General features: G+C 70.4%; 199 protein-coding genes, 4 tRNA genes, 19 pseudogenes and 1 riboswitch (2 of these 223 cut by a window edge). Of the genes and pseudogenes, 96 read left to right on the forward strand and 126 right to left on the reverse strand.

Annotation, left to right across the window (positions count from 1 at the left end):
- Nucleotides 1-956 (forward strand): annotated as a pseudogene (locus Pflav_RS32430) (DUF885 domain-containing protein); it begins 714 nt to the left of the window's first position.
- Nucleotides 957-1018: 62 nt separating this feature from the next.
- Here the strand turns inward: Pflav_RS32430 and Pflav_RS32435 are convergent.
- The 4 genes and pseudogenes from Pflav_RS32435 to Pflav_RS46500 form a co-directional block, all read right to left on the reverse strand.
- On the reverse strand, nt 1019-2455 hold the full coding sequence (locus Pflav_RS32435) for a DUF6114 domain-containing protein (RefSeq protein WP_173040599.1): 1437 nt from the start codon (nt 2453-2455) through the stop codon (nt 1019-1021).
- A gap of 79 nt (nt 2456-2534) precedes the next feature.
- Complete coding sequence (locus Pflav_RS32440) at nt 2535-3080, reverse strand: DUF6230 family protein (RefSeq protein ID WP_173042762.1); 546 nt, start codon at nt 3078-3080, stop codon at nt 2535-2537.
- Between the two features lie 440 nt (nt 3081-3520).
- Nucleotides 3521-5842, reverse strand: coding sequence for an endopeptidase La (lon, locus tag Pflav_RS32445; RefSeq protein ID WP_173040600.1), 2322 nt, complete (start codon nt 5840-5842; stop codon nt 3521-3523).
- Between the two features lie 247 nt (nt 5843-6089).
- Nucleotides 6090-6587 (reverse strand): annotated as a pseudogene (locus Pflav_RS46500) (DedA family protein); the annotation flags it as partial.
- 92 nt (nt 6588-6679) lie between these two features.
- Between Pflav_RS46500 and Pflav_RS49110 the strand changes: the two are divergent.
- The 6 genes from Pflav_RS49110 (at nt 6680) to Pflav_RS32480 (ending at nt 13899) form a co-directional block, all read left to right on the forward strand.
- Nucleotides 6680-8491, forward strand: a complete 1812-nt coding sequence (locus tag Pflav_RS49110) for a DUF5691 domain-containing protein (RefSeq protein WP_173040601.1) — start codon at nt 6680-6682, stop codon at nt 8489-8491.
- A 77-nt stretch (nt 8492-8568) separates the two neighbouring features.
- Complete coding sequence (locus Pflav_RS49115) at nt 8569-9174, forward strand: DUF5691 domain-containing protein (RefSeq protein WP_173040602.1); 606 nt, start codon at nt 8569-8571, stop codon at nt 9172-9174.
- A complete protein-coding gene (locus tag Pflav_RS46515; RefSeq protein ID WP_173040603.1) occupies nt 9126-9527 on the forward strand; it encodes a DUF5691 domain-containing protein in 402 nt (133 codons plus the stop codon). Before Pflav_RS49115 ends, Pflav_RS46515 begins: the two co-directional genes overlap by 49 nt.
- On the forward strand, nt 9524-10585 hold the full coding sequence (locus Pflav_RS32470; RefSeq protein ID WP_173040604.1) for an ATP-binding protein: 1062 nt from the start codon (nt 9524-9526) through the stop codon (nt 10583-10585). The genes Pflav_RS46515 and Pflav_RS32470 overlap by 4 nt, the downstream gene beginning before the upstream one ends.
- Entirely contained in the window at nt 10578-12749 is a 2172-nt protein-coding gene (locus Pflav_RS32475; RefSeq protein ID WP_173040605.1) for a DUF5682 family protein, read from the forward strand. The genes Pflav_RS32470 and Pflav_RS32475 overlap by 8 nt, the downstream gene beginning before the upstream one ends.
- Nucleotides 12742-13899: a VWA domain-containing protein gene (locus Pflav_RS32480; RefSeq protein WP_173040606.1), complete on the forward strand. Its 1158-nt coding sequence runs from the start codon at nt 12742-12744 to the stop codon at nt 13897-13899. Before Pflav_RS32475 ends, Pflav_RS32480 begins: the two co-directional genes overlap by 8 nt.
- On the opposite strand, the pseudogene Pflav_RS32485 reads toward Pflav_RS32480, so the two are convergent.
- Nucleotides 13878-14389 (reverse strand): annotated as a pseudogene (locus Pflav_RS32485) (GNAT family N-acetyltransferase). The gene Pflav_RS32480 and the pseudogene Pflav_RS32485 overlap by 22 nt on opposite strands.
- On the opposite strand from Pflav_RS32485, the gene Pflav_RS32490 reads away from it, so the two are divergent.
- Nucleotides 14388-14978 (forward strand): TetR/AcrR family transcriptional regulator, encoded by a 591-nt coding sequence (locus Pflav_RS32490; RefSeq protein ID WP_173040607.1) that lies wholly within the window; start codon nt 14388-14390, stop codon nt 14976-14978. The pseudogene Pflav_RS32485 and the gene Pflav_RS32490 overlap by 2 nt on opposite strands.
- A 68-nt stretch (nt 14979-15046) precedes the next feature.
- Nucleotides 15047-15676: an alpha-ketoglutarate-dependent dioxygenase AlkB gene (locus tag Pflav_RS32495; protein WP_173040608.1), complete on the forward strand. Its 630-nt coding sequence runs from the start codon at nt 15047-15049 to the stop codon at nt 15674-15676.
- Nucleotides 15677-15679: 3 nt separating this feature from the next.
- Here the strand turns inward: Pflav_RS32495 and Pflav_RS32500 are convergent, their stop codons facing one another.
- Nucleotides 15680-16966, reverse strand: a complete 1287-nt coding sequence (locus Pflav_RS32500; protein WP_173040609.1) for an adenylosuccinate synthase — start codon at nt 16964-16966, stop codon at nt 15680-15682.
- 129 nt (nt 16967-17095) lie between these two features.
- On the opposite strand from Pflav_RS32500, the gene Pflav_RS32505 reads away from it, so the two are divergent.
- The 4 genes from Pflav_RS32505 to Pflav_RS32520 all read left to right on the forward strand — a co-directional run bounded on the left by Pflav_RS32505 (nt 17096) and on the right by Pflav_RS32520 (nt 21820).
- Complete coding sequence (locus tag Pflav_RS32505) at nt 17096-17926, forward strand: diacylglycerol kinase family protein (RefSeq protein WP_377307705.1); 831 nt, start codon at nt 17096-17098, stop codon at nt 17924-17926.
- A 903-nt stretch (nt 17927-18829) separates the two neighbouring features.
- Nucleotides 18830-20179 carry a MinD/ParA family ATP-binding protein gene (locus Pflav_RS32510; RefSeq protein ID WP_232072171.1) on the forward strand — a complete coding sequence of 450 codons (1350 nt, stop codon included), beginning with the start codon at nt 18830-18832 and terminating at the stop codon, nt 20177-20179.
- 73 nt (nt 20180-20252) lie between these two features.
- Entirely contained in the window at nt 20253-20624 is a 372-nt protein-coding gene (locus Pflav_RS32515) for a YciI family protein (protein ID WP_173040610.1), read from the forward strand.
- Nucleotides 20621-21820 (forward strand): RNA polymerase sigma factor, encoded by a 1200-nt coding sequence (locus Pflav_RS32520; RefSeq protein WP_173040611.1) that lies wholly within the window; start codon nt 20621-20623, stop codon nt 21818-21820. Before Pflav_RS32515 ends, Pflav_RS32520 begins: the two co-directional genes overlap by 4 nt.
- Here the strand turns inward: Pflav_RS32520 and Pflav_RS32525 are convergent.
- Nucleotides 21817-22245: a DUF3151 domain-containing protein gene (locus Pflav_RS32525; protein WP_173040612.1), complete on the reverse strand. Its 429-nt coding sequence runs from the start codon at nt 22243-22245 to the stop codon at nt 21817-21819. The two genes, Pflav_RS32520 and Pflav_RS32525, sit on opposite strands and share 4 nt — an antisense overlap.
- A gap of 242 nt (nt 22246-22487) precedes the next feature.
- Here Pflav_RS32525 and Pflav_RS32530 point away from each other — a divergent pair.
- Nucleotides 22488-23617: pseudogene (locus tag Pflav_RS32530) on the forward strand (LOG family protein).
- A 1-nt stretch (nt 23618) separates the two neighbouring features.
- Here the strand turns inward: Pflav_RS32530 and Pflav_RS32535 are convergent.
- The 3 genes from Pflav_RS32535 to Pflav_RS32545 all read right to left on the reverse strand — a co-directional run bounded on the left by Pflav_RS32535 (nt 23619) and on the right by Pflav_RS32545 (nt 25793).
- A complete protein-coding gene (locus Pflav_RS32535; RefSeq protein ID WP_173040613.1) occupies nt 23619-24137 on the reverse strand; it encodes a hypothetical protein in 519 nt (172 codons plus the stop codon).
- Nucleotides 24138-24257: 120 nt separating this feature from the next.
- Complete coding sequence (gene fbaA, locus Pflav_RS32540; RefSeq protein WP_173040614.1) at nt 24258-25283, reverse strand: class II fructose-bisphosphate aldolase; 1026 nt, start codon at nt 25281-25283, stop codon at nt 24258-24260.
- A gap of 120 nt (nt 25284-25403) precedes the next feature.
- The gene (locus tag Pflav_RS32545) at nt 25404-25793 is read right to left on the reverse strand and encodes a phage holin family protein (protein ID WP_173040615.1); all 390 of its coding nucleotides are present in this window, start codon (nt 25791-25793) and stop codon (nt 25404-25406) included.
- Between the two features lie 103 nt (nt 25794-25896).
- On the opposite strand from Pflav_RS32545, the gene Pflav_RS32550 reads away from it, so the two are divergent.
- Together Pflav_RS32550 and Pflav_RS32555 are read left to right on the forward strand one after the other, a co-directional pair.
- Entirely contained in the window at nt 25897-26106 is a 210-nt protein-coding gene (locus Pflav_RS32550) for a hypothetical protein (RefSeq protein ID WP_173040616.1), read from the forward strand.
- A 117-nt stretch (nt 26107-26223) separates the two neighbouring features.
- Nucleotides 26224-26928: a DedA family protein gene (locus Pflav_RS32555; RefSeq protein ID WP_173042764.1), complete on the forward strand. Its 705-nt coding sequence runs from the start codon at nt 26224-26226 to the stop codon at nt 26926-26928.
- A gap of 129 nt (nt 26929-27057) precedes the next feature.
- Here the strand turns inward: Pflav_RS32555 and Pflav_RS32560 are convergent, their stop codons facing one another.
- From Pflav_RS32560 to Pflav_RS32595, 8 genes are all read right to left on the reverse strand, one after another.
- Nucleotides 27058-27435, reverse strand: coding sequence for an ArsR/SmtB family transcription factor (locus tag Pflav_RS32560; protein WP_173040617.1), 378 nt, complete (start codon nt 27433-27435; stop codon nt 27058-27060).
- A 64-nt stretch (nt 27436-27499) separates the two neighbouring features.
- Nucleotides 27500-28033 (reverse strand): orotate phosphoribosyltransferase, encoded by a 534-nt coding sequence (pyrE, locus tag Pflav_RS32565; RefSeq protein WP_173040618.1) that lies wholly within the window; start codon nt 28031-28033, stop codon nt 27500-27502.
- Between the two features lie 60 nt (nt 28034-28093).
- Nucleotides 28094-28882: an SDR family NAD(P)-dependent oxidoreductase gene (locus Pflav_RS32570; RefSeq protein WP_173040619.1), complete on the reverse strand. Its 789-nt coding sequence runs from the start codon at nt 28880-28882 to the stop codon at nt 28094-28096.
- A gap of 10 nt (nt 28883-28892) precedes the next feature.
- The gene (locus tag Pflav_RS32575) at nt 28893-29531 is read right to left on the reverse strand and encodes a hypothetical protein (protein WP_173040620.1); all 639 of its coding nucleotides are present in this window, start codon (nt 29529-29531) and stop codon (nt 28893-28895) included.
- A 30-nt stretch (nt 29532-29561) separates the two neighbouring features.
- Nucleotides 29562-30392, reverse strand: a complete 831-nt coding sequence (locus Pflav_RS32580) for a hypothetical protein (protein WP_180201288.1) — start codon at nt 30390-30392, stop codon at nt 29562-29564.
- A 95-nt stretch (nt 30393-30487) separates the two neighbouring features.
- A complete protein-coding gene (locus Pflav_RS32585; protein ID WP_173040621.1) occupies nt 30488-30847 on the reverse strand; it encodes a hypothetical protein in 360 nt (119 codons plus the stop codon).
- Nucleotides 30848-30895: 48 nt separating this feature from the next.
- Nucleotides 30896-33499 carry an ATP-dependent chaperone ClpB gene (gene clpB / locus Pflav_RS32590; RefSeq protein ID WP_173040622.1) on the reverse strand — a complete coding sequence of 868 codons (2604 nt, stop codon included), beginning with the start codon at nt 33497-33499 and terminating at the stop codon, nt 30896-30898.
- Nucleotides 33500-33565: 66 nt separating this feature from the next.
- Entirely contained in the window at nt 33566-34138 is a 573-nt protein-coding gene (locus Pflav_RS32595; protein WP_173040623.1) for a DUF1707 SHOCT-like domain-containing protein, read from the reverse strand.
- 22 nt (nt 34139-34160) lie between these two features.
- Here Pflav_RS32595 and Pflav_RS32600 point away from each other — a divergent pair, with 22 nt between their 5' ends.
- The 3 genes and pseudogenes from Pflav_RS32600 to Pflav_RS32610 all read left to right on the forward strand — a co-directional run bounded on the left by Pflav_RS32600 (nt 34161) and on the right by Pflav_RS32610 (nt 36548).
- Entirely contained in the window at nt 34161-34661 is a 501-nt protein-coding gene (locus Pflav_RS32600; protein WP_173040624.1) for a cation:proton antiporter regulatory subunit, read from the forward strand.
- A 4-nt stretch (nt 34662-34665) separates the two neighbouring features.
- A pseudogene (locus Pflav_RS32605) lies at nt 34666-35873 on the forward strand (cation:proton antiporter).
- A 243-nt stretch (nt 35874-36116) separates the two neighbouring features.
- Nucleotides 36117-36548 (forward strand): hypothetical protein, encoded by a 432-nt coding sequence (locus Pflav_RS32610; protein WP_173040625.1) that lies wholly within the window; start codon nt 36117-36119, stop codon nt 36546-36548.
- A 135-nt stretch (nt 36549-36683) separates the two neighbouring features.
- Here Pflav_RS32610 and Pflav_RS32615 read toward each other — a convergent pair whose 3' ends face one another.
- From Pflav_RS32615 to dnaK, 5 genes are all read right to left on the reverse strand, one after another.
- Nucleotides 36684-36884, reverse strand: a complete 201-nt coding sequence (locus Pflav_RS32615; RefSeq protein WP_173040626.1) for an antitoxin — start codon at nt 36882-36884, stop codon at nt 36684-36686.
- Nucleotides 36885-36990: 106 nt separating this feature from the next.
- The gene (locus Pflav_RS32620; RefSeq protein ID WP_173040627.1) at nt 36991-37425 is read right to left on the reverse strand and encodes a heat shock protein transcriptional repressor HspR; all 435 of its coding nucleotides are present in this window, start codon (nt 37423-37425) and stop codon (nt 36991-36993) included.
- A 22-nt stretch (nt 37426-37447) separates the two neighbouring features.
- Complete coding sequence (gene dnaJ, locus Pflav_RS32625) at nt 37448-38623, reverse strand: molecular chaperone DnaJ (protein WP_173040628.1); 1176 nt, start codon at nt 38621-38623, stop codon at nt 37448-37450.
- Nucleotides 38624-38713: 90 nt separating this feature from the next.
- Complete coding sequence (gene grpE / locus Pflav_RS32630) at nt 38714-39433, reverse strand: nucleotide exchange factor GrpE (RefSeq protein WP_173040629.1); 720 nt, start codon at nt 39431-39433, stop codon at nt 38714-38716.
- Nucleotides 39430-41316: a molecular chaperone DnaK gene (gene dnaK / locus Pflav_RS32635; protein WP_173040630.1), complete on the reverse strand. Its 1887-nt coding sequence runs from the start codon at nt 41314-41316 to the stop codon at nt 39430-39432. The genes grpE and dnaK overlap by 4 nt, the downstream gene beginning before the upstream one ends.
- 659 nt (nt 41317-41975) lie before the next feature.
- Between dnaK and Pflav_RS32640 the strand changes: the two genes are divergently transcribed.
- The 8 genes from Pflav_RS32640 (at nt 41976) to Pflav_RS32675 (ending at nt 51812) form a co-directional block, all read left to right on the forward strand.
- Nucleotides 41976-43787: a GTPase family protein gene (locus Pflav_RS32640; RefSeq protein ID WP_377310468.1), complete on the forward strand. Its 1812-nt coding sequence runs from the start codon at nt 41976-41978 to the stop codon at nt 43785-43787.
- A complete protein-coding gene (locus tag Pflav_RS48175) occupies nt 43784-44683 on the forward strand; it encodes a GTPase (protein WP_332107812.1) in 900 nt (299 codons plus the stop codon). Before Pflav_RS32640 ends, Pflav_RS48175 begins: the two co-directional genes overlap by 4 nt.
- A 900-nt stretch (nt 44684-45583) precedes the next feature.
- The gene (locus tag Pflav_RS32650) at nt 45584-45844 is read left to right on the forward strand and encodes a hypothetical protein (RefSeq protein ID WP_173040631.1); all 261 of its coding nucleotides are present in this window, start codon (nt 45584-45586) and stop codon (nt 45842-45844) included.
- A gap of 10 nt (nt 45845-45854) precedes the next feature.
- Nucleotides 45855-47069 carry a hypothetical protein gene (locus tag Pflav_RS32655; RefSeq protein ID WP_173040632.1) on the forward strand — a complete coding sequence of 405 codons (1215 nt, stop codon included), beginning with the start codon at nt 45855-45857 and terminating at the stop codon, nt 47067-47069.
- A gap of 1073 nt (nt 47070-48142) precedes the next feature.
- Entirely contained in the window at nt 48143-49300 is a 1158-nt protein-coding gene (pdhA, locus tag Pflav_RS32660; protein ID WP_173040633.1) for a pyruvate dehydrogenase (acetyl-transferring) E1 component subunit alpha, read from the forward strand.
- Nucleotides 49297-50274: an alpha-ketoacid dehydrogenase subunit beta gene (locus Pflav_RS32665; RefSeq protein WP_173042766.1), complete on the forward strand. Its 978-nt coding sequence runs from the start codon at nt 49297-49299 to the stop codon at nt 50272-50274. The genes pdhA and Pflav_RS32665 overlap by 4 nt, the downstream gene beginning before the upstream one ends.
- 5 nt (nt 50275-50279) lie before the next feature.
- Entirely contained in the window at nt 50280-51578 is a 1299-nt protein-coding gene (locus tag Pflav_RS32670) for a dihydrolipoamide acetyltransferase family protein (RefSeq protein ID WP_173042767.1), read from the forward strand.
- Nucleotides 51579-51674: 96 nt separating this feature from the next.
- Entirely contained in the window at nt 51675-51812 is a 138-nt protein-coding gene (locus Pflav_RS32675) for a hypothetical protein (protein WP_173040634.1), read from the forward strand.
- 794 nt (nt 51813-52606) lie between these two features.
- On the opposite strand, the gene Pflav_RS32680 is transcribed toward Pflav_RS32675, so the two are convergent.
- On the reverse strand, nt 52607-53608 hold the full coding sequence (locus tag Pflav_RS32680; protein WP_173040635.1) for a hypothetical protein: 1002 nt from the start codon (nt 53606-53608) through the stop codon (nt 52607-52609).
- A gap of 526 nt (nt 53609-54134) precedes the next feature.
- On the opposite strand from Pflav_RS32680, the gene Pflav_RS46520 reads away from it, so the two are divergent.
- Both Pflav_RS46520 and Pflav_RS32685 read left to right on the forward strand, forming a co-directional pair.
- A complete protein-coding gene (locus Pflav_RS46520) occupies nt 54135-55433 on the forward strand; it encodes a hypothetical protein (protein ID WP_232072173.1) in 1299 nt (432 codons plus the stop codon).
- Nucleotides 55426-57275: pseudogene (locus tag Pflav_RS32685) on the forward strand (NHL domain-containing thioredoxin family protein). The gene Pflav_RS46520 and the pseudogene Pflav_RS32685 overlap by 8 nt, the downstream one beginning before the upstream one ends.
- On the opposite strand, the gene Pflav_RS32690 reads toward Pflav_RS32685, so the two are convergent.
- Genes Pflav_RS32690 through Pflav_RS32700 form a run of 3 tightly spaced genes read right to left on the reverse strand, consistent with a single transcriptional unit; the run spans nt 57237 to nt 59438 of the window.
- Nucleotides 57237-58007 carry a LamB/YcsF family protein gene (locus Pflav_RS32690; RefSeq protein ID WP_173040636.1) on the reverse strand — a complete coding sequence of 257 codons (771 nt, stop codon included), beginning with the start codon at nt 58005-58007 and terminating at the stop codon, nt 57237-57239. The pseudogene Pflav_RS32685 and the gene Pflav_RS32690 overlap by 39 nt on opposite strands.
- Complete coding sequence (locus tag Pflav_RS32695; RefSeq protein WP_173040637.1) at nt 57991-58836, reverse strand: 5-oxoprolinase subunit C family protein; 846 nt, start codon at nt 58834-58836, stop codon at nt 57991-57993. The genes Pflav_RS32690 and Pflav_RS32695 overlap by 17 nt, the downstream gene beginning before the upstream one ends.
- The gene (locus tag Pflav_RS32700; RefSeq protein WP_173040638.1) at nt 58833-59438 is read right to left on the reverse strand and encodes a 5-oxoprolinase subunit B family protein; all 606 of its coding nucleotides are present in this window, start codon (nt 59436-59438) and stop codon (nt 58833-58835) included. The genes Pflav_RS32695 and Pflav_RS32700 overlap by 4 nt, the downstream gene beginning before the upstream one ends.
- Before the next feature lie 66 nt (nt 59439-59504).
- On the opposite strand from Pflav_RS32700, the gene trhA reads away from it, so the two are divergent.
- Nucleotides 59505-60182: a PAQR family membrane homeostasis protein TrhA gene (gene trhA / locus Pflav_RS32705; RefSeq protein WP_173040639.1), complete on the forward strand. Its 678-nt coding sequence runs from the start codon at nt 59505-59507 to the stop codon at nt 60180-60182.
- Here trhA and Pflav_RS32710 read toward each other — a convergent pair.
- On the reverse strand, nt 60173-60454 hold the full coding sequence (locus Pflav_RS32710) for a DUF6458 family protein (RefSeq protein ID WP_173040640.1): 282 nt from the start codon (nt 60452-60454) through the stop codon (nt 60173-60175). The two genes, trhA and Pflav_RS32710, sit on opposite strands and share 10 nt — an antisense overlap.
- A gap of 51 nt (nt 60455-60505) precedes the next feature.
- Between Pflav_RS32710 and Pflav_RS32715 the strand changes: the two genes are divergently transcribed.
- A complete protein-coding gene (locus tag Pflav_RS32715) occupies nt 60506-61000 on the forward strand; it encodes a SixA phosphatase family protein (RefSeq protein ID WP_173040641.1) in 495 nt (164 codons plus the stop codon).
- A 34-nt stretch (nt 61001-61034) separates the two neighbouring features.
- On the opposite strand, the gene Pflav_RS32720 is transcribed toward Pflav_RS32715, so the two are convergent.
- The 4 genes from Pflav_RS32720 to Pflav_RS32735 all read right to left on the reverse strand — a co-directional run bounded on the left by Pflav_RS32720 (nt 61035) and on the right by Pflav_RS32735 (nt 65391).
- Complete coding sequence (locus Pflav_RS32720) at nt 61035-61373, reverse strand: DUF6458 family protein (RefSeq protein ID WP_232072175.1); 339 nt, start codon at nt 61371-61373, stop codon at nt 61035-61037.
- Nucleotides 61374-61435: 62 nt separating this feature from the next.
- Nucleotides 61436-63295, reverse strand: a complete 1860-nt coding sequence (locus Pflav_RS32725; protein ID WP_173040642.1) for an acyl-CoA dehydrogenase — start codon at nt 63293-63295, stop codon at nt 61436-61438.
- A 235-nt stretch (nt 63296-63530) separates the two neighbouring features.
- Complete coding sequence (locus Pflav_RS32730) at nt 63531-64658, reverse strand: PP2C family protein-serine/threonine phosphatase (protein WP_173040643.1); 1128 nt, start codon at nt 64656-64658, stop codon at nt 63531-63533.
- A gap of 109 nt (nt 64659-64767) precedes the next feature.
- Complete coding sequence (locus Pflav_RS32735; protein ID WP_173040644.1) at nt 64768-65391, reverse strand: septal ring lytic transglycosylase RlpA family protein; 624 nt, start codon at nt 65389-65391, stop codon at nt 64768-64770.
- Between the two features lie 132 nt (nt 65392-65523).
- On the opposite strand from Pflav_RS32735, the gene Pflav_RS32740 reads away from it, so the two are divergent.
- Nucleotides 65524-66075 (forward strand): phosphoribosyltransferase family protein, encoded by a 552-nt coding sequence (locus Pflav_RS32740; RefSeq protein WP_232072177.1) that lies wholly within the window; start codon nt 65524-65526, stop codon nt 66073-66075.
- Here the strand turns inward: Pflav_RS32740 and Pflav_RS32745 are convergent.
- Complete coding sequence (locus Pflav_RS32745; protein WP_232072179.1) at nt 66052-66426, reverse strand: nucleotide pyrophosphohydrolase; 375 nt, start codon at nt 66424-66426, stop codon at nt 66052-66054. The genes Pflav_RS32740 and Pflav_RS32745 overlap by 24 nt on opposite strands.
- Nucleotides 66427-66603: 177 nt before the next feature.
- Between Pflav_RS32745 and Pflav_RS46525 the strand changes: the two genes are divergently transcribed.
- The gene (locus Pflav_RS46525) at nt 66604-66846 is read left to right on the forward strand and encodes a type II toxin-antitoxin system RelE/ParE family toxin (RefSeq protein ID WP_232072181.1); all 243 of its coding nucleotides are present in this window, start codon (nt 66604-66606) and stop codon (nt 66844-66846) included.
- 150 nt (nt 66847-66996) lie between these two features.
- The gene (locus Pflav_RS32755; RefSeq protein WP_173040646.1) at nt 66997-67287 is read left to right on the forward strand and encodes a helix-turn-helix domain-containing protein; all 291 of its coding nucleotides are present in this window, start codon (nt 66997-66999) and stop codon (nt 67285-67287) included.
- 359 nt (nt 67288-67646) lie between these two features.
- On the opposite strand, the gene Pflav_RS32760 is transcribed toward Pflav_RS32755, so the two are convergent.
- Together Pflav_RS32760 and Pflav_RS32765 are read right to left on the reverse strand one after the other, a co-directional pair.
- A tRNA-Gly gene (locus Pflav_RS32760) sits at nt 67647-67720 on the reverse strand.
- 109 nt (nt 67721-67829) lie between these two features.
- A complete protein-coding gene (locus Pflav_RS32765) occupies nt 67830-68345 on the reverse strand; it encodes a pyridoxamine 5'-phosphate oxidase family protein (RefSeq protein ID WP_173040647.1) in 516 nt (171 codons plus the stop codon).
- Nucleotides 68346-68402: 57 nt separating this feature from the next.
- On the opposite strand from Pflav_RS32765, the gene dcd reads away from it, so the two are divergent.
- Nucleotides 68403-68984: a dCTP deaminase gene (gene dcd / locus Pflav_RS32770; protein ID WP_173040648.1), complete on the forward strand. Its 582-nt coding sequence runs from the start codon at nt 68403-68405 to the stop codon at nt 68982-68984.
- Nucleotides 68985-69103: 119 nt separating this feature from the next.
- On the opposite strand, the gene Pflav_RS32775 is transcribed toward dcd, so the two are convergent.
- Complete coding sequence (locus Pflav_RS32775; RefSeq protein ID WP_173040649.1) at nt 69104-70075, reverse strand: C40 family peptidase; 972 nt, start codon at nt 70073-70075, stop codon at nt 69104-69106.
- Between the two features lie 10 nt (nt 70076-70085).
- Nucleotides 70086-70221, reverse strand: a riboswitch (cyclic di-AMP (ydaO/yuaA leader).
- A 638-nt stretch (nt 70222-70859) separates the two neighbouring features.
- Here Pflav_RS32775 and Pflav_RS32780 point away from each other — a divergent pair.
- Nucleotides 70860-72677, forward strand: a complete 1818-nt coding sequence (locus tag Pflav_RS32780; RefSeq protein WP_232072183.1) for an N-acetylmuramoyl-L-alanine amidase — start codon at nt 70860-70862, stop codon at nt 72675-72677.
- On the opposite strand, the gene Pflav_RS32785 is transcribed toward Pflav_RS32780, so the two are convergent.
- The 5 genes from Pflav_RS32785 to Pflav_RS32805 all read right to left on the reverse strand — a co-directional run bounded on the left by Pflav_RS32785 (nt 72628) and on the right by Pflav_RS32805 (nt 78135).
- Nucleotides 72628-73677 carry a hemolysin family protein gene (locus Pflav_RS32785; protein ID WP_173040650.1) on the reverse strand — a complete coding sequence of 350 codons (1050 nt, stop codon included), beginning with the start codon at nt 73675-73677 and terminating at the stop codon, nt 72628-72630. The two genes, Pflav_RS32780 and Pflav_RS32785, sit on opposite strands and share 50 nt — an antisense overlap.
- Nucleotides 73670-74980 carry a hemolysin family protein gene (locus Pflav_RS32790; protein ID WP_173042771.1) on the reverse strand — a complete coding sequence of 437 codons (1311 nt, stop codon included), beginning with the start codon at nt 74978-74980 and terminating at the stop codon, nt 73670-73672. The genes Pflav_RS32785 and Pflav_RS32790 overlap by 8 nt, the downstream gene beginning before the upstream one ends.
- Before the next feature lie 34 nt (nt 74981-75014).
- Nucleotides 75015-75578: a VanZ family protein gene (locus Pflav_RS32795; RefSeq protein WP_173040651.1), complete on the reverse strand. Its 564-nt coding sequence runs from the start codon at nt 75576-75578 to the stop codon at nt 75015-75017.
- A gap of 46 nt (nt 75579-75624) precedes the next feature.
- The gene (locus Pflav_RS32800; protein WP_173040652.1) at nt 75625-77739 is read right to left on the reverse strand and encodes a (Fe-S)-binding protein; all 2115 of its coding nucleotides are present in this window, start codon (nt 77737-77739) and stop codon (nt 75625-75627) included.
- 132 nt (nt 77740-77871) lie between these two features.
- Nucleotides 77872-78135, reverse strand: a complete 264-nt coding sequence (locus Pflav_RS32805) for a cell division protein CrgA (protein ID WP_173040653.1) — start codon at nt 78133-78135, stop codon at nt 77872-77874.
- Nucleotides 78136-78265: 130 nt separating this feature from the next.
- Here Pflav_RS32805 and Pflav_RS32810 point away from each other — a divergent pair, with 130 nt between their 5' ends.
- The 6 genes and pseudogenes from Pflav_RS32810 to Pflav_RS32835 all read left to right on the forward strand — a co-directional run bounded on the left by Pflav_RS32810 (nt 78266) and on the right by Pflav_RS32835 (nt 81868).
- A complete protein-coding gene (locus Pflav_RS32810) occupies nt 78266-79075 on the forward strand; it encodes a DUF881 domain-containing protein (protein WP_173040654.1) in 810 nt (269 codons plus the stop codon).
- Nucleotides 79076-79085: 10 nt separating this feature from the next.
- Nucleotides 79086-80180 (forward strand): class E sortase, encoded by a 1095-nt coding sequence (locus Pflav_RS32815; RefSeq protein ID WP_173040655.1) that lies wholly within the window; start codon nt 79086-79088, stop codon nt 80178-80180.
- A 9-nt stretch (nt 80181-80189) separates the two neighbouring features.
- Nucleotides 80190-80489 (forward strand): hypothetical protein, encoded by a 300-nt coding sequence (locus tag Pflav_RS32820; protein WP_173040656.1) that lies wholly within the window; start codon nt 80190-80192, stop codon nt 80487-80489.
- Between the two features lie 4 nt (nt 80490-80493).
- A pseudogene (locus Pflav_RS32825) lies at nt 80494-81140 on the forward strand (aminodeoxychorismate/anthranilate synthase component II).
- Nucleotides 81141-81224: 84 nt separating this feature from the next.
- On the forward strand, nt 81225-81437 hold the full coding sequence (locus tag Pflav_RS32830) for a type II toxin-antitoxin system HicA family toxin (RefSeq protein WP_173040657.1): 213 nt from the start codon (nt 81225-81227) through the stop codon (nt 81435-81437).
- Nucleotides 81434-81868, forward strand: coding sequence for a type II toxin-antitoxin system HicB family antitoxin (locus tag Pflav_RS32835; protein ID WP_173040658.1), 435 nt, complete (start codon nt 81434-81436; stop codon nt 81866-81868). Before Pflav_RS32830 ends, Pflav_RS32835 begins: the two co-directional genes overlap by 4 nt.
- 14 nt (nt 81869-81882) lie before the next feature.
- On the opposite strand, the gene pknB is transcribed toward Pflav_RS32835, so the two are convergent.
- The 7 genes and pseudogenes from pknB to Pflav_RS32870 all read right to left on the reverse strand — a co-directional run bounded on the left by pknB (nt 81883) and on the right by Pflav_RS32870 (nt 90784).
- Nucleotides 81883-83631 carry a Stk1 family PASTA domain-containing Ser/Thr kinase gene (gene pknB / locus Pflav_RS32840; RefSeq protein WP_173040659.1) on the reverse strand — a complete coding sequence of 583 codons (1749 nt, stop codon included), beginning with the start codon at nt 83629-83631 and terminating at the stop codon, nt 81883-81885.
- Nucleotides 83628-85007, reverse strand: a complete 1380-nt coding sequence (locus Pflav_RS32845) for a serine/threonine-protein kinase (protein ID WP_173040660.1) — start codon at nt 85005-85007, stop codon at nt 83628-83630. Before Pflav_RS32845 ends, pknB begins: the two co-directional genes overlap by 4 nt.
- Nucleotides 85008-85023: 16 nt before the next feature.
- A pseudogene (locus Pflav_RS32850) lies at nt 85024-86505 on the reverse strand (peptidoglycan D,D-transpeptidase FtsI family protein); the annotation flags it as partial.
- Nucleotides 86502-87994, reverse strand: a pseudogene (locus Pflav_RS32855) (FtsW/RodA/SpoVE family cell cycle protein). The pseudogenes Pflav_RS32855 and Pflav_RS32850, both read right to left, overlap by 4 nt.
- 36 nt (nt 87995-88030) lie before the next feature.
- Nucleotides 88031-89503, reverse strand: a complete 1473-nt coding sequence (locus tag Pflav_RS32860; RefSeq protein ID WP_173040661.1) for a PP2C family protein-serine/threonine phosphatase — start codon at nt 89501-89503, stop codon at nt 88031-88033.
- The gene (locus Pflav_RS32865) at nt 89500-89982 is read right to left on the reverse strand and encodes an FHA domain-containing protein FhaB/FipA (RefSeq protein WP_173040662.1); all 483 of its coding nucleotides are present in this window, start codon (nt 89980-89982) and stop codon (nt 89500-89502) included. The genes Pflav_RS32860 and Pflav_RS32865 overlap by 4 nt, the downstream gene beginning before the upstream one ends.
- Nucleotides 89983-89987: 5 nt before the next feature.
- Nucleotides 89988-90784: pseudogene (locus Pflav_RS32870) on the reverse strand (FhaA domain-containing protein).
- 186 nt (nt 90785-90970) lie between these two features.
- Between Pflav_RS32870 and Pflav_RS32875 the strand changes: the two are divergent.
- The 3 genes from Pflav_RS32875 (at nt 90971) to Pflav_RS32885 (ending at nt 93319) form a co-directional block, all read left to right on the forward strand.
- Nucleotides 90971-91056: transfer RNA gene (locus Pflav_RS32875), tRNA-Leu, on the forward strand.
- Between the two features lie 134 nt (nt 91057-91190).
- Nucleotides 91191-92549 carry a glycoside hydrolase family 88 protein gene (locus Pflav_RS32880; RefSeq protein ID WP_197938799.1) on the forward strand — a complete coding sequence of 453 codons (1359 nt, stop codon included), beginning with the start codon at nt 91191-91193 and terminating at the stop codon, nt 92547-92549.
- Nucleotides 92546-93319, forward strand: coding sequence for a 3-ketoacyl-ACP reductase (locus Pflav_RS32885; protein ID WP_173040663.1), 774 nt, complete (start codon nt 92546-92548; stop codon nt 93317-93319). The genes Pflav_RS32880 and Pflav_RS32885 overlap by 4 nt, the downstream gene beginning before the upstream one ends.
- Before the next feature lie 75 nt (nt 93320-93394).
- On the opposite strand, the gene Pflav_RS32890 is transcribed toward Pflav_RS32885, so the two are convergent.
- From Pflav_RS32890 to Pflav_RS32900, 3 genes are all read right to left on the reverse strand, one after another.
- A complete protein-coding gene (locus tag Pflav_RS32890) occupies nt 93395-95284 on the reverse strand; it encodes a S8 family peptidase (protein WP_173040664.1) in 1890 nt (629 codons plus the stop codon).
- 615 nt (nt 95285-95899) lie between these two features.
- A complete protein-coding gene (locus Pflav_RS32895) occupies nt 95900-96127 on the reverse strand; it encodes a DUF397 domain-containing protein (protein ID WP_173040665.1) in 228 nt (75 codons plus the stop codon).
- Nucleotides 96091-96972: a helix-turn-helix domain-containing protein gene (locus tag Pflav_RS32900; protein ID WP_173040666.1), complete on the reverse strand. Its 882-nt coding sequence runs from the start codon at nt 96970-96972 to the stop codon at nt 96091-96093. The genes Pflav_RS32895 and Pflav_RS32900 overlap by 37 nt, the downstream gene beginning before the upstream one ends.
- Nucleotides 96973-97462: 490 nt before the next feature.
- Here Pflav_RS32900 and Pflav_RS32905 point away from each other — a divergent pair.
- Nucleotides 97463-97714, forward strand: a pseudogene (locus Pflav_RS32905) (hypothetical protein); the annotation flags it as partial.
- Between the two features lie 180 nt (nt 97715-97894).
- Here Pflav_RS32905 and Pflav_RS32910 read toward each other — a convergent pair.
- Complete coding sequence (locus tag Pflav_RS32910) at nt 97895-98272, reverse strand: hypothetical protein (RefSeq protein ID WP_232072185.1); 378 nt, start codon at nt 98270-98272, stop codon at nt 97895-97897.
- A 156-nt stretch (nt 98273-98428) separates the two neighbouring features.
- Between Pflav_RS32910 and Pflav_RS32915 the strand changes: the two genes are divergently transcribed.
- Nucleotides 98429-98587 (forward strand): hypothetical protein, encoded by a 159-nt coding sequence (locus Pflav_RS32915; RefSeq protein WP_173040668.1) that lies wholly within the window; start codon nt 98429-98431, stop codon nt 98585-98587.
- A gap of 12 nt (nt 98588-98599) precedes the next feature.
- Here the strand turns inward: Pflav_RS32915 and Pflav_RS32920 are convergent, their stop codons facing one another.
- The gene (locus Pflav_RS32920; RefSeq protein ID WP_173040669.1) at nt 98600-99256 is read right to left on the reverse strand and encodes a PASTA domain-containing protein; all 657 of its coding nucleotides are present in this window, start codon (nt 99254-99256) and stop codon (nt 98600-98602) included.
- Between the two features lie 384 nt (nt 99257-99640).
- On the opposite strand from Pflav_RS32920, the gene Pflav_RS32925 reads away from it, so the two are divergent.
- The gene (locus tag Pflav_RS32925; RefSeq protein WP_180201289.1) at nt 99641-100828 is read left to right on the forward strand and encodes a hypothetical protein; all 1188 of its coding nucleotides are present in this window, start codon (nt 99641-99643) and stop codon (nt 100826-100828) included.
- Here Pflav_RS32925 and Pflav_RS32930 read toward each other — a convergent pair.
- The gene (locus Pflav_RS32930) at nt 100825-101442 is read right to left on the reverse strand and encodes a TetR family transcriptional regulator (RefSeq protein WP_173040670.1); all 618 of its coding nucleotides are present in this window, start codon (nt 101440-101442) and stop codon (nt 100825-100827) included. The genes Pflav_RS32925 and Pflav_RS32930 overlap by 4 nt on opposite strands.
- 130 nt (nt 101443-101572) lie before the next feature.
- On the opposite strand from Pflav_RS32930, the gene Pflav_RS32935 reads away from it, so the two are divergent.
- Nucleotides 101573-103171, forward strand: coding sequence for an MFS transporter (locus Pflav_RS32935; RefSeq protein ID WP_232072187.1), 1599 nt, complete (start codon nt 101573-101575; stop codon nt 103169-103171).
- 217 nt (nt 103172-103388) lie between these two features.
- Here the strand turns inward: Pflav_RS32935 and Pflav_RS32940 are convergent, their stop codons facing one another.
- Both Pflav_RS32940 and Pflav_RS32945 read right to left on the reverse strand, forming a co-directional pair.
- Nucleotides 103389-104867: a glutamate--cysteine ligase family protein gene (locus Pflav_RS32940; RefSeq protein WP_173040671.1), complete on the reverse strand. Its 1479-nt coding sequence runs from the start codon at nt 104865-104867 to the stop codon at nt 103389-103391.
- A 245-nt stretch (nt 104868-105112) separates the two neighbouring features.
- Entirely contained in the window at nt 105113-105688 is a 576-nt protein-coding gene (locus Pflav_RS32945; protein WP_173040672.1) for a YceI family protein, read from the reverse strand.
- Nucleotides 105689-105786: 98 nt separating this feature from the next.
- On the opposite strand from Pflav_RS32945, the gene Pflav_RS32950 reads away from it, so the two are divergent.
- Nucleotides 105787-106362: a MarR family winged helix-turn-helix transcriptional regulator gene (locus tag Pflav_RS32950; RefSeq protein ID WP_173040673.1), complete on the forward strand. Its 576-nt coding sequence runs from the start codon at nt 105787-105789 to the stop codon at nt 106360-106362.
- Nucleotides 106363-106628: 266 nt separating this feature from the next.
- Here the strand turns inward: Pflav_RS32950 and Pflav_RS32955 are convergent, their stop codons facing one another.
- The 6 genes from Pflav_RS32955 to Pflav_RS32980 form a co-directional block, all read right to left on the reverse strand.
- Nucleotides 106629-109211 (reverse strand): ATP-binding protein, encoded by a 2583-nt coding sequence (locus Pflav_RS32955; protein ID WP_173040674.1) that lies wholly within the window; start codon nt 109209-109211, stop codon nt 106629-106631.
- Between the two features lie 130 nt (nt 109212-109341).
- The gene (locus Pflav_RS32960) at nt 109342-110481 is read right to left on the reverse strand and encodes an acyl-CoA dehydrogenase family protein (protein WP_173040675.1); all 1140 of its coding nucleotides are present in this window, start codon (nt 110479-110481) and stop codon (nt 109342-109344) included.
- Nucleotides 110482-110495: 14 nt separating this feature from the next.
- Complete coding sequence (locus tag Pflav_RS32965) at nt 110496-112028, reverse strand: acyl-CoA carboxylase subunit beta (protein ID WP_173040676.1); 1533 nt, start codon at nt 112026-112028, stop codon at nt 110496-110498.
- A 123-nt stretch (nt 112029-112151) separates the two neighbouring features.
- Nucleotides 112152-113489, reverse strand: a complete 1338-nt coding sequence (locus Pflav_RS32970) for an acetyl-CoA carboxylase biotin carboxylase subunit (protein ID WP_173040677.1) — start codon at nt 113487-113489, stop codon at nt 112152-112154.
- Nucleotides 113486-114085, reverse strand: a complete 600-nt coding sequence (locus Pflav_RS32975; protein ID WP_232072188.1) for a TetR/AcrR family transcriptional regulator — start codon at nt 114083-114085, stop codon at nt 113486-113488. Before Pflav_RS32975 ends, Pflav_RS32970 begins: the two co-directional genes overlap by 4 nt.
- A 20-nt stretch (nt 114086-114105) precedes the next feature.
- Nucleotides 114106-114651, reverse strand: a complete 546-nt coding sequence (locus Pflav_RS32980; protein WP_232072189.1) for a VanZ family protein — start codon at nt 114649-114651, stop codon at nt 114106-114108.
- A 55-nt stretch (nt 114652-114706) separates the two neighbouring features.
- Between Pflav_RS32980 and Pflav_RS32985 the strand changes: the two genes are divergently transcribed.
- Complete coding sequence (locus tag Pflav_RS32985; RefSeq protein WP_173040679.1) at nt 114707-115948, forward strand: YncE family protein; 1242 nt, start codon at nt 114707-114709, stop codon at nt 115946-115948.
- A 24-nt stretch (nt 115949-115972) separates the two neighbouring features.
- Here the strand turns inward: Pflav_RS32985 and Pflav_RS32990 are convergent, their stop codons facing one another.
- Nucleotides 115973-117235, reverse strand: coding sequence for an aminotransferase class V-fold PLP-dependent enzyme (locus Pflav_RS32990; protein ID WP_232072190.1), 1263 nt, complete (start codon nt 117233-117235; stop codon nt 115973-115975).
- Between the two features lie 61 nt (nt 117236-117296).
- Complete coding sequence (locus Pflav_RS32995) at nt 117297-118082, reverse strand: SGNH/GDSL hydrolase family protein (RefSeq protein WP_173040680.1); 786 nt, start codon at nt 118080-118082, stop codon at nt 117297-117299.
- 75 nt (nt 118083-118157) lie between these two features.
- On the opposite strand from Pflav_RS32995, the gene Pflav_RS33000 reads away from it, so the two are divergent.
- Both Pflav_RS33000 and Pflav_RS33005 read left to right on the forward strand, forming a co-directional pair.
- A complete protein-coding gene (locus tag Pflav_RS33000) occupies nt 118158-119864 on the forward strand; it encodes a proline--tRNA ligase (protein WP_173040681.1) in 1707 nt (568 codons plus the stop codon).
- A gap of 55 nt (nt 119865-119919) precedes the next feature.
- Nucleotides 119920-120318 carry a CBS domain-containing protein gene (locus Pflav_RS33005; protein ID WP_232072191.1) on the forward strand — a complete coding sequence of 133 codons (399 nt, stop codon included), beginning with the start codon at nt 119920-119922 and terminating at the stop codon, nt 120316-120318.
- A 3-nt stretch (nt 120319-120321) separates the two neighbouring features.
- Here Pflav_RS33005 and Pflav_RS33010 read toward each other — a convergent pair whose 3' ends face one another.
- Together Pflav_RS33010 and Pflav_RS33015 are read right to left on the reverse strand one after the other, a co-directional pair.
- Entirely contained in the window at nt 120322-120891 is a 570-nt protein-coding gene (locus tag Pflav_RS33010) for a YbaK/EbsC family protein (RefSeq protein ID WP_173042775.1), read from the reverse strand.
- Entirely contained in the window at nt 120891-121661 is a 771-nt protein-coding gene (locus Pflav_RS33015; RefSeq protein ID WP_232072192.1) for an SDR family oxidoreductase, read from the reverse strand. The genes Pflav_RS33010 and Pflav_RS33015 overlap by 1 nt, the downstream gene beginning before the upstream one ends.
- A gap of 92 nt (nt 121662-121753) precedes the next feature.
- Here Pflav_RS33015 and Pflav_RS33020 point away from each other — a divergent pair, with 92 nt between their 5' ends.
- The gene (locus tag Pflav_RS33020) at nt 121754-122554 is read left to right on the forward strand and encodes an alpha/beta fold hydrolase (RefSeq protein ID WP_173040684.1); all 801 of its coding nucleotides are present in this window, start codon (nt 121754-121756) and stop codon (nt 122552-122554) included.
- A gap of 48 nt (nt 122555-122602) precedes the next feature.
- On the opposite strand, the gene Pflav_RS33025 is transcribed toward Pflav_RS33020, so the two are convergent.
- The gene (locus Pflav_RS33025; protein ID WP_173040685.1) at nt 122603-123253 is read right to left on the reverse strand and encodes a TRM11 family SAM-dependent methyltransferase; all 651 of its coding nucleotides are present in this window, start codon (nt 123251-123253) and stop codon (nt 122603-122605) included.
- Nucleotides 123254-123303: 50 nt separating this feature from the next.
- Complete coding sequence (locus tag Pflav_RS33030) at nt 123304-123867, reverse strand: dihydrofolate reductase family protein (protein ID WP_173040686.1); 564 nt, start codon at nt 123865-123867, stop codon at nt 123304-123306.
- Between the two features lie 213 nt (nt 123868-124080).
- Between Pflav_RS33030 and Pflav_RS33035 the strand changes: the two genes are divergently transcribed.
- Nucleotides 124081-125004 (forward strand): septum formation family protein, encoded by a 924-nt coding sequence (locus Pflav_RS33035; RefSeq protein WP_173040687.1) that lies wholly within the window; start codon nt 124081-124083, stop codon nt 125002-125004.
- 43 nt (nt 125005-125047) lie between these two features.
- On the opposite strand, the gene Pflav_RS33040 is transcribed toward Pflav_RS33035, so the two are convergent.
- From Pflav_RS33040 to gyrB, 6 genes are all read right to left on the reverse strand, one after another.
- A tRNA-Ala gene (locus tag Pflav_RS33040) sits at nt 125048-125120 on the reverse strand.
- A gap of 30 nt (nt 125121-125150) precedes the next feature.
- A complete protein-coding gene (locus Pflav_RS46530) occupies nt 125151-125279 on the reverse strand; it encodes a DLW-39 family protein (protein WP_232072193.1) in 129 nt (42 codons plus the stop codon).
- Nucleotides 125280-125455: 176 nt separating this feature from the next.
- A tRNA-Ile gene (locus Pflav_RS33045) sits at nt 125456-125529 on the reverse strand.
- 89 nt (nt 125530-125618) lie between these two features.
- Nucleotides 125619-126476 carry a DUF3566 domain-containing protein gene (locus tag Pflav_RS33050; protein WP_173040688.1) on the reverse strand — a complete coding sequence of 286 codons (858 nt, stop codon included), beginning with the start codon at nt 126474-126476 and terminating at the stop codon, nt 125619-125621.
- A 3-nt stretch (nt 126477-126479) separates the two neighbouring features.
- Nucleotides 126480-129005, reverse strand: coding sequence for a DNA gyrase subunit A (gene gyrA / locus Pflav_RS33055; protein WP_173040689.1), 2526 nt, complete (start codon nt 129003-129005; stop codon nt 126480-126482).
- Between the two features lie 91 nt (nt 129006-129096).
- The gene (gyrB, locus tag Pflav_RS33060; RefSeq protein ID WP_173040690.1) at nt 129097-131037 is read right to left on the reverse strand and encodes a DNA topoisomerase (ATP-hydrolyzing) subunit B; all 1941 of its coding nucleotides are present in this window, start codon (nt 131035-131037) and stop codon (nt 129097-129099) included.
- Between the two features lie 470 nt (nt 131038-131507).
- Between gyrB and Pflav_RS33065 the strand changes: the two genes are divergently transcribed.
- On the forward strand, nt 131508-132062 hold the full coding sequence (locus tag Pflav_RS33065; RefSeq protein ID WP_173040691.1) for a hypothetical protein: 555 nt from the start codon (nt 131508-131510) through the stop codon (nt 132060-132062).
- 14 nt (nt 132063-132076) lie between these two features.
- Here the strand turns inward: Pflav_RS33065 and Pflav_RS33070 are convergent, their stop codons facing one another.
- From Pflav_RS33070 to dnaA, 5 genes are all read right to left on the reverse strand, one after another.
- A complete protein-coding gene (locus Pflav_RS33070) occupies nt 132077-132613 on the reverse strand; it encodes a DciA family protein (protein WP_232072194.1) in 537 nt (178 codons plus the stop codon).
- Nucleotides 132603-133730, reverse strand: coding sequence for a DNA replication/repair protein RecF (gene recF, locus Pflav_RS33075; protein WP_173040692.1), 1128 nt, complete (start codon nt 133728-133730; stop codon nt 132603-132605). Before recF ends, Pflav_RS33070 begins: the two co-directional genes overlap by 11 nt.
- A gap of 7 nt (nt 133731-133737) precedes the next feature.
- Entirely contained in the window at nt 133738-134613 is an 876-nt protein-coding gene (gene gnd, locus Pflav_RS33080) for a phosphogluconate dehydrogenase (NAD(+)-dependent, decarboxylating) (RefSeq protein WP_173040693.1), read from the reverse strand.
- 45 nt (nt 134614-134658) lie between these two features.
- Nucleotides 134659-135792 carry a DNA polymerase III subunit beta gene (gene dnaN, locus Pflav_RS33085; protein WP_173040694.1) on the reverse strand — a complete coding sequence of 378 codons (1134 nt, stop codon included), beginning with the start codon at nt 135790-135792 and terminating at the stop codon, nt 134659-134661.
- A 760-nt stretch (nt 135793-136552) separates the two neighbouring features.
- On the reverse strand, nt 136553-138286 hold the full coding sequence (gene dnaA, locus Pflav_RS33090; protein WP_173042777.1) for a chromosomal replication initiator protein DnaA: 1734 nt from the start codon (nt 138284-138286) through the stop codon (nt 136553-136555).
- Between the two features lie 553 nt (nt 138287-138839).
- On the opposite strand from dnaA, the gene rpmH reads away from it, so the two are divergent.
- From rpmH to Pflav_RS33135, 9 genes and pseudogenes are all read left to right on the forward strand, one after another.
- The gene (gene rpmH / locus Pflav_RS33095; RefSeq protein ID WP_173040695.1) at nt 138840-138977 is read left to right on the forward strand and encodes a 50S ribosomal protein L34; all 138 of its coding nucleotides are present in this window, start codon (nt 138840-138842) and stop codon (nt 138975-138977) included.
- A gap of 31 nt (nt 138978-139008) precedes the next feature.
- Entirely contained in the window at nt 139009-139434 is a 426-nt protein-coding gene (gene rnpA / locus Pflav_RS33100) for a ribonuclease P protein component (protein ID WP_173040696.1), read from the forward strand.
- A 40-nt stretch (nt 139435-139474) separates the two neighbouring features.
- Nucleotides 139475-139731, forward strand: a pseudogene (yidD, locus tag Pflav_RS33105) (membrane protein insertion efficiency factor YidD).
- Entirely contained in the window at nt 139728-140747 is a 1020-nt protein-coding gene (gene yidC / locus Pflav_RS33110; protein ID WP_173040697.1) for a membrane protein insertase YidC, read from the forward strand. Before yidD ends, yidC begins: the two are co-directional and overlap by 4 nt.
- 159 nt (nt 140748-140906) lie before the next feature.
- Entirely contained in the window at nt 140907-141500 is a 594-nt protein-coding gene (locus Pflav_RS33115; protein WP_173040698.1) for a Jag family protein, read from the forward strand.
- A 4-nt stretch (nt 141501-141504) separates the two neighbouring features.
- The gene (gene rsmG / locus Pflav_RS33120; RefSeq protein ID WP_173040699.1) at nt 141505-142338 is read left to right on the forward strand and encodes a 16S rRNA (guanine(527)-N(7))-methyltransferase RsmG; all 834 of its coding nucleotides are present in this window, start codon (nt 141505-141507) and stop codon (nt 142336-142338) included.
- Between the two features lie 386 nt (nt 142339-142724).
- On the forward strand, nt 142725-143972 hold the full coding sequence (locus Pflav_RS47660) for a ParA family protein (protein ID WP_415624406.1): 1248 nt from the start codon (nt 142725-142727) through the stop codon (nt 143970-143972).
- A gap of 34 nt (nt 143973-144006) precedes the next feature.
- Entirely contained in the window at nt 144007-145056 is a 1050-nt protein-coding gene (locus tag Pflav_RS33130; RefSeq protein ID WP_173040700.1) for a ParB/RepB/Spo0J family partition protein, read from the forward strand.
- A gap of 4799 nt (nt 145057-149855) precedes the next feature.
- A complete protein-coding gene (locus tag Pflav_RS33135; protein WP_232072195.1) occupies nt 149856-150929 on the forward strand; it encodes a hypothetical protein in 1074 nt (357 codons plus the stop codon).
- Between the two features lie 71 nt (nt 150930-151000).
- Here Pflav_RS33135 and Pflav_RS33140 read toward each other — a convergent pair.
- Both Pflav_RS33140 and Pflav_RS33145 read right to left on the reverse strand, forming a co-directional pair.
- Nucleotides 151001-151953 (reverse strand): annotated as a pseudogene (locus tag Pflav_RS33140) (D-alanine--D-alanine ligase family protein).
- Nucleotides 151954-151961: 8 nt separating this feature from the next.
- Nucleotides 151962-153277: pseudogene (locus Pflav_RS33145) on the reverse strand (aminotransferase-like domain-containing protein).
- Nucleotides 153278-153524: 247 nt separating this feature from the next.
- Between Pflav_RS33145 and Pflav_RS33150 the strand changes: the two are divergent.
- Nucleotides 153525-154184, forward strand: coding sequence for a GNAT family N-acetyltransferase (locus tag Pflav_RS33150; RefSeq protein WP_173042779.1), 660 nt, complete (start codon nt 153525-153527; stop codon nt 154182-154184).
- 26 nt (nt 154185-154210) lie between these two features.
- Here Pflav_RS33150 and Pflav_RS33155 read toward each other — a convergent pair whose 3' ends face one another.
- The 10 genes from Pflav_RS33155 to Pflav_RS46540 form a co-directional block, all read right to left on the reverse strand.
- Entirely contained in the window at nt 154211-155350 is a 1140-nt protein-coding gene (locus tag Pflav_RS33155) for an N-acetylmuramoyl-L-alanine amidase (protein ID WP_173040701.1), read from the reverse strand.
- Between the two features lie 173 nt (nt 155351-155523).
- Nucleotides 155524-155847 carry a thioredoxin gene (gene trxA, locus Pflav_RS33160; RefSeq protein WP_173040702.1) on the reverse strand — a complete coding sequence of 108 codons (324 nt, stop codon included), beginning with the start codon at nt 155845-155847 and terminating at the stop codon, nt 155524-155526.
- 16 nt (nt 155848-155863) lie between these two features.
- On the reverse strand, nt 155864-156817 hold the full coding sequence (gene trxB / locus Pflav_RS33165) for a thioredoxin-disulfide reductase (protein ID WP_173040703.1): 954 nt from the start codon (nt 156815-156817) through the stop codon (nt 155864-155866).
- An 85-nt stretch (nt 156818-156902) separates the two neighbouring features.
- A complete protein-coding gene (locus Pflav_RS33170) occupies nt 156903-157229 on the reverse strand; it encodes a hypothetical protein (RefSeq protein ID WP_173040704.1) in 327 nt (108 codons plus the stop codon).
- A gap of 182 nt (nt 157230-157411) precedes the next feature.
- Nucleotides 157412-157807: a hypothetical protein gene (locus Pflav_RS33175; protein ID WP_173040705.1), complete on the reverse strand. Its 396-nt coding sequence runs from the start codon at nt 157805-157807 to the stop codon at nt 157412-157414.
- Nucleotides 157804-158448 (reverse strand): RNA polymerase sigma factor SigM, encoded by a 645-nt coding sequence (gene sigM, locus Pflav_RS33180; RefSeq protein ID WP_173040706.1) that lies wholly within the window; start codon nt 158446-158448, stop codon nt 157804-157806. The genes Pflav_RS33175 and sigM overlap by 4 nt, the downstream gene beginning before the upstream one ends.
- Before the next feature lie 9 nt (nt 158449-158457).
- Nucleotides 158458-160032, reverse strand: a complete 1575-nt coding sequence (locus Pflav_RS33185) for a protein kinase family protein (protein ID WP_173040707.1) — start codon at nt 160030-160032, stop codon at nt 158458-158460.
- Between the two features lie 428 nt (nt 160033-160460).
- A complete protein-coding gene (murJ, locus tag Pflav_RS33190; protein WP_173040708.1) occupies nt 160461-162227 on the reverse strand; it encodes a murein biosynthesis integral membrane protein MurJ in 1767 nt (588 codons plus the stop codon).
- Nucleotides 162224-162583, reverse strand: coding sequence for a hypothetical protein (locus tag Pflav_RS46535; protein ID WP_232072196.1), 360 nt, complete (start codon nt 162581-162583; stop codon nt 162224-162226). The genes murJ and Pflav_RS46535 overlap by 4 nt, the downstream gene beginning before the upstream one ends.
- The gene (locus tag Pflav_RS46540) at nt 162580-163077 is read right to left on the reverse strand and encodes a hypothetical protein (RefSeq protein WP_232072197.1); all 498 of its coding nucleotides are present in this window, start codon (nt 163075-163077) and stop codon (nt 162580-162582) included. The genes Pflav_RS46535 and Pflav_RS46540 overlap by 4 nt, the downstream gene beginning before the upstream one ends.
- Nucleotides 163078-163115: 38 nt before the next feature.
- On the opposite strand from Pflav_RS46540, the pseudogene Pflav_RS33200 reads away from it, so the two are divergent.
- The 3 genes and pseudogenes from Pflav_RS33200 (at nt 163116) to Pflav_RS33210 (ending at nt 166131) form a co-directional block, all read left to right on the forward strand.
- Nucleotides 163116-164569 (forward strand): annotated as a pseudogene (locus tag Pflav_RS33200) (CCA tRNA nucleotidyltransferase).
- Nucleotides 164570-164911: 342 nt separating this feature from the next.
- On the forward strand, nt 164912-165619 hold the full coding sequence (locus Pflav_RS33205) for a hypothetical protein (protein WP_173040709.1): 708 nt from the start codon (nt 164912-164914) through the stop codon (nt 165617-165619).
- Nucleotides 165620-165654: 35 nt separating this feature from the next.
- A complete protein-coding gene (locus Pflav_RS33210; protein ID WP_173040710.1) occupies nt 165655-166131 on the forward strand; it encodes a methylated-DNA--[protein]-cysteine S-methyltransferase in 477 nt (158 codons plus the stop codon).
- Between the two features lie 45 nt (nt 166132-166176).
- On the opposite strand, the gene Pflav_RS33215 is transcribed toward Pflav_RS33210, so the two are convergent.
- Entirely contained in the window at nt 166177-167256 is a 1080-nt protein-coding gene (locus Pflav_RS33215) for an inositol-3-phosphate synthase (protein WP_173040711.1), read from the reverse strand.
- Nucleotides 167257-167279: 23 nt separating this feature from the next.
- On the reverse strand, nt 167280-167915 hold the full coding sequence (locus tag Pflav_RS33220; RefSeq protein ID WP_173040712.1) for a PadR family transcriptional regulator: 636 nt from the start codon (nt 167913-167915) through the stop codon (nt 167280-167282).
- A 193-nt stretch (nt 167916-168108) separates the two neighbouring features.
- On the opposite strand from Pflav_RS33220, the gene Pflav_RS33225 reads away from it, so the two are divergent.
- The 3 genes from Pflav_RS33225 to Pflav_RS33235 all read left to right on the forward strand — a co-directional run bounded on the left by Pflav_RS33225 (nt 168109) and on the right by Pflav_RS33235 (nt 173163).
- Nucleotides 168109-168588, forward strand: coding sequence for a DUF5318 domain-containing protein (locus tag Pflav_RS33225; RefSeq protein ID WP_173040713.1), 480 nt, complete (start codon nt 168109-168111; stop codon nt 168586-168588).
- A 197-nt stretch (nt 168589-168785) separates the two neighbouring features.
- Complete coding sequence (locus Pflav_RS33230) at nt 168786-171542, forward strand: transglycosylase domain-containing protein (RefSeq protein ID WP_173040714.1); 2757 nt, start codon at nt 168786-168788, stop codon at nt 171540-171542.
- An 88-nt stretch (nt 171543-171630) separates the two neighbouring features.
- On the forward strand, nt 171631-173163 hold the full coding sequence (locus tag Pflav_RS33235) for a glycosyltransferase family 87 protein (protein ID WP_173040715.1): 1533 nt from the start codon (nt 171631-171633) through the stop codon (nt 173161-173163).
- Between the two features lie 37 nt (nt 173164-173200).
- Here Pflav_RS33235 and Pflav_RS33240 read toward each other — a convergent pair whose 3' ends face one another.
- Both Pflav_RS33240 and Pflav_RS33245 read right to left on the reverse strand, forming a co-directional pair.
- Nucleotides 173201-175480 (reverse strand): hypothetical protein, encoded by a 2280-nt coding sequence (locus tag Pflav_RS33240; RefSeq protein WP_173040716.1) that lies wholly within the window; start codon nt 175478-175480, stop codon nt 173201-173203.
- Nucleotides 175481-175492: 12 nt separating this feature from the next.
- Nucleotides 175493-176269, reverse strand: coding sequence for a deoxyribonuclease IV (locus Pflav_RS33245; protein ID WP_173040717.1), 777 nt, complete (start codon nt 176267-176269; stop codon nt 175493-175495).
- Nucleotides 176270-176432: 163 nt separating this feature from the next.
- Between Pflav_RS33245 and Pflav_RS33250 the strand changes: the two genes are divergently transcribed.
- The 5 genes from Pflav_RS33250 to rplI all read left to right on the forward strand — a co-directional run bounded on the left by Pflav_RS33250 (nt 176433) and on the right by rplI (nt 178907).
- A complete protein-coding gene (locus Pflav_RS33250) occupies nt 176433-177008 on the forward strand; it encodes a hypothetical protein (RefSeq protein WP_173040718.1) in 576 nt (191 codons plus the stop codon).
- A gap of 247 nt (nt 177009-177255) precedes the next feature.
- Entirely contained in the window at nt 177256-177546 is a 291-nt protein-coding gene (gene rpsF / locus Pflav_RS33255) for a 30S ribosomal protein S6 (RefSeq protein ID WP_173040719.1), read from the forward strand.
- A 73-nt stretch (nt 177547-177619) separates the two neighbouring features.
- Nucleotides 177620-178153: a single-stranded DNA-binding protein gene (locus Pflav_RS33260; RefSeq protein ID WP_173040720.1), complete on the forward strand. Its 534-nt coding sequence runs from the start codon at nt 177620-177622 to the stop codon at nt 178151-178153.
- A 47-nt stretch (nt 178154-178200) separates the two neighbouring features.
- The gene (rpsR, locus tag Pflav_RS33265; RefSeq protein ID WP_173040721.1) at nt 178201-178440 is read left to right on the forward strand and encodes a 30S ribosomal protein S18; all 240 of its coding nucleotides are present in this window, start codon (nt 178201-178203) and stop codon (nt 178438-178440) included.
- Nucleotides 178441-178454: 14 nt separating this feature from the next.
- Nucleotides 178455-178907: a 50S ribosomal protein L9 gene (gene rplI, locus Pflav_RS33270; RefSeq protein ID WP_173040722.1), complete on the forward strand. Its 453-nt coding sequence runs from the start codon at nt 178455-178457 to the stop codon at nt 178905-178907.
- Between the two features lie 291 nt (nt 178908-179198).
- Here the strand turns inward: rplI and Pflav_RS33275 are convergent, their stop codons facing one another.
- On the reverse strand, nt 179199-180080 hold the full coding sequence (locus Pflav_RS33275; RefSeq protein WP_173040723.1) for a hypothetical protein: 882 nt from the start codon (nt 180078-180080) through the stop codon (nt 179199-179201).
- Nucleotides 180081-180608: 528 nt separating this feature from the next.
- Here Pflav_RS33275 and Pflav_RS33280 point away from each other — a divergent pair.
- The 3 genes and pseudogenes from Pflav_RS33280 to Pflav_RS49370 form a co-directional block, all read left to right on the forward strand.
- Nucleotides 180609-180791 carry a hypothetical protein gene (locus Pflav_RS33280; RefSeq protein WP_173040724.1) on the forward strand — a complete coding sequence of 61 codons (183 nt, stop codon included), beginning with the start codon at nt 180609-180611 and terminating at the stop codon, nt 180789-180791.
- A gap of 637 nt (nt 180792-181428) precedes the next feature.
- Nucleotides 181429-182880 (forward strand): annotated as a pseudogene (locus Pflav_RS49120) (DnaB-like helicase N-terminal domain-containing protein); the annotation flags it as partial.
- Between the two features lie 361 nt (nt 182881-183241).
- A pseudogene (locus tag Pflav_RS49370) lies at nt 183242-184366 on the forward strand (DnaB-like helicase C-terminal domain-containing protein); the annotation flags it as partial.
- Nucleotides 184367-184604: 238 nt separating this feature from the next.
- Here the strand turns inward: Pflav_RS49370 and Pflav_RS33290 are convergent.
- The 5 genes from Pflav_RS33290 to Pflav_RS33310 all read right to left on the reverse strand — a co-directional run bounded on the left by Pflav_RS33290 (nt 184605) and on the right by Pflav_RS33310 (nt 189526).
- Entirely contained in the window at nt 184605-184994 is a 390-nt protein-coding gene (locus tag Pflav_RS33290; protein WP_173040725.1) for a TFIIB-type zinc ribbon-containing protein, read from the reverse strand.
- Nucleotides 184995-185095: 101 nt separating this feature from the next.
- Nucleotides 185096-185434 (reverse strand): fluoride efflux transporter FluC, encoded by a 339-nt coding sequence (locus Pflav_RS33295; RefSeq protein ID WP_173040726.1) that lies wholly within the window; start codon nt 185432-185434, stop codon nt 185096-185098.
- On the reverse strand, nt 185431-185838 hold the full coding sequence (locus Pflav_RS33300) for a fluoride efflux transporter FluC (RefSeq protein ID WP_232072198.1): 408 nt from the start codon (nt 185836-185838) through the stop codon (nt 185431-185433). Before Pflav_RS33300 ends, Pflav_RS33295 begins: the two co-directional genes overlap by 4 nt.
- Entirely contained in the window at nt 185808-187004 is a 1197-nt protein-coding gene (locus Pflav_RS33305) for a glycosyltransferase family 87 protein (RefSeq protein ID WP_173040727.1), read from the reverse strand. Before Pflav_RS33305 ends, Pflav_RS33300 begins: the two co-directional genes overlap by 31 nt.
- A complete protein-coding gene (locus tag Pflav_RS33310) occupies nt 187001-189526 on the reverse strand; it encodes a putative bifunctional diguanylate cyclase/phosphodiesterase (protein WP_173040728.1) in 2526 nt (841 codons plus the stop codon). The genes Pflav_RS33305 and Pflav_RS33310 overlap by 4 nt, the downstream gene beginning before the upstream one ends.
- Nucleotides 189527-190192: 666 nt before the next feature.
- Here Pflav_RS33310 and Pflav_RS33315 point away from each other — a divergent pair.
- From Pflav_RS33315 to Pflav_RS33340, 6 genes are all read left to right on the forward strand, one after another.
- On the forward strand, nt 190193-193201 hold the full coding sequence (locus Pflav_RS33315; protein WP_173040729.1) for an AfsR/SARP family transcriptional regulator: 3009 nt from the start codon (nt 190193-190195) through the stop codon (nt 193199-193201).
- A gap of 108 nt (nt 193202-193309) precedes the next feature.
- Nucleotides 193310-194662 carry an ATP-binding protein gene (locus tag Pflav_RS33320; protein ID WP_173040730.1) on the forward strand — a complete coding sequence of 451 codons (1353 nt, stop codon included), beginning with the start codon at nt 193310-193312 and terminating at the stop codon, nt 194660-194662.
- A 118-nt stretch (nt 194663-194780) separates the two neighbouring features.
- Nucleotides 194781-195272, forward strand: coding sequence for a cyclic pyranopterin monophosphate synthase MoaC (gene moaC, locus Pflav_RS33325; RefSeq protein WP_173040731.1), 492 nt, complete (start codon nt 194781-194783; stop codon nt 195270-195272).
- Nucleotides 195269-195757 carry a MogA/MoaB family molybdenum cofactor biosynthesis protein gene (locus Pflav_RS33330; protein WP_173040732.1) on the forward strand — a complete coding sequence of 163 codons (489 nt, stop codon included), beginning with the start codon at nt 195269-195271 and terminating at the stop codon, nt 195755-195757. Before moaC ends, Pflav_RS33330 begins: the two co-directional genes overlap by 4 nt.
- A gap of 9 nt (nt 195758-195766) precedes the next feature.
- Nucleotides 195767-196987, forward strand: coding sequence for a molybdopterin molybdotransferase MoeA (locus Pflav_RS33335; RefSeq protein WP_232072199.1), 1221 nt, complete (start codon nt 195767-195769; stop codon nt 196985-196987).
- Entirely contained in the window at nt 196984-197415 is a 432-nt protein-coding gene (locus tag Pflav_RS33340) for a molybdenum cofactor biosynthesis protein MoaE (protein ID WP_173040734.1), read from the forward strand. Before Pflav_RS33335 ends, Pflav_RS33340 begins: the two co-directional genes overlap by 4 nt.
- Here Pflav_RS33340 and Pflav_RS33345 read toward each other — a convergent pair.
- The 8 genes and pseudogenes from Pflav_RS33345 to Pflav_RS33380 all read right to left on the reverse strand — a co-directional run bounded on the left by Pflav_RS33345 (nt 197402) and on the right by Pflav_RS33380 (nt 207361).
- Nucleotides 197402-198928, reverse strand: a complete 1527-nt coding sequence (locus Pflav_RS33345) for a glycosyltransferase 87 family protein (RefSeq protein WP_173040735.1) — start codon at nt 198926-198928, stop codon at nt 197402-197404. The genes Pflav_RS33340 and Pflav_RS33345 overlap by 14 nt on opposite strands.
- A gap of 174 nt (nt 198929-199102) precedes the next feature.
- Complete coding sequence (locus tag Pflav_RS33350; RefSeq protein WP_173040736.1) at nt 199103-199648, reverse strand: DoxX family protein; 546 nt, start codon at nt 199646-199648, stop codon at nt 199103-199105.
- A gap of 29 nt (nt 199649-199677) precedes the next feature.
- On the reverse strand, nt 199678-200883 hold the full coding sequence (locus Pflav_RS33355; protein ID WP_173040737.1) for an ATP-binding protein: 1206 nt from the start codon (nt 200881-200883) through the stop codon (nt 199678-199680).
- Nucleotides 200884-201008: 125 nt separating this feature from the next.
- Nucleotides 201009-201806: an LppU/SCO3897 family protein gene (locus Pflav_RS33360; RefSeq protein WP_173040738.1), complete on the reverse strand. Its 798-nt coding sequence runs from the start codon at nt 201804-201806 to the stop codon at nt 201009-201011.
- Between the two features lie 88 nt (nt 201807-201894).
- Entirely contained in the window at nt 201895-205080 is a 3186-nt protein-coding gene (locus tag Pflav_RS33365; RefSeq protein ID WP_173040739.1) for a UvrD-helicase domain-containing protein, read from the reverse strand.
- A gap of 119 nt (nt 205081-205199) precedes the next feature.
- Nucleotides 205200-205439 (reverse strand): annotated as a pseudogene (locus tag Pflav_RS33370) (MoaD/ThiS family protein); the annotation flags it as partial.
- A 1-nt stretch (nt 205440) separates the two neighbouring features.
- The gene (gene moaA, locus Pflav_RS33375) at nt 205441-206457 is read right to left on the reverse strand and encodes a GTP 3',8-cyclase MoaA (protein WP_173040740.1); all 1017 of its coding nucleotides are present in this window, start codon (nt 206455-206457) and stop codon (nt 205441-205443) included.
- A 17-nt stretch (nt 206458-206474) separates the two neighbouring features.
- Nucleotides 206475-207361 (reverse strand): annotated as a pseudogene (locus Pflav_RS33380) (fructosamine kinase family protein).
- 59 nt (nt 207362-207420) lie between these two features.
- Between Pflav_RS33380 and Pflav_RS33385 the strand changes: the two are divergent.
- Complete coding sequence (locus tag Pflav_RS33385; RefSeq protein WP_173040741.1) at nt 207421-207927, forward strand: GNAT family N-acetyltransferase; 507 nt, start codon at nt 207421-207423, stop codon at nt 207925-207927.
- Nucleotides 207928-208018: 91 nt separating this feature from the next.
- Nucleotides 208019-209044: a DUF4192 domain-containing protein gene (locus Pflav_RS33390; protein WP_173040742.1), complete on the forward strand. Its 1026-nt coding sequence runs from the start codon at nt 208019-208021 to the stop codon at nt 209042-209044.
- On the opposite strand, the gene fdhD is transcribed toward Pflav_RS33390, so the two are convergent.
- On the reverse strand, nt 209039-209881 hold the full coding sequence (gene fdhD, locus Pflav_RS33395; RefSeq protein WP_173040743.1) for a formate dehydrogenase accessory sulfurtransferase FdhD: 843 nt from the start codon (nt 209879-209881) through the stop codon (nt 209039-209041). The genes Pflav_RS33390 and fdhD overlap by 6 nt on opposite strands.
- A 124-nt stretch (nt 209882-210005) precedes the next feature.
- Here fdhD and mobA point away from each other — a divergent pair, with 124 nt between their 5' ends.
- Both mobA and Pflav_RS33405 read left to right on the forward strand, forming a co-directional pair.
- Nucleotides 210006-210596, forward strand: a complete 591-nt coding sequence (mobA, locus tag Pflav_RS33400; RefSeq protein ID WP_173040744.1) for a molybdenum cofactor guanylyltransferase — start codon at nt 210006-210008, stop codon at nt 210594-210596.
- On the forward strand, nt 210584-210820 hold the full coding sequence (locus Pflav_RS33405) for a DUF6457 domain-containing protein (protein WP_377307662.1): 237 nt from the start codon (nt 210584-210586) through the stop codon (nt 210818-210820). The genes mobA and Pflav_RS33405 overlap by 13 nt, the downstream gene beginning before the upstream one ends.
- A gap of 3 nt (nt 210821-210823) precedes the next feature.
- Here the strand turns inward: Pflav_RS33405 and Pflav_RS33410 are convergent, their stop codons facing one another.
- Nucleotides 210824-213091, reverse strand: a complete 2268-nt coding sequence (locus Pflav_RS33410; RefSeq protein WP_173040746.1) for an FdhF/YdeP family oxidoreductase — start codon at nt 213089-213091, stop codon at nt 210824-210826.
- A gap of 94 nt (nt 213092-213185) precedes the next feature.
- Here Pflav_RS33410 and Pflav_RS33415 point away from each other — a divergent pair, with 94 nt between their 5' ends.
- Nucleotides 213186-214265: a T3SS (YopN, CesT) and YbjN peptide-binding chaperone 1 gene (locus tag Pflav_RS33415; RefSeq protein ID WP_173040747.1), complete on the forward strand. Its 1080-nt coding sequence runs from the start codon at nt 213186-213188 to the stop codon at nt 214263-214265.
- 7 nt (nt 214266-214272) lie between these two features.
- Here the strand turns inward: Pflav_RS33415 and Pflav_RS47665 are convergent, their stop codons facing one another.
- Genes Pflav_RS47665 through Pflav_RS33425 form a run of 3 tightly spaced genes read right to left on the reverse strand, consistent with a single transcriptional unit; the run spans nt 214273 to nt 216843 of the window.
- Nucleotides 214273-214407, reverse strand: coding sequence for a hypothetical protein (locus Pflav_RS47665; RefSeq protein ID WP_269474564.1), 135 nt, complete (start codon nt 214405-214407; stop codon nt 214273-214275).
- Between the two features lie 2 nt (nt 214408-214409).
- On the reverse strand, nt 214410-216332 hold the full coding sequence (locus Pflav_RS33420) for a beta-propeller domain-containing protein (protein ID WP_173040748.1): 1923 nt from the start codon (nt 216330-216332) through the stop codon (nt 214410-214412).
- A 52-nt stretch (nt 216333-216384) separates the two neighbouring features.
- Nucleotides 216385-216843 (reverse strand): Lrp/AsnC family transcriptional regulator, encoded by a 459-nt coding sequence (locus Pflav_RS33425; RefSeq protein ID WP_173040749.1) that lies wholly within the window; start codon nt 216841-216843, stop codon nt 216385-216387.
- Between the two features lie 43 nt (nt 216844-216886).
- On the opposite strand from Pflav_RS33425, the gene ddaH reads away from it, so the two are divergent.
- Complete coding sequence (ddaH, locus tag Pflav_RS33430; RefSeq protein WP_345069829.1) at nt 216887-217735, forward strand: dimethylargininase; 849 nt, start codon at nt 216887-216889, stop codon at nt 217733-217735.
- Between the two features lie 43 nt (nt 217736-217778).
- Here ddaH and Pflav_RS33435 read toward each other — a convergent pair whose 3' ends face one another.
- Both Pflav_RS33435 and Pflav_RS33440 read right to left on the reverse strand, forming a co-directional pair.
- Nucleotides 217779-218963 (reverse strand): ABC transporter substrate-binding protein, encoded by a 1185-nt coding sequence (locus tag Pflav_RS33435; RefSeq protein ID WP_173042782.1) that lies wholly within the window; start codon nt 218961-218963, stop codon nt 217779-217781.
- A 127-nt stretch (nt 218964-219090) separates the two neighbouring features.
- Nucleotides 219091-219864 (reverse strand): alpha/beta hydrolase family protein, encoded by a 774-nt coding sequence (locus Pflav_RS33440; RefSeq protein ID WP_173040750.1) that lies wholly within the window; start codon nt 219862-219864, stop codon nt 219091-219093.
- Nucleotides 219865-219927: 63 nt separating this feature from the next.
- Here Pflav_RS33440 and Pflav_RS33445 point away from each other — a divergent pair, with 63 nt between their 5' ends.
- On the forward strand, nt 219928-220518 hold the full coding sequence (locus Pflav_RS33445; protein WP_232072771.1) for a bacterial proteasome activator family protein: 591 nt from the start codon (nt 219928-219930) through the stop codon (nt 220516-220518).
- 6 nt (nt 220519-220524) lie between these two features.
- Here Pflav_RS33445 and Pflav_RS33450 read toward each other — a convergent pair whose 3' ends face one another.
- The 7 genes from Pflav_RS33450 to Pflav_RS33480 all read right to left on the reverse strand — a co-directional run bounded on the left by Pflav_RS33450 (nt 220525) and on the right by Pflav_RS33480 (nt 225439).
- Complete coding sequence (locus Pflav_RS33450; protein ID WP_173040752.1) at nt 220525-221337, reverse strand: HAD family hydrolase; 813 nt, start codon at nt 221335-221337, stop codon at nt 220525-220527.
- Nucleotides 221337-222158 carry an HAD family hydrolase gene (locus Pflav_RS33455; RefSeq protein WP_173040753.1) on the reverse strand — a complete coding sequence of 274 codons (822 nt, stop codon included), beginning with the start codon at nt 222156-222158 and terminating at the stop codon, nt 221337-221339. Before Pflav_RS33455 ends, Pflav_RS33450 begins: the two co-directional genes overlap by 1 nt.
- 121 nt (nt 222159-222279) lie before the next feature.
- Nucleotides 222280-223560 carry a serine--tRNA ligase gene (serS, locus tag Pflav_RS33460; protein WP_173040754.1) on the reverse strand — a complete coding sequence of 427 codons (1281 nt, stop codon included), beginning with the start codon at nt 223558-223560 and terminating at the stop codon, nt 222280-222282.
- Between the two features lie 11 nt (nt 223561-223571).
- Nucleotides 223572-223880, reverse strand: a complete 309-nt coding sequence (locus Pflav_RS33465; protein ID WP_173040755.1) for a hypothetical protein — start codon at nt 223878-223880, stop codon at nt 223572-223574.
- Entirely contained in the window at nt 223877-224398 is a 522-nt protein-coding gene (locus tag Pflav_RS33470) for a hypothetical protein (RefSeq protein WP_173040756.1), read from the reverse strand. The genes Pflav_RS33465 and Pflav_RS33470 overlap by 4 nt, the downstream gene beginning before the upstream one ends.
- 2 nt (nt 224399-224400) lie before the next feature.
- Complete coding sequence (locus Pflav_RS33475) at nt 224401-224922, reverse strand: Uma2 family endonuclease (protein ID WP_173040757.1); 522 nt, start codon at nt 224920-224922, stop codon at nt 224401-224403.
- A 40-nt stretch (nt 224923-224962) separates the two neighbouring features.
- The gene (locus tag Pflav_RS33480; protein WP_173040758.1) at nt 224963-225439 is read right to left on the reverse strand and encodes a hypothetical protein; all 477 of its coding nucleotides are present in this window, start codon (nt 225437-225439) and stop codon (nt 224963-224965) included.
- Nucleotides 225440-225485: 46 nt separating this feature from the next.
- On the opposite strand from Pflav_RS33480, the gene Pflav_RS33485 reads away from it, so the two are divergent.
- The 3 genes from Pflav_RS33485 to Pflav_RS33495 all read left to right on the forward strand — a co-directional run bounded on the left by Pflav_RS33485 (nt 225486) and on the right by Pflav_RS33495 (nt 227110).
- Nucleotides 225486-225914, forward strand: a complete 429-nt coding sequence (locus tag Pflav_RS33485; RefSeq protein ID WP_173040759.1) for an OsmC family protein — start codon at nt 225486-225488, stop codon at nt 225912-225914.
- A gap of 66 nt (nt 225915-225980) precedes the next feature.
- Complete coding sequence (locus tag Pflav_RS33490) at nt 225981-226343, forward strand: metallopeptidase family protein (RefSeq protein ID WP_173040760.1); 363 nt, start codon at nt 225981-225983, stop codon at nt 226341-226343.
- A gap of 44 nt (nt 226344-226387) precedes the next feature.
- Entirely contained in the window at nt 226388-227110 is a 723-nt protein-coding gene (locus Pflav_RS33495; protein WP_173040761.1) for an AIM24 family protein, read from the forward strand.
- A gap of 74 nt (nt 227111-227184) precedes the next feature.
- Here the strand turns inward: Pflav_RS33495 and pheA are convergent, their stop codons facing one another.
- The 3 genes from pheA to Pflav_RS33510 form a co-directional block, all read right to left on the reverse strand.
- Entirely contained in the window at nt 227185-228135 is a 951-nt protein-coding gene (gene pheA, locus Pflav_RS33500) for a prephenate dehydratase (protein WP_173040762.1), read from the reverse strand.
- 10 nt (nt 228136-228145) lie between these two features.
- Nucleotides 228146-228709: a hypothetical protein gene (locus Pflav_RS33505; protein ID WP_232072200.1), complete on the reverse strand. Its 564-nt coding sequence runs from the start codon at nt 228707-228709 to the stop codon at nt 228146-228148.
- A 98-nt stretch (nt 228710-228807) separates the two neighbouring features.
- Nucleotides 228808-229198, reverse strand: the 3' portion of a protein-coding gene (locus Pflav_RS33510; protein WP_173040763.1) for a PAS domain-containing protein. 68 nt of this gene lie beyond the right edge of the window; 391 of the gene's 459 nt are visible here — the last part of the coding sequence; the start codon falls outside the window, past its right edge; the stop codon is at nt 228808-228810.

Below are 229198 nucleotides of genomic sequence, written 5' to 3' on the forward strand. Positions count from 1 at the left end.
CAGGTCGACCTCGACGAGACGTACGCCTGGGGCTTCGACGAGCTGGCCCGCCTGGAGTCCGACATGCGTGGGGTCTCCGCCCGCATCGCCGGCTCCGGCGCCTCGATCGACGACGCCGTCGCCGCGCTGGACGCCGACCCGTCCCGCCGGATCGAGGGCAAGGAGGAGTTCCGCGACTGGATGCAGGCCCTGGCCGACAAGGCCTTGGTCGACCTGCACGGCACGCACTTCGAGATCCCGGAGCCGGTCCGGCGTATCGAGTGCTGCCTGGCGCCGACAAGCGACGGCGGCATCTACTACACGGCGCCGAGCGAAGACTTCTCCCGCCCCGGCCGCATGTGGTGGGCGGTGCCGCAGGGCATCACCGCGTTCTCCACCTGGCGCGAGGTCACCACCGTCTACCACGAGGGCGTGCCAGGCCACCACCTCCAGATCGCCCAGACGCTTGTCCGGGCCGAGCTGCTCAACCGCTGGCAGCGGCTGCTCAGCTGGTCGTCCGGGCACGGCGAGGGCTGGGCGCTCTACTCGGAGCGGCTCATGGACGACCTCGGCTACCTGGAGGACCCGGGACACAAGCTGGGCATGCTCGACGGCCAGGCGCTCCGGGCCGCCCGCGTGATCGTCGACATCGGGATGCACCTGGAGCTGGAGATCCCGCGCGACAACCCGTTCGGCTTCCACCCCGGCGAGCGGTGGACCCCGAGCTGGGCTGGGAGTTCCTGCGCGCCCACTGCCGGGTGCCGAACGAAATCCTCCGCTTCGAGCTCAACCGCTACCTCGGCTGGCCCGGCCAGGCCCCGGCGTACAAGGTGGGCGAGCGCATCTGGCTCCAGGCCCGGGACGAGGCCAAGGCGCGCAAGGGTGAGGACTTCGACCTCAAGGAGTTCCACCAGGCCGCGCTGAACCTCGGTTCGCTCGGCCTCGACCCGTTCAAGGCCGCGATGGCCCGCCTCTAGCAGGATTCCGGCCGCGGCCCGAGCAGGCTGATTGCCTGTCCCCAGGCCGCGGCCGGCCCATCTCAGGCGGTGTCGACCAGGCCCTTCCCGGTCAGGGTGGCACAGTCGATGTACGCGAGCTGGATCTCGATGTCCGTGAACGTGATCGGCAGCAGCGGCACCGGGACTCCCGGAATGAGCGGCGGCGGCGAAGCTGGCGTGTAGAGCTGCTTGATGCCGAGCAGCTTGCCTGAGAAGCGCGGCGTGAAGAAGCGCACCTTGCCCTCGACGGTCAGCGGGTCGGCCTTGATGGACTTGCGCCGGGTACTCGTGACGGCCGGCTTCAGCTCGAAGTCCTCCGTCACCGACTTGGTCATGTTGAACCAGAGCACCTTCATCGTGCCGCCTCCGCGCAGCGGTAGGTCGGTCACGCCGTGGTACTCCAGGTTGTAGTCCGTCAGCTTCGAGCCCGTCATGATCGACGGTATGGGGTTGATCGCCTGGATATCGGCGGGTGGGGGCAGCACCCTCGTGGCGACCGGCTGCTCCCCGCTCCCTGGCTGACCGCCGCCGGGCTGACCGCCACCGGGTGCGTCACCACCGCTGGCCGGCGGGCAGCTCGGCGTGGGCTCCGGCTGTACCGGCCCGTCCGGCGCCTGCGTGCCGCTCGGAGTCGGTGTCGGGGCCGCCTCTGCCGCCGGCGCCTGCTGGCTGCCACCGATGCCGATCAGGCCGCCGATCCCCTCAAGGATGCCGGTGATGATGTTGCCGTCCTCCTCGCTCTCCGGTGCCGGCGTGGCGGTCCCGGACGGGGTCGGCGTGGGTGTCGCAGGCGTGGCCTCGGGCTGGCAGGGCGCCGCGTGCGCCGGCGTCCCGCCCGGCAGCGTCATCGCCCCGGCCACCGCCAGGCTCAGCAGCACGACCGTGATCGCGTACAGCTCGGACCGTCCCGGGCCGGACCGCTGGGTGGGGATCTCGCCGGTGACGTCCACATCGGACTCGTGCCGGTGCTCGCGCTGCGGCGGCACCACGGGCCCGTCCAGCAGCGTGTCCACTGTGGTCTCCTCGGCCGGCTCCGGCTGTTCCTCGGCATCCGGCTCGGCGGAGCCGACCTGGGCCGGCTCCGGCGGCGCGATCGGCGTCCACGCGAAGCCGAGCGCGCTGCCGACCATGCCGAGCAGCAGGCCGACGAGGAAGCCGCCCAGGTTGACCCCGATGAGCGAGAAGACGGCCGTCATCGCGGCGACGATCGCGTAGAACATGCGCTGGGCGGGCGTGCCCCACATCAGCAGCCCGCAGGCGACCAGGATGGTCGGGATCAGCCAGGACAGGAAACCGGTCGGTCCCATCTGGAACGAGAGGCCGCCGAGGCTCCCCTGGGTCGTCGCGAAGATCTCCAGGCCGGAGAGGATCGTGAACAGGCCACCCCAGAAAGGTCGGGTCCGCCGCCACATGCGGAAGGCCCGCCAGCCCCGGACCAACGCGCCGGTCCGGGCGTGCTGCGGCGTCGAGGAAGTCACCAACTCCTCCAAGGGCAAAGAACGACGTTGGGCCAAGACAAGGCCCGCGAAGGCGGTCCCTCCGCGGGCCTCTCGGCGATCACTTGGTGACGAAGCATTCCTTGGCGTCCGCGCCGACGTTGACCTTCAACTTCAGGCCCGTGAGCTTGAACGTGCCAGCGGTGGTCGACCAGGCGACCTGCTTGACGTCGGTGATGACGACCTTCTCCGAACGCTGGCCGAAGGCACCCAGCTGGCCACCGACCTCGGACGCGTCCACACCGATGTCGATGTTCGTGAAGGTGGCGTCGCCTTCGAGCTGCTCCACGTCCAGAAGGAGATCGGTGGCGGTCGCGGGGTCACCGCCGCCACCCGCGTTGATGGTCAGCACGACCGGGAGGTTGGGGACTTTGACCGACTGGCAGAGGTCGTAGAGCTTCGCGCTGGCGATGCCGGAGACCGCGACCGGGTGGGTCTTGCCGTTCGCCTTCTCGGTCACCATCCCGCCGTACTGCTTGAAACCATCGCCTTCGAGCCTGCTGGCGGAGACCTTGAAGGTCTGGCCCGATACGGCGAAGGACGCGGCGATCGCGCCGTTGGCCATGCCGAAAACGATGGCCCCGGCGAGCGCGGTCGCGGGGATCATCAAGGCGGCGAAGCGCCGCCATCTGGTGCGCCCTTGCACCAGATTGCCTTGCGGATCCTTCACAAGGTCCTCCTCGATGGGGGTGCCACCGGCGCGAGGGAGCGCCGGAGGCGGGTGCGAGCGTGGCTACGAATCTTGGGGGCCGCCCCATGCCATTACCGACCGGTAGCAAGCGCGGTGCCGATGTTCTCGCGAAGCGACGCACGTCACAAGACCTTGCTACCGATTGGTAACACCCGGGCGGAAACCTCGGGTACGGGCTGTCACCCGTCGTCACCCATTCATGACTGGGCGCGGAGTGACAAAACGTCCAGAAGCCACCACGTATCGCCAGGACGCTCACTCGCCGTAACGAGTTTACCTAGCGGTCACGATTCCGTAACGAAAATGACCCCGCCCCGCGGTCGGAACCGCGGGGCGGGGTCTACAGAGGACTTATGTCAGGCGGCGGCGAGTGCGGGCGCCCGCTCCTCCGCCGGCCGCAGGGCCAGCTCCAGCACATCGGCCACGTCGCCGACGGTGTGGATGGTGAGCGCTTCGCGCACGGCCTCCGGCACGTCGTCCAGATCGGGCTCGTTACGCGCCGGGATGATCACGTCGGTCAGCCCGGCCCGGTGCGCGGCGAGCAGCTTCTGCTTCACGCCGCCGATCGGGAGCACCCGCCCGGCCAGCGTGACCTCACCGGTCATGCCGACCTCCGGGCGCACCGGACGTCCAGAGGCGAGCGACGCGAGCGCCGTCACCATCGTGATGCCCGCGCTCGGGCCGTCCTTCGGCACCGCCCCGGCGGGGAAGTGCACGTGGGTCCGGCGCTTGGCCAGCGAGGCCGCGTCGATGCCGAGCTCCGCGCCGTGCGAGCGCAGGTACGACAGCGCGATCTGCGCCGACTCCTTCATCACGTCGCCGAGCTGGCCGGTCAGGGTCAGCCCCGGCTCGCCCTCCATGGCGGTGGCCTCGATGAAGAGGACGTCGCCACCGGCGCCGGTCACCGCGAGCCCGGTCGCCACGCCCGGCACCGCCGTACGCTCCGCCGACTCCGGCGTGAACCGCGGCCGGCCCAGGTACGTGCCGAGGTTGCCGGCGTCGACCCGGACGGCCTCGCCGCCGTCGGACAGCGCGACCGCGACCTTGCGCAGCACCTTGGCGAGCGCGCGCTCCAGCTGCCGCACCCCGGCCTCGCGGGTGTACTCGGCGGCGATCTGGCGCAGCGCCTCGTCGGCGATCGTGACCTCGTCGGTCGTCAGGCCGGCCCGCTCCAGCTGCCGCGGCAGCAGGTGGTCGCGCGCGATGGCGACCTTCTCCTCCTCGGTGTAGCCGTCGAGCGCGACCAGCTCCATGCGGTCCAGCAGTGGGCCGGGGATGGACTCGATCACGTTGGCCGTGGCGAGGAAGAGCACGTCGGACAGGTCCAGGTCGACCTCGAGGTAGTGGTCCCGGAACGTGTGGTTCTGCGCCGGGTCGAGCACCTCGAGCAGGGCCGCGGCCGGGTCACCGGCGAAGCCGGCACTCAGCTTGTCGACCTCGTCGAGCAGCACGACCGGGTTCATCGAGCCAGCCTCGCGCAGCGCGCGGACGATGCGGCCGGGCAGCGCGCCGACGTACGTACGCCGGTGGCCACGGACCTCCGCCTCGTCCCGGATACCGCCGAGCGAGACCCGGACGAACTTGCGGCCAAGCGCCCGCGCCACGGACTCGCCGAGGCTGGTCTTACCAACGCCGGGCGGGCCGGCGAGGGCCAGCACGGCACCCGAGCCACGGCCGCCGACCACGTGCAGACCGCGGGTGGCTCGGCGGTTGCGCACCGCCAGGTACTCCAGGATGCGGTCCTTCACGTCGGCCAGGCCGGCGTGGTCGGCGTCGAGCACGGACCGGGCCGCGCCGAGGTCGGTGTTGTCCTCGGTACGGGTGTTCCACGGCATGTCGAGCACGGTGTCCAGCCAGGTGCGGATCCAGCCCGCCTCCGGCGACTGGTCGCTGGCCCGCTCGAGCTTGTTGACCTCGGCGAGCGCGGCCTTGTGGACCTTCTCGGGGAGGTTGGCGGCCTCGACCCGGGAGCGGTAGTCGGCGGAGCCGTCCGGCTCCTCCTCACCGAGCTCCTTGCGGATCGCGGCGAGCTGCTGGCGCAGCAGGAACTCCCGCTGCGACTTCTCCAGACCCTCGCGCACGTCCTCGTTGATCTGCTCGGTGACCTCCTGCTCGGCGATCGTCTCGCGGACCCAGCTGACCAGCAGCTCCAGCCGGGCGGTCACGTCGATGGCCGACAGCAGCTCGACCTTCTGCTCGTTGGAGAGCCAGGGGGCGTAGCCGGCCGAGTCGGCCAGCTCGGAAAGGTCGGTCATCCGCTCGACAGCGTCGATGACCTGCCATGCGCCCCGGCGCTGGAGGAGGGAGGTGACCAGCGCCTTGTACTCGCGGGCCAGCTCCTTCGCCTTGCCGGAGGGCGTCGCTTCAGTCAGCTCCGCGGCTTCGACCCACAGGGCAGCGCCGGGTCCGGGGACGCCGGAGCCGATACGTGCCCGTGCGAGACCGCGGATCACCGCCGCGGGCTCGCCGGTGGGGAGCCGTCCCACCTTCTCTATCGTCGCGATCGTGCCAACCGAGCCATACTCGCCGTCGAGCCGCGGCACGGCCAGCAGCTTCTTGCCGGCGGACGTTCGGGCGGCGTCGATCGCGGATTGCGTCGTCGTGTCCAGGGTTACCGGGATGACCATGCCGGGCAGCAGCACCGCGTCGGTCAGTGGCAAAACCGGAAGTGTCGTCATGAGGTGCGCCCCGTTCTTGAGTTGAGCTTGTACGGCTCAAGTTACGAACAGTGCGCTCTGTTCCATCCAGTACCCCAAATGTGACGGCCGCCACATCCTGAGCGGTCTGCGCGGCGGCCAACCGGCGGCGGGCGCCGAAGAGGATCACCCAGCCGAAGCCGAGGCCGATCGCGATGGTGGCGGCCATCGTGGTCGTAGTGCCGCCGAGCACGCCACCGACCGCCTGCCCGACCAGGCCGAGGCCCACGTACAGGCCGCCCCACAGCGCGAAGCCCAGCGTGGCGCCGCGCAGGAACCGGAGGTACGACATCCGGAGCCCACCCGCGGCCAGCGGCACCAGAGTGTTCAAGACGGGCAGGAACGGGGCGACCATGACCATCCGGGGGCCTTCGAGGCGCAACGCCCGCTCGGCCGCCGCCCACCGTGACTCGCCGATCCAGCGGCCGATCCGGCCGCCGCGTACCCGGTCGCCGAGGTGGCGGCCGACCACGAAGCTCAGCGACCACCCGACCAGGCTGCCGAGAATGATCGAGAGAAACACGATGCCGCCGCCCAGCGGCCCGCGTGCGCCGAGCGCGGTCAGCACCACCACGTCGCTCGGGACCAGGATGCCTACCAGGGGAATCGCGTCGAGCACCATGATCACACTCAGCGCCGCGGCGAACACCGCCGCCGGCAGCTCCGCGACCCACCCCAGCCAATCCGTCATGCAACAGACGCTATGGGCGTATCTATATCTGGACATCAGGGCCGTTGCCCGGAGCCACCCCCGGATCCACCCTGAGTCGGTCTCGGGGTGCCCCGCCGTTTGTCGGACCGGCGCACTACATTTCTGCGGTGCCGATCGAACGGTGGAGCACCTCGCAGGTGCTCGCACTCGCTCCGGATGCCAGCTCCTCGCGTGCCGCGCAGGGGGTCAGCGCGCCCGCGAGATGGGAGGTCGTCGGACTTGACGGCGACGTGCTCTGGGGACTTTGCCGGGGCAGCGGCCGGCTTCCGTACCAGGCGTGTGTCGACCTGACCGAGCCCGCCTACCGGTGCTCCTGCCCGAGCCGCAAGTTTCCCTGCAAGCACGCGCTCGGCCTGATGCTGATGTGGGCCACAGGGAGCGTCCCCGACGCGGCGGCACCCGACTGGGTCGAGGAGTGGCGGGCGTCCCGGGCGGCCAGGGCGGCGCGCACCCCGGCGACTCCCGCCGCTCCGCGCGGCTCGGCCGATCCCGAGGCCGCACGCAAGCGGGCCGAGCAGCGCGCCGACCGGATCGCGGCCGGCTTGGACGAGCTCGACCGCTGGCTCACCGACCAGGTCACCCACGGGCTGGCCGGCGCCGAGCGCTCCGGATACGGGCCGTATGAGGCGGTGGCCGCGCGGCTTGTCGATGCCCAGGCCCCCGGGGCGGCTAACGCGGTGCGGCGGCTCGGACGCATCGCCGGGGTGGGCCAGCACTGGCCCGACCGGCTGCTCGGCGAGCTGGCCCAGCTGCGGCTGCTCGTCGCCGCGTATGCCCGGGTCGACGAGCTGCCCGCACCGCTGGCCGCCACCGTCCGGTCCCGGGTCGGGATCCCGGTGCCCACCGACGAGGTGCTGGCCGGTCAACGGGTGCGCGACCGCTGGTACGTGCTCGGCCAGGTCGACCTCGCCGACGAGCGGCTCGCGACCCGGCGTACCTTGCTGCACGGCGAGGAGTCGGGGCGGTTCGCGCTACTGCTCACGTTCGCGCCGATCGGACAGGCTTTCTCGGTCGAGGCGGTGCCGGGCACTATCGTCGACGCCGACCTGTGCTGGTACCCGGGCAACTTCCCGATGCGCGCGCTTGTCGCCGAGCGGTACGGCACTTCCCAGCCCGAGGGGCCACCGGCGGGTGCGATCAGCGTGGCCGCGGCGCTCGCTGGCTGGTCCGCGGCGGTCGCCGCCGAGCCGTGGTGCGAAAGCGTGCCGATGCTGCTCGGCGGCGTGACGCTCTCCGACGACCGGCATGTGGTCGACCTGGCAGGCGACGCTCTCCCGCTCAGCGCCGGGCACGACGAGCCCTGGTGGCTGCTCGCGGCGAGCGGCGGCCGGCCGGTGACCCTCGCCGGGGAGTACGGGCCGGGTGGGTTCCGCCCGCTCGCCGCTTGGCCCAACGGGCGTTTCGTACCGGCGCCGCTCGGCCCGACCGGCGACCGGCGCGGCCCACAGCTGCCGCCCGACCTGCTCTCCGCGGCGCTCGTCGGCACAGAGCGCCGGCCGTACGCAGGGGGCGCGGTCGGCGGGGTGCTGCTCGACGGAAAAGGGCCGGCCGGGCTGCTGGAGGGTGCCTCGGTCGCGCTGGTGTACGCCCGGGCCGGCGTCACACCCGTCCCCGACCGGCAGCCCATCGAGCAGGCGCCGGAGGAGACAAGCCCGCAGGTTCCGGTCGCCGCCGCACACCGGCTCGCCCGGCTGCTCAGCGACGGCGGCGTGCCCGGCGGCACCGAGGTGGCTCTCGGCCTGCTCGACGACTGGCTCGCCCACGCGGCCGACCTCGGATACCGGGTGCCGCCCGAGCTGCTGCCCGCCCTGCTGGACGCGGGTCGGCGGCGAATCGCCATGCGACCCGCGCTGGCGTCCACGGGGGCCGCCGCGCGAGCTGGCTCGCGTCCCGCCGAGCCGAGTGGCGCTACCTGCTGAACGAGGCGACCGCCGACCCCGATCCGCAGGACCGGGCGACCGGCACGCCGGGCCAGCGCCTCGCCTACCTGACCGCGGTGCGGGCCACCGACCCGGCCGCCGGCCTCGCGCTGCTCACCGAGACCTTCGCGGCCGAGGACCCGGACGACCGGGCCCGGCTGCTCGGCGCCCTCGCCACCGGACTGTCGCTGGCCGACGAGCCGCTGCTGGAGCAGGCCCTCGACGACCGGCGCAAGGAGGTGCGCTCGGTCGCGGCCGACCTGCTCTCCGCGCTGCCCGGCTCGGCGCTGCGCCAGCGGATGGCCGAGCGGGCCCTCGTGTGCGTGCGGATCGAGCGCCGCACGGTGGGACGCGACCGGCTGGTGGTCACGCCGCCGGGCGCGTGCGACGCCGGCATGCGGCGCGATGGTGTACAGCCCAACCCGCCCCGGGGCGTCGGGCCGCAGGCGTGGCTCCTGGAGGAGATCCTGGCGCGCACCCCGCTCGACACGTGGACGACCGGGTTCGAGCGGACCGCCGACCGGGTGCTCGCCCTGCCCGTCGCCGACGACTGGGGCCGACCCTCCACAAGGGACTCGCGCGGGCCGCGGTGGTCCAAGGCGACCCGGCCTGGGTCACGGGGCTGGCCGACGAGATGTCGCGGCCGGTCAGCAAGGACCTCGACGCCTACGACGAGACGCTGACCGCCCAGCTCTACGAGGCGCTGCCGCGGGAGCACCTGGCCCGGTACGCGGCGCAGACCCTGGCCCGCGACCCGACGCGCGCGCAGCGCCTGATCGCGATGCAGACAGGTCCGTGGCCGGACGAGCTGGCGGTGGCGGTGCTCGACGCGATCAAGGCGCTAGCCGAGCGGGGCACCCACGCGTTCGCGGTCCGCGAGCTCTGCCGCAGCGCCATGCCATCGATGCCGGCCACCTTCGCCGAGCGGGTCGCCGCGCTCGCCGAGACGCTCGAAAACACCAACCTGATCATCGCCGCCACGCAACTGGCCGACACACTGACCTTCCGCCGCGAGATGTACGAGGAGCTTCGATGACGGTAATGCGACCGCACGCCGAGCAGCTGTTCGCCGACGAGCTGGCCGCGCTCGCCACCGAGGACGACCGGCCACGCCCGCCCGGCTGGCGGCTCTCGCCGCAGGCCGTGGTGACCTACCTCCTGGGCGACGGCGGCAAGATCACACCCAAGTACGTCGGGCCGCGGCGGCTCATGGAGGTCGCGGTGGCCACGCTCGCCACCGACCGGGCGCTGCTGCTGCTCGGCGTGCCCGGTACGGCGAAGACCTGGGTCTCCGAGCACCTCGCCGCGGCGATCTCCGGCGACTCGACGCTGCTGGTGCAGGGCACGGCGGGCACGGCCGAGGAGGCGATCCGGTACGGCTGGAACTACGCCCGCCTGCTCGCCGAGGGCCCCTCGCCAGCGGCGCTCGTGGCGAGCCCGGTCATGCGTGCGATGGAGACCGGTGGCATCGCCCGCGTGGAGGAGCTGACCCGCGTCCCGTCCGATGTACAGGACACGCTGATCACGATCCTGTCCGAGAAGACGCTGCCGATCCCGGAGCTCGGCGGCGAGGTACAGGCGGTCAAGGGCTTCAACATCATCGCCACCGCCAACGACCGCGACCGGGGCGTCAACGAGCTCTCCAGCGCGCTGCGGCGGCGGTTCAACACCGTGGTGCTGCCGGTACCGGCGACCGCGGAGGAGGAAGTCGAGATCGTGGCCCGCCGGGTGGCCCAGCTCGGCCGCTCGCTGGAGCTGCCCGAGGTGCCGCCGGCGCTGGAGGAGATCCGCCGGGTGGTCACGGTCTTCCGCGAGCTGCGTACCGGCCTCACCGAAGACGGTCGCACCAAGCTCAAGTCGCCCACCGGCACGCTTTCCACGGCCGAGGCGATCTCGGTCATCACCAACGGCTGGGCGCTGGCCGCGCACTTCGGCGACGGTACGCTCCGCCCGCGCGACGTCGCCTCGGGAATCGTGGGCGCGGTGGTGAAGGACCCCACGACCGACCCGGTGGTGTGGCGGGAGTACCTGGAGACGGTCGTGCGCGAGCGCGACGGCTGGTCCGCCTTCTACCGCGCCGCCCGCGATGCCTGAGCAGTTCTACGGCGTACGCCACCACGGCCCCGGGTCGGCTCGTGCGGTGCTGCGCGCGCTCGACGAGCAGCGCCCCGACGTACTGCTCATCGAGGGCCCGCCGGAGGCCGACGAGCTGGTGCGGTGGGTCGCCGACGAGCGGCTGGAGCCGCCGGTGGCGCTGCTCGGGTACGCCGCCGACGATCCCCGCCAGGCCGCGTACTGGCCGTTCGCCGTCTTCTCGCCGGAGTGGCAGGCGATGCGGTGGGCGAGCGCGCATGGCGTACCGGTGCGGTTTTTCGATCTTCCCTATGCCTACCGGCTGTCCCGTGCGGAGGCGGCCGAGCGGCCCGAGCGCCCGGCCGACCCGATCGGCGATCTGGCCCGGGCCGCCGGCTACGACGACCCCGAGCGCTGGTGGGAAGACGTGGTCGAGCACCGGGGCGCCCCGGCTTTCGAGGCCATCGGCGAGGCCATGGCGGCGATCCGGGCCGAGGCCGAGGAGGATCCGGAAGATCTTGTACGCGAGGCGTACATGCGCGGTGTCCTCCGCGAGGTGCGCAAGTCGCACGACAACGTCGCCGTGGTCTGCGGCGCGTGGCACGTCCCGGCGCTGACCGCGAAGTTCACCGCCGCCCACGACACAGCGCTGCTCAAGGGGCGGAAGAAGACCAAGGTCACGTTCACCTGGGTTCCGTGGACGTACGGGCGGCTGGCGTCCTGGCAGGGCTACGGCGCGGGTGTCCGCTCGCCGGGCTGGTACCACCACCTGTTCACCGCGCCGGACGAGGTGGTGACCCGATGGCTTGTATCCGCGGCCGGCGTCCTCCGCGACGAAGGCGTACCGACGTCGTCCGCGCACGTCATCGAGGCGGTGCGGCTCACCGAGGCGCTCGCCACGCTCCGCGGCCGCCCGCTGGCCGGGCTCGCCGAGCTGACCGAGGCCACAAGGGCGGTGCTGTGTGAGGGCGACGAGCTGCGTGTCGAGCTGATCGGCCGGCGCCTGGTCGTCAGCGAGCGCCTCGGCGAGGTACCCGATGACATGCCCGCGGTGCCGCTGGCTCGCGACCTAGCCGCGCAGCAGCGCAGCCTCCGCCTCAAGGCGGAAGCCCTGGAACGCGCCCTCGACCTCGACCTGCGCCGCGAGATCGACCTGTCCCGGAGCCGCCTGCTGCACCGGCTGCGGCTGCTCGGCATCCCGTGGGGTGAGCCCCTGGGCGGCAGCCGGGGCAAGGGGACGTTCCGCGAGGAGTGGCGGCTGCGGTGGCAGCCGGAGTTCGCGGTCGCGGTGGTCGAGGCGGGCGGCTACGGCACGACCGTGGCCAGCGCGGCCACCGCCAAGGTCACCGAGGCCGCCCGCGCCGCGGAGACGCTTGCCGAGGTGACCCCGCTCGTCGAGGTGTGCCTGCTCGCCGAGCTGCCCGAGGCCACGCCGGCGGTGCTCCGCGCGCTCGACACCCGGGCCGCGCTCGACACAGACGTGGCCCACCTGATGGGTGCGGTGCCGCCGCTCGCCCGCACCCTGCGGTACGGCGACGTGCGCGGCACCGACGTGAGCGCGCTGCGCACCGTGACCGACGGGCTGCTCGTGCGGATCTGCGTCGGGCTGCCCGGCGCGGTCGCGTCCCTCTCCGACGAGGCGGCCGCGTCGCTGCGTACCCACATCGATGCCGTCCATGGCGCGCTCGCGCTGATCGATCAGCCCGAGATGCGCGAGCAATGGCTCGACACGCTCGGCGCCCTCGCCGCCTCCGACCAGATCCACGGCCTGATCACCGGGCGGCTCACCCGGTTGCTGTACGACGCCGATCGGCTCGACGCCGCCGAGACCCGGCGCCGAATGGGCCTGGTGCTGACGGCGGGTACCCCGCCGGCGCACGCGGCGCACTGGGTCGAGGGCTTTCTCGCCGGCGGCGGCCTGCTGCTCGTACACGACACGGCCCTGCTGTCCCTTGTGGACGAGTGGCTCTCCGCCGTGGCGGCCGACTCGTTCACGGACGTGCTGCCGCTGCTGCGCCGTACGTTCGGCACGTTCGCCCCACCCGAGCGGCGCTCGATCGGCGAGCGGGTGCGCGGTGGGGTGGCCGCGTCCGAGCCGGTGAAGGCCCGGCTCGACCCCGACCGGGCCGCCCTCGTCCTACCCACGATGTCCACTTTGCTCGGACGGGAGATCCGGCATGGATGAGCGTTCGCGCAGGTGGCGGCTGGTGCTCGGCGGCGCGGCCGAGGAGTCGCTGGGTGAGCTCAGCGGCAACGAGGCGGCGATGGACGCCGCACTGGCCGCCCTCTACGACTCAGGCTCGGCGGATGGCGACGGCTCGCGCCGCCAGCGCTCGGCCGGTCTCGGTGCCTCCGCGCCCCAGGTCGCGCGCTGGCTGGGCGACATCCGCGAGTACTTCCCCAGCACGGTCGTGCAGATCATGCAGTCCGACGCGATCGAGCGGCTCAACCTCACCAGCCTCCTGCTCGAACCGGAGATGCTCGACGCCGTGGAGCCCGACGTCCACCTGGTCGGCACGCTGCTCTCGCTCAACCGGGTTATGCCCGACCAGACCAAGGACGTCGCACGCCAGGTGGTGCGCAAGGTCGTCGACGATCTTGAACGGCGCATCGCCAACAAGACCAAGGCCGCGGTGACCGGCGCGCTCAACCGGGCTACCCGGATCAACCGCCCGCGCCACGCCGACATCGACTGGGACCGCACGATCCGGGCCAACCTCAAGCACTACCAGCCGGAGTACCGCACGGTCGTGCCGGAGCGCCTCATCGGGTACGGGCGGCGCACCACCGCCGTACAGCGCGACGTGATCCTCTGCGTCGACCAATCCGGCTCGATGGCCGCCTCGGTCGTCTACTCCGGCGTGTTCGCGGCGGTGCTCGCCTCGATGCGCTCGCTGCGCACGTCGCTGGTGGTCTTCGACACCGCGGTCGTCGACCTCACCGACCAGCTGCACGACCCGGTCGAGGTGCTCTTCGGCACGCAGCTTGGCGGCGGCACCGACATCAACCGGGCGATCGCCTACTGCCAGGAGCTGGTGACCCGCCCGCGGGACAGCATCTTCGTGCTGATCAGCGACCTGTACGAGGGTGGCGTCCGGGCCGAGATGCTGCGCCGGGTGGCCGCGCTGGTGGAGGCGGGTGTGCAGGTGGTTGTGCTGCTCGCGCTGTCGGACGAGGGCGCGCCGGCATACGACCACGACAACGCGGCCGCGCTCGCTTCGCTGGGCGTGCCGGCCTTCGCCTGTACGCCGGACGTGTTTCCCGAGCTGATGGCGGCCGCGATCGAGCGCCGAGACCTGCGGGCGTTCGCCGCTCAGATGAGTGCGCGCTCGTAGCAGATCGACACGGGCGATCCTATGTAGACGCCGAAGAGGGGATCCGCGCGTAGCCCTCGCGTTCGTAGAAGCGCTGGGCGTCGGGCTGCGCCGTGCCGGTCTCCAGGCGGATCGTCGTCCAGCCGCGCTCGACCGCGGCCACTTCGAGCGCGCGGAGCACGGCGGTGGCCACGCCGGTGCCGCGCGCGTGCGGCACCACGTACATCCGCTTGACCTCCGCGCTTGTGCCGTCGAGCTGGCGCAGGGCGCCGCACCCGAGCGTGACCCCGCTCACCGGATCGACCGCGATGAGAAAGTGGTCGATGTCGGCGGCCGTGGGCAGCGGCCCAGGCTCGTGGTCGTCGCTGCCGTAGCGGGCGTCGAGCTCGACCCGCTGCTCCTTCCGCAGGGCCGCGCCGGCGGGATCGCCCCACGGCCGCGCCTCGATCACCCACCGCACATCGCTATCCGTCACAAGCGTTACGGTAACATGCGTTACGGTTAGGGCCATGGCACGAACGGCTGATCGCCCCGCACAGGAAGCCCTGCTCTCCCGCGCGGTCTGGGAAGTGCTCGCCCACCAGGGCCTCGAGCGCCTGACGATCCGCGCGGTCGCCGCCGCGGCGGGCTGCACGACCGGCCTTGTCATGCACCGCTTTCCCAACCGGCGCGCGCTGCTCGTGCACGCCCGGCGCCTGCTGCACGAGCGCACCCGCGCCCGGGTGGAAGCACTCGAGGCCTCCTCGGCAACCCCTCGCGAGGCGCTGCGCGCCGTGCTCCGGCAGGGGCTGTCGCTCGACGACGAGCTGCGCACGGAGAGCACGGTATGGGTGGGTTTCCTCGCCGCGGCGGTGGCCGACGACGAGCTGATCGCCCAGCACCGCGTCAACAACCAGTCGTGGCGGCAGCGCATCACCCGCCTCGTCGCCGCGGCGGCGCCCGACTGGCCGGCCGAGCGCGCGGCCGTGGCGGCCTCCGCCCTTATCGCGCTTGTGGAGGGTGCCGCCGCCCTGGGCTCGGGCGATCCCGCCGGCTATCCCCCGGCCGCCCAGGAGCGGATGCTGGACGACACTCTGGCGGCATTTGGCCTGGCCGGGTGATGCCTCGCCGCGCGGCTGAGCGGCGCGGGGCATTAGCACGGATGTGCGAGCGAGCGTAGGGTGCCGGTATGGAAGTCGCACACCAGCCCTCGATGCTCGACCTCGCCGAGCGGGCCTCCCTCGGACCGCTCACCGGCCAGGTGCGGCGCCACCAGCTGAGCCAGGGCGCCTGGGTCGATCACCTGCCCGGCTGGGTGCACGGCTCCGACCTGCTGCTCGACACGCTGCTGCACAAGGTGCCGTGGCGGGCCGAGCGCCGGGAGATGTATGAGCGGGAGGTCGACGTGCCCCGCCTCCTGTGCTGGTACGGAGAGGGCGACCAGCTCCCCGACCCGCTGCTGGAGGAGGCGCGCGAGCGGCTCACTGCCCACTATGCCCCTGAGCTCGGCGAGCCGTTCGTCACCGCCGGGATGTGCCTCTACCGTTCAGGTCGCGACAGCGTCGCCTGGCACGGCGACACAAATGGCCGCTCGTCCCGCTTCGACACCATGGTCGCGATCGTCTCGTTCGGCACTGCCCGGCCGCTGCTCCTCCGCCCCCGTGGTGGCGGGTCCAGCCTCCGTTTTCCGCTCGGCCACGGCGACCTGATCGTCATGGGCGGCTCCTGCCAGCGCACCTGGGAGCACGCCGTGCCCAAGACCGCCAAGCCGGTCGGCCCGCGGGTGAGCGTCCAGTTTCGCCCGGTCGGCGTCTCCTGACGGCTACAGAAGGTCGTGGCGGACCACGTTCTCCTCGCGGCCCGGGCCCACGCCGATGATCGACACCTGCGTGCCGACGAGCTCCTCGATGCGCTCGACGTAGGCACGCGCGTTGGCCGGCAGATCGCTGAAGACGCGGGCCTTCGTGATGTCCTCCCACCAGCCGTCGTGTTCCTCGTAGATCGGCTTCGCGTGGTGGAAGGCGGTCTGCGTCATCGGCATCGTGTCGACGCGCTCGCCGTCGATCTCGTACCCGACGCAGATCGGCACCTTCTCCATGCCGGTGAGCACGTCAAGCTTGGTCACCACCAGATCGGTGATGCCGTTGAGGCGGGTGGCGTAGCGGGCCACGACCGCGTCGAACCAGCCGCAGCGGCGCTCGCGGCCGGTCGTCGTGCCGTACTCGGCGCCGATTTTGCGCAGGTGGGCGCCGTTTTCGTCGAAGAGCTCGGTTGGGAACGGGCCGGAGCCCACCCGCGTCGTGTACGCCTTGCTGACCCCGATCACCTTCGTGATGGCGGTCGGCGGGATGCCGGCCCCGACGCACGCCCCACCGGCCGAGGGGTTTGACGAGGTCACGAAGGGGTAGGTGCCGTGGTCCATGTCCAGCATCGTGGCCTGGGCGCCCTCGAGCAGCACCGTGTCGCCCCGGTCGAGCGCGTCCCACAGGATCGTGCGGGTCTCCGCGATGTACGGCCGGAGCCGCTCCGCGTACGCCAGGTACTCCTCCACCACCGCGGACGTGTCGAGCGCCTTGCGGTTGTACACCTTGAACAGGATCTGGTTTTTCTCCCGCAGCACCAGCTCCAGCTTCTTGCGGAGGATGCCGGGGTCGAGGAGGTCCTGGAGGCGGATGCCCATGCGGGCGACCTTGTCGCCATACGCCGGGCCGATGCCACGGCCGGTGGTGCCGATGCGCGACGAGCCGAGGTAGCGCTCCACGACGCGGTCGAGCGCCCGGTGGTGCGGCATGATCAGGTGGGCGTCGCCGGAGATGCGCAGGCGGGAGACGTCGACGCCCCGCTCGGCGAGGCCGTCGATCTCGCCGATCAGCACCTTGGGGTCGACCACCACGCCGTTGCCGATGACGATCATCGCGTTGGGCGAGAGCGCGCCGGATGGCATGAGGTGAAGGGCGTACTTCTGGCCGTCTGGCGTGATCACCGTGTGGCCGGCGTTGTTACCGCCTGAGTAACGCACCACGTAGTGGACCCGCTCGCCCAGCAGGTCGGTAACCTTGCCCTTGCCCTCGTCGCCCCACTGAGCGCCGATGAGCACGATCGCTGGCATCTCTTTCCCGCCTTACTGGGGGCTCGGGTGCCAATATGGCGACCGCGTGGCGAGCCCGAGGTGTCAGGCTAACAAGAAGTTACGACCAGCTCAGCGCTGGCCATAGAGATCAGCAGGGGGTCACCACAGGTGTACGACGTGGTGTTGCTCACGCTCGGCGGCGGTTGTGGCGCTCCGCGCGTGCCGGTGCTCGCCTGTGCCGATGCGCTTACGGCGGCTGGCGCAACTGTACAGACCGTTACCGCAGAGTCCGACGCCGACATTGACGCAAGCCTGGAGGGCCAGCGGCTGGTGGTCGCCACGGCCACCGACGGGCAGTTGCGCGCCGTCGTGCGGCGCATGGTCCGGCGGTACGCCCCGGCGCCCAGCAAGCGCCCCGCAGACCTTCCCGCCAACCGCACCGTGCCCGACCTGCCGCCGATCGGCGTGCTCCCGCTCGATCCCACCGCCGACGACCTCGCCGCGCAGCTCGACCTGCCGCGCGACCCCGCCGAGGTGGCCAAGGCGGTACTCGGCGACAAGGTGCGCCGCCTTGACCTGCTCCGCAACGATGGTGGCTCGGTCACGCTCGACGGTGCGCTGGTCGGCGGGCAGCAGGGCCCGTGGCGCGGACGCGTGGAGGTGGACGACGCGGTGCTGAGCGACGGGTCCGACCCCATACTGGCGTGTGCGGTCGGCAACGGCGCCGGCTACACACGGCTCGAAGGGCTGTCGCTGCTCACCAAGCCGGACCCGGCCGACGGCGTGATCGAGGTCGCGGTGGCGGTACCCGTGATCGCACAGCGCCTGCTGCGCCGGCCCCGCGTGCGGATCGAGGTCCGCCGGGCGCGCGGCCGCGCGGTGGCTGTGACACCGCGCGAGGCCAAGATCGACTACACCGACGATGGCGTCAGCGGCAGCCTGAGCCACAAGCGGTCGTGGTGGGTCGAGCCAGGAGCCTGGGCAGTGTACGTTCGCTGACTCCTGTGCGAGGCTGCCGTGGGATAGGAGGTTTGCCGGGTGGACGAGGAACGGTCGAGGTCGCGGCATGTGCCGGTGGGCCCCAACCGTGGCGTCAAGCCGCTGTGGCCCACGGCCGACTACGTGGCGGAGGAAGAGGTCGCGCCGGCTCCGGTGGCGCCACCACCTCCGCTGCCGATAGCCGAGCCGTTCCCGCCGGCCGGCGCACCCGCTGACCCGCCCCCTCACCCGCATTCGGTGGCCCCGAGGGCTACCCGCAGCCGCCTCAGGAGCCGGTCGTCCCGCTGCCGGCGTCCTATGGGCAGCCGGCAGCCCCGCCCGCGCCCGTCTTCGCGCCGCCACCCGAGCCGCAGGGGTGGGTCGACGGCAACGACAACCTCCCACCGGGCGTCTGGCACCTGGCTAGCACATCCCCGCAGGTCGAGCCGCCCACGCCGGTACACAACGGGCCTCCGATCACGACCACTCCGCCGGCCGGCATCCCGGTCTCCTCAGGCCACCACACGGGCGGCGTCCCGTTTCCGTCGCTGCCGCCTACCTCCGCCCCGCCGGTGACGTCTTCGCCCCCGGCCGAGTACGCCCCGCCGATCCCATCGGCCCCACCGGCCTCAGCGCCACCCGTGCCTTCCGCTCCGCCTGCGCAGCCCTCCACCTACGGCACACCAGTGCCGGATCACTTCGGCCCGCCTGCGCCCGCCTACGGCCACCCCGCGTCGGCGCCACCCGCGTCCGCGCCTTTGCCGTCGGTCCAGCCCGGGTGGGGGCAGCCGCCCGGCGTGCCCCGGCGTACCCGCCAGGGGTGGGCCGCCACCCAACGGCGTTCCACAGTGGAGCCCGGCACAGCCCGCGCCAGGACCTGCGCCTAACGGCGGCGGTGCCGGCTGGGGACCACCTCCGGACGAGGTGCCGACCAACAACCAGCCACTCCAGCCGCCGGCCGACCCGTGGGCCGGCTCCGCGCCGCTGAACCACCCAGCCGGCTCGCCGTGGGCGAGCCCGCCGGGCCAGCCTGTCCCGCCGGGCGCCGCACCGACCCTCGACCACTCACAGCCGGCCACCACGGACGCCGTACCCACCCAGCCCACGCCCTCGGGCCACCCTGGTCCGGCCGCGTACCCCGTCCACGGATGGGTCGCCGGGCACCCTGGCTTCGCCCCTGGTCAGGGTGAGCCGGCCACGCTGCCCACCCAGCCCGGCGCCGGCCACCCGTACCAGGTGCACCCGGGCGTCACCGCGATGCCGCCGCAGCCGGAGGCACCGGGCGTCCACCGGGTGCCGCCGCAGCCGTACCAGGAGCAGCCGGTCCGCCAGACGGAGCCGGGCGTGCCGACGGCGGAGGAGTTCGCGCGGCGCCGTGCGGTCCGTCCGCCCGAGCCCATGGCCCGCACCGGCATGCGGGCGGCCGTCAACAAGAGCACGCTGGGGCTGGTCAAGCTCGCGCCCGGCCGCCACGAGCAGGAGTTCCGCCAGGACGTCGAGAAGGTGCGGCGCAACTTCGGCGGCCTGCGCCAGGTGACCGTGGTCAACCCCAAGGGCGGCGCCGGCAAGACGGTGGCGGTGCTGCTGCTCGCGATGACGTTCGGGCAGAAGCGCGGCGGCTACGTGCTGGCCTGGGACAACAACGAGACCCAGGGCACGCTCGGCATGCGGGCGCAGCAGGACTTCCACAGCCGTACCGTGCGGGACATGCTCCGCGACCTCTCCAGCTTCCAGGGCGCGCGGGGTCGGGTGGGTGACCTCTCGCAGTACGTGCGGGCGCAGGGCGAGGGCATGTTCGACGTACTGGCGTCGGACGAGTCGGCGACGGCCGGCGAGATGCTGACGGCGCACGCGTTCGGGGAGATCCGCGAGGTGGTCAGCCGCTTCTACAAGCTGATCTTCGTCGACACGGGTAACAACGTGCGCGCGCAGAACTGGCAGGCCGCCATCGACGCCACCGACCAGCTCGTCGTCACGATGTCGGCCCGTAACGACTCCGCCGAGCCCGCTGCCCGCATGCTCGACCACCTGGAGCAGTCTGGACGTACGCGGTTGGTGCGGCAGGCGGTCACGGTGGTCTCGATGCCACCTCGCGCCAAGGACATCGACCTCGCCCCGATCCAGCGCCACTTCGAAGCGCGCACCCGCGCGGTGCTGCTGGCGCCGTACGACCGCGTTATCGACACCGGCGAGCCGATGCCGTACGGCCAGCTCTCCACCGCCACGCTCGACGCCTGGCTCAAGGTGGCCGCGGCGGTCTCCGAGGGTCTCTGACGGCCGGTGTCGAAAACCGGCCGCCGGTCTCGACCTATGGGGTAGGAAGGCGTCGAGGACCCGGAGGTACCAAATGAAGTATTTGATCATGATCTGGCACAACCCGAAGTCGCGCGAGATCTGGGAGAGCTTCTCCGACGCGGAGCGTGCCGAGGGATGGCGGGCGTACGCCGAGCTGAACGAGAGCCTGAACGCCTCCGGAGAGATGGTCATCTCCGAGGCGCTTGCCGACCCCTCGCAGGGGCGGCGGGTACCTGCGGCCGAAGGGCAGTCGCTCGCCACCGACGGCCCCTTCCCTGAGGTCAAGGAGCAGCTCGCCGGCTTCTTTCTGGTCGACTGCGAGAGCTTCGACCGGGCGATGGAGATCGCCGGCCAGGTGCCGGAGAGCGGCCTCGGCCTCGTCGAGGTCCGCCCGATCCTGGCGATGAACGGTCCAGATATGTGACCGAGGTGGAGTCGCTCCTCCGCGAGCACGCGCCGCACGTGCTCGCCGCGCTCGTGCGCCACCACGGCGGCTTCGAGACCTGCGAGGACGCGGTCCAGGAGGCGCTGCTCGTGGCCGCCACGCGGTGGCCGGTCGACGGCGTACCGGCCAACCCGCGCGGCTGGCTGATCACGGTCGCCGCCCGCCGACGTACCGAACTCTGGCGCAACGAAACGGCTCGCCGGCGGCGCGAGGAGGCGGTGGCGCTCCTCGAGCCGCCGGAGGCCGAGCCGCCCCCGGATGTCGACGACACCCTGACGCTGCTGTTTCTGTGCTGCCACCCGGCGCTCACGCCCGCCTCGCAGGTGGCGCTGACGCTCCGCGCGGTCGGCGGCCTCACGACCGGCGAGATCGCCCGCGCGTTCCTGGTGCCCGAGCCGACGATCGGCCAGCGGATCAGCCGGGCAAAGCAGCGGATCAAGGCGAGCGGCGCCCAGTTTCGCATGCCCCCGCCGGACGAGCGGCCGGCACGGATCGCGGCGGTGCTGCGGGTGCTCTACCTGATCTTCAACGAGGGCTACACCGCGAGCTCCGGCCCAGCGCTGCACCGCGTCGAGCTGACCGTCGAGGCGATCCGGCTCACCCGCCGGCTCCACGCCTACCTGCCCGGGGACGGCGAGGTGGCCGGCCTGCTCGCGCTCATGCTGCTCACCGACGCCCGCCGGCCGGCCCGCGCCCGGCCGGACGGCAGCCTGGTGCCTCTCGCCGAGCAGGATCGCGGCCGCTGGGACGCCGCCGCTATCGCGGAGGGCGTGGCGCTGGTCAGCAGGGCGCTGACGACAACCGAAGTCGGGCCGTACCAGCTACAGGCCGCGATCGCCGCAGTACACGACGAGGCCGCTCGCGCTGCGGACACCGACTGGGCCCAGATCCTCGGCCTCTACGACCTCCTGGACCGGGTCGCGCCCGGTCCGATGGTCACGCTCAACCGCATCGTCGCCGTCGCCATGGTGTACGGCCCGACGACCGGCCTGGCCCAGCTCGACCGCGCGGAATCCGACGCGGCACTCGCTGGGCACTATCGGCTACACGCGGTCCGCGCGCACCTGCTCGACCTCGCCGGCGACCGGGAGGCCGCACGCGAGCAGTACCGGCTGGCCGCCAAGCGCACGCTGAGCGTGCCCGAGCAGCGCTACCTGGAGTCGAAGGCCGGCTAGTTACCGGAGAGGGCGTCACCCGCGGCCGGGTCGCAGTCGCGCAGGAACTGGGCGCACCGGGCCGCCTCGTCGGACTCGCCGATCTCGTCGGCCGACCGGGAGAGGGCATGCAGCGAGCGCAGGAAGCCGCGGTTGGGCTCGTGCGACCACGGCACCGGCCCGTGGCCCTTCCAGCCGTTGCGCCGAAGCTGGTCGAGGCCGCGGTGGTAGCCCGTGCGGGCGTACGCATACGCCGCCACGAACCGCCCCTCACCGAGCGCGCGGCCGGCGAGCGTCGCCCAGGCAGCGCTGAACGCCGGGAAGTGCGCGGCCACATCGGCATACGCCTCGTCGGTGTCGACCCGCTCCGCGTCGGCCAACGCGGCAGCGGCCTTGTCGTCGACGGGCAGCAGCGTAGCGGGCGGTTCGGGCAACAGGTTCTGCATGCGCACATTCAACCCGCAACCTCGCTCATACAGTGCCTGAAAGGCTGAGGGATTCGTCACGCGTGCGGCCGGTGTGCGCGACCCCACACTGGACTACAAATGGAGGTCCGGAGCCTCCCCAGGACCCGGTAACGGGAGCCCGGTGGCCTAGCGCCGCCGGGCTCTCTCTTGTGGCGGTGGTGCAGGATTGGCGCGTGCCGTCGCTTGATGTCCTGAAGCCCTTTGACACCACTCCAGAAGAAGTGGAGTCCCGCGCTGAGCTCGACCTGCACCTGGGCACCGGCAGCCTCGCCGGCCTGACGATCCAGGGCTGCGCCTCGACGCCGAGCCGGTGCCCGATCTCTCGCATGTGGACGTCACGGGCACGCTCTTCATCGGCTGCCACTTCGCCACCGTGGATGCCGAGGCCGACGTCGTGCTGCGCGGCGCGCACGTGGTGCCGCCCTTCCGCGACATGCCGTTCCCGTCGCACCCCGCCCACCTCTACACAGCAGAGGATCTCGCCGCCGGCTTCGAGTCCGGTGGCTTCGCCGGCATGTACGACACGGTGGTCTACGAGCACTTCCTGGCCGTGGGTGGCGCCCTCCCGACGGTCCGCGAGGCGCTCGCCCAGCGGCTGCACGACCACGGCATCGACAACGCGCTCGCCGACGTCACGCTGAGCTGGCTGGCCCGTCACGGCCCCGGCTCGGTGATCGGGGTGATGGGCGGCCACGCCGTGCCGCGCGGCTCGTCGGCGTACCGGCTGGCGGCCGCCCTGGGCTGGGAGCTCGCCCGGGCCGGGCGGCTCGTGGTGACCGGCGGCGGTCCCGGTGTGATGGAGGCGGCCAACCTCGGCGCCTACCTCGCCACTCGCGACGCCGAGGAGTTGACCGCCGCGATCGACCAGCTCAGCGCCGCGCCCGACTTCCTGGACCACGACGCGTACACGGCGGTGGCCCTCGACGTGCGGGCCCGCTTCACCCCCAGCGACGACGTCGACTGGCCGAGCCGCGGCGGCCTGGCGATCCCCACCTGGCTGTACGGGCACGAGCCGGCCAACCTCTTCGCCGGCCGCATCGCGAAGTACTTCTCGAACGCGATCCGCGAGGACACGATCCTGCGCCTGGCCCGCGGCGGCATCGTCTTCGCGCCCGGCCGCGCGGGCACCGTGCAGGAGGTGTTCCAGGCGGCGACCAAGACGTTCTACGGCACCGACGGGGCGAGCGGCGCCTACGTGTTTCTTGATCGTGCATTCTGGACGGAGACCCTACCGATCCAGTCGCTGCTCCGCCCGCTGCTGGCGCTCGCACCCGCCGGCGACCTCTCCAGCACGATCCACGTGACCGACGACGTCCACGAGGCGGTACGTGTCCTGACCACCGAGGACTAGGTCAGGCGATCGGTACGCGGCACCAAAAGCCGACTGGGAGGTCGACCTCGGTCTCGTCGGTGATGCCGTTTTCGTCGAGCGCGTTGTAGATCGCGAGCCGCGAGCCCTCGAAGAGGAACTCGACCGCGTGCAGCACCCGCGGCCGCCAGTGTGACGGCATGATCCGCTCGATCACGTTGACCTCGCGCAGTCGGCGACCGCGGGCGGCCACCAGCGCCGGGTGGGCGTCGGGGCGCCAGTCGAGGGTGAGGCCGGGCCCGTCCAGCGACATGGACATGTCCACCTGGCCCCAGCTGATCCCGCACTCGTCGAACTTGCGGTGGGTGACCTCGACGTTGACGTCGCCGAACCCGAGGATCACCGGCCCGTCGGCGAACCACTTGCGGCGGTCCAGGTCCCACATCAGCCAGGCACCCTCCAGCGGCTGGCCGATGATCCGGGCGAAACGGGGACGGTGGACGGCGGCCAGCGTCCTTCCGCTGTGACACCACTGCGGCTCGTACCCTTCGATGCCGAGCACGACCGACCTCCAGGGGACATTGTCGGGCGATCATATCGAAAAGCCGCTGATTGGTACGGAACGGCACGCGGCCGGCTCCCGAACGGGAACCGGCCGCCGACGTCCTGACCCAGGAGTTGGTTACTTGGAGAGCGTGTTGCCCGTCGAGCGGAGGTGCTCGCAGGCTTCGATCACGCGCTTGGCCATGCCCTCCTCGGCCGACTTGCCCCAGGTGCGCGGGTCGTACGACTTCTTGTCGCCGACCTCGCCGTCGACCTTGAGCACACCGTCGTACTTGCTGAACATGTGCGCGGCCACCGGACGGGTGAACGCGTACTGCGTGTCGGTGTCGATGTTCATCTTGACCACGCCGTAGTCGAGCGCGGCCCGGATCTCCGACAGCAGCGAGCCCGAGCCGCCGTGGAAGACGAGGTCGAGCGGCTTCTCCTTGCCGTACTTGGCGCCGAGCGCGTCCTGGATCTCCTTGAGGATCTCCGGGCGGAGCTTGACGTTGCCCGGCTTGTAGACGCCGTGCACGTTGCCAAAGGTCAGGGCGGCGATGTACCGGCCCTTCTCACCCAGGCCGAGCGCGGCGACCGTGGCCAGGCCGTCGCCGACAGTGGTGTACAGCTTCTCGTCGATCGCGCCGACGATGCCGTCCTCCTCGCCACCGACGACGCCGACCTCGATCTCCAGCACCACGTGCGCGGCGGCCGCCTCGGCCAGCAGGTCCTGGGCGATCTCGAGGTTTTCGTCCAGCGGCACCGCGGAGCCGTCCCACATGTGCGACTGGAAGATCGGCGCCTCGCCCCGCGCGACCCGCTCCTTGGAGAGAGCCAGCAGCGGGCGGACGAAGCCGTCCAGCTTGTTCTTCGGGCAGTGGTCGGTGTGCAGGGCGACGTTGACCGGGTAGTTCTTCGCCACCTCGTGCGCAAACGCCGCGAACGCCGCCGCCCCGGTGACCATGTCCTTGACGGTCGAGCCGGAAAGGTACTCGGCGCCGCCGGTGGAGACCTGGACGATACCGTCGCTCTCCGCCTCCGCGAAGCCGCGCAGCGCCGCGTGGAGCGTCTGCGAGGACGTCACGTTGATCGCGGGGTACGCGAACGCGCCGGCCTTGGCGCGGTCGAGCATCTCGGAGTAGACCTCAGGGGAAGCGATAGGCATGTCGAACGCTCCTAGTTTTCGGGCTTGAGTGCGCCGGACCGCGCTGTCCTCCAGCCGGAAGTATCGCGCAGGTCACCGGCTGCCACCTCACCGGGCCAGGGTGGTTCAAATGGCCTGGTATCAGGCCCTCTTGCCCTCCCACCGATCCGGAATCACGAGGCCGATCAGCCAGCTGACCACGGCCACCACGATCGCGCCCCAGAACGCCGGCCAGAAACCGTCGATGTGGAACGGCAGGTCGAACTGGCTCGAGATCCAGTCGGTGAGCAGGAAGAGCAGGGCGTTGACGACGAGTGCGAAAAGTCCGAGCGTAAGGACGTAGAACAGGCACCCGACGACGCGGATGATCGGCTTGAGAACGGCGTTGACCAGGCCAAATATCAGCGCGACGACGATCAGCGTCAGCACATTGCGACCGGACGTGCTACCGGTCACGTCGATGCCGGGCACCACCAGGGTGGCGATCCAAAGCGCCACCGCGGTGATCGCCCACCGGACCAGAAATCCCACCGTTCCATCCTGACACCGCCAGTACCGCGGGGGAGGCCGGTTTCCTCAGCTTGATCAACGGGCACCCTGGTCGCCGTACCCCGACGAGCGGAAGGAGGTCACCATGGCCGACCCCCATGAGGACTTCGAACCCGAAGACAACCTGGAGCCGGAGGAGCGCGATCCGGAGACGCCGTCGGAAGACGCGGTGGAGCAGGCGACGGTCGCCGATCCGAGCGACACCGAGCCCGAGGTGCAGCGCGGCCTCGAAGTGGACGAATGGGACGCGCTGGAGCAGGCTCGGGTTGTCGGTCTGGACGACGATTACCGGTAGGACCTGTCAGCCTTCAGCAACCACACAGCTTCTCCTGGCTGGGCACCGGTAGCCTATGTGCCCGTGGACACAGCCGAGAAGACCCGCGCGCTCACCGAACAGCTCGCCATCAACCCGATGGACCCCAAGGAGCTTCTCCAGACGTTCGGTCTGGTGGGCGTCTGGGTGATCCTCTTCGCCGAGACCGGACTGTTGCTCGGCTTCTTTCTCCCTGGTGACTCGCTGCTCTTCCTCGCCGGTGTGGCCGCGTCGCCGGTCGCCGACGCGATGTTCGGCGACGGCACCAAGCTGTCACTGACCGGCCTGCTGATCGGGGCGCCGATCTGCGCGATCGCGGGTGCGCAGCTGGGCCACTTCCTCGGGGCCAGGTACGGCCGGAAGATGTTCGAGCGGCCCGACTCGCGCCTCTTCAAGCGGGAGTACGTGGAGAAGGCCGAGTACTACTTCGAGAAGTTCGGCCCGGCCAAGGCTGTGGTGCTGGCCCGCTTCATCCCGATCGTCCGCACGTTCCTCAACCCGGTGGCGGGCGTGCTCGGCATGCCGGCCAAGACCTTCTTCTTGTGGAACGTCATCGGCGGCATCCTCTGGACCGACGGGATCATCCTCGGCGGTTACTTCCTGGCGGAGAGCATCTACGACGTGGTCGGCGACCACATCGACCGCTACATCCTGCCGGTGGTGGCCCTCATCGTGCTGATCTCGGTACTGCCGATCTTCATCGAGATCATCCGGGAGCGGCGGGCCCGCCGCCGCGCGGCGGCCATCGCCGCCGAGGACCCGGCGCAGACGACACCTGCCGCCGGCCGGCACTCCCAGGTTTGATCAAACCCCGGTGACTACCGCCCGTTACGGGTGGCGGTCGCGCCAGGGGATAGGTGAGGCACGAGGAAATCGCCCGGTGTCACCGAGAATGGTGACCAGCTCAGTGACGCCGGGCGATTCCGCGCTAACTCAGCGAGCCTTCTTGGTGGCGCGCTTACGCGGCGGAGTCAACAGGTCCGCGATCGTAGCGATCGCGGTCGGCACCAGCCGGTAGTAGGCCCACACACCGCGCTTCTCCCGCTCCAGCAAGCCGGCTTCGGTGAGGATTCGCAGGTGGTGGCTTACCGTCGGCTGCGAGAGGCCGAGCGGTGCGGTGAGGTCACAGACGCACGCCTCGCCCTCCGGGGCCGACTGAATGAGGCTCAAGAGCCGCAGCCGGGCCGGATCGGCGAGTGCTTTCAGGACCCCAGCGAGGCGCTCAGCATCAGCGCGCTCGATCGGCTCGCCGCCAAGCGGCGAGATCTGAGGCATGGTCGTTTCAGCCAACGCAGTTCCCACGTACTCCATCCTTCCACCTACACCATCGATCCGCCTGCATATCAGCAGGTCCGAATCGACAAACTTGTTAGACCTAAAGGCCGAGGTCGCCCAACGTGTAGGCAGCGCGATACGGGAGTCCCACGTCCCGAACCGCCTCACCCGCACCTCGATCAACGATAACCGCTACACCCACAACCTCGGCTCCAGCCTGTTTCAGCGCCTCGACCGCGGTCAGCACGCTGCTGCCCGTCGTCGAGGTGTCCTCCACCGCCACCACCCGGCGGCCCGCCACATCGGGACCTTCGATCCGGCGCTGCAATCCGTGCGTCTTCTCTGCCTTGCGCACCACGAACGCGTCGAGCTGCCGCCCGTCCGCTGCCGCGGCGTGCAGCATCGCAACCGCCACAGGGTCCGCGCCGAGCGTCAGGCCGCCGACGGCGTCGAAATCCCAGTCCGCGATGAGATCGAGCATTACCCGACCAACGAGTGGGGCGGCCTGATGGTGCAAAGTTACGCGGCGTAGATCGACGTACCAGTCCGCCTCACGGCCCGAGGACAGCACCACACGGCCCCGGACGACGGCCAGTTCAGTGATGGATTTACGCAGGTCGTCATGGTCCCCCATGGCGCACAAGGGTACTTGCCGTATGCCCGGTTCGTACCGTCGACCCGGTCACATCACCGATTACTGTTCGTCGCGACCGGTGCGCCCCCGCGTGTCGCGCGCGACAGCCTGTAGGAGGCCGCGCGGCAGGTGACGCATCCCGAAGACGCTGACTTTGTATTTCCAGTCCGGCACGCTGACCACCCGGCCCCGGCGCAGGTCTCGCAGGCCGTCAGCGACGACGCGGTCGACCCGGAGCCAGAGCCACTCCGGAGTCTTGGACATGTCGATGCCGGCCCGCTCGTGAAACTCCGTGTGCGTGTAACCAGGGCAAAGGGCCATCACGCGAACGCCGTGCCGGCGCACCGAATGCGCGACGGACTCACTGAAGTTGGTGACCCATGCCTTGCTCGCCGAGTACGTAGAGCCAGGCATCACCGCCGCGAAGCCGGCGACCGAGGAGACATTTATCACGTCGCCCCGGCCACGCTCGATCATGCCCGGCAGTGCGGCGAGTGCGAGGCGCATGACCGCGTGCACGTTGACCCGGAGCAGGCGGGTCTCAGCCTCCACCGTGGACTTCACGAACGACCGGTTGAGGCTGAAGCCGGCGTTGTTGACCAGCATGTCGACGCCGTCGCCGAGCCGCTTTTCCACCACCGCGCAACCGTCGTCAGTGGACAGATCGGCGGGGAGCGGAGTGGCCGCGACGGCGTATCGGCTCGAGATCTCCTCGGCCAGGTCCGCCAGCCGCCGCTCGTCGCGCGCGACGAGCACCAGGTCGTGGCCCTCAGCCGCGAGCCGGCGGGCGAACGCCGCCCCGATGCCGCTGCTGGCGCCGGTGATCAGGGCCGTCCGGGAGGCTGCCAATCGGAGTTCCTCACCTCGGGGGCGGGGGCGGGATTGTGGGGAAGGGCGGGGTCGTGACTGGGGGCACGGGCACCGCGCTCGCCTCGCGGCGGAAGTACGGGTGCGAGGCAGGCAGCGCCAGCAGCAGAGCTACTACAAGGTAACCCAACGCCTGCCCCGCCGAAACCACCCCGTTAAGGGCGATCCACCAGTCCGGGTACGCGTCGGTGAGCGCCTGGGTGAGATCTTCCGTCTGGTTGTTGGTGGAGACGTTCCAGGTGAGCGCGCTCTGGCTGACCACGGCGAGCAGGCCGCAGCAGCCGCAGAGAAGGCCGAGGCCACTGACGATCCAGGTGGCGATGCGGGCGCCGTTGCGGCCCTGGAGGTTGCCCACGCCCAGCGCGATCAGCAGCACGGCGAAGATCACCGAGAGCACCCCGCCGGCGATCACCGTGCCCCAAGCCACGTCGGCGAGGCCGTCGATGTCGGACTGGCTCGCGCCGGTGGCCTCGGCGGCACTGCGGAAGCGGTCGACCACGCCTCCGACGGCGGCCAGGCCGACGACCGCGTTCACCAGGCCGGCGACTCCCATGAAGATCATGATCGCCGCGGCGGCGGTGACGGTCGCCGGCCGGGGCCGGGCCGGCTCGGTGATCGAGACGTCGGTCATGCAGTTAGAACTACAGGACGGCCTGCTTGATCACTGACTGGGGGGTGAATTCGGGTTGTCCCTTGTGTCCTCCGCCGGGGCCTCAGGCGCGGGCGGTGTCACGGGCGGCGTGGCCGGCGACGGGGGCGGTGCGACCGGCGGCGTGGCCGCGGGAGGGACCATGGGCGGGGGTGCGGTGGGAATGGTCCCCGTGCCAGGCGCGGGCGGCACACCGGGAGCCGGGGCCGCGGTGGCCGGCGGGACCTGCTGGTACGCGGGGTAGCCGGGGTAGGCCGCGCCCGGGACCGGCGGCTCCCAGACCGGAGCCGGCTTGCGGAAGAACTCATTGGACGGCGGGAGCGCCAGCAGGATCAACGCCACCAGCAGCGCGAGCAGGCTGAGCACCGCGATCGTGGTGGTGACCGGCGTGTACCAACCCGGCAACGCTTCGTCGAGCCGCCGCTGGATCTCCGCCGAGTCCGGCACGCCGCTCTGCCCGGATTCGATGTTCATCCCGCCGCTGACCGCCGTCGCCGCGAGCGAGACACCCGAGCAGCAGAGCGAGATACCGCCCAGCACCCAGGTGACGATCCGGGACGCGTTCTTGCCCCGGTTATTGAAGATCGCCAGGACCACGAACGCGACGGCGAAGAGCAGGCCGACGACCGCCACGATGACCGAGGTGACGGTCACGATTGCCTCGGTGCCTTCGGCCGACGTGCCTTCGTACGCTTCGCGGTACACATCGGCGGACGTGCCGATCACCGAGAGGCCGATGATCACCCCGATCAGCCCGAGTGCGGCGTAAAGATAGAGCAGGTAGCTGGAGATGGTGACGCTCGCCGGACGCGCGGCGGCGGCCTGGCTCGTGGGATCAGCCACGACGCTCCTTCCCTAGATCACGTTCAGTACGTATGCATACCCTGCCAGTTGACCGGGGCAAACGGTGCCCCTGCAATCCACAGTGGCTGTGGTGCTCAAGCCACGGTCAACTGGCCGGTCGCGTACTGACCCAGCGTCGTGCGATCCATGATGCAGCCATGGAAGGTGGTGAACTCCGCCGCTTCGTGGCTGAGTGCGCCCCAGGCGGCGCGGGCGGCGTCGGGATCGAAGGTGGCGAGCAGCGTGGCCGCGTACGCCTTGCCGGCCGGCGAGCCATTCGCGAGCAGCCAGGCGAGGTGCGGGCGGACGTCGTCGGCTCCCTCGGGGAGCGCGGCCTCCACCGCCCGATATGCCTCCGTGACCGGCAGGATGCGCCCGGCCAGGCCCACGCCGGCGAACGCGACGACCTCCGCGCTCGCCAGCTCCCGCACCGCGGCGACTACGGACCCGGTCATACCCCGATTCTTACCCGCCTTGACCTGCTCCTACTCCGACCTTCGCGATCACGACCCGGTGCGACCCGCGGAAACCGACAGTCCGTCCTTGGAATCCGCGATGTCCACCCGCACCGTGTCGCCGTCCCGGATCTCGCCGGCCAGCAGCGCCTTGGCCAGCCGGTCTCCGATCGCCGACTGCACCAGCCGGCGCAGCGGGCGGGCCCCGTAGATCGGGTCGTACCCATGCTCGGCGAGCCAGGTCCGCGCCGGGTCCGTGACCTCGACGCTCAGCCGCCGATCGGTGAGCCGCTTACGCAGGCGGTTGAGCTGGATGTCCACGATGGACGTCAGCTCCGGCCCGGTCAGCGAGTGGAAGACCACGATGTCGTCGAGCCGGTTGAGGAACTCGGGCTTGAAGTGCGAGCGCACCACGGCGAGCACCGCCTCGCGCCGCTCGTCCTCGGAGAGGGTCGGGTCGGCGATCACCGACGAGCCCAGGTTGGAGGTGAGCACCAGGATCGCGTTGCGGAAGTCGACGGTACGCCCCTGGCCGTCGGTGAGCCGCCCGTCGTCGAGCACCTGGAGCAGCACGTCGAAGACGTCCGGGTGGGCCTTTTCCACCTCGTCCAGCAGCACCACCGAGTACGGCCGGCGGCGCACCGCCTCGGTCAGCTGGCCGCCCTCCTCGTACCCGACGTAGCCGGGCGGCGCGCCCACGAGCCGGGCCACCGAGTGCTTCTCCGCGTACTCGCTCATGTCGATGCGGACCATGGCCCGCTCGTCGTCGAACAGGAACTCGGCGAGCGCCTTGGCGAGCTCGGTCTTGCCCACGCCGGTGGGGCCGAGGAAGAGGAACGAGCCGGTGGGACGGTCCGGGTCGGCGACGCCCGCACGGGCCCGGCGCACCGCGTCGGAGACCGCGGCGACCGCCTCTGCCTGCCCGATCACCCGGGAGGCCAGCGAGTCCTCCATGCGCAGCAGCTTGGCGGTCTCGCCCTCCATCAGGCGGCCGGCCGGGATGCCGGTCCAGGAGGCGACCACCCCGGCGATGTCGTCGGCGCCAACCTCCTCCTTGAGCATCGCGCCATCGGCCTGGAGCACCGCCAGCTCCGCCTCGGCCCGGGCAAGCTCGCCCTGGAGCTGAGGAATCCGGCCGTACCGCAGCTCGGCCGCGCGCTCTAGCTCGCTGTCGCGCTCCGCCCGGTCGGCGTCGCCGCCGAGCCGCTCCAGCTCCTCCTTGGCCGTGGAGATCTTGGTGATGTGCTCCTTTTCCAGGCGCCATCGCTCGGAGAGGGCGGTGAGCTGCTCGCGCTTGTCGGCGAGCTCCCGCCGCAGCCGGGCCAGCCGCTGGGCCGAGGCCTCGTCGGGCTCCTTGGCCAGCGCCATCTCCTCGATCTCCAGCCGGCGAACAGCCCGCTCGATCTCGTCGACCTCGACCGGCCGCGAGTCGATCTCCATGCGCAGCCGGGAAGCGGACTCGTCGACCAGGTCGATCGCCTTGTCCGGCAGGAAGCGGTCGGTGATGTACCGGTCGGAGAGCGACGCGGCGGCGACTAGAGCGGCGTCGGTAATGCGCACGCCGTGGTGCACCTCGTACCGCTCCTTGAGGCCCCGCAGGATGCCGATCGTGTCCTCGACCGTCGGCTCCCCCACCAGCACCGGCTGGAAGCGCCGCTCCAGCGCCGGGTCCTTCTCGATGTTCTGCCGGTACTCGTCCAGCGTGGTCGCGCCGACCATGCGCAGCTCACCGCGGGCGAGCATCGGCTTGAGCATGTTGCCGGCGTCCATCGAGCCCTCGCCCTTGCCGGCGCCCACGACCGTGTGCAGCTCGTCGATGAACGTGATGACGTGGCCGTCCGAATTCTTGATCTCTTCGAGCACCGACTTGAGGCGCTCCTCGAACTGGCCGCGGTACTGCGCGCCGGCCACCATCGCGCCCAGGTCGAGCGAGATCAGCCGCTTGTCGCGGAGGGACTCCGGCACGTCACCGGCCACAATCCGCTGCGCCAGGCCCTCGACGATCGCGGTCTTGCCGACGCCAGGCTCGCCGATCAGCACGGGGTTGTTCTTGGTACGCCGGGAGAGCACCTGGATCACCCGGCGGATCTCCGAGTCCCGCCCGATGACCGGGTCGACCTTGCCGTCGCGGGCACGCGTGGTCAGGTCGACGCCGTACTTCTCCAGCGCCTGGTACGTCTGCTCGGGGTCGGCGGTGGTGACCCGGCGGTCGCCGCCTCGGACGCTCGGGAAGGCGGCGACGAGGTTGTCTTCGGTCGCGCCGGCGGCCTTGAGGGTCTCGGCCACCGCGCCACCCACCCGGGCGAGGCCGGCGAGCAGATGCTCGGTCGAGGTGTACTCATCGCCGAGGGGTCGGGCGATCTGCTCGGCCGCGCCGATCGCGTTGACGAACTCGCGGGACAGGCTCGGCTCGGCGACGCTCGATCCCCGCGCGCTCGGCAGCGTCTCGACGGCGCGGGCGGCGGCCCGGCGGATGTCGGCCGGGTTGGCACCGACCGCGCGCAGCAGGCCGCCAGCGGTGGACCCGCCGGTGTCGAGCAGGGAGAGCAGCAGGTGCCACGGCTCGACGGTGGCGTGCCCGCGCTGGTTGGCGATGGCGACCGCGCCCGTGATCACCTCGCGGCTCTTGGTGGTCAAACGTTCGGCGTTCAAGCTGGCTCCCCAGAGTTGAGCGAAGACCACTCAACTTTAGCGCGCCTCATCGAGAAGGGTGCGAAGTCACCAACGCCAGCGCCAGAACCTGTACTGATGGCGTACCACCAGGTCGCCCATCCGCTGCCGGCCGCTCACCACGAAGTGCGTACTGCCGCCGTGTCCGCCGATCTGCTGACGGATCTTGAGGCTGCCGGCCATCGTGTGTACCTCGCCGGCGTCGACAGTGGCGCCCACCGGGAGTATGAGCACGGTCGTACCGGCCAGCACGTCGAGGTGGATCTCGACTATCGGGTAGGTGATCAGCGCGTCGGTGAAATCGAGCTTCACGCTGCCCGCCGAGTTGCGCACGATGAGACGGCGCGGCACGGTCCACGCGCCCGACCGGGTGAGGGTCGACGCCATCGACTTCAGCTCGATGATGTCCCGGACCGGCGGTGCCGGAGGCTGGGGCAGGTCCGCGAGGTACGGCTCCACCTCGCCGAACGTGCGGGAGGCCAGCACCCCGGCGACCCGCTCCTCGAACTCGGCCAGCGTGATCCGGCCCTCCCCGACCGCCGCGTTGAGCTTCTGCACAACGCGCTCCCGGTCGGCATCGGACATGCGCAGCTCGCGACGCTGAGGGGAAAGCTCGCTCACAGCAGAAAGGTACCGTGTCCCTGTGCGAGTACGGGTAGAGCAGACAGCCCTTCCAGGCATCGGCGTGCGCCACGATCTGGTGACCGAGTCCGGCCGCAGGGTGGGTGTGGTGACCCACCGGAGCGGGCGTCGCGACCTCGTTCTGTACGACGATGACGACCCCGACTCGTGCGTCGCCTCGATCCCGCTCACCGATGACGAGGCGGAGGCCCTGGCCGACGTCCTCGGCGCGTCGCTCATGCTCGGCCAGCTCTCCGGCCTGCGCCAGCAGGCCGCCGGACTGCTCACCGAGCAGATCTCGATCCCGGCCGGCTCGCGCTTCGTCGGCCGGCGCCTCGGCGAGACCAAGGCCCGCACCCGCACCGGCGCCTCGATCGTGGCCGTGCTGCGCGACGGCCAGGTAATCGCCTCACCCGGACCTGAGTTCGCCTTCCAGGCGGGTGACGTGATCGTGATCGTCGGCACCCACCAGGGCATCGACGGCGTCGGCCGGATCCTCGCCGACGGCGATCCGGACAGCTGAGCGGATGCACAACACCACCGTGCTGCTCATCGAGCTCGGGGCGCTGCTCTTCGGCCTCGGACTCCTCGGGCGGCTCAGCCGGCGTATCGGGCTCTCACCCATTCCTCTGTACCTGCTCGCCGGGCTCGCCTTCGGCCACGGCGGTCTGATTCCCCTCTCGGCCAGCGAGGAGTTCATCGCGGTCGGCGCCGAGATAGGCGTGATCCTGCTGCTGGTGATGCTCGGGCTGGAGTACTCGGCTCGCGAGCTGATCGGCAATCTGCGCACCAACGCCCCGGCCGGGCTGCTCGACGGGGTGCTCAACGCCGTGCCGGGCCTGGCGTTCGGCCTACTGCTGGGCTGGGGCTGGGTGGCCGCGCTGGTGCTGGCCGGGATCACCTGGGTCTCGTCCTCTGGCGTGATCGCGAAGGTACTCGCCGACCTCGGCCGGCTGGGTAACCGGGAGACGCCGGTCATGCTCTCGATCCTGGTGATCGAAGACCTGGCGATGGCGCTCTACCTGCCGCTGCTCACCGCCGTCCTGGCCGGCACCGGCCTGATCGGCGGCGCCAAGGCCCTGTCGATCGCGGTCGGCACGGTCGTCGTCGTGCTGCTGGTGGCCCTGCGGTACGGGCACGCGATCTCCTCGTTCATCTCCGCCCGCGACCCGGAGGCCCTCCTGCTGGGGTACTCGGCCTCACCCTCCTCGTCGCCGGTTTGGCGGCGCAGCTCCAGGTCTCCGCGGCGGTCGGCGCGTTCCTCGTCGGCATCGCCCTCTCCGGGCCGGTCGCCCACCATGCCACGGAGCTGCTCTCGCCACTGCGCGACCTCTTCGCCGCGGTGTTCTTCGTGTTCTTCGGGCTGGCCACAACCCCAGCCGACATGCCACCGGTGCTGCTTCCCGCGCTCGGCCTCGCCGTGGTCACGATGGGCACAAAGATCATCACTGGGTACATCGCGGCGAAGCGTGCCGGTATCGCGCTGCCCGGTCGGGTCCGGGCCGGGCTGGGGCTGATGCCACGTGGCGAATTCTCGATCGTCATCGCCGGTCTGGCGGTGGCGACGCCGGGCATCGAGCCAAAGTTGGCACCGCTCGCGACGGCGTACGTTTTGATCACAGTGGTGACAGGGCCGATGCTTGCGCGCCTGCCGGACTTCGCCTGGTTCAAGCGCATTATCCGGCGCCGCCAGCGCGCCACACACCGCACCGAGCCGCTACCGACGACAGACTGATAGGAACCGCTTACGTAACGGGTTGGCGAATGGCGCTTACCGCCCCTTCCGTAAATAGCTCGCGACGCGTTACGGTTTCGCCGCAGAATCCTGGGGTCGGGCCCCAGGGTTGGCGGCATCCGATCCATGGGGCGGGGCGACGAGGATGGGTGGCGTCGACTCGCGGGCCCTTGTGCGAGCAGTGCGAGCGCACGCCCGCAGAGCCCCAGGGCTGCGGAGGCATGCTCGCGAGGGGAGCGGCGGGTGACCTTACAGCAGTCTACGTTTCGGGGCTTCGCCAACGCTGTCGATCCCACGCCGGCTGAGCTGCGCGCCTGGGCTTATCAGCCCGACTCGGTGCCGCTACAGACGATGCCGCAGGACTGGGACCTGCTCGTGTCGGGTGACCGGCTGATCGGCACCCTCTTCGACCTTGCCATGGACCGCTCGTGCCCGGCCCGCCGCTTCGCGCTGCACTGCCTGTACATCTACGCGGCCGACGGCATCCGCACCAACTTCCGCGCCCACCCCAAGCGGCGGCTGCGCAAGCTGGTGGAGCAGGCCGAGGAGTATGGCGACGAGCTGATGGTCACCTGGGCGCACAACAGTCGCATGCTGCTCGCCAAGCCGGACCTCTTCGACTACCACGACTGGTGCGAGGGCGGCCTGGTGCGCCAGTCCCGCCGCCTGGCCTGATCCAGCCACACACGCGGTCCCGCCCAGCGGACTGATCCGTTCTGACGCGGAAAGACAGTCGGATCCGGACAAAAGACGGGCGGGGATCCCCCGTGGATCCCCGCCCGCGCGCTGTCGCCATTCGCGCCGGCAAGCTCAGCGGTTCGACTTGCCGTCCATCTTGTCGATGTAGCCAGACGCGGCGTCCTGAGCCTTGTCGACCTGACCGGAGTACTTGCCGCCGGTCTTCTCGTCGATCTTGTCGCCGGCCTTCTCGACGCCTTTCTTGACCCGCTCGCCATCGACTTTGTCGATGGCCTGTTCAGCCTTGTTTTTGAAAGAATCGGCGATCCCCATTGACCCCTCCTCTGCCTTGCCTTTGGCCCGGAATGTGCAATCCAAGCCAAAGGTCACGTTAGTCGACAGAAACCGCCTGCGCTGCGAAAACGCGGATCCGGGGTGATTAGGAGGAGCGGCGAGGTCGCCATACGACCAACGCGTTGGACGTACGGGTCATCGGTACAAGGTCACCCCGGCGGGGGTACGTGCCGGCCTCGTACTCGGCCAGCCGCTGGTAGGCCTCACCCAGTGCGGCCTCCAGCTCGCTCACCCGCTCCTGCAACTCGGCGACGAGCTGCTCGAGCCCGATGATCCGCTTGATGCCGGCGAGGTTGACACCGTCTTCCTGGCTCAGCCGCTGCACCTCGCGGAGCAGCGCCACGTCACGTGCGCTGTACCGCCGGCCGCCACCGGTCGCCCGGCCGGGCTGCACGAGCCCCAGCCGGTCGTACTGCCGGAGGGTCTGCGGATGCATGCCGGCCAGCCGTGCCGCCACCGAGATGATCAACACCTTCGCGTCGGAGGCGGCTTCGACGGTAATCGTGAACTCCTCTTCCACCACGGCTCACCTCCTAATGTGGTCAACCATATCGACGCACCCGCGCGTCCAACTGTTCCCGAGAAGCGGGTGCGATCTCGGCGGCCAGCGTTTCCATCGCGTCGCGGGCCTTGTCGGTCAGGTCCTTCGGTACTTCGATCTCGACGGTGACCAGCAGGTCTCCGACCTTGCCGTCGCGCCGCACGACGCCCTTGCCGCGGGCCCGGAGCGTGCGCCCGCTGGGCGTGCCCGGCGGCACCCGCAGCGTCACGGCGCCGTCCATCGTGGGCACCCGGAGGTCGGTCCCGAGGACCGCTTCCGGGACGGTGATCGGCACGGTGAGCGTGAGATCGTCGCCCGTCCGCCCGAACAGGTCGTCCCGGCGGACCTTGACCAGCACGTACAGGTCGCCGGAGGGCCCACCCCGCTCGCCCGGCTCACCCCGCCCGGCCAGCCGGATGCGCTGGCCGTCGGCGACCCCCGCCGGGAAGCGGACGTTGATCGTGCGGCTCTTGGTTACCCCGCCGGTGCCCTGGCACTCGGGGCACTTCTCGTCGACGATCGAGCCGACGCCCTGGCACTCACGGCACGGCTCGGAAAAGCTGAACGACCCCTGGTTGCGGGTCACCAGGCCGGAGCCGAGGCACACCGGGCAGGCGCGCGGCTCGGTACCGGGCTTGGCGCCATTGCCGTGGCAGGTGTCGCAGACGCCCGGCGAGCGGAGAGACAGCGGCAACGTGACGCCGCGTACGGCATCGCCGAAGTCGAGCACGACCTCTGCCTCGACGTCACGACCACGCGCCGGCCCGCGGGTACGCGTCGGGCCGGCACCGCCGCCGCCCGAGAAGATCGAGCTGAAGAGGTCGGAGAATCCGGCACCGCCGAACCGGCGGTCGCCGGCACCCGCGCCCGCGCCCTGGAACCCGCCGAAGAGATCGGACGGATCGAACCCACCGCGTGCGTTGCGCCGGAACTGGCCCGACCCGAACAGCGCGCGCATCTCGTCGTACTCCTTGCGCTTGCGCTCGTCGGAGAGCACGGAGTACGCCTCGGAGACCGCCTTGAAGCGGTCCTCGGAGCTGGTGTTGCCGGGGTTGTGGTCGGGGTGCAGCTCGCGGGCGAGCTTTCGGTACGCCTTCTTGATCTCCTCGGAGGAGGCGGACTTCGGTACCCCTAGGACGGCGTAAAAGTCCTTCTCCAGCCAGTCCTTTGAACTCACTCGCTCCTCCGTATTTGCTACCGATCAGGGAGTCGGTGCGGGGCTCGCTCTTCGTGCCGCCACACCAACTCCCTGATCAGCTGAGGGGTGTTATTCGGGGTCGGCTACCGCTACGAGCGCCGCCCGCAGAAGGCGATCGCTCAGGAGGTAGCCGCGGCGCATGACCTCGACGCAGGTGGGCTCGGTGACGTCGGACGAGGTGCGGTGCGCGACCGCCTCGTGCCGGGTCGGGTCGAAGGGATCGCCCTTCTCACCAAAGGCGCTCAGCCCGAACTTGCCCAGCGCCGCGACGAGTTGCTCGGCCACCGCGGCGAAGGGACCCACCAGGTCGCCGTGCTCGCGGGCCCGGTCGAGGTCGTCGAGCACCGGCAGGAGCGCGGTGATCACCAGGCCGGTGGACTGCTCCGCCTGTACGCCCCGGTCGCGGTCGACCCGCTTGCGGTAGTTGGCGTACTCCGCGGTGACCCGCTGGAGGTCGCGCGTACGCTCCTCCAGCTCGCCTCGCAGTGCCTCCAGCTCGGCGCCCAGCGGCGCGCCCACCCCGGTCGGCTCGGCCTTGTCCGCCGCCGGCTTGGCCGCGGTGGACGCCTCCTCGTCCGGCTCTGGTGCAGCGTGGCTGGGCTTGCGCTCCTTCTCGGCCGCGCCGTCCGCCGCCGCGGTGTCCTTCGTGGCCTCGGCCGGCGCCTCGTCGGTCTTGTCCGAGGCAGCGGTTTCGGCCTCGGTCGCCTTGCCGCCGGACGGATCTATCTTCCGCTTGTCACGGATGACGACCCGCTCTGCGGCCTGGTCATCGTCTCGTGCAGAGCTCACTTCTTGTCGTCCTCGTCAACGATCTCGGCGTCAACCACGTCGTCCTGCTTCGCGCTGCCGGCACCGGCAGCACCCGTCGCACCCGCACCCGGGTTGGCACCAGCGTCACCGGGGCCGGCCTGCTCGGCCTGCTGCGCGTAGAGGAGCGAGCCGGCCTGCTGCGAGACCGTGGCCAGCTTCTCGTGGGCACCCTTGATCTTCTCGATGTCGCTGCCACCGAGCGCGGCACGCAGGTCACCCAGCGCCTCGCTGATCTGGTCCCTGGATTCGGCCGGCAGCTTGTCGCCGCTCTCCGCCAGGAACTTCTCGGTCTGCCACTGGAGCTGCTCGGCGAGGTTGCGGGTCTCCGCCTCCTCGCGCCGCTGCTTGTCTTCGTCGGCGTGCTCCTGGGCGTCGCGCATCATCCGGTCGATGTCGTCCTTCGGCAGCGCCGAGCCACCGGTGATCGTCATCGACTGCTCCTTGCCGGTGCCCAGGTCCTTGGCGTTGACGTGGACGATGCCGTTGGCGTCGATGTCGAAGGTGACCTCGATCTGCGGCACGCCCCGCGGCGCCGGCGGCAGGCCGGTCAGCTCGAAGGTGCCGAGCTTCTTGTTGTACGCCGCGATCTCGCGCTCACCCTGGAACACCTGGATCAGCACCGAGGGCTGGTTGTCGTCAGCCGTGGTGAAGACCTCGGAGCGCTTGGTCGGGATCGTCGTGTTGCGCTCGATGAGCTTGGTGAAGATGCCGCCCTTGGTCTCGATGCCCAGGCTCAGCGGCGTCACGTCGAGCAGCAGGACGTCCTTGACCTCGCCCTTGAGCACACCGGCCTGCAGCGCGGCACCGACGGCCACGACCTCGTCCGGGTTGACGCCCTTGTTGGCCTCCCGGCCGATCAGCTGCTTGACCAGCTCGGAGACGGCCGGCATACGGGTCGAGCCACCGACCAGGATCACGTGGTCGACGTCGGCCACCTTCACACCGGCGTCCTTGATCGCCTGCTCGAACGGGCCCTTGCAGCGGTCCAGCAGGTCCTGCGTCATCCGCTGGAACTCGGCCCGGGTCAGGTTGACGTCGAGGTGCAGCGGCGCGGACGGGCTGCCGTCGGAGCCGGCCGGGCCGGCCGTGATGTACGGCAGGTTGATGCTCGTCGTGGTGGCCGCGGACAGCTCGATCTTGGCCTTCTCGGCGGCCTCCTTGAGCCGCTGCATGGCCATCTTGTCCTGCGACAGGTCGACGCCGTGCTGACCACGGAACGTCTTGACCAGGTGGTCGATGACCCGCTCGTCCCAGTCGTCGCCACCGAGGTGGTTGTCACCGCTGGTGGACTTCACCTCGATGACGCCCTCGCCGAGCTCCAGCAGCGACACGTCGAACGTGCCACCACCGAGGTCGAAGACCAGGACCGTCTGCTCCTTGGTGCCCTTGTCCAGCCCGTAGGCCAAGGCGGCCGCGGTGGGCTCGTTGACGATCCGCAGGACGTTGAAACCGGCGATCTCGCCGGCCTCCTTGGTGGCGGTGCGCTGGGCGTCGTTGAAATACGCCGGGACGGTGATCACCGCGTCGGTGATGCGCTCACCGAGGTAGGACTCCGCGTCCCGCTTGAGCTTCATGAGCACCCGCGCGGAGATTTCCTGCGGGGTGTACTTTTTACCATCGATGTCGATGGTCCAGTTGGAGCCCATCTCCCGCTTGACCGAACGAATCGTCCGGTCGGGGTTGGTCACCGCCTGACGCTTAGCGACCTCACCGACGAGCACCTCACCGTTACGGGCGAACGCGACGATCGACGGCGTGGTGCGCGATCCCTCAGCGTTCGCGATCACAGTGGGCTCGCCACCCTCGAGCACGCTAACCACGGAGTTCGTAGTGCCGAGGTCGATGCCGACCGCACGTGCCATGTTCACTTCCCTCGCTTCTGATATGAGTCCTTGTGTCAAGTTGAGTGGACCGGACTCAATAGTGCCACGGCGTCGGCCAGCGTCAAGTTAGAGGTTGAGCCCGTCACGCGCAAGGTTAGCGGGGCACCTAGATCCTGATGAATCGACCGCGCGACACCTGGCCGGCCCGAAACGGGTCAAAGGCGCGCGGAAGCCACACGGTTCTAGTTGTCTGCGATGCCTGGATCGGGCAGTCTTTACCCGTGACGTCGCACGGTGACATGCCGGCGGGCAGATCTGGCACACCTACCGTGACCCCCACTGAGCCGCCGGACAAGCCGGAGCCGGGGCCTGAGCAGGGCACCGGCGCCGCGCCTGACGCTGAGCAAGGGACGTCACAGCCGACCGAGTCCGCTCCGGACCAGAGCGAGACCGAAGCAGAGGGTAACGCCGCAGGTCCGGACAAAGACCCGAAGACCGCAGACAACGACATAAACCCGACGGCAGACGCGGCTGAGCCAGCTATCGAGGCTGCACAGCCACCCCCGGCCACGGCCGACACGGCGCCGCCCGACGAAGCCAGCGCGGAGCCTGCCGCCGAGGACCTCTCCCCGGCGGCGAGTGACCCCGCCCCGACGCTCACCGCCTTCGCGGCCAAAAACCAGCGGGCCAGCGAGCCCGTGTTCAAGGTCCAGCTCGCCGGGTCGGCACCGGCCTCGGGCGCCCGGCCCAAAGCGCCGGCGGACCCGCCCGACGACGCCGGCGCGGAGATCGTCTCGGCACTGCGCCGGCTCCGGTCCGCGATCGTCGGCTCGGCGTACCCGCTGGTCCTGCCCTCCGCGGAGGACGCCCGCGACGAGAGCGCGGCCCTCCTCGCGCAGCTCGACGACTACCTGCTTCCCCGCCTGGCGCGGCTGGACGCCCCGCTGCTCGTCGTGGTCGGCGGCTCTACCGGCGCGGGCAAGTCCACACTGGTCAACAGCTTCGTACGGGTACCGGTGAGCCCTGCCGGGGTCCTGCGGCCGACCACGCGCACGCCGGTACTTGTCTGCAACCCGGCTGACATCCAGTGGTTCCGCCGCGGCGAGCTGCTGCCCGGGCTGACCCGTACCACAGAGGCGTCCGCCGACCCGAACTCGCTCCAGATCGTCGCCGCACCCGCGCTCGCGCCTGGGCTGGCATTCCTCGACGCGCCCGACATCGACTCGGTCGTGGACGCCAACCGTGCCCTCGCCGCACAACTGCTGGCCGCCGCCGACCTCTGGCTTTTCGTCACGACCGCCGCCCGGTACGCGGACGCGGTGCCGTGGGAGCTGCTACAGACCGCGCGCTTCCGGGGCACGGTCACCGCGCTGCTGCTCGACCGGGTGCCGCCCGAGGCCACCGACGAGATCACCGCCCACCTCTTGGAGATGCTCTCCATCCACGGCCTCGGTACCGCCCCGCTCTTCGTGCTCCCGGAGACCCTTGTAGACCGTCAGGGCCTGTTGCCGGAGCGGGTGACGGCGCCGCTGCGCGAGTGGTTCGTGCGGATCGCCACCGACGCGGCCACTCGCGCCGCGGTGGTACGCCAGACGCTCGACGGGGCTCTCGCCGCGCTCGTGCCGGCGGTGGAAGGGCTCGCGGCGGCCGCGGACGAGCAGGTCACCACGGCCGATTCGCTGGACGAGCGGGTGCGGACCGCGTACCGGACCGGTCGCCGCACGTTCTCGCAGGGCGTTCAGGACGGGCGGCTGCTGCGCGGCGAGGTGCTCGCGCGGTGGCAGGAGTTCATCGGTACCGGCGAGCTTTTTCGCACGCTGGAGGCGCGGGTGGGGCGGCTGCGGGATCGCATCGTGGCCGCGGTCACCGGTCGCCCCCAGCCGGGAGGCGAGCTGAAGTCGGCGATCGAGGCAAACCTTGTGACGCTCATCCGGAGTGCGGCGGCGGATGCGGCCGATACGGCGTACACGAGCTGGCAGGCACACCCAGCTGGCGTCGCCCTGCTCGAGCCGTCGCTCGGCCGGTCCAGCCCCGACCTGCCGGAACGGGCCGAGCGGCTGGTCCGCGACTGGCAGCGCGGCGTGCTCGAGCTGATCCGGCAGGAGGCGGGGCACAAGCGCAGCACCGCCCGGGGCGCCGCGTACGCGGTGAACGCCACCGGGCTGCTCGTCATGGTCGGGGTGTTCGCCTCGACCGCGTTCATCCCCACAGGTGCGGAGGTGGCGGTGGCCGGCGGCACCTCGGTCGCGGCGCAGAAGGTACTCGAAGCGATCTTCGGTGACCAGGCCATCCGGGCGCTGGCCACGAAGGCCCGTGAAGACCTGATCTCGCGCACCAACGCGCTGCTCGACGCGGAGGCCGGGCGCTACGCCGACCGCCTCATCGCGGCCGGGATCAGCGCCGACCCGGGCAAGGACCTGCGCGACGCGGTAGCCCTGGTCGAGTACACGCGGGCGAAAGCGCAGCTGACCGGCGGCACCGGCCTGGCCCTGCCGGGGGTGGGGGCGTGACTCTCCTGAGTAGGTTGCGCGGCGAGGAGCAGATCGACGCGGACCGGCTCGTCGAGCGGGTCGACGCGATCGACCGGTTCGTCCACGTGGTTGCCGGCCAGCTGCCCGAGCAGCGGCTGATCGGAGCGCACACGGTGGTCGAGCGGGCCGGTGCCCGCCTCGCGCTCTCCCGCGACCACACCGTCGTGGCGCTCGCCGGCGCCACCGGCAGCGGCAAGTCCAGCCTCTTCAACGCACTGGCCCGGCTCGACCTCTCGCCCGTGGGCGTACGCCGCCCGACGACCGGCATGGCTCACGCCTGTGTGTGGGGCAACCTCCAGGGCGCCAACCGGCTGCTCGACTGGGTGGGCGTGCTGCCGCGGCACCGGTTCATCCGGGAGAGCGCGCTCGACGGCAACGACGAGGCCGCGCTGCGCGGGCTGGTGCTGCTCGACCTGCCCGACTTCGACTCGGTGGAGCGCTCGCACCGGCTGGAGGTCGACCGGCTCCTCGGCCTTGTCGACCTCGTGGTGTGGGTTGTCGACCCGCAGAAGTACGCCGACCGGGTGGTGCACACGCGCTACCTCCAGGCGTTCCACAACCACAAGGACGTCACGGTCGTGGTGCTCAACCAGGCCGACCGGCTGCCCCGGCCGAGGTCACGCGGGTCCTCGACGACCTGCGCAAGCTGCTCGACGCCGACGACCTCGACGGCGTGCCGCTGCTGGCCACGGCCGCGCTGCACCAGCCGGCGATCGCCGATCTACGCGGCCTGCTGGAGCACACCGTCGCCGAGCGCCAAGCCTCGCTGCGGCGCCTCTCCGGCGACCTCGACACCGTCGTCGACCAGCTGTCCGATGTGGTCGGACCGGCGGTGGCCGAGGACGAGATCGACCGCGACACGGTGCACGGGTTGACCGACGCGTTGTCAGTGGCCGCAGGCGTGCCGGCGGTGGCCGAGGCGACCGAGCGGGCGTACCAGCACCGGGCCGCCCAGGCCACCGGCTGGCCGGTCGTGCGCGGCTGGCGGCGGCTGCGGGCCGACCCGCTGCGCAGCCTGCACCTGCCGGAGGGGCCGGTGGATCCGAGCACTCCGGTCGGCACCACCTCGGTCCCCGACCCGGACTCCGCCCGGCGCGCCGCGGTCAGCCTCGCCGTCCGCTCGGTCGCCGACCGCGCCGCGGGGCCCCTGCCCGCGCCCTGGGCGACCGCGGTCAACACGGCGGCCCGCTCGCGGCTGCGCGACGTACCCGACGCGCTCGACCAGGCGGTGGCGCGTACAAACCTGCACATGGATCACAGCCCCAGCTGGTGGCGGGCGGTCAACGGGCTCCAGTGGCTGGTGACAGTCGCCGCGGTGGCTGGGCTGCTCTGGCTGGTCGCTGGGTACGCCCTGCGCGTGCTCGGCCTTCCGCCGCTCGACTACCCCAAGGTCGGCGCGGTACCGCTGCCCACCGTGATGCTCCTCGGTGGTCTCCTGGTCGGGCTGCTGGTCGGCGTGCTCGTGCGCCCGCTGATCCGCCAGGCCTCCCGGCGGGCCCGGCGGCGTGCGGAGAATCGCCTGCGTACGGGGGTCGCCGAGGTGGCCCGCGAGTACATCGTCGCGCCGGTCCGGGCGGTCCTGCACTCGTACGCCGAGGCGCGGGAGGCTCTCGAGTCCGCCCGGTCATGAGGTCCGGTCTCGTCCGCGGTGGGCTCGTGTTCCTCGCCGTGCTGCACCTGTCCTGGGGGTCCCGGCGACGGTCGCGCCGCGGTGGTTCTACGACACGTTCCCGGGGCTGGGGCACGCGTGGACGGCCGCGTACCCGCCGTACAACGTGCACCTGGTCACAGACCTCGGAGCGACGTTCACCGCATTCGGCGTACTCCTGCTGCTGGCGGCGTGGCTCGCGGACCGCAAGGTGACCGCGGTCGTGCTGTGCGGGGTGCTCGTCTTCTCCTCCCTCCACCTGGCCTTTCACCTGCGTAACCACGGTGAGCTGGGCGGCGTGGACCTGGTGGCGAGCCTCGCCGCGCTGCTGACGGGCGTAGTTCTACCGGCGGCGCTTTTGGTATTGGATCGGCGAAAGCGGGCGTAGGGTCTGGCACATGGCCACGCCACAGACTCCATACGATGCGGTGCTCCGGGCCGCGCGGGACGTGACCAAGCTGGACTGCGCGCTCGACGCCGAGATGCTCGGGACCGCCCTGCTGGGCAGCGTCTACGCCATCGCCGAAGACGACCGCGCCGGCGCGGTACGCGACTTCGTGAGCGCGTTTCTGGCTGCCACGTCACGCCGCCGCACCGCCGCGGCGACCACAATCCGGGAGATCTTCGCGACGCTCGTGCCCGAGGCCCCCGGCGCCGCGACCGTCAAGCGGGGAGCGCAAGCGCCGTCGTGGGCCGACCAGCTGGGCCGGGTGCGCCTGACCGGCACGTACGCGTACGGCGACGTATGGGGTGACCAGACCTCCTACCTGGCCACCTTCGCCTACGACGACCGCGACTCCGGCGGGCCCGAGCACGCCGTGGTCGCCCTGGTCGACCACAACATCGGCATCACGAAGGACGTCTTCGTGGGCGGGCCGGCGGAGCGCATCCTTGGTCAGGTGCGCGACATGTGCGCGGGCGACGAGCTGACCTGGTTTCGCGAGGAGGACCCGCGCCGGCTGCGCGGCGAGGTCGCCCGCCACCTGCGGATCACCGACGGCCTGACCAACTTGCCGGAAGAGGGCTCGCTCGCCACCGACCGCGCGCTCGCCGGCGCACGGCTGGCCCTGCTGCCCGCGCCCGCGCTCGCCGCGGTGCCGGCCGAGCCCGAGCCGCCCTCGTCCGACGAGCGCACCCGGCTCGTACGGCGCTTTCTCGAGTCGCCCGAGGCCGCCCGCTTCGGCCTTGCCGAGGTGCCCGAGGCCGAGCTGCCGTCGCTGCACTTCTGCCTCAGCCTGATCTTCGACCACACCGACACGTTTCCGGATCCGGACCCGATGCGCTGGAGCCCGGCGGTGGTCGGCCTCTTCCTGCTCGACTGGGTGCACCGGCGGGCGGTGCTGGACATGGACGACGCGGCGATGCTGCCCCGGGTGGTGCGGGCTTGGGCGGCGTACGCCAATCGCCAGCGGGGCCTGCCTGCGCCAGCCGCAGAGCGCACAGACGCGGCGGTCGAGGAGATGGTCCCGGAGTTCGTCCGGCTCTACACGACCGGCGAGCGGCGCAGCCCCGCCACGGCGGCGGTGGCCCAGTTGATCGCGGATGGCATCGACCCCAGCGACCCGGCCGCGCTGGAAGCCTGGATCGAGGCCAACCGCGACGACCTCAGCTGACGCTGGGCAGCCCGGTCGGCGGTACCACGGACGGGGTGACCGACTGGGACGCCGACGGCGGCAGCGGCAGGTACGGCGGGGTCGGCAGCGTCGGCCTGACGATGACCGGGGCCGCGGCGACGGCGTCGGCGAAGGGGACGGCGAGGGCGTGGCCGGCGGCTGAGTCGGCCTCACAGGCTCGGTCGGCTTCACCGGCTCGCCCGCCGGTGGCGTCGCGGGCGCCGGCGCCGACTCGGTGGGCCGTGCCGGGCGCGCGGCCTTTCGTACCCTCCGGCGCTCCTGGCGCTCCCGGAACTCCCGCTTGGGCGCCGTCGCGCGCAACTGCTCGGCCACGCCCGCCGACAACGGCACCTCGGCTGTCAGGGCGGGCGGCGGGAGCGGTGGCACGACCACCGGCCCCTCCGAGGGCGGCGGGATGAACGGTGTGGTGCCGCCGCTGGCGTCGACCGAGTCGCCGACGTTCGCCGAGCCGGTGCTGATGGCTGCGATGATCGGCAGCGACGACATGGTCGCCAGCATGACCACGATCACCGTGTATCGCCTGGTGGGACCCGCCAAGCCTGCCGCCCGGTGCACCCCGGCGACCCGCCGGTCCGCGACGTGCGTGCCGCCCGCCCGCCGGTGGCGGACGAGCAGTGGCACCGGGCAGTCCCCGGGTTCCAGCACGACCGAAGCTCCTTTGCGTCAAGTCCTCACACAGGGTGGCCCAAGCCGACACACAGCGCCACCGTCTGTCAGCGTGTCAATGTGCCAACTTTCCGGCACAATCCGGCTAATCCCCTCCCCGGCATCGGACTTGATGCACTGCCAACGCGTTGATCAACAATGCGGAGAAACGCCACTACCAGGCAGGTCACTAGAGACAGCCGCCGGTTTTGAGGTGGCTCTATAGAGAGGCTCCTCACCTCTGCGAATATGGACCCGACGGCACCGCCCCCGTAGTCTCCGCGCAGCCGGTGATCACGAGGCGGGCCGCCTCGCCGCGCGGCAACCCACACCCGGGCTAAACGTGGCGAAGGAGCCGCGCGGTCCGGGACACCCCCGGCAGCCGCACCGACAACAGGGAGAGACGGATGGCGAAGGGCGACCGCGGAGCTCCAGCCCGCGGCAAGGAGGTTGCCGGCGAACCAGCGCCGGATTTCGTCCAGTTACTCACCCCAGACGGGGAGCGGATCGACAAGTCGGTCGGCGCCGACGGCGTCGAGTACACGATCGACCTCACCGACGAGGAGTACCGGGGGCTCTACCGCGACCTTGTGGTCATCCGCCGCCTGGACGCCGAGGCCACCGCCCTCCAGCGCCAGGGCGAGCTGGGCATCTGGGCCAGCCTGCTCGGCCAGGAGGCGGCCCAGGTGGGCTCCGGGCGGGCGCTGCGGCCGCAGGACATGGCGTTCCCCACCTACCGGGAGCACGGTGTGCTCTACTGCCGGGGCATCGACCCGATCCTGCCGCTCAGCCTCTACCGCGGCGTCGACCAGGGCGCGTGGGACCCGGCCGAGTTCAAGGTCAACATGTACACGATCGTGATCGGCGCGCAGACGCTGCACGCGACTGGGTACGCGATGGGCATCACCAAGGACGGCAAGGTCGGCGGCGATGACGGCGAGGCCGTGATCTGCTACTTCGGCGACGGCGCCACCTCACAGGGCGACGTCAACGAGGCGTTCATCTGGTCCAGCGTCTTCCACGCCCCGATCGTCTTCTTCTGCCAGAACAACCAGTACGCCATCTCGGAGCCGATCGAGAAGCAGACCCGCATTCCCCTCTACCGGCGGGCGGACGGCTTCGGCTTCCCTGGGCTGCGGGTCGACGGCAACGACGTGCTCGCCACGTACGCGGTGACCCGGACGGCGCTCGACAACGCCCGCCACGGCCAGGGCCCGACGCTGATCGAGGCGTACACGTACCGGATGGGCGCGCACACCACCACCGACGACCCGACCCGCTACCGCGTCGCGAGCGAGGTCGAGGAGTGGCAGGCCAGGGACCCGATCGCCCGGGTGCGAGCGTTCGTGGAGAAGCAGCAGATCGCCGACGCGGCCTTCATCGCCGAGGTGGACGAGCAGGCCAAGCAGGAGGCGCTCCAGCTGCGCGAGCGGGTGCTCGCCATGCCCGACCCGCACCCACTGACCCTCTTCGACCACGTCTACCCGAATGGCTCGCCAGTGGTCGACGCCCAGCGCGAGCGGTACGCCGAGTACCTGGACTCGTTCGAGGGGAGTGCGCACTGATGGCCGAGAAGCTCACGATTGGCAAGGCGCTCAACGCGGGCCTTCGCCGTGCTTTGGAGCAGGACCCCAAGGTGCTCATCATGGGCGAGGACGTGGGCAAGCTGGGCGGCGTCTTCCGGATCACCGACGGCCTCCAGAAGGACTTCGGCGAGGACCGGGTCATCGACACGCCGCTGGCCGAGTCAGGCATCATCGGCACCGCGGTGGGCCTCGCGATCCGCGGCTACCGGCCGGTGTGCGAGATCCAGTTCGACGGCTTCGTCTACCCGGCGTACGACCAGATCGTCTCCCAGGTCGCCAAGATGCACTTCCGGTCCCAGGGCAAGGTCAAGGTGCCCATGGTGATCCGCATCCCGTTCGGCGGGGGCATCGGCGCGGTCGAGCACCACTCCGAGTCGCCCGAGGCGTACTTCGCGCACACCGCCGGCCTCAAGGTCGTGGCGTGCAGCTCGCCGCAGGACGCGTACACGATGATCCAGCAGGCCATCGCCTCCGACGACCCGATCGTGTTCCTGGAGCCCAAGCGGCGCTACCACGAGAAGGGCGAGGTAGACACAGAGGCGACGTACCCGCTGCACGCCTCGCGCCGCGTCCGCCCCGGCACCGACGCGACCGTGCTGGCGTACGGGCCCATGGTCCGAACCGCCCTCGACGCGGCGACCGCCGCCCAGGAGGACGGCCGCGACCTGGAGGTCTTCGACCTGCGTACGCTGTCGCCGCTCGACCTCGAGCCGGTGTTCGAGTCGGTACGCCGCACCGGGCGGTGTGTGATCGTGCACGAGGCTCCCAGCAACGTTGGGCTCGGCGCGGAGATCGCCGCTCGCATCACCGAGGAGTGCTTCTACTCGCTGGAGGCTCCGGTGCTGCGGGTGACCGGCTTCGACACGCCGTACCCGGCCGCGCGGCTGGAGGAGGACTACCTGCCCGACCTCGACCGGGTGCTCGACGCCGTCGACCGCACTTTCGGCTGGTGAGCGGCATGTCGCGGATCAAGGAGTTCCCCCTGCCCGACCTCGGTGAGGGCCTTGTCGAGGGCGAGATCCTCAAGTGGCTCGTCGCCGTGGGCGACACCATCGAGCTCAACCAGCCGATCGTCGAGGTCGAGACGGCCAAGGCCGCCGTCGAGATCCCGGCGAAGTGGGCCGGCAAGGTCCACGCCATCCACCACGAGGAAGGCACGACGGTCGAGGTCGGCGTGCCGATCATCTCGATCGACACCGACCCCGGCGCCGGCGAGCCGGCCGAGCCGGAGCGCACCCCGGTCCTGGTGGGTTACGGCCCGCGGACGGGTGCGGCGTCGCGTCGCCCCCGAAGGACAAATGGGAGTACGGCCGCCGTCTCCCCGCCTCCAGTGGTGGTTGCTCCCGCTCCCCCGCCGCCGCCACCGGTCGTCGAGGCTCCTGCGCCTCCGGCGCGTGCCCTCGCCAAGCCGCCTGTCCGCAAGTTCGCCCGAGACTTGGGGGTGGACCTCACCGGCCTGGTCGGTACGGGTCCGCAAGGCTCGATCACGCGCGACGACGTGCAGGCAGCGGTGTCGGCTCCGGCCGCCGCCCCGGCTCTTGCGCCCGATTTTGCCGCTGGGCGCGAGCAGCGCATCCCGATCAAGGGCGTGCGCAAGCTCACGGCGGAAAACATGGTGTCCTCGGCGTTCACCGCGCCGCACGTCACGGTCTTCCTCACGATCGACATGACCCGGTCGATGGAGGCGCTCGACCGGCTGCGCGCGCTCCCCGAGTGGCGGGAGGTACGCATCTCCCCGCTGCTCCTGGTCGCCAAGGCGGTACTGCTGGCGGTCGGCCGTCACCCGTTGGTCAACTCGACGTGGGCGGGCGACGAGATCATCGTCAAGCAGTACGTAAACCTCGGCATCGCGGCCGCCACCGAGCGCGGGCTGATCGTCCCCAACATCAAGGACGCTGGGCGGCTCCCGCTGCGCGAGCTGGCCGACGCCATGACCGCGCTGGTGCAGACCGCCAAGTCGGGGCGTACGGCACCAGCCGACATGTCGGGCGGCACCTTCACGATCACGAACGTGGGCGTCTTCGGCGTCGACACCGGTACGCCGATCCTGCCGCCGGGCGAGTCGGCGATCCTCGCGTTCGGCGCGGTCCGGGCGGCGCCCTGGGTGCACGAGGGTGAGATCCGTGTGCGGCAAGTCACGACGCTCGGTCTCTCGTTCGACCACCGGATCATCGACGGCGAGCTGGGGGCGAAGTTCCTGCGTGACGTGGGTGCCTTCCTCACCGATCCGGAGGCAAGCCTCCTAGCCTGGACTTAGTTTATTAGGCGGGTGGCCCACCTCACCTCATAATCGTTGGCCACCCGCCCCTCTCCCGCGCTTCAATGAAAGCGAGCTACAGGGGGAGGGAATGCCATGAAGATGCTCGACCGCTATCGCAGCCACCGCGAGGCCACGCGTCGCGCTCGCGCCATCGAGCGCGCGCTTCGCCAGGCCAACTCGCCTGCCGTGCGCGACGAGATCCGCATCATCGCGCAGCGTCACTACGGGTAGTTTCACTACTCAGATTTACGGCCCGTCCGGTTTCACCGGGCGGGTCGTTGGCATGTGTACGGGCCACTTTGGGCATTCACAGGTCCTGAGACCGGGATTCCTCATGGCTGCGGGCGCCCGGTACGGTTGGCGGGGTCGTCGCCCACATACACGCACCCTCCGTCATCGATCGACCACCGGTGGCGGCGGAGCATGTGGAGGGTCGGCGACGTGCACGGCCGGCTTCGCCGGACCTCCCGGGTGGAGGCGGCGGGCCGAATGCGACGGAGGAGGCGCAAACATGACGTCCGAGGGCCCGCAGCACCCCGGCCACGAGCCGGACGACGCTGCGCGGGGCGCCAGCGGACCCGCGCCCCAGGCGCCGCACGACAGTGAGTGGGGCACCCAGTCTTGGGGTCCGCCGCCGGGCGGTGCTGAGGCCGCGCCCGCCCCGGCCTTCCCCGCCGGCTGGTCCCCCAGCCCGGGGCCTACCCGCCCCCACCGGCCACATACCCGCCGCCGCCCTCGCCGGCCGGACCGTCCGGCTCCAGTGGCTCGGCCTCCGTGCCCGGTGCCGGTGGCTCGGCCGCCGTCCCGCCGGGTGGCGCTTTCGGCGGTCCTCGTCCGCAGGGTTCCGCCTCCGTCCCGTCGGGCTCCGCTTCGGTGCCGCGTCCAGCCGCAGAGCCGGTCGGCCAGCCGCCTGAGGCCTGGTCACCCGCCGGTTCGTGGCCGCCTGCTCCGGCGGTACCGCCCTCGACCTTCCCCCCGCCGGCCCCGCCCGCGTCCGGGCCAAGCGCGGGTGGTTTCCCGCCGGGCTACCAGCCGGGCCTCGGCTTCCCCCACCCGACCTCCCGGCCGCCGGCTCGCCTCCCGAGGCGCCGACAAGTGGCGGCCGTGGTGACCTGCCCAAGCGCGAGCCCGGCCGGTACGAGCCACCCTTCGAGCCGATGTCCCGCGAGGCGGCCTTCGGCCCGGCCGCCCGCCCCGACCAGGGCGGCTTCTCGTCCGAGCGCGGGGGCTTCGGCGCTGACCGGGGTGGGTTCCGCCCCGATCAGCCCGACTTCGGCGCCGCGGAGCAAGGCGGCTTCGGCCGTGAGTCGGGCGGCGGCTTCGGCGCCGGGCAGGGCGGCTTCCCAACCCCCGACGATGCTGGCTTCGGCGGTGGACGCCCGGGGGCATCGGGCTTCGGCGCCAGCCCCGGCTTTGGCGGCGGCGTCGGTGACGACCAGGGCTTCAGCGCCAGCGGCGTAGACGAGCGCGGCTTCGGCAGCGAGCGCGGCTTCGGTGCTGGTGGCGCCGAGGAGCGCGGCTTTGGCGGCGGCGCTGCCGCTGACGAGCGGAGCTTTGGCGACCGGACCTTCGGCGGCGGTGCCGCTGACGAGCCGAGCTTTGGCGAGCGCGGCTTTGGTGGCGGTGCGGACGAGCGCACCTTCTTGGCCCGGCAGGCCGAGCGAGAGGGCTTCGGCCCCGCCGACGGCGCCCCGGCACGCGAGGGCTTTGGCCCCGCCGACGGTTTGCCCGCCCGCGAGGGCTTCGGGCCCGCCAGCGGCGACGACTTCAACCCAGGCGGTCGCGAGGGCTTCGGCGGCGCTGGCCGTGAAGGCTTCGGCGGCGCTGGCCGCGAGGGCTTCGGATCCGCCGGCCGTGAGGGCTTTGGACAGGCCGACCGCGACGGCGCAGGCGACCTCGGCTCCGGGCCGCAGGACGGAGGCTTCTCCTCCGGCCCTCGTGAGGGCGGTGGCTTCGGTGCCGCCTGGCCGAACGCATTCGACTCCGGCCGTCCCGGCCGCGCGGAGCCCCCAACCGGTACGAGGCACTGGGACGTCTCGACGGCGGTCCGGCCGAGCCCGACCGTGCGGAGGGCGGCGACCCGTCCTTCGACCGTGGCGGCGTGGGCAGTGCCGGATCGGCGGCATACCCGTCCGAGCGCGGCCGGTTCGAGTCCGGCGAGGGCGACTCCGGCTTCGACCGCGATCCGTACGGCCCAAGCGCCGGCGGCGGTGGTCGCGGCTTCCCCGAGGGCGGCGTCGACTTCGGCGCTCACGACCCGGGCGGCTTCCGGCCCGGCGGCTTCGAGCCCAGCCGCCCAGAGCGTGGGTTCGAGCCCGACCGCCCGGAGCACGGCGGGTTCGACGCCGGCCGCCCCGAGCACAGCGGCTTCGAGCCGGCGCGGGCCGACGCCGGTGGTTACGACCAGCCCCACTTCGGTGGAGGTCACCGCCAGCCGGAGCGCGAGGACACCCCGCCGCCGCGGCCCTTCGAGGGCCAGGAGGTGCGGATCCCGGGTGCCCACCTCGGCTCCCCGCCCCCGAGGAGTCGGGTGGCGGCCGCAGCCTGTTCGGCGTGGACGAGGACGCGCCGCCCGCGCGTGCCGAAGCGCCGCGTCCCAGCGGTGCCGCCTCGGTCCCGGGTGCCGGTCCCTTCGGCTCCAACGGCCACGAGTTCGGCCCGTTGCACCCGGACGGACCGCCGCCCGTGCCGCAGCCGCGTACGCCCGGGGTCGAGCCCAAGCCCGTATCGGCTAGCGCCTCGGTGCCCGTGGCCAGCCGCGTCACGCCACCCACTGAGCAGCCGATACCGCCGCAGGTGTCAGCACCCCAGCCCCGTGTGTACGGCCGGCCGGCGCCCGCCGACCCGGACGACGCCGCCCCGCCACCGCCGCCAGCACCGCCTCGCCAGGGCGGTGTGTCAGCCAGCGCGCGGGTAGCCCCGCCGCCGCCCAGTGGCCCGCCCGGCTCGCCGGTAGCCCCGTACTCCGAGCCCACCGGCGTCTTCTCTGGCGGCTCGCCGTATGGTGACGGCCCGCCTGGTAGCCCCGTCGCACCCGGCAGCCCGGTCGGCATCGGCAGCCCCGTGGGCCCGCCCCCCGGCAGCCCTGCCGGACCGATGGGTCCCAACCAGCCACCCCACGGCTTCGGTGCCGCGCCCGGCCCGACGACGTTCCCACCCTCGACCTACCCGCCGCCCCCGGCTGGCTTCGTGCCGCCGCAGGGCCCGCCCGGAGGATTCGAGCCGCCACACGGCCCACCTGGTGGATTCGAGCCGCCACACGGCCCGCCCGGAGGATTCGAGCCACCGTACGGCCCGCCGGGCGGTGGGTTCGGCGGACCGCAGGACCCGCCTGGGCCGCAGGGTGGGTTCAACCAGCCGCCCCACGGCACGTCCGCCTTCCCCACGGCAGGCTTCCCGCCGGGCCAACACCCAGGCGGTGGCAACGCCGGCTGGGGCGCGCCGCCAGACAACGAGCAGGACCGCTTCAACTCGTTCCAGCCGGAGCCGGCGGCGGCTTCGCCGGCCGCCAAGCCCGAGGGCGAGGCGGAAGCGCCGCCGAAGGAGCGCAACCTCCGCGTCTTCGTTCTCGTCGTGGTCGCCGCCCTCCTGCTGCTGGCCGTTCCGCTCGGCGCGGTGTGGGTCTTCACGCGCGGCTCGGATGGCGCCTTCAGCCCGGAGGTCGGCACCTGCGTCAAGCAGTCCGGCTCCACCGGCGCGATCGAGGCCCAGTGCAACGAGGCGGGCGCGTTCCGCGTGGAGTCCAAGGAGGACAGCGCCGACAAGTGCGCCGACAAGAGCCAGCCGCACATCGTGCTCGCCGGTAACGGCGGTCGAAACGAGGTGCTCTGCCTCAAGCCGGCAAGTGGCTGACCAGCGGGCCACCGGACGGCACGCCCGCGTACGCGCTCCTGAGCTGCGCGGGCGCGGCTGGCTCAACACCGGGGGCCGGCAGCTCAAGCTCGCCGACCTGCGCGGCAAGATCGTGCTGCTCGACTTCTGGACGTTCTGCTGCATCAACTGCCTGCACGTCCTCGACGAGCTGCGCTCCCTGGAGGAAAAGTACGGGGACGTGCTCGTGGTGATCGGCGTGCACTCGCCGAAGTTCGAGCACGAGCGGGACGCGGACGCACTCGCGGCCGCCGTCGAGCGGTACGGTGTCGGCCACCCGGTGCTCGACGACCCGGAGCTGGAGACCTGGCAGCAGTACGCGGCCAAGGCCTGGCCCACGCTCTCGGTGGTCGACCCGGAGGGGTACGTCGTCGCCTCGATGGCCGGCGAAGGGCACGCCGAAGGCCTAGGTCGGCTGATCGACGAGCTGATCACCACCCACGAGGCCAAGGGCACGCTGCACCGGGGCGACGGGCCGTACGTGCCACCCGCGGACGTGGCGACCACCCTGCGCTTCCCGGGCAAGGCACTCGTACTGCCCAGCGGCAACCTGCTCGTGTCCGACTCGGCACACCACTCCCTGGTCGAGCTCGGGCCCGACAACGAGACCCTCGTCCGGCGGATCGGCTCGGGTGAGCGCGGCCGGTCCGACGGTGGCCCGGAGGTGGCCGCCTTCTCCGAGCCGCAGGGCCTGTGCCTGCTCCCTGAGCGCGAGGCGGCCGTCGCCGGGTACCACGTGGTGGTCGCCGACACCGTCAACCACCTGCTCCGCGGCCTACGCCTGGACACCGGCGAGGTGACCACCATCGCCGGCACCGGCCGGCCCTGGCGCTCCACCGTGGACAACCACGCGCACGACGCCCTCGCCGCCGACCTCTCCTCGCCCTGGGATGTCGCCTGGTACGACGGCCGCGTGATCGTCGCGATGGCCGGCATCCACCAGCTGTGGTGGTTCGACCCGGTGAAGCGCACCACCGGCGTGTTCGCGGGCACCACCGTCGAGGCGCTCCGCGACGGCCCGATCCCCGATGTGTGGCTCGCGCAGCCATCTGGGCTATCGGCCGCTGGCGCGACGCTGTGGCTCGCCGACAGCGAGACCTCGGCCCTCCGCTACATCCGGGAGGGCGTGCTGCACACCGCCGTGGGGCAAGGGCTCTTCGACTTCGGACACATGGACGGGCCGGCGAGCCAGGCGCTGATGCAGCACCCGCTCGGGGTGTGCGGGCTGCCGGACGGCTCGGCGCTGGTGGCCGACACGTACAACGGCGCGGTACGCCACTACGACCCCACCACCGAAACGGTGTCCACAGTCGCCAGTGACCTCGCCGAGCCGAGCGACGTGGTGCTCACCGCCGACGGCGAGGTGCTGGTTGTCGAGTCGGGAGCCCACCGGATCGTACGGCTGGCACCCGGTGCCATCCCGCAGGCCGCGACCGTGGCCGGCGCACGTCACCGCACCGAGCGGCCGCCCACCGACCTCGCGCCTGGCGAGGTCACGCTCGACGTGGTCTTCACGCCCGCGCCGGGCAGAAGCTGGACGAGTCGTTCGGTCCCTCGACCCGGCTGGAGGTATCGGCCTCCCCGCCCGAGCTGCTGCTCGACGGCGGCGGCACGACCACCGAGCTCTCCCGCCGGCTGGTGCTCAACCCAGCCGTTTCCAAGGGCGTGCTCCAGGTGGTCGCCCAGGCCGCGACCTGCGACGCCGAGGCCGAGCACGCCGCGTGCCACCTCACCCGCCAGGACTGGGGCGTGCCGGTCAACGTCACCGACGCGGGAGCGGCCCGCCTACCCCTGATCCTCAGAGGGCTGGACGAAGGAAGCTAGCGCCAACCCCGCCTCCTCCAATGCGGCCCGCACTCCACGGGCCAGCGCCACCGCACCGGCCGTGTCGCCGTGCACGCAGATCGACTCGACCGGCAGGCGCAAGTCTGCGCCGTCGACGGTCCGCACCGTCGACTCCACCGCCATGCGTACCGCCCGCGCGGCCACGTCGTCGGGCGACTCCACCAACGCACCGGGCGAGGAGCGGGGCACCAGCCTCGCGCTCGCCTGGTACCCCCGATCGGCGAAGCCCTCGGCCACTGCTCGCAGCCCCGCACCCGTCGCGAGCTGGGCGAGCACTGAGCTGGGCGGGCACAGCACCGGTAGCGTGCGGTCGTAGCCGACCACGGCCGCGACCACGGCCGCCGCCTGGGCCTCGTCGATCGCCGCGGTGTTGTAGAGGGCGCCGTGCGGCTTCACGTACCGCACACGGGTCCCCGCCACCCGGCAAAAGCCGTCCAGCGCCCCGATCTGGTAGAGCACGTCGTCGCGCAGGTCGTCGAAGGCGTACGCGATATGCCTCCGCCCGAAGCCCGCCAGGTCCCGATAGCCGACCTGCGCACCCACCGCGACGCCCTTCTCCGCCGCGCCCGCGCAGACGCGCCGCATCGTGCCCGGGTCGCCGGCGTGGAAGCCGCAGGCCACGTTTGCCGAGGTGACCACGTCGAGCAGAGCGTCGTCGTCGCCGAGGCGCCAGGTGCCGAACCCCTCGCCCAGGTCAGCGTTCAGATCCATGGAACGTCACGGTAGTACCGGGTGCCGCCTGCGCGAGCGGTGTCACGTCATCGACCACGGCGATGACCGGGTATCCGCCGGTAGTGGGGTGATCGGCCAGGAAGATCAGCGGTTGGCCGCTCGCCGGCACCTGCACCGCGCCGAGCACCACGCCCTCGCTGGGCAGCTCCGCAGCCTCCGCGCGGGTCAGGGCCGCGCCGGTGAGTCGCGCGCCGACGCGGTTGCTGACCGGGCTCACCGTGTACGCCGTGCCGAGCAGCGCCGCCACTGCCTCCGGCGTGAACCAGTCGGCCCGCGGCCCTAGCGTGATCCGGAGTGCCAGCGAGGCGGGCGGCGGCTGCCACGGCACGAAGTCCACAGTGGATGGCGTCGCGGGCTCTCCCAGCGGCAGTCGGTCACCGTCCCGCAGCGGAGCCGGCCCAAGCCCGGAGAGCGTGTCCGTCGAACGGCTGCCGAGCACCGGCTCCACCGCGATCCCACCGCCCACCGCCAGGTACGAGCGCACCCCATGCACCACCCGCCCCGCCGTTACCACCGCACCCGCGGGTACCGGTACCGGCAGGCCGAACCCGGCTGGTCGCCCGTCCACCGAGAGCGGCGCGCTCGCCCCGGTCAGCGCCACCGTCCCGGCGGACCGCAGCCGCAGCGAACAACCACCCGCGGTCACCTCCAGCCCCGCCGCGTCCGGTGCGTTGCCCACCAGGCGGTTCGCGAGCCGCAACGCCGGTCCGTCCAGTGCACCCGCGCGCGGTACGCCCAAATGAGCGAAGCCCGGCCGGCCCAGGTCCTGGACGGTCGTCAGCGGGCCGGCTCGCAGTACCTCGATCACGCTGGGACCAGCCGCACACGGGTGCCGGGCGCGAGCAGAGCCGGCGGGTCGCGATCGATGTCGAAGAGGATCGCGTCAGTGCTCCCGACGAGCCGCCAACCACCCGGCGAGGCGGTGGGATAGATCCCGGCGTACTCGCCGGCCAGCGCGACCGAGCCGGCGGGCACGCGGGGGCGCGGGGTGTCGAGGCGTGGTACCGGCCAGGGCAGCCCGGTCAGGTATGCGAACCCGGGTGCGAAGCCACAGAACGCCACCCGCAGTTCCGTACCGGAGATGCGTTCCACCGCTTGGGACACCGGCACTTCCCACTCTGAAGCGACAGAGGCGAGGTCCGCGCCGTCGTACCGAACAATGATCTCGATGAGCGGGCCCTGCGCGGTGCCGGCGGCCGGCGGCGGCGCCCAGCCCGCGACCAGGCCGGCCGTTTCCGCGGGGTCGGCAAGGCCGTCGAGGAGCACGGTCCGGGCCCCTGGGACGATCTCGACGGCGGCCAGCTCTCCGCGCTCGCGACGGCGCCACAGCTCGGCGCGCCAGGCCTCCACCTCGGCGCCGTCCGCGCACTCGATCAGCAGGGCGCCAGCACCGGCGCGGCGGGTGTGCATGAGGTCATGGTGCCCGACTTCTCAGCTCTACTTGCAAGTAACCTACGGTGTCGTAACCTGGATTCCGTGACGGCTGAGGCACCTGTCCGGCTACGCCCGGTCGACGTAGGCAAGCCGCGCATGCGTGGCTGGCTGCATGCGTACGCGTTCTTCGTGGCCGCGATCTGCGGCGTCGTGCTCTGCTCGCTGGCCGCCGCACGGCCGGGCAACGCACCCCTGGTGAGCTGCGTGATCTACAGCCTCACGGTGTGCGGGCTATTCGGCACGAGCGCGATCTACCACCGGCGGGTGTGGTCACCGCGTGGCTTCCAGATCATGCGGCGCCTCGATCACTCCATGATCTTCATCTTCATCGCGGGGACCTACACGCCGTTCTGCGTGCTCCTGCTGCCGACCAAGCTCGCCACCATCCTGCTCGCGATCGTGTGGATCGGCGCCGTGGGTGGCGTCGCGCTCAAGCTTGTCTGGCCGCACGCACCACGCTGGGCCTCCGCGCCGCTGTACGTCGGGCTGGGCTGGGTCGCGATCGCCGTGCTGCCCGACATTGGTCGTCACGGCGGCGCGGCCGCGCTGGTGTTGCTGGTTGCGGGCGGCGTGGCGTACACGGTCGGTGCCGTCTTCTACGCGCTACGCCGCCCCAACCCGTGGCCGACGGTCTTCGGCCACCACGAGTTCTTTCACGCCTGCACACTGGTGGCCGCGCTGTGCCACCACATTGCGATCTACTTCGCGCTTTACTCGTAGAGTCGGCCGCTCGGAGGGCGCACTTCGCGCCGTTCCTCTACGACCCGCTCAGTCTGTACCGGTACGACCCGTTCTTGGATTGTTGGCTGCACCACGGTCGTGGTGCGCCGGCGGCTTTGCCAGAACCAGATGGTGAAGACGAGAAGGGCGACTCCGACGACCATGAGCACCCAGCCGACAACGTTGATATCGAGCCAACCGAGGTTGGCCTCGACCGCAAATGCCAAGATCGCACCCAACGCGATGAGGAAGATGCTTCCGCCGATACCCATAACGGTTGCTTACCCAGATGTTTAATGCCCCAATCAGGCAAGCTGTTACCCATGACGGAACGCACCCTCGTGCTGTTGCGCCACGCCAAGGCCGAGCGCCCCGTGGGCACCCCCGACATCGACCGGCCACTCACCGCGCGCGGCCACGGCGACGCTGCGGCGGCCGGCGCCTGGCTGGCCCGCCGCGACCTGCTGCCGGCCGAGGTCATCTGCTCGCCCTCGAAGAGGACCCGCCAGACCTGGCACGGCCTCGCCCTCGCACTCGGGTCCGGGCCCGAGGTCCGTTATGAGCCGATGGCGTACGGCGGGACGGCCAGTGAGCTGCTCGATCTCATCCGCGGCGCGGCCGAGGGCGCGGAGATCGTGCTGGTCGTCGGCCACAACCCGACGATCTCCGAGCTGTCCGTCCTGCTCGACCCGGCGGCGGTGCGCGACTCGGACGGCCTGCGGACGAGCGGGCTGGCGGTGCACCGTTTCGAGGGTACGTGGGCGGACTGCGAGCCTGGCAAGGCTTCGCTGGCGATCACGCACACGGCGCGGGGCTAGGGCCTGTTTGCCCGCTGTCGCGCCTGCGGCGGCCTCAGCCCGACGGTGACGGCGGCGGTGGCATTTCCGGCGGGATCGGAGGCTGCGAGCCGCCATCACCCGTTTGGTGGGAGAGCCGGTTTTCCTCGATCCACGAGCGGATGACCCGCCGCCGCCGATCCTTCCAGTACCACAAGGTCACGACGATCACGGCTACGCCAGCGAGGATGAGCACCACGCCGACCATGTCGATGTCGATCCAGAATGGATTCAAATTGATCGCGAACGCCAGCACGGCGCCCAGCGCGATCAGGAAGATCCCGCCGCTGATGCCCATCGCACCATTACAGCGTCCGTTATGGGCGATGCGCAGCAAAATGCCGGGCAGTGGCACATAGCGCACACTGCCCGGCTTGCCCGACTTTGGCCGCAGGCTTCACAGCCGCACGGCAGGGCTCAGAAGGCTTCCTCGGCCAGGTCCATCAGGTCGAGGTTGGTGGACTCGATGATCCGGCGGTCGGCGCCGATGCGCGGCAGTACCTCGTGCGCGAAGAACCGGGCCGCCGCGACCTTGCCCTCGTAGAAGGACTTGTCGGCGGCGGACGGCTGGCCGGCCAGCGCGCGCAGCGCCACCTCGGCCTGCCGCTGGAGCAGCCAGGCGATGATCAGGTCGCCGAGCGCGAGCAGCAGGCGCCGCGAGTTGAGCCCCACCTTGTACAGCGCGCGCGGCTCGCCGCCCTGCGCCTCGCCGAGCCACCCGGTCATCGTGCCGAGGATGTTCTGTAGCTCGGCCAGTGCCTTGCCCAGCGCCAGCCGCTCCTCCTTGAGCTGGCCGTTGCCTGCCTCGGTCTCCAGGAATGCCTGGATCTCAGCCGCCACGCTCATCAGTGCCGTACCGCCGTCCCTGACCACCTTGCGGAAGAACAGGTCGAGGCTCTGGATCGCGGTCGTGCCCTCGTACAGCGTGTCGATCTTCGAATCGCGGACGTACTGCTCAAGCGGGTAGTCCTGAAGGTAACCCGAGCCCCCGAAGGTCTGTAGCGACTCGTGGCCCAGCATCTCGTACGCCCGCTCGGAACCGACGCCCTTCACCAACGGGAGCAGCAGGTCGTTGATCCGCTTGGCGACCTTGGCGGTCTGCTCGTCACCGGCCGCTTCGGCGATGTTGATCCGGTCCTGCCAGCTCGCGGTGTACATGACCAGGGCCCGCAGCCCTTCGGCGTACGACTTCTGGAGCATGAGCGACCGACGCACGTCCGGGTGGTGCGTGATCCTCACACGGGCCGCGGTCTTGTCGTTCATCTGGAGCAGGTCGGCGCCCTGGACGCGCTCCTTCGCGTACTCCAGCGCGTTGAGGTAGCCGGTCGACAGGGTCGCGATCGCCTTGGTGCCGACCATCATCCGGGCGTACTCGATGATCAGGAACATCTGCCGGATGCCCTCGTGCACGCCGCCGAGGAGCCAGCCCTTGGCCGGGACCCCGTGCTCGCCGAAGGTCAGCTCGCAGGTCGTGGAGACCTTGAGGCCCATCTTGTGCTCGACGTTCGTGGCGAAGACACCGTTGCGCTCACCGAGCTCACCGGTCGTGGAGTCGAAGTGGAACTTCGGCACGATGAACAGCGACAGGCCCTTGGTGCCCGGGCCACCCGCCCCCTCGACGCCGACCGGACGGGCGAGCACGTAGTGGATGATGTTTCCCGAAAGGTCGTGCTCACCACTCGTGATGAACCGCTTCACACCCTCGATGTGGAAGCTGCCGTCCGGCTGCGGGATCGCCCGCGTGCGGCCGGCGCCCACGTCCGAGCCGGCGTCCGGCTCGGTGAGCACCATTGTCGAGGCCCAGCGCTTCTCGACGAAGAGCCTTGCCCACTCCTTCTGCTCGGGCGTGCCTTCGCGGTGGAGGGTGCTGGCGAAGGCGGGGCCGGAGGCGTACATCCAGACCGGCGCGTTGGAGCCGAGCACCAGGTCGGCCATGGCCCACCAGAACATGCGGGGCGCCGGCGTGCCGCCGATCACCTCAGGGAGGTCGAGCCGCCAGAACTCCGCTTTCATGAACGCGTCGTACGACTTCCGGAACGCCTCGGGCATCACGACCGAGTGGGTCGCGGGGTCGAACACCGGCGGCGTGCGGTCACCTACGGCGAAGCCCGCCGCGAGGTCCTCGCGGGCCAGGCGGTCCATCTCGCCGAGGATGCTGCGGGCCGTGTCCGCATCGATATCGGAGTACGGCGCCTGGCCGAACGCCTGCCCCTCAGGACCGAAGACCTCGAAGAGGTTGAACTCCAGGTCCCGCACATTGCTCTTGTAGTGCGTCATGCTTACTGGCCCCCGCTCCCGGGCTGTGGTTACCGGTCAGTAATGAGGATTTTATTACCGGCGAGTAAGACCCGACAAGGAGCCGGTCGAAGTGACCGTCGCCACACTGTAGGAGTTTTGCCCTTTTAGTGGCGATTAGCTCCACTAGCAAGTCGGCACACCGACACTCTCGGCACGCCGGTCGATACCGCCTCGTTGGGTCGGATACCCGCCATCTGTGGGCAAAACGCGGCGCCTAACTTTCCGGGGCGCCCACTTCCCAGCTCGGCACCGCGGCGGCGGTGACGGGACGGGCGCCTGCGTACTCCATCAGCACAAGCGCGATGTCGTCGTCGAGGCGGCCGTGCACCCACTCGACAAGGGCGGTCTCCAGCGAGGCCAGCCCGTCGCCGACGGTCCCGTGGCCGAGCAGCCGCCAGGCCCGATCGGCGGTCGGGAAGAACTCACCCTCCCGCCGCGCCTCGCCCAGCCCGTCGGTGAAGAGCAGCAGCCGGTCACCAGGCTCGAGGCGCTCGACCCGCGGGCGTACGACTGGCATGAAGCCCAGCGGCGGCGCCGGCGCGGGCGGCTCCAGCGGGATCACCTCCCCACGGCGGAGCAGCAGCGGTGCCGGGTGACCGCAGTTGACGATCGTGAGCGTGCCGCCCCGCTCCTCCACCAGCGCCGCGGTCACGAAGTCCTCGTCGCCCACGCTGCGCGCCACCGCCCGGTCCAGGTCGGCCACGATCGCGCGCAGGTCGGCCCGCTCGTACGCCACGTGGCGGTAGGAGCCGAGCACGATGCTGGCCAGGCGTACCGCGTCGAGTCCCTTGCCCCGCACGTCCCCGATGATCATGCGAACGCCGTACGGGGTGTCCAGCGCCTCGTAGAGATCACCACCGATGTCGGCGGCTGCGGTCGCCGAGATGTACCGCCCGGCGACCGCGAGCGCGCCCACCTGGGGTCCCAGCGGCCGCAGCACCGCCTGCTGGGCCACGGACGCCAGCCGGGACAGCTCGGCGATGCGCTCGGCCTGCCGTTCACGGATGAAGGCGACCGCGGCCGCGATGGCTGTGGCCAGGCCGATGCCCACGACGATCGTCAGGTTGGCCAGCCGGTTTTCTTGGGCGGTCAGGGCGAACACACCGCCAACCGCGGTGGCCAGCACACCGACCCCCAGCACCACCCGCCAGGAGGCGAACGCCGCGGCTAGAAAGGGCGCCGCCACGATCAGGCCGATGTAGCGGGCCTCCGAGCCGTCCGCAAGCTCGATCGCCGACACGAGTGCGAGCAGCACAAGGGCCGCGCCGAGGCCGGCGCGGGAACCAGAGCTCAGCGGGCGGCGGCCCGGTGGCAGCAAACGCATGGGTACGCCGAACAGCATGCCTGATCGACGGGCGCGACTGAACGAAGTTGGCCCCTCGACCGATGGGGTTTTGGCCACCTGGTGCAAAGTTCACGATCGGCTTGGCTGGGGGTTGCCTTTCACCCGGTCATTTCAGAATTTCGTAACTCACGTCGATGTGCCCGAGGCCCAGCGACGCGATCGCGCGGAACGCCGCCCGGGACAGATCGATGCAACGCCCGTCGATGTACGGCCCGCGGTCGTTGATGCGGACGATGACCGACTTGCCGTTGTCCGGGTTGGTCACCCGCACCCGCGTACCGAACGCCCACGTCTTGTGCGCCGCGGTCAGCGCCTCCGGATCGAACTGCTCGCCGTTCGCGGTCGCCTGCGGCTCGTCGTAGAAGGAGGCGCCGCACGACCCCGTGTCCGTGACCACCTCGGTCTTGGGCTTGGGGCTGGTCGTGGCCTTGGGAGTGGTCCTGCTCGGACTCGGCTCCGCGGACCGCGCGTTGCCCCGGGATGCCCGCTGCGGCGATCTGGTCGGCTCCGGCGCGTTCGTCGTTGTCGGCGCCGGCTCTTGCGTGCTCGTTGCCTCCGGCGCCGGCGGGCTTGTCGTCGGCGCGACGATCTCCACCGTCTCCGGGCCACGCGCGCCGACCAGGCGGACCGCGCCCACCCCACCCCCGACGAGCAGCGTGCCAACCACGGCCGCCGAGGCCACGGCGCTGATTCGACTCCCCTGGGACCTGCGGTGATGCTTTCCGGTCACCGGCGGACCGTAAACAGCTCTGCACTTGTGGTGTCAAAGTGATCTATGGCATTCGTACGGCTTTGTGGTGAAACGTTCAGCCATTCGACCGAGGCCGCGTGGGTCGGTTGTCCACTGACGGACCATAGACCTGTGCCTGACCTTGCAAAACGCCTGATCGAGACCTTCCGCTGGATCGACCTGGGCCCAGAGAGCACACATCTGGTCAGCGATATGTCCGGCTGGTGGCGCGACCCAGAGATCATCGCCGCCCTAGGGCCAGCGCTGGCCGGCCTCTTCCGGCCCGCGCGCCCCACGGTCGTGGTCTCGCCCGAGGTCACCGGGTACCTGCTGGGCCCCTTGGCCGCCGCCGCGCTGGGCGTGGGCTTCGCGGCCGGGCACAAAGAAGGCGCCGACCGCCAGATCGCCGAGCCGGTGACCTGGGCCCGCACCGCTCCCGACTACCGCGGCAGGACGCCGGGCCTGGGCATCCGCAGCCGCCTGCTAGGCCCGACCGACCGCGTGCTGGTCGTGGACGACTGGGTCACGACAGGCGCCCAGGTGCGCGCGCTGTACGAGGTAATCCAAACCCTGGGCGCGACGCCGGTGGGCTGCGCCGCGGTAGTCGCAGACTGCGACCGCGAGGTGACCGCCGAGCTGGGCATCAGGTCACTGCTGACCTCAGACGACCTCGCCCCGGACTGACGCGGGCGCCTTCTGCGCCGAGCCGCGGGAGCCTTCGACGGGGTACCGCTTGTCGGAGTCAGCCAACTTCGCGCGGGCGACTTCGACGAGGTCGACGCCGAGGACGTCCGCCAGCCGGGTCAGGTAGATCACGACATCACCGATCTCAGCCGCGACCCGTGCGCCAGCATCGGGGTCACTCATGACGCGCACCGACTCGTCCGGCGTGAGCCACTGGAACTCGGCGAGGAGCTCACCCACCTCGCCGGCGAGGGCCATGGCGAGGTTCTTCGGCGTGTGGAACTGCTGCCAGTCGCGCACCTCGGTGAAGGCACGCACCTCTCGCTGAAACTCCACCAACCGATCAGACACGCCGGTCACTCTAGGCGTTCAGGTCCGGTCCGGCTGGTGGCAGGCCAACAGTCCCTTACCACCTGTCCGTCCCGTATGCCCTCGACCCACCCACCGGGGAGCAGACCAGCGCCGGGGCCGGCACCACATAGGGACGGCGAGCTGGCCGACATACCAAGAACGGTATATGCTCGTGCGGTGAAGGGTCGCTACGACATCGAGCTGGAACCCGAGGTACGGGACTGGCTTGAGATGTTACGGCTCAAGGACTACGCGAAGGTCGAAGCTATGGCGGACATCCTCGCTGAACGAGCCGAGACACTCGGCGAGCCGTATTCGCGACATCTCAGCGGCAAGACGCGCGAGCTGCGGTTTCACCTTGACCGCTCCGCCGTCCGGATCAGTTACTGGCTAGCCCGGGCGCGCGAGCAGTGTTGCTGACCGTGTTCCGCAAGATGCGACAGATCGAGCGAGCAGAGGTCGCACGGGCGATTGCAGCCCAGCAAGTGTGCGAGTCAGGGCACGAGACTCACGCTCCCGCGACCGAGACATACGAACGGAAATGGCTCTGAGGAACCGGAGGACCAGACGATGACTACCCGTCACAGCCGTTGGGAGCGCACGGGCGCCGACGAACACGCCGCCGCGTACGAGGAAGCCCGCGCGGCGCTGTTGCTTGGGCAGATGGTTCACGACCGGCGGACCGAACTCGCGATGACCCAGGCCGAACTCGCGGAGCGCGCCGGCATGACGCAGCCGCAGCTTTCCCGCCTGGAGTCCGGCGGAGCCACCCCGACCGTGCCACTGCTGGCCCGCCTAGCAGCAGCGCTGGACGCAGACCTCGACATCGCGTTTCGCCCCCACAACTCAGTCGCTGCTTGATCGAGCTCGAGGAAGGCAAGGCTCTCCCGATCTCCGCAAGCCCGATCGTCAAGGAGGCGCGCTATGGGAGCTCATCACGCGGCCTGCAGGTTCAGTGCCACTGTCATGACAACCGACGTCGCCGTGCTGCACATGCTTCGCGCGCTGTGCCAGCACTGCGAGTCAGGTCTCAGCGAGGCACAACGGCTGTTGCCAGGACGCTAGCGCCTGGTCAAGACCAACAACCTCGACCCTGCCACTCCACGCCGATAGGGCATATGTCCAAGGTGGGGAGCCAGTTGGCACGACAGCAGCTGACTGTGCACCGAAATGACGAACGCCTAGCCTCGACATCTGCCTGACCAGGGGGCCTTCATTTGTGGAGCGGGTGACGGGAATCGAACCCGCACTGTCAGCTTGGGAAGCTGATGTTCTGCCATTGAACTACACCCGCAAGCGGAGACCACTGTACCTGGTCGGTCAACGGGCGCGCATGCACCTCGCCGCGGACCAGGTCAGACCGCACGCGGCTCACCGAACAGGCGGGCCGCCACAAGGGCTGCTCAGCTGGCCGCGCGGGCCTCGGCTGGCTCTGACGCTGCGGCCGACGGGTCCAGCCAGACTTGCACCGCGGGGCGGGCCGGAGGCTCGACCGCGAACGGGGTGGCGCCGTTGCGGCCGTGGCGGGCGACCATCGCTACGTCCACGGTGAACTCGAATAGGCGCCAATCGACATGCGGCGCCGCGCGGAGGTGGCCGGCCAGGCGGGCGACCTTGGCGCGGTCGGTGACCACCGTGGCGCGGCCGGCCAGGTAGGCCTCGTCGTCGCTGTCCTCGGGCGGGAACGAGTGCAGCGCATACCGCCCGTCGCGCTCGAGATCGCGACGCTTGGGCGAGTCGACCACGAAGCAATACAGCCCGTCGTCCGTGATGACCGGCGAGACCGGGTGCACCCGCGGGCCGCCGTCGGACCGGACGGTCGCCAGGTAGCCCAGGCCGGGCCCGTACTGCAGCATGAGGGTGCGGATCGCCTCGGCTAGGCGGGGCTCGTCGGCGGTGAAGTCGGACCAGGATGCCATGCCGACATTCTATCGAACATACGTTCGACCCAGGTAGTGTTCCCCTATGGTGTGTTGATGCTGCTCTCCGACCGTGACCTCGTCACCGAGATCAAGGCGGGCAACCTCGCGCTCGATCCGTTCGAGCCGGCGCTGGTCCAGCCATCGAGCATCGACGTGCGGCTCGATCGGCTCTTCCGGGTATTCAACAACCACCTGTACACGCACATCGACCCCTCGGTGCAGCAGGATGAGCTGACCTCGCAGGTCGAGGTGCCGGACGGCGAGCCGTTCGTGCTGCACCCGGGTGAGTTCGTCCTGGCCTCGACGCTGGAGGTCATCTCCCTCGGCGACCGGTTCGCCGGCCGCCTGGAGGGAAAGTCGAGCCTGGGCCGACTGGGGCTGCTCACGCACTCGACGGCCGGCTTCATCGACCCGGGTTTCACCGGCCACGTGACGCTTGAGCTGTCGAACGTGGCCAACCTGCCGATCACGCTCTGGCCGGGCATGAAGATCGGCCAGCTCTGCATCTTCCGGCTTTCCTCGCCCGCCGAGCACCCGTACGGCTCGACCGTGTACGGCTCGCGCTACCAGGGCCAGCGCGGCCCCACGCCCAGCCGTGCGTGGAAAAACTGGCGGACGTGGCCGACCACGAAATAACCGGACAGCAGGAGACGCCCTCCCACCCCGGATGGATGGGAGGGCGTCTCCTTACTGGCCGGTGCGCGTCGCGTGACGGGGGAACACGCAACAGGCGCGGCCACGGGGGTGAGTAACGCCTATCCGGGCCGGCCGTAGCTATGGATCGGCGCGGCGTTGATCGTGCGCATCCGGATCGGTACGCCCGGTTTGGACGCATCGACGATGTAGCCGCCGCCGACATAGATGCCGACGTGATGCAGGTCGCTGTAGTAGAAGACGAGGTCGCCGACCTTCAAATTGCTCCGGCTGACCGACGGCACCGTGCCGCGCTGCCGTGCGGCGTTGTGTGGCAGGCCAACACCCGCGGCGGCCCAGGCCTGCATCGTGAGGCCCGAGCAGTCGTACGAGTTGGGGCCTTCGGAACCGAAGACATACGACTTGCCGATCTGGGCGCAGGCGAACTTGGCCGCCTTGGTACCGGCACTGCCGTCGTACTGCACAGGGCAGGGCGCCGGGCGTAGCTCGCCGATGCCACCGTTGCTGCCATACGCGTCGAGGCGCATCTTCTCCAGCTTGGTGATCTCGGTGTCGATCTGCTTCTTCTTCGCCGCCAGCTGCGCCTCTTCCTCGGTGAGCTGGCCGACGAGCTGGTCGAGCGGCGCCTTCTGCGCCGCGTACCGCTCGCGAAGGTCGACGACCGCCTGGATGTCCTTCTGCGAGCGGCGGGCGAAGACGTCGAGCATCTCAAGCTGGTCGGCGAATGTCGTAGGTGAACCTGTCGTCAGCATCGCGTTGAGCGCCGAGAAGTTACCGCCCTTGTACTGCTCTGCCGCGTACTCCCCCACCTTCGCCATGGCGAGGTCGATCTGCAGCTGAAGCGGCGCGATCTTCTTGGCCAGCACCTGGGCCTTCTGTCGCTTCGCCTGGAGATCCAGCCGGGTCGCGTTGTGCTTTTCAGCCAGCGGCTCCAGCTTGACCCACGCCGCGTCGATCTGCTTTTCGATCTCAGCGGGTGAAGGTGCGGCCCGCGCCACGGTGCCGCTGGAGAGCACGGTCGCGACAGCGACGAGAGCGGTAATTACGGTGCGACGCGCGGCATAGCGTGCCACCGGAGCCGTTACTCCTTCTCCTTGGCCGCCTACCGGGTTAGCTGACGGGTTCGGGCGGGAGAGCGCGCCCTACCGCTTTCGCGGATTCACCCCGAGGTGCTTGGGTCCCCGGCTCGTACGTTGGTCCGACTCGGCGGGCTGAGCCGTGGTCTCCCAGGCTGGGAGGCCGACCGCCGGCTCAACGATCCCCAAGGGTAGGAGTGGCGCAATCGCCCGCGCAAGCTGTGTGGACAACCCATTCGTTGCGTATACCGGCCGGTAGCGCCTCGTGTATCGAAGCGTTCCAAATCAATGGTTAGAACACGTATTCGAGCAGGCGAGCGTGCCGGTCGTTGTCTGCGAACAGACTCTTTCCGCCGATTCGGAGTGGTTCGGAATTCACAATGGACACGCTCAGTGGCATCTCGGTAGCGACGCGTCGCCGGCCGTCGACCGCGAGTGCGAGGACAGGAGTACGGCCAGCCGGCGCGTCGCGTGCATCTTGCGCGAGATTGCTCAATTGTGGAGGTTCGCGGCAAGGCGGACAATCGACGGCCGAGGACTCTGAAGCTTTTTTACGAGCGCGCGACATCTAGCGGCATCTATTGACGAAGACGGGCCGGCCGGGCGAGGGTGGGCTCACCCCCCGAATGGAGGTTCGGATGCACCGTCTGTCAGCGCGGATCGCACTCAGCACGGCGGTGGTCGGAGCGGCGGCCCTTGTGCCGGCCGCCCCGTCCCCGCGTCCAGCCCCGGACAGGACATCAGACAGCGGGAGTACACGGCCGCCGCCGCGGCCTACGGCGTGCCGGAGAGCGTCCTGCTCGGCGTCTCCTACCTGGAGTCCCGCTGGGACACCAACGCCGGCACCCCGAGCACCAGCGGCGGCTACGGCCCGATGCACCTCACCGACGCCGAGTACGTGACCGCACTGCCGAGTCGGAGCGGCAACCACCACGACCACGACGGCGAGGACCCGCGCGGCGACAGCAGCCGCCCCGCGCGAAACGTCGACTCGGGTGGTGTGCCCGCCCCGGCACCCGAGGCGCTCCAGACCCTCGACCGGGCCGCGGCGATCACCGGTGCCTCCGAGGCGGACCTGCGCACCACCCCCTCGGCGAACATCGCCGGCGGGGCGGCACTCCTCGCCTCGTACCAGCGAAGCATTGGTGGACCGGCGGGGAGCGCGAGCGACCCCGCGGCCTGGTATGGCGCGGTGGCCAGGTACAGCGGCGCGGACAGCGCCGATGCCGCGGCGGCCTTCGCCGACGAGGTCTTCGCGACGATCCGGACCGGCGCGACGCGGGTGACCGACGACGGGCAGCGGGTGGCGCTGGCCGCGCGCGACGTCGTCCCGGCGCGCGACTGGCTGTCCCGCCTGGGCCTGCGCAAGCTGGCCCGCCCGGACGGCCTGGAGTGCCCGACGGACATCTCCTGCGAGTGGATCCCGGCGCCGTACCAGGAGTTGGGCGGCGGCGACTACGGCAACCACGACAAGGGCAACCGCCCGCAGCAGCAGAAGATCGAGTACATCGTCATCCACGACACCGAGGGCTACTTCCAGCCGTCGGTCGACCTGGTGCTCGACCCCACGTACGTGAGCTGGCACTACACGCTCCGCTCAGTGGATGGGCACATCGCGCAGCACGTCAAGGCCAAGGACGTGGGGTGGCACGCGGGCAACTGGTACGTCAACGCGAAGTCGATCGGCCTGGAGCACGAGGGCTTCGCGGCGCAGGGCACCTGGTACACCGAGGCGATGTACCGCACCTCGGCCAAGCTGGTGCGACACCTCGCGCTGCGGCTGGGCATCCCGCTGGACAGAAACCACATCATCGGCCACGACAACGTGCCCGGCACCCTGGCGGCCAACGTGCGCGGCATGCACTGGGACCCGGGCCCGTACTGGGACTGGTCGCACTACTTCGACCTGCTCAAGGCGCCGTTCCGCACGCTGGGCTGGCCGGGCAGCGGGCTGGTGACGATCGACCCGGACTTCGCGACGAACAAGCCGGCGTTCGTCGGGTGCGGCAGCGACCCGGTCGCGCCCTGCCCACCGCGCGGCTCGTCAGCGGTCATCCTCCGCACCGCGCCGCACCCGGCCGCACCGCTGATCAAGGACATCGGCCTGCGGCCGGGTGGCGAGGACGCCACGATGCACATCTCCGACCACGGCGCACGGGCGTCGGCTGGGCAGACATACGCGGTGGCCGACCGGCAGGGAGACTGGACGGCGATTTGGTACCTGGGGCAGAAGGCGTGGTTCCACAACCCACGCTCGGCGCCCACCGCGAAGTGGGCCACCGGTCTGGTGGTCACCCCCAAAGCAGGCAAAGCAACGATCCCGGTGTACGGGCGCGCGTACCCGGAGCAGGCTGCCTACCCGGAGGGCATGCCGTACCAGACCATCGCGCCGCTCCAGTACACGTTGGCGGCCGGCCAGCGGTACGCGGTGGGAAACGTGCTGCCAGGCGAGTACTACCGGGCGGTGACGTTCGACGGCTCGTCACCGGGCGACTGGACGGTGATCCGGGGCGAGAAGAAGTACGTGCAGTTCCAGTTCGGACACCGGCTCATGTTTGTGGATCTAGCTGACGTGTCGATCTTGCCGTCGCCGATCTAGGACCGACGACCGCCGTCAGCACGTCGTCGAGGGTGACCACCCCGAGCGCGGCGCGGCCGTCGCTGACCAGCACCATGTGCCGCCGCTCGCGGCGCATGGCGAGCAGCAGCTCGGCCAGCGTCCGCTCGGGTGGCACCACGGCCAGCGGGCGCATGATCTCCTGCGGCACCGGGGCGGTCCGGCGCGGGCCCTCGTACCCGAGCACGTCCTTGACGTGCACGAAGCCGAGCACCCGCCGGGTCGCCCGGTGCACCACTGGAAACCGCGAGCGGCCGGTACGCGTGGCGAGCACCTCCAGCGACGCCGGCGAGACGTCCTCCGAGACGGTCGTGACCTGGGTCCAGGGGCGGAGCGTGTCGGCGGCCGTGCGTCGGTTGAGCGCCAGCGCGCCGGTGATCCGCGCGTGCTCCTCGGCGTCCAGCAGGCCCTCGGTGCGCGCCTGCGACACAAGGGCCGCCAGCTCCTCGGCCGTGAAGACGGTCTTGACCGCGTCGGTGGCCTCGACCCGCCAGATCCGCAGGACCATCCGGGACGCCCACTTCATGGCGACCAGCAGCGGCTTCGTGGCCAGGCAGAACGCCAGCATCGCCGGCCCCAGCCACAGCGCGGACACCTCCGGACCGGCGAGCGTGATGTTCTTCGGGACCATCTCGCCGATCACCGTGTGCAGGAAGATCACAATCCCCAGGGCCAGCACGAACGCCACCGGGTGCAGCGCACTGTCTGGCACGCCCAGCGCGTGGAACGGCCCTTCCAGCAGGTGGGCCAGCGCCGGCTCGGCGATCGCGCCGAGCAGCAGCGCGCAGACCGTGATGCCCAGCTGGGCGCCGGCGATCATGAGTGGGATCTGGTTCATCGCGGCGAGCGCCCACCGGGCCCGCCGGGAGGTCTCCGCGAGCGGCTCGATGACCGTGCGGCGGGAGGCGATCAGCGCGAACTCGCTGCCCACGAAGAAAGCGTTGCCGAGCAGCAGGAACACCGTGATCAGGACCTTAGTCATGGTTCGCCACCTCCGGCGCCACCACGCGCACCTGCTCGATCCGGTGCCGGTCGACCTCCACGATCGTAAACTCCCAGCCCTTTTCGACCACGGTCTCGCCGGCCACCGGGATGTGCCCGAGCCGCGCCATGAGGAAGCCGGCGAGCGTCTCGTACGGCCCCTCGGGCAGCCGGAAGCCGATCTGCTCGGCCACCTCGTCGCCGCGGAGCAGGCCGTCGACCTGGAACGTCCGCTCGCCGCCCGGCACGGTCAGCTCCACCGGCCCGGCATGGTCGACCGCGTCCGGGTCGAACTCGTCGGCGATCTCCCCCACCAGCTCCTCGACGAGGTCTTCCACTGAGACGACGCCGTCGGTGCCGCCGTACTCGTCGACCACGATCGCCAGGTCGGCGTCGGCCGCGCGGAGCGCGGCAAGCACACCATCAAGATCCAGGCTCTCTGGGACGTAGACCGGCTCGCGGGCCACCGCGGCCACCGTCGTGGTCGACCTTCTCGCCGGGGGTACGCCGAGCGCGTCCGGCACGCCGGCCACGCCCGTGACCAGGTCGAGCGTGTCCTCGTACACCGGGAAGCGGGTGTGACCGGTCTCCTGGGCGGCGGCGATGAGCTCGGCCACGGTAGCGGTGCTCTTCAGCGCGATCACGTCCACGCGCGGGGTCATCGCCTCGGCGGCCCGCTTTTCGCCGAAGCGGATCGTGCGTTGCAGCAGCCGCGCCGTCTCGGTCGGGAGCGCGCCGGCCCGCGCCGAGATCGCCGCCAGCAGCCCCAGCTCCTCCGGCGAACGAGCGCTGGCCAGCTCTTCCTGCGGCTCGACCCCGAGGCGGCGCACGAGCCAGTTGGCCGAGTTGTTGAGCCCCCGGATCACCCAGCCGAGGATCATCGAGAAGCCGCGCATCGGCCCGGCTGTCCGCAGAGCCGCCGGCATCGGACGGGCGAGGGCGGCGTTCTTGGGTACCAACTCGCCGAAAAGCATGGACAGCAACGTGGCCAGTACCAGCGCGAACACCGGGGTGACCGAGTCGGTGGAGGCACCGGCGAGCGGGCGGATCGCCGGGGCGAAGAGCTTGGCGAGCGCCGGCTCGGCCAGGTAACCGGTCAGCAGCGCGGTGATCGTGATGCCCAGCTGTGCGCCGGAGAGCTGGAACGACAGCGCGTGCAGCGCCTTCTGCACAGTGGCGGCCCGGCGGTCGCCCGCCTCGGCGCGCTGGTCGATATCCGCCCGGTCGACGGTCACGAGCGCGAACTCCGCCGCGACGAAGAACGCGTTGCCCGCCGTCAGGGCAGCGAAGCCGAGCAGCGGCAGGATCGTGGTAAGTAATAAACCGTCGATGGTCGGTTCACCTCGGCGGTGATTCTCCCACGCCAGCGGGTTGACGGGTTGACGTGCGGGTGGCCAGCACGCCGAGGAGTACCCCCAGCACCGCCCCGATCGCGTTGTTGACCCAGTCGTTGGCGATGCAGGCCCGGCCCGCGCTCATGATCGCCTGAGTGAACTCGATCGCGACCGGCACGAGTACCGCCACGCCCGCCACACGCCCGGGCCGCCGCGCGGCGAGCACGGCGAAAAACGTCATCGGTACGAACATGAGCACGTTGCCCACCCGTTCGCCCTTGTCAGCTGTGGTGGTGAGGGCGTGCCACAGCGCCGGCGGGTCGAAGAGGGCGCCCGCGCACGAGCCGATCGCCGAGAGGTCGGGACCGCCGATCGAGGTGTCCGGTGCGGGCAGCAGCGTGAGCGTGGCCACCGCCGCGGCGCCGAGCATCGCGCCGAGCGTGGGCCACCGCGCCCAGCCGAGCCGCCGCGCCAGCGGGTGGTGCGTGACCGCGGCCACCAGCGCCAAGGCGAGGAACGTCAGCGCCGGCCACGGTTGCGCCAGGAAGTCGTTCGCCCAACCCAGCACGGGATACCGCCTCTCATCATCAGACGGTCCTTTTTACCGCATTTCGCTACGCGCCGGCCTTGACCGATCGGAGGAGAACGGTAGCCACGTCGACGACCTCGACCTTTTCGCTGGCTCCCCTGCCGGTGACGCCGTCATTGATCATGGTGTGGCAGAAGGGGCAGCCGACGGCGATGGTGGTGGCGCCGGTGTCGAGGGCCTCGTCGACCCGTTCGGTGTTGATGCGTTTGCCGATGCGCTCTTCCATCCACATGCGAGCACCGCCGGCACCGCAGCAGAAGGAGCGCTCGGTGTTTCGGGGCATTTCGGTGATGCCACTGGCGGTGGCGTTGGTGAGCAGCTCGCGGGGTGGGGTGAAGACCCGGTTGTGGCGGCCGAGGTAGCAGGGGTCGTGATAGGTGACCGTCCCGTCCAGCGGCTGGACCGGGGTGAGCTTTCCGGCGGCGACCAGGTCGGCCAGGAGCTGGGTGTGGTGCACGACCTGCACGTTCTTCAGCCCCAGCTGCGGATACTCGTTGGCCAGGGTGTTGAAGCAGTGCGGGCATGAGGCGACGATCTTGGTGACCTTGGCCTCGGTCAGCGTTTCGACGTTTTGCTGGGCGAGCATCTGGAAGAGGAACTCGTTGCCGATACGGCGGGCCGGATCCCCGGTGCAGGTCTCGCCCTCGCCGAGGATGGCGAAGTCGACCCCCGCCTCGTGCAGGAGAGTGGCGACGGCGCGGGCGGTTTTCTTGGCCCGGTCTTCGAACGCGGCAGCACACCCGACCCAGTACAGGTACTCGAACTCGGTGTCGCCGTCGGCACGCTTGATCTCGAAGTCGAGGGATTTGGTCCAGTCTTCGCGCGTGTTCGGCGGGGCGCCCCATGGGTTGCCCTTGTTTTCCAGGTTCCGCAGCATCACTCCGGCCTCGGACGGGAAGGAGGACTCGATCAGGACCTGGTAGCGGCGCATGTCGACGATGTGGTCGACGTGCTCGATGTCGACCGGGCACTGCTCGACGCAGGCGCCGCAGGTGGTGCAGGACCACAGCACGTCCGGGTCGATCACGCCCTGCTCGTCCGGGCCGCCGATCAAGGGCCGCTGGGCTTCGGCCAGGGCGAGAGCGTCCACGTTCGAGTGGTCGGGGTTGGGGCCGGCGAGCAGGTAGGGGGCCTTGGCGTAGGCGTGGTCGCGCAGGGAGAGCACGAGCAGCTTCGGGGAGAGCGGCTTGCCGGTATTCCAGGCGGGGCACTGGGACTGGCAGCGGCCGCACTCGGTACAGGTGGTGAAGTCCAGCAGCCCCTTCCACGTGAACTGCTCGACGGCGGCGACCCCGAACTGGTCCTTGTCCGGGTCGGCCTCCTCGAAGTCCAGCAGCTTGCCGTTCGAGGTCATGGGCCTGAGGGCGCCGAGGCCGGAGCCGGCGGGCCGGCTTGGGTCGCGCTTGAAGAAGATGTTGAAGAACGCGGCGAACCGGTGCCAGGCCACGCCCATGGTGAGGTGGGTGGCGATGACGATCAGCCAGGTCATCGACACCACGATCTTGACCATCGCGACCGTGGACAGGCCGGCCGGTGAGGCGGGCAGCAGGTCGCCGAGCCCGTGAGAGACCGGGGCTGCCCAGGTCGGCCACTCCAGGTGTCCGTCCGCGGCTTTGAACCCACGGATCAGGAATCCGCAGAGCAGGACCGCGACGATCACCCACTCGACGAAGTAGCCCTGCCACATCGTCGACCCGGTGAACCGCGACCGTCCTGCCGGCCGGGTGGGCCGGTTTGCCAGCCGGATACCGATCAACACCAGGATCCCGGCCAGCCCGAATACCCCGATGACCTCGGTGGCCAGCCCGTAGACCGCCCAACCACCGATGACGGGAAGACCGGCGTCCGGGTCGACAACCTCGAAGTAGGCCTCCAACACCAGCAGCGACAGCACGATGAACGCGACCATCACGAACCAGTGCGCCGCCCCGACCACCGACCACTTCAACATCCGCGTGTGGCCGACCGTCTCGGACAGCATCCGCCCGAGCCTGACTGGCCAGTTACCAAACCGGGACGGATCCGGCTGACCCACACGGATCACCGCCACCATCCGCCAGACCGCCCGCACGGCCAGCACCACCGCTACCGCAGTGATCACAGCCGCTACGGCAGAGGTCACGATCTGGACGGTGCCCATGTACGTCGCCCTCCCTGTGGAAAGGTCGTGGCCTCACCGCCACGAGAGCAGCGTACTGGTTGGGTTACCGAACGGTAACGTGAGTAAAGTCGCAGCCCACGGCAACCTTAGAGGGTCGGCCGGGCCTGCCGATCACCGCCAGCGCGACAGCAGGATCAGCGAGGCGACCATCGAGCCGAAGCCGACCGCGAGGTTCCAATACCCCCAGGACTCGACGGGGTAGAGGGTCTCGGTCAAGTAGTAGACGACGAGCCAACCAATGCCAGCGAAGATGAGGGCCACGGCGGTGGCCGGCAGCCAGATGGGGCTCGGCTTCTTGGCTGCCTGCGCTGCCGACGGACGGACATCGGTCGGCGGCGTGTAGACCTTCTTCTTCCGGACCTGAGACTTGGGCACGACGCTTACTCCTGTCAACGCTTTGGTACATAGATTAGCGCCGCTGCACCCGGCCGTCAGCCGGGCGAGGCTCGCACCTACCGCTAGAGTAGTCAAGCCGGCGCGCGGAAGCACGAGGGGGCTGAGACGGGTGGAGTACACCTCCGGCGGCGCCTCGTGGCGTGAGGCACTGCGGACGGCAGCCTCCGGGCTCTTCTCCCGACCCACCGGGCGACGGCGATCTCCCTGGTCAGTCGGCGTCCCTCTGATCGCGATCGCCGCTGGCCTACTCTTCACCACCAGCGCGACCACAGCCAACGGTACGTCGCTGCGCGAAGATCGTCGCCCCCAGCTCGCCCAGCTCATCGAGGATCGGCGGGAGCGGGTCGAGGCGAGCGACCGCCGGCGCGCGGCGCTGCTGGCCGAGGTCGAGGCGGAGACGGAGGCGCTCGCCGGCTCGGACGCACCGATCGCCGACCAGCGGCGCCGAGGTGAGGCGAGCCGCCAGAGCGCGGGCTTCACCAAGCTGCGCGGGCCAGGGCTGACCGTGGAGCTCGACGACGCGCCTCGGCTGGGCGAGACCCGGCCGGGCAACCCAAGCAACGACGACCTCGTTGTACACCAGAGTGACGTTCAGGCTGTAGTCAACGCACTGTGGGCCGGAGGCGCCGAAGCGATGTCGATCATGGATGTCCGGGTGATCTCTACCAGCGCGGTACGCTGCGTTGGCAACACGCTGCTGCTCCACGGGAGGGTGTATTCCCCACCCTTCAAGATCACCGCAATCGGTGACCCGGCGAAGCTGCGCGGTGCTCTGGATGCCTCCGACGGCGTGCGCCTGTTCCGCGATGCTGTGGACCACTTCGGCCTCGGCTACCGCGAGACCGTGGAAGGAAACGTGACGGTGCCGGCATACGACGGTTCCAGCGCCCTCAGCGAGGTCGAGGTGCCGCCGAAGTGAAGGATCTGCGGTGAGCCGGCATCGTGCGACGGACGGGGAAGACCAGACCGCGATCATCCCCCGCGTGACCGAAGAGAGTGCGCCCCGCGCGGTGCGGCCAAGCCCTCGACCGGCCGCGCCCACCGGCCCGCCGGTAGTGCCCGGCCCGCCTCCGGGTCCCGTGGCTGGGCGGCCGCCGGCGGACCTGCCGCCGCCTCCGGCCCGCGTTCCGCTGGACCGGCCTGAGACGCCCACCGCGATCATCCCGGCCGTGTCGTCCGACGCGACCGGGCTGCTCGGCGCCGTACCGCCGGTGCCGCCCAAGCCCGACCTGCCCGAGGGCGCCGCCACGGCCGCGCCCGTGCGTACGCAGCCACGGCGCGGCGAGCGGGTGGTCAAGCTGCGGCCGGAGCAGACCGACGACGGCTACAAGAGCGTGTATTCCGAGCTCACCCGCCCGACGATCGGCTCCCGTATCCGCGCCGGCGTGCGCGGCGTCGGCGAGCTCCTGATTACGCTCGGCGTGATCGTGCTGCTTTTCGCGGCGTACGAGGTGTGGGGCACCACCGCGATCATCGGCGGCCACCAGGACACGCTCGGCCAGCAGCTGGACCAGCAGTGGGACCAGCCGGACCCGACCGTCGGCCCCACGCCGAGCGCCTCCCCCAAGCCGCTGGCCGGCAACGCGATCGCCCGCCTCTATATCCCCAAGCTCGACAAGCAGTGGGTGGTCGTAGAGGGCGTCACGCAAAAGGACATCCGGTACGCGCCTGGCCACTATCCCAGCAGCGCAGATCCGGGCAAGATCGGCAATTTCGCCGTCGCCGGGCATCGCAACCGGGCCACGTTCTGGCGGCTGGACGAGCTCGACAACGGCGACGTGATCGTTGTGGAGACCAAGACCCAGTGGTTCGTCTACAAGGTGGTTCGCACGCGGATCGTGCGGCCGACGCAGGTCGAGGTCGTGGCGCCAGTGCCTGGGGAGCCGGGTAAGAAGCCGACCCAGGCGATGGTCACGCTCACCACCTGCAACCCGAAGTTGGACAACTATCAGCGCCTTATCGTGCACGGCGAGCTGACCCGTACGCAGGCCCGGTCCGACGGCCAGCCGGCGGAGCTGGGTTAGGGGCGCGGGATGTACGCGTGGATCTGGCGACACCTACCGTTTCGGCCGTGGCCGGCCAAGCTGGCCACCTCGCTGGTACTCATCGCCGCTATCGGGGCATTGTTCTGGTACGTGGTCTTTCCCTGGGCCGAGCCGCTCCTGCCGTTCGACGACGTGCAGGTGACCGAGGACTCGGGGGTCCCGGCCGGAGAGTCCGGCGAGTCCGGCGCACCCGTCCAGCCCGGCGCGCCCGGGGTTGAGGACGAGCCAGCGACCGGGGACGAGCACGATATCCCGTACAGCACGGAACAGCCCGCGACCCCTAGGTGATGGCATGCGCGTCCTTGTGATCGACAACTACGACTCGTTCGTCTACAACCTGGTCCAGTACCTGGGCCAGCTCGGCGCCGAGTGCGACGTGCGGCGCAACGACGAGATCGACCTGGCCGCCGTCGGCCGCTCCGGCGCCGCCGGGATCCTGCTCTCCCCGGGCCGGGTACACCCGAGCGCGCCGGTATCTGCATGGACGTGATCCGGGAGTACGGCGGCGAGCTGCCCATCTTCGGCGTGTGCCTGGGCCACCAGGCGTTCGCCGCGGCGTACGGTGCGACCGTCAACCGCGCCCCGGAGCTGCTGCACGGCAAGACCTCGGACGTACACCACAAGGGCGCGGGTGCGCTGGCCGGGCTGCCCGACCCGTTCACGGCGACCCGCTACCACTCGCTCGCCGTGGTCGAGTCGACGCTGCCTGACGAGATCGAGGTGACCGGCCGCACCGACTCCGGTGTGGTCATGGCGATGCGCCACCGCGAACTGCCGATCGAGGGCGTGCAGTTTCACCCCGAGTCGGTACTCACCGAGGGCGGTCACATCATGCTGGCAAACTGGCTTGCCGCGTGTGGCCTGCCCAGCGCCCTCGACCGCGCGCCGGCGCTCGCCGCGGAGGTGGAGGAGCGCCGCCGCGCCGCCTTCGCCTCCTAGCTAGTTATCCACAGCGGGGCCAAGTTATCCACAGGTCCATCCAGCCGGCTTTACTTGATCTGTCCACCCGTGTAGACGTACACTATGCGAAGGACAGACCTGATCAAGAAGATTCACCACGCCGCTGTCCGGGCGGGCACGACCTTCGTGCTCGTGCGCGAGGGCGGCAGCCATTCGATCTTCCGGTGTGGTGGGCAGTGCATCGTGGTCCCACGGCATCGCGAGATCAGCGAGATGACCGCGCGCGGCATCATGCGCGACCTGGATGCCGTCCTGGGGAAGGACTGGTGGAAGTGAAGACCTATACCGCAGTTTGCCGCCGATCCGGTGACTGGTGGGCGATCAGCGTGCCGGAGCTCAAGGGTGTGCACACCCAGGCCCGCCGTCTCGACCAGGCTGAGGGCATGGCACGGGACGCGATCGCCCTGATGCTCGAGGTCGATCCCGCGACGGTCGCCGTCGACGTGCGGCCGGAGCTTCCGGAGGTCGTGTCCCACGCGCTGGCGGCGCGGCGGGCGGCCCGGCAGGCCGAGGAGGCCGCTGAGCAGGCCACAGCGACCGCCGTCCAGTCGCTGCTCGACGACGGTTACACAGTTCGCGACGCGGGCGCGCTGCTCCACCTCTCGCCGCAGCGGATCTCGCAGATCGCGCCGGGTGTGCGAGCGTCGGCAAAAGCTGTCGCCGCCACGCGTGCCGAGCGGCCCGTGGTGCGCGAGCGCGTGGACTGACCGACCAGTTGGGATCAGCCAGGCGGTTCCGGGGTATCTGACGGGGTCGGCGTCGGGCTTGTCGGCGGCGCCGTGGTGGGCTCCACTTGCTCCTGCTCCACGAAGACGGTCAGCACGATCTTCGTGGACTTCTTCGCCTTGCCCGTCTCGCTCTGCCGCTGGACCGTGCCTACCTTGGCCGCCGGGGCCGGGTCACCGTCCTCCCGCTCCACGATGAAGCCGGCTTCCTCCAGCTCATCCTGGGCACGATCGGCGTTGTCGCCTACGACGTTCGGGATCGACACGATGTTGCCGCGCGATACCTCGACGATGACCGTCGCACCCTTGGCGACCTTCTTGTTAGCGTCCGGGACCCTGGTTACCTGGCCCTCCTGCGCATCGTTGTCGACCAGGCGGATCTCCGGCTTCAGGCCCAGCTCGGTCAGCCGTGCCTGTGCCGCGTCGTCGGTACCGCCCACCAGGTCGTTTGGCACCACGAGCTCTTGCGGACCCTGGCAGACATTGATGACAACCACCGTATTGCGGTCGACCCGCTCGCCCTCCGCCTTGCTTTGCGCCGCGACCGTGCCCTTTTCGCAGTCGTTGTCGTACTGGGGATCACCTGCGGTGGCGACCAGGCCCGCGTTCTTCAGATTGGCCTCGGCGTTTGCCAGCGGGAGGCCGATCACGTTGGGCACCGTCGTCTGCGGTGTCTCGTTGCCCTGGTTGGAGAGAAGCAGGCCGGCGATCAAGGCGACCACGGCCAGCACGCCGAGCGTGCTGAGCGCGGCCAATACCCAGGCGGACGACTTGCGCCGGCCCGGGTCGCCGACACGCGCGGTCGGGCGGGTCATGTCGTTCATGGGCCGGGCTACCGCAGTCTGGCCCATCATCGCGACCGTTTCGGCGTCGCGCATCACCGGCGTGGCCATGACCGGCCGGCCGGCAGCAGCGCGGAGCAGGTCGGCCCGCATCTCCTGGGCGCTCTGGTAGCGGTTGAGCGGATTCTTCGAGAGCGCCTTGAGCACGATCGCGTCGATATCCGGGTTGACCTCGGGGTTTAGCTCGCTAGGTGCCCGCGGCTCCTCCCGGACGTGCTGGTACGCCACGCTCACCGGGCTGTCGCCGACGAACGGCGGGTGGCCGATTAGCAGTTCGAAGAGCACGCAGCCCGCCGCGTACACGTCCGAGCGGGCGTCGACCGCCTCGCCGCGGGCCTGCTCGGGCGACAGGTACTGCGCGGTGCCGATCACGGCACTGGTCTGCGTCATCGTGGTGGCGCCGCTGGCCAGGGCCCGGGCAATGCCGAAGTCCATGACCTTGACCTGACCGTTTTGGGTCAGCATGACGTTTCCGGGCTTGATGTCCCGGTGGATGATGCTGTGCCGGTGGCTGAACTCCAGCGCGGCACAGATGTCGGCGGAGATCTCCAGGGCGCGCCGGGGCATCAGCTGCCCCTCGGCGGCGAGCACCTCCTTGAGCGTGCGCCCGTTGACGAACTCCATGACGATGAACGGCAGCGTCTCGCCGGTCGGCGCGATCTCCTCGCCGGTGTCGTAGACCGCGACGATGGCCGGGTGGTTGAGGGATGCCGCATTCTGCGCCTCTCGGCGGAAGCGCATCTGGAAGGTCTGGTCACGAGCGAGGTCCGTGCGCAGCATCTTGATCGCCACGTCGCGGCCGAGCCTCAGGTCGCGGCCGTGGTGGACCTCAGCCATGCCGCCATAGCCGAGCAGCTCGCCGACCTGGTACCTGCCACCGAGCAGGCGGGCCTGCGCAGTCATCTCGTCTGTAGTCCTTCGCTCGTCTGTACGTCACCCGGGCGGATTACTGAGCCTGCCCCACCCGACGGTACGGGGCGCGTCAGCGGAGCGTCTTGGCGCACCCACATCTGCAATCCGGTTGGAACCGAGCTCGAGTTACTCTGCCTGCCCTGCTGTCCCACCAGGTAGGAAATGAGACCGGCACAAAGCAGGACCAAAGCCCCCAGAATTACCGCCAGGATGATGAGAATCTGCCGGTTGGTCGAGCCGTCCTCAGGCTTCGCCGGTGGATAGCCGTACGGCTGCCCGGGCCGGCCCGGTGGGGCATTTGTCGGGGTGACCGGCCGCGCGGGCGGGATGGACGCGGCACCCGGCCGATAGCCACCCTGTGCCGGCGGTCCTGGTCGGTACGGCTGCTGGGACACCGGCGCGGGCGGTGCCGCGACCGGGCTCGACGGCACCGGCGGGTACGAGGGGTTTGTACGCGGAGGGACGGGAGTGGTGCCTGGGCCCGGCGAGGAGGGCGCGGGCGAAGCCGGTCGGGAGGGCGGTGACGCGGGGCGGCCGGCGGGCGGGGCGCCGAGCGTGGCCGCAGCCTGCCGTGCGACCGCGCCGAGCAGCGCGGCGGTCTGGAAGCGGGCGCCCGGGTCCTTGGCCATCGACTGATCGACGATGCGCCGGATCGCCGGCGGGATGTCGCCCGGCAGCGGGCGGGCCTGCTCCCGCACGTGCTTCATCGCGATTTCGAGCGGATTGTCGCCTTCGAACGGCCGGTGGCCGGAGAGGCACTGGTAGGCCACCACACCCAGCGCGTAGATGTCCGACGCCGCGGTGGCCGTACCGCCGGCCGCCTGCTCGGGCGAGATGTACGACGCAGTGCCCAGCACCGAGCCGGCCGCGGTGAGCTGCCCCACCATCGCGGAGCGGGCGATGCCGAAGTCGGTGAGCACCAGCGTGCCGTTGGGGCGTACGAGAAGATTGCCCGGCTTGACGTCGCGGTGGACGATGCCCTTCTCGTGGGCGGCCTGGAGCGCGTCGGCCGCCTGAGCGACCAACGCCATCGTCCGGGCCGGTGTGAGCCGGCCCACCCGGCCCAGCGTGCGAGACAGGGCATCTCCCTCGACGTACTCCATGACCAAGAATGCGATCTGCTGGTCGCTGCCGTAGTCATACACGTCTACGACGCCCGGATGGTTGATTGTCGCCATCGTGCGGGCTTCGCCGCGGAAGCGCTCGGCGAAGCCGGGCTCCTCCAGCAGGGCCGGGAGCAGGCTCTTCACCGCGACGGTACGGCCGAGCACCTCGTCTGTGCCGCGCCAGACATCGCCCATGCCACCGCTGGCGATGCGCTCGTCGAGGCGGTAACGGCCACCCAGCAGGACGCCGGGACTGAGCATCAGTCGCCTCCCCGCGGATCACGGCCTGCATGATCTGGCCGCCGATCTCCGCCGCGGCGGAGCTACCGCCGGATACGCCGGCCCGCTCCAGCAGCACGCAGACCGCTGAGATGGGTTCGCCGTTCTTCAACACAAAGCCAATGAACCAGCCGTGGTCGCGCTCGTCATCCCCATCTTGCGCCGTTCCGGTCTTGCCGCCGACCGTGAACCCGTCGATCTGGGCCCGCCGGCCGGTGCCTCGCTCGACGACGCTGACCATCATCTGCTGAAGATCGCTGGCGACCGGGCCGGTGATCGGGTTGTTGATCTTCTTGGGGGACGCCGTACCGATCGTGCGCCGGTCCGGGCCGAGGAGCTGCTGCACCAGGTACGGCCGCATCCGCTCGCCGCCATTCGCCACCGTCGCCGCGATCATCGCGCCTTCGAGCGGCGTCATCCGTACGTTGTTCTGCCCGATCCCGGACTGCGCGAGCGCGGCCTGGTCTTCGCCGCCGTCCGGGTTCTGCATGTCACCGGTCCGGCTCGCCGCCACGTTGATCCCGCCGCCGTCGAGATTGCCCACCTTGAGGTCGGTGTCCTCGAAGCCGAACGCCTTGGCCTTTTCCTTGATCTTGTCGGACCCCAGCTCGACCGCCAGGCGAGCGAAGCCGGTGTTGCACGACTCGGTGAGCGCCTCGATGAGCGTGACCTGCGTCTCGGGGCAGATGCCCGGCGAGGAGTTGCGGATGGGGGTGCCCGAAGTCGGCGGCAGGTAGCTGGAGCCGGCCGGGATGGAGGTCTCCGGCTTGTACCCCGACTCGAGGGCGGCCGCGGAATCGATCACCTTGAAGGTTGAGCCCGGCGGCAGTACCTCGCTGAGCGCCCGGTTTCTGAGCGGGCCCTCCTTGTCGTCCTTGAGCCTGTTGTACGCCGCCTGGGCTTCCTCGGTGTCGTGGCTGGCCAGCGGGTTGGGGTCGAAGCTCGGCATCGAGACGAGCGCCTGGATCGCGCCGGTCTTCGGGTCGACCGCCACCGCGGCGCCGCGCGTCGACCCCACGGGGTTGTTGGCCAGGCCCTTGATGGCGGCGTCCTGGGCGGGCAGCGAGAGGCTCAGCACGACGTTGCCACCGGCGGTCTCCTCACCGGTGAACATGTCGCGGAACCGGTCGGCGAAAAGCCGGTCGCTCGTACCCGCCAGGAACTCGTCCTCGGCCTGCTCGATCCCGGTCGAGCCCAGGTTGACCGGCTTGTACCCGATCACGTGCGCGAACTGGCTCTTGAACGGGTACGTGCGCAGGTACTTGAGCTCGCCGTCGGTGGCCTGGTTTTCGGCGAGCGCCTTGCCGGACACCTCGATCACGCCGCGCGGCCGGTTGTACTGGTCGACCTGCACCCGCGCGTTGTACGGGCTGGTGCGGTACTCGTCAGCCTTATACGCCTGGACCCAGTTGAGGTTGGCGAAGAGCAGGCCGAAGAGGACCATCACGACCACGCCGGCACGGCGCAGTGGGGCATTCACGACCTGATCACCTCCGTCGGGGCACCATGCAACTGTGCCGGGGCCCACCGCCGGCGGCGCCCGCGCGCCCGCCCGGGGCGCCGGTGACCGGACGTCCGGCAGCGTCCGAGATCCGCAGCAGCATCGCGATGATCAACCAGTTGGCCATCAGCGAGGAACCGCCGGCGGAGAGGAACGGTGTGGTCTGGCCGGTGAGCGGGATCAGGCCGGTCACGCCACCGACGATCACGAAGACCTGGAGGCCCAGGGTGAACGCGAGGCCGCCGGCCACCAGCTTGCCGAACGAGTCGCGCACCGCCAGGCCGGCGCGGAGCCCGCGCTCGGCGATCAGGAGGTAGACCACCAGCAGGGCGGAGAGGCCGAAGAGGCCGATCTCTTCACCCAGCCCGGCGAAGACGAAGTCGCTCACCACGAGCGGGATCTTGTTGGGCTGGCCACCGCCTGGGCCGGCGCCGAAGAGTCCTCCGGTGCCGAGGCCGAGCAGCGACTGGACCATCTGGTACCCGTCGTCATAAGGCTTGGCGAACGGGTCCATCCAGATCTCGGCGCGCTGGTAGAAGTTGGCGAACGGGCCGCCCACGCTCGCACCCAGCACATACGCCAGGACAGCGCCGCCGAAGAAGAGCAGCAGACCGATGATCAGCCAGCTGACCCGCTCGGTCGCCACGTACAGGATCACGACGAACATGCCGAAGTAGAGCAGCGCGGTGCCGAGGTCCTTTTCGAACACGAGGACCATGAGGCTGAGCAGCCACACCGCGACGACCGGCCCGAGGTCGCGGCCGCGCGGGAAGTCGATGCCGAGGAAGCGCCGGCTCGCCAGCGAGAGAACCTCGCGCTTGCGGACCAGGTAGTAGGCGAAGAACGAGACAAGTGCGAGCTTGGCGAACTCACCAGGCTGGATCTGGAAGCCGCCGACCCTGATCCACAGCTTGGCGCCGTTGATCTCGGAGAACTGTGACGGCAGCACCGCCGGGATCATCACCAGGATGATGCCGACCAGCCCGAGCGTGTACGCATACCGGGAGACCGCCCGGTGGTCACGCACGATAATCAGCAGCCCAGCGGCGAGCACCACCGCGATGAGCGTCCAGGCCAGCTGGCGGCCGCCGACACCGGAGAAGATCGGCAGGTCGGCCCGCTCGTTGGCATCGGCGAACGCGAGGTCGATACGGCGTAGGAAGGCAACGCCCAAGCCGTTGAGCAGGGCCACAGCGGGCACGATCGCCGGATCCGCATACGGCGCCAGGAACCGGATCACCACGTGCAGGCCGAGGAACACCCCGGCGACCAGCGCGACCGGCACCCAGAAGTCACCGGTGATCGTGTCGAGCGCGGTCGCTTCCACGGTCGCCGAATACGCCAGCACGAGCAGCATGACGAAGATCAGCAGCGCCAGCTCAGCGTTGCGCCGGCCGCTCGACTCGCGGACACGCGGCATCTCACCCGTGGTGGCGGGTGTGGGTGCCGGCACGGCTGGGGCGGTCACGACTTAATCCCTGCGGTTCCTGTATCAGGCGACGGGTCAGTCCGCCGCACGGCACCCGGTCGGGTCGACCGGCGGTTCCGTGTAGGCGGGCGGGGCATCAGGCGTGGTGGCCGGTCCCGAGCCGGCTGGCGAGGCGGTAGCGGACGGTGATGGGGTACCCGCGGCGGTGGTCGCAGCGGTGGCGCTGGCCTGCGGCGAGCCGCTCGGCGGCGGGCTCGCACTCGCACTCCCGCTCTCGCCCGCACTCGGCGTCGGAGTCGAGGTCGGCGGGCAGGTCGGCTTGAGGTTCGGGTTGGTCGGGCTGTCCGAGGTCAGCTCGGAGAGGCGGCGCTGCGCGTCCGGCTCGTCGTCGGCCTGGATGCCCTGCTTGACCCGATCCTGGGCGACCACGGTGAGGTCGTCCAGGCGGGTGCCGCTGGTCTCGTGCACGCTGGACAAGCTGAGCCCGGCGATCTGGCCCGGCACGCCGCGGAAGACGGCGAGCTGGCCCTCGTCGGTCGCACCCACGTAGTACTGCCGCTGGGTATAGCTCCAGCCCACCCAGAGGCCGCCGCCCAGGATGATGAGCAGCCCGGCGAGCAGCAGCGCGGTGCGTGCCGGGTGCCGCCGTGGGCGCTCCGGCTCGTCTTGGAGGCTGGCGCCGCCGTTGCTGGGCTCCGGCGCGGGCGCGCGAGGCACCGCTGCCTGAAGCGCCGAGGCCCGGGCCGCGGGCGTCGAGTCGTCGGCCGAAGTGGCCATGCCGCGGTCGCGGGCGGCTGCGCCACCGACGATCGGGGCGGCCTCCAGGATGTCCTGGTCGGTGGCATCGGCGACAACCACGGTGATGTTGTCTGGCCCACCGCCGCGCAACGCGAGCTGGATGAGCCGCTCGACACAATGCTGGGGGTCGGCGAGCTCGGTGAGCGTCTCCGCGATGGTCTCCGCGCTCACGACGCCGGAAAGGCCGTCGCTGCAGATCAGATATCGGTCACCGGGGAGCACCTGGCGTACCGAATACTCCGGGTCGATGTCGCGGCCGTCGAGCGCCCGGGTGAGCAGCGAGCGCTGAGGGTGGCTGCTCGCCTCCTCGGCGCTGATCCGCCCCTCGTCCACCAGCATCTGGACGTACGTGTCGTCCTTGGTGATCTGGTTGAACTCGCCGTCCCGGAGCATGTACGCCCGCGAGTCACCGATGTGGACCATCCCGATCTTGCTACCGGAGAAGAGCACCGCGGTGAGCGTGGTGCCCATGCCCTCCAGGTGAGGGTTGGCGTCGACGGTGTCGCGAAGCTGCTGGTTAGCCGTATCGACCGCGCCACGCAAGGCGTCGACCAGCGCATCGCCGGGGACGTCCTCGTCGAGGGGCGCCATCGCGGCGATGACGATGTTGCTGGCGACGTCACCGGCGGCCATGCCGCCCATGCCATCGGCGACGGCGAGCAGGCGCGGGCCAGCGTAGACGGAGTCTTGGTTTCCGTCTCGGATCAGGCCGCGGTCACTGTGAGCCGCATAACGCAAGGTGAGAGTCATGGCCGTAACTCAAGAGAAGTGCGGCCGATGCGGATCGGCACGCCGAGGGGTACGGGGGTTGGTCCAGTGACCTTAGCGCGATCCAGATAGGTGCCGTTGGTCGAGCCGAGATCTTCTATGAACCACTGTCCGGCGCGAGGGACGAGCCGGGCGTGACGTGCAGACGCATAGTCATCGGTAATCACCAGAGTGGAGTCTTCGGCGCGACCGATGGTGATCTGAGCCTCACCGAGGGTGATTCGGGTGCCGGCCAACTGACCGGCGGTGACCACGAGTTGGTGTGCCGCGCGGCCCCGCTTCACCTTGGCCGGGCGGGACGGCCCCGTCGACGCGCCAACCCCCCGCGGCGCGGCGACGAGGCGACTGCTCTTGGCCCCGGCGAAGAGGTCCCGGCGGATCACTCCGACCACTGTGAACACGAAGATCCACAGCAGGACGAGGAATCCGAACCGGGCAACGGTGAGGACGAACTCAGGCAACGTCCTTAGCCATCCACTCGGAACGTAAGGGTGGTCGTCCCGAGCTGGATCATGTCACCGGGGTTGAGGGCCACGGCGGAGACGCGCTGGCCGTTGACCATGGTCCCGTTTGTCGATCCCAGATCGGTGAGCACCACCTGGGCACCGTCGAAGTCGAGCCGAGCGTGGCGGCGAGAGATGCCGACGTCGGGGAGGCGCAGGTTGGCCTGGTCACCTCGTCCGATGACGGTCGAACCCATCTGGAGCGGATACGTACGACCGTCGCCGGAGACCAGCCGCACGTTGCGCCCGCCACCGCCGTGCTGCGGCGGCGGACCATAGCCACCAGGGGCCTGGTCGTACGGCGGGTAGGCGGGCGGCGCGGGAGCGTCGTACGCCGGCTGCTGGACGGGAGCCACCTCGCCACCGGTGTAGACCTCGGCGGTGACCCGGAACATGCCCGTGTCCAGCCCGTCACCGCGCTCGATCTCGACGATCACGTCGCCATATACGGTCCACGCCTGCTCGCCGATGAACTCAGCCTGAGACTGGGCGAGCTCCTGGGCGAGCGCGGCCGCGTAGGGCGCGAGCCGGCTGTGGTCGTAGGGCGAAAGATCGATCACGTAGCGGTTGGGCACGAGGGTGCGCCCACCGGCCAGGATCGCCTTGTGCGCCTCGGCCTCCCGCTGCATGGCGTTGAGAATCTCAACAGGGTGGACTACCCCTTTGAACACCTTCGCGAAGGCCCCTCGACCAGGCCTTCCAATCGCTTCTCGAAGCGTTGCAGCACGCTCACCGGCTCCTCCTCGGGTTCCGAGGACATGATGGTATCCGGCCGCCGCACGCGCAGGTTGCGCACCGACGTACCGCCTGCTTCCGGCCTGTCTCGGGTGGCCGGTGTTGCCGTGCTACTCTTCCCAGGCGCCACGGGCAGTAACCTGCTCGCGGATGTAGCCACGCACAGCGTAATATGTGGCCGCATCGAGTCCGGGGCATACCCCCTGGATCCGGGGAAGTGGCGGAATGGCAGACGCGCACGGTTCAGGTCCGTGTGCCCGAAAGGGCGTGGGGGTTCAACTCCCCCCTTCCCCACCAGAGGGCTGAAAGCCCCGTCCGACAAGGACGGGGCTTCGCTTTTTTGGTGACATCACCATCTGGTCACAATCCCGGAGCACCTCTCCATCCTTCGACGCCTTCCATGCAGGAATGCGCTTTCCTATGCTGAGCGCATGATGAGGATCGACGACGGGCTCCAGCCCGACGGCCTGCTGCCCAAGATCAAGCGCCTCTGGGACGCCTCGGCGGAGAAGCTCGACTCGATAGAGAAAGCCTGCCCGCCCGGCTCCCCGTCGCCGGTGTTCACGGTGGACGGCCGGTATACGGCGCGCGGCTGGACGGAGTGGACCCAGGGCTTCCAGTACGGCTCGACACTGCTCCACTTCGACGCCACGGGCGAGCGGCGCTTCCTGGACCTCGGGCGGGAGCTCACCGTCCAGGTCATGGCGAGCCACGTCAGCCACATCGGCGTACACGACCACGGCTTCAACAACGTCAGCACGTACGGCAACCTGTGGCGGCTCACTCGCGAGGGTCGGATTGACGACGGCGACCTCAACTTCTACGAGCTGGCCCTCAAAATCACCGGCGCGGTGCAGGCGGCCCGGTGGCGGGACACCGCGGACGGCACCGGCTACATCTACTCGTTCAACGGACCGCAGTCGCTCTTCGTCGACACGATCCGCTCCTGCCGCGCGCTCGCCGTCTCCCACCAGCTCGGCCACGTGCTGATGGGCGAGCGGGACGAGCGGATCTCCCTGCTCGACCGGCTGGCCCAACATGCCACCAGCACCGCCCGGTGGAACGTCTTCTACGGCGAGGGCCGGGACACGTACGACGTCCGCGGTCGCACCGCCCACGAGTCGATCTTCAACGTCAACGACGGCAGCTACCGATGCCCGAGTACCCAGCAGGGCTACTCGCCCTTCAGCACCTGGACGCGCGGGCTGGCCTGGGCGATGCTCGGCTTCCCGGAGCAGCTTGAGTGGCTCGACACGATCGAGGACGCGCCGGATGGGCTCGCCGACACGATGCTCAAGGCCGCCATGGCCACCTGTGACTTCTACATCGCGCACACCCCGGCCGACGGCATCCCGTACTGGGACACCGGCGCGCCTGGGCTGATGCACCTCGGCGACTACCTCGACCGCCCCGCCGACCCGTACAACGCGCACGAGCCCGTGGACTCCTCCGCCGCCGCGATCGGCGCGCAGGGGCTGCTGCGGCTCGGCCGCTACCTGACCGGACGCGGGCGGGCCGAGGAGGGCCGGCGCTACTGGCAGGCCGGGCTGACCGTGTGCCACACACTCTTCGGCGACCCGTACCTCAGCACGGACGCCCGCCACCAGGGCCTGATCCTCCACTCCGTCTACCACCGGCCGAACGGCTGGGACCACGTGCCCACGGGCCAGCGGGTACCCAACGGCGAGTCGAGCATGTGGGGCGACTACCACGCCCGCGAGCTCGCGCTCTACGTGCAGCGGGTAGCACGTGACGAGCCTTACTACACCTTCTTTGGCGGTGCCTCATGAGCCCGGCCGCCGTCGTCACCGGCGGCTCGCGGGGCATCGGGCGCGGCGTCGTGCTCGCGCTCGCCTCCGCCGGGTACGACGTTGTCGTCAACTACGCACGCAACGCGTCGGCCGCGAAGGAGGTGGCCGAGCGGGTCGCGGAGGCCGGCCAGCGGGCCCACCTGGTGCAGGCCGACATCGGGCAGGCGGCCGACCGGCAGCTACTCGTGGAGGAGGCGATCGGCGCGTTCGGCCGGATCGATCTGCTGGTCAACAACGCCGGCGTGGCGCCGGACGTACGCGCCGACATCCTGGACGCGACCGAGGAGTCGTTCGACCGGCTTGTCGCGATCAACCTCAAGGGGCCGTACTTCCTGACCCAGCTCGTGGCCCGGCACATGGTCGAGCAGGTTGAGGCCGGCACGCTCACCCACCCCAAGATCGTCATCATCTCGTCGATCAGCGCGTACGCGGCGAGCGTCAACCGCGGCGACTACTGCGTCACCAAGGCCGGCCTCGCGATGGCCGCCCAGCTGTACGCGGCGCGGCTGGCCGAGCACGGCATCAACGTGTACGAGATCCGACCGGGCGTGATCGAGACGGACATGACCGGAGCCGTGCGAGAAAAGTACGACGACCTGATCTTCAACCGAGGCATCACGCCGATCCGCCGCTGGGGCCGCCCGGAGGACGTGGGCAAGGCGGTGGTGGCCGTGGCGACCGACCTGTTGCCCTTCAGCACCGGCCAGGTCATCGACGTGGACGGCGGCTTCCATCTCCGTACCTTATGAAAACAAAGACAGAGCCCCAGCGCCGCGACGGCGCTGGGGCTCCGCCGACCTCCCCAGGTCGGGTCTTCGGACTGACTAGACGGTCAGCGTCCAGGTGTTGATGTAGCCGGTGTCGATGGCCGCCACATCCTGTACGCGCAGACCCCACGTACCGTTCGCCACCTCCGTGGAGAGGTTCACGGTGTAGGTGGTGTTGACGTTGTCGGCGCTGTCCGAGCCGGAGCTGTTCTTCAGCCGGTACGCGGTGCCGTCCGGGGCGACAAGGTCGATGACCAGGTCACCGCGGTAGGTGTGGACGATGTTGACCGCCACGGTCGAGCTCGCCGAGGCGTTGCGGCCGCAGGCGATCGTGATCGTGCTGGTCACGGTGCTCAGGTCGGGGATGTTCACGTCCGTACCGTTGGTGCCCGCGCAGGTGCCGGTGCCGCCGCCGGTCACGGTCAGGTTGTAGGTCGCGGTCCGCGTGCCGGAGGCGCCGGTGCCGGTGACCGTGATCGGGTACGTCCCGTTGACGACCGAAGACGTCGTGGAGATCGTCAGCGTCGACGAGCCACCCGACGTGACCGACGCCGGGCTGAAGCTCGCGGTCGCGCCGCTGGGCAGGCCGCTCGCCGACAGGCTCACCGACTGCGCCGACCCGGCCGTGGTGGCCGTGCTGACCGTCGTGCTCACCGAGCTACCCGCCGCGACCGAACCCGACGTCGGCGAGACCGACACGGAGAAGTCGTTGGCCGGCGGGGTGCCGTTGTTGACCACGAAGAGCAGCCGGTTCGGCGTGCCGGTACCCACGTTGGTGATGACGTTGGGCGTGGAGTTGTTGACCAGGAAGTCACGCACCTGGGTGGGCGTCCAGGTCGGGTTGGCCGCGAGGACCAGCGCCGCCGCGCCCGCGACGTGCGGGCTGGCCATCGAGGTGCCGCTGATCGAGTTCGTGGCGGTGTTGCTGGTGTACCAGGCCGACGTGATGCTCACGCCCGGCGCGAGGATGTCGACGCAGGTGCCGAAGTTGGAGAAGCTCGCGGCGGCGTCGTTGCTCTGGGTGGCGCCCACCGTGATCGCCTCGGCAACCCGGGCCGGCGAGTAGTTGCACGCGTTCTGCCGCACGCCGAGCGCGTCACCGTTGCCCGCCGCGACGGCGTACGTTACACCCGAGTTGATCGAGTTGCGGACCGCGGTGTCGATCGAGGCGTTGGCGCCGCCACCGAGGCTCATGTTCGCCACGGCCGGCTTGATCGCGTTGGCGGTGACCCAGTCGACGCCGCCGACGACGCCCGCGAGCGTGCCGCTGCCGGAGCAGTTGAGCACGCGCACGCCGATGAGCTGCACGCCCTTGGCCACGCCGTACGCCGAGCCGCCGACCGTACCCGCCACGTGGGTGCCGTGGCCGTTGCAGTCGTCCGCCGGCCCGCCGTCCACCGCGTCGAAGCCGCTGGTGGCCCGGCCGCCGAAGTCGTTGTGGCTGAACCGGATGCCGGTGTCGATGATGTACGCGCGGACCGTCGGCGCGGTCGTCGGGTACGTGTACGAGCTGCTGAGCGGCAGGTTGCGCTGGTCGATGCGGTCCAGGCCCCAGCTCGGGGGGTTGTTCTGGGTGTCCTGGATGCGGACCGTGTGGTTCTGCTCGACGTACGCCACCGACGGATCGGCTGCGATACGGGCGGCACGCGCCGCCGTCGCCTTCACCTCGAAGCCACGCAGCGCGGCGCGGTAGGTACGCGCTACCGCCCCGTCGTGCTTGGCCGCGAGGTCACGGGCAGCCTTGTCGACACCCGTCCGGGTGACCGAGCTGTCCTTGAACACAACGATGTAGCTGTCAGCGACGGCGGTGTTGCCTCCGGCGTTGCGGATCACGCCGGACGGTTCCTGCGCCAGCGCGGGCGGCGCCATCATCGCGACTGCCATCGTCACACCGACGGTGGCCAGGCCGAGCGTCACCAGGCGGCGACGCGTACGCGGGAGCGTCATCTCCCGTCCTCCCTCTGACCGGCTCCACAGCCGTCCAGACGCTTGTGGCGACCGGATCGGGCAGAGATGTTTGCCGATCGGAGGAGAGATTATGTGGTTCTGTCAGCCAGCGACAGATGTTGAACTTTCTATATCACCGGCGATAGGTAACGCGCGTAGTCCTTCGTGGTCGGTCCCGTACCGCTGGGCGGCGCGCCTACCGGGACCGGTTGCCCTGCTGGAGGTAGAGGAGCTCCAAAATGGAGCGGGCCGCCTCGAACCAGCGGTCCAGCCACCCGGGCGGCGGCACGGTGCCCTTGGGCGGCAGTTCCAGGAGCAGGCCGCGCAGTAGCGGGTGGTCGGCGAGGGTGCCGGCCGGGCCGTCCAGCCAGGTCGTCGGGGGTACAACGAGGTTTGTTGGCTCGCGACTCTGGCTACTGCGCGCGAGCTACCGTATACTCACTCACCGTAGGATAACGATATATGCTTCGACGCGCGCTCATAGAGCGCGTGCGCGCAGCCGTGCCGCCACTACACAGAGCGACACGGCTGCGCCAGACTGCGTCATCCGTTCCGTTCGTGGGCTAGAGAGCCACGCCTACTCGCCAGACCACAAAGTGGGAAAACGGAATGCCGTCAGCCGAGGTCGAACTCGCCGTCCTTGGCGCCCCCGACGAATGCGTCCCACTCGTCGGCCGTGAAGATCAGCACCGGACCGGTCGGGTTCTTCGAGTCCCGCACGGCGATCGCCTGGTCGACGAAAGCCACCTCGACGCAGTTGTCGCAGCTAGGACCGCTCCGCGTGCTCTTCTGCCAAACAGCGCGGCTCAGGTCCAACCGGAACCCCTTTGTCTCGACTTCCACAACGGCTCCTTAATCAAATTTCGGATGAGTGCCGCAGACTCCTCCGGGCGGAGGGCCGCAGCGCGGATGTGATCGAAAATGAACATGTACTTCCGCAACTCCTCACTCTTCTCCAGGAACAGACCTCCGGTGGCATTTTCCGCAAAAACCACCGCCGGGTCGCTGGGCTCGGAGAAGCTGAGGATTGTGAAGGTACCGTCCATGCCGGCATGAGCGCCGACCTCGAAGGGTAAAACCTGTAGCGTCACATTGGGTAACTCCGCGGCCTCCACGAGTCGCTCCAGCTGAGCGCACATGACGGCATCGCCGCCGATGGGGCGGCTGAGCACGGCCTCGTCGAGGACCACCCACAGGTCGATGGGGTCGTCCTGTGTCAGTAACGACTGGCGGTTGAGGCGGACACGAACCCGCCGCTCGACTTCGTCAGTCGTGATATCCGGCCGCGCGGCACGGATCATCGCCTTGGCGTATTCCTCGGTCTGTAGTAACCCAGGCATCACCTGCTGTTCGTACGCTCGGACCGATTCCGCTGCCTGCTCAAGACCGACATAGGCGCCGGTGAGCACCGTGCTGTACGCATGCCACCAGCCCTTCTGCCGGGCCTCGCGAGCGATCTGAACGAGTTCTTCGCACTCGTCGCCGCGGACCCCATATATCTCGAGCATGTCCCGGACATCACGGGGGGTGGCCGTGGTGTGGCCGGTCTCGATTCGCGACACCTTGGATGCCGAGCATTCCAAACGCTCGGCGACTCCTTCGATCGTCACTCCCGCAGCTTCACGCCGGCGCCGCAGCTCAGCTCCGAGCCGACGACGGCGAATTGTCGGACTCCGACGCTCCGTCACGGGGTCACCTCCGCAGTTGCGTCCCCCAAGTCAGAGAGTCTGTCGCGAATCGGCGTCACGGGTACCCGTCACGGCGGACGCATGCTATGACGGAGCAGCGACATCGCGGCGAACCGGCCCGCGGTTACGCGGGGAGTTCCGTTTCGCTCGCGCTGACACGCAAAGGCCCCGGCACGTCGGCCGGGGTTGCCGCGTTCAGTTTGCGCGTTTCCGAGCGGGACATCAAGACACGATCCGTCACCGGATGGACAAGACCGGATCGGGCCGAAGTTGCAACTTGCATTGATCATGTTCATGCGGCACCCTGTGCGTATGGCTCGGGTCACCCACCGTCTCCGGCCAGTCGGACAGGTCGCGGCTCCGCCGCAGCCAGAGGGGTAGTCCGACCTCGGCAGGGACGGACACCCAGCGGGTGGCCCCCGAGGTGAGCCGCGAAGCACGTGGTCCGGCAAACTTTGGCTGAATCGGTAGTTTTGGGACAGGAGTCGATGTGTTACCCCGGTCCGGTGACGTCCTACAAGTGACCCGCGAGGCGAGCGTCCAGTTCGCCGACCCGATGCTCTTTCGGGTGATCAGGGCCCACGACTGGCCGACCTATGACGGCTGGATCTGGCTCGATGGCTACGAGCTCAATGGCGGCGGTGAGGCGGTCGAGCGTAGGTCGATCTTTGTGAAGATCAGTGGCCTCCGCCCGGTCGGGTCCGCTCCGGACATCCGCCAGCGCAATGCGCGCCATCCAGCCCCCGGCCCATGGGGGTGCCCACGCGGATGCGGTAGGGGCTGTTGGTCGTTCACCGTCCGATGGTCCAGGGCCTCGCCTAGACTCGAAGGCACCCGCCGACCCCACTCGTGATCCGGACCCCGAGCCTGGGGACGGCATGATCACAAGGCCGACCGCGCCGTTACGCGCATCTCGGCATCCCTACTTGATTCGTGGGCTGAGCCTGCGCGTAGTGCTCCTCGGCGCGATGCTGACGAGCCTCGCGATCACCATGGCCGGCGGCCAGCCGGTCGGTGCCTCGTCCGCTGACGGGCGCACGCCGGCCAGCGACTCGGCACGCCTCGCCGACGGTCGGACGGTGGGCGGGGCGAGCCCGGGAAGGCAGGGCCAGAGTGGGCAAGGCGGGCCGCCGGCGAGTGAGCAGGCCGCCGGTACGGTGAACGGCCGCGCCAGCGGCGGCGGGATCGTGCCGGCGGCAAGCGCGTCGTCGCCATCCCCGACCGGCTGGACTCCAACTCCTGTCGACCCGACCGGCTCGCCGCCCACGGCGGGGCCGGCCCCCGACGAGGAGCCGGACACCCCAATATCGGCAGGCACCCCGGACGGCACCGGCTCGTCACCGGGTACCCCGCGGAGGACCAGCCGGGCGCCGGGGCACCGGCCACCGAGGGTCCACTGTGGCGCGACCCGGTCGCCGGCGGCCCGGACGACGAGGACCTGGGGCTTGGCGAGACGGTGGACGAGGCGACCCCGACGCCCGAGCTGGCCACGGCAGGGCAGGACGCCACACCGACCAGCGAGTACCGGCGCACGTTGATCTACTCCGGCATTTTGGGCCTTGTCCTGGCCGCCATCGGCCTCACGATGGTCGGGGTACGCCGCCGAGGCTGGTGAGGTGACACTTGGTCAGGAGGTCGGCGTCGGCTCCGGGGTCGGGGTGGTCGTGGGCGGTTCGGTGGGCGTGAGCGGGCTGGCGATCACCAGCGTGACCTCAGCGCCCATCGCCACGATCTCGCCTTCTCGCGGATCCGTCTCGATCACGGTGTTCGGCGGCTCCACTGCCGGCCGGTACACGAGCCGGTAGGTCAGGCCCAGCCGGTCTAGCTCGTCCCGCGCCTGCTGGTCGGTCAGCCCGACAAGCAGCGGCACCGGTACCTCGGCCGGCGCGGTCGTCGGCGGAGGTGCCGAGCTCGTCGCCGGCCCGGGCGAGGTCGCCGGCGCGGAGGTCGGCGCGAGAGTAGGCGGTGGCGTGGGGGTGGGCTCCACCTTGTTCGCTTCGTAGATCAGCCAGACACCCGCGATCAGGCCGCCGAGCAGCACAAGCCCCACGATGCCCAGCACGATCGGCATCCACCACTTGCCGCCGCTGTCCTCGGGCGATGCCCACTCGGTCTGCGCCGGGCCGCGTGTGGCCGCGCCGTCCCGTGGGGGTACCCCGGCACGGCCGGACCAGACGGTGGGCTGGGTCGGCACCTTCGCGGTCTCGTCGGCGGCCGGTATCCGGCGGGTCTCGTCGCCCTGCTGGCCGGAGCCGGCCTGCTCAGCGGCGGCCGGGTCATCCATTGCCTTCGGTAGCTGTGCGGTGCGGTCAGGTTCGGTTGGGGCAGCGCCCGCAGCGGCACCACCATCCGCCTCGTCGTCCGCCACCGGGTCGAACTGTCGGGTCTGATCCGATTCGCCCGGTCGATCGCCGGAGCCGGGAGTGGAGCCACCGCCGGAGCTAAGAGCAGGACCGCCGCCGGAGCCAGCAGGAGCGGAGCTACCGCTGGAGCTAGGACCAGGGCCGCCGCCGGAGCCGGGAGCAGGACCGTCCGGATCGCGGTCGTCGGCCATCGCGTCGTCCTCTCCGCGAAGTCACATTTCCGGGGATCAACTTATCGGGCGATTCGCCCGTGGGCGCGTCGCCCCGCACTGCTTCGATGGCGCAAGGAAGCTACGCTGCCCGGCATGGCCGTTCGAGGCTGGGGAGGATCGGTCGCGACCGCGATCGGCATCGCTGCAGGCGCAAGCGCCGCGCAGTTGGGGTTGGGCTATGGGCTCGGCATCATCGCGTGGATGCCGTCGCCCAACGGCGCCAACGAGGCCACCTGGGTGGCCAGCCTGGCATGGGCGACCTGGATCGCGGCCACATCCACGATCATCGGGGCGATCTACGCCGACCGGATGAGCGCGGCCATAGTGGACAGTAGGGACACGCTCTCCACAGTGCTCTCCAGGGGTGCGATCACCGTGGCGGCTGCGGTTGGTGCCCTCGCGACCGTCGCGCTGGTGGCGGTGCCGGCCCGCGAGGCGGCTCGGGCGGACACGTTCACGCCGCAGACCATAGCGGCGGGTTACGCGGCGATCGGCGTGATCGTCGGCCTGCTCGTCGCCCTGTGGGCGGTGGCGTCCCGGGCGGTCGCGGCCAACGTGATCGCCACCGCGAGCTGGCTGTGGCTGCTGGCCGTAATCGCCGTGATCGACGGCGTCGCCACCGGGCGCGGCCTCGCCTCCGCTCAGCTCGGCGTGTGGCAGCTCACCTCGGACGCCGACCGATTCTGGTTCCGCAACATCTACCTGCCTGGCGCGGCCCTCACCCTCGGCTCGGCGCTGGTGATCGGTGCGCTCGCCGCCTGGCCGGCGGCCAAGCGGTTCGACGGCCGGGTGGGCACAGCCGTTTCCGGTGGTGTCGGCCCGCTGCTCGTCGCGGCGGCGTACTTCCTGGCCGCGCCCACGCTCGTCGGGATCCGCGCCGAGCAGCTGTCCGCGCACCTGCTCGCGCCGTACGCGGTGATCGCCGGCCTGGCCGGTTCGGTGCTGGTGACCGCGATTTGCCAGCGCCAGGAGGCCCGGCAGAAGGAAGAGCTGGAGCTGCTGCGGTGGCCCGACGAGCCCCAGTCGCAGCCCGAGGACGAGCCGGAGCTGGAGCTGGAGAGCGAGGAGCCGGAGACCGACCTCGAGCGCGTGCCGGTGCCGGCGCAGCCAGCGAGTGCCGATCTGGCCGACGACGCGTACGCCCCGGCCCGCGCCTACGTCACCGACTCCGCGCCGGCCGCCGAGCCGGTGTCCGCAGCGCCCGAGCCGGCCCGCGGGCAGGCGTCGGTCGCGACCCCGCTCTGGCCTGAGCCGGAAAAGAAGAAGCCCAAGCGCCGCTAGGCCCGGGCGGCGGGGTAGTTGATCCCGGCCTCCAGCAGGGCGAACGCGCGATCAGCGAGGTCGGAGACCTTTTCGTCGGGCTCGTCTTCCCGCCAGGCGCGCACGGCCACCTGTAGGGCCGCGCTGGACACCGCGGCGACAAGCTTGGGCCGCGGATCGCTGACCGGGTCGACCCCCATCCGGACCGCCACCCGCCGGGCCAGCTCGTCGAGCTGCTCGGTGCACATCTCAAGGCTCCGGGACAACACGGCCGGGCTCTTCTGCACGAGCTCCATCACGCACGCGAACTGGGTCGCGTCGGTGCCGCCCTCCTCGTACGCCCGGAGGACCTGAACGCACGCGCGGCGCAGCGCCGTCATCACCGGCTCGTCGGCGGGGCGCTCGTCGAGCGCTGAGTAGACGTCCAGGAACTGCTGGAGCTGCAAGGACGTGGCGACGTCTTCCTTCGAGCCGAAGTAGCGGAAGAACGTCCGGGATGACACCTCGACCGATTCGGCGATCTCGTCGACGGTCGTCGCCTCGAAGCCCTTGGTCGAGAAGAGCTCGAAGGCGGCGTCAATGAGCGCTTCGCGGGTGCGCTGCTTCTTGCGCTCCCGGAGGCTCGCGCCATCCACGGTCGTAGGCGGGGCATGCCGAAAGTATACGGGTGGTGTCCAGCTCCGACTTTATTCCCGGCATGACAGTAGTCACGATAAGACGTAAGTCGGTTGACGACATCTGTCATGCACTGACAGATTCGCTCTCATGTCACAGGCAACCCTGACCCGACCCGGTGGGCCGAACACCGACGAATGGCGGCCCAGCCGCCGCGGCCATGGTCACCCCTGGCTGACCCTCCTGGCCGTAGCCCTCGGCGTGATGGTCGTGGGCCTCGACGCGACGGTCGTGGCCATCGCCAACCCGGCGATCGCACGCGATCTCGGCGCTGACTTCGCCCAGCTCCAGTGGGTTACCAACGGCTACCTGCTCGCGCTCGCGGTGTCCCTTATCGTCGCCGGTCGCCTCGCCGACCGGTTCGGCCGCAAAACCGTCTTCCTCGTGGGCGTCGCGGGCTTCGCGGTCGCCTCGGTGGCAGTGGGCCTCTCCGGCTCGATCGAAATGGTGATCTTCTGGCGGGTGGTGCAGGGCTTCGCCGGCGCGCTGCTTCAGCCGGCCAGCCTCGCGATCCTCCGCAACACGTTCCCGGCCGAGAAGCTCAACATGGCCATCGGCATCTGGGCCGGCACCTCCGGCCTGGCCATCGCCAGCGGGCCGATCGTGGCCGGCCTGCTCGTGGAGAACGCGAGCTGGGAGTGGGTCTTCTTCCTCAACGGCCCGGTCGCCGCGGTGGCGATCCTGCTGGGCCTGTGGGTGGTGCGGCAGTCGCGCGACCCGGACGCCGCCGGCTCGTTCGACCTACCCGGCGTCGGGCTACTCTCCGCGGCCCTGTTCAGCCTGGTCTGGGCGTTGATCAAGGCGCAGGAGTACGGCTTCGGCGACATCCTCCCGCTCGGCTTCTTCGCGGGCGCGGCCGTACTGGGTACCGCGTTCATCCTGCGCGAACGGTCTGCCCGCCACCCGCTCATGCCGCTCGGACTCTTCCGCGACCGCTCGTTCTCGGCCGGCACGGTGCTGGCGATGCTGGGCTTCTTCGCGCTCTTCGGCTCGTTCTTCTTCCTGACCCTGTACCTCCAGCAGGTGCACGGCATGAGCCCGGTCGACGCGGGCGTACGGCTGCTGCCGATGACGGCCACCTTCATCGTGGCGTCGCCGGTGGCCGGCGCACTGACCGCCCGTTTCGGCCCGCGCCCGCCACTCGTGATCGGGATGCTGCTGACCGCGGTCGCGCTCTTCGCGCTCTCCCGGATCGGGGTGCAGGCCGACTACCTGTCGCTCTGGCCGTGGTTCATCGTGATCGGCATGGGCTTCGGCATGGTCCTGGTCGGCAGCACCGAGGCCATCGTCGGCAACGCTCCGGTGCACCTGGCCGGGCTCGCCGGCGGCATCCAGCAGACCGCGGCCCAGCTCGGCGGCGTACTCGGGACAACGATTTTCGGCACGCTCCTGGCCACGCGGGTCGGCGACGTACTGCTGGACAAGCTGACGGGTGCCGGGGTCCCGGCCGAGATGGCACCCGGCCTCGCGGCGGCCGAGGACTACGTGGCCCAGGGGGTCGCACCCGTACCGCCGGGCGCGCCGCAGCCACTTGCCGACGCGATCACGACCGGCAGCCACCTGGCCTTCATGACGGGCTTCCAGACGGCGCTGGCGGTCGGCGCGGTGATCGCACTGCTCGCGTCGTTCGCGGCGCTGCTGGTACGGCGCGGCGAGAACACCACCGCCGGGGCGCACGCGGGTATCTGAAAACAGCCCTCCCCAGATCGGGGCGCTCCGCGGGCGGCGGGGCGCCCCGATCACTAGGGCCTGTTTCAAAATCTTTGCCGGGCTGCGCCGGGCCCAGACGACGACCGGCGGCGCCGGGCGTAAGGCCACATACAACACCGGTATGCGACCTTGCGCCCGACTTGCCGGATCGCCGCCTGGATCCCGGCTCGCCTCGACAATCCTTTTGAAACAGGCCCTAATGGATGGGCCAGGTGTGTACCGGCTCGTTGGTGCGCTGGAACCGGCCGTACCGCTGGAGCATGTCGTGCAGCGCCTCGCCGCGGTCGAGGCCGCGGGCCCGCTCGGCGGCGGCGACCGCCTCGGTCTGCCACACCGCGCCGTTGCGCTGGAGCAGGCAGCGCTGCTCGATGATGCCGAGCAGCCGGTCGCGGAACCTCGGGCTGACGCCGAACCGGTCGAGCCCCGCGTACGCCTTGGGCAGCAACGACTCAAGTACAAGGTCGGTGACCCGGATCTCGCCAACCCGGGGCCAGTGGACGGTGGCATCGATGCCGCGGCGGGCGGCCGCGTGGAAGTTTTCCTCGGCCGCGCTGAACGTCAGCTGCGACCAGATCGGCCGGTCCGCCTCGGCCAGCTCCCTCGTCAGTCCGAAGTAGAACGCCGCGTTGGCGAGCATGTCGATGACCGTGGGGCCGGCCGGCAGTACGCGGTTTTCCACGCGCAGGTGGGGCCGGCCGTTCATCACGTCGTACACGGGGCGGTTCCACCGGTAGACCGTGCCGTTGTGCAGGCGCAGCTCGCCCAGGTGCGGTACGCCCCCGGCGTGCAGCACCTCGACCGGGTCCTCGTCGTCGCAAATGGGCAGCAACGGCGGGAAGTAGCGCACGTTTTCCTCGAAGAGGTCGAAGATCGACGTGATCCACCGCTCGCCGAACCACACCCGCGGGCGTACCCCCTGGGCCTTCAGCTCGTCCGGCCGCGTGTCCGTGGCCTGCTCGAAGAGCGCGATGCGGGTCTCCGCCCAGAGCCGCTTCCCGTACAGGAACGGGGAGTTCGCCCCCACGGCCACCTGGATGGCGGAGATCGCCTGCGAGGCATTCCAGTAGTTGGCGAAGCTCTCCGGCGAGACCTGGAGGTGGAACTGGACGCTCGTGCAGGCCGCCTCGGGCGCGATCGAGTCGGTGGACATCTGGAGCCGCTCCACGCCCCGGATGTCCAGCTCGATGTCTTCGCCCCGGGCTGTCACGATCTGCTCGTTGAGCACCCGGTACCGCTCGTTGGTCGAGATGTTGTCGAGCACCAGGTGGCGGGCCGTCAGCGTGGGCAGTATCCCGATCAGGATGAGCGTCGCGTCGGCCTTCACCGCCCGGTGCTCGGCCCGGCCGAGGCTCGCCTGAAGGTCTTGCTCGTAGTCGGCGAAGCCGTCGCCCTCGATCAGGCGCGGCCGGGCATTCAGCTCCAGGTTGAACTGTCCGAGCTCGGTCTGGAACGTCGGGTCGGCCAGGTTGGCCAGGATCTCCGCGTTGCGCATGGCCGGCTCGGCCTCGCTGTCCACAAGGTTGAGCTCGATCTCCAGGCCGGTCGTCGGGCGCTCGGCGTCGAAGCCGAAGTCGTCGAGCATCAGCGCGAAGACGTCGAGACACCGGCGCACCTTCTGCCGGTACCGGGCGCGGTCCTCCCGGGAGAACGCACCATGCGAGACGTCCTTCCCCATGTTGCTCCTCCCGGCGCGCACGGCGATATGGGCGCCGTCGCAAAGACCCATGTCCCACCAGCCGGCGCGGTGACCTTCACGTTAGGAGCGCGGTCGCCGCTTGGGCTAGGGACAAAACAGGCACTTATCACCGGTCGTGAGCGTGGGAGCGCGCTTAGTCCACCTAAGCAATATGCCCCGGTAACCGTGAAACCGGCCACCGAGGCATATCGTGGGACAAATAGGGGCTCCTGGCGGGACGCGCCTTACTGGCGGATGGCCTCGCCCTCGATCTCGATCTTGACCTTCTTGCCGACCATCACGCCGCCCGTCTCGAGCGCAACGTTCCAGGTCAGGCCGAAGTCCTCGCGGTCGATCTCGGTGCTGGCACTGAAGCCGAAGATGTCGAAGCCGTAGGGGCTGCGGCCCACGCCCTCGAACTCGACCTTCAGGTCGACGGAGCGGGTGACGCCCTTGATGGTGAGGTCGCCGGCGAGGACGAACTCGTTGCCGCTGTGGGACTTCACGCCGGTGCTGGCGAACTCCAGCGTCGGGTACTTCTCGGTCTCCAGGAAGTCACCGCTGCGCAGGTGGTTGTCGCGGTCATTCTGGCCGGTGCTGATGCTCGCGGCCTGGATGGTCGCGGTGACGGCGGACTCCAGCGGGTCCTCGGCAACGGTGATCGTGGCGGTCGCCTCGGTGAACGTACCGCGCACCTTCGCCACCATCATGTGGCGAGCGGAGAAGCCAACCACCTTGTGAGCCGCGTCGAGCTGGTACGTACCGGGCGCGGGGATGGTCAGGCCCTCGAACTCCCGCGTCGCTGGCGAGGTGTCGGTCATGGGATACTCCTCCAGGAGGTTATTGACGGTTCTACCTTTGCGCAAGCAACTATACGCACGACAATATTCCACGTGTCAAGAGATGCTACGCTGTACAGGTGTCCGATGACCTCCTTGACGACCCGCGGCTGACCGCCGTCGGGCTGTTTTTCGAGGTGCATACGGGGCTCAACGCCCGGTTCGCCGCGCAGCTCTGCGAGCACGGCCTGTCACCGGTCGAGTTCGAGGTCCTCATGCGCCTCGCCCGCTCTCCGGACCGCCAGCTCCGGATGACCGACCTGGCTTCCCAGACGTCGCTGTCGACCAGTGGCGTCACGCGGGTCGTCGACCGGATGGAGCGCGACCGCTACATCGCGCGGCGCGCCTGCTCGTCCGACCGCCGCAGCTCGTATGCGGTGATCACACAGAGCGGCCTCACCAAGCTGGAGCAGATCCTGCCCGGGCACCTCGCGTTGGTCGAGGAGTGGTTCACCGGGCGACTGCCGGGCGACCAGCTCGCCACGGTCCTCGACGCACTGCGCACGATTCGCGACGCGGTCAACCCCGGCGCCACCGCCGGCTCGTCGCTCGGCGACAGCGATCGCGCGTCGCATAGCCGGCCACGACCGGAGGAGCAGAGCGACGGCGCCGAGCCATCGGGCGACGCGGCCGAGCGCCTCGTGGTCGAGGTGTGACACAGAGACATACCAATCAGGCGTGACCGGCAGAAAGACCGGCAGAAGTGATTTGACGACTCCTGCAACAGGGTCTTAAGCGGACATATACCCCCGTAGAAGTGGCTAGCGTGCAGCGCACGGGAGGGGCACCACGGGGGTGCGGCGCGGGCGGGTCGAGGGGGACCCAAGTCGGGGGGCGTCTCCGTTCGCGCCGCCTACAAAGGTGATCAGGGCGCCCGTCGAGCCGTACTCGCGTCGGCTCGGCGGGCGCCCTGATCACGCGGTCATCCGTTGATGAGCGCCCGTTCTCGGGGCAGCAGGGTAATGCCGCCCTCCTTGCAGACCGAGGTCAGCCAGTCGACGACCGAGCGCCGGGCCTCTGGCTCCTCGGTGCTGGCGACGAGCCACACCAGCGCCTCCGCGACGTCACGCATGTCGTGCCCACCGGCGTACGCCTCGGCCGCCGCGTTGAACCACTCGGCCGCGGACTCCTTGTCGCCCTGGTGGTACGCCAGGATCGCCTCGATCGAGGCAGCTTCGCCGGACTCCACCCGCCCCAGCGCCAGGCGCTCCGGCGTCGCCGGCTCGGACGCGGCGACAAGCTGCCGGATTTCGGCCAGCACGGCCCGCGCTTCCTCGACCTGACCGGCCTGGGCGTGCGCCCGCCCGATCGTGCCGAGCACCCGCCGCCGGTGACCGGGGTCGCCGAGTTCGGCCAGGGCGGTGATGGACCGCCGGCCCAGCACCTCGGCCTCCGCGTACCGGCCGTCGAGGCGGGCCACCTCCGCGAGGTTGGCCCGGGCCAGCGCGCGCAGCCGGTGCTCGCCGCACTGCGCCGCGAGCCGGTCGACCGCGGCCAGGCGCCGGCGCGCGGCCCGCAGGTCCCCGACCCGGATCTCATGCCAGGTGAGGTTGTTCTGCGCCACCGCCATGTCCCGGATCCGCCCGGCCCGGTTGGCCAGCGCGAGCACCGCCTCGCCGTGGCGGCGCGCCTCGTCGTACCCGCCGGTGGTCATCCACAGTGCACAGAGCAGGCTGCGCGCGCCCAGCTCGCCGGTCAGGTCCCCGGCACGCTGGAACTCCGCCAGCGCGGCCTCGGCCGCCGGCAGCTCCTCCGCGCCACCCCCGTGCTCGGCCGCGAGCTGCCCGACCCCGACGCCGGCCCAGGCCCGCACGATCGGGTCAGCGTCGGCGGTACGCGGGTCGTCCAGCAGGCGCCGCAGCCACTGCCGCCCCGGCACGTCACGCCCGCGGAAGCGCCACCACCTGGGCAGCCCGGCCGCGAGCCGCAGCGCGGTGTGCGGGTCGTCGTTGGCCGAGTACGCCAGTGCGGCCCACAGGTCGCTGGCCACATCGTCGAGGCGGCCGACGGCGGCGGAGAAGTTGCCGCCAGCCAGCTCGGGCGCGGTCCGCGCGGCGAGGGCCGAGAAGACCACCGCATGCCTGCGGCGGACCCGGCCCAGCTCGCCGTTGGCCGCGGCCCGCTCGGTGGCGAAGTCGCGTACGACGTCGAGGAGGCGGAAGCGAAACGGGCCCGAGCCGCGGACGCTCAGCAGTCCGAGCGCGATCAGCCGGTCGAGCAGCTCGACCGGGTCGCCGCCGGCGACCTGCCCGGTCTCGTCGGCGAGCATCGACTCGGCGAGGTCGACCGACCAGCGGTTGCGAAACGCGGAAAGCCGCCGGAGCGCGCGCCGCTCGTCCGCCTCCAGCAGCCGGTAGCTGGCCGCGACGGCGTCCCGCAGCGTCACTGTCACCGCCGGCGCGCTCCTCGGCTCGGCCGCGCTCGCGTCGCTCGCTGTTGGCCCTGGGCGGCCGGCTTCCGCGGTCCTCGCCGATGCGCTCCTTGGATCGCCGGTCCCCAACCCTGGGGCCGGGCCGGCCAGGTCGAGCACGCGGTCGCCGTACCGGTTGAGGATCTCGTTGAGGTCGAGCACCCGGCCCCGGGCGGCGGCCAACTCCAGTGCGAGTGGCAGGCCACCGAGCTTGCGGACCAGGCCGATCAGTGCGCCGACCTCGTCCGGCTCCAGCGGCTCGCGGCGTACCTGCCGGAGGCGGGCCAGAAACAGCGCCGCCGCCGGGTAGTCGGCGACGGTGTCGAGGTCCGCCTGGACGTCGGCCGGCGGCACCTCGAGCGGGGCCACCGGCCACACCCGCTCCCCCGGAAGACCGATCGGATGCCGCCCCGTGGCCAGCACGCGAAGGGTCGGTGCCGCGCCGGCGAGCCAGGTCAGCGCCACCGCCACCGCGTCCGGGGCCCGCTCGACCGCGTCGACCATGAGCAGCGCGGACGCGCCGGCCAGCCGCCCGGCCAGGTCGGCCGCGCGGCCGACGCCGAAGACCGAGGCGATCGCGGCGAGTACGTCGTCCGGCGTCGACACGTCGGACACCACGATGCCGGCGACCCCGGCCGGATGGGCGGCGGCGACGCGGTGCGCCACGGCCAGGGCCAGGCCGGTCTTGCCGACGCCGGCCAGGCCGACCAGGCTCACCGTGCGGCTGTCGAGCCCGCCGAGCAACGCGGCCAGCTCCGAGATGTCCCGGTCGCGACCGATCAGCTCACCGGCTGGCGGCAGCTCCACCCCGGCCGGCCCGGTCGAAGGGACCGGCCCGGTCTCCGCGCTCGTCCCCCGCGCGGCATCAAGGAAGTCCGCCCGCTCCCGGCCAATCAGGCCGAGCGCCTTGGCGAGCAACTCCATAGTGGTGCGCTGTGGGCGAGAGCGACCGCGTTCGAGGTCCCGTACCGTCCGTATGCCGACGCCGGCCCGCCCGGCTAGCTCGGCCTGGGTCAGGCCGGCCGCCAGCCGTTTGGCGCGCAGCAGCGCGTCAAACGCGGTGTTGGCCTGGTCAGGGCCATGATCCGGGGTCATGGCCAGGAAGAGTACGCATCAGTACCTTGCTTGGGGAGCGATGCGTCGCCTCGCCGACCGGTGGAGCTTCGGATACCCGACAGAATGGCCCTCGACGAGCCGAACGTCCCACTCAGTGCTTATGACGCGCCTACAGGCCGAGGTCACGCGCGATGATCATCCGCTGCACCTCGGAGGTGCCCTCGCCGATCTCCAGGATCTTCGAGTCGCGCCAGAAACGGGCGACCGGGAACTCGTTCATGAAGCCGTAGCCGCCGTGGATCTGGGTCGCTTCCCGGGCGTTGTTGACCGCGACCTCACTGGCGTGCAGCTTGGCGATCGCGGCCTGCCGCTTGAAGTCTTCGCCGGCGAGCATGCGGGCGGCCGCGTCGTAGTACGCCAGGCGGGCGGTGTGCGCGCCCATCTCCATGTCGGCGATCTTGAACTGGATCGCCTGGAACGCCCCGATCGGCCGCCCGAACGCGTGCCGCTCCTTGGCGTACTTGATCGACTCGTCGACGCACCCCTGGGCGAGGCCCACCGAGAGCGCCGCGATCGCGATCCGCCCTTCGTCGAGGATGCGGAGGAACTGGGCGAACCCTCGGCCCCGCTGGCCGAGCAGGTTACTCGCCGGCACACGGCAGTCGCTGAACGTCAGCTCGTGCGTGTCCGAGGCGCACCAGCCCACCTTCGAGTAGCCGGGCTGCACCGTGAAGCCGGGCGTACCCGAGGGCACGATGATGGTCGAGAGCTCCTTGGACCCGTCCGGGTTCGTACCGGTCACGGCCGTCACCGTGACCAGAGCGGTGATGTCGGTACCGGAGTTCGTGATGAACGCCTTGGAGCCGTTGATCACCCACTCGTCGCCGTCGAGCACCGCGCGGGTCTGGGTGCCACCGGCGTCGGAGCCGAAGCCCGGCTCGGTCAGCCCGAACGCGGCCAGTGCCTCGCCCCTGATCAGCTGGGGCAGCCACTGCGCCTTCTGCTCCTCGGTGCCGAAGCGGTAGATCGGCATCGCGCCGAGCGAGATCGCCGCCTCCAGCGTGATCGCGACCGACGAGTCGATCCGGGCCAGCTCCTCCAGCGTCAGGCAGAGGGCGAAGTAGTCGCCGCCCATGCCGCCCTGGTCCTCCGGGAAGGGCAGGCCGAACAGGCCCATCCGGCCCATCTGCCGCACGATCTCGTACGGGAAGGCGTGCTGCTCGTAGAACTTGCCGATCACCGGCGCGACCACCTCGCGCGCGAACTCCCGCACGCTCTCCTTCAGCGCCTCGTGCTCCTGCGTGAGCATGGTCGACTCCTTTGTTAGACGGGCGTCACGCCGTGACGGCGCTTGGAGAAATGCCGTTCCTTGCCCCGCGCAACCGCGAAGCGGCGGACCAACTCGTCCCGCAGCTCGTGCGGCTCGACCACCGCATCGATCACGAGCTCGCTGGCGAGGCGGGCGATGTCGATGTCGCGCTCGTACTCGGCGCGCTTCGCGGCCACGAACGCGGCCCGCTCCTCCGGGTCGGCGATCGCCGCGATCTTGTTGGCGTAGACGGCGTTGACCGCCGCCTCCGCGCCCATGACCGCGATCTTCGCGCTGGGCAGGGCGATCGTCGCGTCGGGCTCGAAGCCGGGGCCGGCCATCGCGTAAAGGCCGGCGCCATACGCCTTGCGGACCACCACACAGATCTTGGGTACCGTCGCCTCGGCGACCGCCGTGATCATCTTCGCGCCGTGGCGGATGATGCCCTCCTTCTCCACCGCCGTGCCGACCATGAACCCGGGCACGTCGGAGAGGAAGAGCAGCGGCACGTTGAACGCGTCGCAGAGCTGGATGAACCGGGTCGCCTTGTCAGCCGAGTCGACGAAGAGCACGCCGCCCTTGAACATCGAGTTGTTGGCCACGACGCCGACCGCCTCGCCGGCCAGCCGGCCGAACCCGATCGTGAGCTCCTTGGCCCACAGCGCCTGGATCTCGAAGAAGCTGCCCTCGTCGAGCAGGCCCCGCGTGTACCGCCGCATGTCGAACGCCTGCCGCTCGCTCTCCGGCACCAGCGCGCCGAGGTCGACATTGGACGGCGCCGCGACCGGGGTGCTGGCGGGCGCCGGCTGGGTCCAGTTGTCCGGCAGGTACGACAGGTAGCGCTTGATCGTGTCGAGCGCCTCGACCTCGGTCTTGCAGAGAAAGTGGCCGACGCCGGACTCCCGGGTGTGCACGGCCGCGCCACCCATCTTCTCCAGCGTGGTCTTCTCCCCGGTGACCATCTCGACCATGCGGTCGGATCCGAGGTACATGCTCGCGTTGCCCTCGACCATCGCTACGACGTCGCAGAACGCCGGGATGTACGCACCGCCGGCGGCGGACGGGCCGAAGAGGGCGCACGCCTGCGGGATCGAACCCGAGGCGCGCACCTGGTTCCAGAAAATCTTGCCGGCGCCGCGGCGTCCCGGGAAGAGGTCGACCTGGTCGGTGATCCGGGCGCCGGCCGAGTCGACCAGGTAGATCATCGGCACGCCCGTCGTATACGCCCGCTCGATGATCCGGATGATCTTCTCGACCGTACGCGCGCCCCAGGAGCCGGCCTTGACCGTGGAGTCGTTGGCCATCAGGCAGACCGGCCGGCCGTCCACAGTGGCTTGGCCGGTGACCACGCCGTCGGCGGGGAGGCCCTCGGCGAGCGCGTTCGCGTACAGCCCGTCCTCCACGAACGAGCCCTCGTCGACAAGCAGTGCGACCCGCTCGCGGGCGAAGAGCTTCCCCTTTGCCGCGTTGGCGGCGTGGTACTTTTCGGCTCCGCCCGCGAGGGCACGCTTGCGCAGCCGATCGAGCGCCTCACCGTCGAGCGTCACAGCAGCCCCTTCCCTGAACGATCGTTAGGGTACCATCTCGCGGCGCCAAGGAAAGGTCAGCCTACGCACGAGGCCGGGCCCCCGCTGGTTGCGGAGGCCCGGCCTTGTGGTGCTTCAGTCGTCTTAGCGCATTCGGGTGACGATGCCGGTGTCGTAGTCACCGGAAATGAACTCGTCGTTCTCCAGCAGCTCGGCGAAGAACGGCAGGTTGCATTTCGGACCGGCGATCTCGAAACCGGCCACGGCCGCGCGGGCCCGCTCGATGGCGGCCGCACGGTCGTCGGCGTACACAATCAGCTTCGCCATCAGCGAGTCGTAGAACGGCGTCACGGTCGTGCCGGCGGTGTACCCGGAGTCGACCCGCACGCCCTCGCCGCTCGGCTCGCTCCACGCGGTGATCGCGCCGGGGCCGGGCAGGAAGCGCTTAGGGTCTTCCGCGTTGATCCGCAGCTCGATCGCGTGCCCGCGCGGTGCCAGCGCGTCCGGGTCGAACGTCGGCGGCAGGCCCGCGGCGACCCGCAGCTGCTCCTCGACGAGGTCCAGCCCATACACGAACTCGGTGACCGGGTGCTCGACCTGGAGTCGGGTGTTCATCTCCAGGAAGAAGAATTCGCCGCTCCCGGGGTCGAACAGGCACTCCACCGTGCCCGCGTTGCGGTAACCGACCGCCTCGCCGGCCCGCACGGCCGCGGTGAGCAGCCGCTCGCGCAGCTCGGGCGAGACCGCCGGGGACGGCGACTCCTCGAGGAGCTTCTGATTGCGGCGCTGCACCGAGCACTCCCGCTCGCCGAGCGCCACCACGCGGCCGTCCGCCAGGCCGAGGATCTGCACCTCGATGTGGCGAACGCGCGGGAAGTACCGCTCGATCAGCACCGAGCCGTCGCCGAACATCCGCTCGGCGAATGCGCGCACCTTGTCGTACTCAGTGCGCAGCACCGCCTCGTCGGCCGCGACGCCCATGCCCATGCCGCCACCACCAGCGGCGGCCTTGACCATCACCGGGTAGCCGATCGTGGTGGCCGCCTCGATGGCTGCCTCGACCGTGGCGGCCGGGTCGGTGGTGCCGGGCGCGACCGGCACGCCGGCCGCCGCCATCAGGTTACGAGCATTGATCTTGTCGCCCATCGCGGTGATCGCGTCGGCGCTGGGCCCGACCCAGATCAGACCGTTCGCCTCGACGGTACGGGCGAAGTCCGCATTTTCTGACAAGAAGCCGTAGCCGGGGTGCACCGCCTGGGCACCGGTCGCCTTGGCCACGGCCAGGATCGCCTCGGTGTTGCGGTAGCTGGCGGCGGGGTTGGCCGGGCCGATGCTGACCGCCTCGTCGGCCTCGGCCACGAACGGCAGGCCGGCGTCTGCCTCGGAGTACACAGCGATCGCGCGCACGCCGAGGCGCTTGGCGGTACGGATCACGCGGCGGGCAATCTCGCCCCGGTTGGCGACGAGTAGCGACTCGATCATCGCTGCCCGACCAGCGCGGCCAGCGTCGCCTCGCGCAGCAGCGCCGCGCGGCGCTCGCGCTCGACCTCGCCACCGAGGAACGGCGTCGAGTTCATGAGGCCGAAGGCGGCGTGCGCCAGCACCCGGGCCTCGCCGGCGGCGAGCTCGGGGCGGAGGTCGGTGAGGACGTTGACCCACTCCTCGACGTACAGCCGCTGGAGCCGGCGGATCTGCCGCCGCGGCTCCTCGGGGAGCCGGTCAAGCTCGTGCAGGTGCAACGCGATCACGGCCGGGTTGGCCAGCGCGAACTCGACGTGGAAGTCGATCAGCGACTCCAGCGCGGCGCGGGCACCCTCCGGGTGGGCCGCGACACGGGCCCGGCCGCCCTCCAGCAGGCCCTCGCTCACCGGGATCAAGGCCGCGACGAGCATCGCTTCCTTGCCCGCGAAGTGATGGTAGAGCGCGGGCCCGGTGACCCCGGCAGCTGAGCCGATGTCATCCATCGACACGCCGTGGTAACCGCGGGCCGCGAAAAGCCCTACAGCGATTTCGATTATCTCGTCGCGCCGGGTCCGCCTACGGGCCGGCGCCGACGACGTCTGCTGCTCCACCGTCACGGGGTCAGCGTAACCAACTGTCAACACACGCATATCATGCGATCGGCGGCCTCTCTCCACCAGCGGCGGGACAAAATACACGCCACCGTGGCGCCCACGGCGTTCACCAGGACGTCGTCCACAGAGGACACCCGGCCCAGGTCAAGGACGTACTGGGCCAGCTCAACGAGGATCGACGCGGCCGCCCCAAATGCGAAGACTCGCCCGGCCCCGGCGAGCACGGGCCACCGGATCGGCGCGAAGAACCCCAGCGCGGCAAAGACTAAGAGATTGCCCCCAATTTGAACCACAAGGGTGCTGGGGTCGGTCAGCTGCACCGCAATGTCACGGAACGGAGTCAGGTGCACGCGTCGCGGAGCATCCTTCGGGGTCAGGATCATCCACACCCAGGGCAGGGTGCCGGCCACCATGCCCACCTCGGCAGCGCTCCGCCACCACGCGACCCGCGGCGGCATCCCACGGCGGCGCCGGACGCCCGCGAGGACGGCGACCGTAAGCGCGACCACCGGCAGTGCCACCAACGAGGCGACGATCACGCCGCCCCACTCGCGCCAGACCTCCGCCACGTGCCGGCACGGTACCGGCCCGGAACCATCGCTTCGCGTCACGCCTCTTCCCGGCATGACGAATAGGCGCACAGTCCTTCAGCTCGCCGGGCTCGCCGGCGCCGGCGCTGTACTCGGCGCCTGCGACTCCCGCACCACCGCCAAGCCCGGGCCCGCTCCCGGCGACCTGCTCATCGTGGAGACGAAGGCAGGGCTCTCGGTCGTGGACTCGGGTACCGGGCAGGCCGCCGTCCCCCCGGCACCCTCGATCGTTACCGGCGACCGCACCCGGCTGGTACGTACCGAGTGGACCGACAAGGGCACCAAGCTCGCCACGTACCGGCTGCCGAGCGGCGAGGTGGTCGCCGGCGGCCTGGTCCGCGACAAGCTGGAGGCGCGCGTGGTCTCCGCCGAGGGGCGCCTTGTCGCGCTCGCCTCGCCGGCCGGCCCGCGCAGCCGTACCACCATCGCGGTCGCCGACGGCAGTGGCGAGCGTTCGCGCGTGGACCTGCCGGGCAACCTCGACCCGGAGGCGTTCGACGTCACCGGGCAGTACCTGTTCGTCCTCGACTACCTGCCGCCCACCGCGCCGGACCGGTACCGGGTGCGGGCCCTCAACCTCCGCTCCGGCGCGCTGGAGCCGCTGCTGAACCGGGAGAAGGCGGTACTGCCACCGGGCGCCGAGGAGGAGATGCGCGGCCAGGGCCGGCAGGCGGTGTACGACGCGGGGCGGCAGCAGCTCTTCACCCTGTACACCCACCAGCCCGACCACGTGCACAGCCGCGACCTGCTGGCCGGCGCCCGGGACGACGCCCCGCACGTGCACGCGTTCGTCCACACGCTGAACCTCGGCGCGCGGTGGGCGTACTGCATCGACCTGCCCGAACCGTTCGGCGTACGAGCGGCGGAGCGGCACGCGATCGCGCTGAGCGGCGACGGGCAGCGGCTCTGCGTGGTGGACGCGGTCACCAGTACCGTCGCCGTGATCGACCCCACCGGCCTCAACGTGGTGAGCACCATGCCGCTGGCCGCGCCGACCGGCGAGGGGCCGGCGACCGCCGCGTTCACGGCCGACGGGCGGCGGCTCGTCGTGGGCGGCGGCGACAAGGTGGTGGTGATGCCGATGGGCACCTCGGACAAGGCCACCCGCTGGTCGACCGGGTCGCAGGTACGCGGGCTGGCGCTGCTCGACGGCACCGAGCGGGTGTACGTCGGCCAGGACGGCGCGGTCACCGCCCACGACCTGACCACGGGCAAGCAGCTCTCCCGCACCGAGGTGCCCGGCCTTGTATCGGTGCGCCAGGCAATCGCCCGCTGACCTACGCCAGCGTCCGGGCCGTCTTCAGCGCGGCTTCCACATCGGCCTCGTTGTTGGCGATCGTGGTGCCGAAGCGCAGCAGCGAGGGCCGGTACGGCGTGGAGGTAGCCACGACCTTGAGACCGCGCAGCCGGGCCACCGCCTCCTCGACGTTGACGTCGGGCACCTGGCAGCAGACCAGGCCGGCGGAGAGGTCGGGACTCTTCGGTGTCGTGAGCTTGAGCTTGCCGATACCGGAGAGTCCGTCCTTGAGCGCGGTGGCCAGCTCGTGCGTACGCGCAGCGACCCGCTCGCGCCCGATGGCCTTGTGAAACTCGAACGCCTCGGCGAGCGCCCACCTGTGCTCAAAGCTGTGGTAGCCGCCCGGGGTGGCCGCCGGGCCGGGCGGCGCGGTGCCGCCGTCGAACCCGAGCCACGCGCCGATGCTGCGCCCGTCGAACGGGGGATCAACGGGGCGAAGCTGGCCCACCCGCTGGCCGAACCCCAGACAAGCCCGGTGCCGCGTGGGCCGAGCAGCCATTTGTGGCACCCGGACACCAGAAAGTCGCAGCCGAGGTCGCCCGGGCTGGCGTCCTCCGCGCCGAAGCCGTGCACCCCGTCGACGCAGAGCAGCACGCCGCGCCCCCGCAGCGCGTCGGCGATCGCCCGGATCGGCAGCTTGACCCCGGTGCTGGAGTGCACCCAGGTCAGCGCCACCACCTTGGTGCGCCCGGTCACCGCCCGGGTCAGGCTGCCCACGATCTCGTCCGTGCTGGCGGTGGCGGGGTCAGCGTAGAGCCGGACCCGGCGCACGGTCACGCCGTCGCGCTCGGCCCGCAACCGCAGCGACTCGTGCGTGGCGTAGAAGTCGTGCTCGGTGGTCAGCACCTCATCGCCAGGTGCCAGCCGCAGGCCGCTGTAGAGCAGGCCCAGCCCCATCGTCGTCGAGTCGGTGAACGCGATGTCGTCCAGCCGCGCGTCCAGGTAGTCGGCGGCGGCGACGGCCACCCGCTCGTCCAGCCGGACCTCGTTTTCGTGCAGGTAGCTGATCGCGTCCGCGTCCAGGCCGGTCCGGTGCCGTTCGATCGACTCGCGTACCGGCGCCGGGTGCGACGCGAACACGTACGTGGAAAGGTGCGCGATCTCCCGACTGATCGCGAACTGGGCCCGTACGCTGGCCCAATCCGTGGGAATCAGGGGCGGCGCGCCCGCGGGAGCGGGCGCCGCCGCCGGTTCGTCCTCGCACGCGGTGGCTGCACCGACCAGCCCGGCCGCCGCCGCCACTCCCAGCAGGCTTCGCCGTCTCATCCTGACAGCCTGCGCCGTCCAGGTCACGATCCGGACGCGGTCCCCAGTGGACAGAGGCGCCCTAGGCGTGGCCGTCCGGCTCGACAGGGGCCAGCTTCGGGCGTTTGGCGGTGATCAGGTCGCCGGAAGAGCGGCCGGTGAGGCGGCGCTTCACCCACGGCGCCAGATAGCGGCCGGCCCAGCGCAGGTCCGCCGCGCGGGCGGCCAACCACGGGCTCGGCTCCGGGCGTGGCGGCACAAGCAACCACTCCTCGTCGCAGCCCACACCGAGCGCGTTCAGCACGTGCGCGGCGACCCGCCGGTGCCCGAGCGGGGACAGGTGCAGGCGATCGATACTCCACAAGAGAGGGTTGCGAAACTCCTCGTCCGCGTTGAGGTCGATCAGCTTGGCCCCGCGCCGCTCGGCGGTGTCGACCACCGCCTGGTTGAGTAGATCCACGCGCGGCGCGACGATCCGCTGCCCGGGGAGCTTGGCGATACCCGCGCCGGCGAACCGGAAAAGGATCACGTCCGCGCCGCTCTCCCGCAGGTCGGAGACCACTTCGTCGAAGCGCTCGATCAGCGCCACCGGATCGAAGTTGCGGCGCAGCACGTCGTTGCCGCCCGCCGCGAAACTGATCAGCTCGGGGCGCATCGCCAGCGCCACCGGCACCTGCTCGGACACCACGCCGGGGAAGAGCCGCCCCCGGATCGCCAGGTTCGCGTACCGGAAGTCCGGCCCGACCTCGACCGCCAACCGGGTCGCAACGAGATCCGCCCACCCGCGGTAGACACCACCCACGGGGTACGGATCGTCCATCCCCTCGGTGAAGCTGTCCCCGACCGCCACGAAGCTGCGCCAACTCACGATCGCCAGTCTCGCACCACGCGTACCGCGCTAAACCCGATGCCCCACGAAGGTGACGGCGCCTACGCTGCCCACATGTTGCTGCGGATGTCCACGCTCTTTCTGCGTACCCTGCGCGAGGACCCCGCCGACGCCGACGTGCCGAGCCACCGGCTGTTGCTGCGGGCCGGCATGATCCGGCGGGCCGCACCGGGCGGATTCACCTGGCTGCCGCTGGGCAAGCTGGTGCTCGACCGGGTCACCCAGGTGGTCCGCGAGGAGATGGCGGCGATCGGCGGCCAGGAGGTGTCGTTTCCGGCCCTCCTGCCGCGCGAGCCGTACGAGACGAGCGGCCGCTGGACCGAGTACGGCCCGGACATCTTCCGGCTCAAGGACCGCCGCGGGGCCGAGTATCTGCTCGCACCCACGCACGAGGAGATGTTCGCGCTGCTGGTGCGGGACACGCTCAGCTCGTACAAGGACTACCCGGTGATCCTTTACCAGGTGCAGAGCAAGTTCCGGGACGAGGCGCGGCCACGGGCCGGGTTGCTGCGCGGGCGCGAGTTCCTCATGAAGGACGCCTACTCCTTCGACCTCGACGACGCCGGTCTCGCCGCCGCGTACGGCAGGCACCGCGCCGCGTACCAAAGGATCTTCGATCGGTTGGGGCTGGACTACACGATCGTGTCCGCGATGTCCGGAGCGATGGGTGGGTCGGCGTCCGAGGAGTTCCTGGCCGCCTCGCCGGTAGGCGAGGACACGTTCGTGGGGTGCACGCACTGCGACTACGCCGCTAACACCGAGGCCGTGACCACGCCAGCCCCGCCCGCGAGCGATCCCGCCGCCCGCCCGGCGCTTGAGGTGCACGACACCCCGGACACCCCGACGATCGAGACGCTCGTGGCGCTCGCCAACGCCCGGCGGCTGGGCGGGCGCGCCGACTGGACCGCCGCGGACACCCTCAAGAACGTCGTGGTCACCGTCTCGCCGCCCGGCGCCGAACCGTACCTCCTGGTCATCGGCGTCCCCGGCGACCGCGAGGTGGACCTCAAGCGGGCCGAGGCGGCGCTGCATCCGGCGGGCGTGGCGCTGTTCGACGGGTGGCCGGACCAGCCGGATCTGGTCCGCGGCTACATCGGCCCGCAGAAGCTCGACCTGCGCTACCTGGTCGATCCCCGCGTCGTCCCCGGCACCTCGTGGCTGACCGGCGCGAACGAGCCCGGCCGCCACGCTGTCAACGTCGTCTGCGGCCGCGACTTCGCCCCCGACGGCACGATCGAGGCAGCGGAGGTGCGCGCTGGCGACCCCTGCCCGGCGTGCGGTCTGGGTGCGCTCACGATGCGCCGAGGCGTCGAGATCGGGCACATCTTCCAGCTCGGCCGCCGGTACACCGAGGTCTTCCAGGTGGACGCGCTGGGCCCGGACGGCAAGCCGGTGCGGCCGACGATGGGCTCGTATGGCATCGGCCTCTCGCGCGCGGTGGCGGTGATCGCGGAACAGCACCACGACGAGCGCGGGCTCGTGTGGCCGCGCGAGGTGGCGCCGTTCGACGTACACGTGATCGCCGCCGGAAAGGACCTCGGACCCGCGGCGGTCGAGCGCGGCGGTCGCCTCGCCGCCCGCGGGCGGCGGGTGCTGGTCGACGACCGGACACAGGTGTCCGCGGGGGTGAAATTCACCGACGCCGAGCTGATCGGCATCCCCGAGGCCGTCGTGGTCGGCCGCCGCTTCATCGAGGGGTACGTGGAGTGGCGTGACCGCGCCACGGGCGAGCGCTCTGAGGTGCCCGTCGACCGCGTGTAGCGCACTCCCATCGGGGTACCGGCACCGCATGGGTCCCCGAACTGTGGGCGACGTGATGACCAGGCAGGTTGTCTACTTACCCGCAGAGACCACTGTGGATGAGGCCGCGCAGGCGATGCGCTCGGCCGACATCGGCGACATCGTGGTGACGGACGGATCGGCACTGTCCGGAATCCTTACCGACCATGACATCGTGGTCCGGAGCGTCGCCGAAGGGCGGGACCCCAGCCAAACTACGGTCGGCTCGATAACCAGCACCGGCCTGTGGATGATTCAGCAGGACGCCAGCCCGCAGGAGGCGGTCCGGCTGATGCGCGAGCGGGCGGTACGGCGGCTGCTCGTGTGCGACGCCGACCGCCAGCTCGTAGGCGTCATCGCGCTGGGCGACCTCGCGATGCACCTGGACCCGTCGTCCGTGCTGAGCGACATCACCGAGGCCGCACCCAACGGTTGATCTTCAGGTTTCACGTGCAACGGTATCGACGGGTTTGGCTAGATCCTCGACCACCTGGGCGTTCGGGAGTGAACCGAGCGCCGGCCCGGGCAGCGCGATCTTGCTGGCCCGTATGCCGGAGCCGACGATCACGTGCTGCGCGGCGATCACGCGGGAGTCGACAAGGATAGGCCAGTCCTCAGGGAGGCCGACCGGGGTGATCCCGCCGTACTCCATGCCGGTCAGCTCCACCGCCTCCGCCATCGGCGCGAAGCTCGCCTTGCGTACATCGAGCATCTTGCGGACCACGCCGTTGACGTCGGCCCGGGTGGTGGCCAGGATGACGCAGGCCGCGTACCGGGTCACGCCCTCGCGCTTTCCAGCGACCACCACGCAGTTGGCCGAGATGTCCAGACCCACCTCGTACGCCTCACAGAACGCCGCCGTATCCGCGAGCGTCGCGTCGATCGGCGCGACAAGCACCTCGTCCACGTCGACGGGCGCGTCCGCCGGCCAGGCCTCGATCGCGGCTGCGGTGGGCACGGCGAGCAGGTCCGGCCTGCTGCGGGCCGGTTCGGTCTTCAAGGTCCCAATCACGCCTGCGAGTCTCGCACCGGCGTATAGCGCTCGGCGAGGTAGGCCCGCCAGGTCCGGGTACCGGTGGGCTGGTCGGTGGTCGTGAGCGCTCCTTCTCGCATCGCCCGAGGCGTCTTGCCCGGCAGGCGCAGCGAGAACACCGGCCGGCGCTTGCCGGTCGCGCGCAGCCAGGCGCGGACGATTTCCTCCGAGGTCTCCACCTCCGGCCCGCCGAAGTTCTCCACCTGGCGGCTCGGCCCCGCGGCCAGGAGTACCGCGATCCGGTCGGCGACGTCGCGCGGGTCCACCAGCTGGACAGCGATCCCCGGGTCGGCGACGAGCACGCCCAGCCGGCTCGCGAGCGGCAGGAAGCGTTCGTCCACAAGCTGTGGAAACTGCGTGGCCCGCAGGATCGACCACGGGATCGGGCGGGCTTGGAGGACCTTCTCCGCCGCAAGCTTGTGGCGGTAGTAGCCGAACGGAATCCGGTCGATGCCGACGATCGAGATGTACACGAGGTGCCGCACGCCGGCCCGCTCGGCGGCGCTGGCCAGGCGGCGGGTACCGGCGACGTCAACCTCGCCGGCCTTGCGGTACTGCCTCGTCGCCGAGGCGAGGTGGACCACCGCGTCCATGCCGGCGACCGCTTCCGCCAGTCCTTTTCCTGTCGCGACGTCGGCCCTGACCCAGCCGGCCCTGGGGCGGCGGCTGGTGCGGCGCACCTCGTGGCCGTCCTCTTCAAGGCGGGGGACCACAGCTCTGCCGAGCACGCCGCTCGCGCCTGTCACGAGAACCTTCATGAATGTTTGGACGGGCGGTGCCGGCGGAACGTGACGGGGATACCTTGACGAGATTGGCTAATGCTGTTAGCTTTTTAGCTATGACAACTAGTTACCTGGATTGCGGCGAGGGTCGGATCGCGTACGAGGTGCAGGGCGAAGGGCCGCTCGCCGTGTGCGTGCCCGGCATGGGCGACCTGCGCTCCACCTTCCGCTTCACGATCCCCGCGCTGCTCGGAGCGGGATACCGGGTAGCGGCGATGGACCTGCGCGGGCACGGGGAGAGCGACGACGGCTTCAGCGCATACGACGACCCGGCGCTCGCCTCCGACATCCGAGCGCTGGTCACCCACCTTGGCGGGCCGGCGCTGCTGGTCGGCAATTCGATGGGCGCCGCTGGCTCGATCATCGCGGCCGCCGAGGAGCCCGGGCTCGTCGCCGGCCTGGCGCTGATGGGCCCCTGGGTGCGCGACGCCAAGCCCAACCCGCTCATGCGGCTGGTGATGCGCCTGGCGCTGGTCAAGCCGTGGGGGCCGGCCGCCTGGCGAGCGTTCTACAAGACCCTCTACCCGGGCAGCCGCCCCGCCGACCTCGCCGCCCATCTGGACCGCATCGGCACCAGCCTGCGCCGTGGCGACCACTGGCGCTCCTTCGTGCGGACCACGGGCACCAGCCACGCCCCGGTCGAGGCCCGCCTCGGCGACGTGCGCGCGCCCGCGCTGATCGTCATGGGCGAAAAGGACCCCGACTTTCCCGACCCGGCGGCCGAGGCCCGGTTCGCTGCCGAGCGCCTGCGCGGCGAGCTCCTGGTGGTGCCAAACTCGGGCCACTATCCACAGGCCGACTCGCCAGACGTGGTCAACCCGGCGGTCGTCGCGTTCGCGGCCAAGGTCTTCGCCTGAGGCCCAGCCCCGATGGGGCTCAGCCGTCTACTCAGGCTCCGCTGCGGCTCAGGCTTTTTCGTAGGTCAGGCAGTAGTCGCCGCTGAGGCCGGGGAGCAGCTCGTCCCAGCACAGAAACGTCTCCTGCCGCAGGTCGAGATGGCGGCAGAGCACGCGCCCCATGTCCCAGGCGAGCGGCGTGATGAACCCGTCGTCCTCGAGGTTGGCCACGTTGACCACGGCGTGCCCCTGGGGCCGGAGCAGCCCCGCGACCTGCCGGAAGACGTCGCCGATCTCGGCCAGGTAGGTCACGTAGTCGCCGTCGAGCGTCTCGTACGCCTCCAGCGGGTTTTCCGGGTGGCCAGTGGCGGTCATGTACGGCGGCGAGGTCATGCACAGGTCGACCGGGCCGTCGACGAGCGACGACAGGTTACGCGCGTCGCCCTGCACGACCCGGACGTCACCGCCCTTCAGCCGCCCCCGGATCAGCTCGACACGCTCGTCGAGCAGCTCGACGCCGATCGCCCGCCGCCCCATCCGCTCGGCCACCACCAGCGTGGTGCCAAAGCCAGCGAACGGGTCGAGCACAAGGTCACCCGGCGACGTGAACTCCTCCAGTGCCGCCTCGACCAGCGCCTCCGGATAGTGCACGTCTTCCTCGGCGCCATCCAGGCGCTCCGCGATCAGGTCAGCCAACTTCAGGTACAGCCACGACTTCACTGCGCCAGTATCCGGCCACGGACCCACTCGCACCGACCCACGTCAGCTGGTCACGTGGCGAGCGTGTAGTGGCTCACCACCACCTTGCCGTCCAGGGTGCGCGAGTCGACAAGCCGCAGGTTCTTGCGGTGGTCCGGCTCCGCGAAGAGCCTTCGGCCACCGCCGAGCACGACCGGGTGCACCGCGATGTGGTACTCGTCGATGAGCCCCAGCTCGGTCAGTGCCGCGGCCAGGCCGGCGCCGCCGGTGAGCAGCATGTCGCCGGCGCTGTCAGCCTTGAGCGCGGACACCTCCTCGGCCAGGTTTGCGCTGATCACGCGGCTGGTCCACATGTCTCCCTGATACGTGCGGGAGAAAACGATCTTCGGGGTGGCACGCCAGAACGGGGCGAACCTGGCAGTGTGCGGATCGTCCGAGAGGGACTCCGCCTCCGGCCAAAAGCCCACCATCATTTCCCACACCGGCCGCCCGAACAGCAGCGTCCCGACGCCCTCGTCCAAGCTTTCCGAGTACGCGGACAGCTCCGGCCCCAACACCGGCCAGTCGAACTCCCCGTTGGGCCCGTCGACGAAGCCGTCCACCGACGTGTGCACCCAGTAGATGATCTTGCTCATGGCCGCCTCCTAGGCATCCGTTCCTCGTGTGCTGTCACAGCGAGGTCGGAGCCGGCGGACGCGTATCGACATCCCCGTGGGGAAATTTTCAGGCGGCCGCGCTCTTCGCCGCGGACCCGTCCAACGCGCCGCGTAGCCGACACGATCCGAGATCAGCGGGGGCGAATGTGACAGGCCACCGCTCCGGCAGCCCGTGCCCTATGCTCCCGCCGGATGAATTGGCTGGGAGGGTGGACGATGCGGCGGATGCGGTGGCTGGCGCTGGGCGTACTGGTGGTGGCGGGCCTCGTCGGCTGCGCCCCGCCTGCCGGCGTCGACGGTGACCTGACCGACGACTGGGCGGCGGTGCCGGAGCCCAAGCCGTTCGTCCCGGCGTCGGGCGTCTGCCACGCCGTCGGCATGCCACTCACCGAGGTGTCTCAGGGGATCTACTTCCCGATCGACTGCAACGCGCTGCACGGCGCGGAGACGATACATGTGGGGCAGTTCACCGGGGCCGACGCCGAGCGCGCCACGATGCCCGCGCGTGGCACGAAGCCCACGCTCGCCGCGTTCGCCGAGTGCGACGCCAAGGCCAAGGAGTACGTCGGCGGCGACTGGCGCCACGGCCCGCTGAAGCTCGACCTGGTCCTGCCGTCGTTGCAGGCGTGGTCGGGTGGCGGCCGGTGGTTTCGCTGCGACCTGCGGCAGCTCGAATCGATCAGCACGTACAACGGCGCGTCCCGCCGCACGCCACTCAAGGACGCGCTGAAAGACGAGCCCAAGCTGCCGTACGGCTGCTTCCGTCCGGTGATGACGAAGGATGGAGAGCGCATCGACGACCTGATCGCGGCCCCGTGCACCTCACCGCACCGCACCGAGTTCGCCGGCATCTGGACGGCGCCGGACGCCAGCTATACCGACTTCATCCAGAACACCCAAGGGATCCGGGCCGGGTGCCTCGGCGTCGTCGCCACCTTCGCCAAGCTGCCCAACGACCGCAACCTCACCTACCGGGTGGGCACGTTTTTCTACGAAGTCAGTGAGGAGGAGTGGCGTTCTGGCGACCGCGGCATCCGGTGTTTCCTATGGATGTATGACGGGGATGTGCGGCGATCGATGAAGGGCGCGGGTCCGGGCGTGCTGCCGATCCGCTGACGCCCCACGGTCGCTCTGGCCGCTGAGCTGCGAAACGCTCGGGTGGAGCCGAGGGGACTCGAACCCCTAACCCCTGCCTTGCAAAGGCAGTGCTCTGCCAGTTGAGCTACGGCCCCCGCTGGCGGCGCGGGCCGCCTACGGGTGGACTAGCGGAGGTCGGGCGCCGTGGTGGCCTCGTGCCACAGGGCGCGCTCGTCGTTGGACTCCTTGACCTTCTTCGCGATCAAGGCAGCAGCGCCGATCACACCGGCGATGATAAGGAGCTTCTTCCACATTGGGGTTATCCCCTTCAGGTTGAGTTATCTCGGCCGGATGGACGGGGGTGAACCTTGTGCGGTCATTCTTTGGACCCCCGACCGAGACACCGGCGAGGGTCCACGGCTCGGCCCCGAAACTATTGCGGCCAATGGCAAAGCCGACCAAAGGTCGGCGGACTGCCTTGACCGGCTCGTGGGGCTAGCTGGAATCGAACCAGCGACCTCAGAGTTATCAGCTCTGCGCTCTAACCGACTGAGCTATAGCCCCGCATGTGCGGCGACGAGCAAGGTTACCGTACCCGGGAAGCTTCTCCCAAGTTGGGGCGCCCGTCCCTCCGAGCGCCCCCAATGTCCTTGTTAGTCCCGTTCGGCCAGGGTCAGCTCGACGCCGCCGACGAGGTCGGCACAGACGTTGTAGATGAAGGCCCCGAGCGTAGCTAGCGCCGTGAAGAGCACGACGTTGACCGCCCCGATCAGCGCGGACGTACCGATGACGCCCTTCGCGGTGATCCGGAACGTGCTCGCGTTTTCCCCACCGCCGGCGCTCACCAGGTCGGTGAGGCTGCTGTTGACGCTCTCGAAGACGCCCATAGCGTCGAGTGCGAGGTACAGCACGGAGGTGGCCACGATCACCACGATGAACAGCACCAGCGACACCGCGAAGGAGAACTTCATCACCGACCACGGGTCGATGCGCTTCACGTTCAGCTTCGCCCGCCGTGGGCCGCGAGAGGCCGCGGACGCGACCGTACTGCGCGCCGCTCGCACCGCCTCGCCGACCCGGGCCGCGCCCACCGCTGCCGCGCCTGTCGCACCCGCGGCGCCCACCGTACGCACCGGCGCTCCGCCCGGGGCAGCCCGGCCGGTGCCCAGGCGCGGATTCACGCCCGGTGGCATGGCCGGCCCGCCCGGCAGGAGGCTCGGATTGACCTGCGTGGCGCCCGCGGGGGGCGAACTCACCGGCGCCTTGCCGGCGACCACCTGAGTGGCGGGGCCGGGAGCGACCGGAGGCTTCTGCCCGTCGGCCATCGGCTGGTCCGGTGGCGGCGGCATGCCGGGAGCCCGAGTGAACTTCGGGGACGGTGCCTCAGCGGGGACAGCCGCCCGGCCCACGACCGCGCGGCCGGTCGCCGGTGTGCCGCTTGGAGCGGCCTCCTCCTCGACCGGGTTGGTCGAGGTCCCCGCAGCCCCCGACTTCGCCTGTGTCTCCGTCATCAACTAGTCCTGTTCGTCAGGCTCGTCGGCATTGCGAGCAATGGCCACGATGGTTACACCGTCTGGCAGGTCCATCAACTTGACCCCCATTGTGTTCCGATCGCGAGTGCGGCGTACAGGCTTCACCGGAGTCCGGATAACTCCACCGTTACTTGTGATGGCAAACAGCTCGTCGTCCGGGTTGATGACGACCGCACCCACAAGTGCACCACGGCGCTCGGTGATCTTCGCAGTCAACACGCCCTTGCCACCGCGCCCCTGCACCGGGTACTCCTCGATCGGTGTTCGCTTGGCATACCCGCCGTTGGTCGCCACCAAAACATCCATGCCCTCGCGTACGACCTCCATCGCGAGAAGCACGTCGTCCTCGCTGAACCGCATGCCTATCACACCCGAGGTAGCCCGCCCCATCGGACGTAGCGCCTCATCGGTCGCGTTGAACCGGATCGCCTGTGCGTTCTTGGACACCAGCAGGAGGTCGTCCTGCGGGCCGGCGAGCGCCGCCCCGACCATCTCGTCCTCGTCCCGCAGGTTGATACCGATGATGCCGCCAGCGCGGTTGGAGTCGAACTCCTCCAGCCTCGTCTTCTTCACTAGGCCATTCTTAGTGGCGAGCACAAGGTACGGCGCCACCTGGTAGTTCTGGATCACGATGACCTGCGCGATGTGCTCGTCCGGCTGGAAGGCCAGCAGGTTGGCGACGTGCTGTCCCTTGGCCACGCGGCTCGCCTCGGGCAGCTCGTACGCCTTCGCGCGGTACACCCGGCCCTTGTTCGTGAAGAACAGCATCCAGGAGTGCGTCGATGTGATGAAGAAGTGGCTGACGATGTCGTCCTGGCGGAGTGAAGCCCCGCTCACCCCCTTGCCGCCGCGGCGCTGCGAGCGGTAAAGGTCGACCTTCGTGCGCTTGGCGTACCCGGTCCGTGTGATCGTGACCACCACGTCCTCGCGCGCGATGAGGTCTTCCATCGAGACCTCGCCGTCGAACGGCACGATCTTGGTGCGACGGTCGTCGCCCCACTTGGCGACGATCTCGGCCAGCTCCTCCGAGACGATCTTCCGCTGCCGCTCGGGCTTGGCCAGGATGTCCCTGAGGTCGGCGATCTCCACCTCGATCTTGGCCAGCTCGTCGATGATCTTCTGGCGCTCGAGGGCGGCCAGGCGGCGCAGCTGCATGTCGAGGATGGCCGTCGCCTGTACCTCGTCGATATCGAGCAGCTGGATGAGGCCGGTCCGCGCTTCCTCGACCGTCGGTGAGCGCCGGATGAGCGCGATGACCTCGTCGAGCGCATCGAGCGCCTTGACCAGACCGCGCAGGATGTGCGCCCGCTCCTCCGCCTTGCGCAGCCGGAAGGCCGTGCGCCGGCGGATGACGTCGATCTGGTGCTCGACGTAGTACCGGATGAACTGGGCCAGGTTGAGCGTGCGCGGGACGCCGTCGACCAGCGCCAGCATGTTCGCGCCGAAGGTCTCCTGTAGCTGGGTGTGCTTGTACAGGTTGTTGAGCACGACCTTCGCCACCGCGTCGCGCTTGAGCACGATCACGATACGCATGCCGGTACGGCCGGAGGACTCGTCGCGGATGTCCGCGATGCCGGCGAGCTTGCCCTCCTTGACCAGCTCGGCGATCCGCTCGGCGAGGTTGTCCGGGTTCACCTGGTACGGCAGCTCGGTGACGACGAGGCAGGCGCGGCCCTTCTTGTCCTCTTCGACCTCGACCACCGCGCGCATCCGGATCGAGCCGCGGCCGGTCCGGTACGCGTCCTGGATGGCGGCCATGCCGACGATGAGGCCGTACGTCGGGAAGTCCGGACCCTTGACGATTTGGATCAGCTCGTCGAGCGTGGTCGCCTCGTCAGCCTCTGGGTGCTCAAGGCACCACTGCACGGCGGCCGCGATCTCCCGCAGGTTGTGCGGCGGGATCTTGGTCGCCATGCCGACCGCGATGCCCTCGGACCCGTTGATCAGCAGGTTGGGAATCCGCGACGGCAGGATCGTGGGCTCCTTGGCCCGGCCGTCGTAGTTGTCCTGCATATCGACGGTGTCTTCGTCGATGTCCCGCAGCATCTCCATAGCCAGCGGGTCGAGCTTGCATTCGGTGTACCTCATCGCGGCTGCTGGGTCGTTGCCCGGCGAGCCGAAGTTGCCGTTGCCGTCGACCAGGGGGTACCGCAGGGACCACGGCTGGGCCATGCGGACGAGCGCGTCGTAGATGGCCGAGTCGCCGTGGGGGTGGAACTGGCCCATGACGTCGCCGACGACGCGGGAGCACTTCACGTAGCCGCGGTCCGGGCGGTACCCCGAGTCGTACATGGCGTAGAGGATCTTGCGGTGCACGGGCTTGAGGCCGTCGCGCACGTCCGGCAGCGCCCGGCCGACGATCACGCTCATCGCGTAGTCGAGGTAGGAGCGCTGCATCTCCACCTCGAGTCCGACCGGCTCGACCCGGAGGCGCTGGGCGCCGCCCTCGCCGCTTTCGTCGGCGTCGCTCGAGTCTTCCGGTTCGCTATCGAATGGAGTGTCCGTCACAATCAAACCCTCATCAGACTAAAAGCCGCATAAAGCCTGTGGACAACGGCTGTGGAAACTGCAAAAGCTGTGGATAAGTTTGCGGGCCGCGCTAGATGTCCAGGAAGCGCACGTCCTTCGCGTTGCGCTGGATGAACGAGCGACGGGCCTCCACGTCCTCCCCCATCAGGACGCTGAACAGCTCATCCGCGGTCGCGGCGTCGTCCAGGGTCACCTGACGGAGCGTACGGGTGGCCGGGTTCATCGTGGTGTCCCACAGCTCCGGGTAGTTCATCTCGCCGAGACCCTTGAACCGCTGGATGTCGTCCGGCTTGGCGTTGGGCTTCTTCTCCTGGCGGAGCCGGATCAGCCCGTCCCGCTCGCGGTCCGAGTACGCGTACTGCGCGTCATCGCCCTTTTTGTTCCACTTGATCTTGTAAAGCGGCGGGGCTGCCAGGTAGACGTGGCCAAGCTCGACCAGCGGCCGCATGAAGCGGAAGAGCAGCGTCAGCAGCAGCGTCTGGATGTGCTGGCCGTCGACGTCGGCGTCCGCCATGAGGATGATCTTGTGGTACCGCAGCTTTTCGATGTCGAAGTCCTCGTGCACGCCGGTGCCGAGCGCGGTGATCAGCGACTGGACCTCGTTGTTCTTCAGCACCCGGTCGATCCGGGCCTTCTCGACGTTGAGGATCTTGCCGCGGATGGGCAGGATCGCCTGCGTACGCGGGTCGCGCCCCTGCTTGGCCGAGCCGCCGGCGGAGTCGCCCTCGACGATGAACATCTCCGACTCGCGCGGGTCTGTCGTCTGGCAGTCGGCGAGCTTGCCCGGCATCGAGCCGGACTCCAGCAGCGACTTGCGGCGGGCCAGCTTGCGGGCCTGGGCGGCGGCGATGCGGGCGCGGGCCGCGGCCGACGCCTTCGTCACGATCGTCTTGGCCTCGGCCGGGTTGCGCTCGAACCAGTCGGTCAGCCACTCGTTGCAGACCCGCTGCACGAAGCTCTTCACCGGCGTGTTCCCGAGCTTGGTCTTGGTCTGCCCCTCGAACTGAGGGTTGGCCAGCTTCACCGAGATGATCGCGGCGAGACCCTCGCGGATGTCCTCGCCGGAGAGCTTCTCGTCGCCCTTGAGCAGCTTCTTGTCCGCGCCGTACTTGTTGACCACGGTGGTCAGCGCCGCGCGGAAGCCCTCCTCGTGGGTGCCGCCCTCGTGCGTGTTGATCGTGTTGGCGAAGGTGTAGACCGACTCGCCGTACGACTCGTTCCACTGCATGGCGATCTCCGCCGACATGCCCTCCTCCTCGGCGCCGAACTCGACCACCGTCTTGTGGATCGCGTTCTTTGTCTGGTTGAGGTGGCGGACGAAGTCGGCGATGCCGCCCTTGTACAGGAAGGTCACCTCGCGCGGCTTGCCGTCCTCGACCGTGCGCTCGTCGCGCAGGTGGATGGTGAGCCCGCGGTTGAGGAACGCCATCTCCTGGATTCGGCGGTAGATCGTCTCGAAGGCGAACTCCGTGGTCTCGAAGACCTGCGGGTCCGGCCAGAACGCGACCGAGGAGCCGGTGCGGGTGGTGGCCTCGCCCTTCTCCAGCGGGGTGGGCTTGGAGTCCCGGTACTGCTGGCGGTAGGTGAAGCCGTCCTTCCAGATCTCCAGCTCCATCCGCACCGACAGCGCGTTGACGACCGAGACGCCCACGCCGTGCAGACCGCCGGAGACCGCGTACGCCTTGCCGTCGAACTTGCCGCCGGCGTGCAGCACGGTCAGGGCCACCTCGACGCCGGGCTTCTTGAGCTTCGGGTGCAGGTCGACCGGGAAGCCACGGCCGTTGTCGATCACGCGCACCCCGCCGTCAACGAGGATGATCACGTCAATGGTGTCGCAGTAGCCGGCCAGCGCCTCGTCGACCGCGTTGTCGACGACCTCCCAGACCAGGTGGTGCAGACCTCGTTCGCCGGTGGACCCGATGTACATACCGGGGCGCTTGCGGACAGCCTCCAAGCCCTCGAGGACGGTAATCGACTCGGCGCCGTATTCCTGCTTCTTCTGCGCTGCCACCCTCGGCCACTTTCTCGCGCCGCCCAGCGCTGGTCGGCGCGGGGGCGCGGGGTATGGCGGGCAGTCACGGCGGCAGGGGCGCGCGCCACCGCAACGTATGCTGAGGCGGGTGCTCCCGTCACCGCGGTCGCCCGCGGATCACGTTCACTCCGAGCGCCGGATAGCCCGGCGTCTTCGTCGCCTCCAATCTTACTGTGCGGAAGCCGGAAACCGGGTACACGGCACCCCATGCGGGCACCTGAGACGTTCATAGGCGGCCGAAGGGCGCCGGTCGCGACTCCCCCCACACGACTGGCACCCCGACGCGGAAGACCGCCCAGCGGGACCGAAACTGTGGGAGTGCCCGCTCGGGGGTCGCGCAAAGGGCACACCGTGTCGTAATTTTGCCCGGCGCCGTTTGAACGACCAGGCGCCTATCGCACCAGGCAGGGCGCACGGTCACGCTGCGCTACAGAGAGGGTGACCCCACGATGGGGCTGGACAACGTCGCCGTGAAATGGCCGCGTACCGGCCGTTTTTACGACCCGGTGGCACCGGCCGAGTTCGTCGACTTCGCCGAGCTCGCGGACGACCCACAGGTCTCGGCGCCGACCGCCGCGCTGGCCGGCCACGTCGCGAAGACCGGCACGGTCCGCGCTACCGCATATACGGAGCTGGTCGATCTGCTACTCGGCCTCGACGGTGTGCTGTACGCCACAGAGGCCGCGGCCGAGGACGAAGACCCCGTGATCGACCCGGACGGTTGCGCGTGGATCGCCGGCGGCCTGGAGCGCTTCGTGGAGAGCCACCGGGAGCACGGCGAGGCGGTCACGTTCGACACGGTGGGCGCGGTGCTGCGCGCGGCCCTCGCCGGCGGCCGCCTGGCCGACCAGCAGCTGCGCTGGCTCGACAACCGCCTCGACGGGCTGCGCGACGAGTCGGGTGGCGCGCCGCAGTGGAGCTTCTCCCGCTCGGAGCTAGGCGTGCTGTCCCGGTTCTACCGGCGGTGCGCCGATCGCGGTTTCGCCGTCTACGCCGACTTCTGACCCGTCCGTCCGGTTTAGCCGTAGGTGTCGCGCGGGCCGCGACCGCGTACCCGCCTGGCCCCGCGCGACCACGACGGCGCGGCCGGCCCGTGGATGTGAAGCTTTCGCACCACGTTGTGGCCGACCTCAGCCGCGATCCGCTGTAGTAGCGACGCCGCCAGCAGGCGCAGCTGGGTGGCCCAGGCCGTGGACTCGGCCTCCACGGTCAGCTCGCCGTCGTCCAGCTTGATCGGCCGGCTGTGCTTGGCGATGTCCGGGCCGACGACCCGCTCCCAGGCCCCGAAAACGGTCGCCTCGGCCGCCGGCCGCTGCCAGCCCCGCGCCTTGACGAGCTTGGCGAGCACGTCACCGAACGCCTGTGGGTCGCGGGGGTCAGGCCCTGAGCCTGTGTAGCCCCGCGCGCGCCGGCCACCAGCCCCGGACCGTGCATCCTCCGGATCGGATAGCGCACGCCGGCGCTGCGGTGCCGCCATCCGACGCGCCTTCGCGGCATCGAGGACGGCGCGGGCCAGCTCTGGTCCGGTCTTCTCGCTTTCGGGCTCACTCGACACGGCGCACCTGTCCCTCCGCCACCTGGTATCGCGCCCCGCGGAGAACCGCCGGCACGTCCTCGGCGACAGCGCACGTTACCAGCAGCTGGCTGGCCCCGCCGACCAGCTCGGCGAGCCGGGCCCGGCGGCCGGTGTCCAGCTCGGCGAATACGTCGTCGAGCACCAGCACGGGCTCGATCCCCTCGGTGCGCAGCAGGTCGTACGCGGCGAGCCGGAGCGCCAGCGCGTACGACCAGCACTCACCGTGGCTCGCGTACCCCTTGGCGGGCAGGTCGCCCAGCGTGAGCGTGAGGTCGTCGCGGTGCGGGCCGACCAGCGTCACTCCCCGCTCCACCTCCGACGGCCTGGACTCTACGAGCCCGGCGGCGAGCGCGGCCTCCAGCGCCTCTCGGTCCGGCGGGTCGACCGGGACCGTGGCCTTGTACGTGATCGACGCTCCGCCCTTGCCGGCCGCGACCGCGTCATACGCCTTGGTCACGTGCGGGGTGAGCGCGGCGACCAGCTCCAGCCGGCCGGCCAGCAGCTCGGCGCCGTGGCGGGCCAGGTGTGCGTCCCACACGTCGAGTGTGGACAGGTCGCCGCCCCGGCTCCCACCTGTCTTGCGGGCCAGGTACGCCGTGCGCAGCAACGCGTTGCGCTGCTTGATCACCCGGTCGTAGTCAGCCCGCACGCCCGCGTACCGCGGCTGCCGGGCGACCAGCAGGTCGTCGAGGTAGCGACGGCGCTCGGCCGGGTCGCCGCGGACCAGCTCCAGGTCTTCCGGGGCGAAGAGCACGAGCCGCAGCGCACCGAGCACGTCGCGGGCGCGGCGCACCGGCGAGCGGCCGAGGCGAGCCCGGTTGGCCTTGCCGGGCACGAGCTCCAGCTCGACCAGCAGCTCCCGTCCGTCGTGGACGATGATGCATCGGATCACCGCCGCGGCCGCCCCTGCGCGAACCAGTGGCGCGTCGGTGGCGACCCGGTGACTGCCCAGCGTGGCGACGTACCCGAGGGCCTCGATCAGGTTGGTCTTGCCGACGCCGTTCTGCCCGACGAGCACCGATCCACCCGGCTCGAGGTCGACCTCCACCCGCTCGTACGAGCGGAAGTCGACCAGCTCGAGCCGTTGGACGTACATCGGTCGACTACGGACGCTTGCGGACGGCGTGCCCGCCGAACTGCTGGCGGAGCGCGGCGACCGCCTTCATGGCCGGCGAGTCTTCCTGCCGCGACGCGAAACGGGCGAACAGGGACGCGGCGATCACGTTCATCGGGACGGCGAGGCGGATCGCCTCCTCCACAGTCCAGCGCCCCTCGCCGGTGTCCTCGGTGTAGCCGCTCAGGTTGGCCAGGTCCGGATCCTCGTCGAGCGCCCGGTCGAGCAGGTCGAGCAGCCACGACTCGACGACCGAACCGTCCCGCCACGACTTGATGACGCCGGGCACGTCGGTAATGATCTCGGACTTCGCAAGCAGCTCGTACCCCTCGGCGTACGCGTGCATCAGCCCGTACTCGATGCCGTTGTGGACCATCTTGGCGTAGTGGCCGGCACCGACCGGACCGGCGTGCACGAAGCCGAACTGGCCCTGCGGCTTGAGTGCCTCGAAGACCGGCTCGAGCCGGGCCACATGCTCGGCGTCGCCGCCCACCATCAGCGCGTATCCGTTTTCCAGACCCCAGACACCGCCGGAGACACCGACGTCCAGGTAGCCGATGCCGCGCTGCCACAGCCGCTCTGCGCGGGGCGGGTCGTCGCTGAAGCGGGAGTTGCCTCCGTCGACGATGAGGTCACCCTCGTTGAGGAGGGCGGCCAGCTCGTCGATCGCGGCGTCGGTCACGGACGAGGGCACCATCACCCACACCGCGCGTGGCGGCGCCAGCCGCTCGACCAGCTCGGCCAGGCTGGCGACATCGCTCACGTCCGGATTGCGGTCGTACCCGATGACCTCGTGACCGGCCGTGCGCAGCCGGCCACGCATGTTGCCACCCATCCGGCCAAGGCCCACCAGCCCTAGCTGCATGACTTCGTCCCCCTTGTAGTCCTGCTGTCCCGCCGGGTAGCCCGATCAGCGAGTTACCCGGATTGGCATGATCAGATACCGGTAGCCAGGGACGATCTCACCATCCTCGCCGGACGGCGAAATCACCGCCGGCTTGAACGCGTCGACGAAGGACAGCATCGCGGTCGGCGAACCGAGCGCGGCGAGGCCGTCCAGGAGGTACTGCGGGTTAAAGCCGATGGTCAGCGGCTCGCCGGTGAAGGCGGCCTCCATCGCCTCGCTCGCCCGCGCCTCCTCGGTGCCGCCGGCCTCGACCACGAGCCCTTCGTCGCTGAAGCTCAGCAGGACCGGCGTCGTGCGGTCGGCGACCAGGGCGACGCGGCGGACCACCTCGTTGAGCGCGGCGACCGACACGCGGGCCTCGGCATTGTGCGAGGCCGGGAAGAGCGAGCGCACCGGCGGGTAGTTGGCGCCGTCGAGCAGGCGGCTGGTGGTGCGCCGGGCACCACCGACAAAGCCGATCATGCCTTCGCCGGCGCCGCCGTGGGCGAGCGCCATCGTCACGTCACCGCCGAGCGGGCCGAGCGTCTTGGCGGTATCGGCGAGCGTGCGGGCGGGCACCAGCGCATTCATGCTCACCTCGGGATTTTCCGGCCGCCACTGCATCTCGCGCATCGCCAGCCGGTAGCGGTCGGTCGCGAGCATGGCCAGCGAGCTGCCGTTGAGCTCGATGCGGACGCCGGTCATCATCGGCAGCGTCTCGTCACGGCCGGCGGCGATCGCCACCTGCGCCACCGCGGAGGCGAACTCGGCCGCGTCGATCGTGCCCGCGCTGTCGGGCATTTCGGGCAGCGTCGGATAGTCCTCGACCGGCATGGTGGGCAGCGTGAACCGGGCGCTGCCGCAGACAAGCTCGAGATGGGCACCGACGGCGGCGATGTCGACCGGCTTGGCGGGCAGCGCCTTGGTGATCTCGGCGAGCAGGCGGCCCGAGACGAGCGCCGCGCCATCGGCGTCACCCTGCACATCGACGCTCACTTGGCTGGAGACCTCGTAGTCGAAGCCGGACACGTTGAGCTGACCGTCGGTCACCCGCATCATCACGCCGGCGAGCACCGGCACCGAGGGCCGGTTGGGCAGGCTCTTCGCCGTCCAGGCCACGGCGTCGGCGAGCGCGTCGCGCTCAACTCGGAACTTCATGCCTGTGCCTCCGCGTCGACTCGGTGGTGTGGCGGCCTGGCCCGTGAACGCAGGCTCGGGACCGCCCTACCGACCATAGGGCTCCCCGACCGGTGGCGTACGCCCGCCCCGGTGGTTTGCCCGATCAGATAGCTAGGTCGGACCGGCGAGGGCCGGTCCACAGAACGCACAACGCTGATGATTGGTTTTTGTTGTCTTAGAAGGATCAAGTTCATCGTCTTCATAGGGCCTGTGTGAACTGTGGAGAAGTGGCGTCTCCGCTGGCCAAGCGGTTATCCACCGGTGGTTTTCCTGTGGAGAAGCAGGGTATGAAGCGGGCTTTCCCTCCACAGCTTCGCGATCGAGCAACAGTTGTCCACCGCTGTCCACCGGTCGTCCACCGGCTATCCCCCGGGTTTCTCCCCAGGTCTGTGGAGGGCTTGGCATGCCCCGCCACGACTTGTCCCCAGAACCTTCAACACCTGGTACACACCTGGGCCATCGGTCGTGGACAGTCTTGTTACCCGCCGTACACGTCCACAGCGATTTCCCCAGGAGTTGTCCACAGGTTGTGGGTAACCCTTCGCATGAACACAAGGGGTTGTCCACGGACAGTGGACAGAGCGTGTGGACGCGTGTGGATGGCTGTGGAAACCGGACTTTCGGCCAGTACCTGTGGGCGCGGCTGTGCGTCCTCCGCCCCTGGGCACGGCGGATCGCCGGCCCTTGGCCGGTGGCTCGCGCCTGGGGATGGTGGCTCGGTCGACCGCCGAGCCGGCGGTCAGGAGTTCTGCTTGATCCGGTTTGTCAGCTCGGCGATCTGGTTGTACAGCGAGCGGCGCTCGGCCATCTGCTGACGGATCTTCCGGTCGGCGTGCATCACCGTGGTGTGGTCGCGGCCGCCGAAGGCCTGCCCGATACGGGGCAGCGACAGGTCGGTGAGCTCGCGGCACAGGTACATGGCGACCTGGCGGGCGTTGACGAGCACCCGCGACCGCGAGTGGCCACGAAGATCCTCCAGGCTCACGCCGAAGTAGTCAGCCGTCGACACCATGATCTGGTCGGCGGTGATCTCGGGGCCCGAGCCGTCCGGGATGAAGTCGCGCAGCACCTCTTCGGCCAGTGACAGCTCCACAGCCGATCGGGTCAGCGAGGCGAACGCGGTCACCCGGATGAGCGCGCCCTCGAGCTCGCGGATCGAGTTGGCGATCCGGGAGGCGATGAACTCCAGCACGTCCGGCGGCGCGAACAGCCGCTCCTGCGCCGCCTTCTTCTGGAGGATCGCGATGCGGGTCTCCAGGTCGGGTGGCTGGATGTCGGCGAGCAGCCCCCACTCGAACCGCGTGCGCAGCCGGTCTTCCAGCGTCGCGAGCTGCTTCGGCGAGCGGTCGGACGTGATGACGATCTGCTTGTTGGAGTTGTGGAGCGTGTTGAACGTATGGAAGAACTCCTCCTGCGTCCGCTCCCGGTTCTCCAGGAACTGGATGTCGTCGATCAGGAGGATGTCGACGTCGCGGTAGCGCCGCTGGAACGCGCTCGTCTTGTCGTCGCGCAGCGAGTTGATGAAGTCGTTGGTGAACTCTTCGGTCGAGACGTACCGGACCGAGCGGGCGTTGCCGAGCGTGGTGGCGTAGTGGCCGATCGCGTGCAGCAGGTGCGTCTTGCCCAGCCCCGAGCTGCCGTAGATGAACAGCGGGTTGTACGCCTTCGCCGGCGACTCGGCGACCGCGACCGACGCGGCGTGCGCAAAGCGGTTGGACGAGCCGATGACGAACGTCTCGAACATGTACTTCGGGTTGAGCCGGTTGCCGCCGGACTCGGTACCCCCACCGGGTCTGCGGTCGTCGCGGCCCGGACCGCCCGGTCGGTGGTCGAGCCCCGCGGCGCCTCGGTCGCCCATCGTGGCCGCGCGGCCGGGACCACTGTCCGGGCCGGTGTCATGGCGCAGCTCTCGGGTGGTCGTCTCGTCCCGGCGAATAAGGTCGCGGTGGCGCAGGTCGTCACGGTAGTCCGGGACGGGCTCGGCGTGTACGGGCAGCCGGTCGGTGTCGCCGAGCCGCTCGGTCGCGTGCCGCGTCGTCGTGAAGAGCACGGCCTGCCCCTGCTCGGGATCGCGAGCCATGGGCACGGACGCGGATCCCGTCGCCGGGCCGGGCGCCGGTGAGATGGGGTGCTGCGCCGAGCCGGTCGGTCCCTCCTCCACGAAGGCGCCCCCGAACCCGTCGGCGCCGCCGTCGAGGTCGGCCGGGCTGCCGTAGACGGTGCCGGACGGGCGGCCCTGGCCGTCTTCCGGCGGCCGGATCGTCACGGCCACCTGGATCGGCCGGCCGAGCCGGCGGGAGAGCGCGTCGGTGATCGCGGGGCGCAGGCGCGACTCGATGACGTCACGCGTGAACGCGTCCGGCACCGACAGCAGCGCGATGTCCTCCACGATGGCGCCCAGCCGGGTCAGGCGGAGGTACGCGCGCTGCTGTGCCGAGACGATCTCGTCCGCCAGCTCTTCGGTCGCCGCCATCCAGACGACGGCCAAATCGTTCTCGGCCACCCCTCGCGCCACCCCCCTCGCCCTCCGCGTCCCCCGGGCCGCCCACCGTCCGCCGGTGGTTGTCCACAAGTTATCCACAGCCTGTGTACCAACAACCTGTGTACCGACCGATTGTGGCTCCCCGCCCGACACCCCAGCGGAACTCGCTCGGCCTGCGACGACGCTGGCGCGGGTACACCGTGCCGAACGACTGACTGCCTCGTCCGGTTTTGCACCGATTTGTAGCGGCAGTGACCCCCTGACGCGGACCGGCAATCGGGCACGCTAACAGCGTTGTCCACAAGGCTTCAACCGCTGTCCACGCCGGTTCGTTGTCGGTGGCCGCGAAACCGCGCATTGAGGCCACTGCCCAGCGTGATGCCGCGAATACGCGCTGTTTCGGAAACCGTTTTCGATGCCCGCGCCACCCGTCCGTTTGACGGTCATTGCGAGCCTGCGTAAGCTTGAGCGGCTGCTCCGTGGCCTGACGGAGCATGTCATGTTGAGTAAAAAATGCACCCGGTAGTGAAGACGGAGATTAGACGTGAGCAAGCGCACCTACCAGCCGAACAACCGCCGGCGTGCCAAGACCCACGGTTTCCGGCTGCGCATGCGCACCCGTGCCGGCCGTGCCATCCTCTCCTCCCGCCGCTCGAAGGGGCGCACCCGCCTGTCGGCCTGAGCCCGACGGGCTGGTCGAAGGTGAGGCAGTCGTGCTGGCCGCGGCGCAGCGACTGCGGCGCAGCAGCGACTTCGCCGCAGCGGTACGCGGCGGCCGTCGGGCCGGCCGCGGATCCGTGGTCGTCCACCTGACCGTCCCTCAGCAGCCTGAGCTTTCCGAGCCGGCGCCCACCGAGGACTCCTTGGTGCGCGCCGGCTTCGTCGTATCCAAGGCCGTCGGCGGGGCAGTGACGCGGAACACGGTCCGGCGGCGCCTGCGCCACCTCGTCCGTGACCGCCTTGCCGACCTGCCACCGGGGAGCGTCCTCGTCGTGCGGGCCCAGCCGGGTGCGGCCAACGCGCCGTACGAGCGGCTGGGAGCCGACCTGGACGCCGCGCTCGCCGCCGCCCGCTCCCCCTCGCGCGGGCCGGGCCGCGGCCGCGGCGGTGGCGGAGAGAAGGGAGCCGCCCGTGGGTGACGAGCAGCACGTCCAGCAGGGCACCGGAGCACGGCTCGGGATAGCGGCCCGTGTGCTGACCGCCCTGGTCATCGCGTACCGTCGTTGGATAAGCGCGGCATTGCCGGCGCGTTGCCGGTTCTATCCGTCATGTAGTGCGTACGCCCTCGAGGCCGTCACGAAGCACGGCGCCCTCCGGGGACCGGCCTCGCGACGTGGCGGTTGCTTCGCTGCCACCCGTTCCACCCCGGCGGGTACGACCCAGTGCCCCAACCTAAGAGCCACCGTCGTGCCGATGTGACTGGAGCCCCGAATTGAGTCTCGACTGGATCTACTGGGCGATCTCGTGGATCCTGCTGCGCTGGCATTCGCTGTGGGAAACGATCGGCGTCCCAGCTGGCACCGTACTGGGCACCAACTGGACGTGGATCCTCGCGATCATCTTCCTCGTGGTCACCGTCCGGGTGATCCTATTCCCGATCTTCGTCAGGCAGATCAGGTCGCAGCGCGCGATGCAGGCGCTGCAGCCTCAGGTCAAGGCCCTCCAGGAGAAGCACAAGGGTGACCGGGAGGGGCTCCAGAAAGAGATGATGGAGCTCTACCGGAAGGAGAAGGCCAATCCGCTCATGGGCTGTCTGCCCATGTTCCTGCAGATTCCGGTCTTCCTCGGCCTCTTCCACGTGCTCCGCCGCCTCGACCCGGTCCAGACCCTCAACACCACCCTCTACGGGTGGAGCCAGGCACAGTGGGACAGCGCGGTACACGCGAAGCTCTTCACGGTGCCGATCGCCGCGCAGTTCGGTAACTCGGCCGCCGAGCTCGACACGATGGGCGCCAACGGCACCACCGTGAAGCTCGTCGCGGGTCTCCTGGTCGCGATCATGATCGCCACGACCTACCTCACCAGCCGCCAGATGATCCTCAAGACCGGCTGGGCCGAGGACCCGCAGCAGCGCATGATCCAGCGGCTGATGCTCTACGGCATCCCGGCCTCGCTGCTCGTCTCCGGCGCCATCTTCCCGATCGGCGTGATCATCTACTGGGTCACCAACAACCTCTTCACCCTCGGCCAGCAGCAGTGGGTGCTCCGCAAGTACCCGCCGCCCGTGATCAACAACAAGGCCGGCAAGGCGGTGCCCGGTCCGGGTGCCCGCAAGGCGGCCGCGCCCGCGCAGCAGGACAAGCCGAGCCGGTTCAACCGTTCCAAGAGCAACGGCAGCAACGGCGCGGTTCAGGACACCAAGCCGGCGGTCGACGGCAAGGCCCTCGCGCCACGGCCCGGCGCCAAGCCGGTCAATCCGAAGAAGCGCAAGCCCGCCAAGCGCCAGGGTTGACGCGACCGGTGCCCGCCGGCTCGGCCGGCGGGCACCGTGGCGCTCCCCAGGCAGCCGCAGACGGCGGCCTCAAAACAGACGTGCCCGTGGACGCAGGCAAGCTCACGCCCGCCGCGGGAAACCAGCGGACCGGAGACGGTCCGCCGAGCGAGTACGGAGATGAGACCGGTGACGGACACCAGCGTTCCCCAGACCGACCAGTCCCTCGATGACGAGTTGGACGCCCAGCCGGATGCGGTGGAGGACGAGGAGGAGGACGACGACGTCAAGGAGGCGGAGGCCCCCAGCGACACGGATCTCTTCCGGCAGAGCGAGATCGCCGCGGACTACGTGGAGGGCTTGCTGGACATCCTCGACTACGACGGCGACATCGACGAGTTGGTCTCCGCTGGCCGTCCGGTCGTCGAAGTGGTCGGTGGGCGCCTCCAGCCGCTGGTCGGCCAGCGCGGCGCCACGCTCGAGGCGCTCCAGGAGCTGACCCGTCTGGCCGTCTTCCGGCAGACCGGTACGCCGAGCCGCTTGCTGCTCGACGTCGGTGGCTACCGGGCCGGTCGGCGCAAGGAGCTCGCCGCCGTGGCCAAGAACGCGGTGGAGAAGGTGAAGGAGTACGGGGAGCCCGTGCGTCTGGAGGCGATGTCCGCGTTCGAGCGCAAGTGCGTGCACGACGTGGTCAACGCGCTCGCCGGCGTGGAGAGCGAGTCGGAGGGCGTTGAGCCCAATCGGCGGATCGTCGTGCGCCCGGTCGCCGACTAGCCACGTGCCCAGCGAGGTCTCTTCCGGCCCGGGTGGTTTGCCACCCGGGCCGTTGCCTGTGCCGGCCCAGGCCATTTTTGGTGACCGGCTCGACCGCGCCGTCGCGTACGCGGATCTGCTCGCGACGGAGGGCGTCGTCCGTGGCCTCATCGGTCCCCGCGAGGCACCCCGCATCTGGGATCGCCACCTGCTCAACTGCGCGGTGGTCGCCGAGCTGATCCCGAAGGGGGCTTCTGTCGTAGACGTGGGGTCCGGTGCCGGTTTGCCCGGTATCGTGCTTGCTGTGGCCCGGCCCGACCTCATGGTCACCCTGGTCGAGCCACTGGCACGACGGACCGCCTTCCTGGCGGAGGTGGTGGCGGAGCTCGACCTCGACCGGACCGTGGAGGTGGTTCGGGCGCGGGCCGAGGAGGTCGCTGGGAGGAGTCCCGCCGACATCGTCACCGCTCGGGCGGTCGCGCCACTCGACCGGCTCGCGATCTGGTGTCTACCCCTCGCCGCCATCGGTGGGCGGCTGCTCGCGCTCAAGGGCGCCTCGGCCGCCGACGAAGTGGCGGAACACCGTGACGCGGTCGGTCGGCTGGGCGGTGCCACGCCGGTCGTACGGCAATGCGGGGTCGACCTCATCGACCCGCCGACGACCGTCGTGGAGATCGTCCGTGAGCGCGCCGTCGAGCCAGCACGGTCGAAGGCATCGCGGGGGCGAGTCGCCGTTCTACATCGGACGGTGGCACCGCGCGTGGGGGTAGAGCGCGGAGGGGTTAGATGGTCGGGCGGCCACGGACTGTCGGTGTCGGATGGCCGCCGGACGCGGTGCCAAATTTTGGCGGCGCGCTGAGGCGTGTATGCGGCTTTCTCCTGTATGTCGTCCCGCCGCGGGGTTCTAGTCGGGCTCATGTGTCGGACAGCAATGGCCTCTCGCGCCTATCAGCCGTAGGCTGGCCGCGCGTCGATAGTGTGGAACCGGCGGCGGCTCCTGTTCGGCAGCATCCCCCGCTGCCCGTCGGGCCGCACGCATCGCCGGGGCATCCGGGCGCAAGTGCTGTAAAGGCCGACCCATCCGAAGTCGACAGGGATGACACGGTGCAGGACAACGGTAGGTACGACGAATCGGGTTTGAGTCACCCCGGCGGCTACCGCGGGGGCGGTGCCGCTGTTTCACGTGGAACCGACTACGAAGGCTGGGCCGTCGGCCGAGGCGTTCCTGGGGATGGAAGTGCGCTGATGAGTGGGCCGGGTGAGGTCGATCCGCAGGCGGTGCCGCAGCCCCGGGCGGGCAGCGGCTACGACCGCCCCGTTCGCCACGACGGCGAGCCGGGTCCGGCCACTGGGAGGTCGGCCGTGCCGGAGCGCTCCGCCCAGCCGCCGACGGGCTATCCGACCGGCGTGCCGGACGACCCGCGTCGCCGTCCGGCCCCGAGTCCGCAGCCGTCCTCGGCGCCTCCCGCGCGCGCCACGGCATCGGTCAAGCCGGCTTCCGGTGCGTCGCCGTCGCCCTCTCCAGGGTCACACGCCGACACGCCCGCGCCGCCGACCAGCACTTATGGGGATGAAGGAGGGGTTGACGCGTACGTTTCACGTGAAACCCCGTCGCGTGAAGAGGATGATCCACCGTTGGCTATGGAGGCAATGCGCGCTGTCCAGATCCTGAATCCGAGTGGCGAGGTGACCATGCCCCGCCCTGCCCGGCCAAGGATCATGTGCGTGGCAAACCAGAAGGGCGGCGTCGGCAAGACCACGACCACCGTGAACCTGGCAGTGGCACTCGCCCTCCACGGCAACCGGGTGCTCGTGGTCGACCTCGACCCACAGGGCAACGCCTCGACGGGGCTCAACGTGCCGCACCACGCCGGCATCCCTGACGTCTACGACTGCTTGATCGAAAACGTGCCGCTGGCCGAGGTCGCCCAGTCGGTCGAGGGCATCCCGAACCTCTGGTGCGTACCCGCGACGATCGACCTCGCCGGCGCCGAGATCGAGCTCGTCTCGGTCGTCGCCCGCGAGTCCCGGCTGGCCCGCGCGATCGCCGCGCACCCGGAGACGTTCGACTACGTCTTCATCGACTGCCCGCCCTCGCTGGGCCTGCTGACGGTGAACGCGTTGGTGGCCGCCCAGGAGGTGCTGATCCCGATCCAGTGCGAGTACTACGCGCTGGAGGGCCTCAACCAGCTGATTAACAACATCAACCTCGTCAAGCAGCACCTGAACCCGACACTCGACGTCTCCACGATCTTGCTGACGATGTACGACCGCCGCACCCGCCTGGCCGACGCCGTCGAGCAGGACGTGCGGAACCACTTTGGCGACAAGGTGCTTCAGGCGGTCATCCCCCGCAACGTCCGGGTCTCTGAGGCGCCCAGCTACGGCCAGTCGGTTATGACCTACGATCCCGGTTCGCGTGGTGCCACGAGCTACTTCGAGGCGGCGCAGGAAATCGCGGAGCGTGGGGTCAAACTGGGAGGAGCGGCGTGAGGCAGCCGTTCGTCGATGATCGGGAGAGTGCGGCATGAAGAACCGTCCGCGCGGCGGGCTAGGACGCGGGCTGGGGGCTCTGATCCCCACCGCGCCACCGTTGCCGTCGGGTGGCGATCCGGAGGTTGAAGCCACTGCGCCGGCCGGCGCCGATGTGGCTCAGGCGGCCCCGGAGGACAGGGCGCCCGGCGACACGCCGGTCCAGGTGCCACCCGCCGAGCTCGCTGTCACCCCCGGAGCTACGAGCCACCTCGCACCCGTCCCAGGGGCTCGCTTCGCCGAGATACCGGTCGGGGCGATCGTGCCCAACCCGAAGCAGCCGCGGCAGGTCTTCGACGAAGAGGCCCTGGAGGAGCTCAAGACCTCGATCCAGGAGGTGGGTCTGCTCCAGCCGATCGTGGTGCGCGAGCTCGACGGCGAGAAGTACGAGCTCGTCATGGGCGAACGTCGCTGGCGCGCCGCCCAGGCCACCGGCCGTGACACCATCCCGGCCATCGTCCGCGACACGCGCGACGACGCGATGCTCCGGGACGCGCTCCTGGAGAACATCCACCGCGCCAACCTCAACCCCCTCGAAGAGGCGGCCGCGTACCAGCAACTCCTTGAGGAGTTCGGGGCGACGCACGAGGAGCTGGCGAGGCGGATCGGCCGGAGCCGGCCGCAGATCTCCAACACCATCCGGCTCCTGAACCTGCCGGCGCAGGTGCAGCGCCGCGTGGCGGCCGGCGTGCTGTCGGCGGGTCACGCCCGGGCGCTGCTCGGCCTGGAGGGCACGGAGGCGCAGGAGGGACTGGCGCTGCGGATCGTTGCCGAGGGCCTGTCGGTACGGGCGACCGAGGAGCTGGTCGCTCTGGCGGTCGCCGAAGGACCCTCCCCCGCGGCGACGCCAGCCAAGCGCCGCGTCAAGGCACACGCCCCGGCGCTGAGCGATCTGGCCGAACGCCTATCCGACCGCTTCGACACCCGCGTGAAGGTCGACATCGGCCGCAGCAAGGGCAAGATCACGATCGAGTTCGCGACGGTCGACGATCTCGAACGCATTGTCGGGATCATCGGCGTCGAGCGCACGGAGCAGTCGGAGTAGGCCCGCGCAGCCTTCAGGTTGTTGCTTTGCGGCGGCCGCGGCCCCTGAGCGGGGGCTCGCGGCCGCTTCTGTTTCATGTGGAACGGTGGCCGCTCTGGGCGGTCCTTGCTTGGGCCGGCGGTGCGGTTTCTGGCACACGCTCGCTGCGGCCTGCGGCCTGCGGCCTGCGGCCTGCGGGCGGCGGGCGGCGGGCGGCGGGCGGCCGGGGTCCCCGCGCGGCGGCCGGAGACGGACGTGGGTTCCGGTCGGCGGCTCGGCTGGGGTCCGTGTCCGTGCCTCGCCCGGCGGTCGGCCGATCCGCACTTCGATTCTTAGCGGGCTCGCGCATGGTGACCGCCGCAACGTCGTCGACCGCGTCCAGGTGGCTCTGGATGGGGTGGCTCCTTCGCTGCGACCGAGGGGGTTCGACATTGCGCCTCCAGGGAAGCTTGGGCACGGTCGGCGCGACTGAGGGACCGTCATATGAGTCTTCGGCCCCGAAGGCTCGGCACCTGACTCTGTGCCGGGCGTTGGCTCGGCCCGCCCTGGTCTTGCGACCGGCCTGCCGCCCGGCCTGGGCGGCGGCCTGAGTGCCGGTCCGCTCGGTCGGGGCACTCGCGGCTGGGCGGCCGACTGAGACTGGCGGCCAGCCCTCATGCCAGGCGCCCTCTTCCCTGCGCGGCGAGACCGTATGCGTGGCTCGGGTGGCGTAGGGGGTGGGCGCCTCTGGCGCGGAGTGGCGGGACTCGCGTGGGCGACCTCGTGCCGGGCGCATCTCTGAGCCCAGCTGGATCGCCAAACTGGGACTTGGGCGGGTGACCTTCGTGCCGGTGGGCGCGTGTCTGGGCTAGCTGGATCGCCATCGTGGTCTGCACGGCATAGCAGGGTGGAGCGCTTTCGGCAGGCCGCCAGGTCGACCCCAGAGCAGCAGGGCCTGGACGCCCAGCTGTCTCGAGGTCAAGACAGAACCGGTCGAGCCTGGGGCGGACGGCGGCCGCCTGGCGCTGGACGGGATCGCGGCTGCGCGCGCCAGTTCGGCGATCACCCTGGTTCGGCCTCACGAATGGGTCGCAGGGCAGTGCAGCGAGCGGAGCTGGGCCAGCAGGCGTCTCGGCCGGGGACCGCGTGCCACGCAGCCAGATTGGATGGAGAGCCCATGTTCGGGAAGGCACGGTCGTCTGGTGGGTCCAAGCGCCCGCCGGTCGCGCTCAGGGACTCCGTGTTGGTTTCCTCTGACGCGCCCACTGGTCGCTGATTCCTCTCATCTGGCGATGCCCGAGGCGGTCAGCGTCGGGCGAGGCTCCGGACCCCGGCCAGGGGTCAACAGACCGTCGCCCCCACCCCGCCGTCCGCGGTCGCATTCGCGTCACAGCCTCCCGGGCCGCTCGCACGGCCCAGGCAAGCAGGCGCCCCCACTGGTGTCGCTGGAGACGCCGACCGCCGCAAGGGCGCGAGAGCAGGCGACGCGCGGCCGGCGAGATGCTGCGTGGCTCGCCTCCGGGTGGCAGTCGCGTGTCCCGTCGTCGTGCGTGGGCTCGCGTGCGGCTCGCCTCTGGGGTGGCTCGCGTCTGGGCAAGGCTGGCCCTGCGATGTGCGCCCTCGCCGACTGGCCCAGCGACCCGATGGTGCCCGACATCGCTCGTCACAAAGCAGGGACACGGCGACCGGCCTCCGGTTAGCCACCCGGCGCAGAACCCGGCCGGCGATCTGGCGCTGATGCTCTCGGGGCACCGTCGGGTTCGCGAGCGCGTGGTGGTCGCCGGGATGATCCAGCGGCAGGGCCAACCGTTGGCGCCGTGAGCCCCTGGACGATCCCGAGGATCGTGGCCGTCGGTGTCAGTGACGCCCGAGGCCGCGGCGGAAACTCGGGGCAAGGCCCTCGGTAGGCGAGCGGTACTTCCGCGCTACCTGCCGACCGTCCTGCATCGACAAGCTGGGTTTCGCACCTGCCACAGTCAGGCGATCCGCCGTGTCATGATCGAGCCCGAGAGGGGCCAGCCGTATTGCCGGAGTGGCACGTGCGCCGGCCCGGCGTTCAGCTAGGGCAGAGCCGCCTCGCTCGGTCCGGAGGCCTTGCTCTGTCTGAGCGGCTGGGCTCGATCGATCGGTCTTCAGGATCAGCTCGGCGCTGGGCAGCCGTACCGACGCCGGCTGGTCGCCACCCGACCACTGCTGTCGGTCAGTCGACCTTGGTCCTCGGCGAGTGCCGACCAGACGCGAGCCGGTCGGTCAGCAGCCGCCACAGGCTCATCTCGCCAGTCGTGCTGGAAGCTGCCCAGCGTCAAGGCGGCGACATGCTCTGGTCCACCAAGTCGCGGACGTGGGAGCCATCGGGAGTGGCGCGGCGCTGGGTGTCGACTCGCGCCCCGCCCCTACCGAGCCGCTCGACCCGCTGAGTGCCTTGGCCGAGCCGGGAGCCGAGTCGGGAGCGAAGCCCCACGCTCTGCGGTCTGCCCAACGACCGTTGCGCTCCGGCAGACGATGACTGCCCGAATCGCGCTTGGCCTTGATGCGGTGGCTGGAGTCGAGTGCCGGGGATCGAGCCCTGATTTGCTCGGCCAAGTGGCGCTGTTCTGATCGGCTACGCGACGGGGACTCCGAGGAGGCCTGGCGAGAAGCCGGCGCTGGTCGATCACCGATGTTTCCCGTGAAACATTGCGCCAGCGAGGTCACCTCACAGGACCCGTATGGGCGCTCCCGGCCTCGGTGGTGTGACCGCCGGGGCGCGAATCCCGTGATCTGAATCGAGAGGTCGATCAGGCGGCAACGCACGAGCGCCAACTCAGACGGCAACCCGGCACGTTCCTTGAGCCCGCCGCTGCGGATCTCTACGCGTCGACGTGGCGGCCGTCGAAGGCCTGTCAGTCGGTCCGCCCTTTGGCCCGCGGCCGTCCGTGACAGGGCCCTCGTCGAGCCGCGCGCGAGGAGGCCAGTCGCGCGGCGGAGTCGACGCCAGGTGATCCGGATCAAGCGCGCGCCGCCTGCACACGCTTCAGGGTCGGACCGCGCGGTATTCGAGCGGAGGGCACCCAGCCCGAGCCAGGCGACCAAGGGACCGGGCCGAACGCGCTTGGTCGAGCTGCGGCCACAGCATCCGTCCGCGCCCGCGAGCGCCGCGCGTTCGTACCGGGTGAGTGGCGGAGTTGCGGCATGTCCGCGGTGCGCACCGGCCCACGGGAGCTGACCGATGGCTGGGACATCGGCAGGATGATCGACCACGACGTACCGAGCGGAATCGGCTCGACCACTCACGACCTGTTCTGGTTCCGCCGGGGAGCCGTCCCGGGAGGTACCGGCACCGCCGCTGCCGTGGATCTGCCCGTTCAAGCCACAAGAGTGTGGGATCCATCGCGGCGCCGCCGGGGACGACCCCAGGAGCCTCGCGACCGGATGTATCCCGACTATGAGGTGCCCAAGGAAACGAGGACCACACCGCTCGGCCGAAATCACGACCGGTGTCTCGCCGCAGCGACTTCGCGTAATCCGCGTGGGGCGAACCGCCGCCAGCGGGCGGCGGCCAACGCACTGCGAGGTGGGGGCCGGGGAACGAGGGAGCGCAGCGGCCGGCACCGCGACTGCCAGTCCAGGCCTGGGCGATCCGCAGCCCAGTGCGAGCAACCGGACCATCGTCGGCCACAGCGCCGCCACCGCCAGACCGGCCTACGGCGAGCGGGATCCGGCGAGGAGACTCGCACACGGCGACCCGGACGCAGCCCCCAGGTTTGCCCAAGCGCGGGCCAGACCCGGCACCGGCAGACCGCCGCTTCCGGAAGCGACCGCAGACCACCGACCCGCCTCCGACCGCGCCGACGGAGGACAGACCGATGGAAGTCAGACCGATGGAAGTCAGCAAGCCACCCGCTGCTGGGGTCGTCCCACCAACGGCGAGACGATCGCCGCGCTGCCGCCGGAGTTCCTGTCGCACGACCCAATGTCCCCGCGCGTGATCAGCCGGCACTCACCCTCGCGGCCGGCGCCCATGCGATGGCCGACCGGTCCCGAATTCGGACCGACCAGAGCAAGGGCAACGCAGGCAACGCGAGGCTCTACAGAGTCAGCCGAACCCATACGAGCGATTGCGACCCAGCACTCCAAGTCCTCTCGGTCACGCTCCCCAAGAGCCCTTCCTCGTCGACCGGCATACAGCAGCGGGTGCTGGCCGCGTGGCGGCGTTCAAGTGAAAGCGCGAAGCCGGCCGGTTCGGAGCAGAGCCCCGAAATTCGGAAGCCGGAATCAGAGCCCCAACCGCACCCCGAAGGCCGCCCCGTCGTTTGTCGTGGACGGGGGCCAGAAACCCAGGCGCCGCCGCAGCGGTGTCTGAGCAAAGAGCAACGCCCAAGACAGCGAGACCAACGTTGAGCGCCATACACGTCCCGCCGCCCGAGCTGGCGCGGCGGGCGCGACCCTCGACAACCGCACGGCACCATATGCGGTCCCGAGGGCGCCAGCACGGTCGCGGGCATCGGCCAACGCTGCCCGGTGCCTGCGTCCGGTTGGACGTCGTCGGCGACGAGCAAAACGAGCGACAGTCCGCCCGCCCACGGCGCTGGCACACACGGTCGGCGGGCCGCCGCCCCGTGTCCAACAGCCATGTTTCACGGGAAACGTCGCCATCGACGGACGGTGCCGTAGCAAGGCCGAGCGCGACCCCCGTTTCACGTGAAACGGCGACCGCTCACAATCCACAGGGGTTATCCACAGAACGAGCGGATTCGAGAGAAAGTGCCGGTCGGGGACGGTGGTTGCCTGTGGACAGAGAAGGTGGCGTCCGCCCGAAACGGGGAAGGACAGCGGTCCTGAACTCCGTTAGGGTCAGCCTCGTGCCAGACACAGCATCCCCCGTTCCCGACTTCACGAAGTGGCCCTCCTTCCCGTTCGAGGGCGACCTGCGGGTCAAGCAGCTCGACCCTCCCGTGGGCAAAGAGCCCTCGCGCAAGGGCGAGGACGCCGCCGACTGCAGCGCGTGCAATGCGCCCGATGACGCGTACATCTGGGTCAGCGAGCGATGGCGTGTGCGCGCCATGGACCGGCCCACCGGACTGCCGATGGTGCTCATACTGGAGTCCCGCTCGCATCTCGACTTGGGCGACCTGCCCAACCTGTTGGCGGCCGAGCTCGGCGTGATGACGGTGCGGCTGGAGCGGGCGGTGCGTTCGCTCGACGGCGTCGCGCGGGTCCACGTAAACCGGTGGGGTGACGGGTCGGCACACCTGCACATGTGGTTCCTCGCCCGGCCGTTCGGACGGCTACAGCTCCGCGGCACCTTCCTGTCGCTGTGGGACGACATCCTCCCGCCGATCCCGGAGTCGACGTGGCGGGAAAACCTGGCACTCGTGGCCGCGTGGCTGGCGGAGTTCGGTGGAAAGCCGCTCGCCGCGCCGCCGCGGATCGAGTGGCAGGCGCCGTCGAGTCTGATTCAGCAAGCGGCGGCGGAAGCGGCGAGCCTCGCTCAGCAGACCGCAGCCGAGGACACCTCGGTCGCGCTATTGGAAGCCCCAGCGGACGAGTCGACAGCGGAAGACTCAACAGCCGACGAGTCGCCAGCCGGCCGAGCCGCTACCGGCGCGGCGTCCGCAGCCAACGCGGCCGCCGCTGGCGTGGTCACCACAGGCGGCCCGACGGCAGACAGACTGACCGGCGGACCGGCAGCGCAAGGCGCAGCGGCCACCGGAGCAACAAGGCCGGGTCTGACCCCCGGCGCCGCCGGCCCGGCCGCCGCAACCAAGAGCGAAGCCCAAGCCGCCGGAGCGGAAGCAGACTCCAACGCGGCTGCCGTCGACGTGGCAAGCCAGGCACCGGGAAGCCAGCCCGGCCACACCGTACCGGTTGCCAGGTCGGCCGAGCAGTCCAACGCCCAGGGAAACAAGCCGGAGCACCACGGCGCCCCAAGCTGACGGCAACGCAGGCCATCCAAAAGAGCGCCCCCGCACCGGAGATCGGTACGGGGGCGCTTCGTGTAGAGGGCTCAAATGCTGCGGCGAGCCGCCCGCCCCACCAGCGTCGCCAGCAGCTTGCCGAAGTCGAGACCCGCAGCTTGTACCGCCAGCGGCAGCAGCGACGTCTCCGTCATGCCGGGCGACACACTGACCTCCAGGACGTGCGGCCGACCCTCCGCGTCGACGATCAGGTCGACCCGCGACAGGTCGCGAAGTCCCAGCGCCGTGTGCGCGGCGATCGCGGTCTCAGCCACTACCGTGGCCGTGTCCGTGCCGAGCCGCGCAGGCGCGTGCCACGTGGTGAGGCCGGCGGTGTACCGGGCTGCGTAGTCGTACACGCCGTTGCGCGGCACGATCTCGACGGCGGGCAGCGCCTGCGGCCCATCGCCCTGGTCGACCACCGAAACCGCCACGTCCATGCCCGCCACGTACCGCTCGACGAGCGCCGTCGAGTCGTACGCGAAACAACCCACCATCGCGGCCGGCAGCGCCGTCGCGTCCCGGACCACGGCGGCGCCCAGTCCCGAGCCGCCCTGCGCCGGCTTGACCATCAGCGGCAAGCCCAGCCGGTCGGCGATCCGGTCGAGCACAGCCACGGCGCCGAGCTCCGAGAAGCGGTCGTGGGGCAGCGCTACCCAGTCGGGCGTCGGGATACCGGCCTCCTGGAGCACCGCCTTCGCCGAGGGCTTGTCCCACGCGAGGCGGGCCGAGCGGGCGTCGCAACCCACGTACGGCACGTCGTACAGGTCGAGCACCCCGCGCAGCGAGCCGTCCTCCCCGTGGCGCCGTGCAGCGCGATCACGACGGCGTCGGGCGGGTCGGCCCGCAACGCCGGCAGCAGCGAGACGTCGGCGTCGCGCAGATCAGCATCGATGCCGGCGCCGCGCAGCGCGTCGAGCACGCGGCGCCCGGACTTCAGAGATACATCCCGCTCGTACGAGAGCCCGCCGGCGAGGACGAGGACGCGAAGGTCCGTGTTCATGCCTCAGATCATGCCAAGCCGGGGTCGGGGGCGTCGGCCGCGGCCTGCCCCCTGCGGCGCGCGGCGTGCCCGCCCATCGCGCCGAACACCTGCCGCATGGCCAACTCCTGCTCCATCACCCCGGCCAGCCGGCGAACACCCTCACGGATGCGCTCCGGCGGCGGGAAAGAGAAGTTGAGCCGCATGTGCCCCGCGCCGGTGCCGTCGGCGTAGAACCCGGTACCCGGCACGTACGCCACGCGGGCGGCGATGGAGCGCGGCATCATCGCCTTCGCGTCGAGCCCCTGCGGGAGGGTGGCCCACACGAAAAGGCCGCCCTTCGGCTCGGTCCAGCTGGTGCCAGCCGGCATCAGGTCGGCGAGAGCGGCCAGAAGCGCGTCGCGCCGCTCCCGGTAGATCTCGCGGTACGTCTTCAGCTGCTCCCGCCACGGCATGGTGCTGAGGTACGTGGCGATGGCCGCCTGCGCGTACGCACTCGGGCACAGGATCTGCGCCTCGCTGGCGATCACGAGCTTCTCCCGTACCGCGTGGGGGGCCAGGATCCAGCCCACCCGCATGCCCGGCGCGAACGTCTTCGAGAACGTGCTGAGGTAGAACACCCCGTCGCGGCGGCGGGAGCGCAGCGGCGCGGGCGCCTCGCCGTCGAAGCTCAGCTGGCCGTACGGGTCGTCCTCCACCACCAGCAGCCCGGCGCGCTCGCAGATGTCCAACACCCGCTCCCGCCGCTCCTCCGTCAGGGTCACACCGGCGGGATTCTGGAACGTGGGGATCGTGTACAGGAACTTGGCCCGCCGCCCCGACCGCGCGACCTCCGCGATCGCCTGCTCCAGCGCCTCGGGCACCAGGCCGTCGCCGTCCATCGGTACGTGCACGACCTGCGCCTGCGCGGCCTGGAAGACGCCCAGCGCGCCAACATACGTCGGGCCCTCGGCGAGCACCACGTCGCCGGGGTCGAGGAAGATCCGCGCGACGAGGTCGAGCGCCTGCTGCCCGCCGACCGTCACCACCACGTCTTCGGGGACGCCCCGCAGCCGACGTCGATGCCGGAGAGCGCCATCACCTCGCAGATCCGCTCGCGAAGCTCGAGGGTGCCCTGGCCAATTCCGTACTGAAGGGTGGTGGGCCCGTGGTCCGTGGCGAGCTTGCTGAGCATCTCACCGACCGCGTCGAGCGGGAGGGCCGCGACGTAGGGGGCGCCACCGGCGAGCGAGACGACCTCGGGGCGGCTGGCCACGGCGAAGAGGGCACGGATCTCCGATGCCGTCATGCCGCGCACCCGCCGGGCGTAGCGATCGGTATAGTCGTCGAGCGTCGTGCCGGTCATGACTCACCTACCTCAGGCGGAAGAGGATGTGGTCCCGTCAGGGGGCTCAGCCACAATGCTGGTCGGTCGATCGTAGTCCCGGAGCGCAGTCCGTGCCTCTGATTACCCCCGCCCGGTTCCACATCGCGGGCTAGGGCAAGGTGACCAGTTGCCCGACCTCTCCCCTGACGCGAAGTTCCGGCGTACGATCTCCTGTCGGGGCAAGGAGGCGGCGCGTGGCTGCAATCGACTCTATGAGGATTCGGCAATGTCGCGACGCTTGGTCAGTCTGACACTCGACACTCTCGAGGATCTCCCGCGCCCATGCCGCGCCTGCGTGTTCTGGGAGCTGGACCCGGTCGCCGCCGAGCGTGCGTGCGCCGCTGGCGACCCCGGCCTCGAAAAAGAGGCGTGGGTGTCGCAGACACTCCTGGAGTGGGGCTCCTGCGGCAAGCTGGCGTATGTCGACGGGATGCCCGCCGGCTTCGTCATGTATGCGCCGCCGGCCTACGTGCCGCGCTCGATGGCGTTTCCCACCTCGCCTGTCTCGGCCGACGCCGCTCTGCTGATGACCGCGCACATCGTCACGGCCTTCGCCGGCGGCGGGCTGGGTCGCATGCTGGTGCAGGGCGTGGCTCGCGACCTCACAAAGCGCGGCATCAAGGCGATCGAGGCCTTTGGCGACGCCAAGTACGGCGAATCGGGTGAGGGCGAGGATGGCTGCCTCGCACCCGCCGACTTCTTCCTCTCGGTGGGCTTCAAGACGGTGCGACAGCACCCGCGCTACCCGCGCCTGCGGCTTGAGCTGCGCACAGCGCTGTCGTGGAAGTCCGATGTGGAGTATGCGCTGGAGAAGCTGCTCGGCTCGATGAGCCCGGAAAGCCTGCTTCGGCCAGTTCGCCCAGCGACGCGTTCGACATCCAGCTAGAGCCGGATCATCCGCTAAAAGCCGGATCAGGAAACGGCCGCCGCCCGCAGCTTCCGCACGTCGATCGAACCCGTCGGCACGTCGGCCTCCACCGGGTAGTACATCCGCTGCACCGCCGCCACGATGGCCTCCACGACACGGTCGCGGAAGCTCGGGTCGATCAGCCGCTCCCGGTCGGCGGGCGAGGTCAGATAGCCGACATCGACCCGTACCGCCGGCATGCGGGTCAGGCGCAGCAGCTCCCACGTCTTCGGGTGGGTCTGGCAGTTGCGCAGGCCGGTGCGCTTGACGATCTCACGCAGCGCCAGCCCGGCCAGCCGCTCCCCCACAGTGGAGGTCACGCCGTTGCCCGTGCCGTAGTGGAACGCCGCCACACCCTCGGCATCCGGGTTGGCGTGGCCGTCGATGTGCAGGGAGATGAAGAGGTCACCGCCGAGCTCGTTGGCCAGGTCGGCGCGGGCGAGGTCGGTCAGGGCCGGCCCACCGCCGGGCCCGCGGGTCAGGTGCACCCGCATCCCGGCTGCCGCAAGGCGCCCCTCAAGCCGCGCGGCCATGTCGAACGCGAGGTCAGCCTCGGTCCACCGCAGCGGTCCGTCCGGCACGACGACGCCGGGGTCGGCGCCACCGTGGCCGGGGTCGATGACGATGACCTTGCCGATCAGGTTGGGCCCGGAGCGGCGGAACGCCTCCGCCTCGCGCAGCCACTGTGGCCGCCCGCCGACAACCTTGCGACCGAGCCGCTTGAGCGCGTGCATGGTCTGCGGTCCGCACGCCCCGTCCGGCTGGAGGCCCACCTCGCGCTGGAACTGTGCCACCGAACGCGCGGTGTTGGGCCCGAAGATGCTGTCGGCGCGACCCACGTCGTACCCCATCTCCAGCAAGCGCTCCTGAAGTGCGCGGACGTCCTCGCCGACGAGCGGCTCGGGCATCGCGTGGTAGAGCGCCCGCGCGCCAAGCCGCCAGCGGGCGGCGTCCAGCGCGCGCCACGTCTCGTCGCCGACCAGGCCGTCCACGGACAGTCCGCGGGTCTGCTGGAAGCTGCGGACGGCGCGCTCGGTGGCTTCGTCGTACTCGTCACCACCACCGGTCAAGAGGTCAAGCTCGGCGAGGATCTGATTGATCTCGATGACCGCCGGACCGCGGTCGCCACGCCGGATCGGACGCACGAAGGACCTCCTCGGTGAGAACGCTTCAGGAGCCTATCCCGCCCAGCGACACGCCGCCGCCGGGTCGCTGACACAAGCCCCTAGCGGGCGAGCGTCAGGAAGCTGGTAACCCAAAAACAAGACCAACGAAAAGAGGGCGCCCTCCAATGAGAGCGCCCCCACGCAAGTGCCTGTTACAACGCGGCCTCGATGAGCTTGACAAGGTCGCCCTTCGGACGGGCGCCGGCCACCGACTGCACCGGCTGGCCACCCTTGAAGACGGTCAGCGTGGGCACCGACATGATCCGGTACGCGCGCGCGGTCTCAGGGTTTTCGTCAATGTTCACCTTGACGATCCGCACCCGGTCGCCCATCTCGCCGGCGATCTCCTCGAGCAGCGGCGAGACCTTCTTGCACGGCGCGCACCACTCGGCCCAGAAGTCCACCAGGACGGGCGTCTCGGACTGCAACACGTCACTGGTGAAACTGGCGTCGGTGACCGCCTTGGTTGTTCCCACGAAGACCCTCCAGAACTCAGACTTCAAGTGATGCGATGAACCGCTCGGCGTCCAGCGCGGCGGCACAACCCGTGCCGGCGGCGGTGATGGCCTGGCGGTACGTGTGGTCGACCAGGTCACCCGCTGCGAAGACGCCGGGGACGCTGGTGTGTGTGGTGGGGGCGTCCACGACGACGTACCCATTCTCGTCGAGCTCCACCTGGCCACGGAAGAGTTCGCTGCGCGGCACGTGGCCGATCGCGACGAACAAGCCGGTCACGTCGAGCACCTTGCCCTCGCCCGTGTGCACGTTGCGCACCTGCACGCCGGCGACCTTGCCGTCGTCTCCGAGGACCTCTTCGACGACCGAATTCCACTCGACGCGGATCTTCGGGTTGGCGAGCGCCCGGTCGGCCATGATCTTGCTGGCCCGGAACTCGTCGCGGCGGTGGACGATCGTCACCGTCTCACCGAACTTGGTCAGGAACGTGGCCTCCTCCATCGCGGAGTCGCCACCGCCCACGACCGCGATGTCCTGCCCGCGGAAGAAGAAGCCGTCACAGGTGGCGCAGGAGGAGACGCCGTGGCCGAGCAGCTCCTTCTCGCCGGGAACGTCCAGCGGCCGCCAGGCCGAACCGGTGGCGAGGATGACCGCCTTCGCTCGGTACTCCGTCGCGCCGACATACACCTTGTGGGTCGCGTCGGAGCCGATCACGCCGGTGTCGACGAGCTCCACCCGGGTAACGTCGTCGGTGAGGAACTCGGCGCCGAACCGCTCGGCCTGCTTGCGCATGGAGTCCATCAGCTCGGGACCCATGATGCCGTCGGGGAAGCCAGGGAAGTTTTCCACGTCGGTTGTCGTCATCAGCGCACCACCCGACTGCGCACCCTCGATGACGAGCGGCTTGAGGCTGGCACGCGCGGCGTAGACCGCCGCGGTGTAACCGGCCGGCCCTGAGCCGATGATGATCAGATTACGGACCTCGTCCACTGCCGACTCCCGTACTGTTGTATGCGCAGAGGAAAACCCATCGCGAGCCGCGATGATTCCCGACCCCGCGTCCGGGTGGGTCAGCTCACCCTATCTTCGCGTTGCCCAGGGTGTCCGCGCCCCGCCCCGCCAGCCCGCAGTCCGGTCCGGACGCCCATATCCACCGTGCCCCGGAGTTGTCCGTGAAAAACACGAGGGCGGCCGGTGACGTCTCGAACGACGCGAGATCGACCACCTCGACCGCGGCGACCCCGAGCGGGTGGGCTCGCCGGATCGCGTCGACGCACGCGGCCAGCGGCGTCTGGCTGCTGAGCCGGCCGAGCGCCGGGGACGAGTCGGCGTCCACACCCGCCCGATTGCTGGTCACACCGGTCGACTCGCTGGCCAACGCCTTCGTCGCCGGACTTCCCACGCTCGCCAAGGTCGCGCGACGGTAGTCCAGTCCGCTGGCGGCCAGCGGGATCTCGCGCCCAGTGAACGGGGCAGCGCCCGGGCCACTTTCCGCGTTGTCGCGGGCTGCCGCGGGCGCCTCCGCCGCCGTACCGACCGCGTCGTCGCCGCTGTCAGCGCCGACACCGAGGTTGTTGGCCTGGCTCAGCCCGAAGCCGGCCAGCGCCGCGACGCCGGCGGCGATCGCCGCCGGGGCAGCCCACGCGGGAGGCGGCGCCGCGCCCGGCGTGCGGTGCGTCGAGGTCCAGCTGATTCATCTGGTACGGCGGACAGGGCGGGACGCTGCGGCTGCTGCTCCAGGGCCGTGGCGATCCGGTCGGCCACCTCGGCCGGCATCGGCTCCGCCGACTCACCCCAGGCCACCAGGCTGGCCTCTACGCTCCCGGTCGCCTCGACAAGCGCCGCGTGCGCCTGCGCCCACGTCGGCTCCTCGGCGATCCGCCGGGCCACGACCGCCTCCTCGGGCGTGCCGTCCAGCGCACCGCCGACGTAGTCGGCGAGCAGGTCGAAATCGACCTCGCTGAACTCCTGCCCGGTCACTTCTTTTCCTCCACGTTCGCGGTGCGCGCCTGTGCCGTACTGGTTCGGACGCGACCGCCGGACTGCGGGTTCCCGCCACGGGCACGAAGGTGACCCAGGACAACCGCAAGCTTGGCCCGGCCACGCGCGCACCGGCTCTTGACAGTGCCCTCGGCCACACCGAGGATCACCGCCACCTCGGCGACCGGGTAGCCCTGCACGTCGACGAGGATCAGGGCGGCCCGCTGCTCTTCCGGCAGCTGGCTGAGCGCCTGCCGTACGTCAAGGGCGGTGTCGTGGTCGACCGAGGGCGCGGCCGGCTCGGCGAGGACGGGACGATCCGGCTCGGTGCGGGTGCCGTCCGGCAGCGGGACGGTCGGGTGTGCCTGGCGCCGGCGGGCCCGGTCGAGGCACGCGTTGACCACGATGCGGTGCAGCCAGGTCGTAACCGCCGAGTCGCCACGGAAGCGGGCCGCCGCCCGGTGTGCGGATAGCAGCGCGTCCTGGAGCGCGTCGGCCGCCTCTTCGCGGTCGGTGAGCGTGCGCACCGCCACGGCCCACAGCCTGTCGCGGTGCCGCTGGAACAGCTCGGCGAAGGCGTACTGGTCGCCGTCGACGTGGGCGCGCAGCAGCTCGTCGTCGCTACGCGAGCTGTCGGTCACGGCTGCACACTAGCTCAGCCCGGCGACCACGATTTCCTGCACGCCGACCTTGAAGGGCCACTGGCTGTCACCGGTGCGCGGCATCTCGGTAATGAAGAACAGCAGGTACTGGTACTTCTGGTCAGGATCGAAATCGGTGAAGCTCATCTTCGTCGCGTCGAACGCCTCGAACGGGTCGCCCACCCGCTTGTAAGACGACAGCACCTGCTCGTCACCGGCCGCGCTGCTGCCCGGGTCGGCCGCACCGGCCCGCAGCTCCGCCGAGGCGCCGCCGTCGGAGAGCGTCACCTGGACGGAGCTGACCGTGCGCGGCTGACCCAGGTCGATCAGGATGCCCATGCCGGGCTTGAGGTTGCCGAAGTTGGCGCTCTTGTAGCCGTTGGGCTCCCAGCCGGTGTTTTCATTGCCGTCGACGACCGCGTCGGCGCCCTCGAGCTCGTTGCGCTGACTTTCGGACGGGTCCACGATGCGCACCTGGTTGGCGCTGATCGCGAAGTTCTTCGGTTTGCCATTGTTAGCACTGCCGGTGGCGGGGTCGCTGTCCGCAGTGGCCGGCACGTCAGACGGCGGGGCGGCGGTGTCGTCAGTGTCGCCGCCATTGCCCAGCGCGCTGATCCCGAACACCAGGCCGGCGACGGCGATGACGAGCAGACCTGCGACGCCTGCGGCGATCTTGCGAACCGTCGCCCGCTGGGGCTCCGAACGCGGACCGCCCGGGTCGACCGCCGCGCCCGTGTCGCGAGGGCCGGACAGGAACCGAAGCGGCCCGGCCTCCTCGTAGTAGGGCTCGTCGGTGGCGCTGTCGAGCCGGCCCAACTCGGCCGCCAGCACGTCGGCGGCGGGCAGGGCGAGACGGCTGTCGAGCAGGTCCATCGTGAGGTCGTCGAGGTATGCCGGGACGCCCGCGCGGATCTGGCGGGGCGCGGCCACCGCGCCGGCCGGGTCGCGCACCGCGTCGGGCAGGTTCGACCGACCGGCCTCGGCGTGCGGCCAGTGGCCGGTCAGCGCGAAGTAGAGGACGCCGCCGATCGCCCGTATATCCGTCTCTCGCGTATCGGCGCTGTCGGCCCGCGCGTCGGCGAGCACCACGCGACCGTCGTCGCCGATCAGGACCGTGCCGGGGTGGATATTGCCGTGGACCATGCCGGTCGCGTGCATCGCGGCGACCGCCTCGGCCACCGCGTGCGCGACTGTGGTGGTGCGGGTCGGATCGAGTGGCTCCTCGGCCACGATCTCGCGGAGCGACTCTCCGTCAACCCACTCGCGCACGACGTAGGCACGCTCGCCCTCGTCGATCGCGTCGTAGACGCCGACAAGGCTGGGGTGGATCACACGGCTCGCGGCGACCGCGGCCTGCAGCATCTCCATCGCGGAGTCGCCGCCGGGGTAGCGCAGCACGACCGCGACCGGTCGCTTGAGCACCACGTCGACACCCCGCCAGACCTGCCGGCCGGCGCTGTCGTTGTTGATGTGCTCCGCAAGCTCGTACCTCTCGGCCAGGATCTCACCGACAGTGGGCGCACCGAAGGTCATGACCTGAGGCGCGCTCTCGCTTGCCTCCTGACCTTCGCCGACCTGGGTCACCCCGTCCTCCCTCGCTGATCGTTTAGATCAGTGGACCCGTGTGTACTGCCTGTGATCCGACCGCTTCGCCGAGGCCAGAGGCACCCGGCGGCGGGCACAACTAACAGCGTAGGCGCTCCCCGCACCTGACGAGTGCGACCTTACCTGGGTCGTGCGACCGCTCGACACGTCATCCTGGCGTGGCAGCCGGTCTGATGCGAACCAGCGGGTCGGGCTTGAGTGTTAAGTGGTAATCATCCCGCCTTGAGGCGTCCTGCAAATAGTGCGTTATAGGTTCGCCTTTTGCCACGTCTGATCCTGTCGGACGGGTGCGGGACGGATACGGCTATCCACAGGTTTCTTCAGCGCCGGGCGCGCCTCCCACACAGAGTTATCCACAGGCGCGGGACCGCGCGGCCCGCCGGCGCTGATGCGTGCGGGTGCGGCGGTTAGCGGCGGATCTTGCGGCGGACCAGCGCGAAGACGCTGTTGATCTCGGAGACCTTGAGGCCGAGGGCGATCGCCACGTACGTGCCGCCGATAGCGAGCCCACCGACCGCGAGCTGGAGCAGCGACTCGGGCTTGCTCGGCGACCAGCCGCCGGGCAGTACGTACATCACGGCGAGGCCGACCACCGTCGCGCCGACCGCGGCCACTCCGACCTTGACGAACGTGACCAGGATGCCGCCCAGCCCGATCGCCCCGATCCGCCGGTGCAGAAGCGAGGCGGTGATCAGGCCGCTGGCCAGGAACGAGAGTGCGTTGGCGAACATCAGCCCGGGCGCCGCGAACGTCGCCGAGAACAGCGCGAACACGATCACCTGCACGAGGACGCGCAGGCCCACCACCGGCACGTTGATGAGCGCAGCCGCCTTCGTCTCCTGGCGGGCGTAGAGCGCGACGGTGAAGAGCTGGCTGATCGAGAACGGCACCAGCGCGACCGCCGTCGCGACCAGCACCACAGCGGTCTCGGCGGCGTCGTCCTGCGTGAACGCGCCGCTGCGGAACAGCGCGACCGAGATCGGCGAGGCCAGCACCGCGTAGCAGATGGCGACCGGCGTCAGGACTGCTGTGATCATGCGTGTGCCGCGGGAGAGGTCGTTAGCCATGTCGGCGTTGCGGCGGTCTGCCGCCGCCGCGCTCATCCGGGGCGTGAGGGCGGTGATGATCGAGACGCCGATGATGCCGTGCGCCATGTACATCAGCAGGAAGACGTTGTTGTAGATCGCGGGACCGGCGGCGTCCTCCTCGCCGGCCCGGTTCAGCAGGTTGAACGCGACCGCCTGACCGATCTGGGTGACCACGACGTAGCAGAGCGCCCAGCCGCCGATCCGGCCCAGCTCGCGCAGGCCGAGTGCGCGGAAGTCGAACCGCCACTTCCACCGGAAGTTCACCTTGCGCAGCGCCGGCAGCAGGCCCGCGCACTGGATCACGACACCGAGCAGCGTGCCGCCGCCGAGCAGCGCGATCTGCCCAGCGGTCATCTGCTCGGGCCGGAGAACCTTGGCGCCGTAGATGATCATGTACACCACGCCGGTGGCGATCACGACGAGGTTGTTGAGGATCGGCGTGAACATCGGCGTCGCGAAGTGGCCGCGCGTATTCAGCACCGCGGTGAGGATGCCGGAGACCCCGATGAAGAAGATCATCGGAAGCATCAGGTACGAGAGCTTGGTGACCAGGTCCTGGAAGGCCTCGCTGGACTTCTCGCTCGTGTACAGGACGGTCAGCACCGAGGCGGTCACCGTCACGAGGAGCGCGGCGACGCCGAGCACAAGCACGACCAGGGTCACGAGGCGCTGCGTGTACGCCTCGCCGCCATCCGCGTCGGCCTTACGCCGGCGCACCAGCACCGGGATGATCGTGCTGCTCAGGAGCGCGCCCATCAGGAGCTCGTAGACGATGCCGGGCAGGATCTGCGCGGTCGTGTACGCGTTGTTGATCGCGCCACCGCCGAGCGCGGCGGCCAGGATGATGGTGCGCAGGAAGCCGGTGCCGCGGCTGACCAGGCTGCCGATCGCCATGATCGCGCTGTTGCTGGCCGCGCTCCCCTGCTCGACCTCGACGGCCGGCTCAAGGTCCGGCGCCGACTCGGTCCCCGGAGCTGGGTACAGGCCGGCTGGCGCGGCCTGGGTCGAGATCAGCACGGCACCGTCCGGGTACTGCTGGTGCGCGCTGTGCCCCGCGTTGGCGCTCTTATAGAGGCCGCCGCTCATTCCCAACCCCGCTTCTTGTCGCCGCCGTCCCAGCGCAAGGGTACGGGGAGATCGCTCGCGAGCAGATCCACGACCCATGCGGCTTCGGTGGGCGCGACCGGGTCCGCCAGCGCGTCGAGGAGTGTCGGGTGGTCGCAGCCGGCCGCCTCCAGCGCGGACAGGAGGGCCGTGGTGTCGCGCTGCCGGGCGAGCGAGCGGACCCGCTCGGTGCACCACGGCTCGGCCACCAGCCGCCCGACCCGCTGCCGGGCCAGCCGGACGAGCTCCGCGAGCTCGTCGAAGGGAAAGACGTCACTGCCGGCGTACCGCAGCGTGCCGGCCACCCCCTCGCCCGGTACGTCCAGGTAGTCGGTCACCTGTTCTTCGCTAAGCACCCGCGGCGAGTACCGGAACAGCGGCTCCTGCTCCGCCGGTGGTACGGGCACCCGCAGCGAGCGCAGCGCCGCGCCGAGCAGGTCCCGTACCGCCGCGGCGTCGTCCTCGGCCGTGATCGGCGCGAACCGGCACAGCAGCGCGACAGATAGCCCGGGGTGGGCAGCGACGGGTCGTCCAGCGCCACCACCCGGCCGACCAGGTCCAGCTCGGGCCAGCGCAGACCGTGGGGGTGCCACCGGGAGCGGTCGTCCCACGCCATCGGGATCGGCTCGCCGCTCACCGGGGTACGCAGGCCGAGCGCGTATGTGCCGTACGCCCGGTCCAGGTCGAGCACCAGGGCGTACCCGCCGGCGACCGGAAACGTGGCGCGCAGCTCCGCGGGCTCGGGATCCGCCTCTGGGGTGGCCCGGAAGAAGTAGTCTGCCCAGAACGCCGGATCGTGGCTGAGCGTGCGTAGCGCGTCGGGTACCGGCACGAGGGAACATCCTGCCCCACCGATAGGCTGGCTGTCCCATGTCGAAGACTTCGAACGCCGCTGACCGGCGAGGGCTGACCGATGCGCAGCGCAATGCGGTGGCCGAGCTGATGCGGGTCTCCCCGATCGCCGACGAGCTCGGCCGCCGGTTCACCAAGGCCGGGTACGAGCTGCACCTGGTCGGCGGTTCCGTGCGCGACGCGCTGCTCGGCCGGCTCGGCGACGACCTCGACTTCACCACCGACGCCCGGCCGGACGACATCCTCCGCGTGCTCAAGGACTGGGCCGAGACGACGTGGGAGACAGGTCGCGAGTTCGGCACGATCGGCGCCCAGCGGCACGGCATGCGGCTGGAGATCACCACGTTCCGCTCGGAGGCGTATGACGGGGTGACGCGCAACCCGGTGGTCCAGTACGGAAACAGCCTCCTCGACGATCTGCGCCGCCGCGACTTCACGGTCAACGCGATGGCGGTGAGCCTGCCCGAGCACCGGTTCACCGACCCGTACGGCGGACTCGACGACCTTGCCGCGCGCCGCCTGCGTACGCCGGGCACGCCGCAGGAGTCGTTCGGCGACGACCCGCTGCGGATGCTGCGGGCCGCCCGCTTCGCCGCCCAGCTGCGCTTCACCGTCGACCCGGACGTGGTCACCGCGATGACCGCGATGGCCGCCGACCTCGATCGGATCACGGTCGAGCGGATCCGCGACGAGTTCACCAAGCTGCTCTCCGGCGCCGACCCGGTCACCGGGCTGCGGCTGCTGGTCGACACCGGCCTGGCCGATCGCTTCCTGCCCGAGCTGCCCGGACTCAAGCTCGCGATCGACGAGCACGCCCAGCACAAGGACGTGTACGAGCACACGCTCACCGTGGTGGCCAACGCGCTGCGGCTGGAGGGGACGAGAGCCCGGACTTCGTCCTGCGGATGGCCGCGCTGCTGCACGACGTCGGCAAGCCGGCGACCAAGGCGGTCGGCTCGGACAACCGGGTCAGCTTCCACCACCACGAGGTGGTCGGGGCGCGCATGACGAAGCTGCGCATGAAGGAGCTGCGCTACCCCAAGGACGTGACGTCCGACGTGGTCAAGCTTGTCGCGCTGCATCTGCGCTTTTATGGGTACGGGCGCGGCGAGTGGACCGACTCGGCGGTGCGGCGGTACGTCACCGACGCCGGCCCGCTGCTCCCCCGGCTGCACAAGCTCACCCGCTCCGACTGCACCACCCGTAACCGGCGCAAGGCGGCCCAGCTGTCAGCCGACTACGACGCGCTCGAGGAGCGGATCGTCCAGATCCAGGAGGCCGAGGACCTGGCCCGCGTCCGCCCCGACCTCGACGGCAACGCGATCATGGAGCTGCTCGGCGTACCGCCCGGCCCGATCGTCGGCCGCGCCTGGCGCCACCTCAAGGAGGTCCGGCTGGAGCGCGGCCCGCTCGACCGGGACGAGGCCGAGGCCGAGCTCCTGCGGTGGGCACGCGACCAAGGCGCGATCTAGCCACTCGATCTGGTCACTCGGATCTAGAACGCCACCCGGTTTGTTGGTTACCCGGCGTGGCACGCCTCGACTACCGTCGCTCGCGAAAGTGAACCGCCGTCCGTCGGCGACCGTTTTGATGTCATGGGGAGGCAGCTGATGCAGCCGTGTGCGGTGTGCGGAGGCGTACAGGTGGACGCCGCCGGCTACTGCACGCAGTGCGGCACCTTTCGGGGCGTACCCCATCAGCCGCCACCGCCACCGAGTTATCCACAGGCGCCCCCGCCCGCGTACCCCGGTTATCCACAGCCCGGCAGCCCGCCGGCCTATCCGACGAGCGTGCCTCCGGGATATCCGACGAGCGTGCCCCCGGCGTACCCCCAGCAGATCAGCGGCGCTGGCTACCCGGGGTCGCAGCAGACCAGCGGAGGTGGCTACCCCGGCTTTCCCCCGCCACCGCCACAGCGCCGCCGGTCGTACCTCGTTCCGCTGGCGGCCCTCGGCTCGACGCTGGTGGTCCTGGTCGTGGCGATCGTGCTCGTGGTGGCGTTGCGCGGCGGCGGTGGCGAAGACCCGATCGCCGGCCCGACCACCGGCGCCCCGACCAGCGCTGGCCCGGCGGAGAGCGCGAGCGCCGCGCCGGCCGGTGACGTCGACCAGTGCGTGATCGGCACCTGGCGGGTCACGTCCCACAAGGAGGACGTGGATTTCGAGGACCTCGGCAAGGTGACCTTCACCGGCGGCGAAAACGCCACGCTGAAGCTCAACGCGGACGGCACCGGCGAGACCGACTACGGCAGCGGCACGGAGTTCGAGGGCGAGGCCAAAGGCCGCACATACCGGCTTGAGGTCTCCGGCAAGCTCACCTTCGAGTACACGGCGAAGGGCGGCACCGCGAAGTTCACCGACGTGGACTCGAAGGCCAGCGGCAAGCTCTTTATCGACGGGGAGCAGTACGGCGACTCGGTCCCGTTCAACGCGGAGGCGGACTCCTCCACGTACACCTGCTCTACCGACCTGCTGACGCAGAAGACGTTCCTCTACACCACCGAGTACGAGCGGGCCAGCTGAGCGGCGCTGTCACACCGCTGGGCGACAATGGGCAGATGCGCTGGGTGGTAATCGACTCGCCGATCGACGAGATCTCCGTGGCCGTCGACGACACCGGCGTGTGTGGCCTGCGCTTCGGCGCGGTGGCGGATGCTGGCGAGGCGAGCGACCCCCGCCTCGACGCGGCGGTCGCCGAGCTGAGGGCGTATTTCGCGGGCGAGCTCACCGACTTCACGGTGTCGCTGTCGGTGCGCCGCGGCAGTGACTTCGAGCGCGCGGTGTGGCACCAGATGACCCTGATTCCGTATGGCGAGATGCGCACGTACGGTGAGATCGCGGCCGCGGTGGGCGATCCCAGCGGCGCCCGCGCTGTCGGCGTCGCCTGCAACCGCAATCCGATTGCCGTCATCGTGCCCTGCCACCGCATCGTCGGCGCCGGCGGCAAGCTGGTCGGCTTCGGCGGCGGTCTACCCCGCAAGCGCTACCTGCTGGAGCTGGAGGCGCGCGTCGCACTACAGCGCGCCTGGCAGTGAGACGCGCACGGGCCGGGACAGCGTCCCGGCCCGTTGGCGTGCTGGTCAGCGGTCGACTTCACCCTTGATGAAGGCCTCGACGGCTGCGTGCGCCTCGTGGTCCGCGTACTGGACCGGGGGCGACTTCATGAAGTACGACGATGCCGACAGGATCGGGCCGCCGATGCCGCGGTCCTTGGCGATCTTCGCGGCGCGGAGCGCGTCGATGATGACGCCGGCCGAGTTGGGCGAGTCCCAGACCTCAAGCTTGAGCTCGGCGTTCAGCGGGGTGTCGCCGAACGACTTGCCCTCCAGCCGGATGTACGCCCACTTGCGGTCGTCGAGCCACGGCACGTGGTCGGACGGTCCGATGTGTACGTCGGACTTGGCCATCTCGTGCGGCACCTGGGAGGTCACCGACTGCGTCTTCGAGATCTTTTTCGACACGAGCCGGGTGCGCTCCAGCATGTTCATGAAGTCCATGTTGCCGCCGAAGTTCAGCTGGTACGTGCGGAGCAGCTCGACGCCGCGGTCCTCGAAGAGCTTGGCCAGCGCGCGGTGCACGATCGTGGCGCCCACCTGGCTCTTGATGTCGTCGCCGACGATCGGCAGGCCGGCGTCCTCAAACTTCTTGGCCCACACCGGGTCGGATGCGATGAACACCGGGAGCGCGTTGACGAATGCGCAGCCCGCGTCGATCGCCGCCTGGGCGTAGAACTTGTCGGCCTGGTCGGATCCGACCGGCAGGTACGACACGACGACGTCGACCTGGGCCTCACGCAGCGCCTGGACGACGTCGACCGGCGCCTCGTCCGACTCCTCGATGATCTCCCGGTAGTACTGCCCGAGGCCGTCGAACGTGTGGCCGCGCTGCACCTGGACACCAGTGGGCGGCACATCGCACAGCTTGATGGTGTTGTTTTCGCTGGCGACAATCGCCTCTGCGAGGTCTCGGCCCACCTTCTTGGCGTCCACGTCGAACGCCGCGACGAACTCCACGTCCGAGACGTGGTAGTCGCCGAAGGTGACGTGCATGAGACCCGGGACGCGGTCGGTGGGGTCGGCGTTCCGGTAGAACTCCACGCCCTGCACAAGGGACGAGGCGCAGTTTCCGACACCGACGATGGCCACGCGTACGGAGCCCATCGCGTTTGCCTCCTTCTTATTCATCACGGCCGCTCCGGGATGTCCCTGGTAGATCCAGGCGGAGGCGGGCTGTCTTCTTCTTGTGGGCTTCCGGAGGGTCGCCCTTCCGGTGCCCGGCCGGAGCGCTCGTTGGCGATGAGCTCCTCCAGCCAGCGGACCTCGCGCTCGCAGGCGTCCAGTCCATGGCGCTGTAGCTCGAGCGTGTAGGCGTCGAGCCGCTCTGTGGCGCGGGCCAGCACGTCCCGCAGGCCCTCCCGGCGCTCCTCCACCTTGCGGCGGCGACCCTCCAGGATCCGCAGCCGGGTGGCGCGGTCGGTGCGGGCGAAGAACGCGAAGTGGACACCGAAGCCTGCGTCCTCATACGTCTCCGGACCAGCCCGCGCAAGCAGTTCGGCGAAACGTTCTTTGCCTTCCGCTGTGATCTTGTAAACAACGCGACCCCGGCGGCTGGTCAGCGGCGGGACCTCTTCGGCACCAGCGGCCGCCTCGCCCGCCTCGATGATCCAGCCGGCTCCCCGCAATCGCCGCAACGTGGGGTACAGGGTGCCGTAGCTGATCGCCGCGCGGATCGCGCCGAGCTTTGTGGCGAGCTCTTTGCGCAGCTCATAGCCATGCATCGAAGACTCTTGCAGCAGGCCAAGGATGGCGAGGTCGAGCACGTCTCACCTTCCTTACCCCGTTGGTGGGCTTGCGTTAACCAGTGCGATGTATCGCGCCGATACATCGCACGGTAGCTCGGAGGTGGCCGGACGGCAAACATCAGAATCGAGGGCGTACCTCACACCGAGTTGGCTCGGTGACGGAAAGTGACAGTTGTCGCCTCCTCGGCCGGAACCGCGTACCCTCGTGCGCATGCGCACGCAGCGGCAGGTTGTCGACTACTCGCTCCAGAAGCGAGCGCTGCTGCGTGAGGTCTTTTCCGGCCGTCTGGGGACGTATGAAGTCTGCGATGCGTCTCCGTACTTGAAGAACGCAGCTCGCTTCCACGGCGAGCCCACTGACCGGCGCTGCCCAATTTGCCGCCGGGAAAACCTGACGCTCGTCCACTACATCTATGGGGATGAGCTGAAGCAGTCGGCCGGACAGGCCCGCACCCGCACTGAGTTGCCGGTGCTGGCGATGACGTTCCGTGAGTTCCAGGTGTATGTGGTGGAGGTCTGCCGCGCCTGCGACTGGAACCATCTCGTCGAGCAGTTCCTGCTCGGCCGCGACGGGCTTACCGATGAGCCCGTCGCTGAGACGGCCGCCGCCGTCGGCTCATCCACTTCCGGTTCATCCGCTACCGGCGTTGGGGCGCCGGCGACCAAACGAAGGCGAGAGGCCCGACGGTGACCAAGGCTTGCCCGAACTCCGGGGTGGAGGACTCGAAGTGGCGGGGCAAGCGATCACTCGTTAATCGGATAAGTCCGAATTTGTCGGGCGAAGCCTCGCTTGGCCAAGCGGCCGGGCTGGCGTCAGAAGGTGTCCTAACTCACCGCAACACGGTGGCGTCGCAGGAGCGCGCCATCGCGATCGGCAGGGTGTGACGAATGAACTCGTACGACGACCCTAGTTCCGCGCGCGGTCGGGCCGATGATCCAGGCCCGTCCGACGACTACGGGCACCCCCGAGCCCGTGGGTCGGCACGTAGCGGCTCCGAGGGTGGCTGGTCCCGAAACGGCGATGGGTACGGCTCCGGCTCCGCCCCCCGCACGTCGGGCCGTGCGCCCGCGGGTTCCTCGGGGCGGGCATCGGTCGGCTCCTCGTCGGGCCGAGCAAGCGCTGCCACGCCGCCCGGGCGGGCCTCCGCCGGCCGGGCGTCGGTCGGCTCGGCGTCGGTCGGCTCGGCCTCGCCTGGTTCCGCTGGGCGGGCGTCCGTCGCCGGTTCCGCCGGCAGAGCCACAGTCGGCCGCGCATCTGTCGGTCCGGTCTCACCGGCCGGACCGGGCTTCGGCCGCTCCGGTGGGCTGGATGGTCCCGGTGGGCCGAGCGGGCCAACCGGCCCCGGACGCCGGGCCGCCAAGGGCGGCAAGGGCGGCAAGGACCCCGCGGCGATCAAGCGGGCCAAGCGGCGCAAGCGGATCAACTGGATCGTCGCCGCGTTCGCGGTCGTCGTGATGATGGCCGGCGCCGGCGTGGTCGGTCTGACCTGGTTCTACGACGACGTGCCGGCCTATGACACGAGCGAGCTCCAGGCGACCACGATCGTCTACGCGGACGGCAGGGAGCTGGCCAAGCTCGGCGAGGTCAACCGGACGCTCGTGCCGACCGAAAAGATCTCCCCGGTGGTCAAGAACGCCGTGATGGCGGCCGAGGACAAGAACTTCCTCGACCACGAGGGCATCGACCTGAAGGGCATCGCCCGCGCCGCGTGGAACAACTTCAGCGGCGGCGACACCCAGGGCGCCTCGACGATCACCCAGCAGTACGCGCGGCATGCCGCCGACCTCAGCGGCATCAACTACAACCGCAAGATCCGTGAAGCGGTGCTGGCGCGGAAGCTGGAGCAGGATCTGACCAAGGACCAGATCCTCGGCTACTACCTGAACGCGATCTACTACGGCCGAGGGGCGAATGGCATCGAGGCCGCCGCCCAGATGTACTTCCGCAAGTCGGTACTGGTACCGCCCGGCCAGAAGAACGCCATCACCTATGAAGAGGCCGCCGTCCTCGCCTCGGTGATCAAGCAGCCGGAGCCGGACCCGAGCACCGGGCACAAGGGCTACGACCCGCAGACCAACCTGGAAGCGGCGAAGGAGCGGTGGAACTACACCCTCGGCAACATGGTGGAAAAGGGCTGGATGACCGCCGACGAGCGGGCCAAGGCCGTCTACCCCGAGAAGACGCTCCAGAAGTACGACCCCAAGAAGTGCAGCATCGGGTGTGGCATCGACAAGCCGACCGGCAACGTCGTCAACTACGTCCGCGACGAGCTCGACGCCATGGGTATCCCGCCTGAAGAGTGGAAGCGGGGCGGCTACCGGATCACGACGACGATCAACCCGAAGGCGCAGCAGTCGGCGGAAGAGGCCGCGCGCTGGGCGTCCAAGACGTCGCCAATGCACAAGCTGCCGAAGTACTACAAGGCGGCCCTGGTGGCGATCGACCCGAGCAACGGGCGGGTGCTCGCGTACTACGGCGGTGAGAACGGCACGGGCTACGACTACGCCGGCCTCAACGACGGTGGCAACTCGGGTGGCCACGCGCCGGGTTCGACGTTCAAGATCTACACGCTCGCGGCGGCCCTGCGGGCGGAAATCCCGATGGACTCGCGGTGGGACGCCCTCAAGGACGACGACAACGGGCGGAAGATTTCGAACGCGGGTCGCGACGGCAACGACATCAAGTGCGGCAAGAGTTGCACGCTCGAGCAGTCGACGATCTCGTCGTACAACGTCCCGTTCTACTGGATCGCCGACGGGATCGGGCCGGACAAGGTGGTCGCGGCGGCGCGCGACGCCGGTGTCCGCATCATGTTCGACACCGCGAAGGGCACGCCGCACAACCTAGCCAAGGACGAGCCGAAGGATCTGGCGCCGGCGTTCTTCGACAACGAGGTGGCGTTCGGCCAGTACCCGATCACCGTGCTCGACCACGCCAATGGAGTGGCCACCCTCGCCAACCGCGGCGTCTACAACAAGGCCCACTTCATCCTGTCGGTGGAAAAGCGCGACGCGAACGGCAAGTTCGTCAAGATCCCGGGCAAGGGCGAAAAGCTCGACCCGAAGCCGAGGTTCGAGGCCAACCAGATCGACGACATCAACGCCGTGCTCCAGAAGATCCCGGACAACATCAACAGGGATCTGAAGGAGGACCGGCCGGCGACCGGTAAGACCGGCACCTGGGAGCTCAACCAGGAGCGCAGCGACAACGGTGACGCCTGGATGGTTGGCGGGACGCCACAGATCGCGGCCGCGGTCTGGGTCGGCACCGAGGGCAAGCGGCGGGCGATCCAGGAGACCGGCGGCAGGAAGATGTCGGGCTCCGGCACGCCTGCGACGATCTGGGAAATGTTCATGGATCTCGCGCACTCCCGGATGGGCTTGGACGTCAAGCGGTTCGAGGAGCGCAAGAACACCGGCGACCCGGACAGCACGTACCCGAACGGTCAGTCGCCACCCCCGCCCACCCAAGGGCCTCCTGGTGGTCCGGGCGGGCCGGGCGGTGACAACTGTGGCCTGCTGCCCGACATCCTCTGCCCGGACCGCGACCGCGGCGGCAACAACGGCAACGGCAACCAGGGGCCGAACCCGGGCACTCAGACGCCTCCGCCGCAGAACCCGTTCCCGGGCGGCGGGGGCGGGTAGCCCTCGACCTGCGCCTACTCGATGATTGGCAGGATCCGCGCGGACATACCGCGCGGATCCTGCCGTTTATAAGGCATGATGCCTCCTTATGAGCGTACGGACGCCTGGCATCGATGGATCTGAACGTGTGGATCACCCGGCGCAGTCGGACGGCTTCGTGCGCGGGCTATCCGAGGCGATCGGCGGCCCGATCGGCGAGCACGCCGCCGGGCACGACAAGCCGCAGTCGCAGTGGGGTGGCCGCTTCTGGACCGCCACCCGCATCGTCATCGCGCTGACCTGCCTCACGCTCGCCCTGCACTGGGTGCAAAAGTCGCCGTGCCGTGACGGTGCCTGGGCCGACCACATCCAGTACACACGCTTCTGCTACACCGACGTGCTCGCGCTTTACTACGCCGAAGGGCTCAACGAGGGCAAGGTCCCGTATCGTGACCACCCGGTCGAGTACCCGGTGTTGACCGGCTACTTCATGGGTGCTCTCGGCCTGCCGGTACACGCGCTCGGCGAGAGCCGCCCCGAGCTGAACCAGGCGCTGTGGTTCTACGATGCCAACGCCCTGGTCCTCGGGGCGCTCGCGGTCGCGACGGTCTGCGCGATCCTGGCCGTCCGGCGACGACGACCCTGGGACGCGGCGATGTTCGCGCTCTCCCCTGCCCTGTTCGTCACCGCGACGGTCAACTGGGACTTCCTCGCGATCGGGCTGGCCGCCTTCGGCATGTACGCCTGGGCCAAACGACATCCCTTGATCGCCGGCGTGCTCTTGGGGCTCGCCGGCGCGGCGAAGATGTGGCCGCTCTTCATCCTCGGGCCACTGCTGGTGCTCGGCCTGCGCACCCAGCGGCTCCGGCATGCGCTCGTCGCCACCGCCGCGGCGCTCGTCACGCTCGTGGCGGTCAACCTGCCGGCCGCCATCCCGTACCGGGAAAACTGGGACCGCTTCTTCGAGCTCAACACCGAGCGGCCGATCGACTGGGGCACGCTGTGGTACATCGGCCGCTATCTCGACGGCAAGTGGAACTCGGGCGCACCGGGTGACAGCGGCCCGTTCCAGTGGCTCAGCAATCACGTGTCGACGCTCAACTACCTGTCGTACACGCTGTTCGGGCTCAGTTGTCTCGCGATCGCGGCGCTGGCCCTGTTCGCTCCCCGCAAGCCGCGCCTTGCCGCGCTGGCGTTCCTGGTCGTCGCCTCGTTCCTGATCTTCAGCAAGGTCTGGTCGCAGCAGTACGTGCTGTGGCTGCTGCCGCTCGCCGTGCTGGCCCGCCCGCGGTGGGGTGCCTTCCTTGCCTGGCAGATCGCCGAGGTCCTGTACTTCGTCTCGTTCTACGGCGAGCTGCTCGGCGCCTCCGGCCGGCAGGTCTTCCCCGAGGGCGTCTTCGTGCTCGCCTCCACGCTCCGCCTGGTCACCGTCGCCGTCCTGTGTGGACTGATCGTGCGCGACATCCTGCGACCGGAGCAGGACGCGGTGCGGAAGACGTACGAGGACGACCCGGACGGCGGTGTCTTCGACCGTGCCATGGACGCGCCGTGGCTGGTCCGCTGGCGCGGGCGCACTGCTCTGCCCGACGGCGCCCTACCCACGGAGCCTCCGCCGCCGGCTCCCGAGCCCGCGAAGGTCTGAAGCCAGCCGCCGGCCCGGACTCCGGACGGCGGCTGGCTCAGAGGCGGTACACGATGGTGTTACCGATCTCCTCACGCTGGATGCCGAGCGTGTCGACCGGCAGGTCGACGGCGGCCTGCCAAGGCGTACCGGCGAGCGCGTCCCGGAGCAGCACGACCGTCTTGACGCCCAGTTCGCGCAGGTAGTCGACGCTGGCCTGATCGGGGAACGTCTCCACGGCCTCGCGTGTGCGCTCCTGCCGCACCGGCGTGAACCCGCTGCCACCGTTGACCACGGGCTGGAAGCGCGTTGTCGACCAGAGCATCACGGTCTGCTCGTACGTCAGGTTGAAGGGCAGCACGATCATCGGCCCGGAGTCGCTGCGCATCACCTCGGGCTGCCGGGGGACGGCCGGGTGCGGGGTGGTGTTGAGGCCCTCCACCAGCACCAACAGCAGCGGCACGAGCGTCACGAGGCGAAGCAGTATGCCCGGCCGCTGCGTGACGCGGGTGGCGGCGATTTCGTTGACCCGGCGCACCACCGCGCCCACCGCGCCGGCCGCGAGGATGCCCAGCAGCAGCGTCGTCCACAGCATCAGCCGGCCCGGCGTGCGCAGGCCGTCCCAACCCGGTAGGTAGTTGAAGAGCGGCAGGTAGGTGTACTTGCCGCCGAAGAAGAAGTTGGGGCCCATCGCGAGGATCATGGTGACCACGACGCCGGCGAGCAGCAGGAGCCGGTGGCGCAGCTTCCAGATCGAGAAGAAGATGCCGGCGATGGCGAGCGCGTACAGAACGTATCCGGGCAGGACGGCCATCTCGGCCGGCCACTGGAGGCTTTCGCGGACGCCTTCGTGCAGGCCGCCCCAAATCAGCGACTCGGGCGGGGAGGTGAAGAAGCCGCTCAGCGGCGGTGCGTACGCCTCCAGGTCCTGGACCCGGCGGGTCGCCTCGGGGTGCTGGTGGGCCACCTCGAAGTACTGCAAGGAGAGCAGGACGCCCGTCGCGGCGAAGATCAGGCCGCCGAAGAGGTCGGCCAGCGCCAGGCGCGCGCCGAACCGTCGCTTGACGGCCCAGTGGCGGGCCTTGCGCCAGGTCCAGGCGAAAACCGAGGCAACAAGGAGCGCACCCAGCACATACGCGAACACCAGGCCGATGCCGAAGCCCAGGCTGAGCTGCCATGCCGCGACGAGCCAGCCGGCCAACGCCCACCCGGCGTGACGCCGCTGGTCGCGGTATCCGTGTGTGAACGAGTAGCCGTGCCCGCGGGCCAGCATCGCCAGCGCCAGCGGGATGCCGCCGTTGGAGACGATGTGCAGGTGGCCGGCTTGCGCCAGCATCCAGGGCGCGTAGGTGTAGGCGACGCCGGCCACGATCGCGCCGGTGCGGCCCGCGCCGAGCTGGCGGACCAGCGCATACGCCCCGAAGGTCGCCAGCGCGTGGGCCAGCACAAAGATGATGTTGTACCGGAGGATCGCCGCCTGCGGCCCGTCGCCGATCATGCCGGCCGGCGCGTACCCGAGCAGGGTGTCGGAGAACGCGAAGCTGAGCCGCTCCGGGAAGAAGGTGTTGGAGTTCCACAGCTGGCTCGGGTCGCTGAGCAGGATGTGCCCGGACCAGGCCATCTGCCAGGCCTGTAGCGCCGGGTCGTGGAAGTCCTGCGGAAGCGTGTGCAGCGGGTAGCGCAGGGTGGGCCAGGTCATCAGCACCGCGAGCACGATCGAACCGAGGGCCGCGAGCGTCCACTCGTGGATCAGGAAGCTGCCGATCGCCTGCCCGACCCGCTGGAGTCGGGTCGGTGGCCGGTCCGGCTGGGGCGAGAACGCCGCGAACGGGTCGCCCGGCGGCTCCTCCTTGACCTTGGTCTCGTCGCCCTTAGTGTCGCCGTCCTTGCCTTCTCCGGCTTTGGCGTCCGTCTCCTTTGTCGCTGCGCCGGCCTTGGCTTCCCGGACCTCTGCCTTGGCCTCGTCCTTGGCTTCGCCGTCCTTGGCTGCCTCGTTCTTGGCTTCGCCGTCTTTGGCTTCGTCGGCGGGCTTGGTTTCTGAGCCGTCGTCGGACTTCCCGCCGACGTCCTCGCCCTTTTCGCCGACCGGCTCGTCCTTCGCCGGCTCGCCGGCTTTGCCGCTGGCGGACCCCTCGGGCTGCTCGCCGTCGCCGGTCTTGGTGCTGGCGGGCTCGTCCGGCTCCGGCTTGGCCCGCTGCTGCGGTGCCTCATCGGCCGGCGCGGTGACCGCCGCGGCCTCGGGGGCCTTGCCGGCCTCGGGCCCGTCGGTCGTGTTCTGTGGGCTCGACTCCGGAACCGTCGGATCGTCGTCGACGACCTGCGGCTGCTCCGTACTCATCGAATTGGGTCCCTACCGGCCGACTCGGTCACGCAGGAAGGTGATGTCGGCGGCCTGGCCCTCCACACCGCCCGGCGTCTCCACGACCACTGGCGCACCCGCCGCGCGCACCACGGCCACCACCAACTCGGGGTCGATCCTGCCGCGCCCCAGGTTGTCGTGCCGATCTCGCCCCGAGTCGAACTCGTCCTTCGAGTCGTTGGCGTGGATCAGGTCGATGCGCCCGGTGATCGCCTTGATCCGGTCGACCGCAGTGAGCAGGTCTTCGCCGCCGGCGTGCGCGTGGCAGGTGTCGAGGCAGAAGCCGGGATCGAAGTCGCCGATCGCGTCCCACAGCCGGGCCAGCGCGTCGAAGCGGCGGGCGCACGCGTTGTCGCCGCCTGCCGTGTTCTCGATCAGTACGGGTGTGGCGAAGCCGCCCTCCTTCGCCGCGTACTCGAAGGCCTTGCGCCAGTTGTCGAAGCCGGTGGCGATATCCGCGCTGTCCTCCACGTGTCCACCATGGACGATGATGCCCTTGGCCCCGACCGCCGCCGCGCCCGCGGCGTGGCTCATCAGCAGCTTGCGGCTCGGGATGCGGATGCGGTTGTTGAGCGTCGCCACGTTGATCCGGTAGGGCGCGTGGATGTAGACGTCGATGCCGGAGGTACGTAGCGCCTCCGCGTCGTCGCGTGGCGCCGGATCCTTCCACGCCTGCGGGTCGGTGAGGAAGAACTGCATCGTTTCGGCGTCGCGGGCGGTCGCGGCGCCCAAGGGGTCGGTCAAATCGACGTGGGCTCCGATACGCATGGGGCCGAGCCTACTGAAGAGGCCTGACGGCCCGTCATCGAGCGGCCGTTCCTGACAAATCACCCGTCACCGACGACTCGCACAATTCGTTACTTGAGTAGATCCGGCCCGGAGGTCCTTCAGCGCGGCCTGCCGGGACGCCGCCGACCTGGGGAGATGGTGAATGCCGCCGCTGGCCCGACACCGCGCCGCCGCAACCGCGGTCGCCGCGCTCTTCGCCGCCACGCCGCTGCTGGTCACCGCCGCCGCACAGGCCGCGCCGAAACTGGACCCGCTGCCGGCCGAGAGCGGCAAGGAGGTCGTGTTCAGCGGCGGCCGAGGGCTCCTGGGTGTCTCGTGTACGGCCAACCCCAGTGCGAGCTCGGTCACGATTCCGGCGGAGACCACGCTACGGGTAGTCAACAGGACCGGGTACCGGGCGAAGCTGCTTCTGGACGGCGCCTCGCAGGGGGAGATCGCGAACGGCGCGGCCGCTCCGGTGGTGTTCCACCGCGGGCCGGTCACGCTTGGGCTCAAGCCCAGCTGCATGATCTCCGACGAGTCCGCCGTACGCGTGGAAACATCAGGTACTGGCGACCCGGGTGTGGCTGCCGAGGCACTTTCTTCGGTGCAGCCGGTACGGAAGAGTGGACCAATCGGACTTCTAGCGCTCATCGCCACAATTTGTGTGGTGGGCGTCTCGTCTGGTGCAATTCGGGCGATTATCGCTCAACGTGCAACCCGGACGGGTGTGGCGTAATATATAAGTCAACACAGGCTCCGCGGGGCGCCTTCTATCCAACCTCGTCGGTGTGGTCGTTCCTCCCCAGGTCCCACCCAAAGAAGCGGATAGGGCGCCCCGCGGCTCTTCATGCCGGACAGCCCGGTATTCTGGTTCGGTTCGCTCGTCGCCGTGGGCCTATCCCACGGCGTCTTAATGCGGACAGACGCACGACCTCCTGCCGCGGATGGACCGTGGCCGCTAGCCCAGAGGAGGTGAGCACGTCTTGCGTCATTACGAGATTATGGTGATCCTCGATCCAAGCCTCGAGGAGCGCACCGTCGCCCCGTCGTTGGACACGTACCTCAACGTGATCCGCACTGCGGGTGGCTCGGTGGAAAAGCTCGACGTCTGGGGTCGCAGGCGTCTGCAGTTCGAGATCAACAAGAAGGCCGAAGGTATCTACGCGGTCATCGATCTGCAGGCATCCCCTGAGGCGGTCGCCGAGCTGGACCGTCAGCTGCGGCTGAACGAGTCCGTTCTGCGTACCAAGGTCATCCGGCCGGACGTCCGCTGACGCGGCGCCGGTTCGCCCGGATCAGCCTCGTCGTTTGTCGTACGGCTCTGGCAGCCTCTCTGGCAAACGATGAGTGCGCGAGGAGTTGGTCATGGCAGGAGACACCATCATCACGGTCATCGGTAACCTGACCGATGACCCCGAGTTGCGCTTCACCCCGTCGGGCGCGGCGGTCGCCAAGTTCCGGGTCGCTTCGACGCCCCGGGTCATGGACCGTCAGTCCGGCGAGTGGAAGGACGGCGAGCCGCTCTTCCTTTCCTGCTCCGTGTGGCGGCAGGCGGCGGAGAATGTCGCCGAGTCGCTGCAGCGGGGAGCCCGCGTGATCGTCTCGGGCCGGCTGCGCCAGCGGTCGTATGAGACCCGTGAGGGTGAGAAGCGCACCGTCTACGAGCTGGAGGTCGACGAGATCGGCCCGTCGCTGCGCTACGCCACGGCGAAGGTGCAGAAGATGGCGCGCTCCGGCGGTAGCGGCGGCTTCGGCTCCGGTGGTGGCGGTGGCCAGGGCGGCGGAGGCAACTTCGACGACCCGTGGGCCACGGCGACTCCGGCACCCGCCGGCTCCGGTTCGGGCGGTGGCAGCAACTTCGACGACGAGCCCCCGTTCTAATGCCGGGTCCCAGGAGGAGCGGCACAGGATCATCAGGAGCAAGAGGAATGGCTAAGGCTGCGGCACTTCGCAAGCCGAAGAAGAAGGTGAACCCTCTCGACAAGGAGGGCATCACCTACATCGATTACAAGGACACCGCGCTGCTGCGCAAGTTCATCTCCGACCGTGGCAAGATCCGCGCTCGGCGGGTGACCGGGGTGACGTCCCAGCAGCAGCGGCAGATCGCCCGTGCGGTCAAGAACGCGCGTGAGATGGCGCTCCTGCCGTACACCACGACGGCACGCTGAGGGGAGGCACCACGATGAAGATCATCCTGACTCAGGAGGTGTCCGGCCTCGGCGCCCCGGGCGACGTGGTGGAGGTCAAGGACGGCTACGGCCGTAACTACCTGCTCCCGCAGGGCTTCGCCATCACCTGGTCGAAGGGCGCGGAAAAGCAGGTCAGCGTGATCCGTCGGGCCCGTGAGGCCCGGGAGATCCGCGACCTGGGCCACGCCAACGAGATCAAGGCCCAGATCGAGGGCCTCTCGAAGGTCACGCTGTCGGCTCGCGCCGGCGACGGTGGCCGCCTCTTCGGCTCGGTCACCCCGGCCGAGGTCGTCGATGCCGTCCGCGCCGCGGGTGGCCCGGCCCTCGACCGGCGCCGGCTGGAGCTCCCCGGGCACATCAAGTCGCTCGGCGCCCACCCGGTCCGGGTCAAGCTGCACCCGGAGGTAACGGCCCGCTTCGACCTGACGGTGGTCAAGTCCAAGTAAGGCAAGCACGGCAAACGGGGCGCTTCGGCGCCCCCGTTCTGCGTCTGCGGGTTGCGGCCCCGCTTCGAGCCGCTATCGGGGCTGGCGGGCCTTGGGCCTGTTCCAAATCCTTGCCGGATTGCGCCGGGCCCAAGCGGCGTCGGTCGTAAGGCCGCATACAACGGGCCGTGGAATGGTGCGGCCAGCGCCGTGTGTCCATCACTGAGCCTGATGGTTCGCTCGCAAGCTCGCTCGCGACCTTGCGCCCGCCACCACCAGGCGGCGCCCTCGGCAAACCTTGTGAAACAGGCCCTAGCCGCCGAGCGGTTGGCCGCTGATCGCCGACAGCAGCACAGTGGACAGACCACCGCCAACGACGGCCGCGGCCAGGCCCACGCTGACCGAGCGCCACGTATTGCTGACCCAGCGCAGTAGGACCGCCACGATCAGGCTGACCGCGAGTGCCGCGCCGAAGCGGGTGAGGCCGCCGGAAAGCGCGCCCAGAACCTGGGACTTCTCGCCCTGGAAGAGCGTGTAGACGGTGAAGAAGAGCAGCGGCACCGCATACCAGGCGAGCGTGGCGACGACGGCTCCGAAGACGCCACCGGGCGCGCGGCTGTACGAGTCTTCCAGATCGTCAGGGTTTGTCACCCGACGGACGGCCGCGCCAAGACCGCGCTCGCGGCCGGCGCCGGCGGCCGAGGAGCGCCAGCCAGCTGCGGAAGCCGCCGCGCGGCCGGAAGCCGGGGCCGCCGCACGCTCGCTGCCGGCGACCGGCGCCGGAGCGCGCCAGTCGGCGGCGGGAGCTGCCGCGCGGCTGGGTGCCTCGGCGATCCCGCGCTCAACGCCGGGAGCTGCCCTGCGCTCACCAGGTGCGGCGGCGGGAGCGCGCCAGTCGGTCGCGGGCGCCTCCGCTCGGGCGCGTGGGGCGGCCGCCGAGCGATACGTGGTCGGGCTGTCGTCGCCGGAAGTCGCCGGTGCGTTTCCGGCACCTCGCCGGTCGTCGCCACGGTACGTCGACGGCGGGTCCTGCGGGGCCACCCAGTCGCCGCCGCCATAGGTCACCGTGCGGTCGGCTCCCCGCAGGTCGTCCGCCGGCAGGGTGGTGGAGGTGCCGCGGGTGGCCGATCGGTCGTCGGGCTCGTCCGGGAACGCCACCGCGGGCGAACGCGGGGCCGACGACGGGATGCCCACCCACCGAGGGTCGTCTTCGGAGAGGCGGGGGTCGGACTGCTGGCCGCGCGTGTCCGACGGGCGGACCGGCGGCTCCTCGCTCCGGCTCGTCTCGGCACGACCGGACCAATCGGACGTGCCGGTCAGCCCAGAGACCGGTGCGCTGCTCGACCAGCTGCCGGAGGGCTCCTCCGTGCGGTCGCCCTCGGAACGGGTGCCCGGCCACCGGGCCTCGGTCTGGTCTTGCCAGGAACGGCGCCTGCGTCCGGTGACGGACGTGTCCTGCCCGACCGCCCAGTCCGGCCGCCGGGGCGGGACGACTGGCTGTCGCCGGCCTGATCACCCCGAGGCGGAACCCACTCGGTGGTGTCGGTGAAGCTGTCGCGCGGGGGCGGGACGGCGGAACGGCGACCGTAGCCGCTGGGCTCCTCAGGCAGCTCGCGCCGGTCCGGCGCGGCCCGGCGGCGGCCACCGCCCGGCTCGCCACGGCGTGCGCTGTCCGAACGGGACGGTGTGATCGGCTCGCCAGTGTCGCGGTGCCACTCGCCGGTGAAGTCGCCGCGGGTCCACTCGCCCGTATACGCCTCGCGGGTCCACTCGCTGGTGCTCGCCGAACCGACCCACCCGCTCGTCGGCGCCGACGACGGGGTCCAGCCGCTCGTGGGCGCGACCTCGGGGACCAGCCGCTCGAATGGCGGGCGCCACGGTCGTCCGGCTCCTCGTACCGACTGAAGGTGCCGGTGCTGTCCTCGTCGCCCTGCTGCCACCGGGTACGGGCGCTGCGCCGCCCATACGGCCGGTCGTCGGCCACGGCGTCTTCCTGCTGGCGGCGGCGGCCCCGGTAGATGCTGCCGCCTTCACGTTGGGTGCCGCTCGAGCGCTCCAGGCCGTAGATCTCGCCGGTGTGGTCCCAATTCTGAGGGCGCGCGCCATCGGCGGACCGGCGCTCGCGCGGGCCGCGAGAGTCGTACCCCGAGTCCCGGTAGTCCACGTCACCTTTCCCGATGTCTACGGACCGTCCTGATGTCTTCGGACCGCCACCTGGCCCTTGAGGCACATCTGTCGATGGTGATGATATGCCCTGAACAGGGTCTCGGCCGACCCGGAAATCTTCCTCCACACCTTGGGACCGAGTCCGCCCACGTCACACCCTACCCGGCCGGAAATCCCCAGTGGTTATACACAGCCTGTGCACAGGGCTGCACACACCCTGTCGGGTGACTGTCCACAGGTTGTCCCAAGGCTCGTCCACCGGCGTATTTGAGGTGCTGACCAGCGATTCCATATGGTGTCCGCTCGGCCTCTGTGCGAACTGTCGTACCCGTGCGGTTCGCTTGTCCGGAAGTCGATCACTGGGGGAGGGGAGCGGGTGTCGATCACCGACGACGTGCGGCCGGCCGGCCGCGCACCTGCCGATCCCCCGCCACCAGGTGGACCCGGTGGATTCGACGGGCAGTTCGACAAGACGCCGCCGCAGGATGTGGCCGCGGAGCAGTGCGTGCTCGGCGGCATGCTGCTGTCCAAGGACGCGATCGCCGACGTCGTGGAGATCCTCAAGCCCGGCGACTTCTACCGGCCGGTGCACGCGACGATCTTCGACGCGGTCCTGGACCTGTATGGGCGGGGCGAGCCGGCCGACCCCATCACGGTCGCCGCCGCACTCGCCGACACCGGTGACCTCGGCCGCGTCGGCGGCGCACCCTACCTGCACACGCTGATCGCGAGCGTGCCGACCGCGGCCAACGCGTCCTACTACGCGCGCATCGTCGGCGAGCGCGCGGTGCTGCGCCGCCTTGTCGAGGCCGGTACCCGGATCGTCCAGCTGGGCTACGGCGCCGCCTCCGGCGCGGGCCGCGACGTCGACGACGTGGTCGACCTGGCCCAGCAGGCTGTTTATGACGTGACGGAGCGGCGGGTCAGCGAAGACTTCGCGGTGCTGGCCGACATGCTCCAGCCCACGCTGGACGAGATCGAGGCGGTGGGCTCCCAGGGCGGCGTGATGACCGGCGTGCCGACCGGCTTCACAGATCTCGACCGCCTGCTCAACGGCCTGCACGCCGGCCAGCTGGTGATCGTGGCAGGTAGGCCGGGTCTGGGAAAGGCACTCGCCACCGACACACCGATACCCACCCCGTCCGGCTGGACCACGATGGGTGAGGTCCAGCGTGGTGACCAGGTGCTCGGCGCGGACGGGAAACCGACGACGGTTGTGCATGCCTTCGACGTCATGCGGGATCGTCCCTGCTTCGAGGTGGAGTTCTCTGACGGGTCGACGATCATCGCGGACGCCGATCATCTGTGGAGGACGACGACGCGGGCGAGTCGCCGGCAGCAGGCTGAGCAGAAGCGCACACACCAATGGCCGGAAGGCGCCCGCAAGGTCGTGGCCCAGGCCCATCGGGCTGCGCTGGCCGGTCCGGACACCCTCGTCACCTTCGGCGAGGCCGTTGGTCTCGTCGGCAAGGAATTTCGCCATGTCCTCCACCTGGCGGGCGCCGACGTCGGCTTCGCCGGCCGGGTGACCCGTGAGTACCGGCGCGCGGGCAAGCCTTGGACGCGTGAAATCCAGGCGTACTCCTGGGTGGAGATTCTTTCGGCCCTATCCCGGCGTGTCGACCGGCTAAGAAATGCCGAGACGCGCGGCACGCATCCCGACGTGGTTACCACCGCGGAGATAGCGGCGACTCTCCGGCATCCAGCCGACGGTCGACACAACCACGCCGTGGAGAACTCCGCGCCGCTTTCACTACCTCATCGCCACGACCTTCCGGTAGCGCCGTACACACTGGGCGTCTGGCTCGGCGACGGGCATGCCGACGCCGCTCGCTTTACGAGCGCGGACCCAGAGATGGCCGCGTACATCGAGGCTGACGGCTTTCAGGTCCGGCCTGGTGTGGGCCTGACCTACACGATCTCCGTCCCGGCCCTCGCGCCGGTGCCCGCTCGCGACTGCGTCGTCTGCGGTACGCGGTTTACGCCTCGTGGGCCGAGCGTTTACACCTGTGGTCGATCCTGCGGAGGTAAGGCCAGGGCCGCGTTGATCCGCTCAAGCGAGAAGGTTGTGCGTCGTGCGGGCGCACGACCGATGATTCGTGGAACGGTAGCCGTCGGTGTGCGGCCTGCCACAGGCGGTACGGATCGTTCGTCGGTTACCTGCGGGCTGCCGGCGTGCTCGGGGCAAGCACATCCCCGCCAGCTACCTTCGTGCCTCCGAAGCCCAACGCCGGGCGCTGCTCGCGGGCTTGCTCGATACGGATGGCACCGTGGCGCCAGCGGGCAACGTCCAGTACACCTCGACCTCTCGCAAGCTCGCCGAGGGTGTCTTCGAGTTGGTCGTGTCGCTCGGATATCGCTGCACGATCAACAAGAAGCGTGTCAACGGCCGCCAGGACGACACGTCGATCGCGTACACGCTGAACTTCAGCACTGCCGACGAGGTCTTCCGGCTGGAACGCAAGCGCCGGGCACATCAGGAGCGGCGTCGGGCTACGAGTACCGTTCGGTCCGGATCCCGTTACATCGTCGCTGTAAGGCCAGTGCCCAGCGTCCCAGTGCGGTGCATCACTGTGGACAATGCCGACCACATGTACCTGGCCGGGCGCTCCATGATCCCGACGCACAACTCCACCGCATCGATGGACTTCGCCCGTAATGCGGCCATCCGGCACAACTGTGCCAGCGCGATCTTTTCGCTGGAAATGAGCAAGGTCGAGATCGTCATGCGTCTGCTCTCGGCCGAGGCGCGGGTGCCGCTGCATGTGCTTCGCTCCGGCCAGCTGTCCGATGACGACTGGACCAAGCTGGCGCGCCGCATGGGCGAGATCAGCGAGGCCCCGCTGTTCGTCGACGACACGCCCAGCATGAATCTGATGGAGATCCGGGCAAAGGCGCGCCGACTCAAACAGCGCCACGACCTCAAGCTGATCGTTGTCGACTACCTCCAGCTGATGACCTCGCCCAAGCGCACCGAGAGCCGCCAGCAGGAGGTCGCCGAGCTGTCGCGTGGCCTCAAGCTGCTGGCCAAAGAGGTCGAGTGCCCGGTAATCGCGGTGAGTCAGCTCAACCGCGGTCCCGAGCAGCGCACCGACAAGCGCCCCCAGCTTTCCGATCTGCGCGAATCCGGATCGATCGAACAGGATGCCGACGTTGTCATCCTGCTCCATCGCGACGACTACTACGACAAGGAGTCGCCGCGGGCCGGGGAGGCGGACTTCATCGTCGCTAAGCACCGTAACGGGCCCACCGATACCGTCACGGTCGCGGCACAGCTCCATCTATCCCGCTTCGTCGACATGGCCATCGTCTGAGGCCGCGCCGCGCTGCCGCGCGAGACGCCAGGGCCATCGTCTGAGGTCGCACCGTGCTGCGCCGAGAGTCGCCAGGGCGGCCGGCTGGGGCCGCCCGCGCTGCGGCGGAAGCCGCTATGGCGATCGCCTGACGCGGCCAGGCGACGTCTCGGCGCGATGAGCCGGCAATCGGAAGGGCCGCAGCCGGTCCGGCAGCGCAAGAAACAACGCCGCCGCCGGACCGGACCGCTACCGGGGCTCAGTCGAAGAGCTCGCCCAGGAAGCCGCGGTGCTTCTTGCGGTGGTGGTGTCCGTGGTAGCCGTAGTGGTGCCCGCCGCCGTAAGCCGGTGCGGGCGCGTGCGTGGGTGCGGGGTAGCCGTGGGCCGGCGGCGGAGGCGGAGGCGGCGGCGCGTACCCACCACCGGGTGGCGGCGGGGGCGGCGGCGCGTAGCCAGGGGCCGCGGCCGGTGGTCGCTGGGCCGGAGGGGCACCTTGCTGCTGGTTCCAGCTGGCCTCGGCCTCGAAGAGCTTCTCCAGCTCACCGCGGTCGAGGAAGATTCCGCGGCACTCGGTGCACTGGTCAACGGTGACGCCACTGCGTTCGTACGTGCGCATCTCGCCACGGCATTTCGGACAGGTCATCTGCATCCTTCGACGGTACCGGGTGGAATCGCTCACCGCCCTGAGGCGCGGTCCGGCGAACCGGCACGCGCGAGCGCGAGTCAGGAACAGCGAGTCAGGAACGGGTGCTAGAAAAGGCGGCCCAGGCCGACGCCCGCCACAGCCGCCGCGATGCCCGCGCACAACGTCACCGCCACGTAGAGCACGGCAACGGCCCGCGACCTCGACGCATTCAGCTGGACGGCCTCCAGTGCGAACGTCGAGTACGTCGTCAGGGCCCCGCAGAACCCCACCCCGACCAGCGTGCCCACCCACCCGGGCAGCTGGCTGCCGAGCCCGGCGAGGAGGCCGAGCAGGGCGGAGCCGCCCACGTTCACCCAGATCGTGGACCACGGGAGCACCAGGCGGGCCAGGTAGCGCGCCGCCGCGCCGACCGCGCCGCCGGCCAGGACGAGTACCAACGTCACTCGGGCCTCCCCAGTGGACGGAGGCCAAGCCACACCGCGGCGAGGGCGGCGACAAGCGTTCCGGCCACATAGGCCGCTGCCGCGAGCGGGCGGCCAGCGTCGGCGAGGGTCCAGGTGTCCACCGCGTACGTGGAGAAGGTCGTGAAGCCGCTGAGCACTCCCGTGCCCAGGAACGGCAATGCCAGCCGGTGTTCCGGTGCCAGCCGGGCCAGCACGCCGATCGCGAGGCAACCCACCACGTTGATGACGAGCGTGGCCCACGGGAAACCGCCGGTCTCGTGCGGCCACGCCACGCCGATGCCGTACCGCGCGGCAGCGCCAAGCGACCCGCCGGCGGCCACCACGGCGAGCACGTCCCAGGAGAAGCGGCGGCTCATGCCGGGCTGCGCAGCGCGGGTACCCACGCCAGGAACGCGACTGGGTAGAGCAGGTACCCGAATCGGGTCGAGGGCATGAGGAGGATCGCGGCCAGCAGCCCGTACCCGCAGACAGCAGAAGCCGCGGCGGCCGTGCGCGGCGGGCGGCGGGCGAGCCAGACGGCGATGGCCACCGCCGCGGCGGCGAGCAGCGCGCCCGCGATGATCCGGCCGCCGGGGAGGTTGTCCGCGATCAGATAGCCGGGGAACGGGGACTGCGCCGGGCTCGTCACCACGCCCTCGCCCAGCGGAAAGCGGATCACGTTGTCGACGAACGCGGTCGCGTCGACAAGCACCGCGGGCAGCAGCGCCGCCGCGGGCAGGCCGATCGCGCCGGCGGCGAGCCGCGCGGCCTGGCCTCGCCCGGCGGTGAGCGCGTGGACCAGCAAGACGGCCGCGACCGGCCAGGCGAAGAGCTTGAGCGCGGCGGCCAGTCCCACCGCGATCCCCGCCGCGCCGTAACGGCGCGCGGCACACAGGGCCAGAGCCAGCAGACACAGCGCGAGTACGGGTACGTCGTCTCCGCCCGTCGCCATCGTGAGCGGCACGAGGGGGATGACGGTACCGATCTGGAGCGCCCGCAGCAGCGTGGGTCCCCACCTCAGCTGCCGGATCGCGAGCCCCAGCGCGGCGATCGTGACCAGCGCGAACCAGATCCGCGCGTCCGTCCACCAGGCTTCGCCGGCGATAGCGCGGGGCAGGCCGAAGAGGGCCATCCCCGGCTGGTACGGCAGGTAGCCGAGCAACTGCTCCCCGGGCGGGAGGGTGGCGATGGTGTCGCTGGAGAGGTACGGCGTGCCGTGGTCGAGCAGGCGTTCACCGCCGTGCTCGATGACGATCACTTCCTCCTGCGCCCGGTCGGTGCGCCCGTCCGCCCGCTGCACCGCCTGGATCACCATCGGCAGCAGTGCCACGGCGGCGAACGCGAACGCGGCGACCAGCGCACGTTCGCGGGTACCCGATCGGCGTGTGACCAGCTGGACCACGACGGCGATGGCCGCGAGCGCGTAGCCGGCGGCGGCCACCGCGCCCCAGGCGCGATGCGGCAGCAGCGTCGAAGTGGCTGCGGTTATCGCGGCGAATGCCCCGGATAGGCCGTAAAGAGCGAGGTCGGCCGTGAGCGTGCGGGTTTGGGTACCTTCCGGGACGTTCACGCCGGCAAGTGTGGCAGGCGGTCACCCCGGTTGCGGCCGCTGGCCCGGCGGTTGGGCGATAGCCGGATGACCGCGCCCTCGTCGTGCAGCGCAGGGGCGAGGGTGCCGGGGCGGCCACCGGACCCGCGGTGTAGCGCGGCGAGCAGGCGGGCCGAGGGCATCGGGCGGGCGAAGAGGTGGCCCTGGCCGGCGGTGCAGCCAAGCTCCCACAGCGCCCGCCGCTGCGGCTCGCTCTCGATGCCCTCGGCGACCACCACGAGGTTGAGGCTGCGTCCGAGGTCCAAAGTGGAGCGGATCACCGCGGCGGCCTCGGGTGAGGTCTCCATCTCGCGTACGAAACCGCGGTCGATCTTCAGCTCGTGCACCGGGATGCGGGAGAGCACCGACAGCGACGAGTACCCGGTGCCGAAGTCGTCCAGTGCGAGCCGCACACCCGCGTCGCGCAGCTGGCCCAGCACCTTGTCGACGACCTCGAGCTGGCTGATCGTGAGCGTCTCGGTCAGCTCCAGGAAGAGGCGGTCGGGCGGCAGGTCGTGGGCGCGCAGCCGGGCTAGCACCGAGCTGGGGAAGCGCGGGTCGAGCAGGCTGCGCGGCGAGACGTTGACCGCGACCGGCAGGTCGAACCCGGCGTCGCGCCAGGTGCCGGCCGCGATCAGCGACTGGTCGAGCACCGCGTCGGCGAAGGCGGGGAGCAGGCCAGAGCGCTCGACCGTCTCCAGGAAGCGCAGCGGGTCGAGGTTGCCCCGGTCGGGGTGGTGCCAGCGGGCCAGCGCCTCCGCGGCCACCACCTCGCCGCTGCCCAGGTCGACGATCGGCTGGAAGCTCACGGTGAACTCGTGCTGGGTCAGCGCCCGCGGCAGGTCACCGCCGAGCGCGAGGCGGCCGACGTCCGCGGTGTCGCGGGCCCGCGCGTACGTCACGGTGCGCTGGCCCGAGCGCTTGGCCTGGTACATCGCGACGTCGGCGCGGCGCAGCAGCTCGGACATCCCGCCGCTGCTCGGCGCGACCGCGATGCCGCCGGAGGCCTCGACGCTGATCCGCATGCCGTCCAGCGACATCGGCTCGTGCAGCGCGGCGAGCAGGCCCTCGGCCCGGTGCGCCGCGATCGCCGGCGCGGGCAGCCCGGTGATCAGCACCGCGAACTCGTCGCCACCGAGCCGCGCGACAAGGTCGTCTGAGCGGGCCTCCCGGCGCAGCCGCGACGCCACCTCCACGAGCACCCGGTCGCCGGCGGCGTGGCCGAGCGTGTCGTTGACCTCTTTGAAGTGGTTGAGGTCGACGAGTACCAGCGCGATGACCCCGTCGACGTGGCGGTTGGCGAGCAGCTCGGTGCCGTGCTCCAGAAGCTGCCGCCGGTTGGCCAGGCCGGTGAGTGCGTCGTGCGCGGCGGCCCGGGCGTGCTCGTCCGCGACCCGGGTCAGCTCCTCGTACGCCGAGGCGTTGCGGACGGCCGTACAGAGCGCGGACGCGAAGGTGCGCAGGGTGTAGCTCTCGCGCTCGGAGAGCTTTACCGGGCCGTGTACGCGCAGCCGCAGCTCGCCGACGTCCGCGTTGTCGTCGTGCCCTTCCAACGCCCGTGGGATGACCGTGCCGCTGGTGGGCGGCGCGTCCGGCACGGGCCCGTCGTACGTGATGCCGTCGGCGTTGCCCCGCACCAGCCGGGGCCGGTCGTGCAGCTCCACCTCGACCTCGTCCACCGAGAAGAGCTCGGCCGCGCGGGTGACCGCGCTGCGCAGCACGGCGTCCAGGTCGACGTCGTTGAGCGCGTCAGTGGCGAGCGCGAGCCGCTGCCAGGCGTGCCGCTCCTCCCGGCTGCGCACGCGGGCGGAGTAGGCGAGGTGGAGGCTGAGCACCACCGGTGGCATGACAATGAGCAGGCGGCTGTCGACCTGTAGGAGGGCCAGCGTGGCCGCGGCGACCACGAAACGGGCGACGCTGCCGCCGAGGCGGAGGTCCCAGTTTGTGAGAAACCGCTGCTTGACTGACGTGCGCGAGGCGAGCGCGAGGATCGGGATCGTCACCAGCTCGTCGAGGATGACGGCGGCGACGTAGCCGATGGCGAGGGCCCCGATCATTTCGGTGGGACGGTCGGCGGGCTCCGGCCAGCCGAAGGCGATCACGGAGAGACCGATCGTGCCGGCGACCAGCGTCTCCTTGCCGACGCCGAAGGCCACGCGCAGTGCCGGCACCTTGGTGATGACCCGGGCGATCGCCACACCGAGCGCGGTGGCCAGGATGACCCAAGGGACGGGCGCGACCGCGAAACCGACGATCATCGCGGTCTCGGTCCAGGACACACCATGGCTGCTGGTCCGGATCCGGATGCGGACCATGGCGGTGCACGCCAGCACGACGAGCAGCAGGATGGCCGCGAGCGAGCTTGGGGAAGCGTCCAGGCCCTCGCTGGTGACGATCGTGAAGATCGAGGCGGCGCCGACAGCGCCCGCGGCAAGCGCGACGAGACCGACAAGCAGCAGCAGCCGCCGATCGGTCCCATTGTCACGTTGATCTGTGCGGGTCACGCTGGTTCCTCGATAAGTCACCCATCGACATGAGGCGCGCCCGCTAGCCTACGGTTGGTCGCTCGATAGCGACAGTGATTCACACCCAGTCGTTGCCGCGCATGACATCTCCCTTGGCATACACACACACCGGGCGAAACTGTTTTCGCCGCTATGTGTCGGTCCGACCCTCCGTCTTGCTGAAAAGGACCCTAAGGGAAGCGATGCGTCGTTAGAACTAATTAGTGTCCTAATGCGCAGTATGAGCAACTATGGCCCGGATTGTCACGCCCTGTCCTTGTGTGAGAACAGAGCGCGATCGCACTTCTATCAGAGGCGTTTCGCCTCCATCTACAGTTACGCGTTTCGTCGCCCTACGGAAGACTCGATCTTGTAGATGGCCTGATCACGTGCGGTTGCGCAAAGCGAAATCACCTTAACGGCTCGTCTGATCCGCACGTTGTGGCCGGGGTCTCATATGCGGATGCAAGGTCGCATCGGGCGCCTATTTGATCAGATCGATAAGCTCTTCATCTGCATACGGCGAGAAACTGGCAATGCCTCGCCTGCAACCGGACAGAAACGCAACCCGCTGCTCCGACGCTGTTCCTGTCGCGGTTACCCTTGCATACTTGGTGGTCCGACACTATATCGATCCTTCTCTCTGGGAGACAAACGGTGTTGGAGGTGCGGGTTCTGGGGCCGCTGGAGGTCCGCGCGAACGGCGCGCCTCTGGCGTTGGGCACCCGGAAGCAGCAGACGGTCCTGGCGATGTTGGCGGTCCAAGCCGGCCGGGTGGTCGGTCTCGAGGAGCTGATCGACGAGCTGTGGCCGGCTGATCCGCCCGCGTCCGCCGTTCCCAACGCGCGCACGTACGCGGCCAACCTCCGCCGCCTTTTCGACGCGTCCGAGCCCACCCGTGGCCTGATCCGACGGCAGGGCGACGGATACATGCTGTGTGCCGACCGCCCCGCCGTCGACCTCGACGCCTTCCTCGACGACTGCCAGGCCGCCCGCGACCTGCGGGCCGCCGCCGAGCCGGCCAAGGCGGCCACCCTGCTGGCCGGCGCGCTCGCGCGCTGGCGTGGCCCGATGCTCGCCGGCGTGACGCAGGGTTCGGTGCTCGCGGCGCGCAGCGCGGCCTTGGAGGAGGAGCGGCTGGTCGCCACCGAGGATCTCGCCGCCATCCACCTTGAGCTGGGGCAGCCGGCCGACGCCGCCCGGCTCATGCGCGACCACACCCACATGTACCCGCTGCGCGAGCGGGCATACGGGCTGCTCATGCAGGCGCGGGTGGCAGTCGGCGACGTGGCCGGCGCCCTGAGCGCGTACGCCGCGGCCCGCCGGGCGCTCGGGGAGGAGTTGGGCATCGAGCCCGGTCCGGAGCTGCGCCGGCTGCACCAGGCCGCGCTGAGGCCGGCCGCCGAGCCCGTCCCGGTCGCGTCCACTGTGGCGCCGGCACCCGTACCGAGATGGCTGCCACGCCGGGTCGCCGACTTCACCGGCCGGGCGGACCTGGTGGCACGCCTGCTGCGGGCTGGGCGGGAGGCGGGCGACGACCCGGTCATCCAGGTGATCGACGGCATGGCGGGCAGCGGAAAGACGACGCTGGCCGTACACGTCGCGCACCATCTGGCCGAGCACTACCCGGACGCCCAGCTCTTCACCGACCTGCAAGGCCACGGGGAGGGCAGCCCGGTCGAGCCCGCGGCGGCGCTTGGCACCCTGCTCCGGCAGCTGGGCGTACCGGCCGAGCGGATCCCGGCGGACGTCCACGACCGGATCGCGCTCTGGCGCAACGAGCTGGCCCAGCGCCGCGCGGTGGTCGTGCTGGACAACGCGGCCAGTACCGACCAGGTCACCCCGCTGCTGCCCACAGCGCCGGCGTCCGTGGTCCTGGTGACCAGCCGCCGTCGCCTCGCGGCCCTGGAGGGCGGACATCCGGAGTCGCTGCCACTGCTTTCACCGGCCGAGGCGATCGACCTGCTGGCCAATCTGGTGGGTGCCGAGCGGGTACGGGCCGAGCCGGAGGCGGCGGGCCAGGTGGCGGCGCGCTGCGGCTACCTGCCCCTCGCGATCCGGTTGGCCGGCGCCCGGCTCGCACACCGGCCCGGCTGGCGCCTGGCAGACCTCGCCGACCGGCTCGGGCACCATGCGGCCGTACTCGCGGAGCTGACCGCGGAGAACCGCTCGATCGCCAGCGCGTTCGGCCTCTCGTACGCTCCGCTGCGCGAGCCGGCCAAGCGGTTGTTCCGGCTCCTGGGCCTGTGGCCGGGCGAGCACTTCCCGGTCGAGGCGGCGGCCGCCCTGAGCGGGCTCACCCTCCCGGAGGCCGCACTGGTGGTCGACGAGCTGGTCGACTGCCATCTCGTGGAGGAGCCAGACGCCGGCCGGTTCCGCCTGCACGACCTCATGTCCGAGTACGCCCGGGCGCTCGCGCTGTCCGTCGACCCCCAGGCCGAGCGGGAGGCTGCCGTCCGTGGCCTGCTCGACCACTACCTGCACTCGGTGGCGGCGGTGACCGAGCCGCTGGAGCCGGCTGCGCTCCGCCGCCATCTCGCCTTGAGCCAGCCCCTGCGGCCGGACCTCCTCGGCGCCCAGGGACCGCTGGACAACGACTGGCTGGAGCGCGAAAACGCCAACGTCCGGGCGCTGGTACGCCACGCCGAGCAGGCCGGACACGAGGGCTACGCGTGGCGGCTGGCCCGTGCACCGTGGCGCTTCCACTATCTGCGCGGGTACATCGACGACATCGTGGAGCTGCACGAGTGCGGTCTACGCGCTGCCGAGCGGCTCAACGACGACACCGCGATCGCCTCGATGCACAACTACCTGGCCTCCGGCTACCAGCGCATCGGCCGTTCCCAGGAGGCGGTGCTGCACCTGGAGATCGCGATCAGGCTGCGGGAGCGCACCGGAGACGTGGGCGGCGCCGGCCAGAGCCGGGCGAACGCGGCGAGTGTCTACTGGGTACTCGGGAGGTTCGAGGAGGCCGCCTCGATCAACCAGAAGTCACTGGCCGAGAGCTGGCGGCTGGGTGAGCGGTCGGTCCTGCTGATCCTGCCCAACCTCGGTATCCCACTGATGTACCTGGGCCGGCTGGAGGAGGCCCTACGGGCGCACCGCTGGCACCTGTTCCTGGCCCGGCAGAGCGGCGACCACTACCACCTCGCGCAGGGGCTGGGTCACATCGGCGCGGTACGGGTACGCATGGGGCACCCGCACGGCGCGATCCGGGTCATCAAGGCGTCGCTGGCGCTGAAGAAACGGATCGGCATCCGGCTGGGCGTGGCCGAGTCGCTCAACGACCTGGCCTGCGCACACCAGCGCCTCGGGCTCCTGTCCGAGGCGGAGCGGCTGCACCGGCTGGCGCTGACGGAGTCCGCCGCGGTGGGCCACCGGACGATCGACGTCGCCACCTTGAACGACCTCGGTGTGACGCTCGCCCTCGCCGGCCGGCCACAGGCGTCCATCGAGACGCACGAGCAGGCGCTGGCCCTGGCCACGAGGATCGCCAACCCGTACGAGCAGGGGCGGGCGCTCGCCGGAATCGCCGCCCGTCGCGCGGATGACGACCCGGCCGAGGCACGCCGCCACTGGGAGCGGGCGTTGGTGCTGTTTCGCCAGATGAACGTGCCGGAGCGGCACGAGGCGGCACGGCGCCTCGCGGCCCTGGTCCCCGCCGATCCAACCTGACTCGCTGCTCCTATCGCCGCCTTATCGACTTCTTATCGACCTCCTGCTCACGGCACCCGTACGGTCGCCAGCGTGCCCGTGGCAAGGCGCATAGGGGAGGCATGAGTAATGGGGCGGCCAGAGCGCGGTCTCGACGCGGCCGACGGGCCAGTGGAGCGTTTCGTTGGCGAGCTTCGTGACCTGCGGAGGAGTGCCGGTAACCCGAGTTATCGCGAGCTGGCCAGGCGGGCGCACTACGCCCCCACGACGTTCTCCTCGGCGGTATCCGGATATCGGCTGCCGACCCTCGATGTGACGCTCGCGTTCGTGAGTGCGTGCGAGGGAGACGTGGTCGGGTGGGAGGAGCGGTGGCGCCAGGCGGACAGCCAGGCGCGGGCCGGGGCCAAAAGGTCCACGGAGTCGGTGGGTCGTGCCCCGTACCGCGGGCTCGGCTCGTACCAGCCGCACCACGCTGAGTGGTATTACGGCCGCGAGCACCTGGTCAACCGCCTGACCGCCATGCTGGGCGTGCGTCGGGTGGCGGTCGTCTCCGGCCCCAGCGGTACCGGCAAGTCGTCGCTGCTCCGGGCTGGGCTGATCCCGCGCTTGAGTGCCGCGCGGGCGCGACCGGCGTGGCAGCCGATCCTGATGACGCCGGGCCGGCAGCCGGCCGCCGATCTGGCGCGGCGGATGGGCGACGTCGCCGCCCGTACCCCGCACAAGGTGGCTCTGGCGGTCGTGGTGGATCAGTTCGACGAGCTCTTCAGTCGGGGCGTCCCCGAGGCGGAGCAGGCCGAGTTCCTCAGCACGCTGCGGGCGCTCGTCCGGGAGCCGCACAGCCAGCACCGGGTGGTCGTCGGCGTGCGCGCCGAATACAGCGAGCGCACCGCCGACCTGCTCTCCGGCACCGCGAGCGGGGTGGGTCGGCTCACCGTCGAGCAGATGACCGGGCCCGAGCTCCGGGAGTCCATCGTCCGGGCCGCGCGGCAGGCGGGGCTGGCCGTGGAGCGCGCGCTTGTCGCCCGCATCGCCGCCTCCGCGCCGAGCACCTCCCACGCGCTTCCGCGCATCTCGCACGCGCTCCTGGAGGCCTGGCGGCGGCGCCGCGGTGTGATCGTCACGCTCGGCGGATACGAAGCCGCGGGTGGTATCTCCGGTGCGGTCGAGCAGACGGCAGAGAGCGTGTACGGCGCCTTGACGGCGTCCGAGCGGAAGGCCCTGCGCTGGACGCTTCAGCGGCTGGCGCGGCTCGACGGCACGAGCAGCGTGACATTGCTCGGTCGGGTGCCGGCCGGCGTCTACCCCGAGGCGGCGACCGCGATCGGCCGGATGGCGCTCGCGGGTCTGCTCACGACGAGGCCGGGCACGGTGGAGATCCCGCACGCGGCGCTCGTTACGGCCTGGCCACGGCTGCGGGCCTGGCTCAGCGAGGAGGCCGGCAGCCAGCCGCGCATCCCGCACCTGTCGGGTTCGTACCGATAGGCCCGCAGCGGCAGTGCGCCACAATGCGGCCCGCGGCACGGGGGGCGGGCCGCCACCCGGGGAAGGGGCGTAACGGGGGGCGCTCCCTTCCCCGGGGAGGCGCGCATAAGCTCACCTGGTGACGGATTCCGCCCATCTCACCCACGTCGACGCCGCAGGCGCCGCCCGCATGGTGGACGTATCGGCCAAGTCGGTCTCGGTGCGCCGCGCGGTCGCTGCCGGCCGCCTGCACACCACAGCCGAGGTCGTCGACCTGCTCCGGCGCGACGGCCTGCCGAAGGGTGACGCGCTTGCCGTGGCCCGGGTCGCCGGGATCATGGGCGCCAAGCACACGCCCGACATAATCCCGCTCTGCCACCCGATCGCTCTGCACGGCGTCACGGTCGACTTCGTGCTCGGGGACGAGATCGTGGAGATCACCGCGAGCGCCAAGACGGCCGACCGCACGGGCGTGGAGATGGAGGCGCTGACCGCCGTGGCCGCCGCTGGGCTCGCCCTGATCGACATGGTCAAGGCCGTCGACCCGGCCGCTTCCATCGAGGGGGTACGGGTGCTGAGTAAGGAAGGCGGCAAGACCGGCGACTGGTTCCGCCCCGAGGATCGGCTGTGATCAGGGCGCGTGTGGTCGTCGCCTCCAACCGGGCGGCCGCCGGGGTGTACGAGGACACGAGCGGCCCCCTGCTCGTCGAGGGCCTGCGCGGGCTCGGCTGCGAGGTGGGCGAGCCGGTCGTCGTGCCGGACGGCGAGCCGGTCGCCGTGGAGCTGCGCCGCGCGGTGGCCGAGGGCCTGGACGTGGTGCTGACCAGCGGCGGCACAGGAATCACGCCGACCGATCGCACCCCTGACGTGACCCGCGAGCTGATCGACTACGAGGTGCCGGGCATCGCCGAGGCGATCCGGGCATACGGGCTGGTCAAGGTGCCCACCGCCGCGCTCTCCCGGGGGCTGGCCGGTGTCGCCGGCCGTACCCTCGTGGTCAACCTGCCGGGATCGAGGGGTGGGGCCCGCGACGGCCTCGCGGTGCTCGGGCCGTTGCTGGCACACGCCGTTGATCAGCTACGCGGTGGCGACCACCCGAGCCAGGTACAGGGTTAGGCTCGCGTGGTGAGCACTGAGACAGCGCCGGTCTCGTGGGACCGGGCGCGGTCGCTGGTCTACACGGCTGGCCTGGCCGCCGCCCAGCCGGCGGTGCAGGTGCCGCTGGCCGAGGCCGACGGGCACACGCTGGCCGAGCCGCTGACCGCGCTGACCGACCTGCCCGCTTTCCCGACCTCCAGTGTGGACGGTTGGGCGGTGCGCGGCCGCGGACCGTGGCGCGTGGTCGGGCGGGTGCTCGCCGGCAGCAGCCCGGCGCCGCTCGACGAAGACGGCACCACGGTCGAGATCGCCACCGGCGCGATGCTGCCGGAGGGCGCCACTGCGGTGCTCCGCGTCGAGGAGTCGGTGCACACGCCCGACGGCCACGTGACCGGCACGCCCCGGGCCCAGCCCGAGTGGCGGATGCCGGGCGACGAGGCACACCGGGGTGAGGTGCTGCTGCCCGCCGGCGCCGCGGTCAATCCGGGCGTGGTCGGCCTGGCCGCCTCGTGCGGCTACGACATGCTGCCGGTCCGCCGCCCGCCGCGCTCGGCCCTGCTGGTCTTCGGCGACGAGCTGCTCACGACCGGCCTGCCGGGCGCCGGCCGGGTGCGCGACGCGCTTGGCGCGCCGGTGCCGGCCTGGCTGCGGCGGTACGGTGCGGAGCCGGGCCTCTTCGTCGGGCCGGTCGAGGACACGCTCGCCGCGCACGTCGCCGCGATCCGCAAGGCGCTCGACAGCGCGGAGCTCGTCTGCACGACCGGCGGCACGATGCGCGGACCGGTCGACCACCTCCATCCGGCTTTGCAGGAGCTCGGCGGAGAGTACGTGGTGAACACCGTCGCGGTCCGCCCCGGCTTCCCGATGCTGCTGGCCCGGGTGCCCGGGCCGGATGGGCGGGCCCGCTTCCTCGCCGGCCTCCCCGGCAACCCCCAGTCCGCGATCGTCGCGCTTGTCTCGCTCGTGGCGCCGCTGATCGCCGGCCTGCACGGGCGGCCCGAGCCGGTGCTGCCCACGATCACGCTGGCCGAGGCGGTGCCGGGCCGCGGTGAGTACACGCATCTGGCCCTGGTCCGCGTCGATCCGGTCGACAACGTCGCGCACCCGGTGCGGCATGTCGGCTCGGCGATGCTGCGTGGGCTGGCGCAGGCGGACGGGTTCGCGGTGATCGCGCCGGGGACGACCGGCGAGCCGGGAGCGACAGTCCCGTTCGCGCCACTTCCTCTCTTCCTGGGCGAACGACCATGACCGAGCCCTCGGCCGTCGTCCTGCTCGCGGTCACCGACCAGCCGCTCGACCTCGCCGCGCACGAGGCGGCGGTCGCCGAGCGGCGTGCCGGGGCGGTGGTGTCGTTTCAGGGCGTGGTGCGCGACCACGACCACGGCCGCTCGGTGACCAAGCTGGAGTACGAGGGCCACCCGACCGCCGAGGCCGTGCTCCGCGAGGTGGCCGCCGAGATCGCCGCCGACCCCGACGTGTACGCGGTGGCCGTGTCGCACCGCATCGGTCCCCTTGAGATCGGCGACGCCGCGCTCGTGGCGGCGGTGAGCACCGCGCACCGGGCCGCCGCCTTTGCCGCCTGCGCCCGTCTCGTCGACGAGGTGAAGGCCCGGCTGCCGATCTGGAAGCACCAGATCTTCACCGACGGTACCGACGAGTGGGTCAACTGCCCCTGAGCGCATCGTCCGTCTGGCGCGGCTTCTCCGGCTCGGGCTGGCGGGCCGCACGCCGGGATGGCTCGTACGGACGGCGGGGTCGCAGCACAGTGTTGCCCACCGCATACGCCGGGCCGTAGAACACCGGCTCGGCACCGGGGCGCCAAGGCAGCGCAGCCACCAGCACGATGATCGCCAGCGCGAGGGAGTTTTCCATCAGCGCGCCCCACAGCCCGTCCGCGTAGTGCGAGACCTGCGGCAGGCGATGCTCGTACGGCCAGATGGGCGAGCGCACGAAGAGCAGGAAGAGCGCCACGGCGGCGAGTGCGTGCCGCATGCCGGTGAGCGCCGGGAACCAGATCGGTGTGCGCAGCCCGGTGAGCGCGATGAGCCCGGACGTGCCTGGGCCAGCGCGCCGGATCGGGCCACGGCTGGCGTCGCGGCGGCGCAGCGTGGCATCGACAAGGATGACCATTGCCGGGATCACGTAGAGCAGGTGGTGCGACCACGAGATCGGGCTGATCACGTTGGTCGTCAGGCCCACCAGCGTGAACGCCGTCAGCTCGTCGCCGTCCCCGTGCGCGTGCGTGGCCCGGGAGAGCCCGACCGCGAGCAGCAGCAGCGAGAACGTCAGCCACAGCAGGGCGGGCGCGGTCACCGAGTCATACATCCGGGCGAGCACGCCGGCGAGCGACTGGTTGGGCGTCATGTCGGCCTCGCCCACGCGCTCGGTCTGCCAGAGCACGCTGGTCCAGTACGTCATCGACTCGCGACCGGCCACCGCGAAGGTCCCCACGGTCACGCCGATCGCGGTGGCGATCGCGGTGAAGGCGACCCGCCACTGGCGCGTGATCATCAGGTACACGATGAACAGCGCGGGCGTCAGCTTGATCGAGGTGGCCAGGCCGATGCCGGCACCGGCCCACGCCCCGCTGGCGAAGAAGCGGGCGAGCTGGCCGCGCCCATAGAGGAGCGGGTTGCTCCGGCCCCGGGACCGCCAGCGCAGCGCCACGAGGTCGGCGAAGATCAGTGCGAACAGCAGCAGATTGACCTGGCCGTAGCCGAGCGTCTCGCGGACCGGCTCGGTCGCGGTGAACAGCGCGGTGGCCACACCCACGACGAACCAGAGGGACCACCCGTAGCGGCGGGTGATCGGCGCGAGCAACGCGGCCAACACCACGGCGAGCGCGGCCAGGCTGGCGATGATGTTGATGACGCCGGCCGCCTTCACCGGGAGCGGCGCCATCGGCAGCATCGCGATGCCGGCGAAGGGTGGATATGTGTAGCCGAGGGTCGTGTCTGGATGGATGTACTTGTAGAGCTCGTTACCGCCCGCCCACCAGACCACCGCGCCGTGGTAGATCTTCATGTCGAAGAAGTCGTACGGCCGCCCATACGCCTCGATGGCGCGCCACGCAGCGTAGAAGGCCCCGGCAACAATGCCGATCCGTACGACCACCCACAGGTCGATACCACTAAGCACACGGCGGACTGGGGCGAGGCGGCCCATCCGTCTCCCGACGGTCGCCGGCATGGCGTGGCCACCCCCGTACAGATGTCGTACTTCCCACCCAGGTCCGTCTAGAAGCCTAGAACGGCCTGTCACTCCAGTACCTCCTGCGTTACCCGACCGTGTCCGATCCCACACTGGTTCGCGACATTTCCAACGGGTTAACGTACGGTGTGTAGTTCAGGTGATTCGGGCGAGTTATCCCGGCAGGTGACGGCCCATCGACACCGACTTCACCCGGATCCGCGCGTCCCGGCGCGCGGATCGGACGCCACGCTGTATCGAGCGACGTTGATCACCCATGAAGCGTCCCGTACGGTAGCGCAGGCTCGGCCGTCCCTCCGTGTCGAGAGCCGCCAGCAGCAGCCCGCCGAGCATGCCGATGTTCTTCATGAACTGGACCCGCTGGGTACGCCGCTGCCTCGGATCCCGCTGCTGCCAGAACGCGTGGCCGGCGAGCGTCGTCGGCACCACCGAGCCGGCCAGCACGACCGCGGCGGCGCGCCTGCCCCGCCCAGTGGCCAGGAGCAGGCCGGCGAGCGTCTGGACAGCGCCGTTGAACCGGACCAGGCTGCGGGCGTCGCGCGGCATCTGGACCGGCGCCTTGCCGATCAGCGGGGCGACCTGGTCCGTGACCCGCTTGGCTCGGGGCACCAGCGGGTCCGGGTAGACCATCGCCTGCGTGCCATTGGCCACGAAGATCGCGCTGAGCATGGCGCGCGCCACGGAGCGTACGGGTCTCATAGGCCGCTGATACCCGGTACCGGTGCTGCTTATCCCACGGTTCGTAGGTATCGACCGAAGTGCGGCACGGTGAACGCGACCGTGCCCCGCTCGCCGGAGTAGATGAGCCCCTTCTTGATGAGCGCGTCGCGGGCCGGCGAGAGGCTGGCCGGCTTGCGCTGGAGCGCCTTGGCGATCTCGGCGGTGGGGACGGCGGCGTCCATGTCGTCGGCTGGCTCGCTCGCGGAGAGGCTGGCCATCGCCCGCATGTACTCCCGCTCGGCCGGAGTCGCCCGCTCGTACCGCGAGCCGAAGAACCCCACGGCCAGCTCCCCCTCGGCCTCCGGCGCGGCGACCCGCACATCCTCCGCGGTGATCGGCGAGCGGGGCGCGTGGTCCCAGGTGGCCTTCCCATACGCCTGCACGAAGTAGGGGTAGCCGCCGGACTTCTCGTACAGCAGGTCAAGCGCCTTCTGCTCGTACTCGACCTCTTCCCGAGAGGCCGGCGCGCCCAGCGCCTGGTCGGCGGAGAGCCGGTCCAGCCTGTCGATCCGCTGGTACCGGAACAGCCGCTCGGAGTACGACTTCGCGGCGGAGAGCACGGCCGGCAGGTGCGGCAGCCCAGCGCCGACCACGATCAGCGGGGCGCCGAGCTGGGAGAGCTCGTGGCAGGCGGCGCAGAGCGCGGAGATGTCCTCCGGCCCGAGGTCCTGCATCTCGTCGATGAACAGCGCGATGCCGGTGCCCACGTCCGTCGCCACGCTGGCCGCGTCGGTGAAGAGCTCGACCAGGTCGATCTCGATGTCGCCGGAGTCTGCCCGCCCGGCCCGCGCCGGCGCGTCGATGCCCGGCTGCCACCGGTCGCGAAGCTTGGCGTTGGCCGCGTTGGCGCGCAGGGCGAACGCCTTCAACACGCCGAGGAAGTCGTCGATCCGGTCGGGCGCGCGGTGGTGCGGGGCCAGCTCGCGGACCGCCATGTGCAGCGCCGCGCTGACCGGCCGGCGCAGCGACTGGTCGGGGCGGGCCTCGATCTTTCCGGTGCCCCAGAGCCGGCCGATTGCCTGCGAACGCAGCGTGTTGAGCAGCACGGTCTTGCCGACGCCACGCAGGCCGGTGAGCACCAGGCTGCGCTCGGGGCGGCCGCGGGCCACCCGCTCGAGCACGACGTCGAAGACCTCTAGCTCGCGGCCACGGCCAGCGAGCTCCGGCGGGCGCTGCCCGGCGCCCGGCGCGTATGGGTTGCGGACCGGATCCACGTATCGCACCGTATCGGCTCGTCTAGGGCAGAACCTAGAAAGGCGTATAGGTGTGTCGCGACGGAATCGACATAAAAATAGCGCCGTCTAGCATGATCGCTAGACGGCGCTATAAGCGACTAGCGCTATCGCTGCTTCAGGCAGAGCACGAAGTCGAGCGGGTTGAGCTCGCTGTCGAAGAAGTAGTGGAACTGGTAGCCCTGAACGTCTTCGCACTTCGTCTCGTAGTCGATCGTGCCGTCGAAGCGGGCCAGCACCTCGAACGTCTTGTCGCCACACTCGACGACCTTGAGCTTGGGCTCGTCGTTTGTGCCCTCGTTGACCACGCACTGGCCGGCCTTGACGAAGCGCGCGTCGGTGGAGTCACCCGGCGCTGGGCTGGGTCCATCCGAGGGGTCTGCCTTGGCGCTCGGGTCGGCGGCCTGCGATGAGGTGGGCAGCGACTCACCGCCGGATGGCTCGTCGGAGCCGCCCAGCTTGATCATGGCGGCCACGCCACCTGCGACCACGAGTAGTGCCAGCGCCACGACCACGACGATCAGCGTGCGGTTGCCCCCCTTGCGCGGCGGTGGCGGGGGCACCGGCTGGCCCCAGACCGGCTCGGCCGATGGCATCGCGCCGTAGCCCGGCTGCTCGTACTGCCGCGTGGCCCCATAGCCCTGACCCTGGTCGTACCCCTGGTCGTAGCCGCCCCCCTGCTGGTGGCCGGGCTGCTGGTAGCCCCCCTGGTCGTACCCTCCGCCCTGGTCGTACCCGGGGTAGGTGCCGGGCGATGTGGGACCGGGCGGGGTCGACGAGGGCGTACCGCCCCACGGGTCCGGCTGTCCGCCCCATGGGTCGGACGGCTGCCCGTACGGCTCCTGCTGCGGCTGCCTCCCCCAAGGCTCCTGCGGCGGGCCGGGATATGACCCGTAGTTCGACATGTGACAGCCCCTCCCCGACACTGCGATGTTCCCGGTCACCGTAGCGTGGTGACCCCCTAGCGATACCTCCCGGAACAGCGCCAATCTCTCAGAGCAAGCGCAGCTGGCGGTCCTTGGGGCGGCGCGGGCCGGCGTCGCCGAGGCGCTCGAAGAGGCCGCCGTCGATGGCGTCCAGGAACGGTGTCGGTCGGGTCTCCCGCTCGGTACCGAAGCGGGTACGGCGGGCGGCGTGGCTGATGTAGAGGCGGTCCTGTGCCCGGGTCACGCCGACGAAGAAGAGCCGCCGCTCCTCGGCCAGCTCCTCCTCGGCCGGTGGCTTGCCGGGCAGCCGCAGCGGGAGCAGCCCGTCTTCGCAGCCGACCAGGAACACGATCGGAAACTCAAGGCCCTTGGCGGCGTGCAGGGTGAGCAGCGTGACCGCCTCGGCGCGCGGGTCGAGCGCGTCCACCTCGGCACCGGTGGCCAGCTGCGACAGGAAGAGCTCCAGGTCGTCGCCACACCGCTGGGCGAGCGGGGTGAGCACCTCGACGGCCGACCAGATGTCCTCGGGGGTGTTGGCGACGGGCCCGTCGAGCGTCGGCGCGGTGAAGCGCTGGGCCAGCACTTGGCCGGCGAGCCGTACCCGGGCCGCGATCGAGCCGCCGAGCCCGCCGGCATGGCGCAGCTCACGGGCGATCGCGCCGACGCCGGGCCGGTCGCGCAGCCGGTTGTGCGAGCGCTTCTGGACCGGCATGCCGGCGCGGGAGAGCGCCTCGATGACCGGGGCGGCCTGGGCGTCAGTGCGGTACAGCACGGCGATGTCGGAGAACCCGACCGTCGAGGTCCGACCGTCTATCCGCCCGGAGTCGAGCGAGCGGTGCGAGACGCCACCGACGAGCTCGTCGACGGTACGGCGGACGAAGTCGGCCTCGTCCGCGGCCGAACCCGCCGGGTACAGGCCGACGAGCGGTGCCTCCGGGTCGAGCCGGGCCGGGTCGAGCCGCCGCCCGTTGACCAGCGTGGAGGGTGCGATCGCCTGTACCGCCGCCGCGACGATCGGAGCCGCCGAGCGGTAGTTGCGGGTAAGGCGCACCAGCCGGGCGTCGGTGAAGTCCTGGGAGAAGCGCAGGAAGTACGTGACGTCGGCGCCGCGGAACGAGTAGATCGCCTGGTCCGGGTCACCGATCGCGCACAGGTTGCCGTCCGCCGGGCTGAGCAGGCGGAGCAGCTCGTACTGGGTGGCGTCGACGTCCTGGTACTCGTCCACGAAGATCCACCGCCACCGCGCGCGGTAGGTCTCGACCAGCTCGGGGTCGTCCCGTAGCAGCGCAACCGGCAGCTCGACAAGCTCGTCGAGGTCGACAAGGTTGTGCTGGCGGAGCGCCTTTATGTACGTGTCGTGGTCGTCGCCGGCCTCGGCCCGCGCCTCCGCCCGCTGGGTGTCGTCGGCCACCCCGAACCCGTCGGCGAGCCCGGCCGCCTCGGCGTGCTCGCGCAGGATCGCGAGTCCGAGTGAGTGGAAGGTAGCCACCGTGACGTCCTCGGCGACCGGACCGAGTAGCCCGTCGAGCCGCTCGCGCAGCTCCTCGGCCGCTCGCCTGGTGAACGTGATCGCCAGGCACTGCTCGGGGTAGACGTGCAGCTCCGCGCAGAGGTACGCGATGCGGTGGGTCAGCGTACGGGTCTTGCCGGTGCCGGGGCCGGCCACGATCAGCAGCGGCCCGCCGGGCGCGGAGGCGGCCACCCGCTGTAGCGCGTCGAGCCGATCGAGCAGCCCGGTGCCGACCTCCTCCATGCCGGAGAGCATCGGCTCGAACGGCTCGTGCGGCGAGGCGGGCGCCGCGATGGGCGGCTCCGCCTTCGGTGCGCGCCGCCGCTCCGGGGCCTTGGGCGGCTCCGCCTTGCGTCGAGGGGCCGGCTCCGCGGGGCGGCGCTGGGCCGGCACGGGTACGTCGAAGAGGGCGTCCGGCTGGTGCGCGTGGCCGCCGCGGGACAGCTCACCGGGCTGGAAGATGGTGATCACGCCATACTCGCCGTCGTACCCGGGGAGTCGCCGCACCTGGCCGCGGCGAAGGCGCCCGATGGCCTCGGCCAGCAGCTCGCCGCCGGCCTGCCCGATGTCGGCCAGGGGTGTGCCGGTGAGGATCCTCAGCTCCGGGCCGAGCGCCGCGACAAGCGTGTTGACCTGCCCGTCTACGGTCTTGGAGCGCGGGCCCACCCCGTTGATCTCGCCGACGATCTGCGGCAGCGAGAGCAGGTGGGTGACCTCCTTGGCGCCCAGGCGCGGCTCGGTGCGGTCGGCCAGGTCCTCGACCCGGCTGAGCACCCCAACGGTCAGCGGCTTGCCGCACTCCGGACAGAGGCCGCCCGCGGCCCGGGTCTGGTCCGGCTGCCAGTTGACGCCGCAGGCGCGGTGGCCGTCGGCGTGGTACTTGCCCTCTTCCGGGAAGAACTCGATCGTGCTGTGCAGCCCATCGCCCGTGCGCAGCGCTTCCCGGATGCCGAAGTAGTCGCGCGGCGCCGTCAGCACGGTCGCCTCGCGGGCCAGGGCGGGCGGCGAGTGGGCGTCCGAGTTGGACACGAGCTGGTACCGGTCCAGGCTGGACACCCGCCAGTTCATCTCCGGGTCGGAGGAGAGCCCGGTCTCCACAGCGAAGATGTTGTCGGCCAGGTCGGCGTAGCAGTCGGCGATAGCGTCGAAGCCCGACTTGGAGCCGAGCGCGGAGAACCACGGGGTCCAGATGTGCGCCGGCACCAGGTATCCGTCCGGGCTCGCCTCCAGCGTGATCTCCAGCAGGTCACGCGAGTCGAGGCCGAGGATCGGGCGGCCGTCAGCGCCCAGGTTGCCGATCCGCCCGAGCGCGGTGTTGAAGCGGGTCACCGCGTCAAGGTCGGGCAGGTAGATCAGGTGGTGCACCTTCCGCGTACGGTCGTCGCGCTTGTAGATGGTGGAGATCTCCACGCTCAGCATGAACCGCACCGGGTCGGCCTCGGCCGCGCTGGCCAGGCGCGGCGGCAGCCGCCGGGCGATGTCGCGCTCGTCCTCAGGGCTGAGCCGGTAGAGGCCCGGCTCGGCGGGGTGCAGCGTCTCGCGCAGGTGGTCGTACCAGGCAGGGTGGGTGAAGTCACCAGTGCCGAGCACGCTGACGCCTTTGCGCCGGGCCCACCACGCGAGGTTGGGAAGATTCAGGTCGCGGCTGCAAGCGCGGGAGTACTTCGAGTGAATGTGCAGGTCAACGACGTAGGGGTCGCTGCCGGTCGAGCTGCCCTGAGGTGCAACGCTGAACGGAGGCACGCCGCATAGTGCCACGACCGCGTCGCTTGGCGCGCGTTGCCACGCGCGCGTGACGGCCACGACTGGCTGTTCAGCTCTACGAGGGTGACCTGTGGTGCCGGCGGGTCAGCCGCCGGCGAAGGGGGAAGGACGTCGACGGTCACCCCGGCTGGTAGGGCCGCCCGGCGGTCGTGGCAGGCAACGCCGTCGACCAGGAAGCTGGCCGCCTTGAGTACGCCGCCGAGCCGCTCGCCGCGGCGAGCGGTCAGCTCGGCCGCCAGGTCGTCGAGGCAGAGGCCGGCCGGGGCGGGCTCCTCGGGTACGCCGGCGGCGGCTCGCGCGCCAGCGAAGTAACGCACGGTAATCGAGTCGCCGGACATGTCAACCGCCGATCGCCGACATCGGGCGGGCCGGCTGGAGGAACGTCGGGTCGTCGATGCCGTGCCCGGCCCGCTTGGCCCACATCGCGGTACGCCAGCGGCGGGCGATCTCCTCGTCGTCGGCGCCACCGCGCAGGGCGCCCCGGAGGTCCGACTCCTCCCTGGCGAAGAGGCAGTTGCGCACCTGGCCATCGGCGGTCAGCCGGGTGCGGTCGCAGTCGCCGCAGAACGGGCGGGTCACGCTGCCGATCACGCCGACCTTCGCGGGCCGGCCGTCGGACCCGGTGAAGCCGTCGACGAGCCAGGTCTCGGCCGGTGCCCCGCCCCGCTCGGCCGGGTCGGGCAGCAGCGTGAACTCCGCCTCCAGCGTGGACAGGATCTCCTTGGCAGTGACCATGCGAATGCGGTCCCAGGCGTGCTGGGCGTCCAGCGGCATCTGCTCGATGAACCGCAGCTGGTACCCCTCGGCGAGGGCGAACCGCAACAATGCCGGCGCCTCGTCCTCGTTGATGTCCCGCATCAGCACCGAATTGATCTTGACTGGGGCGAGCCCCGCGGCCTGCGCGGCGGCGAGGCCGGCCAGCACGTCGGGCAGGCGCCGCCGGTGGGTCAGCCGGTCGAACCGCTCGGCGTCCAGCGTGTCCAGTGAGACGTTGACCCGGTCGAGGCCGGCGTCGCGCAGGGGCCGGGCCAGCTTGTCGAGGCCGATCCCGTTGGTGGTGAGCGAGAGGCGGGGGCGAGGGCTCAGCTCGGCGGCGGCCGTCACGATCTTGGTGAGGCCGGGCCGGATCAGCGGCTCGCCGCCGGTGAAACGCACCTCGTCGACGCCAAGCCGCTCGACCGCGACCCGGACCAGGCGGATCACCTCGTCGTCGGTGAGCACCAGCGAGTTGGGCAGCCAGGCCAGGCCCTCGGCCGGCATACAGTATGTGCAGCGTAGGTTGCACCGGTCAGTCAGCGACACCCGCAGGTCGGTCGCCACCCTCCCGTACTGGTCGACGAGACCCGCGGTGGTCATCTCTCGACGTTACCCCGTCAGCCTCGCAGAGCGGCCTCAGCCGTTGTGCGTACAGCAGATCGGTACGCCCCGCCGAACAGTGCGGTGTGGACGAGCATGAGGTGCAGTTGGTGTACGGGCACCCGAGCCTCCCAGCCGGCCGCGAGGGGCCACGCGTCCTGGTAGGCGGCGAGCACCCGGTCCAGGTGCGGCACGCCGCCGAAGAGGGCGAGCTGGGCGAGGTCGGTCTCGCGGTGGCCGCCGTGCGCCGCCGGGTCGACGAGCCAGGCCCGTGCGTCGGCCGCCCACAGCACATTGCCCGGCCACAGGTCGCCGTGGACGCGGGCGGGCGGCTCGCTCCCGCCGTACCCGTCGATGCGGCTGATCACCTGCTCGACCAGCGCGACCTCGGCCGCGGAGAGCGCGCCGCCGTCGGCCGACATCCGCAGGTAGGGCACCAGCCGGCGCTCGGCGAACCAGCCCGGCCAAGGGCCGGGCGAAGGGGTGTTGTCCGCGGGCAGCGCGCCGATGAAGCCGGGCCACTCCGCCCCGAACGCGCCCGCGCCGGCCCGGTGCGTGGCGGCCAGGTCGCGCCCGAGACGATCCGCCGCCTGTGGCGTCGCCGCGCCCGGCTCCACCCATTCCAGGGCCAGCATGTCGGGCAGTGCGGCGATCACTTCCGGGACGGGCGCGCCGCCGGCGTCGCGCAGCCACCGCAGCCCTGCGGCCTCCGTTTCGAAAAACCCATTTGGTACGGGCTGCGCCGCCCCGCCCCACGATTTGGCGAACAGGGATGCGCCGTCGTCGAGCGTGAGCCGGGAGGCGGTGCAGATGCTACCCCGGGTACCGGCGTTTCCCGGATGCGCTGATGGGTCAGGAATGCGGGGAGATGCTCTGGATGCGCCCGGAGGTACGCGAGGTCCATGCCGTCCACTCTTACCAAGTGGGTGTCGCCACCGGTGTAACAGGGGTAAGCATGACTTCATGGCGGTGACGATCCGGTCGTACCGGCCCGGCGATCACAGCGCCGGCCGGCGGTTGTGGGTCGAGTTGGCCGAGCGGCACCGGGTGCTCTACAACGACCCCGGCTTCGGCGGCGCCGACCCCGGTGCGGCCTTCGAGGACTATCTGACCCGGTTGGACCTGTCCGGCATGTGGGTCGCCGACCACGGCGAAGACGGTGTCGTGGGGCTTGTGGGCCTCATCATGAAAGGCCGGGCCGGCGAGGTGGAGCCGGTCGTGGTGACCGAGTCCCGCCGCGGCCAGGGCATCGGCCGCGCGCTGCTCGAGCATGTCGCGGACGAGGCGCGCCGGCGCGGGCTGACGTCCCTGACGATCTCCCCGGAGTCGCGCAATGTGGACGCGATCCGGAGCTTGCACGCGGCTGGGTACGACGTGCTCTCCGCGCTCCAGCTCACGCTCGATCTTGGCCGGCGGGAGCAGGTCGGGCGCCAGGACATTGATATACATGAGCTTCGATTTAAGTCCTGAGCTGCCCAGCTACTGAGCGTGCCTGTGGATAACCCGCGTGTTATCCACAGGGTCTACTGATCTCCCCCTGGTCACCGCCACGCTCCTCCGCATGACTCCGCTTGCCCTCCGGACGCCGGCCGACCTGATCGGCGCGGTCCCGTTCCTGCTCGGTTTCCATCCGAGCGACAGTGTCGTGGTCGTGGGGCTCCGCGCCCGCCGAGTAGTCTTCGCCGCCCGGGGCGACCTGGATGAGCCGCCCGGCTTCGTGGAGTACGTGACGTCGGTCGTCATGCGGCAGGACATCGACACAGCCGCGGTCGTGGGCTACGGGCCGGACGAGCAGGCCCGCGAGCCGGTCACCGCCATTCGCGGAGCGCTGGAGCGCCATGGCGTCGGTGTGATCGACGCGCTCCGCGTGGCCGACGGGCGCTACTGGTCCTACGCGTGTCCCGGCGAGGGCTGCTGCCCGCCGGACGGCACGGCGTTCGACCCGGTGGCCAGCCCGGTCGCCGCGGCCGCCACCCACGCCGGCCACGTGGCCCTCCCCGACCGCGAAGCGCTCGTGCGGCAGATCGAGCCGGTCGGCGGGCCGACCCGCGAGTCGATGCGCCAGGCGACCGACAGCGCCACCGCGCGGCTCGCCGGTCTGCTGGCCGCGTCGCCACCGGGCGACCTGCTGGGCAGCCGGGCGCTGCGCCGGCTGGGTGTCGCCGCCGTGCGGCAGGCGATGCGCCGCCACCGCGAGGGCGGCCACCTCACCGACGACGAGGTGGCCTGGTTGACGGTGCTGCTTGTGCACCTGCCGATCCGCGACTACGCGTGGGAGCGGGTCAGCGCCGACGAGTGGCACCTTGAGCTCTGGGCCGACGTGCTGCGCCGGGCCGAGTCCCACCTGGTGCCGGCACCGGCGAGCCTGCTCGCGTTCGCCGCCTGGCGGTGCGGGCAGGGCGCGCTCGCGCTCGCCGCTGTGGAGCGGGCCAAGGGCGCTGACCCGGCCTACTCGATGGCCCGCCTCCTCGACGACGTGCTGCACCACGGCATCCCGCCCTCTACCCTGGACGGCTTTCCGGTGCCGGCGCACGCCCGGGCTGGCAGCCGCCGCCCGCGCCGCCGCGCCAGGTCGGATTCGCTATGACTTGATCCGGTGGTGACCCGTGTAGACGTTCATCGTCTCGCCGCGCAGAAAGCCGACCAGCGTCATGCCGGCCTCGGCGGCCAGGTCGGCGGCGAGCGTGCTGGGCGCCGACACCGCGGCGATCACCGGCAGCCCGGCCATCCACGCCTTCTGGGTCAGCTCGAAGCTGGTCCGCCCGGAGACCAGCAGCACGTGGCCACGCAGCGGCAGCCGCTGCTCCCGGGTCGCCCAGCCGATCAGCTTGTCGACCGCGTTGTGCCGGCCCACGTCCTCGCGCAGCGTGATCAGCTCGCCCGACGGCGTGAAGAGGCCGGCCGCGTGCAGCCCGCCGGTGCGTTCGAAGACCCGCTGGGCCGCGCGCAGCCGGTCCGGCAGGGCGGCCAGCACCCGCGCGTCCACCCCGACCGGGTCGCCGGCCACGTCAAACTGCGACCGGGTGCGGATCGCGTCGATGCTCGCCTTGCCACATACGCCACAGGAGCTGGTGGTGTAGAAGTTGCGGGCCGGGTCGGTGTCCGGGGGCGGCACATGGCCGGCGAGCACCACGTCCACGACGTTGTAGGTGTTGGGCGTCTCCGCGCCGGCACAGAGCTGAGCGGTCACCACGTCGCCGGCCTGCCGGATCACGCCCTCGGTGAGCAGAAACCCGATGGCCAGGTCGAGGTCGTCGCCGGGCGTGCGCATGGTAACCGCGAGCGGGCGCCGGGGCGCCGGCCCGGCCGGCCCGACCCGGATCTCCAATGGCTCCTCGGCGGCCAGCGTGTCCCGCCGCTCGACGGTGCCCTGCCCAGCCGTGTCGATCCTGAGGACCGTACGCCGGTCCGTCGCCCTGCCCATCCCTCCATCTTCCTTGACTCCCCAATTCGTGCCACCTGTTCGCGGATGGCCCATCGCAGCGAGGTCAGCCTCCGAAGCCCTGCACAGAAGCCGGGGCGGGTGCCTGTCCGTTACGGTCGGGCATATGCGGGACTATGCGGCGGTCGTGCTGGCCGGCGGTGCCGGGCGTCGCTTGGGCGGGCCCGCCAAGCCCGCGCTGCCGGTAGCCGGCCAGAGCATGCTCGACCGCGTGCTGCGCGCCGTGCGGGACGCGGCGCCGGTGGTCGTGGTGGGTGACCAGGCCGTACCCGCCGGAGTCCTCGCCACCGTCGAAGACCCGCCCGGCTCGGGCCCGGCAGCCGCGACCGCCGCCGGCGTCGCCCGCCTCCCCGAAGACGTGGCCGAGGTGGCACTCCTCGCCGCCGACCTACCCTTCCTGACGCCACCCGCGCTCGACCACCTGCGACGCGCGCTCGAAGCATCCACAGTGGACGGCATGCTCTACGTCGACGGCGACGGTCGCCGCCAGCTCCTCTGCGGCGTCTGGCACACCGCTGCCCTGCGCGCCGCGCTACACCGCCTGGCAGGCGCGCGCGGGCTGGCGGGCGCCTCGATGCGGGCGCTCTTCGCGGAGCTGAACGTCGGTACGGTTGCCTGGACCGAGCCGGGCCCACCACCCTGGTTCGACTGCGACACCGACGACGACCTGCGGCAAGCGGAGGAATGGGCCCGATGACCCTGAACGAATGGACCGCGGCGGCCTGTGCCGAGCTCGGCCTCGACCCGGCCGACGCCAACACCAAGCTGGTGCTCGACCTCGCCCGTGACGTCGCGCACAACGTGCTGCGCCCGGGTGCGCCGGTCTCCGCCTACCTGCTCGGCCTGGCCGTGGGTCGCGGCGCCGACCCGGCCGATGCCGCCGCCCGCCTGACCGCCCTCGCCGAACGCGCCAGGGCCTAGGCCCTAGACCGGCTCGAGGCGGATGACGATCTGCTTTGAGGTGGGTGTGTTCGAGCCCTCCGCCGTCGAGTCCAGCGGTACCAGCACGTTCGCCTCCGGGAAGTACGCCGCGGCGCAGCCCCGGGCGGACGGGTAGGCGACCGCGCGGAAGGCCTTTGCCCGGCGCTCGACCCCGTCCGTCCACTCCGAGACCAGGTCGACCATGTCGCCGTCGGCCATGCCCAGCGCGGCGAGGTCGTCCGGGTTGACGAACACCACGCGCCGGCCCGCCTTGATGCCGCGATAACGGTCGTCCATCCCGTAGATCGTGGTGTTGTACTGGTCGTGGCTGCGTACGGTCTGGAGCAGCAGCCGGCCCTCGGGCACCCGGATGATCGACAGCGGACCGGCGGTGAAGTGCGCCTTGCCGCTGGGCGTCGGAAACTCCAGCCGGTCACGCGGCGGGTGCGGCAGCGTGAAGCCGGCCGGTTCGGAGACCTTCGCCTCGAAGTCGTCGAAGCCCGGGACCACCAGCGAGATCACCTTGCGGATGGTGCGGTAGTCGGCCTCGTACGCGGCCCACGGCACCGGCGACTCCGGCATGAGCGCGCGGGCCAGGCGGCTGACGATCGCGATCTCGGAGAGCAGGTCGGGGGAGGCGGGGGCGAGGCGGCCACGGGAGGCGTGTACCGACGACATCGAGTCTTCGACGGTCACGAACTGCTCGCCCGACTCCTGCCGGTCGCGCTCGGTACGGCCCAGGCAGGGCAGGATGAGGCTTGTGGCGCCGGGCACCACGTGCGAGCGGTTGAGCTTTGTCGACACGTGCACGGTGAGCGCGCACGAGCGCAGCGCCGCCTCGGACACCGCCGTGTCCGGGGTGGCCGCCGCGAAGTTGCCGCCCAGCGCCATGAAGACGCGCACGCGGCCGTCGCGCATTGCGCGGAGGGCCTCGACCGTGTCGTACCCCAGGCGGGTCGGCATCGGCACGCCGAGCAGGTCGCCGGCGGCGGCCAACCACGGCGGCGGCTCGTGCCAGATGCCCATCGTGCGGTCACCCTGCACGTTCGAGTGGCCGCGCACTGGGCAGAGGCCGGCGCCCGGCTTGCCGAGCATGCCGCGCAGCAGCTGCACGTTGACGAGCTCGCGGATGGTGGCGACCGACTCGCGCTGCTGGGTCAGGCCCATCGCCCAGCAGACGATCGTCGCGTCCGAGGACGCGAACATCCGGGCCGCGGCCACGATCTCTTCGCGTGAAAGGCCGGTCGCCGCCGCCACGTCAGCCCAGTCGAGGGTACCGAGAACGGCCGTGTACGACTCAAAACCTGTCGTGTACCGATCCACAAAGGACTGATCCACGGCGGCCCACTCGACCAGCAGCGCGCCGATCGCCCGGAAGAGCGCCTGGTCGCCGCCGACCTTGATTTGCAGGAACTGGTCGGCCAGCGGCGTGCCCTTTCCGACGATCCCGCGCGGCTTCTGCGGGTTGCGGAAGTTGATAAGCCCCGCCTCGGGCATCGGGTTGACGGCCAGGATCTTCGCGCCGCGGCGTTTAGCCTCCTCCAGCGCGGAAAGCATGCGCGGGTGGTTGGTGCCGGGGTTCTGGCCCACGACGACGAGCAGCTCGGCGCGGTGGATGTCGTCGAGCGTCACCGAGCCCTTGCCGATGCCGATCGTGCCGGAGAGCGCGACGCCGGACGACTCGTGGCACATGTTGGAGCAGTCGGGCATGTTGTTCGTGCCGTGCACCCGGGCGAGCAGCTGGTAGAGGAACGCCGCCTCGTTGGAGGTGCGGCCGGAGGTGTAGAAGACGGCCTCGTCCGGCTCGGCCTCGCGGAGGTGCGCGGCGGTCAGCGCGAACGCCTCGTCCCAGTAGATGGGCTCGTAGTGGTCGGAGCCCGGGCGCCGCACCATCGGCGTGGTGAGCCGACCCTGCTGTCCCAACCAGTGGTCGGAACGCTCGGCCAGCTCGGAGATCGGATGCGCGGCGAAGAACTCGGGCGTGACCCGCCTCAGCGTGGCCTCTTCCGCGACCGCCTTGGCACCGTTTTCGCAGAACTCCGTGTGCGAGCGCGCCCCCGGACCCGGCTCCGGCCAGGCACAGCCGGGACAGTCGAAGCCGCCGGCCTGATTGACGCGCAGGAGGGTGAGCGCGGTGCGGCGTACCCCCATCTGAGCAAGCCCGGCGCCCAGCGCGTGGGTGATCCCCGGCAGACCGGCCGCCGTGCGTTTTGGTGCGTCCACCCGCAGGTCACGGTCGCCTGCGTCGTCGCGGGGTGCCCCTTTCGCCATGGCTGCACAATAATCCCGTACCGGATGGACGCCCCGTGGGCAGTCCGCGTTCCCAAGCGCTCGGTAGGGTGTGGCTGACGGACGGGAGGCGATCATGACCGAGGACCAGGGCAGAGCCGGCATAGGCGGCGAGCGGCAGGCCCAGGAGACAATCCTGCTCGATGAGCCGACAACGGCCGACCTGCGCTCCAAGGTGACCGAGGCGTGGCGCGAGTTCGCCACCGCGCTGGCGGCCATGCTCGCCAAGCTGCCTTCCGGCGCCAACGTGGAGCTGACCCTCGACCCGACCGCGTCCGGCACCGGCGACGCGGTGTACTCGGTGACCGTCGGCGTCGCTGACGAAGGCGGGATCAACGCGCTGGCGGTGGGCAACGCCAGCCTCCCGCCCGGGTACCGGATGGACCGCGCCGCGGTCGCCAACCTCGTCGAGCTCGGCTGGTCGCCGCCCGGCGTGGTCGAGGGCTCGGGCGACCAGTTCGGCCTTCGCTCGTCCACGTCGGAGGCCGTCCGCCTCGCCACCGCGATCTCCCGGACCCTGCGCGACGTGTACGGCGCACCGCATCCCGCGTTCCTCGTGTACCTCGTGCACGACGCCGAGGACGAGCCGCTGCCGGTCGAGCCGCTCGGCACCGCACGCCCCGAGACCCTGCTGGACGAAGAAGAGGTGGCGCTCGCCGAGCGGGTCGTACGCGGCACCGAGTCCGACGAGGTGATCGCGCTCGACGAGCAGGTCCGCACCGTCGTGGCCGCGATGATGAAGAGCGCGCCCGACCAGCTCCAGGTCGACTCCGACGGAGACATCGGCATCCGCGCCGGCTCGGCGATGGTGTTCGTCCGGGTCCGCGACAACCCGCCGCTTGTCGACGTCTTCTCGCCGGTGCTGACCGAGGTGGACCCGACCGAGCAGCTTTACGTCAAGCTGTCCGAGCTCACCAACCGGATGCCGATCGGCCGGCTCTACTGCACCAACGACACTGTGTGGGCATCGATCCCGGTGTTCGGCCGCAACTTCCAGCCCACCCACCTGATGCTCGCCGTCCAGGTGATGACCGGCCTCGCCGACGAGCTGGACGACCGGCTGCACGGCGAGTTCGGCGGCAAGCGCTTCTTCGGCGAGGGTGACAAGCCCGCCCACCGCGATGAGGACGACCACCGCACCGGGATGTACCTCTAACCAACCGCTAGCGCTTCTCCCGGCGGCAGCGGTCGTCGTCTTCCGGCTCGGGCACGCGGTCGCGCGCCGCGCGGGCCGGGAGGTGGGCGACCGCCCACCCCTTGCGTTCGGTGGCCGGGTCGCTTCCCAGCGGTGCTGCCATCACTAACTCCAACTAAGCCAAGCTCGGGTGTCCAAGGTGGACATCTGGGTGGCCATGAGGCCGCTGTCCGAGACGGTCCACAGCTCGTCGCCGATGACCAGGGAACGGCGAATCATGCCCTGGCCGGGCTGGTTTGACCTGTGCGAGACGGTCCCCACCTCGGAGATCGCGGTGTCGCCAACCCGCAGCACAAGCGCGCCTTGACTGCTCCGGTCCCGCTCCCACACCGACAGCGGCATCACCAGCAGGCGCTCCGCCGGCCAGTAGAGGAAGGCGTGCGGGTCGTACTCGGCCTCCGAGTAGGCGTTTTTCACGTGGTGCTGGGCGAGGCGGGTCGGGCGGTCCAGGTTGGACACGTCGAAGAGCGAGACCTGGGCGCCCTGCACCCGTCCCTGATCCGATGCCTCCTGGCCGACGCCGATCACGCGGCCCGGCTCGGTGGGATGCAGGTAGGCGGAATAGCCCGTGATCTTCAGCTCTCCCGCCACCCGCGGCTTGGCTGGGACGGAGAGGTCCACTGTGTACAGCGGGTCGGTCTGGCGGAACGTCACCACATACGCGGTGGTGCCGGCGAAGCGTACGGCGTAGATGCGCTCGCCCTTGCCCAGCCCGGTGATCTTTCCGACCTCGGGCATCGACTCGCCGGCCAGCCGCAGCACGTACACAGTCGAGCTGGACTTCGGCGACGCGCCCCAGGTACGCCCGCTGGTGGTGGCCACGCGCAGGTGACCGTCCCATTCGGACATCGCGTACTGGTTGATCAGCCACCCCTGCACCGAGCCGGCGCCGACGTACACCGGGCGGCCGGACTGCGAGATGTCGAAGCGGTAGATCTCGGTGACCTCGTCCTCCGGCTTGGGCTCCCTGTCGCTCTGCTGGAGCCGGGGCATCACCCGCCACCGCTGGTCGTTGGCGACGTAGAGGCTGGCGCCGTTGCTGTACACGGTGTCGCCATCGGCGACCACGCCGACCGGGTCGCCGTCGCCGAGGCTGTCCGTGCCGAGGTCGAAGCTGAGCACGGTGACCATCGAGGTGCCGGAGTACGTGGCCGGGCGCGAGTAGCGATCGCAGCCGACCAGGCCCTTCGAGGTCTTACCGCCGGTGGTGACCGTGTACCTCGGGAACCAGTCCTCCGCCGTCGCCTTGTCGATGACCCGCTGGTTGGCGATCAGCCGCTGCTTGTCGGTGCCGTGCTCCCGGTACGGGAATTCGAGACGCGGGGACGAGCGCACCACGACCCGGGCAGTCCCGCCGATCTGGCGCGCGTCCACCAGACCGCCGTCCAGCTCGTAGTCACTGATTTTCTTGGGTGCACCGGAAAGGTTCACGAGCAGGAGCCGCGCACCCGAGGTGCCGGCCGGGCCAGCGACATCCGCGCGGCTGGCATACCCGCCGCCGCGGATCAGCACCAGCGCACGGTCGCCGTGCAGCAGCAGTGTGCCGTCGCCCCAGCGCACCTGATCGCGGTCGCCGCTGGTGGCCAGGTCGAGCTCACCGGTGAGCTTGCGGGAGGCAGCGTCGACCACGCGCAGGACGCCCTGCTGGATCGTCACGATCCGCCGCCCGTCGGTCTTGACCAGGTCCGGCTCGTCGACGCCGGCCTCATGAGTGTTGGTACCGGAGTAGCTGGGTGCCTTGTTCACCGCGCTCGATCCGGCGGCGGTGTCCTGCGCGGCAGCCCGCTCGGCGAGGGGTACGGCACCGCCACCGAAGCCGTACGGCCCCACGTACTCCTTGGCCGCCTTCTTCATCCGCTCCAGGCCGTCGGCGCAGGAGTCAAAGGCGACGAGCTTGAACTGCCCAGCGGGCACGACAGGGTCGCGCGGAGCGGGCGGGCTCGCTGGGTCCCCTGAGGACGTACACCCGGCGAGGGCGACAAGCAGCGCGAGCGGCACGCCCGCGGCGACCGCGAGTCTCGGTGTCATGCCGACTTTGACGCCGCGTTCGCGGGAGCCGTTCCCAGCGACTCGGCGCGCGTCAGCTCGGCGCGGCAACCACCGTGGGGGAGTCGACAAGCCGGGAGAGGACGATCGTGCTGCGGGTCGAGGTCACGAACGGCTGGGCGCGCAGCCGCTCCAGCGCGTCCTCCAGGTGCGCGATGTCCGCCGCCCGCAGGTGGACCATCGCGTCCGCCTCACCGGACACCGTGTACGCGCCGACCACCTCGGGGAGGCGCCGCACGGCGGATCCGATCTGGGCCGGCGTGGTGCGCCCGGCGCAGAAGAGCTCCACGAACGCCTCGGTGGTCCAACCCACCGCGGCCGGGTCGATGACCGCCGTGAATCCCCGGATCACGCCGGCCGCGCGGAGCCGGTCGACCCGCCGCTTGACCGCCGGGGCGGAGAGGGAGACACGAGCGCCGATGTCGGCGTACGAGGCGCGAGCATCGGCGACAAGGGACGCAATGATTCGCTGGTCTACGTCGTCGATCTGCAACGTTCCGCCTCTCCGACGCATGACTTTCGGCTGTCACCAAAACATGCAGCGTACCTACTCTTTGTGCGTGAGCCAGCAGCGCATGCCGCGAAACCGGACATATCTCATGTGCCCACCCGAGCACTACGAGGTGTCGTACGCGATCAACCCGTGGATGGACACCGCCACCCCGGTCGACACCGAACTCGCGCTCAAGCAGTGGGAGCGGCTTCGGGAGACCCTGAGCGGCCTCGGGCACAAGGTGCACGTGCTCGCGTCTGAGCCATTCCTGCCCGACATGGTGTACGCGGCGAACGGCGCCTTCACGGTCGACGGCGTCGCCTATGGGGCCCGCTTCAAGTACGCCCAGCGCACCGCCGAGGCGACCGCGCACCGGGCGTTCTACGAGGCCGGCGGATGGGAGTTCCGCTCGCCCACCCAGACAAACGAGGGCGAGGGCGACTTCGCGTACCTGCCAGCGGCGTACGGCGGCCTGATCCTCGCCGGGTACGGCTTCCGCACCGAGCCGGCGGCGCACGCCGAGGCGCAGGACGTCCTCGGCCGCCCGGTGGTCTCGCTGCGCCTTGTCGACCCGCGCTTCTACCACCTCGACACCGCCCTGGCCGCGCTGGACGACCGTAGCGTGACGTACTTTCCGGCTGCTTTCTCGACGGCGTCCCAGCGGGTGCTGCGCCAACTCTTCCCGGACGCGGTGCTGGCCGACGAGGCGGACGCGCACGCGTTCGGGCTCAACCTGGTCAGCGACGGTCGCAACGTCGTACTCAACAGTGAGGCCACCGGCATGGCCCGCAAGGTCGAGGCGGCCGGCTACACACCGGTACTTGTCGAGCTCTCCGAGCTGAAGAAGGGCGGCGGCAGCGTCAAGTGCTGCGTCGCCGAGCTCCGGCCCTGAGCTTTTCGCGGGGGCTGCCCTCGGGCGGCCCCCGCGACCTCGGCTAGCCGAGTGTGGCCAGCTCGCTCAGCAGTACGTTCGACAGGACCTGGCCGTCGAGCCGCACCTCGCGCAGGTACCACTTCTGCTGCGGCGTACGCGGCTGGTTGAACTGCCAGGTGCCGCGCGGGCTGTCGACCTGGCCGACCCGGCCGAGCATCAGGTTGATCTGCTGCGCGGTCGGGCTCCCGCCGCACAGCCGGATCGCCCGGTCGAGCACCTGCGCCGCGTCGTACGACGCCATGGCGGACGCCGAGGGCAGCAGGTCGTGCTCGCGCTGGTACGCCGTGGCGAAGAGGCGGTTGGCCGCGTTGTTGAGGTCGGCCGAGTAGTTCATCGCGGTGAAGATGCCCTCGGCATCCTCACCCATGTCCTGGAGCGCGGTGCCCTCGGTAAACCCGCCGGGCGCGTAGATCTTGGCGTTCAGCCCCTCGGACCGGTACTCCTTCACGAACTCGACCGCCGCGGGGCCGGTGTAGAACGCATACACCACGTCGGCGTCGCTCGACTTCAGCTCGTCCAGCGTCGGCAGGAAGAAGTCCTTGTCGGGCGCGACCGCCGCGTCGGTCCAGAGCGTCTGGATCAGCCGCGCGTCCGTGGCGCCGAACGCCTGCCGGAACTTGTCGACCGCGTCCCGGCCGGTGTCGTCGGTGGGTGCCACCACGGCCACCCGCTGGCTCCGGGGTACGACGCCGGTGAGGTAGCCACCCAGTGCCTGGCTCGGGTCACTGTCGACGAACGAGGCGGACCAGATGTAGAGCACGCCCTGGAGGCTGCCGGGCACGCCGTTGGTGGCGAGGAGGGGGACGGTGGCGCCCTCGATCGTGTCCCGCACGCTGGGGAGCGCGGCCGATCCGGCCACGCCGGTGAGCGCGAGCACGCTCTGCTGGAGGAGGTTGTCGACAGCGGTCTTGAGGCCCTGGGCTTCGTCAGCCGTCACCAACTGGACGGGGTGGCCGCCAAGCCGGTTCTGGTTGAGCTGGAGGTAGAGCTGGAAGCCGTGGACGAGGTCGTCGCCGATCACCTTGAGCGGGCCGGTCAGCGGCGCCACCAGCCCGATCCGGACGGGGTCGTCGCTCAGCTGCGGCTCGCTGTCGGCGCTGTCCTCGGAGCCGCACGCGGCGGCGACGCCGGCCGCGCCGAGCGCCGCGAGGAGTTTCAGCGCCTGCCGGCGGTCTATCTGGGGCACGGTCACCCTTTCCCATGGTCGGGGGCCGGATCGCGGCCCACTCGGCTGTCTACCCGGTTCGCGACGCTGCGTCAATGAACCTTTTTCAACCCGGGACCCAGAGCACGCACCGGCCGAGGCAGGTTGATCATGGGTGCATTGACTGCAATGCGTTCTTTACGACCGGCCAGGCGCTCGACTGCGGGTCGATGAGGGCGAAATGCTCGGTATCGGGTAGCTCGATGAGTGAAACATTGCCGCCGCCGGCGCGGGCGTTCGCTGTGTACTTGCGGCTGATCTCCACGGGCACATGACGGTCCTGTAGGCCGTGAATAATCACGCTGCGTACACCGGGTGGTGTACGAGAGGAAGGATCGGCTTCCGCGTACCGGTCCGGCACCTCGCTCGGGCCGCCGCCGAGCAGCGCCTCCACCGCGCCGCGGTCGAGGTCGAGCCGATGCGCCTCGGCCAGGTCGGCGACCGGTGCGAGGGCCACGACACCCAGGACGGGCGTGGGCGCGGTCAGCGCGTACCAGAGCGCCAGATGGCCGCCGGCCGAGTGGCCGAGCAGCAGCGGCGGTGCCCACGCCAGGCCCAACAGTTGCGGCACCGCCGTCACGCCGGCCACCACATCGGCGAAGGTGCCCGGCCAGCCGCCACCCGGCTGTCCGGTCCGGCGGTACTCGAGCTGTGCCACGGGGTAACCCGAAGCGGCCAGGTCGGCGGCGAGCGGCGCCGTGTGTGATCGATCCCACTCCGCCCGCCAGAAGCCGCCGTGGACCACGATGACCAGGGGCCGGGCCTTGGCACCCGGGGGCGGCATCCGCACGTCCGCGATCTGGTCGGGGTGGTCGCCGTACCGCACGGTGGTGTCCGGCGGAGGGGTCGGGCGGTGGAGTACGCCGCGGGGGTCGCTGGGCATGCCGAGACGCTATCCCGGGCACTTCCCCCACCGGTGCCCGCCTGCCTCGGGCCCTGCGCGAAGATGGACGGCATGACCGAAGCAGCCCGTAACCCGGAAGAGGCTGGCCCGGGGACCGTCGTGGTGGTGGGTCCGGACGGACGTCCGCTAGGCACCGTCGACACCGACACACAGGCCGATGGCGAAGACCCGTCGCGCCTGATCGAGCAGCCGGCGAAGGTCATGCGCATCGGCAGCATGATCAAGCAGCTGCTCGAAGAGGTGAAGGCGGCACCCCTCGACGAGGCCAGCCGCAGCCGGCTCCGCGAGATCCACAAGCGTTCGATCACCGAGCTTGAGGACGGCCTGGCGCCCGAGCTGCGCGAGGAGCTGGAGCGGCTGTCGCTGCCGTTCGAAGACGGCGTGACGCCCAGCGAGGGAGAGCTGCGGGTCGCTCAGGCCCAACTGGTCGGCTGGCTGGAAGGGCTCTTCCACGGCATCCAGGCCGCGCTGGTGGCCCAGCAGATGGCCGCCCGGCTCCAGCTGGAGCAGATGCGCGGCGGCGGTCGACCCGCACTGCCCGCGGTGCCCGGTGGCCTGATGCCTGGCATGCCCGGCGGCGGCCAGCAGCCCCAGCAGCAGGGCGAAGGCAACCGCACCGGCCAGTACCTATAGGTCCCTCTAGGTCTCCAGCTCGAAGAGCTTTTCGAGGTACGCGGCGACGCCATCCTCGTCGTTCGACAGCGTCACGTCGTCGGCGATCTCCCGTACGGCGGGGTGGGCGTTCGCCACGGCGACCGCGCGTCCGGCCCAGGTCAGCATCGGCACGTCGTTGGGCATGTCGCCGAACGCCACGACCTCGGCCGGATCGATGCCGCGCTGCTCGCAAAACCAGGCCAGGCCGGCCGCCTTCGTCACGCCGGCCGCGGAGATCTCGATGAGACCGCTGTACGACGAGTGGGTCGCCTCGGCCAGCCCGCTGATCGCTGCGGCGACGATCTGTACGAACACGTCCGGGTCACGCCGCCCGGCCCGCACCAGCAGCTTCACCGCCGGTACCGAGGCCACCTCCTCGGGTGTGAGGAGCATCCGGATCGCCGGCTCGGGCTCCCACAGCACCGGCCACTCGGCGTCGTGGCGGAACTGCCGCCCGTCTTCCACCTCGACGGCGAACATCGCGCCGGGCACCTCGGCCCGCAGCCGCCGGGTCACCTCGGCGAGCAGATCAGGGGCGAGTGGATCGGCGCGCAGGACGCGATCGGCGGCCGGGTCGTAGACCACCGCACCGTTGGCGCAGACCGCCGGGAGCGGCTCGTGCAGCTGGTCGTACACCTGGTGGAGCCACCGCACCGGACGGCCGGTGACCAGCACGACCACCGTGCCTCGCGCGGCGATCCGGGCCAGCACCCCCGCGGTGCGCGGGCTGAGCGAGCGGTCCTGACGCACCAGCGTCCCGTCGAGGTCGGTGGCGACCAGACGCGGCAACTCTCCCATCAGCGGGACAGTAGTCGATCGAGGTAGACCGCTACGCCGTCGTCGTCGTTCCGCAAGGTCACCTCGTCGGCCAGGCGGCGGACCGTCGGGTGGGCGTTGGAGACCGCGACCCGGCCCCAGCCGGCCCACTCGAACATCGGCACATCGTTGGGCATGTCGCCGAAGACCAGCACCTCGGCCGGGTCGACACCGAGCAGGTCGGCCACCACCGAGAGGCCGGTGGCCTTGTCGACGCCGGGCGCGCAGATCTCCACGAAGCCGAGGCCGGCCTGCGTCACGGACGCCTGGTCCGGCCGCATGACCTCGCGGGCGGTAGCCAGGAGCGTGTCGACGTCGTGGTTTGCGGTCCGCGCGAACGCCTTGATCACGTCGCCGCTCAGGCAGTCGGCGCGGGTCCGCTCCTCGAACCGGTCGGGGTAGCGCCAGGCGGGGTCGAAGTCGCCCCACAGCGGCGAGTCCGGGCCGTCGAGCGCCTCCACCATCACGGTCAGCGGCCCGACCCTCGCCTCGAGCTCCGTGATCAGCTTGGCCAGCACCGCGCCGGAGAGACGCTCGTCACGCAGCACCACCGGGCCGGCCGGATCGGTCTGGTCGATCACCCGACCACCGCCGGCCATCACCAGGTAGTCGGCCGCCCGGATGTCGTTACGAGTCAGCTCGGCGAGCCGCGGTCCGCGCCCCGTCGCACCCACGATCGGAATGCCGGCCGCCCGGACCCGGTCGAGCACCTGATGGGTGAACTCGGACACGGTGTCATCGCTGCGCACCAGCGTGCCGTCGAGGTCAGTGGCGATGAGCTTTGGCAGTCCCGGGCGGGGCATGGTCCCTCCTCACCCGGCCGGACCAGGGCAGCGAGTCCGCTCCAGCACCGGCGGGGGAGCAACCGTACCTCACGGACCGCGACTCAACCATGACTTCCGTGCGACGCGACGATGTACAAGGTCAGGCGTTAGGTCGATCACCACGCGCGACCGGTTCGAGTACGTCGCGGCCGCCCAGGAAGGGCTGAAGGGCCTTGGGCACACGCACCGAGCCGTCCGGCTGCTGGTGGTTTTCCAGGATCGGGATGAGCCAGCGGGTCGTCGCGAGCGTGCCGTTGAGCGTCGCGGCGGTCTGGGTCTTGCCCTCCGCGTCGCGGTAGCGGACGCCGAGCCGGCGGGCCTGGAACGTGGTGCAGTTGGACGTGGAGGTCACCTCGCGGTAGCGGCCCTGCGACGGCACCCACGCCTCGCAGTCGTACTTGCGCGCCGCGCTCGTGCCCAGGTCGCCGGCGGCCACGTCGATCACGCGGTAGGGCACCTCGACCTTGGCCAGCATCTCCTCCTGCCAGGCCAGCAGCCGCAGGTGCTCGTCGTGCGCCTCCTCCGGCCGGCAGTAGGTGAACATCTCCACCTTGTCGAACTGGTGCACGCGCAGGATCCCGCGCACGTCCTTGCCGTGCGATCCGGCCTCCCGGCGGAAGCAGGTCGACCACCCCGCGTACCGGACGGGGTGCTCAAGGTCGAGGATCTCGCCCGAGTGGTACGCCGCCAGCGGCGCCTCGCTCGTGCCGACCAGGAAGAGGTCGTCGGCCTCGAGCCGGTAGACCTCGCTGGCGTGGGCGCCGAGAAAGCCGGTGCCCTCCATCGACTCCGGCTTGAGCAGCACGGGCGGGATCGCCGGCGTCAAGCCGTACTCCACCGCCTGGGCGATCGCCATCTGGAGCAGGCCGAGCTCCAGCAGCGCGCCCACGCCGGTGAGGAAGTAGAAGCGGCTGCCGGAGACCTTGGCGCCGCGTTCCATATCGATCGCGCGTAGCCCCTCGCCCAGCTCCAGGTGGTCGCGCGGGCTGTCGATGTCGGGCTTCTGGCCGACCTCGCGCAGCACCACGAAGTCGTCCTCGCCGCCGGGCGGCGCGCCCTCCTCCACGAGGTTGGGCACGGCCAACTGCGCCATACGCAGCGCCGTCTCGGCCCGGCTGGCGGCCGTCTCGGCCACCTTCACCTCGGCCGAGAGCTCCTTGGTACGGGCCAGCAGCGCGGTCTTCTCATCGCCCTTGGCCTGGGAGACCTGCTTGCCTAGCACCTTCTGCTCGGCGCGCAGCGTCTCGAAGGCCTGCACCGCCGCGCGGCGCTCCTCGTCGGCGCGCAGCAGCTCGTCGACCACGGACTCGGACTCGCCACGGACACGCTGGCTGGCACGGACGGCGTCGGGATCGTCGCGAAGCAGGCGGAGGTCAATCACGAAATATAAGCCTACGTGCTTGGAGCATCCCGTTTTCCGTCGGGCGCGGCCGCCCTTGCATCCGTCATCGGGACGAAAGGTGCGGTGGGCGCGACGGTGAGGTCGGCCGGCGGCGGGAGGTCGCTGTCGAGGTCCTCCGCCTCCTGCCCAGCGCGGGGTCGCCGCCACGGCCAGTCCACCGGGTCGGCCGCCTCAGCCTGCGGCGCGGGCTCGTAGCCGGCGCCCGCCGCGGCTGGCTGTGCGGGCGGTGTTGGCATGAGGCGGCCGGACAGGTACAGGGCGATAGCGAACCCGGCGATGCCGACGAACGCCATGGTCACCCGCGCCCATACGTCAGCTCGTAGGCCGGGCCCTGTGACCCGATGAAGAAGTCGGCCGCCGCGAGGGCCGCGCTGTTTTCGTCGAGCCAGACGACCATGCTGATCAGGACCGCGCCCGAGATGCCCGCGGCGGTCAGGCCGAGAATCCGCAGCTGGTCGCGCATTGCCGGGCGACCAAAGAGGATCAGGCTCGTGCACGCCACGAGCAGGAAGATCCCGATGAGGTACCCGGCTGCGTAGCCGCCAAGGTCGGGAAGGCTGGCGGTGGTCGGCTGTGGTACGGGTCCGAAGAGGTCCGACGGGGTGAAGGTGGTGGTCTGCCACTCGCCGATCAGCGAGGCGAAGATGGCGACCGCACTCAGGCCGGCGATGACCGGCACGAGCCGCCAGTCTCGCCGCACGGCCGTGAGGACCTGCGCGGCCCGTGGACGCTTGGCGGCCGGCTCGTCGTCGCCGAACTCCACGACCGCCGGCTCGTCGAGCCGCGCGCCGATATCCGCCTGTGGCTCCTGCGACATGGCTACAGGCTCTCTTTTTCCAACGTGCTCAGCAGTACCACCCGAGCTTCCGCGTAGCGGGCGCCGCCCGCCACATGAACGAGCTTGTGCTGGTAGATGACGGGCTCACCGTCGTCGGCCTCCTCGACTCGCCAGTACTCCGGGATACCAGCATCCGCATACACCGCAGGCTTGTTAACCCGGTCCGCAGCCCGCGAGTCGGGCGAGACCACCTCGACGACCAGCTCGAACTCCCGTGCCGGGTGGTAAGCGACCTGCGGCGCGGGCGGGTCGCGCAGCACCCCGACATCGCAGTCGTAGATTTCGCCCGGTCCAATGACGATGCCCGCTTCGTGATAGGCGTTCATGCCCTGCGACCTAAGGAGATTCATGACACGAAACTCCGCGTCCGAATGCCACGCCCGCATCGCTGCTGCTGACACGATCAGCCTTCCCTCACTTACCTCGTACCGATAGTCGCGGGGAAGGCTCAACAGCATCTCCGGTGTCCACTCCACAGTCACCGGCAGCTCGATCGTCCGCATCGCGCACCTCTCCTGAGCTAGCCCTCACCCAGGATAGGCATCAGTTTCGCTGGGTGCGGACTGACAACAGGGCAGCGCCGAGTGCCAACATCAGCGGTGCTGCGATGCCGTACCCCACGCCGGGCCCGCGTGTCGCGCGGACGTCGACCATCGCGATCCCGCTCATGACCGTGTCCACTGAGGCGCCTGCCGCCCGCGCTCCGACCAGGCTGGCGAGAAACATGCTGGCCACGCCGACCGCGAGCGCGGCCACCCCGGCGCCCCGGGCCGCGCTGCCGGTGGCCGCCGCCGCGCCCGCGACCAGGCCGAGTACCCCGAAGAGGGCGAGCACGTACCACCAGCCGAGCTCCAGTTGGAAGACGGCGATACCACCAGAGTGGTCGAGGTCAGCGCCATCGACGGGTACGTCCACCGCGAGACGGTAGTGCGCCCAGGGGACCGCGAGCGCCAGCAACGCAAGCACGAACCCGGCCACCACAAGGGCGCAGCCAGCTACCAACGCCACCTTCCGGGTCATAGCGGGATCGTCGCATCGCGGTGCTGATTGGGCTAGCGTCGGGCTCATGCCTATCCGCACCGCAGCTGCCCGCTGGCAGGGCAATCTCACCGAGGGTTCCGGCACCATCCGCACTGGTAAGGGCGGATACGAGGGGAACTATTCATTCAAGTCCCGCTTCGAAGAGGGCGAGGGGACCAACCCCGAGGAGCTCCTCGGCGCCGCCCATGCCGGCTGCTTCTCGATGGCCTTCTCGAAGGGCCTCGCCGACGCCGGTTTCACGCCGGACTCGGTCGAGACCACGGCTAAGGTCCACCTGGACAAGACCGACGCCGGGTTCACCGTCACCCGCATCGACCTCGAGACGGTCGGCCAGGTGCCGGGCATCGACGAGGCCGAGTTCCTGAAGATCGCCGAAGGCGCCAAGGCAAACTGCCCCATCTCCCGGGTGCTCTCGCCCGGCGCCGAGATCACGCTCAACGCCCAGCTGGCCTGATCCCTCCGTCTTCCCCGACGGCGCCGGCTCTCCGGCGCCGTCGGTTCTCTCTGCCGTTCGGGCAGAATGGGTCACGTGCCCGTCGAGATGAGCCGGCAGCGGTTCGAGGAGCTAGTCAGCGAGGCCCTCGACGAGGTGCCCGAAGAGCTGCTCGGCCTGATGAGCAACGTAGTGATCCTGGTCGAGGACGACCCGCCGCCGGGCGAGCGGGAGCTGCTCGGGGTGTACGAGGGGTACGCGCTCACCCGCCGCGGCTGGGACTACGGCGGTGTGCTGCCCGACCGGATCACCATCTACCGCAACCCGACGCTGCGCATCTGCGACACAGAGGACGATGTGGTCGAAGAGGTCGCGGTCACGGTGGTGCACGAGATCGCCCACCACTTCGGTATCGATGACGAACGGCTGCACGAGCTGGGTTGGGGCTGAACGGCCGAGATCCACTATTGCCCGCGCGGCTTACCCTCCGAGACATGCGTAGCGCGTTGTTCTCGGCGGAGAACCTCGAGAAGGAGTCGGCGCAGCCCGGTATGCGGCTGCAGAACTCCAAGATGTTGAAGATAGAGCTCAATGGCGAGTGCATGGCTCGCGTCGGCGCCATGGTCGCCTACCAGGGCCAGGTCCAGTTCCAGGCGCTCGGCTCCGGCGGCATCGGCAAGTTTCTCAAGCAGAAGCTGACCGGTGAGGGTGTCCCGCTGATGAAGATGACCGGTCGCGGCGACGTCTTCCTCGCCGACCTCGCGTCGGACGTGCACCTCATCGACCTGGAGCCCGGCGACGCCCTGTCTATCAACGGCTCCAGCGTGCTGGCCTTCGACTCGACGCTCCAGTACGACATCCGGATGGTGCAGGGCATGGGCATGCTCTCCGCCGCCGGCCTGTTCAACTGCGTCTTCACCGGCCAGGGGCGGATCGCGGTGACCACAAAGGGCACCCCGGTCGTGCTCAACGTCGACCAGCCCACGTTCGTCGACCCGCAGGCCGCTGTGTGCTGGTCGGCCAACCTCCAGACCGGCTACCACCGGGCCGAGCAGATGGGCCTTGGCACGCTGTTGGGGCGGCGGACGGGTGAGGCGTTCACGATGAGCTTCGCCGGCCAGGGCTTCGTCGTCGTGCAGCCGTCCGAGGAGCCGCCGGTGCAGGGCAGTGGCCAGCAGCAGAGCAGCGGCGGCCTGGGCGGCCTGCTCGGCGGCTAGCCCGAAGGCGGCCCGCTAGCCCGAAGCGGCCCGGCCAGCGGAGCGGCGGCCCGCTGGCCGAATAAAGCGGCCGGCTAGCTCAGCTCGCCCGCGCGGATGCGTGCCAGCCATGCCGCCGCATCGGCATAGTCCACATCGGAGAGACCGGCTGGCGCGGGGACCGGCCGGTCGTCCTCGACGGCGCGGTGTCGTGGGTACGAGCCGAGGAAGCGGACGTCGGCGCAGACCCGGTGCAGCCCCTGCAGCGCCTCGCCGAGCCGGTCGTCCGAGACGTGCCCGGTGCAGTCGAGGAAGAACGCATACCGCCCGAGCCGCTCGCCCGTGGGCCGGGACTCGATGCGGGTGAGGTTGATCCCCCGCACGGCGAGCTCCATGAGCACGGCGAGCAGCGCGCCCACCCGGTCGTGCGAGATGAAGACGGCCAGCGACGTCACGTCGTCGCCGGTCGGTGCGGACAGTGCCGATGGCCGGGACACCAGCACGAAGCGGGTGACCGCGTCCGGGTGGTCGGAGATCTTCTCCGCGAGCACGGCCAGCCGGTAGCGATCGGCGCCGATGGGCGCGCAGATCGACGCGTCGTACTCACCCTCGGCGGCGGCGATGGCGGCGGCCGAGTTGGACAGGACGTCGACCACGGTGGCATCGGGCAGGTGCGTGCGCAGCCAGCCCCGGCACTGGGCGGAGGCCTGCGGGTGGGCGGCGACCGTGCGGATCCGGTCGAACGCCACCGGCTCGCGCGCGCCGAGCACGAACTCGACCGGGATCACGACCTCACGGGTGATCACGAGCGGCGCCCCGTCGATCAGCTCGTCGAGCGTGACGCCCACCGCGCCGCCGACGGAGTTTTCCAGCGGCACGAGCGCCGCGTCTGCCTCGCCGGCCCGGATCGCGTCGAGCGCCTCTGGGACGCTGCGCGCCGCCGTACGGATACCGCGCACGGCCGCGGGCAGCGTGAGCAGCGCCTGCTCGGTGAACGTGGCCTCGGGACCGAGGAACATGAAGTGGGTGGGTGGCACGCCGGGCATGCCCCTCAGCCTAGACAGTGCCGGGGGCGGGTCCTGCCTCGCAGGCCACGGTGCGGATGCCGACCGGGGCACTGGTGCGTACCGGGATGTTGCAAACGTTGGTGCCCGCAGTGACGAGCGTCAGCGAGCCGGGCGCGCCCCGGGTCACCACCAGGAGCGGGTCGCGGTCGGGGACGACGATCACGCTGTACTGCCAGCTGCCGGCACAGAGCGGGGTGTCCGAACGGACCTCGGCCGTCTCGCCCCGGGGCAGCATGCCCGAGGTGTTTCGGAGCAGCGCCATCACCTGTGTGGCGCTCGGCTGGCCATGGCACAGCACCGCGGTGGTCTCGCCGAACGTCGGCGTCGCGCTCGGCCCGCCAGTCGGCGGCAGGTCGGAGGCGACCGGCGGAGGGGAGTCGGTGGGCGGCGCCGTCTTCGGCGAAGGGACCACGCTGCCAGGCGGGTCACGCAGCTCGGGTGGGAGGCCACAACCCGAGGCCAGGGCGGCGACCGCGAACGCGGCGGCACCGGCACGCACGGCGGCGGTGATCACGGCGGCACCGCTACGCGCGGCGCGGGCATGGGCAGGCACGCGGCTCCTCGAACATCAACGGGCGTCGTTGGACGGCCGGAGCGGCCACGGTCCATAGTAGGGGGATACGGCCGTTAAATGGCGATCGCGGGTGTGTCTCACACTGCGCAGAAGAACGTCAGCGACCCCGACACCTCGCCGCCGTCGTGCAACGGAGTGGCGATCGCATCGACGGTGGCCGCCTCGTCCTCGCGCGCTGCCTGGACCCGCAGGAGGCCCCGCGCCAGCCGACCGGACGAGATGGCGAGCATCGGCGGGATCTTTTCGATCTCGGTGTCGGGCAGCTCGATGCGCGCCTGGGTGAAGTCGACAAGGTGGAGCACGCCCTCGAACAGGCTCTCCCCCACGACGTCGACCGGGCTGCCCAGGCCGAGCAGCTGGCAGGCCGACTCGGAGATCGCGACGATCGCCATCTCGGGGTCGATCAGCATGCACGGCTCGGCGGCCGCGGCGACGGTGGGCGCCCAGAGCTCAAGGCTGCCAAGCTGC

This window comes from Phytohabitans flavus (genome assembly GCF_011764545.1).
Lineage (GTDB): Bacteria > Actinomycetota > Actinomycetes > Mycobacteriales > Micromonosporaceae > Phytohabitans > Phytohabitans flavus.

What these genes read in the sequence shown, in the direction of transcription:
- Pflav_RS32440 (WP_173042762.1), bottom strand. Translation starts at nt 3,080, where the DNA reads ATGATCCCCGCGACCGCGCTCGCCGGGGCCATCGTTTTCGGCATGGCC.
- lon (WP_173040600.1), bottom strand. Translation starts at nt 5,842, where the DNA reads ATGACGACACTTCCGGTTTTGCCACTGACCGACGCGGTGCTGCTGCCC.
- Pflav_RS46515 (WP_173040603.1), top strand. Translation starts at nt 9,126, where the DNA reads ATGTCGCGGCCGGTCAGCAAGGACCTCGACGCCTACGACGAGACGCTG.
- Pflav_RS32470 (WP_173040604.1), top strand. Translation starts at nt 9,524, where the DNA reads ATGACGGTAATGCGACCGCACGCCGAGCAGCTGTTCGCCGACGAGCTG.
- Pflav_RS32475 (WP_173040605.1), top strand. Translation starts at nt 10,578, where the DNA reads ATGCCTGAGCAGTTCTACGGCGTACGCCACCACGGCCCCGGGTCGGCT.
- Pflav_RS32480 (WP_173040606.1), top strand. Translation starts at nt 12,742, where the DNA reads ATGGATGAGCGTTCGCGCAGGTGGCGGCTGGTGCTCGGCGGCGCGGCC.
- Pflav_RS32490 (WP_173040607.1), top strand. Translation starts at nt 14,388, where the DNA reads ATGGCACGAACGGCTGATCGCCCCGCACAGGAAGCCCTGCTCTCCCGC.
- Pflav_RS32495 (WP_173040608.1), top strand. Translation starts at nt 15,047, where the DNA reads ATGGAAGTCGCACACCAGCCCTCGATGCTCGACCTCGCCGAGCGGGCC.
- Pflav_RS32500 (WP_173040609.1), bottom strand. Translation starts at nt 16,966, where the DNA reads ATGCCAGCGATCGTGCTCATCGGCGCTCAGTGGGGCGACGAGGGCAAG.
- Pflav_RS32515 (WP_173040610.1), top strand. Translation starts at nt 20,253, where the DNA reads ATGAAGTATTTGATCATGATCTGGCACAACCCGAAGTCGCGCGAGATC.
- Pflav_RS32525 (WP_173040612.1), bottom strand. Translation starts at nt 22,245, where the DNA reads ATGCAGAACCTGTTGCCCGAACCGCCCGCTACGCTGCTGCCCGTCGAC.
- fbaA (WP_173040614.1), bottom strand. Translation starts at nt 25,283, where the DNA reads ATGCCTATCGCTTCCCCTGAGGTCTACTCCGAGATGCTCGACCGCGCC.
- Pflav_RS32550 (WP_173040616.1), top strand. Translation starts at nt 25,897, where the DNA reads ATGGCCGACCCCCATGAGGACTTCGAACCCGAAGACAACCTGGAGCCG.
- Pflav_RS32555 (WP_173042764.1), top strand. Translation starts at nt 26,224, where the DNA reads ATGGACCCCAAGGAGCTTCTCCAGACGTTCGGTCTGGTGGGCGTCTGG.
- Pflav_RS32560 (WP_173040617.1), bottom strand. Translation starts at nt 27,435, where the DNA reads ATGGAGTACGTGGGAACTGCGTTGGCTGAAACGACCATGCCTCAGATC.
- pyrE (WP_173040618.1), bottom strand. Translation starts at nt 28,033, where the DNA reads ATGGGGGACCATGACGACCTGCGTAAATCCATCACTGAACTGGCCGTC.
- Pflav_RS32575 (WP_173040620.1), bottom strand. Translation starts at nt 29,531, where the DNA reads ATGACCGACGTCTCGATCACCGAGCCGGCCCGGCCCCGGCCGGCGACC.
- Pflav_RS32585 (WP_173040621.1), bottom strand. Translation starts at nt 30,847, where the DNA reads ATGACCGGGTCCGTAGTCGCCGCGGTGCGGGAGCTGGCGAGCGCGGAG.
- Pflav_RS32615 (WP_173040626.1), bottom strand. Translation starts at nt 36,884, where the DNA reads ATGGGGATCGCCGATTCTTTCAAAAACAAGGCTGAACAGGCCATCGAC.
- dnaK (WP_173040630.1), bottom strand. Translation starts at nt 41,316, where the DNA reads ATGGCACGTGCGGTCGGCATCGACCTCGGCACTACGAACTCCGTGGTT.
- Pflav_RS32655 (WP_173040632.1), top strand. Translation starts at nt 45,855, where the DNA reads ATGGCCACGCCACAGACTCCATACGATGCGGTGCTCCGGGCCGCGCGG.
- pdhA (WP_173040633.1), top strand. Translation starts at nt 48,143, where the DNA reads ATGGCGAAGGGCGACCGCGGAGCTCCAGCCCGCGGCAAGGAGGTTGCC.
- Pflav_RS32670 (WP_173042767.1), top strand. Translation starts at nt 50,280, where the DNA reads ATGTCGCGGATCAAGGAGTTCCCCCTGCCCGACCTCGGTGAGGGCCTT.
- Pflav_RS32675 (WP_173040634.1), top strand. Translation starts at nt 51,675, where the DNA reads ATGAAGATGCTCGACCGCTATCGCAGCCACCGCGAGGCCACGCGTCGC.
- Pflav_RS32690 (WP_173040636.1), bottom strand. Translation starts at nt 58,007, where the DNA reads ATGGATCTGAACGCTGACCTGGGCGAGGGGTTCGGCACCTGGCGCCTC.
- Pflav_RS32700 (WP_173040638.1), bottom strand. Translation starts at nt 59,438, where the DNA reads ATGCACACCCGCCGCGCCGGTGCTGGCGCCCTGCTGATCGAGTGCGCG.
- Pflav_RS32710 (WP_173040640.1), bottom strand. Translation starts at nt 60,454, where the DNA reads ATGGGTATCGGCGGAAGCATCTTCCTCATCGCGTTGGGTGCGATCTTG.
- Pflav_RS32715 (WP_173040641.1), top strand. Translation starts at nt 60,506, where the DNA reads ATGACGGAACGCACCCTCGTGCTGTTGCGCCACGCCAAGGCCGAGCGC.
- Pflav_RS32725 (WP_173040642.1), bottom strand. Translation starts at nt 63,295, where the DNA reads ATGACGCACTACAAGAGCAATGTGCGGGACCTGGAGTTCAACCTCTTC.
- Pflav_RS32730 (WP_173040643.1), bottom strand. Translation starts at nt 64,658, where the DNA reads ATGCTGTTCGGCGTACCCATGCGTTTGCTGCCACCGGGCCGCCGCCCG.
- Pflav_RS32755 (WP_173040646.1), top strand. Translation starts at nt 66,997, where the DNA reads ATGACTACCCGTCACAGCCGTTGGGAGCGCACGGGCGCCGACGAACAC.
- Pflav_RS32765 (WP_173040647.1), bottom strand. Translation starts at nt 68,345, where the DNA reads ATGGCATCCTGGTCCGACTTCACCGCCGACGAGCCCCGCCTAGCCGAG.
- dcd (WP_173040648.1), top strand. Translation starts at nt 68,403, where the DNA reads ATGCTGCTCTCCGACCGTGACCTCGTCACCGAGATCAAGGCGGGCAAC.
- Pflav_RS32785 (WP_173040650.1), bottom strand. Translation starts at nt 73,677, where the DNA reads ATGACTAAGGTCCTGATCACGGTGTTCCTGCTGCTCGGCAACGCTTTC.
- Pflav_RS32800 (WP_173040652.1), bottom strand. Translation starts at nt 77,739, where the DNA reads ATGGGCACCGTCCAGATCGTGACCTCTGCCGTAGCGGCTGTGATCACT.
- Pflav_RS32820 (WP_173040656.1), top strand. Translation starts at nt 80,190, where the DNA reads ATGTACGCGTGGATCTGGCGACACCTACCGTTTCGGCCGTGGCCGGCC.
- Pflav_RS32830 (WP_173040657.1), top strand. Translation starts at nt 81,225, where the DNA reads ATGCGAAGGACAGACCTGATCAAGAAGATTCACCACGCCGCTGTCCGG.
- pknB (WP_173040659.1), bottom strand. Translation starts at nt 83,631, where the DNA reads ATGACTGCGCAGGCCCGCCTGCTCGGTGGCAGGTACCAGGTCGGCGAG.
- Pflav_RS32845 (WP_173040660.1), bottom strand. Translation starts at nt 85,007, where the DNA reads ATGCTCAGTCCCGGCGTCCTGCTGGGTGGCCGTTACCGCCTCGACGAG.
- Pflav_RS32860 (WP_173040661.1), bottom strand. Translation starts at nt 89,503, where the DNA reads ATGACTCTCACCTTGCGTTATGCGGCTCACAGTGACCGCGGCCTGATC.
- Pflav_RS32880 (WP_197938799.1), top strand. Translation starts at nt 91,191, where the DNA reads ATGATGAGGATCGACGACGGGCTCCAGCCCGACGGCCTGCTGCCCAAG.
- Pflav_RS32885 (WP_173040663.1), top strand. Translation starts at nt 92,546, where the DNA reads ATGAGCCCGGCCGCCGTCGTCACCGGCGGCTCGCGGGGCATCGGGCGC.
- Pflav_RS32890 (WP_173040664.1), bottom strand. Translation starts at nt 95,284, where the DNA reads ATGACGCTCCCGCGTACGCGTCGCCGCCTGGTGACGCTCGGCCTGGCC.
- Pflav_RS32920 (WP_173040669.1), bottom strand. Translation starts at nt 99,256, where the DNA reads ATGGATGACCCGGCCGCCGCTGAGCAGGCCGGCTCCGGCCAGCAGGGC.
- Pflav_RS32925 (WP_180201289.1), top strand. Translation starts at nt 99,641, where the DNA reads ATGGCCGTTCGAGGCTGGGGAGGATCGGTCGCGACCGCGATCGGCATC.
- Pflav_RS32935 (WP_232072187.1), top strand. Translation starts at nt 101,573, where the DNA reads ATGTCACAGGCAACCCTGACCCGACCCGGTGGGCCGAACACCGACGAA.
- Pflav_RS32940 (WP_173040671.1), bottom strand. Translation starts at nt 104,867, where the DNA reads ATGGGGAAGGACGTCTCGCATGGTGCGTTCTCCCGGGAGGACCGCGCC.
- Pflav_RS32945 (WP_173040672.1), bottom strand. Translation starts at nt 105,688, where the DNA reads ATGACCGACACCTCGCCAGCGACGCGGGAGTTCGAGGGCCTGACCATC.
- Pflav_RS32955 (WP_173040674.1), bottom strand. Translation starts at nt 109,211, where the DNA reads ATGACCCCGGATCATGGCCCTGACCAGGCCAACACCGCGTTTGACGCG.
- Pflav_RS32960 (WP_173040675.1), bottom strand. Translation starts at nt 110,481, where the DNA reads ATGCTCACGCAGGAGCACGAGGCGCTGAAGGAGAGCGTGCGGGAGTTC.
- Pflav_RS32970 (WP_173040677.1), bottom strand. Translation starts at nt 113,489, where the DNA reads ATGATCGAGTCGCTACTCGTCGCCAACCGGGGCGAGATTGCCCGCCGC.
- Pflav_RS32985 (WP_173040679.1), top strand. Translation starts at nt 114,707, where the DNA reads ATGACGAATAGGCGCACAGTCCTTCAGCTCGCCGGGCTCGCCGGCGCC.
- Pflav_RS32990 (WP_232072190.1), bottom strand. Translation starts at nt 117,235, where the DNA reads ATGAGACGGCGAAGCCTGCTGGGAGTGGCGGCGGCGGCCGGGCTGGTC.
- Pflav_RS33000 (WP_173040681.1), top strand. Translation starts at nt 118,158, where the DNA reads ATGTTGCTGCGGATGTCCACGCTCTTTCTGCGTACCCTGCGCGAGGAC.
- Pflav_RS33005 (WP_232072191.1), top strand. Translation starts at nt 119,920, where the DNA reads ATGACCAGGCAGGTTGTCTACTTACCCGCAGAGACCACTGTGGATGAG.
- Pflav_RS33020 (WP_173040684.1), top strand. Translation starts at nt 121,754, where the DNA reads ATGACAACTAGTTACCTGGATTGCGGCGAGGGTCGGATCGCGTACGAG.
- Pflav_RS33030 (WP_173040686.1), bottom strand. Translation starts at nt 123,867, where the DNA reads ATGAGCAAGATCATCTACTGGGTGCACACGTCGGTGGACGGCTTCGTC.
- Pflav_RS33035 (WP_173040687.1), top strand. Translation starts at nt 124,081, where the DNA reads ATGAATTGGCTGGGAGGGTGGACGATGCGGCGGATGCGGTGGCTGGCG.
- Pflav_RS46530 (WP_232072193.1), bottom strand. Translation starts at nt 125,279, where the DNA reads ATGTGGAAGAAGCTCCTTATCATCGCCGGTGTGATCGGCGCTGCTGCC.
- Pflav_RS33050 (WP_173040688.1), bottom strand. Translation starts at nt 126,476, where the DNA reads ATGACGGAGACACAGGCGAAGTCGGGGGCTGCGGGGACCTCGACCAAC.
- Pflav_RS33065 (WP_173040691.1), top strand. Translation starts at nt 131,508, where the DNA reads ATGGGGCTGGACAACGTCGCCGTGAAATGGCCGCGTACCGGCCGTTTT.
- recF (WP_173040692.1), bottom strand. Translation starts at nt 133,730, where the DNA reads ATGTACGTCCAACGGCTCGAGCTGGTCGACTTCCGCTCGTACGAGCGG.
- gnd (WP_173040693.1), bottom strand. Translation starts at nt 134,613, where the DNA reads ATGCAGCTAGGGCTGGTGGGCCTTGGCCGGATGGGTGGCAACATGCGT.
- dnaN (WP_173040694.1), bottom strand. Translation starts at nt 135,792, where the DNA reads ATGAAGTTCCGAGTTGAGCGCGACGCGCTCGCCGACGCCGTGGCCTGG.
- dnaA (WP_173042777.1), bottom strand. Translation starts at nt 138,286, where the DNA reads ATGGCGGCGACCGAAGAGCTGGCGGACGAGATCGTCTCGGCACAGCAG.
- Pflav_RS33115 (WP_173040698.1), top strand. Translation starts at nt 140,907, where the DNA reads ATGAGACCGGTGACGGACACCAGCGTTCCCCAGACCGACCAGTCCCTC.
- Pflav_RS47660 (WP_415624406.1), top strand. Translation starts at nt 142,725, where the DNA reads ATGAGTGGGCCGGGTGAGGTCGATCCGCAGGCGGTGCCGCAGCCCCGG.
- Pflav_RS33130 (WP_173040700.1), top strand. Translation starts at nt 144,007, where the DNA reads ATGAAGAACCGTCCGCGCGGCGGGCTAGGACGCGGGCTGGGGGCTCTG.
- Pflav_RS33150 (WP_173042779.1), top strand. Translation starts at nt 153,525, where the DNA reads ATGTCGCGACGCTTGGTCAGTCTGACACTCGACACTCTCGAGGATCTC.
- murJ (WP_173040708.1), bottom strand. Translation starts at nt 162,227, where the DNA reads ATGAGCGGCGGCCTCTATAAGAGCGCCAACGCGGGGCACAGCGCGCAC.
- Pflav_RS33210 (WP_173040710.1), top strand. Translation starts at nt 165,655, where the DNA reads ATGCGCTGGGTGGTAATCGACTCGCCGATCGACGAGATCTCCGTGGCC.
- Pflav_RS33215 (WP_173040711.1), bottom strand. Translation starts at nt 167,256, where the DNA reads ATGGGCTCCGTACGCGTGGCCATCGTCGGTGTCGGAAACTGCGCCTCG.
- Pflav_RS33225 (WP_173040713.1), top strand. Translation starts at nt 168,109, where the DNA reads ATGCGCACGCAGCGGCAGGTTGTCGACTACTCGCTCCAGAAGCGAGCG.
- Pflav_RS33230 (WP_173040714.1), top strand. Translation starts at nt 168,786, where the DNA reads ATGAACTCGTACGACGACCCTAGTTCCGCGCGCGGTCGGGCCGATGAT.
- Pflav_RS33235 (WP_173040715.1), top strand. Translation starts at nt 171,631, where the DNA reads ATGAGCGTACGGACGCCTGGCATCGATGGATCTGAACGTGTGGATCAC.
- Pflav_RS33240 (WP_173040716.1), bottom strand. Translation starts at nt 175,480, where the DNA reads ATGAGTACGGAGCAGCCGCAGGTCGTCGACGACGATCCGACGGTTCCG.
- Pflav_RS33245 (WP_173040717.1), bottom strand. Translation starts at nt 176,269, where the DNA reads ATGCGTATCGGAGCCCACGTCGATTTGACCGACCCCTTGGGCGCCGCG.
- Pflav_RS33250 (WP_173040718.1), top strand. Translation starts at nt 176,433, where the DNA reads ATGCCGCCGCTGGCCCGACACCGCGCCGCCGCAACCGCGGTCGCCGCG.
- rpsR (WP_173040721.1), top strand. Translation starts at nt 178,201, where the DNA reads ATGGCTAAGGCTGCGGCACTTCGCAAGCCGAAGAAGAAGGTGAACCCT.
- rplI (WP_173040722.1), top strand. Translation starts at nt 178,455, where the DNA reads ATGAAGATCATCCTGACTCAGGAGGTGTCCGGCCTCGGCGCCCCGGGC.
- Pflav_RS33290 (WP_173040725.1), bottom strand. Translation starts at nt 184,994, where the DNA reads ATGCAGATGACCTGTCCGAAATGCCGTGGCGAGATGCGCACGTACGAA.
- Pflav_RS33320 (WP_173040730.1), top strand. Translation starts at nt 193,310, where the DNA reads ATGGGGCGGCCAGAGCGCGGTCTCGACGCGGCCGACGGGCCAGTGGAG.
- Pflav_RS33340 (WP_173040734.1), top strand. Translation starts at nt 196,984, where the DNA reads ATGACCGAGCCCTCGGCCGTCGTCCTGCTCGCGGTCACCGACCAGCCG.
- Pflav_RS33345 (WP_173040735.1), bottom strand. Translation starts at nt 198,928, where the DNA reads ATGCCGGCGACCGTCGGGAGACGGATGGGCCGCCTCGCCCCAGTCCGC.
- Pflav_RS33350 (WP_173040736.1), bottom strand. Translation starts at nt 199,648, where the DNA reads ATGAGACCCGTACGCTCCGTGGCGCGCGCCATGCTCAGCGCGATCTTC.
- Pflav_RS33360 (WP_173040738.1), bottom strand. Translation starts at nt 201,806, where the DNA reads ATGTCGAACTACGGGTCATATCCCGGCCCGCCGCAGGAGCCTTGGGGG.
- moaA (WP_173040740.1), bottom strand. Translation starts at nt 206,457, where the DNA reads ATGACCACCGCGGGTCTCGTCGACCAGTACGGGAGGGTGGCGACCGAC.
- Pflav_RS33385 (WP_173040741.1), top strand. Translation starts at nt 207,421, where the DNA reads ATGGCGGTGACGATCCGGTCGTACCGGCCCGGCGATCACAGCGCCGGC.
- Pflav_RS33390 (WP_173040742.1), top strand. Translation starts at nt 208,019, where the DNA reads ATGACTCCGCTTGCCCTCCGGACGCCGGCCGACCTGATCGGCGCGGTC.
- fdhD (WP_173040743.1), bottom strand. Translation starts at nt 209,881, where the DNA reads ATGGGCAGGGCGACGGACCGGCGTACGGTCCTCAGGATCGACACGGCT.
- mobA (WP_173040744.1), top strand. Translation starts at nt 210,006, where the DNA reads ATGCGGGACTATGCGGCGGTCGTGCTGGCCGGCGGTGCCGGGCGTCGC.
- Pflav_RS33405 (WP_377307662.1), top strand. Translation starts at nt 210,584, where the DNA reads ATGGGCCCGATGACCCTGAACGAATGGACCGCGGCGGCCTGTGCCGAG.
- Pflav_RS33410 (WP_173040746.1), bottom strand. Translation starts at nt 213,091, where the DNA reads ATGGCGAAAGGGGCACCCCGCGACGACGCAGGCGACCGTGACCTGCGG.
- Pflav_RS33415 (WP_173040747.1), top strand. Translation starts at nt 213,186, where the DNA reads ATGACCGAGGACCAGGGCAGAGCCGGCATAGGCGGCGAGCGGCAGGCC.
- Pflav_RS47665 (WP_269474564.1), bottom strand. Translation starts at nt 214,407, where the DNA reads ATGGCAGCACCGCTGGGAAGCGACCCGGCCACCGAACGCAAGGGGTGG.
- Pflav_RS33420 (WP_173040748.1), bottom strand. Translation starts at nt 216,332, where the DNA reads ATGACACCGAGACTCGCGGTCGCCGCGGGCGTGCCGCTCGCGCTGCTT.
- ddaH (WP_345069829.1), top strand. Translation starts at nt 216,887, where the DNA reads ATGCAGCGTACCTACTCTTTGTGCGTGAGCCAGCAGCGCATGCCGCGA.
- Pflav_RS33440 (WP_173040750.1), bottom strand. Translation starts at nt 219,864, where the DNA reads ATGCCCAGCGACCCCCGCGGCGTACTCCACCGCCCGACCCCTCCGCCG.
- Pflav_RS33445 (WP_232072771.1), top strand. Translation starts at nt 219,928, where the DNA reads ATGGACGGCATGACCGAAGCAGCCCGTAACCCGGAAGAGGCTGGCCCG.
- Pflav_RS33450 (WP_173040752.1), bottom strand. Translation starts at nt 221,337, where the DNA reads ATGGGAGAGTTGCCGCGTCTGGTCGCCACCGACCTCGACGGGACGCTG.
- Pflav_RS33455 (WP_173040753.1), bottom strand. Translation starts at nt 222,158, where the DNA reads ATGCCCCGCCCGGGACTGCCAAAGCTCATCGCCACTGACCTCGACGGC.
- Pflav_RS33470 (WP_173040756.1), bottom strand. Translation starts at nt 224,398, where the DNA reads ATGTCGCAGGAGCCACAGGCGGATATCGGCGCGCGGCTCGACGAGCCG.
- Pflav_RS33475 (WP_173040757.1), bottom strand. Translation starts at nt 224,922, where the DNA reads ATGCGGACGATCGAGCTGCCGGTGACTGTGGAGTGGACACCGGAGATG.
- Pflav_RS33480 (WP_173040758.1), bottom strand. Translation starts at nt 225,439, where the DNA reads ATGACCCGGAAGGTGGCGTTGGTAGCTGGCTGCGCCCTTGTGGTGGCC.
- Pflav_RS33485 (WP_173040759.1), top strand. Translation starts at nt 225,486, where the DNA reads ATGCCTATCCGCACCGCAGCTGCCCGCTGGCAGGGCAATCTCACCGAG.
- Pflav_RS33490 (WP_173040760.1), top strand. Translation starts at nt 225,981, where the DNA reads ATGGGTCACGTGCCCGTCGAGATGAGCCGGCAGCGGTTCGAGGAGCTA.
- Pflav_RS33495 (WP_173040761.1), top strand. Translation starts at nt 226,388, where the DNA reads ATGCGTAGCGCGTTGTTCTCGGCGGAGAACCTCGAGAAGGAGTCGGCG.
- pheA (WP_173040762.1), bottom strand. Translation starts at nt 228,135, where the DNA reads ATGCCCGGCGTGCCACCCACCCACTTCATGTTCCTCGGTCCCGAGGCC.